At 44.6% G+C, this 230,686-nt stretch carries 239 protein-coding genes, 9 tRNA genes and 3 pseudogenes (2 of these 251 running past the window's edge); 150 read left to right on the plus strand and 101 right to left on the minus strand.

Annotation, left to right across the window (positions count from 1 at the left end):
- Positions 1–396, minus strand: partial view of an efflux RND transporter periplasmic adaptor subunit gene (locus EL341_RS05330; RefSeq protein WP_126467199.1) — the start only. Its footprint begins 792 nt before the window's first position; 396 of the gene's 1,188 nt are visible here — the first part of the coding sequence; its start codon is at positions 394–396; the stop codon falls past the left edge of the window.
- Positions 397–547: 151 nt separating this feature from the next.
- Here EL341_RS05330 and acrR point away from each other — a divergent pair, with 151 nt between their 5' ends.
- Genes acrR through EL341_RS05345 form a run of 3 tightly spaced genes read left to right on the plus strand, consistent with a single transcriptional unit; the run spans position 548 to position 2,162 of the window.
- Positions 548–1,225 (plus strand): multidrug efflux transporter transcriptional repressor AcrR, encoded by a 678-nt coding sequence (acrR, locus tag EL341_RS05335; RefSeq protein ID WP_074820769.1) that lies wholly within the window; start codon positions 548–550, stop codon positions 1,223–1,225.
- Between the two features lie 2 nt (positions 1,226–1,227).
- A complete protein-coding gene (locus EL341_RS05340) occupies positions 1,228–1,581 on the plus strand; it encodes a DsrE/DsrF/TusD sulfur relay family protein (protein ID WP_047780445.1) in 354 nt (117 codons plus the stop codon).
- A 35-nt stretch (positions 1,582–1,616) separates the two neighbouring features.
- The gene (locus EL341_RS05345; protein ID WP_126467201.1) at positions 1,617–2,162 is read left to right on the plus strand and encodes a hypothetical protein; all 546 of its coding nucleotides are present in this window, start codon (positions 1,617–1,619) and stop codon (positions 2,160–2,162) included.
- 1 nt (position 2,163) lies between these two features.
- Here EL341_RS05345 and EL341_RS05350 read toward each other — a convergent pair whose 3' ends face one another.
- From EL341_RS05350 to priC, 3 genes are all read right to left on the minus strand, one after another.
- A complete protein-coding gene (locus tag EL341_RS05350; RefSeq protein ID WP_047780447.1) occupies positions 2,164–2,325 on the minus strand; it encodes a DUF2496 domain-containing protein in 162 nt (53 codons plus the stop codon).
- Positions 2,326–2,428: 103 nt separating this feature from the next.
- Positions 2,429–2,674: a winged helix-turn-helix domain-containing protein gene (locus tag EL341_RS17780; RefSeq protein WP_367889027.1), complete on the minus strand. Its 246-nt coding sequence runs from the start codon at positions 2,672–2,674 to the stop codon at positions 2,429–2,431.
- Positions 2,664–3,200 carry a primosomal replication protein PriC gene (gene priC, locus EL341_RS05360; RefSeq protein ID WP_047780448.1) on the minus strand — a complete coding sequence of 179 codons (537 nt, stop codon included), beginning with the start codon at positions 3,198–3,200 and terminating at the stop codon, positions 2,664–2,666. Before priC ends, EL341_RS17780 begins: the two co-directional genes overlap by 11 nt.
- 200 nt (positions 3,201–3,400) lie before the next feature.
- On the opposite strand from priC, the gene EL341_RS05365 reads away from it, so the two are divergent.
- From EL341_RS05365 to hemH, 8 genes are all read left to right on the plus strand, one after another.
- A complete protein-coding gene (locus EL341_RS05365) occupies positions 3,401–3,781 on the plus strand; it encodes a DUF454 family protein (protein ID WP_074820776.1) in 381 nt (126 codons plus the stop codon).
- A 152-nt stretch (positions 3,782–3,933) separates the two neighbouring features.
- Positions 3,934–4,485 (plus strand): adenine phosphoribosyltransferase, encoded by a 552-nt coding sequence (gene apt / locus EL341_RS05370; RefSeq protein ID WP_047780450.1) that lies wholly within the window; start codon positions 3,934–3,936, stop codon positions 4,483–4,485.
- A 76-nt stretch (positions 4,486–4,561) separates the two neighbouring features.
- A complete protein-coding gene (gene dnaX, locus EL341_RS05375) occupies positions 4,562–6,550 on the plus strand; it encodes a DNA polymerase III subunit gamma/tau (RefSeq protein ID WP_126467203.1) in 1,989 nt (662 codons plus the stop codon).
- Positions 6,551–6,622: 72 nt separating this feature from the next.
- Positions 6,623–6,952 (plus strand): YbaB/EbfC family nucleoid-associated protein, encoded by a 330-nt coding sequence (locus tag EL341_RS05380; RefSeq protein WP_047780452.1) that lies wholly within the window; start codon positions 6,623–6,625, stop codon positions 6,950–6,952.
- Positions 6,952–7,557, plus strand: coding sequence for a recombination mediator RecR (gene recR, locus EL341_RS05385; RefSeq protein ID WP_047780453.1), 606 nt, complete (start codon positions 6,952–6,954; stop codon positions 7,555–7,557). The genes EL341_RS05380 and recR overlap by 1 nt, the downstream gene beginning before the upstream one ends.
- A gap of 423 nt (positions 7,558–7,980) precedes the next feature.
- Positions 7,981–9,858 (plus strand): molecular chaperone HtpG, encoded by a 1,878-nt coding sequence (gene htpG / locus EL341_RS05390; RefSeq protein WP_074821486.1) that lies wholly within the window; start codon positions 7,981–7,983, stop codon positions 9,856–9,858.
- Positions 9,859–10,116: 258 nt separating this feature from the next.
- Complete coding sequence (adk, locus tag EL341_RS05395) at positions 10,117–10,761, plus strand: adenylate kinase (protein WP_047780454.1); 645 nt, start codon at positions 10,117–10,119, stop codon at positions 10,759–10,761.
- 444 nt (positions 10,762–11,205) lie between these two features.
- The gene (gene hemH / locus EL341_RS05400) at positions 11,206–12,165 is read left to right on the plus strand and encodes a ferrochelatase (RefSeq protein WP_126467207.1); all 960 of its coding nucleotides are present in this window, start codon (positions 11,206–11,208) and stop codon (positions 12,163–12,165) included.
- Positions 12,166–12,243: 78 nt separating this feature from the next.
- On the opposite strand, the gene ybaL is transcribed toward hemH, so the two are convergent.
- The 5 genes from ybaL to copA all read right to left on the minus strand — a co-directional run bounded on the left by ybaL (position 12,244) and on the right by copA (position 20,185).
- Positions 12,244–13,938: a YbaL family putative K(+) efflux transporter gene (gene ybaL, locus EL341_RS05405; RefSeq protein WP_074820784.1), complete on the minus strand. Its 1,695-nt coding sequence runs from the start codon at positions 13,936–13,938 to the stop codon at positions 12,244–12,246.
- A gap of 221 nt (positions 13,939–14,159) precedes the next feature.
- On the minus strand, positions 14,160–15,380 hold the full coding sequence (locus tag EL341_RS05410; RefSeq protein WP_047780457.1) for an MFS transporter: 1,221 nt from the start codon (positions 15,378–15,380) through the stop codon (positions 14,160–14,162).
- A 287-nt stretch (positions 15,381–15,667) separates the two neighbouring features.
- Positions 15,668–16,153: a Cys-tRNA(Pro)/Cys-tRNA(Cys) deacylase YbaK gene (gene ybaK / locus EL341_RS05415; RefSeq protein ID WP_126467209.1), complete on the minus strand. Its 486-nt coding sequence runs from the start codon at positions 16,151–16,153 to the stop codon at positions 15,668–15,670.
- 26 nt (positions 16,154–16,179) lie between these two features.
- Positions 16,180–17,016 (minus strand): TraB/GumN family protein, encoded by an 837-nt coding sequence (locus EL341_RS05420; protein ID WP_126467211.1) that lies wholly within the window; start codon positions 17,014–17,016, stop codon positions 16,180–16,182.
- A gap of 232 nt (positions 17,017–17,248) precedes the next feature.
- Positions 17,249–20,185, minus strand: coding sequence for a copper-exporting P-type ATPase CopA (gene copA / locus EL341_RS05425; protein ID WP_126467213.1), 2,937 nt, complete (start codon positions 20,183–20,185; stop codon positions 17,249–17,251).
- A gap of 368 nt (positions 20,186–20,553) precedes the next feature.
- Between copA and cysJ the strand changes: the two genes are divergently transcribed.
- The 9 genes from cysJ to cysC all read left to right on the plus strand — a co-directional run bounded on the left by cysJ (position 20,554) and on the right by cysC (position 30,392).
- Positions 20,554–22,362 carry an NADPH-dependent assimilatory sulfite reductase flavoprotein subunit gene (gene cysJ / locus EL341_RS05430; protein ID WP_126467215.1) on the plus strand — a complete coding sequence of 603 codons (1,809 nt, stop codon included), beginning with the start codon at positions 20,554–20,556 and terminating at the stop codon, positions 22,360–22,362.
- Complete coding sequence (gene cysI / locus EL341_RS05435) at positions 22,362–24,071, plus strand: assimilatory sulfite reductase (NADPH) hemoprotein subunit (RefSeq protein WP_047780462.1); 1,710 nt, start codon at positions 22,362–22,364, stop codon at positions 24,069–24,071. Before cysJ ends, cysI begins: the two co-directional genes overlap by 1 nt.
- Before the next feature lie 9 nt (positions 24,072–24,080).
- Positions 24,081–24,815: a phosphoadenylyl-sulfate reductase gene (locus EL341_RS05440; RefSeq protein WP_047780463.1), complete on the plus strand. Its 735-nt coding sequence runs from the start codon at positions 24,081–24,083 to the stop codon at positions 24,813–24,815.
- Between the two features lie 119 nt (positions 24,816–24,934).
- Positions 24,935–25,252, plus strand: coding sequence for a type II toxin-antitoxin system CcdA family antitoxin (locus tag EL341_RS05445; RefSeq protein ID WP_373876060.1), 318 nt, complete (start codon positions 24,935–24,937; stop codon positions 25,250–25,252).
- 2 nt (positions 25,253–25,254) lie between these two features.
- The gene (locus EL341_RS05450; protein ID WP_074820802.1) at positions 25,255–25,563 is read left to right on the plus strand and encodes a CcdB family protein; all 309 of its coding nucleotides are present in this window, start codon (positions 25,255–25,257) and stop codon (positions 25,561–25,563) included.
- Between the two features lie 386 nt (positions 25,564–25,949).
- Positions 25,950–27,380: a siroheme synthase CysG gene (gene cysG, locus EL341_RS05455; protein WP_074820806.1), complete on the plus strand. Its 1,431-nt coding sequence runs from the start codon at positions 25,950–25,952 to the stop codon at positions 27,378–27,380.
- A gap of 32 nt (positions 27,381–27,412) precedes the next feature.
- Positions 27,413–28,321 carry a sulfate adenylyltransferase subunit CysD gene (gene cysD / locus EL341_RS05460; RefSeq protein WP_047782550.1) on the plus strand — a complete coding sequence of 303 codons (909 nt, stop codon included), beginning with the start codon at positions 27,413–27,415 and terminating at the stop codon, positions 28,319–28,321.
- A gap of 10 nt (positions 28,322–28,331) precedes the next feature.
- Complete coding sequence (gene cysN / locus EL341_RS05465; RefSeq protein ID WP_373994767.1) at positions 28,332–29,789, plus strand: sulfate adenylyltransferase subunit CysN; 1,458 nt, start codon at positions 28,332–28,334, stop codon at positions 29,787–29,789.
- 6 nt (positions 29,790–29,795) lie between these two features.
- Positions 29,796–30,392, plus strand: coding sequence for an adenylyl-sulfate kinase (gene cysC, locus EL341_RS05470; protein WP_074820808.1), 597 nt, complete (start codon positions 29,796–29,798; stop codon positions 30,390–30,392).
- A gap of 55 nt (positions 30,393–30,447) precedes the next feature.
- Here the strand turns inward: cysC and EL341_RS05475 are convergent, their stop codons facing one another.
- Positions 30,448–33,843, minus strand: coding sequence for an autotransporter outer membrane beta-barrel domain-containing protein (locus tag EL341_RS05475; protein ID WP_074820811.1), 3,396 nt, complete (start codon positions 33,841–33,843; stop codon positions 30,448–30,450).
- Between the two features lie 675 nt (positions 33,844–34,518).
- Complete coding sequence (locus EL341_RS05480) at positions 34,519–34,971, minus strand: SgcJ/EcaC family oxidoreductase (RefSeq protein ID WP_047780468.1); 453 nt, start codon at positions 34,969–34,971, stop codon at positions 34,519–34,521.
- 379 nt (positions 34,972–35,350) lie between these two features.
- Here EL341_RS05480 and tam point away from each other — a divergent pair, with 379 nt between their 5' ends.
- From tam to pcp, 7 genes are all read left to right on the plus strand, one after another.
- Positions 35,351–36,124 (plus strand): trans-aconitate 2-methyltransferase, encoded by a 774-nt coding sequence (tam, locus tag EL341_RS05485; protein WP_126468239.1) that lies wholly within the window; start codon positions 35,351–35,353, stop codon positions 36,122–36,124.
- 463 nt (positions 36,125–36,587) lie between these two features.
- The gene (pxpB, locus tag EL341_RS05490) at positions 36,588–37,244 is read left to right on the plus strand and encodes a 5-oxoprolinase subunit PxpB (protein WP_047782552.1); all 657 of its coding nucleotides are present in this window, start codon (positions 36,588–36,590) and stop codon (positions 37,242–37,244) included.
- The gene (gene pxpC / locus EL341_RS05495; protein ID WP_047780470.1) at positions 37,238–38,167 is read left to right on the plus strand and encodes a 5-oxoprolinase subunit PxpC; all 930 of its coding nucleotides are present in this window, start codon (positions 37,238–37,240) and stop codon (positions 38,165–38,167) included. Before pxpB ends, pxpC begins: the two co-directional genes overlap by 7 nt.
- Positions 38,157–38,894, plus strand: a complete 738-nt coding sequence (pxpA, locus tag EL341_RS05500) for a 5-oxoprolinase subunit PxpA (RefSeq protein ID WP_047780471.1) — start codon at positions 38,157–38,159, stop codon at positions 38,892–38,894. The genes pxpC and pxpA overlap by 11 nt, the downstream gene beginning before the upstream one ends.
- A 92-nt stretch (positions 38,895–38,986) precedes the next feature.
- Positions 38,987–39,715, plus strand: a complete 729-nt coding sequence (locus EL341_RS05505) for a DUF969 domain-containing protein (protein WP_047780472.1) — start codon at positions 38,987–38,989, stop codon at positions 39,713–39,715.
- Complete coding sequence (locus EL341_RS05510) at positions 39,715–40,725, plus strand: DUF979 domain-containing protein (RefSeq protein ID WP_126467217.1); 1,011 nt, start codon at positions 39,715–39,717, stop codon at positions 40,723–40,725. Before EL341_RS05505 ends, EL341_RS05510 begins: the two co-directional genes overlap by 1 nt.
- 16 nt (positions 40,726–40,741) lie before the next feature.
- Complete coding sequence (gene pcp / locus EL341_RS05515) at positions 40,742–41,389, plus strand: pyroglutamyl-peptidase I (RefSeq protein WP_074820818.1); 648 nt, start codon at positions 40,742–40,744, stop codon at positions 41,387–41,389.
- Positions 41,390–41,472: 83 nt separating this feature from the next.
- Here pcp and EL341_RS05520 read toward each other — a convergent pair whose 3' ends face one another.
- Positions 41,473–42,462 carry a sulfate ABC transporter substrate-binding protein gene (locus EL341_RS05520; RefSeq protein WP_126467219.1) on the minus strand — a complete coding sequence of 330 codons (990 nt, stop codon included), beginning with the start codon at positions 42,460–42,462 and terminating at the stop codon, positions 41,473–41,475.
- Positions 42,463–42,639: 177 nt separating this feature from the next.
- On the opposite strand from EL341_RS05520, the gene EL341_RS05525 reads away from it, so the two are divergent.
- The 3 genes from EL341_RS05525 to cueR all read left to right on the plus strand — a co-directional run bounded on the left by EL341_RS05525 (position 42,640) and on the right by cueR (position 43,975).
- A complete protein-coding gene (locus tag EL341_RS05525) occupies positions 42,640–43,023 on the plus strand; it encodes a hypothetical protein (RefSeq protein ID WP_126467221.1) in 384 nt (127 codons plus the stop codon).
- Between the two features lie 27 nt (positions 43,024–43,050).
- On the plus strand, positions 43,051–43,452 hold the full coding sequence (locus tag EL341_RS05530) for a lysozyme inhibitor LprI family protein (protein WP_047780477.1): 402 nt from the start codon (positions 43,051–43,053) through the stop codon (positions 43,450–43,452).
- Between the two features lie 106 nt (positions 43,453–43,558).
- Positions 43,559–43,975, plus strand: coding sequence for a Cu(I)-responsive transcriptional regulator (gene cueR / locus EL341_RS05535; RefSeq protein ID WP_047780478.1), 417 nt, complete (start codon positions 43,559–43,561; stop codon positions 43,973–43,975).
- Positions 43,976–44,025: 50 nt separating this feature from the next.
- Here cueR and EL341_RS05540 read toward each other — a convergent pair whose 3' ends face one another.
- The 3 genes from EL341_RS05540 to EL341_RS05550 form a co-directional block, all read right to left on the minus strand.
- On the minus strand, positions 44,026–44,493 hold the full coding sequence (locus EL341_RS05540) for an NfeD family protein (protein ID WP_047780479.1): 468 nt from the start codon (positions 44,491–44,493) through the stop codon (positions 44,026–44,028).
- The gene (locus EL341_RS05545) at positions 44,493–45,407 is read right to left on the minus strand and encodes an SPFH domain-containing protein (protein ID WP_047780480.1); all 915 of its coding nucleotides are present in this window, start codon (positions 45,405–45,407) and stop codon (positions 44,493–44,495) included. Before EL341_RS05545 ends, EL341_RS05540 begins: the two co-directional genes overlap by 1 nt.
- Positions 45,408–45,505: 98 nt before the next feature.
- Positions 45,506–46,108: a hypothetical protein gene (locus tag EL341_RS05550; RefSeq protein ID WP_126467223.1), complete on the minus strand. Its 603-nt coding sequence runs from the start codon at positions 46,106–46,108 to the stop codon at positions 45,506–45,508.
- Positions 46,109–46,626: 518 nt separating this feature from the next.
- On the opposite strand from EL341_RS05550, the gene EL341_RS05555 reads away from it, so the two are divergent.
- Positions 46,627–47,766: an MFS transporter gene (locus EL341_RS05555; RefSeq protein WP_047782553.1), complete on the plus strand. Its 1,140-nt coding sequence runs from the start codon at positions 46,627–46,629 to the stop codon at positions 47,764–47,766.
- A gap of 163 nt (positions 47,767–47,929) precedes the next feature.
- Here the strand turns inward: EL341_RS05555 and EL341_RS05560 are convergent, their stop codons facing one another.
- From EL341_RS05560 to tesA, 3 genes are all read right to left on the minus strand, one after another.
- Entirely contained in the window at positions 47,930–48,784 is an 855-nt protein-coding gene (locus tag EL341_RS05560; RefSeq protein ID WP_074820834.1) for a co-chaperone YbbN, read from the minus strand.
- A gap of 78 nt (positions 48,785–48,862) precedes the next feature.
- Positions 48,863–49,639, minus strand: a complete 777-nt coding sequence (locus EL341_RS05565) for an SDR family oxidoreductase (protein WP_074820837.1) — start codon at positions 49,637–49,639, stop codon at positions 48,863–48,865.
- Between the two features lie 26 nt (positions 49,640–49,665).
- Positions 49,666–50,316 (minus strand): multifunctional acyl-CoA thioesterase I/protease I/lysophospholipase L1, encoded by a 651-nt coding sequence (gene tesA, locus EL341_RS05570; RefSeq protein WP_074820840.1) that lies wholly within the window; start codon positions 50,314–50,316, stop codon positions 49,666–49,668.
- Here tesA and ybbA point away from each other — a divergent pair.
- Positions 50,287–50,973, plus strand: a complete 687-nt coding sequence (gene ybbA, locus EL341_RS05575; protein ID WP_047780485.1) for a putative ABC transporter ATP-binding protein YbbA — start codon at positions 50,287–50,289, stop codon at positions 50,971–50,973. The genes tesA and ybbA overlap by 30 nt on opposite strands.
- Complete coding sequence (ybbP, locus tag EL341_RS05580; RefSeq protein ID WP_074820843.1) at positions 50,970–53,405, plus strand: putative ABC transporter permease subunit YbbP; 2,436 nt, start codon at positions 50,970–50,972, stop codon at positions 53,403–53,405. Before ybbA ends, ybbP begins: the two co-directional genes overlap by 4 nt.
- 77 nt (positions 53,406–53,482) lie before the next feature.
- On the opposite strand, the gene purK is transcribed toward ybbP, so the two are convergent.
- The 4 genes from purK to ppiB all read right to left on the minus strand — a co-directional run bounded on the left by purK (position 53,483) and on the right by ppiB (position 56,531).
- Positions 53,483–54,550 (minus strand): 5-(carboxyamino)imidazole ribonucleotide synthase, encoded by a 1,068-nt coding sequence (gene purK / locus EL341_RS05585; protein ID WP_074820846.1) that lies wholly within the window; start codon positions 54,548–54,550, stop codon positions 53,483–53,485.
- The gene (gene purE / locus EL341_RS05590; RefSeq protein ID WP_074820852.1) at positions 54,547–55,056 is read right to left on the minus strand and encodes a 5-(carboxyamino)imidazole ribonucleotide mutase; all 510 of its coding nucleotides are present in this window, start codon (positions 55,054–55,056) and stop codon (positions 54,547–54,549) included. The genes purK and purE overlap by 4 nt, the downstream gene beginning before the upstream one ends.
- A gap of 229 nt (positions 55,057–55,285) precedes the next feature.
- Positions 55,286–56,020, minus strand: a complete 735-nt coding sequence (gene lpxH, locus EL341_RS05595; protein WP_047780489.1) for a UDP-2,3-diacylglucosamine diphosphatase — start codon at positions 56,018–56,020, stop codon at positions 55,286–55,288.
- 10 nt (positions 56,021–56,030) lie between these two features.
- The gene (gene ppiB, locus EL341_RS05600) at positions 56,031–56,531 is read right to left on the minus strand and encodes a peptidylprolyl isomerase B (RefSeq protein WP_047780490.1); all 501 of its coding nucleotides are present in this window, start codon (positions 56,529–56,531) and stop codon (positions 56,031–56,033) included.
- A 603-nt stretch (positions 56,532–57,134) separates the two neighbouring features.
- Between ppiB and EL341_RS05605 the strand changes: the two genes are divergently transcribed.
- Positions 57,135–57,578 (plus strand): RidA family protein, encoded by a 444-nt coding sequence (locus EL341_RS05605; RefSeq protein ID WP_197723516.1) that lies wholly within the window; start codon positions 57,135–57,137, stop codon positions 57,576–57,578.
- A 179-nt stretch (positions 57,579–57,757) separates the two neighbouring features.
- The gene (gene cysS, locus EL341_RS05610; RefSeq protein WP_074820858.1) at positions 57,758–59,149 is read left to right on the plus strand and encodes a cysteine--tRNA ligase; all 1,392 of its coding nucleotides are present in this window, start codon (positions 57,758–57,760) and stop codon (positions 59,147–59,149) included.
- A gap of 70 nt (positions 59,150–59,219) precedes the next feature.
- Here the strand turns inward: cysS and folD are convergent, their stop codons facing one another.
- Complete coding sequence (folD, locus tag EL341_RS05615) at positions 59,220–60,080, minus strand: bifunctional methylenetetrahydrofolate dehydrogenase/methenyltetrahydrofolate cyclohydrolase FolD (RefSeq protein WP_047780492.1); 861 nt, start codon at positions 60,078–60,080, stop codon at positions 59,220–59,222.
- Between the two features lie 355 nt (positions 60,081–60,435).
- Here folD and EL341_RS05620 point away from each other — a divergent pair.
- Positions 60,436–60,512 (plus strand) — tRNA-Arg (locus EL341_RS05620).
- Between the two features lie 19 nt (positions 60,513–60,531).
- On the opposite strand, the gene EL341_RS05625 is transcribed toward EL341_RS05620, so the two are convergent.
- The 15 genes from EL341_RS05625 to EL341_RS05695 form a co-directional block, all read right to left on the minus strand.
- The gene (locus EL341_RS05625) at positions 60,532–61,689 is read right to left on the minus strand and encodes a site-specific integrase (RefSeq protein WP_126467227.1); all 1,158 of its coding nucleotides are present in this window, start codon (positions 61,687–61,689) and stop codon (positions 60,532–60,534) included.
- Positions 61,690–62,074: 385 nt separating this feature from the next.
- Positions 62,075–62,284, minus strand: coding sequence for a hypothetical protein (locus EL341_RS05630; RefSeq protein ID WP_126467229.1), 210 nt, complete (start codon positions 62,282–62,284; stop codon positions 62,075–62,077).
- On the minus strand, positions 62,281–62,820 hold the full coding sequence (locus EL341_RS05635; protein ID WP_126467231.1) for a phage N-6-adenine-methyltransferase: 540 nt from the start codon (positions 62,818–62,820) through the stop codon (positions 62,281–62,283). The genes EL341_RS05630 and EL341_RS05635 overlap by 4 nt, the downstream gene beginning before the upstream one ends.
- Positions 62,817–63,056 carry a hypothetical protein gene (locus EL341_RS05640; RefSeq protein WP_126467233.1) on the minus strand — a complete coding sequence of 80 codons (240 nt, stop codon included), beginning with the start codon at positions 63,054–63,056 and terminating at the stop codon, positions 62,817–62,819. The genes EL341_RS05635 and EL341_RS05640 overlap by 4 nt, the downstream gene beginning before the upstream one ends.
- Before the next feature lie 14 nt (positions 63,057–63,070).
- Positions 63,071–63,367: a hypothetical protein gene (locus EL341_RS05645; RefSeq protein WP_164720440.1), complete on the minus strand. Its 297-nt coding sequence runs from the start codon at positions 63,365–63,367 to the stop codon at positions 63,071–63,073.
- 54 nt (positions 63,368–63,421) lie between these two features.
- Positions 63,422–63,703 carry a hypothetical protein gene (locus EL341_RS05650; RefSeq protein ID WP_126467235.1) on the minus strand — a complete coding sequence of 94 codons (282 nt, stop codon included), beginning with the start codon at positions 63,701–63,703 and terminating at the stop codon, positions 63,422–63,424.
- A gap of 54 nt (positions 63,704–63,757) precedes the next feature.
- Positions 63,758–63,985: a DNA polymerase III subunit theta gene (locus EL341_RS05655; RefSeq protein ID WP_126467237.1), complete on the minus strand. Its 228-nt coding sequence runs from the start codon at positions 63,983–63,985 to the stop codon at positions 63,758–63,760.
- A gap of 279 nt (positions 63,986–64,264) precedes the next feature.
- Positions 64,265–65,407, minus strand: a complete 1,143-nt coding sequence (locus EL341_RS05660) for a DUF4942 domain-containing protein (RefSeq protein WP_232036590.1) — start codon at positions 65,405–65,407, stop codon at positions 64,265–64,267.
- The gene (locus EL341_RS17745; protein WP_126467240.1) at positions 65,391–65,717 is read right to left on the minus strand and encodes a DUF1317 family protein; all 327 of its coding nucleotides are present in this window, start codon (positions 65,715–65,717) and stop codon (positions 65,391–65,393) included. The genes EL341_RS05660 and EL341_RS17745 overlap by 17 nt, the downstream gene beginning before the upstream one ends.
- A gap of 9 nt (positions 65,718–65,726) precedes the next feature.
- Positions 65,727–66,314: a hypothetical protein gene (locus tag EL341_RS05670; RefSeq protein WP_232036591.1), complete on the minus strand. Its 588-nt coding sequence runs from the start codon at positions 66,312–66,314 to the stop codon at positions 65,727–65,729.
- On the minus strand, positions 66,314–67,135 hold the full coding sequence (locus tag EL341_RS05675; protein WP_126467242.1) for a PD-(D/E)XK nuclease-like domain-containing protein: 822 nt from the start codon (positions 67,133–67,135) through the stop codon (positions 66,314–66,316). The genes EL341_RS05670 and EL341_RS05675 overlap by 1 nt, the downstream gene beginning before the upstream one ends.
- The gene (locus EL341_RS05680) at positions 67,135–67,431 is read right to left on the minus strand and encodes a hypothetical protein (RefSeq protein WP_126467244.1); all 297 of its coding nucleotides are present in this window, start codon (positions 67,429–67,431) and stop codon (positions 67,135–67,137) included. Before EL341_RS05680 ends, EL341_RS05675 begins: the two co-directional genes overlap by 1 nt.
- Before the next feature lie 250 nt (positions 67,432–67,681).
- Positions 67,682–67,954, minus strand: a complete 273-nt coding sequence (locus tag EL341_RS05685; protein ID WP_126467246.1) for a hypothetical protein — start codon at positions 67,952–67,954, stop codon at positions 67,682–67,684.
- Between the two features lie 191 nt (positions 67,955–68,145).
- Positions 68,146–68,358, minus strand: coding sequence for a hypothetical protein (locus tag EL341_RS05690; RefSeq protein ID WP_126467248.1), 213 nt, complete (start codon positions 68,356–68,358; stop codon positions 68,146–68,148).
- Between the two features lie 416 nt (positions 68,359–68,774).
- Positions 68,775–69,407, minus strand: coding sequence for a LexA family protein (locus EL341_RS05695; RefSeq protein WP_126467250.1), 633 nt, complete (start codon positions 69,405–69,407; stop codon positions 68,775–68,777).
- A 92-nt stretch (positions 69,408–69,499) separates the two neighbouring features.
- Between EL341_RS05695 and EL341_RS05700 the strand changes: the two genes are divergently transcribed.
- The 40 genes from EL341_RS05700 (at position 69,500) to EL341_RS05885 (ending at position 96,031) form a co-directional block, all read left to right on the plus strand.
- Positions 69,500–69,727, plus strand: a complete 228-nt coding sequence (locus EL341_RS05700) for a transcriptional regulator (protein WP_126467251.1) — start codon at positions 69,500–69,502, stop codon at positions 69,725–69,727.
- 59 nt (positions 69,728–69,786) lie between these two features.
- A complete protein-coding gene (locus EL341_RS05705; RefSeq protein ID WP_126467253.1) occupies positions 69,787–70,242 on the plus strand; it encodes a YmfL family putative regulatory protein in 456 nt (151 codons plus the stop codon).
- A 1-nt stretch (position 70,243) separates the two neighbouring features.
- Positions 70,244–70,510, plus strand: coding sequence for a hypothetical protein (locus EL341_RS05710; protein ID WP_126467255.1), 267 nt, complete (start codon positions 70,244–70,246; stop codon positions 70,508–70,510).
- Positions 70,511–70,530: 20 nt separating this feature from the next.
- The gene (locus EL341_RS17580; RefSeq protein WP_164720441.1) at positions 70,531–70,683 is read left to right on the plus strand and encodes a hypothetical protein; all 153 of its coding nucleotides are present in this window, start codon (positions 70,531–70,533) and stop codon (positions 70,681–70,683) included.
- Positions 70,676–71,533, plus strand: coding sequence for a replication protein (locus EL341_RS05715; protein WP_126467257.1), 858 nt, complete (start codon positions 70,676–70,678; stop codon positions 71,531–71,533). The genes EL341_RS17580 and EL341_RS05715 overlap by 8 nt, the downstream gene beginning before the upstream one ends.
- A 111-nt stretch (positions 71,534–71,644) precedes the next feature.
- Complete coding sequence (locus tag EL341_RS05720; RefSeq protein ID WP_126467259.1) at positions 71,645–73,531, plus strand: toprim domain-containing protein; 1,887 nt, start codon at positions 71,645–71,647, stop codon at positions 73,529–73,531.
- Entirely contained in the window at positions 73,531–73,974 is a 444-nt protein-coding gene (locus EL341_RS05725; protein WP_126467261.1) for a hypothetical protein, read from the plus strand. The genes EL341_RS05720 and EL341_RS05725 overlap by 1 nt, the downstream gene beginning before the upstream one ends.
- A complete protein-coding gene (locus EL341_RS05730; protein ID WP_126467263.1) occupies positions 73,975–74,229 on the plus strand; it encodes a hypothetical protein in 255 nt (84 codons plus the stop codon).
- Positions 74,222–74,515, plus strand: coding sequence for a DUF1364 domain-containing protein (locus tag EL341_RS05735; RefSeq protein ID WP_126467265.1), 294 nt, complete (start codon positions 74,222–74,224; stop codon positions 74,513–74,515). The genes EL341_RS05730 and EL341_RS05735 overlap by 8 nt, the downstream gene beginning before the upstream one ends.
- Positions 74,512–74,868 (plus strand): RusA family crossover junction endodeoxyribonuclease, encoded by a 357-nt coding sequence (locus tag EL341_RS05740; RefSeq protein ID WP_126467267.1) that lies wholly within the window; start codon positions 74,512–74,514, stop codon positions 74,866–74,868. The genes EL341_RS05735 and EL341_RS05740 overlap by 4 nt, the downstream gene beginning before the upstream one ends.
- Positions 74,868–75,071 (plus strand): protein ninH, encoded by a 204-nt coding sequence (locus EL341_RS05745; RefSeq protein ID WP_126467269.1) that lies wholly within the window; start codon positions 74,868–74,870, stop codon positions 75,069–75,071. The genes EL341_RS05740 and EL341_RS05745 overlap by 1 nt, the downstream gene beginning before the upstream one ends.
- A 2-nt stretch (positions 75,072–75,073) precedes the next feature.
- A complete protein-coding gene (locus EL341_RS05750) occupies positions 75,074–75,571 on the plus strand; it encodes an antiterminator Q family protein (protein ID WP_126468242.1) in 498 nt (165 codons plus the stop codon).
- Positions 75,572–75,852: 281 nt separating this feature from the next.
- Positions 75,853–76,170 carry a phage holin family protein gene (locus EL341_RS05755; protein WP_047780527.1) on the plus strand — a complete coding sequence of 106 codons (318 nt, stop codon included), beginning with the start codon at positions 75,853–75,855 and terminating at the stop codon, positions 76,168–76,170.
- Positions 76,163–76,555, plus strand: a complete 393-nt coding sequence (locus EL341_RS05760) for a M15 family metallopeptidase (protein ID WP_126467271.1) — start codon at positions 76,163–76,165, stop codon at positions 76,553–76,555. Before EL341_RS05755 ends, EL341_RS05760 begins: the two co-directional genes overlap by 8 nt.
- The gene (locus EL341_RS05765) at positions 76,552–76,953 is read left to right on the plus strand and encodes a hypothetical protein (RefSeq protein WP_126467273.1); all 402 of its coding nucleotides are present in this window, start codon (positions 76,552–76,554) and stop codon (positions 76,951–76,953) included. Before EL341_RS05760 ends, EL341_RS05765 begins: the two co-directional genes overlap by 4 nt.
- Entirely contained in the window at positions 76,859–77,068 is a 210-nt protein-coding gene (gene lysC / locus EL341_RS17830; RefSeq protein ID WP_456300125.1) for an Rz1-like lysis system protein LysC, read from the plus strand. Before EL341_RS05765 ends, lysC begins: the two co-directional genes overlap by 95 nt.
- Positions 77,069–77,181: 113 nt before the next feature.
- Positions 77,182–77,760, plus strand: a complete 579-nt coding sequence (locus EL341_RS05770) for a hypothetical protein (protein WP_126467275.1) — start codon at positions 77,182–77,184, stop codon at positions 77,758–77,760.
- A 174-nt stretch (positions 77,761–77,934) separates the two neighbouring features.
- Positions 77,935–78,129, plus strand: a complete 195-nt coding sequence (locus tag EL341_RS05775) for a hypothetical protein (protein WP_126467277.1) — start codon at positions 77,935–77,937, stop codon at positions 78,127–78,129.
- A 263-nt stretch (positions 78,130–78,392) separates the two neighbouring features.
- Positions 78,393–78,465: transfer RNA gene (locus EL341_RS05780), tRNA-Trp, on the plus strand.
- Positions 78,466–78,624: 159 nt separating this feature from the next.
- Complete coding sequence (locus EL341_RS05785) at positions 78,625–79,926, plus strand: S-type pyocin domain-containing protein (RefSeq protein ID WP_126467279.1); 1,302 nt, start codon at positions 78,625–78,627, stop codon at positions 79,924–79,926.
- Positions 79,916–80,218 (plus strand): hypothetical protein, encoded by a 303-nt coding sequence (locus EL341_RS05790; RefSeq protein WP_126467281.1) that lies wholly within the window; start codon positions 79,916–79,918, stop codon positions 80,216–80,218. The genes EL341_RS05785 and EL341_RS05790 overlap by 11 nt, the downstream gene beginning before the upstream one ends.
- A 58-nt stretch (positions 80,219–80,276) precedes the next feature.
- Positions 80,277–80,843 (plus strand): terminase small subunit, encoded by a 567-nt coding sequence (locus EL341_RS05795; RefSeq protein ID WP_126467283.1) that lies wholly within the window; start codon positions 80,277–80,279, stop codon positions 80,841–80,843.
- Positions 80,840–82,402: a terminase gene (locus EL341_RS05800; protein ID WP_126467285.1), complete on the plus strand. Its 1,563-nt coding sequence runs from the start codon at positions 80,840–80,842 to the stop codon at positions 82,400–82,402. Before EL341_RS05795 ends, EL341_RS05800 begins: the two co-directional genes overlap by 4 nt.
- Positions 82,402–83,790 (plus strand): DUF4055 domain-containing protein, encoded by a 1,389-nt coding sequence (locus EL341_RS17750; RefSeq protein ID WP_126467287.1) that lies wholly within the window; start codon positions 82,402–82,404, stop codon positions 83,788–83,790. Before EL341_RS05800 ends, EL341_RS17750 begins: the two co-directional genes overlap by 1 nt.
- 1 nt (position 83,791) lies before the next feature.
- A complete protein-coding gene (locus EL341_RS05810) occupies positions 83,792–84,904 on the plus strand; it encodes a hypothetical protein (RefSeq protein ID WP_126467289.1) in 1,113 nt (370 codons plus the stop codon).
- The gene (locus EL341_RS17785; protein ID WP_126467291.1) at positions 84,901–85,056 is read left to right on the plus strand and encodes a GnsA/GnsB family addiction module toxin; all 156 of its coding nucleotides are present in this window, start codon (positions 84,901–84,903) and stop codon (positions 85,054–85,056) included. Before EL341_RS05810 ends, EL341_RS17785 begins: the two co-directional genes overlap by 4 nt.
- A gap of 111 nt (positions 85,057–85,167) precedes the next feature.
- Positions 85,168–85,944 (plus strand): hypothetical protein, encoded by a 777-nt coding sequence (locus EL341_RS05820; protein ID WP_126467293.1) that lies wholly within the window; start codon positions 85,168–85,170, stop codon positions 85,942–85,944.
- Positions 85,945–85,957: 13 nt separating this feature from the next.
- Entirely contained in the window at positions 85,958–87,166 is a 1,209-nt protein-coding gene (locus tag EL341_RS05825; protein ID WP_126467296.1) for a major capsid protein, read from the plus strand.
- A gap of 45 nt (positions 87,167–87,211) precedes the next feature.
- On the plus strand, positions 87,212–87,694 hold the full coding sequence (locus EL341_RS05830) for a DnaT-like ssDNA-binding protein (RefSeq protein ID WP_126467298.1): 483 nt from the start codon (positions 87,212–87,214) through the stop codon (positions 87,692–87,694).
- Positions 87,694–88,044, plus strand: a complete 351-nt coding sequence (locus EL341_RS05835) for a hypothetical protein (RefSeq protein WP_126467300.1) — start codon at positions 87,694–87,696, stop codon at positions 88,042–88,044. Before EL341_RS05830 ends, EL341_RS05835 begins: the two co-directional genes overlap by 1 nt.
- 1 nt (position 88,045) lies before the next feature.
- The gene (locus EL341_RS05840) at positions 88,046–88,639 is read left to right on the plus strand and encodes a hypothetical protein (RefSeq protein ID WP_126467302.1); all 594 of its coding nucleotides are present in this window, start codon (positions 88,046–88,048) and stop codon (positions 88,637–88,639) included.
- On the plus strand, positions 88,636–89,043 hold the full coding sequence (locus tag EL341_RS05845; RefSeq protein WP_126467304.1) for a phage tail terminator-like protein: 408 nt from the start codon (positions 88,636–88,638) through the stop codon (positions 89,041–89,043). The genes EL341_RS05840 and EL341_RS05845 overlap by 4 nt, the downstream gene beginning before the upstream one ends.
- A 67-nt stretch (positions 89,044–89,110) precedes the next feature.
- On the plus strand, positions 89,111–89,770 hold the full coding sequence (locus tag EL341_RS05850; protein WP_126467306.1) for a phage tail protein: 660 nt from the start codon (positions 89,111–89,113) through the stop codon (positions 89,768–89,770).
- A gap of 83 nt (positions 89,771–89,853) precedes the next feature.
- Positions 89,854–90,165 carry a phage tail assembly chaperone gene (locus tag EL341_RS05855; RefSeq protein ID WP_126467308.1) on the plus strand — a complete coding sequence of 104 codons (312 nt, stop codon included), beginning with the start codon at positions 89,854–89,856 and terminating at the stop codon, positions 90,163–90,165.
- Between the two features lie 110 nt (positions 90,166–90,275).
- Positions 90,276–90,470, plus strand: a complete 195-nt coding sequence (locus EL341_RS17755) for a DUF1799 domain-containing protein (protein WP_331852640.1) — start codon at positions 90,276–90,278, stop codon at positions 90,468–90,470.
- 2 nt (positions 90,471–90,472) lie between these two features.
- Positions 90,473–93,439 (plus strand): phage tail tape measure protein, encoded by a 2,967-nt coding sequence (locus tag EL341_RS05865; RefSeq protein ID WP_126467310.1) that lies wholly within the window; start codon positions 90,473–90,475, stop codon positions 93,437–93,439.
- 68 nt (positions 93,440–93,507) lie between these two features.
- Complete coding sequence (locus EL341_RS05870; RefSeq protein ID WP_126468245.1) at positions 93,508–93,855, plus strand: phage tail protein; 348 nt, start codon at positions 93,508–93,510, stop codon at positions 93,853–93,855.
- Positions 93,852–94,610 (plus strand): phage minor tail protein L, encoded by a 759-nt coding sequence (locus tag EL341_RS05875; protein ID WP_126467312.1) that lies wholly within the window; start codon positions 93,852–93,854, stop codon positions 94,608–94,610. The genes EL341_RS05870 and EL341_RS05875 overlap by 4 nt, the downstream gene beginning before the upstream one ends.
- 2 nt (positions 94,611–94,612) lie before the next feature.
- A complete protein-coding gene (locus EL341_RS05880) occupies positions 94,613–95,320 on the plus strand; it encodes a C40 family peptidase (protein ID WP_126467314.1) in 708 nt (235 codons plus the stop codon).
- Positions 95,321–95,500: 180 nt separating this feature from the next.
- Complete coding sequence (locus EL341_RS05885; protein ID WP_126467316.1) at positions 95,501–96,031, plus strand: Rha family transcriptional regulator; 531 nt, start codon at positions 95,501–95,503, stop codon at positions 96,029–96,031.
- A gap of 278 nt (positions 96,032–96,309) precedes the next feature.
- Here the strand turns inward: EL341_RS05885 and EL341_RS17790 are convergent.
- Positions 96,310–96,433, minus strand: a pseudogene (locus EL341_RS17790) (Arc family DNA-binding protein); the annotation flags it as partial.
- 128 nt (positions 96,434–96,561) lie between these two features.
- On the opposite strand from EL341_RS17790, the gene EL341_RS05895 reads away from it, so the two are divergent.
- The 13 genes from EL341_RS05895 (at position 96,562) to EL341_RS17650 (ending at position 108,745) form a co-directional block, all read left to right on the plus strand.
- Positions 96,562–96,735: an Arc family DNA binding domain-containing protein gene (locus EL341_RS05895; RefSeq protein WP_071845446.1), complete on the plus strand. Its 174-nt coding sequence runs from the start codon at positions 96,562–96,564 to the stop codon at positions 96,733–96,735.
- Between the two features lie 67 nt (positions 96,736–96,802).
- Positions 96,803–97,588: a phage antirepressor N-terminal domain-containing protein gene (locus EL341_RS05900; protein ID WP_126468246.1), complete on the plus strand. Its 786-nt coding sequence runs from the start codon at positions 96,803–96,805 to the stop codon at positions 97,586–97,588.
- The gene (locus EL341_RS05905) at positions 97,585–97,767 is read left to right on the plus strand and encodes a hypothetical protein (protein ID WP_126467318.1); all 183 of its coding nucleotides are present in this window, start codon (positions 97,585–97,587) and stop codon (positions 97,765–97,767) included. Before EL341_RS05900 ends, EL341_RS05905 begins: the two co-directional genes overlap by 4 nt.
- A gap of 130 nt (positions 97,768–97,897) precedes the next feature.
- The gene (locus EL341_RS05910) at positions 97,898–98,176 is read left to right on the plus strand and encodes a hypothetical protein (RefSeq protein WP_126467320.1); all 279 of its coding nucleotides are present in this window, start codon (positions 97,898–97,900) and stop codon (positions 98,174–98,176) included.
- 121 nt (positions 98,177–98,297) lie between these two features.
- A complete protein-coding gene (locus tag EL341_RS05915; protein WP_126467322.1) occupies positions 98,298–98,867 on the plus strand; it encodes a hypothetical protein in 570 nt (189 codons plus the stop codon).
- Positions 98,868–98,896: 29 nt separating this feature from the next.
- Complete coding sequence (locus EL341_RS05920) at positions 98,897–99,307, plus strand: hypothetical protein (RefSeq protein WP_126467324.1); 411 nt, start codon at positions 98,897–98,899, stop codon at positions 99,305–99,307.
- Positions 99,308–99,351: 44 nt separating this feature from the next.
- Entirely contained in the window at positions 99,352–99,750 is a 399-nt protein-coding gene (locus EL341_RS05925; protein ID WP_126467326.1) for a hypothetical protein, read from the plus strand.
- A 59-nt stretch (positions 99,751–99,809) separates the two neighbouring features.
- Entirely contained in the window at positions 99,810–100,400 is a 591-nt protein-coding gene (locus EL341_RS05930; protein WP_126467328.1) for a tail assembly protein, read from the plus strand.
- Between the two features lie 179 nt (positions 100,401–100,579).
- Positions 100,580–101,704 carry a nucleoid-associated protein gene (locus tag EL341_RS05935; RefSeq protein ID WP_126467330.1) on the plus strand — a complete coding sequence of 375 codons (1,125 nt, stop codon included), beginning with the start codon at positions 100,580–100,582 and terminating at the stop codon, positions 101,702–101,704.
- Between the two features lie 10 nt (positions 101,705–101,714).
- Positions 101,715–102,977: a hypothetical protein gene (locus tag EL341_RS05940; RefSeq protein WP_126467332.1), complete on the plus strand. Its 1,263-nt coding sequence runs from the start codon at positions 101,715–101,717 to the stop codon at positions 102,975–102,977.
- A 156-nt stretch (positions 102,978–103,133) separates the two neighbouring features.
- Positions 103,134–106,343 carry a host specificity protein J gene (locus EL341_RS05945; RefSeq protein ID WP_126467334.1) on the plus strand — a complete coding sequence of 1,070 codons (3,210 nt, stop codon included), beginning with the start codon at positions 103,134–103,136 and terminating at the stop codon, positions 106,341–106,343.
- Positions 106,340–107,323 (plus strand): DUF6453 family protein, encoded by a 984-nt coding sequence (locus tag EL341_RS05950; RefSeq protein WP_126467336.1) that lies wholly within the window; start codon positions 106,340–106,342, stop codon positions 107,321–107,323. The genes EL341_RS05945 and EL341_RS05950 overlap by 4 nt, the downstream gene beginning before the upstream one ends.
- A gap of 63 nt (positions 107,324–107,386) precedes the next feature.
- Positions 107,387–108,745, plus strand: a complete 1,359-nt coding sequence (locus tag EL341_RS17650) for a phage tail fiber protein (protein WP_197723517.1) — start codon at positions 107,387–107,389, stop codon at positions 108,743–108,745.
- Positions 108,746–108,801: 56 nt separating this feature from the next.
- On the opposite strand, the gene EL341_RS05960 is transcribed toward EL341_RS17650, so the two are convergent.
- Positions 108,802–109,725 (minus strand): helix-turn-helix transcriptional regulator, encoded by a 924-nt coding sequence (locus EL341_RS05960; protein WP_164720442.1) that lies wholly within the window; start codon positions 109,723–109,725, stop codon positions 108,802–108,804.
- Between the two features lie 193 nt (positions 109,726–109,918).
- Here EL341_RS05960 and EL341_RS17585 point away from each other — a divergent pair, with 193 nt between their 5' ends.
- Positions 109,919–110,095 (plus strand): hypothetical protein, encoded by a 177-nt coding sequence (locus tag EL341_RS17585; RefSeq protein WP_164720443.1) that lies wholly within the window; start codon positions 109,919–109,921, stop codon positions 110,093–110,095.
- A gap of 106 nt (positions 110,096–110,201) precedes the next feature.
- On the opposite strand, the gene EL341_RS17590 is transcribed toward EL341_RS17585, so the two are convergent.
- Genes EL341_RS17590 through EL341_RS05970 form a run of 3 tightly spaced genes read right to left on the minus strand, consistent with a single transcriptional unit; the run spans position 110,202 to position 111,870 of the window.
- The gene (locus EL341_RS17590) at positions 110,202–110,363 is read right to left on the minus strand and encodes a hypothetical protein (protein WP_164720444.1); all 162 of its coding nucleotides are present in this window, start codon (positions 110,361–110,363) and stop codon (positions 110,202–110,204) included.
- 2 nt (positions 110,364–110,365) lie between these two features.
- Positions 110,366–111,415 carry a serine/threonine-protein kinase gene (locus tag EL341_RS05965; protein ID WP_126467340.1) on the minus strand — a complete coding sequence of 350 codons (1,050 nt, stop codon included), beginning with the start codon at positions 111,413–111,415 and terminating at the stop codon, positions 110,366–110,368.
- The gene (locus EL341_RS05970; protein ID WP_126467341.1) at positions 111,412–111,870 is read right to left on the minus strand and encodes a hypothetical protein; all 459 of its coding nucleotides are present in this window, start codon (positions 111,868–111,870) and stop codon (positions 111,412–111,414) included. Before EL341_RS05970 ends, EL341_RS05965 begins: the two co-directional genes overlap by 4 nt.
- Before the next feature lie 1,189 nt (positions 111,871–113,059).
- Here EL341_RS05970 and EL341_RS05975 point away from each other — a divergent pair.
- A pseudogene (locus tag EL341_RS05975) lies at positions 113,060–113,486 on the plus strand (tyrosine-type recombinase/integrase); the annotation flags it as partial.
- 348 nt (positions 113,487–113,834) lie between these two features.
- On the plus strand, positions 113,835–114,620 hold the full coding sequence (locus EL341_RS05980) for a hypothetical protein (protein ID WP_126467343.1): 786 nt from the start codon (positions 113,835–113,837) through the stop codon (positions 114,618–114,620).
- Between the two features lie 353 nt (positions 114,621–114,973).
- On the opposite strand, the pseudogene EL341_RS17595 reads toward EL341_RS05980, so the two are convergent.
- Positions 114,974–115,095 (minus strand): annotated as a pseudogene (locus EL341_RS17595) (integrase); the annotation flags it as partial.
- A gap of 795 nt (positions 115,096–115,890) precedes the next feature.
- Between EL341_RS17595 and EL341_RS05985 the strand changes: the two are divergent.
- On the plus strand, positions 115,891–116,748 hold the full coding sequence (locus tag EL341_RS05985; protein ID WP_114986436.1) for a hypothetical protein: 858 nt from the start codon (positions 115,891–115,893) through the stop codon (positions 116,746–116,748).
- A 94-nt stretch (positions 116,749–116,842) separates the two neighbouring features.
- On the opposite strand, the gene EL341_RS05990 is transcribed toward EL341_RS05985, so the two are convergent.
- Positions 116,843–117,238 (minus strand): hypothetical protein, encoded by a 396-nt coding sequence (locus EL341_RS05990; RefSeq protein WP_074820871.1) that lies wholly within the window; start codon positions 117,236–117,238, stop codon positions 116,843–116,845.
- 259 nt (positions 117,239–117,497) lie between these two features.
- Here EL341_RS05990 and EL341_RS05995 point away from each other — a divergent pair, with 259 nt between their 5' ends.
- Complete coding sequence (locus tag EL341_RS05995; RefSeq protein WP_126467345.1) at positions 117,498–118,208, plus strand: hypothetical protein; 711 nt, start codon at positions 117,498–117,500, stop codon at positions 118,206–118,208.
- A 203-nt stretch (positions 118,209–118,411) separates the two neighbouring features.
- Here the strand turns inward: EL341_RS05995 and EL341_RS06000 are convergent, their stop codons facing one another.
- Entirely contained in the window at positions 118,412–118,726 is a 315-nt protein-coding gene (locus tag EL341_RS06000) for a BON domain-containing protein (protein WP_047780568.1), read from the minus strand.
- Positions 118,727–118,989: 263 nt separating this feature from the next.
- Positions 118,990–119,223, minus strand: a complete 234-nt coding sequence (locus tag EL341_RS06005) for a hypothetical protein (protein ID WP_047780569.1) — start codon at positions 119,221–119,223, stop codon at positions 118,990–118,992.
- Between the two features lie 121 nt (positions 119,224–119,344).
- Between EL341_RS06005 and EL341_RS17795 the strand changes: the two genes are divergently transcribed.
- On the plus strand, positions 119,345–119,509 hold the full coding sequence (locus EL341_RS17795; protein WP_217639203.1) for a YnfU family zinc-binding protein: 165 nt from the start codon (positions 119,345–119,347) through the stop codon (positions 119,507–119,509).
- A gap of 138 nt (positions 119,510–119,647) precedes the next feature.
- Here EL341_RS17795 and uspF read toward each other — a convergent pair whose 3' ends face one another.
- Positions 119,648–120,085, minus strand: coding sequence for a universal stress protein UspF (gene uspF / locus EL341_RS06010; protein WP_047780570.1), 438 nt, complete (start codon positions 120,083–120,085; stop codon positions 119,648–119,650).
- 322 nt (positions 120,086–120,407) lie between these two features.
- Here uspF and EL341_RS06015 point away from each other — a divergent pair, with 322 nt between their 5' ends.
- Positions 120,408–120,824: a structural protein gene (locus EL341_RS06015; protein WP_047780571.1), complete on the plus strand. Its 417-nt coding sequence runs from the start codon at positions 120,408–120,410 to the stop codon at positions 120,822–120,824.
- Between the two features lie 618 nt (positions 120,825–121,442).
- Entirely contained in the window at positions 121,443–121,631 is a 189-nt protein-coding gene (locus EL341_RS06020; protein ID WP_047780572.1) for a hypothetical protein, read from the plus strand.
- A 266-nt stretch (positions 121,632–121,897) separates the two neighbouring features.
- Here EL341_RS06020 and EL341_RS06025 read toward each other — a convergent pair whose 3' ends face one another.
- On the minus strand, positions 121,898–122,116 hold the full coding sequence (locus EL341_RS06025) for a hypothetical protein (protein ID WP_047780573.1): 219 nt from the start codon (positions 122,114–122,116) through the stop codon (positions 121,898–121,900).
- Positions 122,117–123,089: 973 nt separating this feature from the next.
- Between EL341_RS06025 and cspE the strand changes: the two genes are divergently transcribed.
- The 4 genes from cspE to alkB all read left to right on the plus strand — a co-directional run bounded on the left by cspE (position 123,090) and on the right by alkB (position 125,010).
- On the plus strand, positions 123,090–123,302 hold the full coding sequence (cspE, locus tag EL341_RS06030; protein ID WP_047780574.1) for a transcription antiterminator/RNA stability regulator CspE: 213 nt from the start codon (positions 123,090–123,092) through the stop codon (positions 123,300–123,302).
- Between the two features lie 224 nt (positions 123,303–123,526).
- Complete coding sequence (locus EL341_RS06035) at positions 123,527–123,670, plus strand: YgdI/YgdR family lipoprotein (RefSeq protein WP_408634889.1); 144 nt, start codon at positions 123,527–123,529, stop codon at positions 123,668–123,670.
- Positions 123,671–124,057: 387 nt separating this feature from the next.
- Positions 124,058–124,318, plus strand: coding sequence for a putative hemolysin (locus tag EL341_RS06040; protein ID WP_047780576.1), 261 nt, complete (start codon positions 124,058–124,060; stop codon positions 124,316–124,318).
- A gap of 38 nt (positions 124,319–124,356) precedes the next feature.
- Positions 124,357–125,010: a DNA oxidative demethylase AlkB gene (alkB, locus tag EL341_RS06045; protein WP_047782566.1), complete on the plus strand. Its 654-nt coding sequence runs from the start codon at positions 124,357–124,359 to the stop codon at positions 125,008–125,010.
- A gap of 109 nt (positions 125,011–125,119) precedes the next feature.
- On the opposite strand, the gene EL341_RS06050 is transcribed toward alkB, so the two are convergent.
- From EL341_RS06050 to copC, 5 genes are all read right to left on the minus strand, one after another.
- Positions 125,120–126,367 (minus strand): c-type cytochrome, encoded by a 1,248-nt coding sequence (locus EL341_RS06050; RefSeq protein WP_074820877.1) that lies wholly within the window; start codon positions 126,365–126,367, stop codon positions 125,120–125,122.
- Positions 126,364–126,918 (minus strand): (2Fe-2S)-binding protein, encoded by a 555-nt coding sequence (locus tag EL341_RS06055; RefSeq protein ID WP_074820880.1) that lies wholly within the window; start codon positions 126,916–126,918, stop codon positions 126,364–126,366. The genes EL341_RS06050 and EL341_RS06055 overlap by 4 nt, the downstream gene beginning before the upstream one ends.
- Positions 126,915–129,704: a xanthine dehydrogenase family protein molybdopterin-binding subunit gene (locus tag EL341_RS06060; RefSeq protein ID WP_126467347.1), complete on the minus strand. Its 2,790-nt coding sequence runs from the start codon at positions 129,702–129,704 to the stop codon at positions 126,915–126,917. The genes EL341_RS06055 and EL341_RS06060 overlap by 4 nt, the downstream gene beginning before the upstream one ends.
- Positions 129,705–129,817: 113 nt before the next feature.
- Positions 129,818–130,639 (minus strand): copper homeostasis membrane protein CopD, encoded by an 822-nt coding sequence (gene copD, locus EL341_RS06065; RefSeq protein ID WP_232036592.1) that lies wholly within the window; start codon positions 130,637–130,639, stop codon positions 129,818–129,820.
- A 63-nt stretch (positions 130,640–130,702) separates the two neighbouring features.
- The gene (gene copC, locus EL341_RS06070) at positions 130,703–131,092 is read right to left on the minus strand and encodes a copper homeostasis periplasmic binding protein CopC (protein WP_074820888.1); all 390 of its coding nucleotides are present in this window, start codon (positions 131,090–131,092) and stop codon (positions 130,703–130,705) included.
- 394 nt (positions 131,093–131,486) lie between these two features.
- Here copC and leuE point away from each other — a divergent pair, with 394 nt between their 5' ends.
- From leuE to EL341_RS06090, 4 genes are all read left to right on the plus strand, one after another.
- The gene (gene leuE, locus EL341_RS06075; protein ID WP_074820890.1) at positions 131,487–132,131 is read left to right on the plus strand and encodes a leucine efflux protein LeuE; all 645 of its coding nucleotides are present in this window, start codon (positions 131,487–131,489) and stop codon (positions 132,129–132,131) included.
- Positions 132,132–132,257: 126 nt separating this feature from the next.
- Complete coding sequence (locus tag EL341_RS06080) at positions 132,258–132,569, plus strand: hypothetical protein (protein ID WP_126468247.1); 312 nt, start codon at positions 132,258–132,260, stop codon at positions 132,567–132,569.
- A gap of 168 nt (positions 132,570–132,737) precedes the next feature.
- Positions 132,738–133,121, plus strand: coding sequence for a hypothetical protein (locus EL341_RS06085; protein ID WP_047780583.1), 384 nt, complete (start codon positions 132,738–132,740; stop codon positions 133,119–133,121).
- Between the two features lie 233 nt (positions 133,122–133,354).
- On the plus strand, positions 133,355–133,588 hold the full coding sequence (locus EL341_RS06090; RefSeq protein WP_047780584.1) for a YceK/YidQ family lipoprotein: 234 nt from the start codon (positions 133,355–133,357) through the stop codon (positions 133,586–133,588).
- A gap of 164 nt (positions 133,589–133,752) precedes the next feature.
- Here EL341_RS06090 and EL341_RS17835 read toward each other — a convergent pair whose 3' ends face one another.
- Positions 133,753–133,965 (minus strand): ECs_2282 family putative zinc-binding protein, encoded by a 213-nt coding sequence (locus EL341_RS17835; RefSeq protein ID WP_412178050.1) that lies wholly within the window; start codon positions 133,963–133,965, stop codon positions 133,753–133,755.
- A gap of 376 nt (positions 133,966–134,341) precedes the next feature.
- Here EL341_RS17835 and endA point away from each other — a divergent pair, with 376 nt between their 5' ends.
- Positions 134,342–135,052, plus strand: coding sequence for a deoxyribonuclease I (gene endA, locus EL341_RS06095; RefSeq protein WP_126467349.1), 711 nt, complete (start codon positions 134,342–134,344; stop codon positions 135,050–135,052).
- Between the two features lie 240 nt (positions 135,053–135,292).
- Positions 135,293–135,607, plus strand: a complete 315-nt coding sequence (locus tag EL341_RS06100) for a hypothetical protein (RefSeq protein WP_074820899.1) — start codon at positions 135,293–135,295, stop codon at positions 135,605–135,607.
- Positions 135,608–135,753: 146 nt separating this feature from the next.
- On the opposite strand, the gene prfH is transcribed toward EL341_RS06100, so the two are convergent.
- From prfH to EL341_RS06115, 3 genes are all read right to left on the minus strand, one after another.
- Complete coding sequence (prfH, locus tag EL341_RS06105) at positions 135,754–136,368, minus strand: peptide chain release factor H (RefSeq protein WP_074820903.1); 615 nt, start codon at positions 136,366–136,368, stop codon at positions 135,754–135,756.
- Positions 136,365–137,504, minus strand: coding sequence for an RNA ligase RtcB family protein (locus EL341_RS06110; protein WP_074820905.1), 1,140 nt, complete (start codon positions 137,502–137,504; stop codon positions 136,365–136,367). The genes prfH and EL341_RS06110 overlap by 4 nt, the downstream gene beginning before the upstream one ends.
- Before the next feature lie 211 nt (positions 137,505–137,715).
- Entirely contained in the window at positions 137,716–138,306 is a 591-nt protein-coding gene (locus EL341_RS06115; protein WP_232036608.1) for a YiiX family permuted papain-like enzyme, read from the minus strand.
- 309 nt (positions 138,307–138,615) lie between these two features.
- On the opposite strand from EL341_RS06115, the gene EL341_RS06120 reads away from it, so the two are divergent.
- The 7 genes from EL341_RS06120 (at position 138,616) to tatA (ending at position 144,693) form a co-directional block, all read left to right on the plus strand.
- Positions 138,616–139,218, plus strand: coding sequence for a CDP-alcohol phosphatidyltransferase family protein (locus tag EL341_RS06120; RefSeq protein ID WP_114986449.1), 603 nt, complete (start codon positions 138,616–138,618; stop codon positions 139,216–139,218).
- A gap of 15 nt (positions 139,219–139,233) precedes the next feature.
- A complete protein-coding gene (locus EL341_RS06125; protein ID WP_047780589.1) occupies positions 139,234–140,154 on the plus strand; it encodes a phosphatidate cytidylyltransferase in 921 nt (306 codons plus the stop codon).
- A gap of 18 nt (positions 140,155–140,172) precedes the next feature.
- Positions 140,173–140,811: a lysophospholipid acyltransferase family protein gene (locus tag EL341_RS06130; RefSeq protein WP_047780590.1), complete on the plus strand. Its 639-nt coding sequence runs from the start codon at positions 140,173–140,175 to the stop codon at positions 140,809–140,811.
- Positions 140,808–142,568, plus strand: a complete 1,761-nt coding sequence (locus EL341_RS06135; RefSeq protein ID WP_126467353.1) for a bifunctional alpha/beta hydrolase/class I SAM-dependent methyltransferase — start codon at positions 140,808–140,810, stop codon at positions 142,566–142,568. Before EL341_RS06130 ends, EL341_RS06135 begins: the two co-directional genes overlap by 4 nt.
- Positions 142,569–142,629: 61 nt before the next feature.
- The gene (locus EL341_RS06140) at positions 142,630–143,955 is read left to right on the plus strand and encodes a phosphatase PAP2/dual specificity phosphatase family protein (protein WP_074820919.1); all 1,326 of its coding nucleotides are present in this window, start codon (positions 142,630–142,632) and stop codon (positions 143,953–143,955) included.
- Positions 143,909–144,373 carry a hypothetical protein gene (locus EL341_RS06145; protein ID WP_126467355.1) on the plus strand — a complete coding sequence of 155 codons (465 nt, stop codon included), beginning with the start codon at positions 143,909–143,911 and terminating at the stop codon, positions 144,371–144,373. The genes EL341_RS06140 and EL341_RS06145 overlap by 47 nt, the downstream gene beginning before the upstream one ends.
- Positions 144,374–144,495: 122 nt before the next feature.
- The gene (gene tatA / locus EL341_RS06150; RefSeq protein WP_047780593.1) at positions 144,496–144,693 is read left to right on the plus strand and encodes a Sec-independent protein translocase subunit TatA; all 198 of its coding nucleotides are present in this window, start codon (positions 144,496–144,498) and stop codon (positions 144,691–144,693) included.
- Positions 144,694–144,774: 81 nt separating this feature from the next.
- Here the strand turns inward: tatA and lipA are convergent, their stop codons facing one another.
- The 23 genes from lipA to EL341_RS06260 all read right to left on the minus strand — a co-directional run bounded on the left by lipA (position 144,775) and on the right by EL341_RS06260 (position 167,618).
- On the minus strand, positions 144,775–145,740 hold the full coding sequence (gene lipA, locus EL341_RS06155) for a lipoyl synthase (RefSeq protein ID WP_047780594.1): 966 nt from the start codon (positions 145,738–145,740) through the stop codon (positions 144,775–144,777).
- Positions 145,733–146,401, minus strand: a complete 669-nt coding sequence (gene lipB, locus EL341_RS06160; protein WP_175474932.1) for a lipoyl(octanoyl) transferase LipB — start codon at positions 146,399–146,401, stop codon at positions 145,733–145,735. Before lipB ends, lipA begins: the two co-directional genes overlap by 8 nt.
- A gap of 157 nt (positions 146,402–146,558) precedes the next feature.
- A complete protein-coding gene (locus tag EL341_RS06165; protein WP_047780596.1) occupies positions 146,559–146,978 on the minus strand; it encodes a VOC family protein in 420 nt (139 codons plus the stop codon).
- 274 nt (positions 146,979–147,252) lie between these two features.
- Positions 147,253–147,516 (minus strand): DUF493 family protein YbeD, encoded by a 264-nt coding sequence (ybeD, locus tag EL341_RS06170; protein ID WP_074820925.1) that lies wholly within the window; start codon positions 147,514–147,516, stop codon positions 147,253–147,255.
- 125 nt (positions 147,517–147,641) lie between these two features.
- Positions 147,642–148,868 carry a D-alanyl-D-alanine carboxypeptidase DacA gene (gene dacA / locus EL341_RS06175; protein ID WP_047780598.1) on the minus strand — a complete coding sequence of 409 codons (1,227 nt, stop codon included), beginning with the start codon at positions 148,866–148,868 and terminating at the stop codon, positions 147,642–147,644.
- A 130-nt stretch (positions 148,869–148,998) separates the two neighbouring features.
- Positions 148,999–150,168, minus strand: a complete 1,170-nt coding sequence (gene rlpA / locus EL341_RS06180; RefSeq protein WP_074820928.1) for an endolytic peptidoglycan transglycosylase RlpA — start codon at positions 150,166–150,168, stop codon at positions 148,999–149,001.
- 11 nt (positions 150,169–150,179) lie between these two features.
- The gene (gene mrdB, locus EL341_RS06185) at positions 150,180–151,289 is read right to left on the minus strand and encodes a peptidoglycan glycosyltransferase MrdB (RefSeq protein ID WP_047780600.1); all 1,110 of its coding nucleotides are present in this window, start codon (positions 151,287–151,289) and stop codon (positions 150,180–150,182) included.
- 20 nt (positions 151,290–151,309) lie between these two features.
- The gene (gene mrdA, locus EL341_RS06190) at positions 151,310–153,211 is read right to left on the minus strand and encodes a peptidoglycan DD-transpeptidase MrdA (protein WP_047780601.1); all 1,902 of its coding nucleotides are present in this window, start codon (positions 153,209–153,211) and stop codon (positions 151,310–151,312) included.
- 24 nt (positions 153,212–153,235) lie between these two features.
- A complete protein-coding gene (gene rlmH, locus EL341_RS06195; protein WP_047780602.1) occupies positions 153,236–153,706 on the minus strand; it encodes a 23S rRNA (pseudouridine(1915)-N(3))-methyltransferase RlmH in 471 nt (156 codons plus the stop codon).
- Between the two features lie 3 nt (positions 153,707–153,709).
- A complete protein-coding gene (gene rsfS / locus EL341_RS06200) occupies positions 153,710–154,027 on the minus strand; it encodes a ribosome silencing factor (RefSeq protein WP_047780603.1) in 318 nt (105 codons plus the stop codon).
- Between the two features lie 151 nt (positions 154,028–154,178).
- On the minus strand, positions 154,179–154,841 hold the full coding sequence (gene nadD, locus EL341_RS06205; protein ID WP_074820932.1) for a nicotinate-nucleotide adenylyltransferase: 663 nt from the start codon (positions 154,839–154,841) through the stop codon (positions 154,179–154,181).
- Between the two features lies 1 nt (position 154,842).
- Positions 154,843–155,865, minus strand: a complete 1,023-nt coding sequence (holA, locus tag EL341_RS06210) for a DNA polymerase III subunit delta (RefSeq protein WP_126467357.1) — start codon at positions 155,863–155,865, stop codon at positions 154,843–154,845.
- Positions 155,862–156,422 carry an LPS assembly lipoprotein LptE gene (lptE, locus tag EL341_RS06215; RefSeq protein WP_047780606.1) on the minus strand — a complete coding sequence of 187 codons (561 nt, stop codon included), beginning with the start codon at positions 156,420–156,422 and terminating at the stop codon, positions 155,862–155,864. The genes holA and lptE overlap by 4 nt, the downstream gene beginning before the upstream one ends.
- A gap of 14 nt (positions 156,423–156,436) precedes the next feature.
- A complete protein-coding gene (gene leuS / locus EL341_RS06220) occupies positions 156,437–159,019 on the minus strand; it encodes a leucine--tRNA ligase (protein ID WP_047780607.1) in 2,583 nt (860 codons plus the stop codon).
- 187 nt (positions 159,020–159,206) lie between these two features.
- Positions 159,207–159,854, minus strand: a complete 648-nt coding sequence (locus EL341_RS06225; RefSeq protein ID WP_074820934.1) for a hypothetical protein — start codon at positions 159,852–159,854, stop codon at positions 159,207–159,209.
- A 159-nt stretch (positions 159,855–160,013) separates the two neighbouring features.
- Positions 160,014–160,739, minus strand: a complete 726-nt coding sequence (locus EL341_RS06230; RefSeq protein ID WP_047780609.1) for an amino acid ABC transporter ATP-binding protein — start codon at positions 160,737–160,739, stop codon at positions 160,014–160,016.
- On the minus strand, positions 160,739–161,422 hold the full coding sequence (gltK, locus tag EL341_RS06235; protein ID WP_047780610.1) for a glutamate/aspartate ABC transporter permease GltK: 684 nt from the start codon (positions 161,420–161,422) through the stop codon (positions 160,739–160,741). Before gltK ends, EL341_RS06230 begins: the two co-directional genes overlap by 1 nt.
- Positions 161,422–162,162, minus strand: coding sequence for an amino acid ABC transporter permease (locus EL341_RS06240; protein WP_047780611.1), 741 nt, complete (start codon positions 162,160–162,162; stop codon positions 161,422–161,424). Before EL341_RS06240 ends, gltK begins: the two co-directional genes overlap by 1 nt.
- Before the next feature lie 98 nt (positions 162,163–162,260).
- Positions 162,261–163,157, minus strand: a complete 897-nt coding sequence (locus EL341_RS06245; protein ID WP_126467359.1) for a glutamate/aspartate ABC transporter substrate-binding protein — start codon at positions 163,155–163,157, stop codon at positions 162,261–162,263.
- Positions 163,158–163,636: 479 nt separating this feature from the next.
- Complete coding sequence (gene lnt, locus EL341_RS06250; RefSeq protein WP_126467362.1) at positions 163,637–165,172, minus strand: apolipoprotein N-acyltransferase; 1,536 nt, start codon at positions 165,170–165,172, stop codon at positions 163,637–163,639.
- Between the two features lie 7 nt (positions 165,173–165,179).
- A complete protein-coding gene (gene corC / locus EL341_RS17655) occupies positions 165,180–166,058 on the minus strand; it encodes a CNNM family magnesium/cobalt transport protein CorC (RefSeq protein WP_047780614.1) in 879 nt (292 codons plus the stop codon).
- A gap of 18 nt (positions 166,059–166,076) precedes the next feature.
- On the minus strand, positions 166,077–166,550 hold the full coding sequence (gene ybeY, locus EL341_RS17660) for an rRNA maturation RNase YbeY (RefSeq protein WP_047780615.1): 474 nt from the start codon (positions 166,548–166,550) through the stop codon (positions 166,077–166,079).
- Between the two features lie 12 nt (positions 166,551–166,562).
- The gene (locus tag EL341_RS06260; protein ID WP_126467364.1) at positions 166,563–167,618 is read right to left on the minus strand and encodes a PhoH family protein; all 1,056 of its coding nucleotides are present in this window, start codon (positions 167,616–167,618) and stop codon (positions 166,563–166,565) included.
- 330 nt (positions 167,619–167,948) lie between these two features.
- On the opposite strand from EL341_RS06260, the gene EL341_RS06265 reads away from it, so the two are divergent.
- Together EL341_RS06265 and EL341_RS06270 are read left to right on the plus strand one after the other, a co-directional pair.
- Entirely contained in the window at positions 167,949–168,206 is a 258-nt protein-coding gene (locus EL341_RS06265) for a type II toxin-antitoxin system ParD family antitoxin (protein WP_047780617.1), read from the plus strand.
- Positions 168,193–168,498 (plus strand): type II toxin-antitoxin system RelE/ParE family toxin, encoded by a 306-nt coding sequence (locus EL341_RS06270; RefSeq protein ID WP_126467366.1) that lies wholly within the window; start codon positions 168,193–168,195, stop codon positions 168,496–168,498. The genes EL341_RS06265 and EL341_RS06270 overlap by 14 nt, the downstream gene beginning before the upstream one ends.
- Before the next feature lie 93 nt (positions 168,499–168,591).
- Here the strand turns inward: EL341_RS06270 and miaB are convergent, their stop codons facing one another.
- A complete protein-coding gene (miaB, locus tag EL341_RS06275) occupies positions 168,592–170,016 on the minus strand; it encodes a tRNA (N6-isopentenyl adenosine(37)-C2)-methylthiotransferase MiaB (protein ID WP_126467368.1) in 1,425 nt (474 codons plus the stop codon).
- 158 nt (positions 170,017–170,174) lie between these two features.
- On the opposite strand from miaB, the gene ubiF reads away from it, so the two are divergent.
- Positions 170,175–171,365 (plus strand): 3-demethoxyubiquinol 3-hydroxylase, encoded by a 1,191-nt coding sequence (gene ubiF / locus EL341_RS06280; protein ID WP_126467370.1) that lies wholly within the window; start codon positions 170,175–170,177, stop codon positions 171,363–171,365.
- An 86-nt stretch (positions 171,366–171,451) separates the two neighbouring features.
- On the opposite strand, the gene EL341_RS06285 is transcribed toward ubiF, so the two are convergent.
- The 11 genes from EL341_RS06285 to nagB all read right to left on the minus strand — a co-directional run bounded on the left by EL341_RS06285 (position 171,452) and on the right by nagB (position 177,740).
- Positions 171,452–171,526: transfer RNA gene (locus EL341_RS06285), tRNA-Gln, on the minus strand.
- A 25-nt stretch (positions 171,527–171,551) separates the two neighbouring features.
- A tRNA-Leu gene (locus tag EL341_RS06290) sits at positions 171,552–171,636 on the minus strand.
- Between the two features lie 3 nt (positions 171,637–171,639).
- Positions 171,640–171,716: transfer RNA gene (locus EL341_RS06295), tRNA-Met, on the minus strand.
- 229 nt (positions 171,717–171,945) lie between these two features.
- Positions 171,946–172,020, minus strand: a tRNA-Gln gene (locus EL341_RS06300).
- A gap of 45 nt (positions 172,021–172,065) precedes the next feature.
- Positions 172,066–172,140, minus strand: a tRNA-Gln gene (locus EL341_RS06305).
- A 25-nt stretch (positions 172,141–172,165) separates the two neighbouring features.
- Positions 172,166–172,250 (minus strand) — tRNA-Leu (locus tag EL341_RS06310).
- 3 nt (positions 172,251–172,253) lie between these two features.
- Positions 172,254–172,330: transfer RNA gene (locus EL341_RS06315), tRNA-Met, on the minus strand.
- Between the two features lie 236 nt (positions 172,331–172,566).
- The gene (asnB, locus tag EL341_RS06320; protein WP_126467372.1) at positions 172,567–174,234 is read right to left on the minus strand and encodes an asparagine synthase B; all 1,668 of its coding nucleotides are present in this window, start codon (positions 174,232–174,234) and stop codon (positions 172,567–172,569) included.
- Between the two features lie 282 nt (positions 174,235–174,516).
- Positions 174,517–175,740, minus strand: coding sequence for a DNA-binding transcriptional regulator NagC (nagC, locus tag EL341_RS06325; RefSeq protein ID WP_074820956.1), 1,224 nt, complete (start codon positions 175,738–175,740; stop codon positions 174,517–174,519).
- Between the two features lie 38 nt (positions 175,741–175,778).
- A complete protein-coding gene (gene nagA, locus EL341_RS06330; RefSeq protein WP_074820957.1) occupies positions 175,779–176,918 on the minus strand; it encodes an N-acetylglucosamine-6-phosphate deacetylase in 1,140 nt (379 codons plus the stop codon).
- Between the two features lie 21 nt (positions 176,919–176,939).
- Positions 176,940–177,740: a glucosamine-6-phosphate deaminase gene (nagB, locus tag EL341_RS06335; RefSeq protein WP_047780624.1), complete on the minus strand. Its 801-nt coding sequence runs from the start codon at positions 177,738–177,740 to the stop codon at positions 176,940–176,942.
- Positions 177,741–178,120: 380 nt separating this feature from the next.
- Here nagB and nagE point away from each other — a divergent pair, with 380 nt between their 5' ends.
- The 3 genes from nagE (at position 178,121) to EL341_RS06350 (ending at position 182,483) form a co-directional block, all read left to right on the plus strand.
- Positions 178,121–180,064 (plus strand): PTS N-acetyl glucosamine transporter subunit IIABC, encoded by a 1,944-nt coding sequence (gene nagE / locus EL341_RS06340; RefSeq protein ID WP_074820960.1) that lies wholly within the window; start codon positions 178,121–178,123, stop codon positions 180,062–180,064.
- Positions 180,065–180,314: 250 nt separating this feature from the next.
- Positions 180,315–181,982, plus strand: coding sequence for a glutamine--tRNA ligase (gene glnS / locus EL341_RS06345; RefSeq protein ID WP_047780626.1), 1,668 nt, complete (start codon positions 180,315–180,317; stop codon positions 181,980–181,982).
- Positions 181,983–182,066: 84 nt separating this feature from the next.
- Complete coding sequence (locus EL341_RS06350; protein WP_197723518.1) at positions 182,067–182,483, plus strand: putative signal transducing protein; 417 nt, start codon at positions 182,067–182,069, stop codon at positions 182,481–182,483.
- A 60-nt stretch (positions 182,484–182,543) separates the two neighbouring features.
- On the opposite strand, the gene fur is transcribed toward EL341_RS06350, so the two are convergent.
- The 6 genes from fur to EL341_RS06380 all read right to left on the minus strand — a co-directional run bounded on the left by fur (position 182,544) and on the right by EL341_RS06380 (position 188,403).
- A complete protein-coding gene (gene fur, locus EL341_RS06355; protein WP_047780627.1) occupies positions 182,544–182,993 on the minus strand; it encodes a ferric iron uptake transcriptional regulator in 450 nt (149 codons plus the stop codon).
- 611 nt (positions 182,994–183,604) lie between these two features.
- Positions 183,605–183,799, minus strand: coding sequence for a YbdD/YjiX family protein (locus EL341_RS06360; RefSeq protein WP_074820964.1), 195 nt, complete (start codon positions 183,797–183,799; stop codon positions 183,605–183,607).
- Between the two features lie 98 nt (positions 183,800–183,897).
- Positions 183,898–185,958: a pyruvate/proton symporter CstA gene (gene cstA / locus EL341_RS06365; protein WP_074820967.1), complete on the minus strand. Its 2,061-nt coding sequence runs from the start codon at positions 185,956–185,958 to the stop codon at positions 183,898–183,900.
- 593 nt (positions 185,959–186,551) lie between these two features.
- Positions 186,552–187,067, minus strand: coding sequence for a flavodoxin FldA (fldA, locus tag EL341_RS06370; protein WP_047780629.1), 516 nt, complete (start codon positions 187,065–187,067; stop codon positions 186,552–186,554).
- Between the two features lie 123 nt (positions 187,068–187,190).
- Positions 187,191–187,478, minus strand: coding sequence for a LexA regulated protein (gene ybfE, locus EL341_RS06375; protein WP_047780630.1), 288 nt, complete (start codon positions 187,476–187,478; stop codon positions 187,191–187,193).
- 175 nt (positions 187,479–187,653) lie between these two features.
- Complete coding sequence (locus EL341_RS06380; RefSeq protein ID WP_047780631.1) at positions 187,654–188,403, minus strand: alpha/beta fold hydrolase; 750 nt, start codon at positions 188,401–188,403, stop codon at positions 187,654–187,656.
- Positions 188,404–188,499: 96 nt separating this feature from the next.
- On the opposite strand from EL341_RS06380, the gene seqA reads away from it, so the two are divergent.
- Both seqA and pgm read left to right on the plus strand, forming a co-directional pair.
- Complete coding sequence (gene seqA / locus EL341_RS06385; protein WP_074820970.1) at positions 188,500–189,018, plus strand: replication initiation negative regulator SeqA; 519 nt, start codon at positions 188,500–188,502, stop codon at positions 189,016–189,018.
- 43 nt (positions 189,019–189,061) lie between these two features.
- Positions 189,062–190,705, plus strand: coding sequence for a phosphoglucomutase (alpha-D-glucose-1,6-bisphosphate-dependent) (pgm, locus tag EL341_RS06390; RefSeq protein ID WP_074820973.1), 1,644 nt, complete (start codon positions 189,062–189,064; stop codon positions 190,703–190,705).
- 138 nt (positions 190,706–190,843) lie between these two features.
- Here pgm and EL341_RS06395 read toward each other — a convergent pair whose 3' ends face one another.
- Positions 190,844–191,272: an EamA family transporter gene (locus tag EL341_RS06395; RefSeq protein ID WP_047780634.1), complete on the minus strand. Its 429-nt coding sequence runs from the start codon at positions 191,270–191,272 to the stop codon at positions 190,844–190,846.
- A 222-nt stretch (positions 191,273–191,494) separates the two neighbouring features.
- On the opposite strand from EL341_RS06395, the gene EL341_RS06400 reads away from it, so the two are divergent.
- The 21 genes from EL341_RS06400 (at position 191,495) to phsC (ending at position 218,440) form a co-directional block, all read left to right on the plus strand.
- Positions 191,495–191,707 carry a hypothetical protein gene (locus tag EL341_RS06400; protein ID WP_047780635.1) on the plus strand — a complete coding sequence of 71 codons (213 nt, stop codon included), beginning with the start codon at positions 191,495–191,497 and terminating at the stop codon, positions 191,705–191,707.
- Positions 191,704–192,063, plus strand: coding sequence for a hypothetical protein (locus EL341_RS06405; protein ID WP_047780636.1), 360 nt, complete (start codon positions 191,704–191,706; stop codon positions 192,061–192,063). Before EL341_RS06400 ends, EL341_RS06405 begins: the two co-directional genes overlap by 4 nt.
- 131 nt (positions 192,064–192,194) lie before the next feature.
- The gene (locus tag EL341_RS06410) at positions 192,195–192,395 is read left to right on the plus strand and encodes a DUF2517 family protein (RefSeq protein WP_047780637.1); all 201 of its coding nucleotides are present in this window, start codon (positions 192,195–192,197) and stop codon (positions 192,393–192,395) included.
- A gap of 205 nt (positions 192,396–192,600) precedes the next feature.
- Positions 192,601–193,551 carry a YbgA family protein gene (locus EL341_RS06415; RefSeq protein WP_074820975.1) on the plus strand — a complete coding sequence of 317 codons (951 nt, stop codon included), beginning with the start codon at positions 192,601–192,603 and terminating at the stop codon, positions 193,549–193,551.
- A 24-nt stretch (positions 193,552–193,575) separates the two neighbouring features.
- Positions 193,576–195,009 carry a deoxyribodipyrimidine photo-lyase gene (gene phrB / locus EL341_RS06420; RefSeq protein ID WP_074820977.1) on the plus strand — a complete coding sequence of 478 codons (1,434 nt, stop codon included), beginning with the start codon at positions 193,576–193,578 and terminating at the stop codon, positions 195,007–195,009.
- A 110-nt stretch (positions 195,010–195,119) separates the two neighbouring features.
- Entirely contained in the window at positions 195,120–195,749 is a 630-nt protein-coding gene (locus tag EL341_RS06425; RefSeq protein ID WP_047780640.1) for a response regulator transcription factor, read from the plus strand.
- A 3-nt stretch (positions 195,750–195,752) separates the two neighbouring features.
- Positions 195,753–197,303: an MASE1 domain-containing sensor histidine kinase gene (locus EL341_RS06430; protein ID WP_074820980.1), complete on the plus strand. Its 1,551-nt coding sequence runs from the start codon at positions 195,753–195,755 to the stop codon at positions 197,301–197,303.
- Between the two features lie 96 nt (positions 197,304–197,399).
- Positions 197,400–198,722 carry an MFS transporter family glucose-6-phosphate receptor UhpC gene (gene uhpC, locus EL341_RS06435; protein ID WP_126467374.1) on the plus strand — a complete coding sequence of 441 codons (1,323 nt, stop codon included), beginning with the start codon at positions 197,400–197,402 and terminating at the stop codon, positions 198,720–198,722.
- Positions 198,723–198,783: 61 nt separating this feature from the next.
- Positions 198,784–199,815, plus strand: coding sequence for an ABC transporter substrate-binding protein (locus EL341_RS06440; protein ID WP_047780643.1), 1,032 nt, complete (start codon positions 198,784–198,786; stop codon positions 199,813–199,815).
- Between the two features lie 67 nt (positions 199,816–199,882).
- Positions 199,883–201,961, plus strand: a complete 2,079-nt coding sequence (locus tag EL341_RS06445) for an ABC transporter permease (RefSeq protein WP_074820987.1) — start codon at positions 199,883–199,885, stop codon at positions 201,959–201,961.
- Between the two features lie 16 nt (positions 201,962–201,977).
- A complete protein-coding gene (gene fbpC, locus EL341_RS06450) occupies positions 201,978–203,042 on the plus strand; it encodes a ferric ABC transporter ATP-binding protein (protein ID WP_047780645.1) in 1,065 nt (354 codons plus the stop codon).
- Between the two features lie 466 nt (positions 203,043–203,508).
- Positions 203,509–207,021: a DUF2345 domain-containing protein gene (locus tag EL341_RS06455; RefSeq protein WP_126467376.1), complete on the plus strand. Its 3,513-nt coding sequence runs from the start codon at positions 203,509–203,511 to the stop codon at positions 207,019–207,021.
- Positions 207,022–207,024: 3 nt separating this feature from the next.
- Positions 207,025–209,478, plus strand: a complete 2,454-nt coding sequence (locus EL341_RS06460) for a phospholipase D-like domain-containing protein (RefSeq protein WP_047780646.1) — start codon at positions 207,025–207,027, stop codon at positions 209,476–209,478.
- Positions 209,475–210,542 carry a T6SS immunity protein Tli4 family protein gene (locus EL341_RS06465; protein ID WP_047780647.1) on the plus strand — a complete coding sequence of 356 codons (1,068 nt, stop codon included), beginning with the start codon at positions 209,475–209,477 and terminating at the stop codon, positions 210,540–210,542. The genes EL341_RS06460 and EL341_RS06465 overlap by 4 nt, the downstream gene beginning before the upstream one ends.
- A gap of 39 nt (positions 210,543–210,581) precedes the next feature.
- Positions 210,582–211,637 (plus strand): T6SS immunity protein Tli4 family protein, encoded by a 1,056-nt coding sequence (locus EL341_RS06470; protein ID WP_047780648.1) that lies wholly within the window; start codon positions 210,582–210,584, stop codon positions 211,635–211,637.
- Between the two features lie 39 nt (positions 211,638–211,676).
- Positions 211,677–212,732: a T6SS immunity protein Tli4 family protein gene (locus tag EL341_RS06475; protein WP_126467378.1), complete on the plus strand. Its 1,056-nt coding sequence runs from the start codon at positions 211,677–211,679 to the stop codon at positions 212,730–212,732.
- A 242-nt stretch (positions 212,733–212,974) separates the two neighbouring features.
- Positions 212,975–213,733: a Nif3-like dinuclear metal center hexameric protein gene (locus tag EL341_RS06480; protein ID WP_074820993.1), complete on the plus strand. Its 759-nt coding sequence runs from the start codon at positions 212,975–212,977 to the stop codon at positions 213,731–213,733.
- Positions 213,734–213,791: 58 nt separating this feature from the next.
- Positions 213,792–214,583: an endonuclease VIII gene (gene nei, locus EL341_RS06485; protein ID WP_126467380.1), complete on the plus strand. Its 792-nt coding sequence runs from the start codon at positions 213,792–213,794 to the stop codon at positions 214,581–214,583.
- A gap of 237 nt (positions 214,584–214,820) precedes the next feature.
- Positions 214,821–217,100, plus strand: coding sequence for a thiosulfate reductase PhsA (gene phsA / locus EL341_RS06490; RefSeq protein WP_126467382.1), 2,280 nt, complete (start codon positions 214,821–214,823; stop codon positions 217,098–217,100).
- A 13-nt stretch (positions 217,101–217,113) separates the two neighbouring features.
- Complete coding sequence (locus EL341_RS06495) at positions 217,114–217,686, plus strand: 4Fe-4S dicluster domain-containing protein (RefSeq protein ID WP_074821001.1); 573 nt, start codon at positions 217,114–217,116, stop codon at positions 217,684–217,686.
- A complete protein-coding gene (gene phsC / locus EL341_RS06500; RefSeq protein ID WP_047780653.1) occupies positions 217,679–218,440 on the plus strand; it encodes a thiosulfate reductase cytochrome B subunit in 762 nt (253 codons plus the stop codon). The genes EL341_RS06495 and phsC overlap by 8 nt, the downstream gene beginning before the upstream one ends.
- A 78-nt stretch (positions 218,441–218,518) precedes the next feature.
- Here the strand turns inward: phsC and EL341_RS06505 are convergent, their stop codons facing one another.
- Positions 218,519–219,820, minus strand: coding sequence for a citrate synthase (locus EL341_RS06505; protein WP_074821004.1), 1,302 nt, complete (start codon positions 219,818–219,820; stop codon positions 218,519–218,521).
- A gap of 635 nt (positions 219,821–220,455) precedes the next feature.
- On the opposite strand from EL341_RS06505, the gene sucA reads away from it, so the two are divergent.
- From sucA to cydB, 7 genes are all read left to right on the plus strand, one after another.
- On the plus strand, positions 220,456–223,263 hold the full coding sequence (sucA, locus tag EL341_RS06510) for a 2-oxoglutarate dehydrogenase E1 component (RefSeq protein ID WP_047780655.1): 2,808 nt from the start codon (positions 220,456–220,458) through the stop codon (positions 223,261–223,263).
- A gap of 13 nt (positions 223,264–223,276) precedes the next feature.
- Positions 223,277–224,482: a 2-oxoglutarate dehydrogenase complex dihydrolipoyllysine-residue succinyltransferase gene (odhB, locus tag EL341_RS06515; RefSeq protein WP_074821007.1), complete on the plus strand. Its 1,206-nt coding sequence runs from the start codon at positions 223,277–223,279 to the stop codon at positions 224,480–224,482.
- 221 nt (positions 224,483–224,703) lie between these two features.
- Positions 224,704–225,876, plus strand: a complete 1,173-nt coding sequence (gene sucC / locus EL341_RS06520; RefSeq protein WP_074821009.1) for an ADP-forming succinate--CoA ligase subunit beta — start codon at positions 224,704–224,706, stop codon at positions 225,874–225,876.
- Complete coding sequence (gene sucD / locus EL341_RS06525) at positions 225,876–226,787, plus strand: succinate--CoA ligase subunit alpha (RefSeq protein ID WP_047780658.1); 912 nt, start codon at positions 225,876–225,878, stop codon at positions 226,785–226,787. The genes sucC and sucD overlap by 1 nt, the downstream gene beginning before the upstream one ends.
- A 220-nt stretch (positions 226,788–227,007) precedes the next feature.
- Positions 227,008–228,099, plus strand: coding sequence for a glycosyltransferase family 9 protein (locus EL341_RS06530; protein ID WP_074821012.1), 1,092 nt, complete (start codon positions 227,008–227,010; stop codon positions 228,097–228,099).
- Between the two features lie 707 nt (positions 228,100–228,806).
- Complete coding sequence (gene cydA, locus EL341_RS06535; protein WP_047780660.1) at positions 228,807–230,378, plus strand: cytochrome ubiquinol oxidase subunit I; 1,572 nt, start codon at positions 228,807–228,809, stop codon at positions 230,376–230,378.
- Positions 230,379–230,392: 14 nt separating this feature from the next.
- On the plus strand, positions 230,393–230,686 hold the beginning of the coding sequence (gene cydB, locus EL341_RS06540; RefSeq protein WP_126467384.1) for a cytochrome d ubiquinol oxidase subunit II. The gene runs 846 nt beyond the window's last position; only the first 294 of its 1,140 coding nucleotides appear in the window; it begins with the start codon at positions 230,393–230,395; its stop codon lies off the right edge, out of view.

Raw genomic sequence — 230,686 nt, forward strand, 5'->3', positions numbered from 1 at the left:
CAGTGGCTTATAACGTTTTACCGTCAGGTTCATGATATTGGCACTAGCCTGTGCTTTTGACAGCTCAGCTACTGCACTATCATAAGTTGCCTGATAGGTTGCCGGGTCGATCTGATACAGCGATTGATTGGCATCAATCATGCCGCCTTCAACAAACTGGCGTTTAAGTACAATCCCGCTTACCTGTGGACGAACTTCCGCAATGCGAAAAGCTGAGGTCCTTCCCGGGAGCTCTGTAGTGATATTGACTGGTTGTGTCTTAACTGTTACAACTTCAACTTCTGGAGCTGCTCGTTGGGCACCTTCATTGGATTTATTATCGCATCCTACGAGTACTAAACCGCTTGAAAGCATTAGCACCGCTGCCAGAGGCATAACCCCTCTGTTTCTACTCATAGATCAACCTCAAGTTTTCAATATCAGTTACCGTCATTGATAATACTTTGGTAACTACACAGTTTTTTCAAAATGTTAGCGTGCTATAATACAAACATTCATGTATGTATGTAAGCCATTACAAGACGCACCGCACATAAAGCATAAAATTATGGGTCGTAAAACTAAACAAGCATCCCTGGAAACTCGACAGCAAATTCTCGATGCTGCAATGCAAGAATTTGCCCGTAGGGGAGTATCCAGCACATCACTCAATGATATAGCCCTGGCAGCAGGTGTTACCCGGGGTGCTATATACTGGCACTTTAAAAATAAAGTCGATATTTTCAATGCAATGTGGACCCAAGTAGAGTCTAGCATTGATGACGTTGAGCTGCGATACAGAAATCAATTCCCGTCCGAGCCGCTGTCAGCCTTACGTCAGACGATGATCTATGTTCTCCAAACCACGGTTACCGACCCGCGTCGCAGAACTTTGCTAGGGATACTATTTCACAAATGTGAGTTTGTCGGAGATTTAGTCTCATTACAACAAATTCATCAATCTTTATACCTTGAGAATTATGAGCGAATCGAAAAGATATTGCGCTTATGCATCGAATATAAGCAATTGGATAAAGATTTAGATATCCGTCTTGCTGCGATTACGTTACGGGCATATATTTGTGGCTTGATAGAAAACTGGCTTTTTATGCCAGAGGCTTATCCGTTAGAGACAGATGCCACCCGTTTGGTTGACGCTTTTATTGAACTGCTAAAGTATGGTTTGATGATGCGTAAAACGTGTCAGGTTCAGTCAGTGGAAGTCAGTCAAACAATAGGAAATTAGAGATGCAAAAAGTATTGGTTATTGCAAATGGTGCTCCCTACGGCAGTGAATTACTGTTTAACGCCTTACGGTTATCGATTGCTATCAGAGAGCAATCTGCGGATTGCGAGCTGAAGGTTTTTTTGATGTCCGACGCGGTGAGCGCTGGAATTCGTGGGCATAAACCTCATGAAGGCTATAACCTACAGCAAATGTTGGAAATTCTGACGGCCCAGAACGTAGTGGTCAAACTTTGTAAGACCTGCACTGATGGCAGAGGAATCAGCACGCTTCCTTTAATTGACGGCGTTGAGATAGGAACGCTGGTTGAGTTGGCACAGTGGACTTTGGCGGCGGATAAAGTTCTGACTTTCTGATTAGTTAACCTACATCACAATCGCAGGGACTGCTGATGAAGAATGTATCAAGAGTTGGTAAATCGATAGTTAGCACCTTAATACATATGCTGATTGTGTTGTTAGTTGTGTTACCGCTGTGCAGTCAGATATTGGCGTTTTTTTGTCTGCTTCTTTTCGATTCCAGCAGCTGGTTTAGCCGTGATCTAACCTTTCACTCCAATCTTATGGTCAGCCGTGAAGGGTTATTAACTCTGACGCTGTGGTTTTGTTTAGCCGTTTTCTGTTTTGGCATGCTGATGATGGGAAATCTGTATGGTAAATATGCCGCATTACCCACCAACCAACGACTGCGCTATATCCCTTTCTTGATATTGATTGTTTACACTGTGGGTATTGGAGCCGTGATATTTTTTGCCTCGGGGGATAAGATTTTGGGGCATCAGCAGAGCGACTTTGTTTTTGTTGCGTTGATGCCTTTCTTTTGGATCGAAGCCTTTTTACGCCAACCTTATTGGCTACCGCTGATGGCTTTTCTAACCTACAGCCTGTTTACCGTTGGCGTATTTTCGGGGAGCCGACGGCAACAGGAGCCGAGATAGTTTATTGCTGGGGATTATCCAATGCATCGACTTTCTTAATAAAATCTCGTTCTACAATCTTCAACGCGGTTAATACTGTGCGTGGATCGATTTCGCTGGTCTCCAACAGGTAAATTAAATCAACCGCCAATGTGATTTCTACCGGTTCTTGTTCTTGTGCCATGATGAATACCTTAGTGGAATAATGTTGAATAGGGCATATTACCTGATTTATTGAATAACGGTCACTTCTTGATAGCGATAATTGGCACCATGTAGAGGACGAATCAATACGGTGTAGTCAGGTTGAGCTCAATCATTTTACGTAATTTGGAAATATACCGATCCAGCGTACGGCTATTGGCCAGATGATCGACGTCCGAAATGGAGGCAAACAGCGTATCTCGGTTGACGACCTGATTTTTAGGTGGTGTTCCGTCATGATTGATGAATGACTTTTTGAGTCGTTTGTTAAATGCATAAACATATAACTTATATAACTGAACGTTGTTTTTGCCTTGGTTACATGCCAGTTTCCCGACGTTCTATTTGTTTCTCTATTCTTTTTAGTGCCTGTCGACAGCGCATTAAACGGCCTTCCAGCGCTGCCAGCTCTTTCTGTATTTGTTGTTGAGCCGTGAGGGTGGTTTGTTGAATCAACTGATGTTCTTTGTCGCGTAGCATTTCTTGTAACCGACGCTCGTAGTCCTGATGCTGGGCTAACGTCTGGTAAATATCGCTGCTGGATTTCACCACCGTGGTATTTTGCTCACGGATTTTGAGCGTCGCTAATTCACGCTGTAGGGCGGTAATTTGCGCCACAATCCGTTCAGCTAAAAACGCCACCTGCTGCTGGCGTTGATTTTCTACTTCCTGTTTAAGTTGAATGAGATTTTTTTCTACTTCAGTCAGGTAATGACTCAGGCGAGAGTCACGCTGATTAAACAGCTGGCTGTCAAATCGCGGTTGCATAGCTGCGGTCGCAGGTGTGTTCGCTATGCTTTCCGCCAACTGTTGCACCTGCTGTTGTAAAACCTGTAATAAAGCGCCAGTGTTCATGGGCGTTCCTGATAAAGTAAAATTCTCAACGGAAAATCATTCCGGCGCTATTTGCCAGTGCATCTTATAACAGGCGGAGTTCGAATAGAAACGACAACGTCCGTTTTGCGGTGTGACTACCATTAAATGATTATCGTTATTAGCCACACAGGACTTTTTTTGATTACACTAACCAATAAGCTTTAACGGTGTGCGCTGCTATGTATAGATTATTACTTCTGGCTTTGGGATGGTTAGCGATGGCATTAGCCTGTCTGGGGGCGGTATTGCCCATTTTGCCGACGACGCCGTTTCTGCTGTTGGCTGCCTGGTGTTTTGCCCGTTCATCGCCGCGTTTTCATGATTGGCTGCTATATCGTTCATGGTTTGGTCCTTATTTGCGTCATTGGCAAACCTATCGTGGTTTACCACCAGGCGCGAAAAGCAAAGCCATTATTATGATTATTCTGACTTTTTCCCTATCGCTCTGGTTGGTGTCACTGCTGTGGGTGAGGGTTTTGTTGCTGGTCATTTTGTTGATTTTACTTATCTTTATGTTACGTTTGCCGGTTATTGATCCGCAGCAACAAAAGAAACAGTAATTCACTTATAGTGACAACTAGCGGTTGCATTTCTGGCGGGCTTTGCATAGATTTGAGCGTTTTTCGCTGGTGGCGTCGCGTTATTGCGTAAAGGAATAAACGTCAGGCATCTGCGTCTTGGAATAGACCCGTTGTTTAATCAGGTACACATTATGACTAATACAGAACAGCAGCTACAGTTAATTAAAGATAGTATCATTACTATCCCAGACTACCCGAAAGCGGGCATTCTTTTTCGTGATATCACGACATTACTGGAAAACCCGGCTGCTTTTTCTGCTTCTATCCAGTTGATGGTAGAGCGCTATAAGAATCAGGGTATAACCAAAGTTGTTGGTACCGAAGCGCGCGGTTTTCTGTTTGGCGCCCCGGTTGCGCTGGCTTTAGGGATTGGCTTTGTGCCAGTACGTAAGAAAGGTAAATTACCACGGGAAACCTTACAGGAAACCTACGATCTGGAATACGGTACTGACATATTAGAAATTCATACTGACAGTATTAACCAGAATGATAAGGTTTTGGTTATTGATGATCTATTGGCAACTGGCGGGACTATCGAAGCAACGGCAAAACTGATTCGCCGTCTAGGTGGAAATGTGGCTGATGCTGCTTTTGTCATTGAATTGCCAGAGCTTGGGGGGCGTGCACGTTTGGCTTCTCAGAATATTGAATGTTATAGCCTTGTCTCGTTTGACGGTCATTAATCCAGAACAAACATCGTCGCGAACCATTGGCTGTGATAAGATGCCTCCACTTTTTTAACCGACTTTTCTGGTACCAATGAGCTATCAAGTTCTGGCCCGTAAGTGGCGCCCACAAAGCTTTGCAGACGTTGTCGGTCAGGAACATGTTCTGACCGCCATCTCTAATGGTCTGTCTTTGGGACGGATCCATCACGCTTACCTGTTTTCCGGAACCCGAGGCGTCGGTAAAACCTCGATAGCCCGATTATTGGCTAAAGGTTTAAACTGCGAAACCGGCATTACGGCTACCCCCTGCGGTAAGTGCGGCAACTGTCTCGAAATCGAGGCCGGGCGCTTTGTCGATCTTTTAGAGATTGACGCCGCATCACGTACGAAAGTAGAAGATACCCGTGAACTGCTGGATAACGTGCAATATGCACCGGCTCGCGGTCGCTTTAAAGTTTATCTTATCGATGAAGTGCACATGCTCTCCCGCCACAGTTTTAATGCATTGCTTAAAACGTTGGAAGAGCCGCCGGAACATGTGAAGTTTTTGCTGGCGACCACCGATCCACAGAAGCTGCCGGTGACTATTCTGTCGCGCTGTTTGCAATTCCATCTGAAAGCGCTGGATGTCGATCAGATTAAAGGCCAGTTGGAAAAGATTCTGCTGGCTGAACAGATTCAGTCTGAACCTCGGGCTTTACAATTACTGGCTCGTGCCGCTGAAGGCAGCATGCGCGACGCCCTAAGCTTGACCGATCAGGCGATAGCAATGGGTGATGGGGTTGTTGCTACAGACTCCGTCAGTATGATGCTGGGAACTTTGGATGACGAACATGCGCTGGCCTTGGTTGAGGCATTAACCCACGCCAATGGTGAAGCGTTAATGTCGCTGGTGAGTCAGGTTGCCGCCAAGGGCGTTGACTGGGAAACCTTGCTGGTGGAAATGTTGGCGTTGTTGCATCAGGTGGCGATGGTTCAACTGTTACCGACGGCACTGGATCCATTACAGCATAATGAACAGCGTATGCGTGATTTGGCCAGACAGATGTCGCCGCAGGACTTACAGCTTTATTATCAAACGCTGTTAGTTGGTCGTAAAGAATTAACCTATGCGCCGGATCGGCGTATGGGCGTAGAAATGGCTTTGCTGCGGGCGCTGGCTTTTCATCCCAAAATGGTGGTGAATACGCCAGAGCCCACTCCGCAGCCAACCTGCACACAACCTGCCTTATCAGCACCTGCAGGGGTTAGACCTGCTGCACCGGTTCAACAACAGCAAGCAGTTTCTGAGCCTCAGCCAACGGTAGTGCCCCCGCTTAGTCAGCAAAGTGCTAAAGCTGCTGATGAAGATATGACTCAGGGTTTGTCACAATCTACGGCTCAGATGTTACAGGCGCGCAATCAGTTGCGGCGTCAACAGGGGACATCCGACGCAAAAAAGAGTGATCCGGCGACGCCATCAAAAGTGAAGCCGGTATCTTCGGTGTTGGAGCGTTTAGCTTCAGCAACCGAAAAGAGTGCGGGATCGCGGCCAGCGAAAGCGCCTCAAGCCCCGGCTAAGAAAGAGAGCTATCGTTGGAAAGCCCAGAACGATTTTGAAGCGGTGAGTGAACCCGTTGCTACGCCGAAGGCGCTACGTTCAGCGTTGGAGCATGAAAAAACGCCGGAGCTTTCAGCTAAGTTGGCGGAAGAGTCTTTAAGCCGAGACACCTGGGCGGCGGAGATTAGTCAACTGCCGTTGCCTAAGCTGGTTCAGCAGTTGGCATTGAACGCTTTTAAACAACAATTGTCAGATAATGAAGTTTGTTTACATTTGCGTCCGTCTCAGCGCCATTTAAACTCGGAATCAGCGCAGAAAGTGTTAACTGATGCCATGAGTGAACATGCCGGGCAGCCGATTACGCTTACCGTCGTTGAAGATGAAGATCTATCGGTGAAAACGCCGTTAGAGTGGCGTCAGGCTATTTACGAAGAGAAGCTGGCGCAGGCCAGAGAATCGATAACTTCGGACAACAATATTCAAACGCTTTGCCGTTACTTTGAGGCCGAGCTGGATGAAGATAGTATTAGACCCGTATAAGCGATTACCGTTATTCCTTGATGAATGACGGTAATGATAACATTTTATTCTATAGCAAAGAGAGAGATAACCATGTTTGGTAAAGGTGGAATTGGTAACCTAATGAAGCAAGCTCAGCAGATGCAGGAAAAAATGCAGCAGATGCAGGAAGAGATTGCAAAAATGGAAGTGACTGGTGAATCCGGTGCTGGAATGGTTAAAGTCACGGTTAACGGTGCACATAACTGCCGTCGAGTTGAAATCGATCCTAGCCTGATGGAAGACGATAAAGAGATGTTGGAAGACCTGATTGCTGCGGCCTTTAATGATGCAGCTCGCCGCGTTGAAGAAACTCAGAAAGAGAAAATGGCTCAGGTTTCTGGCGGTATGCAGTTACCTCCTGGCTTTAAGATGCCGTTCTAATGCAAACCAGTCCTCTGCTTGAATCTCTGATGGAAGCGCTGCGCTGTTTACCCGGTGTCGGGCCAAAGTCAGCACAGCGTATGGCATTTCAACTGCTACAGCGCGATCGCAGTGGTGGGATGCGTTTAGCGCAGTCGCTAACTCGGGCAATGTCTGAAATTGGTCATTGCCGAGACTGCCGAACGTTTACCGAAGAAGAAGTGTGCACTATCTGTAGTAACCAACGACGTCAGAGCAGCGGTCAGATTTGTGTGGTCGAAAGCCCGGCTGATATCCATGCGATTGAGCAAACCGGGCAATTTGCCGGTAGATATTTCGTTCTGATGGGGCATTTGTCTCCGTTGGATGGCATTGGCCCTAACGATATCGGTTTGGATCGTCTGGAAGAGCGCTTGGCATCAGAAAAGATGAATGAAGTGATTCTGGCTACCAACCCCACGGTAGAAGGGGATGCCACCGCCAACTTTATTGCTGAAATGTGCGCCATGTACGGCGTGATGGCCAGCCGTATCGCCCACGGTGTTCCCGTCGGTGGCGAACTGGAGATGGTGGATGGCACGACGTTGTCTCACTCTTTGGCTGGTCGCCATCAGATAAAGTTTTAAGTCAGTCAAGAAAACTCCATGAGTGAGTTTTCTTTTTTGCCCTTTTTATTAAGTGCTTGAATTCAGCCGACAACTGAGTGAGGGAACACGTCCAGCATTCATGCTGGACGTGGCGCTCGCCCTAGTGCCTCTGCTCGGCCATGTGCGTTAACGTTGATTTATTCTCTGCATTGATAGTGGACGAAACTTTCCCCGTCATTAAACTTAACTGACTAACATTACATTAATATTCTCGCCATTTTTCATCGCTAAAAATCAGGTTTTCGCCGATTTTCAATACTTATTAGGTTTTTTTCGCTCATCTGAATTTTTATAGACTTGAAAAGCTTCAGGTTAATCCCCATCTGTTAACCATTCAGTCTTTGTGCGCTGCACACCCTAAACTGCCTACATGAAATCAAGATATTGAGGTAAGCAATGAGTATGAAAGGTCAAGAAACCAGAGGATTCCAATCAGAAGTTAAACAGCTTTTGCATTTGATGATCCATTCTCTCTATTCCAACAAAGAAATCTTTTTGCGTGAGCTAATATCTAACGCCTCCGATGCGGCAGATAAGCTGCGTTTTCGCGCATTATCTAATTCTGATTTATATCAGGGTGACGGTGAACTCGGCGTTCGCGTGTCAATCGACAAAGAAAAACGTACTCTGACCCTGAGTGATAACGGCATTGGTATGACCCGTGATGAAGTGATTGATAATCTGGGGACCATTGCTAAATCAGGCACCAAAGCTTTCCTTGAGTCGATGGGTAGCGATCAGGCTAAAGATAGCCAGTTGATCGGCCAATTTGGCGTTGGTTTTTATTCAGCCTTCATTGTGGCGGATAAAGTCAGCGTACGCACCCGCGCAGCAGGTGCCGCAGAAGATGAAGCGGTATTCTGGGAATCAGCCGGTGAAGGTGAATACACCATTGCTGATATCAGCAAACCACAACGTGGTACTGAAATTACCCTGCATCTGCGTGAAGGTGAAGATGAATTTTTGGATGACTGGCGCGTTCGGTCGGTCATTGGTAAATACTCCGATCATATTGCTTTACCGGTAGAAATTCAGGTTAAAGAAGAGAAAGAGGGTGAAGAGCCGCAGCTGCGTTGGGAAAAAATCAACAAGGCTCAGGCGCTTTGGACGCGTAATAAGTCAGAAATTGCGGATGAAGAATATAACGAATTCTATAAGCACGTTTCTCATGACTTCAGCGATCCTTTGGCGTGGAGCCATAACCGAGTAGAAGGTAAGCAAGAATATACCAGCCTGCTATATATTCCTTCACAGGCGCCATGGGATCTGTGGAACCGTGACCATAAACACGGCCTGAAGCTGTATGTGCAGCGCGTATTTATTATGGATGATGCAGAACAGTTCATGCCAAACTATCTGCGTTTCGTACGTGGGTTGATTGATTCCAACGATCTGCCATTGAACGTATCTCGTGAAATCCTACAGGATAATCGTATTACCCAAAGTTTGCGTAATGCCTGTACTAAACGAGTATTACAGATGCTGGAAAAACTGGCTAAAAACGATGCTGATAAATACCAGCAGTTTTGGCAACAGTTCGGTCTGGTGTTAAAAGAAGGCCCGGCAGAAGATGGTGCTAACATTGAAACCATCGCTAGCTTGCTGCGTTTTGCATCAACCCATAACGAGAGTGATGCTCAGACGGTTTCTCTGGCGGACTATATCAGCCGCTTGCAGGAAGGACAGGACAAGATTTACTACATTACGGCTGATAGCTATGCTGCAGCGAAGAACAGTCCTCATCTGGAACTGTTCCGTAAGAAAGGTATTGAGGTTCTGCTGCTGTCCGATCGCATTGATGAGTGGATGATGAGTTATCTGACTGAGTTTGACGGTAAGTCATTCCAGTCGGTTAGCAAAGCTGATGAAGCGCTGGATAAGCTGGCTGATGCAGAAAGTGAAGAGCAAAAGCAGGCAGAGAAAGAGCTGGAGCCTTTTGTTGAGCGCACCAAGGCTTTCCTGGGCGAGCGCGTAAAAGAAGTACGTTTGACTCATCGTCTGACGGATACGCCTGCGGTAGTGACGACTGACACTGATGAAATGACTACGCAAATGGCGAAGTTGTTTGCCGCTGCTGGCCAGAAAGCGCCGGAAGTGAAGTATATTTTTGAGTTGAATCCTGATCACGCATTAGTGAAGCGTGCTGCCGATGTTAGCGATGATGCAACATTTGGTGAATGGATTGAACTGCTGCTGGATCAGGCTCTATTGGCGGAAAAAGGCAGTTTGGACGATCCAAACAGCTTTATTCGTCGGATGAACCAGCTACTGTTAAAATAACACCGATATACAGTCTGAATGAGCCGACTAGCCATGTCGGCTCATTTATTTCAGATTCCTTAATTGATTGAACCCGCGCTCAAACACCTTATTGATAGATGAATAGCAATTAATTTCAAACTGTTAGGTCGATTTTTTATGAGTGGTGTTACTGAGGCTATCGTTATCTACCCCTTGAGCATCATGGCGTAGGGTGATAAGGTTCGTTGGTTTTCCATCAATTTAATATAAAAGCTAAATTTCTAGGGGATTTACGCGATGCGTATCATTCTGCTTGGCGCTCCCGGCGCCGGTAAAGGCACTCAAGCTCAATTCATCATGGAGAAGTACGGTATACCGCAAATCTCTACCGGAGACATGCTGCGTGCAGCAGTAAAAGCGGGCTCTGAACTGGGTAAGCAAGCAAAGGAACTTATGGACGCCGGTAAATTGGTGACCGATGAATTGGTTATCGCTTTGGTGAAAGAACGTATCACTCAGCCGGATTGTGGTAACGGATTCTTACTCGATGGTTTCCCACGTACCATTCCACAGGCCGATGCAATGAAAGATGCCGGTATTCAGGTGGATTACGTGCTCGAGTTTGATGTTCCCGATGAGATTATTGTTGAACGTATCGTTGGTCGTCGAGTGCATGCTGCATCTGGCCGCGTGTATCACATTAAATTCAACCCACCAAAGGTTGAAGGTAAAGATGATGTGACCGGCGAAGAGTTAACTATTCGTAAAGACGATCAGGAAGACACGGTTCGTAAGCGTCTGGTTGAATACCATGCGTTAACCAAGCCTCTGGTTGATTATTACAGCGCAGAAGCGAAAAGCGGCAATACCAAGTACTTCAAACTGAACGGTACTCGTAAAGTATCTGAAGTCAGTGATGAATTAGCTAAAATTCTTGGCTAAACGAGCGGTACTATAATTTGCTAAACAAGGCGACCTTAGGGTCGCCTTGATTGTTTCTGGATAACCCTTTTTTATCAGCCGTATATAACTTGTTGATTGTTAATGCCATAAAAAATTGACTCAAAAAGGGTATATAAGCTACTGGGGTCAATAAAATGATTAACAACAGTAGCATAGTGGGTTATTGTTCTAGTTAACCGCCGTATAGGCGGCTTAGAAAGCTCATCATCAACCTTAGCCCTGCGCCCATCAGTTAACCGCCGCATAGGTGGCTTAGAAGCTATAGTTGCTGAATATCAAGAGTATGGCCTTTTGAACCGCTGTATAGGTGGCTTGAAAACAAGGTTAGACGCTGTCTGCAATAGGCCATGTAGGCAGCTTCCTCTTCTACTGATAAGATAGCGCCAATTGTTTTTAATACCCTGCACAGGCAGTTAGAAAACCATGTCTCAACTTAAAACCGGAATCCTGCTCGTTAACTTAGGTACTCCTGATGCGCCGACGGCGAAGGCGGTTAAGCGTTATCTTGCCCAGTTTTTACACGATCGCCGGGTGGTGGATACCAATCGATTTATTTGGTGTCCGTTGCTGCACTGGATTATCTTGCCGAGCCGCTCACCAAAAGTGGCTAAGCTGTATCAGGAAGTGTGGACTGACGAGGGGTCTCCTTTGTTGGTTTATAGCCGTAAGCAGCAACAGGCTTTGGCTGCGCGCTTACCGGATACACCGGTGGAATTGGCCATGACCTATGGTTCACCATCGGTTAATCAGGCGTTAGAACGTTTACAGCGCCAGAATGTGCAGCGTTTGGTGGTATTACCGATGTACCCCCAATACTCTTGTTCGACAACGGGGGCAGCCTGGGATGCGATTTCCGCCGAGTTTAAAAAACGCCGTGATTTACCAGAAGTGGTTTTTATCCGTGATTACGCGCAACATCCTCAATATATTGCTGCGCTAGCCCAGTCAATTAAGGATTCTTTCGTGCAGCATGGTCAGCCGGATCTGTTACTGTTTTCCTATCACGGTATTCCGCAGCGCTATGCGAATGAAGGGGATGATTACCCACTGCGCTGTGAGGCAACCACACAGGCGGTTGTGGCTGCGTTAGGATTAAGTGAATCTCAGTATAAAATGACTTACCAGTCGCGCTTTGGTCGTGAAGCGTGGCTACAGCCTTATACCGATGAAACGTTGAAGGCATTACCTGCTCAGGGCGTGAAGCGAGTACAGGTGATTTGTCCGGGATTTTCCGCTGATTGTCTGGAAACCATCGAAGAAATTGATAAGCAAAACCGTGAGTTCTTTATGGCGCAGGGCGGTGAATCTTATCGTTATATTCCGGCGTTAAATGATAGTCCGGCTCATATTGATTTACTGCAGGCGTTGGTCACGGGAAAATAAATAAACGTCAGGCCCGTTATTCAGCTTCCTGATGGAGTGAATAACGGGCCTGAAAATATACATCGTGAATATCGGTGATTAAATCGGGCAGCCTTCTGCTTTATTCGGATTTAACGACATATCCAGATGCAGCTCTTCCAGCATACTTTGGGCAATTTCTCTCTCGCCCATAATGACATGGTTTGCTCCGCGTTCAGAGATATACTCCACCTCATCATCGTAGTGAGCTCGGGCAATAATCATCAGGTCTGGTCTTTGTGCGCGGGCGTAGGCAACAATTTCACCGGCCTCATAGCCGTTTGGCGTGGTAACTAACAGGCAGCGAGCACAATCCAGCCGGGCTAACGACATCATTTCATGGTTACCGGCATTCCCCAACACGGTGCTGATATCCCGCTCACGTAGCATTTCGACTCGTGATAGTGAATTTTCTACTACCACTAAAGGAATATCCCGATCGTGAAGACGGCTGCCAAGGATGCTACCTACGCGGCCATAGCCAACCAGAATAACGTGATTACACATATCGACAGGTACCTGAGCCACTTCTTCTTCTACCACTTCTTCAATAATTTGATCTTCAATGGTTTCGGTTTTATTCAGGTATTTACCAATGAGGTTAAATACTAGTGGGTTCAGTAGAATAGACAGGATAGCACCAGCCAGAATCAGACTCTGACCTTCTTTATCCATTACCCCTAAGGCTATTCCCATGGTGGCCAAGATAAAGGCAAATTCACCGATTTGCGCCAAACTGGCAGAGATGGTTAAGGCCGTACGCTTGGAGTGGCCAAACAGGCGCACAATCAAGAATGCAGCAATGGATTTACCAAGAACGATAATCACCAGCGTCGCCATGACAGCCAGCGGTTGCTCCAGTAGCGTCATTGGCTCAAACAGCATTCCGACCGAGACAAAGAACAGAACGGCAAATGCATCTCGTAGCGGTAGGGTATTTTGCGCGGCGCGATGGCTGAGTTCAGATTCGTTTAGCACCATACCGGCGAAGAATGCGCCAAGGGCAAATGAGGCGCCAAATAGCTGTACAGAGCCGTAGGCGATACCCATAGCAATAGCCAGCACTGACAGGGTAAACAGTTCATTGGAGCCGGTACTGGCGCTTTTAGCCAGCAACCACGGCACGACCCGACGACCGACCACAATCATCAGGACGATAAAGGCAACTACTTTACCCAGCGTAATACCCAGTGAGATGGCCAGGCTAGCAAAATCGCTATGGCCCTGCTGTATAATTCCGGTAATGGCCGGTAATAAGACCAGCGCCAGCACCATCACTAAATCTTCAACAATCAGCCAGCCAATGGCAATTTTACCGCGTTGGCTTTCAATCAGTTGACGCTCTTCTAACGCACGCAGTAACACCACGGTACTTGCGGTAGAAAGACATAATCCAAAGACAATACCGTTAATCAGATCCCAACCCAGTCCATAGGCCAAACCCATACCGAGAAGGGTTGCGACGGCTATCTGGGTGATGGCGCCGGGAATGGCGATTTTTTTTACCGAGAGAAGATCTTTAAGGGAGAAATGAAGACCTACACCAAACATCAACAGAATAACGCCGACTTCAGCTAATTGGTTGGCCAGTACCTCATCAGCGACAAATCCTGGAGTGTGTTTACCTGCTACGATACCGGCAATCAGATATCCTACCAGTGGTGAAATACGTAGGCGATTGGCGATCAGGCCGAAAATAAAGGCCAGAACTAAGCCTCCGGCGATAGTGGTAATCAGTGGTGTAGAATGCTCCATCAACGTTCCTTCTTGTTGGGGGTGGACAGGGGACGTTTTAATTTTATGGTATTTACAACATTTTTGCTTGGAAAAATTTGCTATTTTTGAAAATAAGTGATGATTTCTTACTGAATCGATTTAAGAGCTGCATTTTTATAAGATTAGTTTCATATCATCACGCTCTGCAAGGCTTTTTCGACAGGGGAAATATCTTTTCCTCTGTCGGAAGCGTGAGTTATTTACCTTTTGTGTTCAATATTTGGCAATAGAGCGGTCAGAATGCCCAGCAGAGGAAGGAAAGCGCATATATGGTAAACCGTCTCGATGCTGGTATGGTCAGCAACATAGCCTAACGCCGCGGCACCTAGCCCACCCATGCCAAAGGAGAGTCCAAAGAATAATCCAGAAACCATACCGATTTTTCCCGGAATAAGCTCTTGGGCGTAGACTAAAATGGCCGAAAATGCCGAAGCCATGATAAGACCAATGATCACCGTCAAAATACCGGTCCAATAGAGCGATGCGTAGGGTAAAATAAGCGTGAAAGGAGCTGCGCCAAGTATAGAGGCCCAAATAACATATTTACGCCCAATTTTATCCCCCACTGGCCCGCCAATGATGGTTCCGGCTGCAACTGCAAATAGAAATACAAACAGGTGAACCTGAGCATTTTGCAGGGTAATACCAAACTTATGCATCAGATAAAAGGTGTAATAGCTACTAATGCTGGCCAGATAGAAGTATTTGGAAAAAATCAGCGTTAATAAAATAAATAGCGAGAAAGCCACTGTCTTGTTGGGTAAACGTTGAACGGTCGATGGCTTGAAAACCTTACCGCTATTACTGCGCTGTTGTGCTTGATACCAACGGCCAACCTGCAGTAATACCACAATAGCCAGTAACGGAGCGACAGCAAACCAGGTTAGGGTGCCTTTACCGTAAGGGGCAATAAAAGCCGCAGCGAGCAAGGGGCCCAGAGAGGAACCTAAGTTACCGCCAACCTGAAAGATAGACTGCGCCATACCGTGGCGACCACCGGATGCCATACGAGCAACCCGGGATGATTCAGGATGGAATACGGAAGAACCGGTGCCGACTAACGCCGCCGCCAGCAAGACCATATGAAAACTGGACGCATAAGCCAGCAATATCAAACCAACTAGGGTAAAGCCCATACCGATCGGCAATGAAAACGGTTTCGGATGCTTATCGGTATACAACCCAATAAGCGGCTGTAGCAGTGACGCGGTTAGCTGATAGGTCAGGGTAATCAAACCTATTTGACCAAAGCTGAGGGAAAATTCACCCTGCAACATCGGGTAAATGGCAATAATTAGCGACTGGGTCATATCATTGAGCATATGAGAGACGCTAATTGCACCTAAAATGCGAAATGAGGTTTTGCGCGAATTATTGGCAACGGATGGCAGAGCGCTGCTATTGCTGGTTTGATTAGTCATAATAATTGTTTTTATCAGTAAAGTTTTGGGTTTTGGCGCGTATACCTAATCAAACATGCAACGGACAACGGTAGAAAAGGCATTGGTCTGCTGTCTTAAATGTTAATCAGGTGTTAATTCAGTATAGCGTGGTGCTTGTTGATAATAAAAGCATTATTGTGTGTATTAAATCACCATTCGGGGGTTAATGAATTATATCTGATCGGGTCTTTTATCCAGGTCTCAGCTAGCTAATTAACCAAACGAAGACCTAGGCTCTGTTTTATTTCCGGCTGATGACAAGAGTTTTAATGGTTCTTTTCTGTCGCTATCGGGGCAAACGTTGCGGAGGTCAAACGGCACAGGTCGGCCGGATTCAGTTCGATATCCAGTCCGCGTTTACCACCGGAAACATACATGGTTGTAAAACCTTCTGCACCGGCATCAATCACCGTCGGCAACTTTTTTTTCTGTCCCAGTGGGCTAATACCGCCAACCAGATAACCGGTAACCCGTTGGGCCAGCATAGGATCGGCCATGTCTACTTTTTTGGCTGACAGGGCTTTAGCCATTTTCTTTAAGTCCAGCATACTGGCAACCGGTACGATCGCCACCGCTAAATGTTTACTGTCGCCGTTAATACTTACCAGCAAGGTTTTATAAACACGTTCGGCTTCAAACCCCAGTTTTTTAACGGCTTCATCACCAAAATTTGTCTCATGAGGATCATGAGCATAGGCGTGCAGAACATAGTCTACTTTTTGTTGTTTTAACAGTCTGACTGCCGGCGTCATAGCGAGTACCTTTGAATCGATAATTGTTATTGTGTTATTCCATTATCATAACGCGTTGTGGCTTGATTTTCTTTCAGTAATTCGGGGAGATTGCTTTCGCCAAACAGGTGAAGTGCCCCGACAACCACCACATAGTTACCTTTCGGTAAAGCCTGTAATTGGGTTGCCCAAAGGCGATTACGATTAGCGATCATCAACTGATAAAGGTCACCGCCCATGCCATAAGGAAGCGTCAGGTTTCTTTCTATAGGCCGCTGACTTAGCCACCATTTCACCATGATTTTTAATAACCGGTCGTTGTCTTGCCAGTGTTCCAGTGAATCTTTGAGCAGGGGAATGCCGTTATCGGGTATTTGTTGTAGCAAAGCGATTTGTTTATCGGCGCCTTCCAGTTCGATAATGGGAACAGCGGCTTTATTGGCTGCCTGTAATACTTGGTAATCAATGCCATATTCGCTTTTCAGGCCAGCTATATTGGCTTGCGTTGCCTGTAACACTAACGCAGCGTGCCAGCCGGGTTTCGTTGCGATGGTGTCAATATCTAATCCCAGTTCATCCAAACGTTGAATAAGCTGTTGGTATTCCTCTGTGGTGAGCCGCTGAGAAATATCGGGTAAGTTATCCGGGGTTTCAAAGGAAACAGGTTTGGAAATATCCACCTCTACAATCAGTGCATCGGCTTTTTTCAGGCGTTTAAGCAGATCGGCAGAGAAGGGCGCCATCTCTCGGGTACCCATATGAATACTGCCGACCAAATGCAACTGGCTACCGTTTTCGGTAACAAAATCATAGGCCGGATAGGCGCAGACTAAGGGAGGGGCGAATCCCAGAAAAATAGCGAGTTTTTTGAGTATATTGCTCATGAGACTCCGGTAAGTTAGGAGGATGTTGGAATAATCGCCGTTAAATTGAACAGAGTCAAATTGATGAGGTGAACTAAATAGCGATACTTTTTTATTGAGCGCTGGAATTTAGCCGACAGCTGAGAGAGGGAAACGTCCAGCTTAGAGGCTGGACGTTGGTGCTGTTTTGCTGTCCCGTTAGGGGGAGCTTTATGCAATAAGGCGAATAATCGAATCAACGATCGTTCATTTGCTACTGCTTGGGTTTAAATCGCAATAGCCGGTTAGCATTGCCCACAACGGTAATGGATGATAATGCCATGGCTGCACCAGCCACCACCGGGCTCAGCAACGTACCAGTCAGTGGATAAAGTATGCCAGCAGCAATAGGGATACCCAGCGAGTTATAAATAAAGGCACCCAGTAGGTTTTGTTTCATATTGCTTAGCGTGGCTTTAGACAGTTCCAAAGCATCCGCTACGCCGTTCAGACTGTGACGCATCAGCGTAATCGCTGCGGTTTCAATAGCAATATCGCTGCCGCCACCCATGGCTATGCCAACATCAGCGCAGGCCAGAGCAGGAGCATCGTTAATGCCGTCGCCCACCATCGCCACCTTATGACCGGCGTTTTGCAACTGTTTAATGGCATCGGCTTTACCATCCGGCAGTACACCAGCAATGACTTTATCGATACCCGCTTCTTTAGCGATTGCCTTGGCAGTGATTGGGTTATCGCCGGTTAACATCACTAATTGATAACCTTGGTTATGCAGCCGCTTCAGTGCTTGAACGCTATCGCTACGCAGAGGATCGCGAATAGCCAGTACGGCGATCAGTTGGCCATTAGCCGCCAGTAGAACAGGCGTCGCGCCTTGCTCAGCCTCTTCGCGAATCGTCGATATTGCCATCGAAGTGTCTACTCGTTGTTCGGCCATCAGCCGTTCGTTACCGAGTAATAAGGTGGTACCGTTCACGGTGCCGCTAACGCCTAAGCCGCGCAAGGTGCGAAACTCACTAACGTCCGGCAGATTTAAGCCTTCGGCTTTCGCCATGATAGCGTGAGCCAGAGGATGGCTAGCCCCTTGCTCCAATGCCGCGGCCCATTCTACGATCTGCGTTTCTGTTGCCTGATTAAAGGTGTGAATCGCAGTAACCTGTGGTTTACCTTCAGTCAGGGTGCCGGTTTTATCGAAGATGACCGTATCGATGCCATTGGCTTGCTGTAATGCATCCGCATCACGCACCAGAACCCCCAGTTCGGCCGCTCGACCAACGCCGGAGATAATCGACATCGGTGTTGCTAATCCAAGGGCGCAAGGACAGGCAATAATCAAGACGGTGGTGACAATAACCAGCGTATACACTAACTGAGGCTGAGGCCCGATTAGATACCAGATAAGCCCACTTATTAAGGCGATAGCCACCACCACTGGAACGAAGATAGCGGAAATGCGGTCGGCCATACGTCCGATCTCTGGTTTGCTGCTTTGTGCCTGACGTACCAGCTTGATAATCCGCGCTAGCGTGGTTTGATTACCAATGGCACCAGCACGGAACAGGGCACTACCATCCTGAACGACGGTACCAGCATGCAGCGGAGCTGCTACCGATTTTTGCTGAGGCATCGCCTCACCAGTAAGCATGGCTTCGTCCATCCAGACTTCACCTTGGGTGATTTCACCATCAACCGGCACGCGATCACCGGTAGTTAAGCGAACGATCATGCCGACCTGAACTTCCGATAGCGGAATGATTTGTTCGCCGTCTTCCGTTACCACTTTGGCCGTTGGTGGTGTTAAATCCAGTAAGCGCTCCAGCGCCTTAGATGAACGCTGGCGAGCCCGCTGCTCTAACGCATGGCCTAAGTTAATCAGACCGATAATCATGGCGCTGGCTTCAAAGTAGATATGGCGAGCCGCCATAGGGAAAATATCCGGCCAAATTGACACGCTCATTGAGTAGATCCACGCGGCACCGGTACCCAAGGCAATCAAGGTATCCATGGTGGCGCTGCGGTTCATCAGACTACGCCAGGCGTTGGTATAGAAATGTCCTCCGGCGGCTATCATTACCGCCAGCGTGACCAGACCCACAATAATCCAGTAAGGTTGGTTATCGGCGGTTACCATCATGGTGCCGCCAAACACTCCCCACAGCATTAACGGTACACCGAGTGCCAGCGCCAGAGCGGATTGCCAACGGAACTGTCGAATGCTCTGACGTGAGGTTTCATGTTGTCTGGCGCGGCGCTGTTCTTCATCCTGAATGATTTCAGCCCCGTATCCGGCTTTGGTCACTGCACCGATCAGATCCGCCTGCTGCGGGTGACCAAATACCATGGCGCTACGCTCGGCCAGATTAACGCGTGCCTGTTCAACCCCCGGCACGCTTTCCAGTGCTTTCTGCACTTTATTGACGCAACTGGCACAGCTCATACCGCTGAGCAGCAGTTGAACGCTGTCATCACTATCGTCTGGCTGAACCGTTGGCGCTTGCTCGACCGATTCGATAACTGGGGAGATATTTTCTGCCGCTGTCAGTGGCTCCGGTGTTTCTGATGGTGACAGCGGCTCAGTTTTTGGGTGAGGGAGACCATCGGCTAAAGTAGCTTCATAGCCTGCTTGAGTTACCGCATCGATCAGACTTTGAACTGATACGCTGCCTGTTACCGTGGCGCTATCAATAGTGACATCTACCTGTTCTACACCGGGAACGCTTTCCAACGCTTTTTTAGTGTTGCCCACGCAATGATTGCAGGTTAAACCTGAGAGGTGCAGTTTATATTCATTATTATTAGCCAGAGTAGCTTCATAACCCGCTTGTTGAACCGCATCAATGAGTGCCTGTGCGGATGCCGTACCGTAGACCCGTGCTTTATCCAATGAGACTTCGGCAGCAAACACCCCCTCGACGGCTTCCAGTGCTTTGGTGGTACTTCCGGTACAGTGACCGCAGGACAGGCCGGACAGATTCAAGGTTACGTCCGCCGTTGCCAGTTTGGCTTGATAACCCGCCTGTTCAACGGCAGCCATTAAATCAGCGTCGTTGACTTCGCTAACTACTTTGGCATGAGTCACATTAACGTTTGATGACTGAACGCCGGGTAGGGCATCCAGCGCTTTTTTAACTCGGCCAGCACAACCCATACAGGTCAGGCCGGTTAACTGTAGGATAGTGGTGTGTTGCATAATAGGCTCCTGAATATTGACTCAGATTTATGTTTAAATCGTTGGCTCTGATAGCTGTAATGGAGTTTAAACCTTCCAGCAACAGGAAGGTCAAGGCAAGATTGATATTTAGTTGGTGGCGTTAATCAATATACTGATTAATCAGCTGTTAATTGTTTTTGTGGCACTAAATTTATTATCAGATGTATTTTTAGTTTTAGGTTAATCATCAAATCGAAGCATTGATTGATCTTTTCCTTCTATCGCCTCTCTCATGCATCATCCATGCGCATATGCTTTTTTATTATTTGTTATGTCTATCGATTCTTTAATCTAAATAAACCAACGGGATACTCTTAGTCATAATAATTCTAAAGGATCTGCATATTATGTCTGAGAAGGTTATATCTATGCCCATTTTACCTTTGTCGCAGGAGCAATTGGCACATTTAAAGGCCGCGACCGCTGGTTTGGATTCGGTACAGATTGCCTGGGTGTCCGGCTATTTATGGGGGCTAACCAGCCAGAATACATCTGAAACATCCATTACGGCGGAGGGATCAGCATCAGCCTCTGCATCTGTTCGTCCAATAACGGTGCTATCCGCTTCTCAAACTGGTAACGCCCGTCGTCTGGCGGTTCAGCTACGTGATGATTTAGTACATGCCGGTTTATCAGCCACGCTGATAAACGCTGGTGACTATAAATTCAAACAGATCGATCAGGAAAGACAGTTGATTATTGTGGCATCAACCCAGGGGGAAGGGGATGCGCCAGAAGAAGCAATCGCCTTATATAAATATCTATTCTCGAAAAAAGCCCCGGCATTAAACCAGACTCAGTTCGCCATTTTTGGTCTGGGAGATACCTCCTATGAACATTTTTGCCAGACGGGTAAAGATTTTGATCATCGCTTGGCTGAGTTGGGGGCGATCCGCCTGTTAGACCGAGTCGATGCTGATGTGGATTACCAGCCGCTGGCTGAACAGTGGCGGCAAAAAGTTGTTGAGCGTCTGAAAGCTGAAGTTGCCGTTTCATTACCGTCATCCATTGCTCATGCGGCAATTACCGATGCAACCGAGACAAAATACAGTAAAGAGCAACCGTTGATTGCTTCTTTATCCGTGAACCAGAAAATTACCTCACGAAGTTCAGACCGAGACGTTCGCCATATCGAAATCGATTTGGGCAATTCAGGACTCAGCTATCAACCCGGAGATGCGCTTGGGGTGTGGTTTCAGAACGATGCTGAATTGATTGAACTGTTATTGACCGAACTAGGCTTGTCTGGCGATGAACAGGTTGAAGTGCACGGTAAAATAGAGCCTTTGCGGGATGCATTGAAATTCCATTATGAGCTGACGCAAAACACCGCGGCTATTGTCGAGTTTTATGCTAACCACACCGGCGATGCCCGCCTGACAGAACTATTAAGCGATAAAGCTGGCTTGCAGGCCTACGCTCACCACACGCCTATCGTGGATATGGTGCGGCGTAACCCCGCTAAGTTGGACGCTCAAACGCTATTAAGCATGCTGCGCCCAATAACACCGCGATTGTATTCCATTGCTTCATCTCAGGAAGAAGTGGGCAATGAAGCTCATCTTACCGTTGCTGTTGTGCGTTATGAGGTGGATGGTCAGGCGCGTACCGGTGGTGCTTCAGGTTATCTGGCCGACAGGCTAGAGGAAGAGGGGGATATTGCGGTGTTTGTTGAACGTAACCCGAATTTTCGCCTGCCGGATAATCCGCAAACGCCGGTAATTATGATCGGCCCCGGCACAGGTATCGCGCCGTTCCGTGGGTTTATGCAGCAGCGGGAAGCGATGGGCGCTACAGGTAAAAACTGGCTGGTGTTTGGTAATCCTCATTTTACCTCTGACTTTCTCTATCAGGTTGAGTGGCAGCGCTATGCCAAAAGTGGCTTGTTAGACCGTATCGATTTGGCTTGGTCGCGCGATTTAGAACATAAGGTCTATGTACAGGATAAGCTGCGGGAAAACGGCAGCGAACTATGGCAGTGGATTCAGAGTGGTGCGCATCTCTATGTATGCGGTGATGCAAACCGTATGGCGAAAGATGTTGAACGTGCATTACTGGATGTTGTGTCAACGCATGGGGCAATGACCCCAGAGCAGGCCGACGAGTATTTAAGTGAATTGCGCCTCGAGAAGCGCTATCAGCGGGATGTTTACTAATGAGCAATCAACCGACACAAGCAGCGGAAGTTAAACTTTCCGATAATGAAAGAATGAAGCGCGAGAGTGATTTTCTACGCGGGACGATTGCCGAAGATCTGAAAGACGGTCTGACCGGCGGGTTTCGCGGTGATAACTTTCAACTGATTCGTTTTCACGGTATGTATCAGCAAGATGACCGTGATTTACGCACTGAAAGAGCGGAGCAGAAGCTAGAGCCGCTGGTGAATGTGATGCTGCGCTGTCGTTTGCCAGGCGGCATTATTACCCCTCAACAGTGGCTGGGGATTGATAAGTTTGCCGAGGAAGATACCTTATACGGCAGCATTCGCCTGACCACTCGTCAAACCTTTCAGTTTCACGGTGTCTTAAAGAACGATATTAAACCGATGCACCAATTGCTGAATCGGCTGGGGCTGGACTCTATCGCCACCGCCGGTGACGTTAATCGTAATGTGCTATGTACCTCTAACCCGGTGGAGTCTGAACTGCATCAACAGGCGTACGAGTGGGCTAAAAAAATCTCTGAGCATCTGTTGCCGAAAACCCGTGCTTATGCGGAAATTTGGCTGGATGGGGAAAAGCTGGAGACCACCGATGTTGAGCCGATTTTAGGGGCGACTTACTTACCGCGTAAATTTAAAACCGCCGTGGTTATTCCGCCGGATAATGATGTTGATTTACACGCCAATGACCTCTGTTTTGTTGCCGTTGGAGAAAACGGACAATTAGTTGGTTTTAACGTATTGGTAGGCGGTGGGTTAGCGATGACCCACGGCGATAAGCTGACTTATCCTCGCAAAGCCTCTGAATTTGGCTATATTCCGCTGGAACATACTCTGGCCGTTGCCGAGGCGGTTGTGGCGACTCAGCGTGACTGGGGCAATCGCTCTGAACGTAAAAATGCTAAAACCAAATATACGCTGGAACGATTTGGGGTTGAGGCATTTAAACAGGAAGTGGAAAAACGTGCCGCGATTACTTTTTTACCCATTGTTCCTTATACCTTTACCCGCCGTGGTGACTATATTGGTTGGGTAAAAGGCATTGATAAACAATGGCACCTGACGTTGTTTATTGAGAACGGTCGTTTGTTGGATTATCCCGGTAGACCGCTAAAAACCGGCATGGCTGAGATTGCTAAAGTACATAAAGGGGATTTTCGTTTGACCGCCAATCAGAATCTGATTGTCGCCGGGGTTGCCGATGAAGATAAAGCACAGATAGAAGCTTTGGCACGCCAGTACGGTTTAATCAGCGATGGCGTCAGCGAACAGCGTAAAAACTCCATGGCCTGCGTCTCTTTTCCTACTTGTCCGTTGGCGATGGCGGAAGCTGAACGCTTTTTACCGGATTTTATTACCCAGATTGAGCAGGTGATGACTCGGCATCAGGTGGCAGAGGAACATATTATTCTGCGGGTTACCGGTTGCCCGAATGGTTGCGGCCGGGCGATGTTGGCGGAAGTCGGGTTAGTAGGTAAAGCGCCTGACCGTTATAACCTGCATCTGGGCGGTAACCGTGAGGGTACGCGTATTCCACGTATGTATCGGGAGAATATTACCTCAGCGGAAATTCTGTCTGAACTGGACAGTTTAATTGGCCGTTGGGCAATTGAGCGTCAGGAACAGGAAGGATTTGGTGACTATGTTATTCGCGCCGATATTATTAAACCGGTGATAGATTCCGCTCGGGACTTCTACGATTAAGGGGTAACCATGTCCAATTTTGACTTAACAAAATTGAATGCGCTGACGGCTGAAGAGCAAAAGGCTGAACTGGCATCAGTGAATCGGCATTTGGAATCGCTGTCTGCGAATCAGCGTGTGATATGGGGGCTGGAGAATTTACCGGAAAATCAGGTTCTGTCTTCCAGCTTTGGCATTCAGGCGGCGGTTTGTCTGCATTTAGTCAACCGCCAGCGACCCGGGATTCCGGTGATTTTAACCGACACGGGCTATCTGTTTCCGGAGACCTATCAGTTTATTGATAGCCTGACTGAACAACTTGGCTTAAATCTTAAGGTTTATCGTTCCCCTTATTCGCCAAACTGGCAGGAAGCGCGCTACGGCAAATTATGGGAACAGGGCGTTGACGGTATTGAACGTTATAATCAATTGAATAAAGTCGAGCCGATGAATCGGGCATTGGCCGAATTGGGGGCTCAAACCTGGTTTGCTGGTCTACGCCGTGAACAGTCCGGTAGCCGCGCGGCCTTGCCGGTGTTAGCGATTCAGCGAGGCGTTTTTAAGCTGTTGCCGATTATCGACTGGGACAATCGACAGGTTTACCAGTATCTGACGGAGAATGGTCTAAGCTACCATCCTTTGTGGGAACAGGGGTATTTGTCGGTAGGGGACACTCATACGACCCGCAAATGGCAGCCGGGCATGAGTGAAGAAGAGACGCGTTTTTTTGGATTGAAGCGGGAATGTGGGTTGCATGAGGGATAATGTTGCGGACTATTTCGCATATTTATTCAATGAGATAGATTGTTGGATAATTATCGGTTAGCGTCGTTTCATTATTTCAATTCGATCTAAAGGATATTCCAAACGCTATGGATAAAATAATGGCAGCTTTACATCTTCGTCTGAATCAACCATGCTATATGTCATTAGCACGTGTGATTCACAAGGGTGAGAATATGTCAGTAACCCATGCCAAAACAACTAAAAAGACAGTGAGTGTCACTTTAGATCCCGATTTATATCAACGGGCTCGCGATATGGGCATTAACCTCTCAGCATTATTAACTCAGGCCGTTGAGCAGCAATTGCAGGCGGCATCAAGGGCTCAGTGGCAACGAGATAATCAGCAGGCAATGGAAGAGCTCAATCGTATTACTGAACGGTGTGGGCTGCTCTCTGATGAATATCGAGCGTTTTAACGATGCAATATGCCGTTTATCGTCATGCTGGAAACAGTAAAGATTATCCCTATTTATTGAATATACAGAGCGACTTAATTGGTGCGCTTAATACTCGGTTAGTCATTCCACTTTTTCCACTAAATCGATTTACAGGAAACAGACCGCAACATCTGTGTCCTGTACTCCACATTGAAAATAGTGATTTTTTAGTGATGACCCATGAAATGGCCAGCGTAAGACAAACGATGCTTGGTGAAGTTGTTTGTCACGTTGATCATCACAGGGACGAGATTAAAGCGGCGATTGATTTTTTAATTGATGGCTTTTGATTGTTCAGGGTAAATTTTAAATTAATCTGTCTATCGTCCTAATGCTTGTCAGTTAAGCTTAATGACAGCGCTCAATATAAAGGTCAAAAGAAAGGTCAAAAGATAAAACTTACCGATCGCATTTTCTTAACTGACTGGCATTAGTCTATCGTCCGCCTTTTCGGCGTAAATATTCAATCATTTCGTTTAATAAATGGCTGAGCGTTTTGCCCGTTATCACCGTTTTTCGGCAAAATAAGCCATAAGAAGCGGTGACGTGCGCTAAATACAGGCTTTTCCTTCTTTCTATTCCATTCAGCTATATCAAATTCCTTTTCATCATTTCATTCGTTATCAGTGAGTCACTATAGTCAGGTTATTACTTTGTTAATTGCCTGAAGGTTAACGTGGACTATTTACCGATATTTGCTGATTTAAAACATCGCCCAGTGCTGGTTGTTGGCGGCGGAGAGATAGCCGCTCGTAAAATCGGGCTCTTACTCAGTGCTGGAGCAGAGGTATTTGTGGTAGCAAAATCTCTCGGCAATGAAGTGAGCCAATGGCACTTAACGCAGCGCATTCACTGGCTGGCTCAGTCGTTTGAGGTTAGCCAGCTTGATGACATTTTCCTGGTGGTTGCCGCGACCAATGATTCCACGCTAAATGCCAGAGTCTTTCAAGCAGCCAATCAGCGCCGTCGGTTAATCAATATTGTCGATGATCCGGCGCGTTGTTCATTTATTTTCCCTTCAATTATCGACCGTTCACCGTTGGTGGTAGCGGTGTCATCTGGTGGTAAAGCGCCGGTATTAGCCCGTTTACTGCGTGAGAAGTTGGAGGCGTTACTGCCCACCAGTTTAGGTAAAGTGGCACAGATTGCCGGTAACTGGCGCGGTCAGGTTAAGCAACATTTGAAAACGCTGGGTGAACGGCGTGGTTTCTGGGAGCGGGTTTTCACCGGACGTTTTGCGGCTTTAGTGGCGGCCAATCGCATTGATGATGCCGAGAAAGAATTAGAGCAGCAGCTTTATCACGCTGATGAACGTACCGGTGATGTCACGCTGGTCGGCGCGGGGCCGGGGGATGCTGGGCTATTAACATTGCGCGGTTTACAGGCTATTCAGCAGGCCGATGTGGTATTGCATGATGCGCTGGTAACTGAGGAGATTCTTGAACTGGTACGCCGCGATGCTCAGCTTATCAGCGTAGGTAAACGTGCAGGAGCGCATTCTGTTGCTCAAGAGGAAACCAATCGACTGTTGGTTGAATTAGCGCAGCAGGGTAAGAAAGTGGTGAGGCTAAAAGGCGGCGATCCGTTTATTTTCGGTCGGGGCGGTGAAGAACTGGAAGTTTTGGCTGACGCCGGTATTCCTTTTCAAGTCGTGCCGGGAATTACCGCCGCGGCAGGGGTGACGGCTTATGCAGGTATTCCACTCACTCATCGCGATCGGGCACAAAGTGTGACTTTTATCACTGGTCACTGTAAACCGGGAACGGATGGCCTTAACTGGTCACAGTTAGCGCAGGGTCATCAAACGCTGGCAATTTATATGGGCACGGTGAAAGCCAGTGAAATTCAACAGCAGTTAATACGCCATGGGCGAGCAGCATCAACGCCGATTGCGGTGATTGGTCGTGGGACTCGTGCCGATCAACAGGTGTTAAGTGGCACATTACAGCAATTAGATGAGTTGGCTAAACAGGCTCCGACACCAGCATTGCTGGTGATTGGCGAAGTGGCTGCATTACATCACAAGCTTAAGTGGTTTGGTGAATCGGTATCACAAACACCGCAGGATAACCTGACGCTATGGCCGTCAGTGGTCAATCTGGCCTGATGGCCCTTAGACAGAGAATCGAGGTATTGAACGTGGACGAGAAACGACTGACACATTTGCGTCAATTGGAAGCAGAAAGTATTCATATTATTCGCGAGGTTGCTGCTGAGTTTGCCAACCCGGTGATGCTTTATTCCATCGGTAAAGATTCATCGGTAATGCTGCATCTGGCGCGTAAAGCTTTTTACCCCGGTAACCTACCATTCCCGCTATTGCATGTGGATACCGGCTGGAAATTTCAGGAAATGTACCAGTTCCGCGATCGTACCGCAGAAGCATTTGGCTGCGAGCTGTTGGTACATCGAAATCCGGAAGGTATCGCGATGGGAATTAATCCGTTTGTCCACGGTAGCGCCAAACATACCGATATTATGAAAACCGAGGGCTTAAAACAGGCGCTGAATAAATATGGTTTTGATGCAGCCTTTGGCGGTGCGCGGCGTGATGAAGAGAAGTCGCGAGCTAAAGAGCGCATCTATTCCTTCCGCGATCGTGCCCATCGTTGGGACCCGAAAAATCAGCGTCCTGAGTTATGGCATAACTATAACGGTCAGGTGAATAAAGGCGAGAGCATCCGGGTATTTCCCCTTTCTAACTGGACTGAACTGGATATCTGGCAATATATTTTTCTGGAAAATATTGACATCGTACCGCTGTATCTGGCGAAAGAGCGGCCAATTTTGGAGCGTGACGGTATGTTAATGATGATTGATGACAATCGAATTGACCTGCAACCGGGGGAAGTGATTGTGAAGCGTAAAGTCCGTTTCAGAACGCTGGGCTGCTGGCCGCTAACCGGGGCGGTGGAGTCACAGGCAGAAACCCTGCCGGAAATTATCGAAGAAATGCTGGTTTCCACGACCAGTGAACGTCAGGGGCGGGTGATTGACCGCGATCAGTCAGGTTCGATGGAACTGAAGAAACGTCAGGGTTATTTCTGAGGAATATATTATGAATACCGTTATCGATCGTCCGTCCTCTATTAACGATGCAATGTCGCGACAAATTGCCGAGCAGGGCGGCGTTGAAGCCTATTTGTATGCCCAACAAAACAAAAGCCTGCTGCGTTTTCTGACCTGCGGTAGCGTGGATGATGGCAAAAGTACGCTTATTGGCAGATTGCTGCACGATACCCACCAAATTTATCAAGATCAGCTCACAACGCTGCATAGTGATAGCAAACGAATTGGTACCGCTGGCGAAAAATTGGATCTGGCACTGTTGGTGGATGGCTTACAGGCTGAGCGCGAACAAGGGATAACCATTGACGTTGCTTATCGCTATTTTTCGACGGAAAAGCGCAAGTTTATTATTGCTGACACCCCGGGGCATGAACAATACACCCGCAATATGGCCACTGGCGCATCAACCTGTGATTTGGCTATTTTGTTAATTGATGCGCGGAAAGGCGTATTGGATCAAACTCGCCGTCACAGTTTTATTTCCACGTTATTGGGGATTCGCCATCTGGTGGTGGCGATTAATAAAATGGATCTGGTGGATTATAGCCAGAAGGTGTTTGAGCAAATTCGTACTGATTATCTGGCATTTGCCCGTCAGCTTCCGGAAAACATTGATATTCAGTTTGTACCGCTTTCTGCATTGGATGGTGACAATGTGGCGATATCGACGGCCAATATGCCTTGGTATCGTGGAGCAACGCTGTTAGATATTTTGGAAACGGTGAATATTGTTAGCGATCGACAGCATCAACCGCTGCGTTTCCCGGTTCAATATGTTAATCGCCCTAATCTTGATTTTCGTGGTTATGCCGGAACTTTGTCATCAGGCGTTGTAGAAGTAGGTCAAGGGATCAAGGTCTTGCCTTCCGGAGTGACCAGTAAAGTTAAAGCCATTGTCACGTTTGATGGCGATCTGCAACGGGCTTATCCGGGGGAGGCTATTACGCTGGTGCTGGAGGATGAAATTGATATCAGCCGCGGCGACCTGTTGGTGGCTGATGATGATAACAGTTTACAGCCGACATATGGCGCAACGCTGGACGTGGTATGGATGGCGGAGCAGCCGCTTCAGGCCGGTCAACGCTATGACATAAAAGTCGCGGGTAAAAAGAGCCGACTCAGTATTAAAAAAGTATTGCATCAGCGCGACATCAATTCGCTGGAACAGCGTCAAAGCGATAGCTTACCCCTTAATGGAATTGGCGTGGTGGAGGTGGTATTTGATGAACCTCTGATTTTTGATCGATACCAAACCAATCAGGAGACCGGCAGCTTTATTTTTATTGACCGACTCAGCAATGTCACCGTTGGTGCCGGTCTGGTTAAGGCAACTGAAAGTGAACAACATCACTCACAGGTTTCTGGATTCAATAATGAGTTTGAACGTGAGCTGCATGCGTTAATTACTCGTCATTATCCGCACTGGGATATTACGGTAAAAGGCTGAGTCTTGATGGAAAATAATATTGTTTGGCATCAGCATCCGGTTACCCGCCACGAGCGAGAAAAGGTGAACGGGCACGGCTCAGCGGTACTGTGGTTAACTGGCCTTTCTGGCTCGGGGAAATCTTCGGTAGCCGGGGCACTGGAACAGGCATTGCATCAGCGAGGTATACATACCTATTTGTTGGATGGGGATAATGTTCGTCACGGTCTGTGTCAGGACTTAGGCTTTGCCGATCGCGACCGGCGCGAGAATATCAGGCGAGTGGGTGAAGTGGCCGGATTAATGATGGATGCCGGATTGTTGGTGATCACGGCGTTTATCTCTCCTTATCGGCAGGATCGAGAGGATGTGGCTTTGCGTTTGCCTGCCGGGCACTTTATTGAGGTGTTTGTTGATACGCCAATCGCCGTGTGTGAACAACGCGATCCAAAAGGTTTGTACAAGAAGGCCAGAGCAGGGGAGATTAAGCAGTTTACCGGTGTTGATTTACCCTATGAGGCACCGTTAAAGCCGGATGTGCATCTCAACGGTACGCTACCGATTGCTCAGTTGGTGGAACAGCTAATTTTAATGCTGCAAAGCCGGAAAATTATTGCGGCGTAGCGTTGATCGTTTCTATTTGGTAATGCCCCTAAAAATTTAGGGGCATTATCGTCAATTACCAGTGATATTTAAATCCGATATTTCCTCTTACGCCATTCTCTTTACCGCGATCGTTATTGAGAGAATGGGTATATCGGCTATCAATATACATATAAGCAGTTTTACCGATCGGTAGTTGTAATCCACCACCAATTTCACCGAATGAACGAGGGGCTTTGTCTTTGATTGAATCAGTACCGATTTTAGTGCTGTGATCGGTATTGACGAAATCATGTATCAAATTACCGACGAAGTAGACGGTGTTAGTTTTTAGTTCTGGCGTTCCTGCATTATAGGCTAAACGGAAACCAGCACGACCCCTTAAACCTTGTCGATCTTTTTGGTCAACGTTCACATCATGTTCAGTTTTGAAATCACTGAATGTTCTGTACTGATAAGTCAGTTGTGCTTGAGGTTCAATCAGCCACTGACTGGCAGCAATCGTATAAGGTTGTCCCACTTCTGCTGACAGAGCGACACCATAAGCGTCATTGGACGATTTGGAGTCTCGATTAGAGCGGTACTGATTATGGGAATAATCGAGGTTCCCCACTAAATCCAGATAACTACCAGATTGGCTGTAGTAGGTGGTATAGGCACCGAAGGCTATGGTGTCCGTTTGTCCCGTACCGGTACGCTGATTTTTTTCAGCATACTGGCCGCTGGTGGTATCAAAAAATACCGCACGACGGTCATTAAACTTCAGTTGGTCTTTGGCATAGGTCAGCATCACACCAGAATGCTGTCTTGAGCCATTCTCCGGGTTATCGTCGATGTCAAAGTCATAGCCAAATCGAACACCCCACATTTTAGAGCGATAGCCGTAACGATCTTGGCCGTCAACGCGTTCTAGATTACCCAGCATTTTGCCCCATACCTGACCATTGTTATGGCTGAGTTGACCTTGAGAACCATCATCCCAAGAGAAGGTTTGTTGTTCGCCGATGCGTTCATGCAGCGTACCGATCAGGCGATATCCCATCTCCATATTGGCGCGTGGCATCAGCGTAAATCCTGGAACCTCAGGTTTAGTCGGGCTAACGTCATTTGGCGTTACCGGTGGAGTTGGTTCTGGCTCAGGATCGGGTTTTGGGTCTGGATCCGGTTTTGGCTCTGGCTCAGGATCAGGCTCAGGTTCTGGATCCGGTGCGACTATTTTAGGGAGGTACCAGGCATAGCTATTGTCATCTTTTTGTACCAAGAGCGCCTGTCCGGCACCCAGCGTATCGGCAAAACCATAAAAGGCATTGGCACCCATTTGATGGTTACCAACGTTCACGACGGTAACGGAATATTTATCGTCATCATCATTGTCACGGGTGACGTTGCCGATAATACCGTTTTTAGTTTGTACCTGAGTGTATCCGCTGGCGGTACCGGCGATATCCAATAAGTCAGAAGAGGAATGATCGTTATCCCAAACGGTATTTACGATTAATCGTCCATTATTCGCGATATTCTTGACGCTATCGCCAGAATAGTTTCCGGTAACCGTCAACGTGTTGTACTGATTATTATCGCTGGTCAGATCAATAATTGAGTTAGCAAAGTTGGATAAATTCGAGACTTTGGATGATGACAGCATTTTCCAGTTGGCTGCGGTCAACTGCATATCAACAACGCTTTGTTTTGTAAAATCGACATTACCAACCAGATGTGTTCCACCGTCTGCGATTAGGCTGACATAGGTTGGTATGGTATTACCGGTAAAGTCATAGGCTTCAGCATAAATTAACCGCCCATTATCGGCGACTAATGATGAACCATTGGTTAAGTGAACATAAGCATCCACACCTTTTACATATAATCCATAACCATCATTGCTGGTGACCGCAGTATTACTCAGCGTAATATCGGAGCGATACTGATTGAGTGGCGTTGAATTATATTGGTTGATGGCCGCAATACCTGCGGCTCCCTTGCCTGATGCTGTAACAACGCTATCTGACAGAGAGATCCTGCTTTGCCGATCGTTATAAGCTGTTTTGGCAGATAATATGGCATGACTGTTGTCACCTGACGTGGTTGCGACAAGGTTATTGGCATCAATAGATGCCTCATTGGTTGCTTCTAAAGCGTAAGCGTTATTGCCGCGGGTACTAATCGTCGCATGGTTTATACCAACATGGCCTGTTTTACCGGAGAAAACAGCGGCAGCATTATTACCGATGGTGGCGATATTAACCTGTTCCGCAGCTATTTCTGCTTCTGAATACAGGGCATGAGCATCGTTACCGGCAGTGGAAATATCACTGTTTTTTACCGTAATGTTGCCATTACTTTTAATGGCAAAGGATTTGTCGGTATCAGTTTTGATGGAGGTCTTGAATAAAGAGATGGCAGAACTGTCATTCATGGCCGATACACCATGCTGTTCTATGCCTTTTGAGTAAAATGATCCCCCTTCAATAATGATGTTTGAAAATGCTTTACCATTAATCAGGGAAAAATTCTTTGTGGCTTCATAATCATTGCGAATAGCGCTAGATTCAGCGTGCACGTTATTAAGTTTAACCGTTGCAACTTCCTGCGCACCGGTTCCTTCAGCCAGTACAATAGCCCCTTCATCAAGAATGATCTTACCGCCATTGATGCTGGTATTGCCGCTTTGGTTTGCTCTCACAGCGACATTGACGTTGCCGGTGACCTCGAGGTCGGTCATATTGATCACGCCGCCACGATTGGCTTCAACCGCCGATTTTCCATGGGCGACGTAAATATGAGTATCGTCTAGCGTTAACGTTGAAGTGGTATTGGCTGAATTGCTGGCGGCATAAATCGCAGCCCATGATTGGACTGGGCCATCCATATTAATAATGTTATGGGCGCCGGATAAGTTTGAGTTGTTTTCCAGAATAATCCCATAATTCCCAATACTATCTATTTGGGTGCCATCGACGGTAATGGTGGCGCCTGCTGTTCCAGAGATAGCGTATGTGCCTACATTAAGCCGACTGTTAGTGATGGTGGTCACTGAATTGCTACCAATAGCTTTAATTCCTCCTGACCGATACGTCCCGGTGGTGAAATCAACGTTTGATAAGTTCAAACGACCATTGGTATTGGATATCAAGGTTGATGAACCATCGCCGAGCGCGGTAATCGACGATCCAGTTAGCGTTAAGCTACCGTTAGTGAGTGAAACGCCATTTCCTGGGCCACTTATCGCGATGGAGACATCATCACCACCGGTAACTGTGGTATTGGTGCCGGTAATTTTTACTGCAGACTGACTTTGTAACGTAGTGTCTAGCTCATACTGGCCGGTAAGCTGTGCCGTGCCATTAGATATCGTTGCTGTTTTGGCATTAACGATAAGAGGAAACGCGCTAATGTGAGATAAGAAGATAATACACAATGATTTTGAATACTTTTTAAAAGTCATTGGCTTAATACGTTGTTTGCGTTCCATGATTTAATACCATTCCATATCGGTTATAGATATTGGACGATGTGGGTAAAATAATGACACCACATAATATGAGTAACTATTAACCTGTGTTACGACGGCTAATCTTAGCTATTTGGTTACTCATTAAGATAACTGTCGTCCAATATTCTGGTTGGGGTAAAATACCCGTGAACACTGATATCCTTGTGTTATAGATTGCTATTCTACTAGAAAATTGAATGTAAAAAAACCTGCTTTTAATAGGTTTTGGCAATCGGTGATAAAATGATAATTATTGTTGTTGATAGGAATTCGAAAAAATATTATTAATCAATATAATAAATTAAAGCGGTGGAAATGATTAAATTTTTATTTTTTTGTAAATGTATTTTTTAATTATTTAATTTTTTATGATTTGTTCTTAATAAAAAACTGGAGGGGTTGGAATAATGTTATATGAAATGTTAAAGGTGTGTTACTTGAGGCGGTGTAGCATAGGTTAGTTGAGGGGGGCAGAATAAATTAATTTTAATCCTGTGGTTTTAATTGTGTCGTTGCCTATTTGGAATCTGTATCGTTTACTATTTCAATGATGACTTGAACCATTTCCTCGAAAAATACGCTGATGTGACAGCGTATCAAGTAGGCACTGGTAAAGCTGCCTACTTAATTACAGTGGGATATTTATTCCTGCCGTCAGCTCTCAGGCATGGCAGAAGAATGATGAGTGGATATTTTCCAGTGGCTACCGTCCCAGGCATAAGTGAAGGTATATCGCGCTGAAACCGAGGTCTTATCTGCAAAAGTGAAAGTGTATGTGCCAGTATCTATGGCTTTATTACAGCCAAGACGTATTGTTCGGCTATCGATTTTTCCGACCGGTCTTTTTTCCAGAAAATGCTCAAAATAATCAATACGTTCAGCTTCAGTCAGGCGCACTTTATTCGAGACGGTAGGGAGTAAGACGGCATCACTGAGATAATTATCAGTCACTTTCTTTGCATCCCCTGTTTGTAGAGCGCTGTTCCATTGTTCGAATAATTGTTCAATTTTAGTCTGATCGACTTTAACGCAGTCAGGAACCGTTGTGGCTAAAGCAGAACCAGAAATGAATACCAGTGAACCAACGACTCCAAGCAACTTTTTCATATCTATTCCTTTTCCTCTCATTAAGCGTGTTTTCTCTTATTAGGACTATCATTATTGATTGGTGTAAGCAATTGATTATTAATATAATTAACTTTTCTTATTATCTTATTAAATAACCTTATAAAATATATGGTTATTTAGTGTTTTATTTGAGTGAGGTGACACTTAAAAGAAAACGTTCAACGCTTATTCAGGTAGTGTTTTTTGTCGATTCTTTGTAGTGGGGCTTGTTATTTAATGGTCGAGCATGGCAAATGTTGTGTGAGGGAGACTTAATTATCGTCTCCATTGAGGGTATACTTTTTAGCCATTTTAATCCGTTTGTCGCGTGGTTTTTCCGCATCGGATTGTGAACATCAATTTGGCTAATAGGACAATGATGAAAGACTGGAATCCTGAACTCTATTTGCAATTTGAAGCGGAAAGAACGCGCCCGGCTCGTGAGTTGTTATCGCGTATTGTTCATCAGCAGGCCAATTATATTAGCGATCTGGGCTGTGGCCCGGGTAACAGTACTGAGCTGTTGCATAATGCTTACCCTGAGGCACGGGTTACTGGCGTAGACAGTTCACAGGCGATGCTTGAACAGGCAAAGCAGCGTTTGCCGGCTTGTCAGTTTCAACAGGCCGATATTGGTCACTGGAGACCGGAGAATCCGCAGGATATTATTTATGCGAATGCTTCCCTGCAATGGGTACCCAACCATAATCAACTGATGCTTCATCTGTTACGGCAACTGGTCCCCGGCGGTGTGCTGGCTTTTCAGGTACCGGATAACCTTGATCAGCCATCCCATGCGTTAATGCGTAAAGTGGCAAGTGAGGGAACGTGGTCCGCTAAATATAGCCAGCAGCGATATCACGATAAAGTGTTGCTGACGACGGAAGGCTACTATGATTTGTTGGCCGAGGCAGGTTGTCAGGTGGATATCTGGCGCACTACCTTTTATCACGTCATGCCGTCGGTGGCCGCTATTGTCGAGTGGGTGAAGTCAACGGGGTTGCGCCCATTTTTGGCTCCGCTGGATGAAACTGAACAGCAGGCATTTTTACAACATTATTTAGCAGAACTGGAGAAGGTTTATTTACTGCGATCTGATGGTCAGGTACTGCTGGCTTTTCCTCGTTTATTTGTGGTTGCGACTAAGCCATAGTTTTTGTTCTAGCCTAGCGATAACTTGTCATCTATCTCAGGCTAGAAGTTTTACTCCCCCGTTATTGAACATTTTCCTGCCTAATCGAAGCCTTAGTCTGAATAGTGCTGGTAATAAATCAGCATTCCATTATTGATTTATTATCTGTCATTAGTGATTTTAAATTCATTTTCATGATGATGTTGTAGCAAATGATAAATTAAGGTGAACAGAAAAGATTTTATTACCCAGTGTATTGGTCCATCTTTTTTCAAAAATAGATAGGTTATTTATTTTTAAGCGGATTGCATCAAGATGAATATGCTGCCTTTATCATGAAAACCAGTTTTTTTGTGAGCTTGTTAACGTTTTTATTTTGATGGCAAAGTGTTCTAAAGCGTTGCTAAACATTGACAGCGATGTATTTAATCCTGCATAACTATTGGCTTGATTGATTTAATGCGATGGGATGTCAGGGGGAAATTTGCCACAACCACGATGTTATTTACTGGGAGAAAGTGCGGTTGTTTTGGAATTTGAATCACCCATTTTATTAGCAACTCAGCAGCGTATTTGGCAGTTGAATGCCCGTTTACGTGATAATGCGGATATTTTAGAAACGATTCCGGGCATGAATAATCTGACCGTATTGTTACGCGATCCACGTCGCACCGCAGCAGGTGCGGTGACGTTTTTACTTAATCTTTGGCAGGAAAGCCAAATGCTGATTCCTGAATCGCGTAAAGTTGATATACCAGTGACCTACGGTGGCGATGAGGGACCGGATTTAGCGGTGATTGCACAACATACCGGAATGACACCTCGCCAAGTAGTGGAGTGTCATTCTTCTGCCAGCTATGTGGTGTACTTTCTCGGATTTCAGCCGGGTTTTCCCTATATGGCGGGGTTAGATAAAGCGCTGGAAACACCGCGTCGAGCAGAACCAAGAATTCGAGTACCGGCGGGGTCGGTTGGTATTGGTGGTGCACAAACAGGCATTTATCCGCTGGCAACGCCGGGTGGCTGGCAACTGCTGGGGCGGACTGCTTTGACGCTGTTTGATCCTCAAGCCAAGTCTCCCACCTTGCTGTTACCCGGTGATGAAGTGCGTTTTGTACCGCAACCGGAGGGCGTATGTTAAGAGTGATTCGAGCTGGTATGCATACATCCATTCAGGATGGTGGCCGAAATGGCTATCGTCAGTTAGGCATTAGCTTGGGTGGGGTATTGGATCAACCGGCCATGAAGATTGCGAATTTGCTGCTGGCCAACCCTCCAGAGGCGGCGGTGTTGGAAATCACGCTGGGGCAGTTTGTTGCCGAGTTTACCCGGGCAGGGTGGATTGCGCTGACCGGCGCTGACTGTCGTGCTGAATTGGATGGTCAACCGATATGGACCGGGTGGCGTTTTCCTGTACGGGCGGGGCAGCAATTGAAATTGAATGCGCCGCGTTACGGTATGCGCAGTTATTTGGCGGTAAGCGGCGGTTTTCAGGTAGCAGAGATTCTGCATTCATCGAGTACCGATTTAAAAGCCGGTTTCGGTGGGTTAGAGGGGCGACTATTGCGTGATGGCGATGTGCTGGAGGCCGGAACGCCTCAGCGTAAACTGACCCGATCCCGTGGCGTAAAACAACTGCTATTTGCCAATCGGTTACGGGCTTTGCCTGGGCCGGAATATGACCAGTTCGCGGTTGATTCTCAACAGGCATTTTGGCAGGTGTCCTGGACGTTAAGCCCACAAAGTAACCGGATGGGTTATCGGTTACAAGGCGGGGAGTTAAAACGCACGGTTTCTACTGAGATGCTGTCCCATGGTTTATTACCGGGGGTAGTGCAAGTTCCTCATAACGGTCAACCTATCGTCTTAATGGCTGATGCGCAAACGACCGGCGGTTATCCGCGTATGGCTTGCGTGATTGATGCCGATTTGTTTCATCTGGCACAAATCCGCTTGGGTGAACCATTACATTTTGTTCAGTGCTCGCTGGATGAAGCGTTAGAAGCTCGATATCACCAACAGCAGTATTTGCAACAGCTGGCATGGAGGTTAAATGAAGATTGATTTAAATGCCGATCTCGGCGAAGGGATGGATAACGATCGTGAACTGTTGCAGTTGGTGAGCTCAGCCAATATCGCCTGCGGTTTCCACGCCGGTGATGCGCAGACCATGCTGAGAACTGTTCGTTGGGCAATGGAGTTCAATGTGGCTATTGGGGCTCACCCCAGTTTTCCCGATAGAGAGAACTTTGGCCGTACCGCGATGCAGCTACCGGTAGAGACTGTCTATGCCCAAACGCTGTATCAAATAGGTGCACTGGCGGCAATAGTGACATCTCAAGGGGGACGATTAGCCCACGTAAAACCTCACGGTATGTTGTACAACCAGGCCGCTAAAGATCCGGCGCTGGCGGATGCGATCGCTCGGGCAGTGAAAGATAGCGACCCGACATTACGTTTGATGGGCTTGGCCAATAGTGAGCTGGTGCGTGCCGGTGAACGTTATGGCTTATCTATCCGGCAGGAAGTGTTTGCCGATCGAGCCTATCAGCGAGATGGTTCATTAGTACCACGCAGTCAACCCGGCGCGGTGATTGACAGTGATGAGGCAGCGTTGGCTCAAACGTTAACAATGGTACAACGTGGCGAAGTTTGCAGCCTTGATGGTTCTTGGATAAACGTTCAGGCTGATACGGTTTGCCTGCATGGTGATGGTGCGCATGCATTGACTTTTGCCCGACGTCTGCGCGAGAGCTTTCTACAACACAACATCGATATCACTGCCGCTTAAAGGCGATAGTGCATTCCCGATAGTTAAATCATAAAAACAATAACAGACCGCTAAAACGGCGGCGTTAGATCTATTTCAGACAGGAGACAGGTATGGAGCAAGTGGTGAATTTATGGCCGCTTATCGGCATTGTGGCTATCGTGATTGGGTTTCTATTGAGGTTTAACCCAGTATTGGTGGTGATTATTGCCGGTATCATTACTGGCGTTGCTGCTTTTATGTCAATTGGGGATATTCTGGAAAAACTGGGATCGGGTTTTCTGAGTACGCGTAATTTACCGCTGATTTTATTATTACCGCTGGCAGTTATCGGCCTGCTGGAGCGTCATGGCTTAAAAGAACGGGCACAGGAATGGATTGCTCATATTAAAACCGCGACGGCAGGGCGCTTATTGATTGTTTATCTGTTTGTGCGTGAAGCAGCCGCTGCATTGGGGCTAACCAGTTTGGGGGGGCATCCGCAAATGGTCAGGCCGCTTTTGGCACCGATGGCTGAAGGTGCAACTGAAAATCGCTATGGCGAATTGCCGGACGATGTTCGCTATCGTTTGCGAGCTATGTCAGCGGCAACGGATAACGTTGGGCTGTTTTTTGGTGAGGATATTTTTGTTGCTTTCGGTGCCATTATCTTTATGCATAACTTTATGCTGGAGTCCGGCGGTATTCAAACTGAACCATTGCATATTGCGCTCTGGGGAATTCCCACCGCAGTTTGTGCTTTCCTGATTCACTCTTTTCGCCTGATTCGTTTGGATAAACGTATTGCCAGAGAACTGTCCGGTTTAAATAAAAGTGCATTGCAGAATCGGGAGGGGGCGTAATGTTTCAGCAACAATATCTTTATTGGTTCGCCGGCGTCATTCTGCTGATAGTGGCTTTGATGTCCTTACGTGACAGAGCTAATCCGCGTCGTTTTGCTACCGCACTATTTTGGGGATTGTACGGACTGGTTTTTTTGGTTGGCGATTGGACCTACACTTTAATGAGTTCATTGACGGATAGCCAGAGTGGCACCCGGATATTAAATATTAGCGTGGGCGTCATTGTGGTTGTGATGGCGCTGATTGCTGGATTGGGTGGCGTTCGTTTGGGAAGTTACCATCAACGTGCGCCGGAGCAACGCAAACAGAGTGCGGCTCGCTTGGGGAATCGTTTGTTTCTGCCAGCGCTGGCTATTCCAGTCGTGACGGTGATTGGCGTGTTGCTGTTCAACAATATCCCCGGTTTACCGCAAATCATGTTTGGTGAGGGCAATCACTCAACGCTGGTCACGCTATTCTCCATGGCCGTTGGTTGTCTGGTTGGATGGCTGGTCGCACTGCGTTTGACCCATGAAAAACCGGCGCAGTCGGTTCAGGAGGCGCGTCGTCTGCTGGATGCTATTGGTTGGGCTTTCATTCTGCCGCAGATTCTTGCCACGTTAGGTTTACTGTTTACCACTGCGGGTGTTGGGGTGGCGATTTCTTATTTGACGGAACATTACTTAGCTGTTGATAATCGATTTATTGCGGTGCTGATTTATGCAGTAGGTATGGCGCTGTTAACTATGGTGATGGGTAACGCCTTCGCGGCATTTCCTATCGTGACCGCAGGTATCGGTATTCCGATTTTGGTATTGATGCACGGCGGAAATCCAGCAGTAATGGCGGCTATTGGTATGTTCTCCGGTTATTGTGGTACGTTAATGACACCCATGGCGGCCAACTATAATATTGTGCCGGCGGCGTTGTTGGAGCTTCCTGACCGAAATGCGGTGATTAAGGTACAGGTTCCAACAGGATTGGCACTATTAACGGTGAACGTTTTTCTGCTCTATTTCCTGATGTTTTAATAACTGAGGTGATTTTATGGCTAGCGTATTAATAACCGGAATTGAACCCTTTGATGGTGAACATATTAACCCTTCTTGGGAGGTTGTTCGCCAACTTAATGGCGTATATATCGCTAATACGCTGGTTGTTGCACGCCAGTTACCTTGTGAGTTTGGGCACGCATTGGATAAGCTGTATCAGGCAATCGATGAGTTGGAACCCACGCTGGTTATCTGCGTAGGTCAGGCTGGTGGGCGTGCAGAGGTTTCGATAGAACGGGTAGCGATTAATATTAATGATGCGCGCATTCCAGATAATCAGGGCTATCAACCGATTGATGTCCCGATTATTGAACAGGGGCCGGCTGCCTATTTTTCTACTTTGCCAATTAAAGCGCTGGTTCAGGGGCTACGGGATGAGGGTATTCCTGCCAGCGTCTCTCAAACGGCGGGAACCTATGTTTGTAACCATATAATGTATGGTTTATTGCATCACTTGAAAAAACAGGGTTCACCGGCGCGCGGTGGTTTTATTCATATTCCTTATTTACCTGAACAAGCGGTTAATCACTCAGGGGCACCCAGCATGTCAGCATCGACCTTAGTCAAGGCAATGGAGAAGATAATTGCTGTGTCGATCACAACACTGAAAGATTTGGTGGTCAGCGCGGGTGCAACCCATTAAATTCAGTTAGCGGAACAAGTGCCGATATCTACTATTGTTATCTGAATCAGGCCGGAGAAATTACCGGCCTGATTATCGATTGATTACCGCTTACTAATTTGGTCAAAGGTTCCGTCGGTTGAGAAGTGGGTTTGCTGTGCTTTTTGCCAACCGCCGAAAATGCGGTCAACGGTAAATAAGGTTAACGGCGGAAAGGTGGAGGCAAACGCTTTTTGTACTTCCGGATCCCGTGGTCGATAGTAGTTTTTAGCCGCGATGGTTTGCCCCTGTTTAGAGTAGAGATATTTCAGGTAAGCTTCTGATACTTCGCGAGTACCGTTTTTATCAACGACGCTATCCACCACAGCGACAGTAGGCTCAGCTAAAATGGAAATGCTTGGGGTGATAATTTCAAACTGATCTTTTCCCAGTTGGTCAATAGCCAGTAAGGCTTCATTTTCCCAAGCGATCAACACATCGCCAATGCCTCTTTCAACGAAGGTGGTGGTGGAACCTCGGGCGCCAGTATCCAGTACTTGGACGTTGTTATATAAGGCTTTAACAAATTCTTGTGCTTTAGCCTGATCGTTATTGTTATGCTGTAATGCATAACCCCAGGCAGCCAGATAGTTCCAGCGCGCACCGCCGGAGGTTTTAGGGTTTGGCGTGACGACGTTAAGACCCGGTTTGATTAAATCATTCCAGTCGTGAATTTGTTTTGGGTTACCTTTGCGTACCAGAAAAACGATGGTTGAGGTATAAGGGGCGGAGTTATCCGGTAGGCGGTTTATCCAGTTTTTATCCAGCTTGCCGCGCTCGGCAATGGCATCAATATCATAAGCTAAAGCTAACGTTACAATATCGGCAGAAATGCCATTAATCACTGATGAAGCCTGTTTTCCCGATCCGCCATGGGATTGTTTAATGATAATGTTGTCACCAGTTTTTTCATGCCAGTAGCTGGAAAATGCTTTATTGTACTGTTGGTACAATTCCCGTGTTGGGTCATAGGAAACGTTTAGCAGTTGAATATCTTTTGCTGCGGCGCTAGCCGTAGTTAGTAACAGTAGAACGCCGATTTTCCAATTACGCATATATACTCACCTTATTCTAATCTGATTAAAATAGTTAACGCAGTGAGATTGCCAGAAAAGCGTTCTAAGTAATAAAGAATAAAAAGATACTTTTTATGTTAATAAGTAATATATCATTTGTTTACTTTTAGCCTACGGGGTAACAAGGCCAAGTTTCAATTTTATAGGGATACAGTAATGAAAGGATGTCTAAAGTATTGGCGCTATCTGGTGCTGATTGTGGTTGTGGTGGCTGGCTTTTTTATCTGGCAATGGTATTCACTGAAAAAAGAGGCCGAAGTTGCCTTTAATCAAAATTCGGTGGTGGCCCAATATCTGGGTAAGGTTAGCGTTGAAACAATTGGTTTGAGCGCGTTTGCGGCACAGTGTCAGGTGGGATGTGAACACTATTTGGTTAAACTTCGGGGAGATAAAGCCAGTGCTATTGCGGTGGCTGATTTAACTAAAGGGAGCACCGAGCTTTCTTATGCCATTATGTGTTTGGATAATGGCGAAAATATTGCCCTTACCAGAGATGCTGAGCTGATTGTGGATAACAGTCGTGAAAGCTCTTGCCAATAATTTTATGTTTCAATCAGAGATTATTCGATGAAAAGATTAACTTTATTGTCCACTGCTTTTTTATTGGCGTTGAGTTTAAATGTTTCAGCAGAAGAACTGGACTGTAATAATGTAATCACAACTCCGGATATTAATGCTTGTGCTCAGATGGAATTAGATAAAGTTGAGAAACAGCTCAATCAGACTTATCAAAAAGTAATGGCATTAATTAATAAGCCGGATGAGGAAAGTATTCCTTATGCGGAAGTAAAAAGAAATTTGTTAGAAAGCCAAAGAGCCTGGGTAACCTTTAGAAAAAAGGATTGTGATGCGCTTTATGCGCTCTACTCAGGAGGAACGATACGTGGAGTGGTGTATTTAGGCTGTATGCGTGAACATGCGGTAAAGAGAACGGAAGACTTGAAAGGCTATATTGCCTATTTTGAGTGATAATGTTTTCTCTGTGGCTTGAGTCAGGACGTTTTGCCGCGCAGTTTCTATACCTTTGCGGCTGGTTTAATCCATTGTCGCCTAAGGACTAGGTAGAGGTAATATTATGAATATCAGTCAGGTCGCAGAAAAAACCGGTTTAACCAGCAAAGCGATTCGCTTTTATGAAGAGAAGGGGTTGATTACCCCGCCGAGTCGCTCACTCAACGGTTATCGTCAGTATAATCCAAAGAATGTGGAAGAGCTGACGCTGTTAAGGCAAGCGCGCTTGGTTGGCTTTACGTTGGAAGAGTGTAAAGAGCTGCTGGCGTTGTTTCATAATGCTGACCGTCGCAGTGCGGATGTTAAAGCCCGCACGCTGGAAAAAATTAGCGATATCGATCGTCATATTTCGGAACTGACGCAAATGCGTGGAAAGTTAGTTGAGCTGGTGGCGCTTTGTCCGGGAGATGATGGGGCAGAATGTCCGATCATGGATAGCTTTACCGGCTGCTGTCATCAGGTTGACGAGAGTCATCAATAAAATTGCCGGCTGTTGGTGCCGGCAATTCAATGTGATGTTTACGCTTTACCTTATTGGTGTTTGCTGGAATGTACCGGCTTCACAATCAGCGTAATACTTTCTACCGCAGTAATGCGAATTTCCGTTCCCGCCGGCAGATCTTCGGTACACTGAACCCGCCAACTACCATCGGCCAGATTGATTCGACCAATACCGTGAACAATGGGTTCAGTCAGTACCATTTTTTGGCCGATTAATAATTGATTTGGCTGGTTGAGATGGCTATGTTCGCTAACGGTGCGAGTTTTCAGCCAATACCACCAAATAACGGCGGTGATCAATGTGAGGATAGCAAAGTTCACCCATTGCCAGCTCCAGTCCATAGGAACCAACCAAGTAACTACCCCAATAATAATGGCCGATATACCACTCCAGAGCAGATAGCCATAAGTACCGAGCAGCTCGGCCGCCAGCAACAGGCCGCCGAATATTAGCCAGAAGCGGTACGGATAAGCGATCAGATCCTCAATGATATCCATTATTTCTTGTTCTCACCTTTAATCAGTTCAGTAATACCGGCAATGCTGCCCATCAGGTTGCTCGCTTCTAATGGCATCATAATGACTTTACTGTTTTCTGCTGAACCAATGGCTTGTAGCGCATCAGTATATTTCTGTGCCACAAAGTAGTTAATCGCTTGAATATTACCAACGGAGATGGCTTCAGATACCATTTGGGTGGCTTTAGCTTCGGCTTCTGCCGCACGTTCACGAGCTTCAGCCTGTAGGAACGCGGCCTGTCTTTCACCTTCAGCCTTTAGAATTTCAGATTGTTTCTGGCCTTCAGCGCGTAAAATAGCGGCCTGACGGATACCTTCGGCTTCCAGAATATCGGCACGCTTGGTACGCTCGGCTTTCATTTGCGCGTTCATTGAGGAGATCAGCTCTGCCGGTGGGCGAATATCACGAATCTCAATACGGGTAATTTTAATTCCCCATTGATTAGTCGCTTCATCAACCACTTGCAACAGACGAGTATTAATGTGGTCGCGCTGGGAGAGCATTTCATCCAGCTCCATAGAGCCCAGAACAGTACGGATATTGGTCATGGTGAGGTTCAGGATCGCCATTTCCAGATTACTGACCTGATAGGCGGCCAGCGCTGAATCTCTGACCTGAATAAAGCAAACGGCATCGATGGTAACGTTGGCGTTATCTTTGGAGATGATTTCTTGAGAAGGGATATCCAGAACCTGTTCCATCACGTTGATTTTACGACCCACGCGATCCATAAATGGAATAATCAGGTTAAGACCGGGCATCAGGGTTTTGGTGTAGCGACCAAAACGCTCAATCGTCCACTGAAATCCTTGGGGAACAACTTTGATTCCGGCAAACAGTACGAAAAGAACCAGAAGAACCAAAATTGCAATAGCAATAGCTGGCGTTGACATAGCATCATCCTTTAAAGGTATTTATATCCAGTTTACTTGAAACCTGACATTAAGACAGCTTAAAAGGCATGATAGCTGATGTTTCGCCAGCGTTTGGTTTATTCCGGGTTGAACAGAATACCGGTATTATCCGGGCTTAATGGCGCAGCACGGCCGTTCTTTAAGGTACAGTTGGTTTGCCATTTGCGTTCAAAGATGGCACTTTTGCTCTCTCTGGCGCTGATGTTCAGTGACGTACCTTTTTCCAGAATAAATGGAAAATACTTGCCATTGTCCATTCTTGAGTTTTCTGGGCGCAGATGACCGCAGAGAATACGCTGATCGTCTTTACCGAATACGGTAATGTCACTGTAACGCAAGACCACCTCATCCTCAGAATCCGGCTTGGTTAAAAACAGGCGCGCGGTTTTGGACTGGATAGTTTCCAGCGCTGTGATGGTCCATTGAGCATCGTCTTCAGTAAATAGCGCTGCGCTAGGTGTTGTGACTTCTTCAGCGGATTCATCAATATTTTCATCCACCTCTTGGTCGTCAACTGAGGCCGGCTCTTGATCCTGCGGCGGTTCTTTTTCCGCTGTAGATTGAGAGGTTTTAGTGGGAGCAGATTCCGTTTGCTTGTTGCTTTCTGTTTTGAATCCATGACAGCCGGTAATTATCAGGCTCAGTAGGGCAATAGTGAATAAGTTATGACGGATTTTCATTTCAATTCTTTTCTTGATTAAAATAGTTAACAACCGAAATAGTATAGCATTTTTATTGTTATTCTCCTCCTGCACAAACGCGATTTTATTGTGGTTGATTTGTAACCAGATGAAAATCAGCCAGTTAATAATCGAAAAAAGACTATTAATAATATTTTTTCCTGATATAGTTAAAAGGTTTGGCCGCACTCTAGATAAAAATCAACAAATATATTTTGTTTCCTACGCCTTTGGTTTTATGACCAATCAGGTGGGTGTATTGCTACGCCTAAAATACGGCGAACAATGCGTTGGAGAGAGATGGGTTTTATTTATTGATTATATAAATCAATATGTTGTCTTGAGTTGGTAGTAAGGTGATTTTGCCGATAATAATTAAAAGCTAAATTAAGGTGGGGATGGTTGTGACCAAAGAGACGATAAATCTAACCGAGAATCAAAAAGTTCTGGTAGTTGAAGAGGCAAAAAGAAGGAAGTATGCCTATAAAGCGGTGATTGCTTCAACCGTGGGTTATGCAATGGATGGTTTTGATTTACTGATTCTTGGTTTTATTTTAAATGCCGTTGCCCTTGGCTTAGGGTTGACCACCAGTGAAGCGGGCTCTTTAGTCACCTGGACGCTGGTGGGTGCCGTGGTTGGTGGTTTATTTTTTGGCGTACTGAGTGATTATTACGGGCGAGTCAAGGTACTAACCTGGTCAATCGTGCTATTTGCTGGCTTTACCGGCATGTGTGCACTGGCTCAGGGCTATTGGGATTTACTGGTCTACCGTACCATTGCGGGTATCGGTTTAGGTGGTGAGTTTGGTATCGGTATGGCGTTGGCCGCAGAAGCCTGTCGGCCTAATGAACGCGCGAGGATGTCCTCCTATGTTGGTCTGGGATGGCAAGCAGGGGTTTTAGCCGCCGCACTGTTAACGCCAGTGTTATTACCGGTTATCGGTTGGCGGGGAATGTTTGCCGTTGGTGTGATTCCTGCGTTGGCTTCATTTGTTATTCGCCACTATATCGGCGAACCCGAAATTTTCGTTAAGAAAAGCAAAGAAAAGCGCAAAGGAAATCCTTTTAAAGCCTTGGTGGCAGATACCGAAACCATCAAAGCCAGTATTGGCATATCCATCCTCACTTCAGTACAGAATTTCGGTTATTACGGCATTATGATTTGGATGCCGTCCTATTTGAGTCAACAATTCAATTATTCACTCACCAAGTCAGCCATGTGGACCGCAGTCACGGTGGTCGGTATGGGCTTTGGTATCTGGCTATTTGGCCAACTGGCGGATCGCTATGGCCGTCGCCCGATCTTTCTGGTGTATCAGGTGGGTGCCGCGTTAATGGTGTTGGGATATTCCCAACTGACCGATCAGTATAGTCTGCTGATTGGCGGAGCTGTTATGGGGATGTTCGTTAACGGTATGATGGGCGGTTATGGGGCGTTAATTTCTGAAGTCTACCCAACGGAAGCTCGTGCCACGGCGCAGAACGTTCTGTTTAATATCGGTCGGGGTATCGGCGGTTTAGGGCCTTTGGTCGTAGGTATGGTGGTATCGATGTATTCTTTCCAACTGGCTATTGCCATGCTGGCATCGTTATATGTGTTGGATATTCTGGCGACCTTATTCTTAATACCGGAAAAGGCAGGGAAACCCTTAGAGTAATCGGTAACCGAATAAAAAAGAGCGCCCATGCGCTCTTTTTTATTGGGGCAAGACGAGAATTAAAGGAAGAACGAGATCCCGGTGAAAACCGGGATCTCGTTCTTAGGCCAAATACCATCAGTTAGTTATAACCTGACGTCTGGCTCTTCCCGAGCAACACTCATTAATACAGCATTGAATATAGCTGGCGTCTGAACTTCGCCGCTAATGCATCACCGGTTCCCAGAGCGGCAAGAATATCCAACAGGGTTTTCTTCGCGTTACCGTCTGCGGCATCAAGGCTGCGTTTCAGATGTGTCATCAGCAGCGTTAATGCTTCTTCATTGCGTCCTACGGTATGTAGTTGTAGCGCTAGTTGGACGGCTAATTCGGCATTGTCTGGTTCAGCGTCAACCTGCTGCTGTAGCTGTTGAATCTCTGGGGTATCAGCCGCCTGTTTTAATAGTTCAATCTGCGCCACCAAACCTTGATAGCGAGTATCGCGGTCCTGTAGCGGGATTGTTGCCAGAACAGCTTCAGCATCTTCGCTACGGGTCAGGGCAATTTGGGTTTCGGCCAGTAATAAACCAATATCACTGCGCTGATTGCTTATCTGCCAGGCTTCTTTCAACAGAGGCAAGGCATCAATATATTTGCCTTCACGCATTAACTCTTCGGCCTGAGCCGCTTTCAATTCCTCTTCCTTAGGCAGGAAGCGGTTTAATAGTTCGCGGATAGCTTCTTCCGGCTGGGGGCCTTGAAAACCATCAGCGGGTTGGCCGTCTTTAAACAGGTAAACGGTAGGAATAGCGCGGATACCAAACTGAGAGGCGACCATTTGCTGCTCGTCACAGTCGATTTTAGCTAAGACAAATTTTCCGTTATATTCCGCGACCAGTTTAGCTAACAGTGGATCCAGTTCCTGGCAGTGTTGACTGCGGGCAGACCAAAAGTAGAATAGAACCGGAGCCTGGGACGACTGTTCCAGTACCTGTTGAAAGTTGGATTCGGTCACATCAACAATAAAATTAGCGTTCATCACAAGTTCTCTTTTATCAGCTTCTTATAGCATTATGTTAGGTATATGTGGGTTTATTTCACCGACTTCAACCTTACACTAACCTTTATTCCTTAAAATTTTATCCATTAAACGGTCTGGTAAGAAGCGTTTACAGATAGCCATAACTTTAGTGACCAGCGTGACCCGATAGCGAATTTTGGCTTGGCGGCTTTCCAAAGCATGTCGAACAATGGGGATTAATGCTTCGGGTGGCAGGGTAAAACGTTTGGCAATTGGCGGGTTTTTTACCAGATTATCACTTTGGGTTTGGTTAACGTTGTTGGTAAACGAGGTGCTGATAGGGCCTGGTTCAATCAAGCTAACCTGAACCCCGGTGCCATCAAGCTCAAGGCGTAAGGCATCGGACCAGGCTTCAAGGGCATATTTACTGGCGGCATACAAACCACGACCTGGCGTTGATATAATGCCCATAACCGAACTGGTTTGGATAATTCGGCCCGTTCCCTGTTTAATCATGGCGGGCAGCAGCAGCATGGTCAGCTCATGAGCACCAAACAGGTTAGTTGAGAATTGTCGTTCAAACTGCTGACGTGAAATCGTCTCTAATCGCCCATAAACACCAAACCCACCGTTGTTGAATAGGGCATAAAGTTGACCGTTAGTCATGGCTAAGACTTCAGCCGCAGCCTGTTGAATACTGTCGCTGTCATCCAAATCAAGGCGAACAACTTCAAAGCCTTTTTGTTGCAGTATGGCTACATCTTCTGGTTTGCGGCAGGTCGCAATAACCCGATAGCCTCGCTGTTGAAGATCGGTCGCGGTGACTAAGCCAATGCCGCTAGAACAGCCGGTGATTAAAATCGCCTTTTGCATAACTTTACATTCTCCCCGTTAAAGGCTTATTCGGCCGTTTTTTGTACATTAAGACCCACGTAAGGCGCCAGCGCTTGTTCCATAAGATCGGTGATAAATGGCTGAGCTTCAGCCGTCGGGTGCAGACCGTCAGACTGCATCCATTCTGGTTTTATGGCGACTTTTTCCATAAAAAAAGGCAGCAGGGGGAGCTGGTTTTCCTGAGCTAGCTTAGGGTAAATTGCTGTAAAGGCATCAGTATAGCGGCGGCCATAGTTTGGCGTAATACGTATTTGCATTAACAGTGGCTGTGCATTAGCTTGTTTAACTAATGTAATAATTTGTGTTAAATCCCTTTCTATATCCGCCGTTGGAAAACCACGTAACCCATCGTTGGCGCCCAGTTCAATCAGAACCCAGCGTGGTTGGTGCGTTTTTAGCAATTCAGGTAAGCGAGCAAGACCTTGCGCAGCGGTATCTCCACTGATGCTGGCGTTGATGACTTGTGGGGCGTTAGGGATATTTTTCCAGCGTTCAGATAACCGCGTTGCCCACGCCTGCTGAATAGGTAATTGATAACCGGCGCTTAAACTGTCGCCCAGAATAAGTAGCGTATCTGCAGCCGCAATGCGCATTGATGACAATCCCAGTAATAAAAGGATCGGGATATGCCTGAAAATAATGTTCTTGAAGTTCATCATTTAAATAAATTCGTTGGTGAAGGAGAGCATAGGCTCAACATCCTTACCGGAGTTGAGTTAGTTGTCAAATCTGCGGAAACAATAGCATTAATTGGTGAGTCAGGCTCGGGTAAATCGACTTTACTCGGGATACTTGCCGGTTTAGACGACGGTAGCGATGGGGATGTCAGGCTATTGGGGCAATCACTGCCCGGTATGGATGAAGAGGCCAGAGCGGCTCTGCGGGCCAGTAATGTTGGCTTTGTTTTTCAATCATTTATGCTGGTACCTACCTTGACTGCGTTAGAAAACGTTCAGCTCCCCGCATTGCTGCGTGGTGATAATGAACGGAGCAGTAAAGCGCAGGCGATGGAACTGCTTGAGCAGCTTGGTTTAGGGCAGCGTATTGATCATTTACCGGCACAACTTTCCGGAGGCGAACAGCAACGTGTGGCAATCGCTCGGGCTTTTATCGGTCGTCCGAAAATCCTGTTTGCTGACGAGCCAACCGGTAATCTCGATCGCCAGACCGGGGTGAAAATTGCTGATTTACTGTTCTCTCTGAATCGCGACTATGCCACAACGCTGGTATTAGTCACTCATGATGAAACGCTGGCCGCCCGCTGCCAGAGAAGGCTGCGCTTACGCGACGGTAAGCTGTGGGAGGAGTCATGATCTGGCGTTGGTTTTGGCGAGAGTGGCGTTCTCCTTCACTCTTGATCGTCTGGTTTTCTCTTACGTTGGCGGTGGCCTGTGTATTAGCGCTGGGTAACGTTAGCGATAGGATGGAGCAGGGGCTGAATCAGCAAAGCCGGGATTTTATTGCTGCGGATCGGGTTTTGACGGCCAGTCGTCCAGTACCGGTGGCGTGGTTACAGCAGGCAGAAAAAGAGCAGCTTTCCGTTAGCCGTCAGCTCTCTTTTATGACGATGGCTTATGCTAACGATATTCCGTTGCTGGCTTCAGTTAAAGCAGTGGATACTAATTATCCGCTGTATGGTGCACTGGAAACCTCACCTGAAAATATCAAACCGCAGTTAGGCACGGTGCTGGTTGCGCCGCGTTTGCTAGCGCTGTTGAATAGTAAAGTGGGGGATATGCTGGAAGTCGGTGATGCGACTTTACGCATTGCCGGGGAGATTATTCAGGAGCCTGATTCTGGTTTCAATCCATTCCAGACCGCGCCCAGAGTGCTGATCAATTATGCGGATATTGATAAAACCGGAGCGGTTCAACCGGGAAGCCGCTTAACCTATCGCTATTTGTTTGCCGGTGAGGAAGACAATCTTAACCAGTTTGGTGAGTTTATTACTCCACAGCTTCAAGCAGACCAGCGTTGGTTTGGCATGGAGCAGTCCGGTACCGCGGTGGGGAAATCTTTGCAAAGGGCGCAAAATTTCTTACTTTTATCGGCTATTTTAACGTTGTTACTGTCCGTCGCTGCGGTGGCTGTTTCTATGAGTCACTATTGTCGTAGCCGCCATAATCTGATTGCGGTGCTTAAAACGCTAGGAGCTGGTCGGCATTCCCTGCGTAAATTGATTATTGGTCAATGGTTATCGGTGCTAACGCTGGCCGCCGTTGTCGGCTGCACAATGGGGCTGTTATTTGAGAAAGGATTAATGGTTCTACTGGCGCCGATTCTCCCGAGAGCGTTACCACCGGCAGGAATATGGCCGTGGTTCTGGAGCCTGGGCGCATTACTGTTTATTTCACTGATTATTGGGTTACGGCCTTATAAACAGTTATTAGCGACCCGCCCATTGAAAGTGCTGCGTGAAGATACTGTATCCAATATCTGGCCGCTGAAGATTTACCTGCCAATAGTTCTCGGTATAGTGTTATTGCTGCTGGCGATATTAGTGGGCTTTAATCCTATGTGGTGGGGTGCGCTGCTAGGCATTCTCGTTCTCTCCCTGGCCTTAGGGGCGTTGGGCTGGTGTAGCCTACTGTTGCTACGCCGTATTACGCTAAAAAGTTTGGCATTAAGGCTGGCCGTTAATCGGCTGTTGCGTCAACCGTGGGTAACAACCAGTCAGCTATCGGCGTTTTCCTTCTCTTTTATGCTGTTAGCACTACTGTTTATGTTGCGAGGTGAATTGCTCGATCGCTGGCAGCAGCAACTGCCACCCGGTAGCCCAAATTATTTTGTGATGAATATGACGAAGGAGCAGCTACCGGAGCTTAAACAGTTTTTTGTTGAGCATGATATTAATCCCGGTGAGTTTTATCCGATTATTCGCGTGCGCTTAACTCAGATTAATCAGCAGGAAGCCACTAAACTGGTTAAAGAGGACGATCCCGGTAGTGAAGCGGTTAACCGTGAATTGAACTTAACCTGGCTGGCAGCAGATAAAGATTCACCTAATCTGGTCACCAAAGGAAATTGGCCACCGAAGGTAGGGGAAGTGTCCATCGATCAGGGATTGGCTGAACGGTTGGGAATAACTATTGGCGATAGGCTGACGTTTAGCGGTGATACACAGGTGTTTGACGCCACGATATCCAGTTTTCGACGGGTAGATTGGGAAAGTTTGAAGCCAAATTTCTATTTTATCTTCCCTGAAGGGGCATTGGATAACCTGCCGCAGACGTTTTTAACCAGCTTTCGTTATCAGCAGGAAGGACCCGCTTTAGTCCAGCTTAATCGTCAATTTCCAACCTTAAGTCTGTTGGATATTGGTAGTATCCTTAAGCAAATATCAACGGTGTTTCAACAGGTTGGACGGGCGTTGGAAACGATGGTGGCGTTGGTCATCGTTTGTGGTGTGCTGTTGTTGTTAGCACAGGTTCAGGTCGGGATGCGTCAGCGGCGGCAAGAGCTGGTGGTGTACCGCACTTTAGGGGCGGGAAAACGATTATTACGCAATACCTTATGGAGTGAGTTTGCTTTGTTGGGGCTGGCGGCGGGTATTACCGCGGCGATCGGTGCTGAGGTATCTCTGTGGTGGCTACAGTATAAGGTGTTTGATTTCCCATGGCAGCCGAATGTGCTGATGTGGGTGACGCTGCCTCTGATTTGTGCGGCTTTACTTTCGCTGTGTGGAGGATGGCTGGGTATTAGCTTGCTGAAAGGACAGGCTTTGTATCGGCGCTATCAGGAGTAATTGAATCAGAAGTTAGCAAGATTGTGGTGTCGGCTTATCCCTGTTTCTTGCGGGATAAGCCGGATAACTGCATCAGCCTAGCTTAGTTTATCGCTAGCCCAGTCAATGCCTGAGTAATAAACGTCTTCCATCATCGGTTTTAACTGGCTTAAGGTTTGTTTTAATACCTGCTTATCCGGATGATTTAAGTTCAGATGGCCGACCTTACGCCCCTCACGCACTTCTTTATCATACCAGTGCAGGTGAATCAGCGGCAGAGAGAGCCACTGTGGATTCAGCTCGGTACCAATAAGATTAATCATCACTGAAGGTGAAGAGACATCAGGTTGTGGCATTGGCAAGTCGAGAATGGCACGCAGGTGCAGCTCAAATTGACTGACAGAAGCCCCATTTTGTGTCCAATGTCCGCTGTTGTGCACACGTGGTGCCAGTTCATTAATCAACAGCTCGCCATCCACAATAAAGCATTCCATGGCCATCACCCCAATATATTTTAGCTTATTGAGTATGGCGCTCAGCATGGTTTCAGCTTGACGCTGTAAATGGGCATCCGTTGTTGGCAGAGCAACGCTGGTGCGCAGAATACCTTCTTCATGCAGATTATGGGTCAGAGGATAAAATACGCACCGTCCATCGTGGCTGCGAGCCCCAATTAATGAAACTTCCCCACTAAAGTTAATGCCCTGTTCAACGATACATTCACCATAGGCTTGGTTGGGTAAACTTTGTGTTTCATCAACACGGATGCGCCATTGGCCCCGACCGTCATAGCCACCCACACGTCGTTTTACAATCGCCAGTGCGCCTAAACGTTGAAAAATGGATGGCCATTCATCAGCGTGACTTAATGGCTGCCAAGGTGCTGTTGCCAGTTGCAATGAGTCGAGCAGCTGTTTTTGCGTCAGGCGATCGGCCAGAATTGGAAAAATATCCCGATTAATAAAGCTAGCGTGACGAGCGAGAGCCTGAGTTAGCGGGGTTTCCGGCCAACGTTCAATTTCAGCGGTGATAACCGCATGTTGATAGGGAACGGCTTCCGGTTCTGCATCCAGTCCGATGGGATAAACTGCAATGCCTAAGGGTTCACCGGCCTGACGTAACATACGGCCTAACTGTCCGTTACCAAGTACACAAACTGGTTTCATGCCTGTTCCCTCGGATCGGGATTATCCAGCACTTCGTCCGTTTGGTTTTGACGCCATGTCACTAAGCGGGCATAGACCTCTTTATCGTGCAGAGCCAGTATTTGAGCCGCCAGCAGGGCGGCATTTGCCGCGCCAGCTTTACCAATCGCTAACGTACCGACCGGAATGCCTCGTGGCATTTGAACAATCGAATAGAGGCTGTCTACGCCATTAAGGGCAGCACTTTGTACCGGTACGCCAAGAACGGGTACCAGCGTTTTCGCGGCCAGCATCCCAGGGAGATGAGCTGCACCACCGGCGCCAGCAATAATCACCTCGAAACCGTTATTGTGTGCCTGTTCAGCAAAACTGAACAGCTTATCCGGTGTTCTGTGAGCTGAGACAACTTCGGTATGGAATGGAATATTCAGGGCGGTCAGGATGTCTGCGGCGAATTGCATGGTTGCCCAGTCGCTTTTCGATCCCATAACAATAGCAATTTTGGCCTTGGCAGCATTGGCTGGCATAGGTGTGATGCTCCTGTGTTCGTGCAGGTTAGTTAAGATCTTAATACCAAACATGGCATTACGCTATAAAGCCATATTTTGTCAGATCATCACCATGTTGGTATTTATAAACAGAGGATGGAGAGAATACCATGGCTAAACGGTAAGGAAAACGTTTGCGTCACTATCAATGATGAAAAATGAGTGAAGAAACACCGAAAATAAACTCAACGCTGGCGGGAGAACGTGGTTAATCTTCCTGAAGGGGGAAGCTGATTAGCTCGATATTGTTATCAGCATCGATTTTAAACACGGAACCGGTATCATGCCAAGCGCCTAAAACAGCCCGTTTGGATACTTGGCCATCCATCGTTAGATCGTGGATAGCTGGGCGGTGTGTGTGTCCGTGCACCATGTAAATAACATTATGATCTTGTAGCTTTTTAATCACTGCTAGCTGGTTTACATCCATCATGACCGATGATTTGGTGCGATTGCTTAATTTACTTTGGCGACGCAGCTTATTAGCAATTTTTAGTCTTAGGAACAGCGGAAGTGAGAGAAATATTTTTTGAATCAGTGGATTACGGATATATTTACGAAAGCGCAGATAGCCAGGGTCATCAGTGCAGAGCGTATCACCGTGCAGAATCAATATCTTCTCACCATAAACATCAATAACCAATTCTTCTGGTAACAGCGTCATCTTGCTTTGTTTTGCAAAACGCTTACCGATAAGAAAATCACGATTACCATGGATAAAGTAGCAAGGAACGCCCTTGTCATGTAATTCGGACAAGGCCTGTGCAACTTGAGTATGTAGCGTATTCGGCTCGTCGTCACCTATCCAAAACTCAAACAGATCGCCTAAGATATAAAGAGCATCAGCATGAATGGCTTCACGCTGGAGAAAGGCGAGAAAACCGGCAGTAATTGCCGGCTCATTTTCGCTTAAGTGTAGATCGGCGATAAATAACGTAGTCATCTAATATCAATTATTCTTGATCGTTGATAGTAACGCTTTTTACGATAACATCTTCAACAGGAACATCCTGATGCATACCGCTTCGGCTGGTCTTAACGCTCTTGATCTTGTCAACAACATCCATGCCTTCTACTACTTCGGCAAACACGCAATAGCCCCAACCGTCAGCACTTTCAGAACGGAAGTTCAGGAAGTCATTATCAACGACGTTAATAAAGAATTGTGCAGTCGCGGAATGCGGAGCGGAAGTCCGCGCCATCGCTAATGTACCACGGGTATTTTTTAAACCATTATTGGCTTCGTTTTTGATGGTTGCATTAGTTTCTTTTTGATCCATACCTGGAACAAAGCCGCCACCTTGAATCATAAACCCATTGATAACACGGTGAAATATCGTGCCGTCATAGAAACCGCTGCGGCAATAGTCTAAAAAGTTTGCTGCTGTAACGGGAGCTTTATCGCTGAACAGTTTAATAACGATATCGCCATGGTTGGTATGAAAAGTGATCATTGAATATCCTGCAAGTAGTTATATAAAACAAAGCCTAATTGTATATGAAGGCGAGTGCGGCTGCACCTATTGCTTTATTATGTCTAAATCTAGTATATCAGAATTTTATCCTATTTTTATGGTAAAGAGTGAATTATTCATTCATTTATTGGTGATTAGTACGGACAGCTTCGGCTACAGGCTTATCAAGAAGTTAAAAATAATAGAATGGAGTCATCGGTTTTAATCGGTATTTGGTTATGTTTTATTCGATTGTTAATCGTATTGTTGTCTATTTTATGGTGTAGAGGAGTATCACAAGTTGTAATGGTTTTTCATTTTTCATCTTGTGCTGTGTGTTTGAATATTGAGTGTCGATTGAAAGGATAATAACCGACAGAACCTCGGCTTAATATAATTAAGCATTTTATTAACGGTAGTACTTATTTTAATCGTGATAATGTGGAATTGTCCGAGTGTTAATACTCAGGGCAGAATGCTGGCCAATGCTATTACGGCTTTGGGGCGGATAATCGGCAGGCTGATTATCGATACCGAGCTGGATTAGCATTTTCAATCAATGTCATTTGTTAGTGTGGCAAATAAATAGTGAGGATTTTATTTATGTTAGCTAAACCCTATGCGATCGTGATATTAAGTGCTGCATTGTTTTTTACTGGCCTGTCCCAGGCCGCGGAACGTAAAGTTATTATGCCAAAAGGTGATGAACCTTCTCGGTTATACTCTCCGGGTATTGAGGCTAATGGCTTTATTTTTACTTCTGGGCAACTGGCGATTGATCCGACTAGCGGTAAACTGGTTGAAGGGATTGAAGCCCAAACTCGATTGGCACTGGCTAATTTACGTCGCGTGCTGGAAGCCGGCGGTTCATCAATGGATAAGTTGGTGAAAGTGAATGTTTATCTTAGCAACATTGATGATTATGCTGCGATGAATAAGATCTATGCTGAATCTTTTAACGGTGCTCCTCCAGTGAGAACAGCCTTGCAGGTGGGTAAAATTCCTTTAGGCGCGCTGATTGAAATTGAAGGAATCGCGTTAAAATAAAGCTCGTTAAACCTTAGTTGTTTTTCATTATGAAACCAGTTTGCAGGGTTTCATAATGAAATATGTTATCTATCTATCAATATATACCTCATGAATCATGGGGTTCCTCTTGCAATGCCCTGATAATCAGGTTTCAATATATCCATCCATTTCATTTATCAAACGGTAACAGGCTTCCAATGCTAAAGATTTTTAATACCCTGAGCAGACAAAAAGAAGAATTTAAACCCATTCATGCTGATAAAGTAGGTATGTATGTGTGCGGGGTAACCATTTATGACCTGTGTCATATCGGGCATGGACGGACTTTTGTTGCTTTTGATGTTGTTGCCCGCTATCTGCGTTTTTTAGGTTATAACCTGACCTACGTGAGAAACGTGACCGATGTGGATGATAAGATTATCCGTAGAGCAGCAGAGAATAATGAAAGCTGTGAGCAACTGACCGAGCGTATGCTGGCTGAAATGCATGCGGATTTTGATTCACTGAATATTGCTCGTCCGGATATAGAGCCACGTGCTACCCACCATATTGCTGAAATTATTGAAATAGTCGAACTGTTGCTACAGCGTAACCATGCTTATATTGCAGATAATGGCGATGTCATGTTCTCGGTAGAAACTGATGCGGATTACGGTTTGTTATCTCGCCAAAATCTGGAGCAGTTACAGGCTGGGGCAAGGGTCGAGATTGCTGATGTGAAGCGCAATCCTATGGACTTTGTGCTATGGAAAATGTCTAAGCCAGGTGAACCAAGCTGGGAATCACCGTGGGGGGCAGGGCGCCCGGGCTGGCATATTGAATGCTCTGCGATGAACGGCAAGCAGTTGGGCGATCATTTTGATATCCACGGCGGTGGTTCTGACCTGATGTTCCCCCATCACGAAAATGAAATTGCACAGTCAACCTGCGCCCATGATGGCCCGTATGTGAACTACTGGATGCATTCCGGTATGGTGATGATTGACCGTGAGAAAATGTCGAAGTCATTAGGTAACTTTTTTACCATCCGTGATGTGCTACAGCATTATGATGCAGAAACGGTGCGCTACTTTTTGATGTCCGGTCATTACCGCAGTCAGTTGAACTACAGTGAAGAGAATTTAAAGCAGGCAAGAGCGGCGCTGGAACGTTTTTATACCGCGTTACGTGGTACTGATGAGTCGGTTAAGGCGCAAGGTAATACTGAGTTTGAAGCGCGTTTTCGTGAAGCGATGGACGATGATTTCAATACGCCAGAAGCTTACTCAATCCTGTTTGATATGGCGCGAGAAGTTAACCGCTTGAAGTCAGAAGATATGGTTGCTGCTAATCAATTGGCGGCAGAGTTACGTCGTCTGGCGGCAGTATTAGGGCTGCTTGAACAGTCGCCGGAAGCCTTTTTACAAGGGGCTGGGCAAAATGCTGCGGACGGTGACGAAGTCGCTGAAATTGAAGCACTGATTAAACAGCGTAATGATGCACGTCAGGCTAAAGATTGGGCACAGGCTGATGTTGCCCGTAATCGATTGACCGAGATGGGAATTATCCTGGAAGATAGTTCTGAGGGGACGACTTGGCGTCGTAAATAGTATTGAGTCAGAGATAAAAAAAGCGCCATTAGGCGCTTTTTTTATTTACGTTGACCCGTCCTGAATAGAGTTATAGCGGGTCGTGGTAATCCTGACAGGCTTGCAGAGTATTTTGCATTAAAGTTGCTACGGTCATCGGGCCGACACCACCGGGTACTGGCGTGATCCAACTTGCGCGTTGAGCAGCAACGTCATATTCCACATCACCTACAACTTTACCGTTTTCTAACCGGTTAATACCCACATCAATCACAATTGCGCCGGGTTTTATCCATTCCCCACGAACAAAACCAGGCCGACCTACGGCGGCAACAATTAAATCAGCAGCCCTGACTTTCTGTTCCATGTTTTGCGTAAAGCGGTGAGTGATGGTGGTTGTACAGCCTGCGAGCAGCAGTTCTAATCCCATTGGACGACCAACGATATTCGATGCACCAATGACTAATGCATCCAGACCATAGGTATTGATTTCACAGCGCTGTAGCATGGTGATAATACCACGCGGCGTACAAGGACGCAGTTTAGGCGTGCGCTGGCACAAACGGCCAATATTATAGGGATGGAAGCCATCGACGTCTTTCTCTGGCGAGATGCGCTCCAGAATTTTGATATTATCAAAGCCTTGAGGCAGCGGCAGCTGAACCAGAATGCCATCAATCAGCGGATCGTTATTCAGTGAATCGATCAGTTCGAGCAGTTCATTCTCAGTACAGGACATGTCCAGATTAAACGAACGTGATAGGAATCCGACTTCCTCACAAGCGCGGCGTTTACTACTGACATAAATTTGCGATGCTGGATTCTCGCCCACCAGAACAACGGCTAAGCCAGGGGCGCGTTTGCCCGCCTGAATACGTTGCTGAACACTTGCGGCAATTTCAGTTCTGAGTTGCTGAGCAATCGCCTTACCATCAATAATCTTTGCTGACATCTGAGAATAGATCCATTTTTTAACGACGGGGCTCATATTCTGTCAGAAGCAAAGCGTTCTGTCAGGGGTAAGTTATGATTAAATATCAATTAGGCAGCTTTTTGAGTAAAAAAACGAATGCAGGCTTAATAAGCGGTGGAAGCAGAGCTTAAATTGCGTTGTGAATAGGGCAACAAAAAGCGATATTCAATAATGAAAGTAATAACAAGTGCTTAAGTTATGTCCAGTGAAGCACTGAAATACATGTGTCAGCCTAATTAACACGTAAAAGCCATTGACTGAGGACAGAAGAGCCGTATAATTCGACCCCATCAAGAAATCCCGCGCTAAGCCGGTATCTTGGTATCACTTCAACGCTCCCATAGCTCAGCTGGATAGAGCAACGGCCTTCTAAGCCGTAGGTCGCAGGTTCGAATCCTGCTGGGGGCGCCATAAATATCAATCACTTGCATTATTTAACCCCCGATAATTTTCCAGCTTGGGACATATTTGGGACGGACTCGTCGAAAATGCTATCAATTTGCTTAGCGTGTTCAGTTAAATGATTGGGTGCTAAGTGAGCATAACGACGTACCATTTCTATACTTTCCCATCCGCCCATTTCTTGCAACACTGACAGTGGGACACCAGACTGAATCAGCCAACTTGCCCATGTGTGTCTTAAGTCATGGAACCTGAAGTTTTCTATGCCCGCACGTTTTAAAGCACTATTCCAAGCCGAGTTTGAATCAACCCTCATCTTTCTGACCGAGGGTGTTTTTGTGCCATCTGAACGATTCGCCGGTTCAGTATGAACAAAGACACATGTATCATGCTTGCCGAGTTGGTCGCGCAATACTTTGCAAGCAGTATCATTCAGAGCTACGCCAATAGCTTTGCCTGATTTGCTGTCCTCTGGGTTAATCCACGCAACCTTGCGAATCATATCGACTTGCTGCCATTCAAGATTAAGAATGTTTGATCTCCTTAATCCTGTTGCCAGAGCAAATTTAACAATGGATTTTAGGGGCTCAGGGCATTCGTCAATTAGTCGTTTTGCCTCATGAGCCTCAAGCCACCTGAACCGTTTATTTCTAACTTGGGGCACCTTAATTACAGGCGCCTTTTCTAGCCACTTCCAGTCTCTTTCAGCAGCTCTCAGTAACGACTTTATCAAAGCCAAATGTTTAGCTTTAGTTGATGTAGATACTGGCTTTTGTTGATACGTCGGTATTTCCTTTCCCTTTTTCGCTAATGATATTGCTCTAGATTTAAAGTTACCAGCAGCCTTTCGATTGACCATTTTGCTGATAGCTAGGTAGATTTTAGCTTCCGTAATTTCTCTAAGTTTTACCCCCTCAAAATGCAAAAGCCAGAATCCCATCCGGCTTTTATCATCATCAAGTGATTTCTTTTCAGCCTTCTCCTCCAACCAGCGCAAACAAGCTTCGTCAAAAGTAACATCAGGAAAGTCGCCTAATTTGTCGATCCTCCACAATTCGGATTTTCGTTTGTCGTGCAACTCCTGAGCTTCCCGCTTGTCCTCTGTGCCAAGAGATTCTTTAATTCTTTTTCCACCCGGTAACGAGTAGCTCGCGTAGTAGGTTTTACCTCTGCGGAAGATTGACATGGTTTATTCTCCATCCGTTCATCCGCGCTCACTTGCACAGCGTAAACTGGATTTTGTAGCGCGGCAATACATGCCTGTCTAGTTGTTTGATAAGGTGATTTAGGTTTGTTCGGATCTTTTCGTGATGCTTGGAGCCTTCCCGTTTTTACCCACTCATTAAATGTCGGGCCAGAGATACCGAGAAAACAACATGCCTCAGCTTTGCTTAAGCTGTATTTATCCATCATTCATCTCTCTTTAAATTGTCCGTTAATAACCCCGATCGCCCACGTAAGCTCAGTTAGCTTGATGCCTTTAATTTCCAATGGTGCGTAATGCTTTAAGATGATCGGGCGGGTTATTGTGTCTGGGGGGGTATTACGTGGTTTTTTTTGGATTGCTTCGGCTAGTTCTTTGGCGCATCGTCGTGCGACTGATTTAACAGAGTGTCTCGTATGCCATTGTTTACCTCTGTAAACACGATATTTGGAACAGCACCGGCTTGAATATCTCTAACCAAGTCATTAGCTAATTGATGCGCCAATGCTGGTGTAATGCCGCGATAGAGATTGTCATAAGCTAAGTATTCTTTGATGTATTCGATTGTTTCTTTCATGCTGCTTTATCCTTACTGATCAGTTCAGATCCGATACTCATTAATTTTTCACGCTCAATAAACGATATCCGGCACCGGCCTATTTCGCCGTAGCGCCAGATTACGAGCATTGAGCCTTTATTGTTTCCTGTCTGCCTACGCCCACTCTCTGCGTGAACAAATGCCAGGCGGCCGTCAGTGATGATTCGAACCTCTGAGCAAGTCTCTCGAATCCAACGAAACCAACCAACGCTAGTATCAGACGGGATTAGCATAACAACTGTGTGACCGCTGACCGCTGCTTCTAGTGACTTTCTAACCCACGGAAGAATTGAGCTGTATGGGGGATTTAGCCAGATTGATCCGGCTGTATTCCACGGTACTGTTAATGCATCTGTTTGCTCATCAATGAAGTCAGGGCAGAGGTGATTGTATTGGCTTGCTGCTGCGTCTAGTGTGAAGTTGAATTCTTGATTAAGTGCGGCGAATATTTCGGGTGGAGTTTGCCATAAGTCTCTAAATTCCGGCGCTGTATTACTGCCGGCAAAGTCAGTCATCGTGAGCTCTCCCATTCACTGCGATTAACTACCGATGTTTTGTAGTCACTAGCAGCCTGAAATACAAGGTTACTGATGTGAATATACTCGCAACCCGTTACCCATATATCAGCAACATCGGACCATCTAGGTAATTCAACTGATAAATAAACGGCGCCATCACTACCCTGAACGGCGTGAGGATATCGATCAGGCCAGCGCTCAAGTTTTGCTATCAAAATTTCTAACAGCGTCATAAATCCTCCGGGCATTAAATTTCAACTACACATTTTTCGCCGTTTGCCCAACCTTCCTCGTAATCCGTTTCCCCTTTAGAAATTAATGAGGCATGTTTCTGTACGCTACTCCAGTTCATGTTATTTGCTGCCCAATCCTTAATTTCGAATGGATCAGAGTTAAATAGAATCATAGTGTCCTCTGCAAGACTTCTACCAATATCACCGCTGAACTCATGAGCGTAGTATTCCGCACGATGTCTAGCAATAATGCTAACTGGCACTGCCCAAACACTATTATCAGGCATTGTAACTTCTAATTGTTTAGTCATATTCACTCCATTAAAAAACCCTCACTTGGAGGGCTCTTAAAGTTGACTTAATAATTAATCTTCAAATGGGCTGGGTTTGAACTTGAATATCGCCACCCCAACATCAGCTAAATTTGCCGGCTCATGAACTGCGAGCAAATAAGACTTTCCATCATCATGCGGGTGTTTGATGACTTTAAAGGTAACGTTTTTTACAGCTTGATACTTTAATTCTTTCCCATGCTTTAAATGTTGCTGATCATCTTTAGCAATGTATTCGATAGTCTCTGGGGAATATTCAAATTTTCTTAAATCCCCACTATATCCAGCGCCATATAACAAATAATCTACTATCATAAGAATCCCCCAAGTAAAGTTACTTAAATTAGTAACACTTAAAGTTTAGAATTACTATTCTTTTGGCTCATACGGCAGCTTACCGAGAGTTTTCGACCGCTCTCGATAAAATGCTACACGTTCTGTGAGATAATCACGTAGGTGAGTAGGGATTAAGTTCTCAATCTCACGCATACTAAACGGCATTCCATATCGCTCTTTATAAGCAACGCCGGACGCGTGTAAATCAACGTCGATTTTTTCGCGGTCTTCTTTCGGCAGGTCGGCTAAGTTGTGGCTCATGATAATGTCTCCTTTGTGTGGACATTATACAGAGCGAGGAGGGGGATGCTAATGTGTTAGGTCTTAGGGTTAGCAATACATGAATAAACTAACCACAAAAGCAAAGCAGGTATTGTAAGTGCAATAGATACTGGCCATACGCTCGACATGGTAAATGCGCCAGCGAAACCTATGGGGTCGCCTTTGCCAGCGCATCTATCAACGAAAGCGCACATTAAGAAGGTCACAGTAAACCCCGCCAAATAGATAAAGCACGCCCATTCTTTGATGTTTTCCATATCACTTCACCGTTAGCCCTTGGGCCTCGATAGTTTCACGGCATAATTCAATGCCAATATTGAACCCCATGCGCTGGTCATTCCATGCATCATCGTAGACGCTAGGCAACTCCTCATAGGCACCGCGGGTAAATCGAACAGCCCCGATCGCCTCAAGAATTCGCCCAACCTCTGCATTTACCTGTTTGTCGACACTATAGTGAAATTCAAAACTGTTAGAATTGGTTGTTTTCGGCTCGACTAACTCATTATGATAGCCTCGATACGTAGTTGTTCTAACTCGTTTCATTTCCCCCAAAGCCCGTAACGCGACAAAAGGCAGGGGTCGCTGCATCATCACAAAATCCTTTAACTTCTTTTTAGGTTTCTGCCTGAATTCAGCGGGAATAGCTGCGGGATACATGCTGGCCAGCACACCATTTAGACGCCATGCCATATCAGGATGAACTTCGAAATGCGCGGTACCTTTTTTATAAGTCCGAATCCTCATGGAACCGCCATCGATATTCATCCACTGCACCGACTGACGATCTGCCGCCTTTAATAATTGCTCGGTACTTTGCCAATTAGGCTCGTCTTCGCGTCCCATGAACTTGGCTACTACCTGCCGCAAATCAGTAATATGCTCCTTTCTGTATTCCACCCAAATGATCATTCTCTTACCGAAACCTTGCGGCTGGTTTGTAACATGCTCACCAGATAAGGCATGAAAAATACCATCGACACGTTCACCAAAGAATTGCTGTCGGCTATTCAGTAAATCAGTCAAAGTTGAGCGGACAGTATCCTCTTCAAAATCTGGGGTTTTCATTTCCTCAATTTGTTTATCCCACTCTGAACGACGACTAGCTGGCATATATTCATAAACATCTGTCAACCGCATAGCCATTTGCCAGTAATCGGCGTTAAGTCGCGCTATGGCTCCCTCTTGTTTAAATATGTCATTAACTTTACGGATATAACGCTCACTCTCACGGTTTCCGTGTAAGAAGTACGAAATAGCCTTGGCGTTACTACCGTTATTAATAAACTCGAACACGCTCTCAATATTGAGTTTCATTTGTCGATATCTACCAATTAAGTTATCAACAAGATCCGCTGACACTGGCGCGAAGAATTCCTCTGTTTCAATAAGATGATTCATGTTTTCTCCGGTATCGCTCTAAATCGAATCTCAAGCCTAATCCTCGACCCATTGCCCTAATATCATCAATGTCTCGTTCTAGCTTTTCAGCGATAACATTGATGTGCATTTCTCCGGCAACTTGCATGATGAAATCCTTTTCATATTGCTGCCATTGAGTGAGTAGCTTTGTGTTGAGTTGCTCGGCGAAGTATTGTGCTTTGATTGGGTTTTTAATGACTTGATGCTCTGGCGTTATCCAGCCTTTTGATATTTGGGAATAGGGCAGAGTTACCCGCCCTACGGTTATAGAATTGTGGGCGCTGTTCATAATCAGCCCCTAGCTTGTTGCGTTTTTGATTTTCTCTGAGCAGGCTTTGTAAACCTCACCGGCTGCTTTTCTATCTGCATCAGTAATAGTGATGGAATTAAGCTGCTCACCAACTTCTTTAAGCTCTTTGGCTGTCTGGCATAATCCCATCTGATTGATGATATCGTCGTAAGTTGCGCTATCCTCTGGAGTCATAGTGACAGCGGGTTCAATAACCAGCTTTCTAACTCTATGCTCTGCGCGGTTTCCGCGAGACACTGAAAGCATCATAGAAAAATCACAATCAACATGGCTCATTGCCTGAATCTTTATGCCACCCACAGCAACACCGCCGAACTTAACATTAGGGTCACCAACCAACGTTAGCGACTTGCCAGCCCACGAATGACCATCTGAACCCCAGCCGCCGATAAGAACGCGACGCATAGACTTAGATGGCTTGTACGGACGACCATCAAAGCCAATTAAATCAATCCATACCGGTTGCTCTTTATTGCCTGACCGTACTGATTTTATTTCAGCGGTAATACTGGATGATTGAACATCCTCAAAGTTAATTTGGTCTGATTTAGGGATAACAGTTCTTGATAAGTCCATTACAGGAATACCTCTTCATCTTCATCGTCATCAAATAGATAGTTAGGGACGTTTATTTCAGCCGATGCCAAAACAACCCCCTCGGTTTTTGGTATGTCGCCATCAACACAGGCTTTAAGCTTGTATAGTGCTGTCATCATTGTTTTTCGTCCCAGCTCTAGCGAATCTTCGCCGATGTAGTACATGCAGTTTCGATATGGCGGCTTGTTCTCTTGAGCGAAGAAGCAAAATTGATTTAAGTCTCTTCCGGTTACCAGCTTCAATACGTACAAGTAAAAAGCCGCTTGAACGTGATAGTGAAATTTGCCAAACGCAACGCTAAACCCGCGTTCAGAAGCATCATTACAGCTCTTTACATCTAAGGGATAAGATAGGTGATCAGATATCCGATCGAATCGGCATTTAAGCTTTAGTCCCGTTTCAGGGCAGGTGGTGAACATAGATACTTCTGACTTGCCGGGCGTGTTCATGTAGTCCATGAAGTCTTCATTCAGTTTTGACGCTTCGATCATCCGGTTGATTGTTTCCACTTCGTTACCGATGAATATAAATTCCTCATTAGCAACTTCGGCTAGCTCTTTGTATGCTTTCGATGCTCTGGAGTTTATTGTTTCATCAAGAATGAAATCACGCTCGAAAACGTTAGGTTCAAGCAGGGCGGCATGAATCGCTGTTCCTATCTTTGCCTGCTTACTGCCTTTGAATGGGTTGAAATAAAGGTTTGCAGGACTAACGCTGATAGCTTTTACACTCGTGGAGCCTATGGCTTCATCAGCGTGATAGCCCTCATTCGATATGTCGTAATATATGCCGGGTTCCATTAAGCAACCTCGTCAAATTCGTGGCTCTTATGTTCCGCTTCCTTTGCTAGTGCTAATTCACTGACGCGGTAGAGAAGGGCGTGAAGCGCATAATTTAAGCTCCCTTCATCTTTCATTGCGTCCTCTTCAATAGCTTGCTCGAACAGTTCAGCGTCGAAACCGGGTAAGTGTTTAAGCATCTTACGAATGTTTTCGTTAGTGATGTTTCCGTGCCAGCTTTCAGCTTGTGCGTTTACTTCGTCAATATCGCAGTCAGTGAATGCGGCGATTCGTTTATCTAATTTGTCGATATTCATACAGCCTCCGCCGCGCTGAGCGCGATAATTAAGAAGAAGGTGAAGAGTAGAGCGCCAGTAACATCAGCAGCCCATCTAAGCGCTATTGAGAAGCCTTTTTTCGTATTGCTGAACTCACGCGAACGTCCGCAGACGAACACGTTAATTCGTTTTCCCGTTGGAACGATTCGCATAAGAACCTCGAATTTAGGTAACAAAAAAGGCCGCGATTGCGACCTTATGGTGACTGGTTGGACTTATTAATCAGCTGTTAAAATATGTGGGTTAAATTTCCCGCTTTAGAGCGATACTCGACTTGTTCACCGCGGCAGATTTTCAATTCAGTATTAAATTTAAGCCCCTGACCTGTAATATCCTCGTGTTGCGATATGTTTGATTCGCCGTATTTTTCCAGCGATTCCATATGATGCTTTGCGATGTTATGAGAGTAGCGTTCGCCCCACTCCTTTCCGTTTCTATTCTCGAATCTTGATGGTTTGTAATGGGACTTAATGAATTCGTATAACTCTTGATATGTCGGCATCCTCTATCCCTCTAATGTGGTTAACAGGCCTCTAATCACCTTAATTGCTGACTTTATTCGCGCCCTGCAAACAGGGTGGTTTCGATACTTAAAATTCAGTCTTATTGATTTTTTCATTGCCGCTATCGCGTTTTCAGCAATTCCGTAATTAAATCGAAGCACGTCGATAGGGTCATACGATGTAAGTAATGTCATTTCTCACCCGTCAATTGGTTTTCAAGCTCTTCAACCCGCTTGCTTAGCGCTGCGTTTTGATTTTTTTCGCTGCCGAGCTCACTTAATAGTGCTGATACTTGAGCCTTTAGCTTTTCATTTTGCTCAGTTGCTATTTCATAACCGACCCTATAATTCATCGCCTCCCCTCCAATTAGGTTGTCATTATCAATGGCTCTCGTAAGAACCATTTGTAATAACTCTTTGCGCTTTAATCACCGTTCCAGCCTGCTTATCCTTTTCGCGCCTATTCTCACTCTCGTGTAGGGCTAATCTTCTCAGCGACCGGGTCGCGCTCGCTGATACGTCGTATGACTCGTCAGGGGCTAGGCTGTGCGGGTGATTAATTCCGACTTTCCATCAATGTTAAAGAGCGGTTCGAGGCGGTGGGTTGCTTTCGATGTAATGAGTTTATTAAACACTAAACTCATCGTCAAGTGAAAAATAAACAAATGGTTTAGTAATTAGTTAACTTTATGATTTTAAAATGACTTTAGTTTGAAAAATAATTTGATGAGTATGATTTGATAAGGGGGGAGATAGAGCTGTGATTTATGGGTATAAAAAAGCCCGCACTGTGGGCGGGCCATACTGTTTTAACTGACTCTTATGGGAGGTTAGCGAGCTTGGCATCTACAACAACGCCAATAATTTTACAATTTTCATTGATTTCTACCATCCTGTACTGAGGATTAAGCGGCTTAAGATAATGAACCCCTGATTCGACTATATACCGCCTGAATGTCGCCTTATTTTCATCTTGGAGTTTTGCCACCACAAGCTTTTCGCTTTTCGGTTCAACTGAAGGGTCTACTAAAATTATCATACCTTCAGGGATGCTCAGGCCGGATGGCGCTGTCATTGAGTCACCAGTCACAGTAAGCCAAAATGCATTATCCCCAACATTTTCTGTTGTAGCAGGCCATTCATCAATGTCATTTTCATTATATGGCTCTACAGCTTCCAGCCAGCTCCCCGCACTCACCCAGCTAACAAGAGGGTATGCTCGGCCATTGGTCGTTCGCTCGACGTACTTAACGTTCCCGGCATCATCATACAGATCCTGATCAAGATACTTATCTGGCATCCCGTAAGTATTCTCAAGCCTTCTTGCGGCTCTTTCTCCGAACGAAGCTTTCCCGTTTATCAACTGAGATAAATAACTTTTCTCTTTTTGCGGGATTGCTTTATCAGCAAACCAATGCTTAAGGCGTTTTTGCCTGATCTTTTTTATGTCCATATCTCTATTTTGATTAGCAATTAATAAACAAGCAAATACTTGACCTTCGGTTTAGCATTTAATAAACTCAACTAAACAATCAGGAGTAAATTATGGAACTAAAAATTTATATCGAAGGACTTGAGCGCGGCGGAGCCAAGCAGTTAGCCAGCCAACTAAGCGTTTCAAGTTCATTTTTATCTCAAATGGCCTCTGGCGCAGCAGCTATTTCACCGGAGCGTTGCGTTCTTATTGAATCGTTAACCGGTGGAGCTGTGACTAGAAAAGATTTAAAGCCGAGTGACTGGCAAAAAATCTGGCCTGAACTTCAAGCTACATAAGAGATAAGGCAACAGTACCGCATTGAAGTAATTAAGAAAACTACTAAGTGGAGGTGAGGATGTTAGATAAGAAAGAAATGGTTAAGCAAATGATAGCAGCGTTTCCCGGTGGAAAGTCTGCGCTGGCGGGAGCGATGGGAATCGATGTCGGATCGTTCAATAACTCTCTTTACGAGAAGAACGGAACTAAGTTTTTTGATTTCGATGAATTGGAAGCAATGCAGGACTTAACAAAGACAGCTTATGTCGCTGATTACTTTGCTCAGAGAGCGGGATTTGTAATTTCAAAAATACCCAAAACTGAGGTTTTAGATAATGTTGAATTGTACAACTTAAGTCTATCCGCTGATGTTAAACGAGGCGAAACAGACAGGTTGATGTACGAATCGATAGCTAATGACGGCGTTATTGATAAACGAGAGGCTAAAAGCATTAGAGATGGGCTGTATGTCGAGTTTGCGGCTCGCGACGCTGAAGTTAGAGCAACAATTCGCGTTAACTCAAGAGATGAGTGATATGAACCCTACAGAATTTATCCGAAAAAATATTGTAACGAAGCTATTAGCTGAAAACTTCACGTTATCAGTGGCACAGGGTGCGGCTCATAAAGGTGTTGAGTTTTATCTGAAAGCCTGCGGTGCAAGCCGTAGGGGGGGGCTGTTTGATGATTGCTACCAACACGCTAAAGCATGGGCGATTAAGAACACAACAACGCTTGATAAGCCAATCAAGCAAAAGAAAACCCGAACAGTTGCAGCTGGCCGGGCTATCAGTCTTTTCTAACTCTACTAGCGGATTTAATTATGACTAAAAAACCTAAAAAGTTCAACCAAAAAAACGTTACCCAGCGCTCTGATAAGCCTGACGAGTTGCTCATGATCTGCGTAGATAAACCGGTATTCGGTAAGCGTCTCGCGTCAGAGTTTCGCAAATTACAGGAGCAGCGTAATGGGTAACTTAGCTTATGACAACGTAACACCGATTAGACCTGATATTAAGGTCGTGGAGAGTCGCGTGGCAAATACCGATGATGGTTATACGCGATTAGCTAATGAGCTGTATGAAGAGCTAATAGGAGCAAATCTAACGCGTAATCAGGCAAAGGTTGCTCATGCCATTTGCCGCAAAACATATGGCTATAACAAAAAAATGGATCGCATTTCAGATAGCCAAATTTCAAAGCTAACAAAATTACCAAGACAGAAAGTCAATAAGGCGAAAAACCAACTAATTACCATGAACGTAATGATTAGTGATGGTCGCATGATTGGACCGAATAAAGACTTATCGAAATGGAATTTACCCGAGTGTAACCAATTCGGTGACAGTGACACCAAGACGGTGACAGAAAATGTCACCAAAGTAGTGACAGCGATGTCACCAAAGCAGGGACACACAAAAGACACTATTACAAAAGACAAGAAAGACAATAAAAACACTTTGCCCGAACAAGTTCAGGTCGAGGGTAAAACTCCTTCACACGAAAACCTAGTCGAGAAAGCATTCGAGGAAATCTTCTGGATTGCAGGAATGGTTAAGTCTGGCAAGACCAAGGCTAAATCAGCGTTCAAAACTCAGTTCAAAGAGTACCGGAAAGAAACCAGCGCTACGCCTGAGCAGTTCGCCTCTGTGCTGGCTCAAGATATTAAATCACGCCTAGGCAAACAATTCGGATTCGAGAAGCTTCACCCAACGACCTATCTGAACGGTAAGCGATGGGAGGACGAGAAGCCTCAACAGGGTTCAGAACCAACGACGAATAAATCCACGATCACCGTGAGCGGGTCTGGTTATGTTTTTTACTAAATCCGCTATGAAGTCACGCATTAAAGCGCTTCTAGTCGCTGGGTATAACCACGGACTAATTAGCGATCGCGTAGTGAGTTTCTGGTTTGAGTTTTTAAAGTTGAGGTCTGTATGAGCCCTAGTGAATTGTCTGAAATGTTATGGAATCAGGTCGATCGCGTGGCTAAGTTTTTACTGCCAAATGGCAAGAAAGACGGCCATGAGTGGGTAGCCGGTTCCGTTGGTGGTGAAGCTGGTAAAAGCTTGAAGGTTAATCTTGCGGGTAAGCGGGTATGGTCAGATTTTGCCGAAGGTTCTGCCGGTGACTTACTTGATTTATGGGTAGCCGTGAATGACTGCTCTCTACATCAGGCCATGAGTGAGGCTAAGGCGTTCTTAGGGATCAAGGATGATGATCACCACTTTCAAGCCAAACAAAAGAAATTCTCACGACCCAACAAACAAGAGATTAAGAAGCACGTAAGCAAGGCTAACTATTGTTACGAGTACCTTTCAAGCCGAGGTATCAGCAAAGAGACAGTAGATGTTTTCAAGGCGACAGACGCTACGGTGTGGAGCAATGACGAGAGACGTGAGCTCAAGGCTGTAGCATTCCCATACATCAGAGATGGCGAGCTGTTGCAAGTGAAGCGGATCAGCTCAGAACGCCCGAGCGGTAAGAAAGTCATCATGGCCGAAAAGGATTGTGAACCGAGCTTGTTTGGCTGGCAGGCCATGCCAAAGAATCTCCGTATCGTCGTTATCTGCGAAGGTGAGATCGACTGCATGAGTTACTACGAACTTGGCTTGCCAGCGCTATCAGTTCCATTTGGTGGCGGGAAAGGAGCTAAGCAGCAATGGATTGAATACGAATATCACAACCTAGACCGTTTTGATGAAATCTGGCTAAGTCTTGATAACGACGATGTAGGGCAGGAAGCCGCAAAAGAAATCGCCAGCAGATTAGGAGAGCATCGTTGTCGCCTAGTTAAGCTACCACAGAAAGACATCAACGAATGTCTTCAAGCAGGGATGACCAGCGATCAGCTTATCGATATTCTTGAAAGCTCTGAATACTTCGATCCTGAAGAGCTATACAGCGCAAGAGAGTACCAACAGCAAACTATTGACGCTTTCTACTCAAAAGAAAAAGGACTGTTCTATAGCCCGTGGGAGCCGTTAAATCATAACTTCGTTTTTCGTGATTCTGAACTGTCTTTAGTCAACGGCGTTAACGGGCATGGAAAAACAGAAGTCGTTGGACATATGGCACTTGAAGCCATGCGCCAAGGGGTTAGAACCTGCATTGCTTCACTGGAAATCAAGCCTCCGATCCTGCTCAAACGTTTAACTCGTCAAGCCTGCTGCGCCACTAAACCGCCGGTCATAGAAATCGAATCAGCCTTTAAATTTTATGATGATCGGTTGTGGTTATTTGGCCTCACGGGTACCGCCAAGGCCGATCGGTTGTTAGAGATATTCCAGTACGCTCGCCGCCGGTACGGAATAAAGCTTTTCATCATCGATAGCTTGATGAAGTGCGGCCTTGGTGAAGATGACTACAACGGCCAGAAGGCTTTCATCGACTCACTCTGTGACTTTAAGAACAAAACAAGCTCACACATCATCCTTGTTACCCATAGCCGCAAAGGTGACAGCGAAGATAAACCAACAGGAAAAATGGACGTTAAGGGTACCGGCGCTATAACCGACCTGACAGATAACCTATTCATTATTTGGCGCAATAAGGCCAGAGAAAAAGCCATTCAAAAGCAACAGGCTGGCGAGCAGCTAAACGATAAAGAACTATCTGCATTAAATGGCCCTGCATCGGTTTTAAGCCTAGAGAAACAGCGAAATGGTGAGGGGTGGGAGGGCGGCATTCCTCTTTATCTTGAGCCGGTATCGCATCAGTTTTTGCAGACCGAAACAGCATCATCATTTAGCTATATCGCAAACATGCCAATCGACGAATACAACGAAGAATTCCGCAATAAATACGTGACGGAGGGTTACTAATGGACGATTTCTGCTTACACAAAGACACCTTTCAACAGTTGGGCGTAACACTACAGACGCTTATCAGTACCGGTAAACGCTATCGAGTGAGAGTTTGTGAGTGGAAAGAGAAGCGTAGCTTAGGCCAGAACGATTTAAGCCACGTTTGGTATGACGTTCTGAGCAAATACCTAATCAGTAAAGGTCGCACAGAGTGTTCTCCAAAGTGGGTTAAACGAGCAATGAAACACACTTATTTGGGTTATGAAGATATTGAAATGGTGGACGTTGTAACCGGCGAGAGAACAACGCGACAGGAGCTACGGCACACAGCAGATTTAGATACTGGAGCAATGCATTTCTACCTGACTCAGGTCGAAGGTTGGGCGCTCAATGTCGGTTGCATGTTAGCTGTTCCGGCCGGGTGTGAATATCAGCAATTACAACAAAAGCAGGTGGCGTAAATGGAACTGACTCGTGACGACGAAGTAGTGATAACAGAGTACCTTCGCGGTCTCCATGAGCACTATGACGGACCAGTGTTAATCAACATGCAGCGTTTGATAGAGCTACATATGGTCATGAGTAAACTCATTGCCGCGTATCTGTTCTGCGCAAAGAAATTGAATGACGTCAGATCAGCGCGGGATATGGTTATTAAGTATCAAGCCATGAAACAGGAACTAGCAGAAATGAAAAAGGCGGTGCGTCATGACTAATTTACGTAAAGAGGCGAGAGGCCGAGAGTGCCAAGTCAGGATTCCTGGTATATGCAACGGCAACCCGGAGACCTCCGTTTTAGCTCATTTAAGATTGGCGGGGACATGCGGTACCGGAATCAAGCCAGTTGATACGCAGGCGGCAATTAGCTGTAACTGCTGTCATGACACTATCGATGGTCGTACTAAAACGGCATATACGCATGATGAACTCAGATTAATGCATGCAGAAGGTGTTTTTAGAACGCAGGCAATATGGATTCGGGAGGGTTTTATAAAGATATGAGTACTTACAATATAACCCTGCCATGGCCTCCAACGAATAACAATCTATTCACTGTAGCCCGTGGTCGCAAGATTAAAAGTCAGAAAGGGAGAAACTATCTGTCTGAAGTGGCGGCTTACGTTCTGATTAATCGCATGGCGCTAATGCTGTCATCAAGCTTATCCGTAAACATAACAGCATACCCACCAACGCGAGCTAAGCGCGATTTAGACAACTTATTCAAAGCTCCTCTGGATGCTTTGACGCAATGCGGCGTAATAGCCGATGACAGCCTGATTGACGACCTTCGTATCGTACGCGGTGAAGTAGTAAAGGGCGGGCGATTGGAGATAACAATTACGGAGATAGAGTGATGGATATTCAGATTTCAACAATTCCCGATCTGTTAGTTAAGACCAGAGGAAATCAATCGGCCGTTGCAAATATTTTAAGTGTTCAGCGGTATACCGTTAAAAAATACTCACGGGATTTTAAAGCGGAAGGTCACGCGGTAATTAACGGTCGATTAATGGTTAAAACATCAGGCAAACGACGTAAAGATAAGGCGGCAGCATGATTATTAACATAGCAACATTAAAGCTAAACAAAGAACAATTGGACTGGGTTGATAGCTGGTTGTCGCTATGGGGTGCATGGGTGTACAGCGGGAGACTGGATAAACGGCAGAGCAGTATAATTGCAGAATACATGGCGACAGTAGAACCACAAAAATATCCGGACCGGCCGACATGCAATGACGATGACGGAATGCTGATGAGTGCAGCTATAGACTCAGTAATGAAGATTGACAGGAAAGCGTTCGGAATGCTGCTTAGCTACTACGCTAACAACTCGTCACGACACGCTATAGCAACTTACATGCAGAAGGTTGCCCCGGCGCGGAGAATGGATACAAGAGGTGGTAATAGACTGAAGAAACCATCGCTATCAACTTGCCGTCGTGAAGTTGATGAAATACTCGATGCAAGTTTGCACATGGTATATAACCCGCTGGCATCTGCATTCAATAACCGCAAACGTGTCGGTAAAATTAAGAAAGTCGCAAATTTGGCTTGACAGCAATAAGCAAATGAGCAATGATTTACGTATAAGCTGCCGAAGTTATACGACATGGCACTACAGATTAAAAAGAACCCGCTCACAAGGCGGGTTTTTTGTTTCCCTAATTCAGCCACCGCACACGCTACCAGACAATATTTAGCATCTGGATAGTAGTTCGGTGGCTTTTTCACATCTAGCCCCAGCCAAACGTCAACACTCACTCAAACGCAGACAGTGACTACGGCTGCGGGCTATTTCTCTCAATCTAAAAATGGACATCTCCACGGGAGGTGCAAATGCGTATGCCAATCAAAGAGCCTCAAAACATCGGCCTGCTGAGCCACTTTCTAGCATTGTTTATGACACTGCTTGGGGCTCTGGCTAGCTATTCATACAAAGTATTAAACGGTGAGCAATTCCGGTGGAAAGTTTTCGTGCTGCAAGTGATTGTAGCTATTTTCGCTGGGTTCCTGATTATTTTGGCCGCCAATTACTACCACTGGGCCGCTGAGTTTGCTGGTGGTGCTGCTGGGTTGGCTGGATGGTCAGGGGCTGAGTTCATTAAAGCAATTGAAAAGCGCTTCCTGAGAAAAGCGGAGGGTGGGCATGAGTAACTTTAAATTTAGCCAGCGCAGCGAAACTAATCTTCGCGGAGTTAATCCTGATTTGGTAAGGGTGGTTCGTCGTGCGCTAGAGATTACTAAACGTGACTTTACTGTCATTGAGGGTAAGCGCACTGAAGCCCGCCAGAGGCAATTAGTGTTGAACGGCAAATCAAAGACAATGAACTCTCGTCACTTGAGCGGGAACGCTGTTGATTTGTTACCGGTAGGCGCTGACTGGAATAACTATAAAGGCTGGTTGCCGGTTCTTGATGCTGTATATAAAGCTGGTCGGGAACTGAATATCAAGCTGCGCTTTGGTATTACTTGGACTGATTGTCCGAACGATACGCCAGCTAAGTTTCTTGATGCCCCGCATGTTGAGATACCGGCATGATATTCACAAATAAGTGGATTACCGCTGCTCTAGCTGGACTATGCATTGTTTTGTTGCTGCTCTATGCCCGCTGGCTTGGTAATCAACTGAGTCAGTTAAGAAATGAGAAGCAGCAGGTAGTGGTGGCGTTAGCAGAGGAACGGGCTTATTCAGCCAAGATCAGGGCCCAGTATAGGCAAATCCAAGAGGTGATGGATAATGTTGCAGAGCAAAAACAAGAGAGCGAAAAGCGCACTGTGGCGTTGCAGCGAGCATTGGCGCAAAGCCAAGTGGCGAGTCCTTGCGTTGCTGAGCCCGTTCCTGATGCTGTCACTCAGCGGCTGCGCGAGCGAGTCGCCGAGGTCAACGCCGCCGCTGCCAGTGCCAAAGGTGCTATTTCGACCGTGCCCGGCACCTGATTATCAGGTTCGTTATTACGGCGATTATCCCGGATATGTCGCTGAGCTGCTGACGGTGATTGAGCAATGCAACAATCAGATATCAGCGATAGAGAAGGTGGAGAACTCTCGGTAGGGTTTTTGATACGATTATCTCATTGATATATTGGCTAAACTCTATGTCTGATGTGTGTCAAACACATATGTCTGTGATATTATTTCGGTCTTGGAGATTTGAGTGGGGATTTTATGGGTAAGGATGAACTAGATGCGTATTTGCAGATACAATCAATTGCTTTTGCGCACGCAGCTAAACAATTAAAAGGAAGATACCCACATCAAACTTTACAGCTTGTTGTCCCTAAAGCTTTTGATGATCCAATTATTATTGATGACCTGATGTTTTTAAAAAACAAAGGGGTGCTCAGGTATGATCCTGGATTAAAAGTCTTTCCCTTTGAATTGGATTACGATCATCCGGTTCGCTTGGTTATGTATTATCGAGGGTCTCCCATTGGTTTTGCTTTTGGCAATGTAAATTATGAGCTGAATTCTATAGAAATTCTCTGGATGGAAAAAAGGAATGATGCTCATGAGGATTTGGATTATCAATTTTTGAGTATAGTTATTGATGCCTACCTTGCTTATGCAAAAGTCATAGGGACGATGGGGATAGAAGTTGGTCAACTTGCTTTGGTTGGCCCTATAGATGGAGTTATAGGTTATTACCAACAAAGTGGTTTTACTTTCGTAAGTAACTACTACAAACAATGTTCCGCGATGGTTAAGCGTTTAGTAAGACCTCTAGAGCTGGATTTGGATAGTTAAGGTAACTAAACAAAGTAATGGACATTAGCAAGATAAACTTGTAGTTTAATAGGCAACCAAGATGGTTAGCGACACGGGAAATAATTCGTGTCTTTTTTTTAAACATTTTTATGAACCAACGGTTCAATAAATGGTCTATAGTTACATGGACGTCACATTCCCTAGAGGTGAATCATGAACAGCGTAAAAGTTGACAAAGCCGCGATTGAAGGCATTGTAGCTGGTCTTTTTGCGGATAACCGCTCACCAATGGAGCATTTTGGTATCGAATGGGCACAAATCGAGATGCTTGAGCGTCGTGAGCCTAGTGTGGTTATTAAGTTAGCCCCACAAGAAGAAAAGATTGCTGCATGTGGTGGAATACGGTAGCAATAGTACCTAAATGCTGACCCAGCCATCGTGCTGGGTTTTTTATTGCACAATTTTAGCCCTGACATCTGTCGGGGCTTTTTCATTTCTGGCTTTCATTACAAAGCTCATTTACTGAGTGGGCTTGATAATGATTAACCCCGGCGAACCGGGGCTATAGGCGGAATGTCACGAATAGAGAGTAAGTGACGAGTACATAGTACTGACTGAGTAATCATGTTCAACGCTGCTGTTTGGTAAATGCGGGGAGGTTCGCAATTATAGGGGATTCGTATAATGGCATTACGGCGGCTTCCAACCCCGTTCGCGAGTGTTCGACTCACTCAGTCCCTGCCAATTTAGATTATTATGCTGATTATTACTGTATTAATTTTATTTTATGCTTAAATTTAGTTTAATACGAGATCGCTTTTATTAGGTATTAACAACCAATAGTTGTACAGTAATATTACTGTATTTATATACAGTGCTATTGGTTCAAAAAGGAGTTAATACATGAGTAAAGAGAGCCGTACCCTCTCATCCCGTGATGAGGAACCTATTATTAATTATCTCGGAGAGGGAAAATTTAAATTTAAGTCACAGGACGCAGCCTGCTATATGCATCCATTAGGCTGGGTTGCCGATAACAATAGAGGGGGGATATCATTGTGTTTTACCACGGAGGAAGAGAATTGCCTGGCTTTATTTAAGCTTACCGGCGTTCAACCTGTGCCTGTTTATACCCCAGAAATGGCCACTGCGTCGAGCAATGCATTAAAGGCAGCGGGCATTATGGCGTTAAGTCGTGCACCGGGAGCGATACAGTTCTCAATCGCAGGGAGCGGGGTATTGACCCCCGTTACACAAGTTGCGAGCGCTGTGTCCGGAGCCATTGCACGCGCACTTGCGGCATTGGCCGCAACAGCGACGGCAAGTACAGCGGGTCCAATTGCAGCGGCAGTCGTCATGGGAATGTGGCCTTCAGAGGCTGGACAAGGCAGTGATAAATGGAACGGGCAAAATCTGGCGCTATTATCCTTACCATTGACAACCCTGTCAGGAAAACAGACCGTCTTGCCGGGCAGGCCAACCATCGACTTACCTGCCCGGGGTTCGTTGATGATGAATGGCAACCAGCTTGAGTTTAAACTGCTGAAAACAGGTGGGGCACTGTCAAAAGCGGTACCAGTGCTTAATGCGGTACGGGATGCAGTGACCGGACTGGACAGTATCATTATACCCGCTATGGGTGGGGTACCAGAACGAACTATCCTGATCAATCCAGCACCAACGGGGCCAATGTTTCCTCCTCATACCGGAAACAGTTCGCCGAAGCCGGTCACGCCGGTGCATACTGGTACGACAATCGAGACGATTGATAAGCCGCTGATCCTCACTACACCAGTACCAGATGAAACGTTTGACTTTATCTACTGGCAGTTAGATGCTAAGGGCTCTGGTGTTGAGCCGGTTTATGTGGTGGTTAGTAGTCCGCCAAAGTCTGTTGTTCATAAACATAAGCATTACCCACCTAAAGGTGTTCCTTGGCAGGATATCGTGAAATCTACAGCTAACGGCGGTGCGGCTAAATTTAAACCGGGAGTTAATATTCCGCAAACTGATATAGACGTCTGGTTGAATGGCGTGAAAACAATCAAGCATCCTACGTGGAAAGTTAAAGAATATGATTACATTATCGGTGCTTATGATGGTAAAGAAACTCAGTGGGTTGTCGTTAAAGAATCACAGGGAACCATCCATTCACACCCAACTTCACTAGATGAAGTTAAGAGGTATATGAAAAATGTTAATTGAGCGTAACGAAATCGATTTTAAAAATGGAAAAATGACAGATGATACTTTATTTATAACGGATTTTTCTGACCCTGAAAATACTTATATTGATGAAGATATATTATTAGTAGAGTACCCAAAGAATTTTGCAGTAGATGTGTCTTTTCATCGCAGCCTTAATAATTTAAGTGTTAGTGTTATATTTGAAAGTGATTGGGAGAATAGATTTTACAGAAAGTTTGTAGAGCTTAATGATAAAGCTGGATTATTAGCGTCAATTAAAGAAGCAATTGATATTGCTGTTAAAGGTTAATTCGTTATAGATAAAAGGTCACTTCGGTGGCCTTTTTTACGTCTGAAGGAAAGTGAAAGTGGCAAAGCTCAACGACAAACAAGAGCTGTTTTGCCGTGAGTATATTGTCGATTTAAACGCGACGCAGGCAGCTATACGAGCGGGATACAGCGAAAAGACCGCGCAGGAGCAATCTAGCCGTCTGTTATCAAATGTTATGATTCAGTCTCGGATTGCAGAACTTAATGCCGATAGGCTAGAGAGAGTCAGGATTGATGCTGACTACGTACTTAATCGCTTGGTTGAAATAGACCAAATGGATGTTTTGGACATCCTAACTGACTCTGGAGACCTAAAGCCGGTTGCTGATTGGCCTAAAGCATGGCGTACAACGCTATCAGGTTTAGAAGTAACGGCAATGATGGGGGATGGTGATTCAGCGGCGTTACTGAAGAAGATTAAGTGGCCTGACAAAGTTAAGAACCTTGAATTGCTAGGCAAGCACATTAGTGTGCAGGCATTCAAAGAACAGGTTGAACAGAAAGTCACAGCAACACATAACATCATGCCGGTTCCAACATGCAGCAGCGCTGACGAATGGGAGGCAGCCGCACAGCAACAACAGGGCGAGGTATTAGGTCAATGAACTACAACGTAGTTTGGAAGCCATTACCGGGCTCTCAGTCGCTTTCATTAAGCTGCCCCTGTGATGAGATATTATTCGAAGGTACGCGCGGACCCGGTAAGACAGCAGCGCAATTGGCAAGGTATAGAAGTCGAGTAGGTTTGGGGTACGGCACATTCTGGCGCGGTGTCATCTTCGATACTGAATATAAGAACCTTGCTGACATCATCACTCAATCAAAGCGTATGTATCGCCTGTTTAACGACGGAGCTAGATTCTTAGCGTCAGCATCGGAATTAAGGTGGATATGGCCTACCGGTGAAGAGCTGCTATTCAGATTTGGTAAAGAAGAGAGCGACTATTGGGACTATCACGGTCAAGAATTCCCTTTTATCGGCTTTAACGAACTAACAAAGCAACCTAGCGCCGACTTTTACGAATCAATGTTCTCATGTCGCCGGTCGTCATTCAGGCCACAAGATTACCCGCGTGAAGATGGCTCGTTATTACCGAATATCCCTCTGGAGACGTTCAACACCACTAACCCGTTTGGCATTGGTCATACATGGGTTAAGAAAAGATTCATCGACCCGGCTCCGCGTGGAACTATCATCCGAGATACTCAGATGGTTCCCAATCCACAAACGCAGCAGGAAGAAGAAATAACACTAACCCGTGTAGCTATTCACGGTTCATTCAAAGAGAACCCTTATTTAGACCCTGTATACATTGCTACGCTGATGAATATTAAAGACCCAAATAAGCGCAAGGCTTGGGTTGAGGGTTCATGGGATGTTACCAGTGGCGGGCGATTTGACCACCTTTGGAATGAATCATTGCATGTTATCAAACCATTCAATATTCCCGATAGCTGGACTGTTGACCGCTCCCATGACTGGGGAGAATCAAAGCCGTTTTCTAACTTGTGGTGGGCTCAAGCTGATGGAACCGAAGCAATGCTTCCTGATGGTTCTAAATTCTGCCCGCCATCCGGATCATTAATCCTGATCGGCGAGTGGTACGGCTGTCCGCCTGATGAGCTAAACAAAGGCTTAAATATGTCATCGACAAACGTGGCTAAAGGCGTTAAGTGGGTTGATAGGCGGCTTGCCGGTGAAGAGGTAGAAGAGCCAGAAGAAACTAAAGGGCAGGGCCAGATGCATATTATGCCGGGGATCTGTAAGAAGGTGATTCGCGGCCCTGCTGATGGTTCTATTTTCAACACGGCTGATAACGAATTATCGATAGCGCAAAAAATGGAAGCGCAGGGCGTTAAATGGCTGGAGGCAAACAAAAAGCCCGGCTCCCGCATTAATGGCGCGTCGCTATTTGCTGACATGCTTGAAGCTGTCGTGGAAGGTAAGAAAACAGAGTCAGGAATGCCAGAAAAACCGGCGTTCTATGTATTTGACTACTGCCGAGGCTGGATTAGTCGCATTCCTACATTAGTCAGAGACGAAAAGAACCCTGATGATGTAGACACAAAACAAGAAGACCACGACTGGGATGCTACACGATACCGTGTTTTACATTCTCCTTGTCGCGAGGCATTCAGCATAAACATGAGAACAACATACTAATGGCTAATAACGATATTACATTTATCCGGCCTGAGCACAAAGCCGCAAGCCTAATATGGGAAACGATTCGCGATGTTTGTCGCGGGCCATATGCAGTAAAGCAAAGGAAGCACAAGTATTTACCAAAGCTAGATCCAGCCAATACTAGTGAGGAGAATAATCGGCGTAATGATGATTATATTCGCCGTGCAGTTTTCTATGCTATTACAGGACATACAAAAAACGGGCTGATTGGTATGGCGTTTAGACGCGATCCTACTGTGACTATCATCGATAAGATTGAGTATCTAAAAACCAACGCTAATGGCGCAGGTATCAGCATCTATCAGCAGGCTCAGTCAGTGCTTGAATCTGTGTTAGAAGTCGGCAGGGATGGGCTGTACGTTGATTACAGTTCTGATATGAAAGGCGCAATTATCCTGAGCTATCGTGCCGAGGATATTATTAATTGGCGTACAGAGCGGATAAATGGGCGCGACAAGCTGGTTATGGTTGTCTTGCGTGAGTGTGTGGAAGAGCCAGATGGTTTTGGTTTCAAAGATCGCATTCAATACCGCGAATTAGCAATGGATGAGGGGCGGTTTGTTTGCCGCGTCTGGCGTAATACTGGACCTAAAAACACAGGAGTCTATGTTGTTGATAGCGAATATTACCCTGTAGTTCAGTTCGGCGGGGCATGGGATGAAATTCCGTTTACCTTTGTTGGAGCTCAAAATAATGATCCAACAATCGATGAATCACCACTGTTAGCACTGACTGAAATCAATCTAGGTCATTATAGAAACTCGGCAGATTATGAAGATAGCCTGTTTTTCTGTGGACAGGTTCAGCCTTGGATCAGTGGGTTATCGGAAGAATGGCGTGATTGGTTACAAAAGAATGGTGTCGTATTAGGTTCCCGCTCTCCAATATTACTGCCAAAAGAAGGCGCTGCGGGGTTTAACCAAGCGGAGCCGAATATGATTGCTAAAGAAGGTATGGACTCTAAGCGAGATTACATGGTTTCTCTTGGAGCTCAATTAGTTGAGCAAAATGGCGCTGTTAAGACAGCGACTCAGGCAAATGGTGATCAAGCTGCATCTACATCTGTTTTGGGTATTTGTTGCGCCAACGTTTCAGAGGCATATACCCAAGCCCTGAACTGGTGCGGCAAGTATCTTGGTGTAAACGATGCAAAAGCATCATATTCAATTAGTCAGGAGTTCATTCAGAAAGTAGCAGACTCGGGAATGCTGACGGCAATTGTTGCTGCATGGCAAAGTGGTGCAATTAGGGATGGTGACATGATCCGCGCAATGCAGAAGTTAGACATTATTGACCCTGAATCAAACCCCAATGAGATTTTGGACGAATTAAAGAATCAGGGGCCAAATCTGACCGGTGACTAAAATGGCAACGATTAACGAAGTGCTTAGTGATGAAATTATTGCTCATAGCCTGTTTCAGTCTCGATACGGCACTGGTGTAGCTCGTAAAATGGTTAAACTGCTCAATGAAAGCGATTCTGAGCTATCTGCGCGCTTAATTATGGCATTGAGTGAGGTTAATCCAAACACCATTACTGTGAAGCGCTTAGAGAGTCTTTTGTTTAGTGTTCGTGAAGTTAATAAGCGAGTGATTGATGCAATGTATATGTCACTGACTGATGAACTGATGGGATTTGCTAAGCATGAAGCCATTTATCAATTCAACTTGTTTGACTCTCTGTTGCCACACCCTGTATTGCAGCGTTTCCCGCTTGCTTCAATCACTCAAGAGCAGGTTTATGCCGCAGCTATAACCCAACCATTTCAGGGAAGATTGTTGCGTGATTGGGCTGAGAATATCGAAGTTGACCGGATGACGCGAATAACAAACACTGTGAAAAACGGTTATCTTGCCGGTGATACTGTGGAGCAGATGGCTAGAAAGGTTAGGGGGACTAAGGCTAGGAACTATCAGGACGGCATAATTGAAGCAAGTAGAAGAAATGTCACTTCCGTAGTAAAGACCGCTGTAACTCATTTTGCCGCAGTGGCCAGAAATAAGTTTGCTGACAACAATAGAGACATTATCAAAGCAAAGCAGTGGCTTAGTACGTTAGATAATCGCACATCCCACATTTGTATTATCCGGGATCGCTTAAAGTACACGTTAGACGGAAAACCAATAGGCCATAAAATTCCATACCTGCAAGGCCCCGGGCGAATTCATTTTTGCTGTCGTTCAATGGAAACCTTTATCACCAAATCATGGCGTGAAATGGGTATTGATATAGAGGATATAAGGGAAGGGACTCGGGCTAGCATGGATGGTCAGGTACCCGCTGAAACCACTTATAGCGAATGGCTACAGAGGCAATCGTACAGTCGTCAGGTTCAGGTACTGGGTGAAACACGGGCCAGACTAATGAAGGATGGAGGAATGAGAACCGATGAGTTTTTCAATGATAAAGGTGAATGGCTGACGTTACAGCAACTTCGGGATATTGATGAGCGATCTTTTAATGAGGCTGGACTATGAATGCTGGAGAAATAAAAGAACAGAAAGAGAGGGAACTCGCTGAGATAATTACACAAAAAGCTAAAGAGTTGACGAGTGAGACTGGATTAAAGGTATTCAATATAGAAGTTACGCAAATATATCCACTTAGAGTTCGATTTATTATCCAGTAATCACATCAATGAACTGTCGATTTTCCGGCATTTAAATATCAAAACTCAGCCTCGCCAATGTGCGGGGCTTTTTTATGGGCTAGGCCCGGCAACACATCCCAAGGGGACTATATGTTATTCCGAAATATCGAGCGTAAATATTACTCAGCAGCAGGTGAAGGCGGCGATGCTGGCGGCGGTTCTACTTTAGAGATTACCCCAGAAATCCAAGCTCTCATTGATGCGCGAGTCAACGAATCAGTAACAGGTCTGAAAACCAAAAATAGCGAACTGCTCGGTAAGCTCAAAGAGCAAGGCGACAACTTAAAGCGCTATGACGGTATTGACCCTGATGCGGTTAAAACCATTCTGCAACGATTCTCTGATGACGAAGAAGCAAAGCTGATCGCCGCCGGAAAAATTGACGAGGTACTCGATAAGCGCACTGAGCGTTTACGTGCTGACGTAGATAAGAAACTCAAAAGTGCAAATGACCGCGCAGAAAAGGCTGAGCTCTTTAGCAAGAAATTCAGCGACCGAGTACTTGGCGATGCCATCCGTTCTGCTGCATTGAAAACGGGCGCTTTACCCGGTGCAGCTGATGACATCATTCTGCGTGCTAAAGGTGTATTTACTCTCAGCGAGGAAGGCGAGGCCATAGCCGTTGATAAAGATGGAGCTGCGTTACTGGGGAAAGATGGCAGAACGCCACTTACACCGCAGGAATGGGCCGAATCACTTAAAGATATAGCCCCTCATCTTTGGCCTCAGGCTGAAGGTACTGGCGCTGGTGGTCATAAGCCATCCAGTGGTGGGGCTTTGAAACGATCTGAAATGTCTGCATCACAGAAAGCGGAGTACATACGCGCTAATGGGCAACAGGCATTCTTAAAACTTCCAAAAGAATAAGGATTTATAATTTATGAATACAACTGTTAACTCTGACCTGATCATCTATAACGATTTGGCACAGACATCATATCTTGAGCGCCGGCAGGATAATCTCGACGTGTTCAATGCTTCATCTAATGGCGCTATCGTTTTAGATAACGTTTTAATTGAAGGTGACTTCCGTAAGCGTGCCTTTTATCAACTGGGCGGCAGCATTGAGCATCGCGATGTTGATTCTACTAACAAAGTAACAGGCAAGAAGATTGGTGCCGGGGAGTCTGTAGGCGTGAAAGCGCCGTGGAAATATGGTCCTTATCAAACCACCGAAGAAGCATTTAAACGCCGCGGTCGTGACGTATCTGAATTCTCTGAAATTGTTGGCGTGGATGTTGCTGATGCTTCACTAGAAGGATTTATTAAGTATGGCATTCAAGCGTTAAGTGCATCCATTGGCGCGAACCCAGACATGGTAGTTACTGCCAACATCGAAACTGATGGTAAAAAGACACTGACCAAGGGGATGCGTAAATACGGTGATAAGTTTGGGCGAATCGCACTGTTCGTGATGCATTCTGCAACCTACTTCGACATTGTCGATCAAGCTATTGCTGAGAAGATTTATGAAGAAGCCGGTGTTGTGGTATACGGTGGTCAGCCGGGCACATTAGGTAAACCGGTTCTTGTAACTGATACAGCTCCGATTGATGCTATTTTTGGCTTGTTGCCAAATGCTGTGGTAATCACTGAATCGCAGGCTCCGGGATTTCGCTCATACCCAATCAATGACGAAGAGAACCTTGGTGTTGGTTATCGAGCCGAGGGAACGATTAACATCGATTTGCTGGGTTACAGTTGGGATGAAAGCAAAGGTGGCGCAAACCCGGATCTGACTAAAGTTGGTGCTGCTGATAGCTGGAAGAAACATGCAACGAGCAACAAGGTCACTGCTGGTGTGATGATTAAGCTGGAAGTCGAACCGGTTGCAGTAACTGGCGTAGCACTTGACCAGACCACTGCATCCGTTGTTGTTGGGGCAACTATGTCACTGGCGGCAATTGTTGCTCCGGCTGATGCGACGAACAAGAAGGTTACATTCTCATCATCTTCTGTCAGCAAGGCTACAGTTGACGCAGACACCGGTGTAGTCACTGGTGTTGCAGCAGGTACGGCGAAGATTACAGCTACTTCCGCTGATGGCGCTAAAACCGCTGTTTGTGATGTAACGGTAACAGCCGCTTAATGCCAAATAATAAGGGGCTTTGGCCCCTTTGTTAGCGGAGGTTGGATGATTATCACAAACCCTCAATCACCTGACTTTAATAGTTATGCATCGACAGTAGATTTAGCCAAGTTCGCCTCATCAAGAAACCTTGAGTTACCGGAAAATACAGAGTCACTGCTGATTAAGGCTATGGATTACCTAAATGGGCTTAATTGGTATGGTAACCGCACAGCAGTTACTCAACCATTGCCTTGGCCTCGCAAGGGTGTAGTCTTTGATGGCGTTAGGTTGCCTGCCAACACTATCCCGGCTCAGCTTGCTACAGCACAGTGCATGCTTGCAGTTGAAGCCATTGATGGTGAGTTGCTTGCATCCAGTCGTGAGGCATCGGTGAAATCAGAGCGTGTAGAGGGTGCGGTCACTGTTACATATGCAGTTACTGATGGTGAGTGCTTCACTGCTTCATATCCGTTGGTGATGGGCATTCTTAATGGCTTAGTTGCTGGGCGAGGATTCGCCATTAATGCAATAGTGAGGCGTGACTAATGGCTATCAACCATCAAAGAATGAGATCAACGGCCACTCGATTGATTACACAGAATGGAGCTACTTATACATTAACCCGTGGCGGTGGTGTTGAAGTCATTGGCGGCGTTGAGGTAGATATACAACCAGAGACACACATCATCACTGCCATTAAGTCTGATTATGCATCAGGTGAGATTGACGGAACGCTGGTATTGAATGGTGATGTGAAAATGTCGGCAACGGCTGAAGTAGAAATACGTATCGGTGACCTTATTCTGATTGATGGTAAGTCTCACCGCGTAATAAAGCCTAACCCAGTCAAGCCCGCATCATTGCTACTTTGCTATAAACCACAGTTGAGGGCTTGATATGTCTGACAACTCTCAATTCATGCAAAGCATTAACCTATTTATTGATAAAGCCAAGTCTAATCAGGAAGAGGTTGTACGTGCTACAGGGCTTCGTATTTTGGCGCAGCTAGTAAATATGTCCCCCGTTGGAAATCCCGAAATATGGGAAATAAACTCAACAGCAGGAGCATATAACCAAGCGGTTTTTGACCACAACGAAATGCAGAGACAGGATCCGGATAACTTAACCAAGGCCGGGCGGCTTAAAAAACGTGCCCGTGTTAACGACAGTATGGAGATAAAAGCCCCCGCAGGGTATACCGGTGGACGCTTTCGCGGTAACTGGCAAGTTTCTTTTAATCAGCCTGCTGACGGGGTTATTGACCGAGACAAGAAAAGTGATCCTGGTGGTAATGTCACATTAGGTGAAGGCAAGGCGGTCATAGAAATGTTTAAAGTCGGTATAAATGCAGTCTATTTCGCCAATAATGTACCTTATTCTTATCGGCTTGAAATGGGGCATTCAACTCAAGCCCCGGCAGGAATGATCCGGGTTACCGCAGCCGAGATACAGCAATATGTAGATCAGTCTGCTAGGGAAGTTAATAAGTGAATACGTTAACTATAACAGAACTGCTTGAATCGCGCCTTGCAACCGTAGCGACGGGGCTAGGGTTGAAAGTATCATATGAAAACGTTCAGTTCGAACCATTCGATGATATTTATCTCGAATCTCATGTTATTCCGGCTAAAACAAACAGTATCGATTTGGCGGGCGATAGTCGGGTTTATGTTGGTGTCTATCAGGTCAATGTCGTTGTTAAAGCAGGCTCAGGCAAGAGTAAAGCAGGAAAGATAGCTAACGATATCATTAACGCCTTTCCGCTTAACCTTGAGCTATCAAGAGGGGATTTTACTGTCTATATCAATTCGGTTCCTAGCGCCTTTCCAGCAGTTCAAGGTAATGCAACTTATAGCATCCCGGTGAGCATGAATTACCGGTCTGACAATAGTTAATAGTAGCAACAATCAAATATGACCACCTTAGGGTGGTTTTTTATTATCAAAAATCGGAGAGAACACAATGGGATTCGCTTTGCCAAATGGTGCACACGTCTATCTGGCGGCAACTTACGAAGCTGAGCAGGTTATTTCGGGGATTTCCAATGCAACAGAGGCAGTTGTGACGCTTAGCGCGGCTCATGACATCGCTGTTGGGGATATCGTTCAATTAAAATCAGGGTGGAGTGCGCTCGACAATCTGGTCGCTAAAGTGTCAAAAGTTGATTCAAGCACAATCACTTTAGGTAATGTAAATACGTCCAACGTAGGTAAGTTTGCGGCAGGAGGTGGCGTTGGTTCACTCAGAAAGGTCCTTACTTGGATTGAGTTACCGCAGATCACCGAAGTTTCTAATAGCGGTGGTGATCAGCAAAACGTACAGATTCAATTCCTGTCTGATGACAACCAGCGAAACTTAAATACTTTCAAGGCTGCAATGTCGCAGACCTACACCATTGCTCATGATTCTAGCCTGCCTGTATATGATTTGCTTCGTGATGCGGACGAGTCAGGAGACACTATTGCCGCATATATGTATGTGCCTAAAGCGAAGGAGAATCGCTATTGGTCATCTACTGTTTCATTTAATGGAATGCCAACAACAGCGGTAAACGCGGTTGAGACGGTGGCTGTTGTACTGAATCTTCAATCGGCTGGCATGACATTCTATAAAGCTGAATAAGCAATAACGACTTATTTTCTATGATATTTAATTTAATGGCTGGTTTTTTCCGGCCATTTTCATTTTTATAAAGGCGCTCACTTATGGTTACTAAATTTCAATTACAACCCAAACCCACGTTTAAAGCTGATGTGACGATACCACGGGCCGGGGAAGATGATGGGGTTCTGACGTTCACGTTTAAGCACCACCCGCTAAAGCAGTTATCAGAAATCGAAGCTATCGAAGGTACAACCGCTGTTGATTTTGTCATGCAAATTGCAGAGGGGTGGGCTCTTTCTGACGATTTTACGCATGGAAATGTAGTAACTCTGCTAGAGAACTACCCGCAAGCAGGAACTGCGATCGTGAAAAAATACTATGCAGAAATGGTGGGGAATCGCGAAAAAAACTAATTGCGGTTGCCTCATCTCTCTACACGCCTGAACCTACAGAGGAAGAGCTAGCCAGCTCTGGATTAACGCCTGATGATTTTGATGAGGTTGTAATTGAAATCCTACCTTGCATATGGAACTCGTTCCTAGTCTTTAAAGCTATGTCCACCCAGTGGCGAGTTGGGATGAGTGGTGCTACCGGGCTGGATTATGGCTGCTTACCTCAGGTTATGGACTTCATTGGGGTTAGTGAAGATAAGGCAACCGTTTTTGCAGACATTCAAGTAATGGAAAGTGTTGCTTTATCCATCATAAATAAGAGGTAAGCATGGCAGATGTTGCAACAATTACGCTGCAAGTAAATACCGCGCCGCTTGCTGAGGGGAATAAGGCGTTAGATCAGTTTGGCGCTAAAGCAGGTCACGCAGCGAAGTCCGCGGATTCATTTGGTGACTCAAATAAAAAAGCCGCAAAATCAACTGAGGAAATGGCAAAGTCAGTCGATGAATCTCATCGGCGGATTGCTGAGTTTGCTAAAAAACTGAGAGACTCAGGAAACTCTGCACATCAAGCAGCTGATAGGCAAGATAAATTGGCTGATTCATTTTTTAAGCAAATTGATGCTATAAAAGAAGTTGATGGAGCTAGTGCCAAGTTAAAGCGGATTCAAGATGAGTTAGGACGAGCCAACCGAGCAGGTGAATTAGGGCAAGGGAACTACGTCACACTTCTTGGCGAAACAACCGATAAGCTAAATCAGGTTGAAAAAGCAGAGAGCACACTCTCTAGAACTAAAGCTGAATTTCTAAGGAGACTGAAAGAGCAAGTCGCGACTCAGAAGATGAGTAGTGAGGAGCTTTTACGATACCGCGCCGCTCAGCTGGGCGTAGGTTCTTCGGCTGAGGTTTATATCAAAAGCCTGTCCGCATCAAATAAAGAGCTGACAAACTTAAGAACTAACTCCGTATCTGCTCGCCGTGAGTTTGGAATGATGGCCGCTCAATTGGCCAGAGGTGACATTAGCGGTTTAAGAGGGACGGCACTAACTACTGCTGGCCGCTCTGGATTAGTTGAGCAGCTAACGACTTTGAGAGGGTTGGCTGTTGGCGGGCTTTTAGCTGGTGTTGCTGTTGGTTTGGTTGCTGTTACAAAAGCGTACTTTCAGGGGGCTAAAGAGTCTCAGGAGTTCAATAAACAGCTAATTTTAACCGGTGGATATGCGGGACAAACCGCAGGCCAGCTTCAAGCATTAGCAGCGTCATTGTCTGGTAATGGTGTAACACAATCGAATATGGCCGAATCTCTGGCTAAAGTTGTTGGTACCGGTTCGTTTTCTGGTGGTGACATTTCCATGATCGCGGGTGTCGCTGCAAGAATGGAGGATGCGGTAGGTCAATCAATTGATGAGACAGTAAAGCATTTCCAAAAGCTGAAAGATGAACCCGCTAAAGCAGCTCAGGAATTGGATAAATCCCTTCATTTCCTGACAGCAACTCAGCTTGAAAATATTTTAGCTTTAGAAAATCAGGGGAGAGCCTCAGAAGCTGCAAAAGTAGCCATGGATGCCTACGCATCTGCAATGAATGATCGCGCAGTCCAAATTGTTGATAATTTGGGTTGGCTTGAAAGCGCATGGAAGTATGTAGGTGATGCGGCCTCTGGTGCATGGGATAAGATGCTAAATATTGGGCGAATGGAGAGTGCGACCGCTCAATTAGCAGATGTCCGCAGAAAGATTTTAGAGTTACAACTTGACCCTAAAAAACAGGCTATCGCAGCTTACAACGGCGACGCAGGGCTTGATGAACTGCGCCTGCAAGAATCTTTGCTTAGTGAACAGGCTTACCAAGAACAAATGTCAGCCGGGCAGGGTAAGGCTATTGCGGATGAGCAGGAGCGACAAAAACTACGGATTAGTCAAAACGATGCATTAAACCGTAAGTATGAAAATAGCCAAGAAAAACACCTTCGTACCATTAATGAGATTAATAACAAATACGCACATGCAGACCAATCTGTACGTGAAAAAGCTGTGCAAGCTGAAAATAAACGGTTCAAAGAAGAGCTGGATCGTGAGACTAAAAAGGGGCGAAGTAGCGGAGCCAAATCATATACTGATGATTCAGCGACCAAAATGCTATTGGATTCCAAGCAGCGTTTAGCTTCTTTGCAAGAGCAAATGGGGGCGACATCACAACTGACAGAGCAGGAAAAACGGCTTGCTGAGTTCACCCAACAGATTGCTGAGTTGAAGGAAAAACGAATACTAACGGCTGACCAGAAGAGTATTCTGACCCGAAGCGATGAGATTAAAGCGTCATTAGAACTTGAATCAAGCGAATCCCGGCGATTGAAGAACGCGCAGGAACTAGCAAAAGGCCACGAAACCGCGCTTAAGTTTATTCAGCAACAGGAGGCTGCAATCTCGGCAATGCAAAACAGTGCCGGGATGAGTAATCGGGAAGCGCAACGAAACCGAGAGCGTGAGCAAACAAGGATGATTAAAGCATCACCTGAAGATAGAGATTTGGCATTAGCTAAATTAGAGGAACGCTATCAAAGGGAAGATGAGCTGCGCGGTGACTGGCTGGCGGGTGCTAAGAAAGGATTCTCTGAGTATCTCGATAGTGCTACTGATACTTATTCAGCTATGAGCAGTGTTGCTCAATCTGCCCTCGGCGGTATGTCAAATATGCTGACTGACTTAGTGACCACCGGCACAACGAGTTTTAAGCAGTTCACTGTTTCTATTCTAAAAATGATAGTCGATATCATTAATCGCATGATGATTGCTTATGCTCTTCAGCAGGCGATGGGGTGGATAGCTGGAGGAGCTAGCGGCGGAGTAGCTAACGGACAAACGGTTCCTACAACACCCGGTAACAGCATTGTTGTTGGCTATGATTCTGGTGGCTATACCGGAGACGGTGGAAAGTATGAGCCAGCAGGAGTCGTACACCGCGGTGAGTTCGTCATGACCAAGGAAGCTACGGCGCGGATCGGCGTTAATAATCTGTACTCGATGATGCGTGGATATGCTGACGGTGGAGTGGTTGGCAAAGCACCAATGCATGGACTGCAATCATCTGGTAGTAGCTCTGGTGGTGTAACGGTCAATATGGGCGGCATCGTTATGAATACTGGCAGTGATGGAAATCAGCAATCCGGCAGCGGTAATACAAATACGGGGGCAGCTATCATGAAGCAGTTAAAACCAGTGATTATCGCTGCAATTACCGAACAGGCTCAAAGTCCGGGAACTCCGCTATGGAATGCTATCAGCGGGGGGCGATAATCCTCCTGATGAGTAAACTTGATTAGCCCTGCTTTTGCGGGGCTTTTTTTATGTCCCAAGGAAATCATATGGCGATAGATACTTTTTTTTGGCGAACTCAGATACAGAGTGGAATGGAAGGAAGTTTTTCATATAAAACCAGAACGGCGCAATTTGGTGATGGTTATAAGCAAATTGTTGGGGATGGACTTAATCCTGAATCGCAAAGCTGGCCTATCACATTAACCGGATTAAAAAGCGAGATGCTCCCGGCGTTAGATTTTATCCGCAGCCATGTAACTAAATCATTTATCTGGACTTCTCCACTTGATGAAGCTGGGCTATATCGTGTAGCTGCGGACTCTGTGAAGTATTACCCATTGTCGGCACAGGCAATAACTATTAATGCGACGTTTGAAAGGGCCTTTGCACCATGAGCTTAAACAGCGATTATCAAAAGCTTGAACCCGGCAATGCCGTAAGGCTAATTGATGTTGATGGCACTAAATTTGGGGTATCTGATGTCATGCGGTTTCATGCGCATAACATCCCTCATACACCTGAAGAGATTGAGGCGGCAGGCGGTGATGAGAGCAAGTTACCGGCTAAATCGATCTGGTGGCAAGGTAATGAATATAGTGCGTGGCCGTATGAGATTGAGGGGATTGAAACTTCCACCAATGGTGGCAGTGCATCACCAAAGCTGTCAGTGGCAAACATAGATAGTTCTATTACTGCACTGTGCTTGCATTATGACGACATGCTTAAAGCTAAAGTGACTATTCACGATACTTTGACGCAGTATTTGGATGCTAATAATTTTCCTGATGGTAATGCTTCTGCTGACCCAACACAGGAAAAGATGAAAGTCTTCTATATCGATGCCAAAAGTAGCGAAACTAATGAGGTTGTTGAGTTTACGCTAGCGTCACCGATGGATTTACAGGGGGTATTGATTCCTACGCGTCAGCTTCATTCTGTCTGCACGTGGTGTATTCGCGGAAAATATCGATCGGGGGATGGGTGTGATTACTCGGGAACAAAGTATTTCGATAAATACGGAAATCCTGTAGACGATCCATCACTTGATGAGTGCTCAGGAATGCTAGCAACCGGATGCAAGCCCCGCTTTGGCGAAAATAACGAATTGCCGTTCGGTGGGTTCCCCGGCACGTCTTTACTGAGGACATAGCGATGAGAAAGAAAACGCTTAGCGCGATGATGGCTCACGCTGAAGCTGAGCATCCGAGAGAGAGTTGTGGCTTGATAGCTCAGAAGGGGCGAGTAGAGCGTTATTTCCCTTGTCGTAATTTAGCCGCAGACCCGACAGAACAGTTTTATATGTCACCTGAGGATTATGCAGATGCGGAGGACTGGGGAACGATTACGGGCATTGTTCATAGTCATCCTGACGCAACAACACAGCCGAGTGAATTAGACAAGGCTCAGTGCGACGCTACAGGACTGATATGGCACATCATTAGTTGGCCTGAGGGGGATTTACGCACGATTAAACCCCGTGGTGAATTACCCCTGCTAGGTCGCCCGTTTGTCCTTGGTCATACGGATTGCGGCGGTTTGATCATTGACTACTACAAACAAGTCCATGGGATCGATATCCCTGACCATAGAACTGAGCGGGTATGGTGGGAATCCGGTGAAGAAAATATCTATATGGATAATTGGTATGCCGCTGGATTTCGAGAGTTCTCTGGTGATGCGAAGCCGGGTGATATGGTAATCATGCAGGTATCCGCCCCAGTAGCTAATCACGCCGGGATCCTTCTTGAAGATAATATGCTACTTCATCATTTATACGGGCAGTTAAGTCAGCGAGTGCCGTATGGCGGTTACTGGCGAGAACGAACAATAAAAGTACTACGGCACAAATCATTAAAGTAAAAAGTATATCAACCAAGCCCTGTCACTCGACGGGGCTTTTTTATATCTGAATTTCACCGCGCATCGCAGCGCATTTAAACACAGAACCTTGCAGAAAGTGAGCCTGAGAAAACCGTTATTGGTGCTTCTGTGGGCGGCTTTTCTGTGCGAGCAGGTTCACTTTCTAGAAGGTAAAACACCATGAGTAAAAACATTTCCGTAGTACCTGCGTTCGACTTTACTAATATGGTTTCAATTGCAGGCAGTCAGGTAGTTACAACCTCGGCAAAAATAGCTGAGTATTTCGGTAAAAAACATAAGACAGTATTAAGGTCTATTAGAAACCTGAAATGTTCGGAAGATTTTACCCGGCGCAATTTTGTGCCCACTGATTTCATTGATAAAAATGGCGATATTCAGCCAATGTACAATATGACAAAAGACGGATGTATGTTCCTGATTATGGGATTTACTGGCGAGGCCGCCGCAGCTATTAAAGAGTGCTATATCAATGCCTTCAACTGGATGGCTGAAACACTTAATCGCCGACAGATGATGGGAGAGCAAGCCCAGCATCAATACGTCATCAAGGATAAGGTATCAAAAGTCAAAGCATCTATGGGTAGCCGATTAATGAATCAACGTAAAAAGGAAATTCCATTGCTTAAGCAGGAGCTTGAAAGAGTGAAGGCATTAACAACGCCTGATCTGTTTGGTGGGTTGTTGTCATAACCATGCTGATATTTAAATAGAACAAAGGCGCATCCGTGCGCCTTGGTGGTTAATTATCTATTCGTCATTATCCTTTGGTGCTTGAGAAATATAATCTTTAACTGCTTTTTCTTTCAACTTCTCAAGATATTTATCAGTAATTTTACTTATTGATTTTTGCGCTATTTTTTCCATTTCTTCTCTTAGCATATCTAGCGCTACACCTTTTATATGGGTCACTGGGCTATTTTCTTCGGCATAGTTCATTAAATTACTTGGATCTTCAGCCATCTTCAAAGCAATATCTAGCCGCAAAACAATCTCTGCGTTCATTGAGCGTTTGTTTTTTTTAGCCAAAGATTCTATTTTATCTTTTATTTCAGCAGGTAAGCGAATCCTAAGCTGTGGGTCATCTCTGCTCATGCGATAGCCTTTATTAAATATCAATATTGATATTTAAATTATGCCCCACCGTGGGGTTGACTTCAATGACGCACCGTGTGACAATGAATTTATGCCTCAATGTGGGGCATTAAGAAAGGAGGGTAGAAGTGCAAAAAGCAAAAGATATGTATCAAAAGAAAATGAGGATTCCTGAGGATGTGCGGCTGGCGGTGATAAGCAACGGGGAAAAAGAGAGTCGTAAATTTAATACAGAAGTGATTCATCAACTAAGAAAGGCGTATGGGCTTATTGAGAGCAAACAAAATGCAGAAGTCCAATAAAGCGAAAACCCCAACTGCTGTAACAGTTGAGGCTTCTAAAAATTTGAGTCTTAGGGAAACAAATCTTATGAACAATATTACTAGTTCAAGTAACGCATGTCCAGCCGTAACGGTTCCATTTCATGGTGCATCATTATTTTTAACTAAATATAATGACGAGCCTTATGTGCCAATGAAGCCCGTTGTCGAAGGTATGGGTTTGGATTGGAAAAGTCAGCACGCAAAGATTTCTCAGCGTTTTTCTAAAGGTATGGTGGAAATCACCATACCTACAAAAGGTGGGGATCAATTAATGTCTTGCCTCCCACTTCGTAAACTTCCCGCTTGGTTGTACTCCATCCAACCAAATAAAGTTAAAGCAGAGATCCGCGATAAGGTACTCCAGTATCAAGAAGAGTGCGACGAGGTGCTTTGGCAGTACTGGACTAAAGGCGAAGCTAAGAAACCCGCTGTCCGCGCTGCTGTTAAATCCTATCTTCCAGAGTACAGAAAAGCTAGGGCGGCAAAGATGGCTGCTGAAACGATGGCTCTAGCCCTGTCATTCATGCCTAATCTGAGTGATATCTCCAAACAAACAGCAATGGCCAAAGCCGTCAATGACGCTGCTGGTGTTGAATTGTTACCTCTACCAGCCATTGAAGAGCATTATTATACCGCTGGTGAAATAGGGGAGCTGGCTGGTATTAGTGCTCAGAAAGTTGGTCGCCTCGCTAACGCTAACAACCTAAAAACGGAAGAGTTTGGCAAGTATTTCATGGATAAGTCCGCTTACTCATCAAAACAAGTCGAAGCGTTCCGCTATAACCAGAAAGGCGTCGAAGCTATCACTATGTTAGCTAGGGCGGCAGCATGAACCCAGCCCTTAAAGCCAAAGAGTATGAATCTAAGTTAGAGATGGCGGGTACCATAACCGCGCAGTTGCAATCCTATCTGTCTTTATTGCTAGAGATAGAGAGGGACGAAGATAATATCAACTTACTATCCGTGGCATTAACTGTAGTGAGTGAGTTAAAAAGTACACTTGAGCATTAATAATAAAGCCTCCCGAAGGAGGCTTTTTATATCTAAAGGAAAATGAAGAATAAATGTTTTTTAACAACTGGGTCTGCTTGTGATTTCGCTTTATAATTGACTGGTAATAATTACCTTAGGAGTATTTGGTATGTCATTAAATAGAAATGAACTAGCTGGTTATTATTCTAGTAAATTCAGTCAACTTGCCGTAAAAAAACATAACGGTACATATGATGAAGAGGCGCTTGAGGTTTTAATTAAAGAAGCAATGGATCACATGAAAGTTTGGGTGCAAATTCCTTATGAAGAGAATCTCACAAACTTTATTGCTCAGGTAAAATATTTTGGTGGTGCTAAGGATGTGGCTTACGAAAGTAGGCAGGAGTTACTAAAAGACGCACTCCCCCTAATAGAAAAGTATAAATAGCACAAACCCTCTCCGGAGGGTTTTTTATTTCCAGTAACAATGACAGGTGATTGATTGCTTTCAGGTAGGTATGATGAGCAGCATGGTGTTAAATCATTCGGATTTTTAGATGGGAGGGGGGATGAAAGGTTTCGGAATATTAATTTTAATTACTGGCCTTATTGCAGCGATTGCTTCATTGAGCATGGATGTAAGTGTGGTAACAGGATATGGCAATAGAGTAAACAATTTAGGATTAATGGCGCAGCGACAGAATTTCATTTTAATCAGTTGTTTTGCTGTTTTTTGTGGGTTGCTCATGGTTATATTTAGTAAGAAAAAAACATCAGATAATAACAATTATATTAAATGCTCATTTTGTGCGGAAGAAATCCTTCCAGAAGCGATAAAATGTAAGCACTGCGGTAGTGATGTAAAGAAGGAAAGTATAGAGTTAGACAATACGATGGATTCAAGTGAGATTATCGATTTTGATTGTAATAAGCTTGTTATAAAAAAGAAGGTTGGATTCATGATTGATGATGAGTCTGTTATGGAGTTAGCCGACCTACTAAAGTCAAAATCAAAACATGTCGATAAACACCATTTATACAATATGTTCGAAAAAAATATCTTAGAAATTAAATTACGTCTTCCAGATGAGATACATGAAACATTTATGAGAAGAATAAAGTACTGGATAGAAATGTGATAAAAAAGATATATCAACAGGGTAATTTAATGAAAAAACTATTTTTACTACTAGCCGCGGTGGTGTTGTCGGGGTGCTCTACAACTCCAATGCCTGCAAATTTAGCTAAAGAAGTTAAAGCATCTACCTCTTTTCAGGTTGAGCAAGGAAAAGTACCAGTAACCATAGTTCGTGATAAGGGGCATGTTGGAAGTTATTGTTTAATAACGGCATTCATCAACGGTGATCCTGTTGCAGAATTAGACGCAGGAGAGAAAGTTATTGCATATGTTAGCCCTGGTGAAGTAATCGTAGGCGCTGGTTTTATGGGGGCGGGGTTATGTAGCGGAGATCCTAAAAAAGAAAGAGAGTTCATAATTAAAGATAAGCAACCAAGGACGCTCCGCATATTTACGGATCAGAATGCAAATGTAGATATTTTGCCAACAACAGAAAATTAAAAAACACTTAGTCCTCTGCTCCTGTACTTATTAAGGAATGGCTAATGAAAAAGCTACTCTTATTATTGGCTGTTGTGATGGTAATGGCTTGTACCGCTAGACCATACATGTCCGCTCATGAAACTTATGATTCTAGATATCTTGTTCAGAACAAAAGCAAGACACACGTAAGGATACATCGAGTAAATCAAATATCAGGATCCGGTCTCCCTGATGATTGTCCTTTGGTCCTTAAAGTTGATGGTATTGATGTGGTTGGATTGCAGCAAAATCAGTTTGTAGATCTGTATTTACCAAACGGTGAGTATTCTTTATCTGTAAGATTTAAATGTGCGTTAACTGAATGGAAAAAGTCGGTCACACTTGTAGCTGATGGCGTTCCTCAGGTGTATGAAACTGAAACTGGAGCCTCAGGGCAATATCGCATGTGGCGAGCAAAGTAATTCAATTAATTAAAACAATTAAACCTCCTTTTTAGGAGGTTTTTTATTTGGAGTAAATCATGCAAGAAGTAATGACACAAATAGAGTTACACGGTTCACTAGGTAAAACCTTTGGTAAGATTCACCATCGGCTAATCAGCATAACTAAGGAATCCGTCAGAGCTTTAGCTAAGACCATCCCGGGCTTTGAAGCATATATGATTAGCAGCGAAGCTAGAGGGATAACTTATGCTGTATTCAAAGGCAAAAAGAATATCGGTGAAGATGACTTGGGTTACCCAGTGACAGGAGAGGTAATTAAAATTGTGCCTGTAATAATTGGGAGCAAAAGGGCTGGTATGTTTCAGACTATTTTAGGGGCGGTTCTTATTGCTGTCGGTGCTATTTTAAACTTTACACCCGCAGCAGCAGCCTCACCTTTTCTATACCAGATGGGAGGGGCAATGATGCTTGGCGGCGTAATCCAGATGCTATCCCCACAACCCGGAGGGTTAGCAATGAAGAACGATGCGGATAATAAGCCATCTTATGCGTTTGGTGGAGTAACTAATACGGCGTCACAAGGCTACCCTGTTCCGGTGTTATATGGTAAGCGTCGTATAGGCGGAGCTATTATTTCTGCTGGGATCTATGTCGAGGATCAGCAGTGATTTAGTTCTACAGCCTTAACTATATCGGAAATCGATATGGTTGAGTTGTTCAAAAGTGCATTTATGCACCTCATGATGCTAGTAGATCTATCAGGTATCTACAAAGCTTACTTGTTGGTAACCTTTACAAATAAATTTCCATCAACATTCATTGATGTGTTTGTATAGGGATGCAATAAATGAGCTTTAATTTACATAATGTAATTATTCATCAACTGGTTAAAGATCAACATAAAGACATAAAACCATACCATCTTCGTGATACTGTTCTAGATTCCAGCGAAAAGCTTGTTCTTGAATTAGTAAAGAAAATAGCATCTCTTTATGGAACTAAATATAACACCTCAACTCATGGTGTGTTTAATAACAAAGTCCACAATCAAGGTACATTCCCCTCATCATTTGATGCTTACTTTAAAAAAGGTAATAAAAATAGCAAAGACTTCGTTCAATTATCCGTGAAGGTAATGGATGAATTGCAAGAACGTGCCGGAGCTAAAGACAAGCAGTCATCATCCGGTGGGTATATCCTTTTTGCTGAATATACTGTTAAGTCTGAAAGATTCTTATTTGTAGCTATGATCAAGAATCAAAACTCATACACTTTAACAGATTTGCTAGACCCCGCGTTGTTTGAAACATTAGATCTCGGCAAGCTTAATCAAGCAATGAGAATTAATTATTCTAGGTACAATAAAGTTGACACTCCTGAACTTAATGGAAATGAAATTAATTACCTTAGCTTCATCAGTTCTAGATCAAGTGCAACTATATCAGGCTATTTTATAGAAGCTCTAGGTTGTAGTAAAAGTATTAGCACTGCAAAAATGACTAGCAATGTAATTAATTTATGCACTAACTTTTTTAAAGGTGATGATTTATTAAAGGAAGAATCTATAAATGTTAGAGTGGAAATCATAAATTACCTATCAAAGTGTGAAGAAAAGAGAAAGCCAGCAAACCTTTCTGATATTGGCAGTATTATGAAAGGTAAAATGGTTAACTTGGAATTAGAAAATGATGAAATAGATAAAAAAATAAGCCAATTTCTTTCTAAACTTAATAGTGATGAAGTGGGTGTGTCTAATGAGTTTAATGTTAATAAAACTTCATTAAATAAGTATAAAAAAGTTAATTATAAAGGTACTGAAATTTCCTTTAATTTTGACTGCGGTTTATTAGGCGATAATGATAGTGCTGATGTATACTATGACAAGAATAACAAGAAGCTTACATTCTCTAATCTAGATGTTAAGGCGAGAGAAATAATAGAGCAGGCTATAAGAGATGGTAAGGTTAATTAGGTACTAAAGAATGAGTATAAAAACTATAGTTGCATTATATAGAATCCTACCAACTCCAGAGTATAACTCTGAGAGAAGATTGTTTTCTTGTGAGTGCAAATATACTCAAGAGATTAGACAAGCCATCTTAGATGTTATTCAAACCAAAGCATCTATTAAGGAATTAAGTGTCAATGGTGACTGTATCGATTACGATACTGAACCTTTACCGGACCCAAAAAATGATGACGTGCTGAGGATTGAAGTTAAAGCGCCAAGTAATTCATCGACTTCATTCTTCTTAGATATTAATGATTTTTTAGGTAGGGTGTCTAATAGCGAATTTCTTAAAGGTGAACTTCCTGAGCAATTTTTTATCGTCAGCGATAATTATTTTTCACTAGATGAAAATACTAATTCTAAAATTGAATCTTTAAAGAACTTATTTAAATTTACTGACTGCTTATCAAAAATGGCGCATTATCAAGATAATAATGTTGATAAACTAAGTCGTAAATTAGTCTTTTTTAAAAGGACAGAGAAAAGTCTTCAGCCCTTAGCTATTGATATAGATTTTAATGACGCATCTTTGTTAAATACCACTCTTAACTTTAAAATACTTTTAGATCTTCATGGAAGCGCTAAAAATGATTTGCATATAAATGAAAAGAAAAATATTTTTATAAGTTCACTAATTGAGTTGTTGTTTGATATTGGTGAAGATAAGAGTTTTTCCTATTTAATAAAAAACTGGGATGAGTTATTAAAACTATTTAATAATAATCTAGATGTATATTTGAGTAACTTTTCATTTCATAAAGTAAGGCAAGAAATTGCGAGTACTGAAATAGAGTTGGCTGATAAATGTGCAAAAACCTTATCAGACATACAGGCTAAATTGTTAGGGATTCCGATATCATTCACAGTAGTAATTGGTATGTTAAAATCTGATTCTATGTTTGTGCTAGAGCAAATATTGTGTGTCGCAGGTCTTTTGTTAACATCATTAGTAATTAGCTCAATTGTTAAAACTCAGTTAGATAATTTTAATTCAATTAAACATGCTAGTGAGGTGTCTTTTGGTGGGTTTAATGAAAAAGCCGATTCACCTTCATTGGTTGATTTAATTGAGAAGGCAAAAGACAATCTAAGTAAGCAGCAAGTATCAACAAAGAGGTGGCTTACATTTTTCAGAGTCATATCATGGTCACCTTTCCTTCTAGGGCTATGCACCTTTGTTTATAAATATAATATTCCTCAAACGGCAATTGCTGTGGCTAAAAACATTTTATAAGTAAGGTCGGGTTGTAATATCAGAGTGGAGTGTTGCTCTTAATCTAAAGTTTCCTTCGTTCTCCATACGCTATTGCGCCAACGAAACCTCCGTTCCGGAGGTTTTTTCACATCTATAGGTCGCCAGCCTAGTGCGGCCTTTTTTATTGGGCAAAATATGTCACAGAAAATAATCACTGGTAACAAGGGCGGCAGTTCTTCAAGTCGCACGCCAACGGAACAGCCCGATGATCTGCAATCAGTGGCGAAAGCTAAAATTCTTCTAGCTTTAGGTGAAGGCGAGTTTGCCGGAGCACTGACAGCGAAAGACATTTATCTTGATGGAACTCCACTTGAAAATGCCGGAGGTTCACAGAGCTTTAGCGGTGTTGCGTGGGAGTTCCGGGCAGGCACTCAATATCAGCCATACATTCAGGGCATACCGAGTGCAGAAAATGAAATTAGTGTTGGTACTGAATTAAAACACGGTACCGTGTGGACTCATACGTTCACGAATCCCCAGCTGTCAGCAGTTCGATTGCGCTTGAAGTGGCCTCAGTCGTTTAAGCAAAAAGATAACGGTGATTTAGTCGGTTATTCAGTGAAGTATGCAATCGAGTTACAAACTGATGGCGGCACTTGGCAAACAGTGATTGATTCTGCGGCAACCGGTAAAACGATGTCGGGTTATGAACGTAGTCACAGGATAGATCTCCCTCAAAGCGGCAGTGTATGGACCGTTCGCGTTAGGAAAGTCTCTAATGACGCTAATAGTGCCAAAGTTGGGGATACGATGACTATTCAGTCCTATGCTGAAGTTATCGATGCTAAATTACGGTATCCAAATACCGCATTGCTTTACATTGAATTCGACTCTTCACAGTTTGGCGGCAGTATTCCTCAGATATCTTGTGAGCCTCGAGGGCGCGTTATTCGTGTACCGGATGTTTACGACCCTGAAACCAGAACGTATAGCGGTACGTGGCACGGCTCTTTTAAGTGGGCGTGGACTGATAATCCTGCGTGGGTGTTTTACGACATCGTTCTATCAGACCGCTTTGGTTTAGGCGAGCGCCTGACTGCTTCCAATATTGATAAGTGGACCCTTTACGAAGTGGCTCAATATTGTGACCAGTTGGTGCCGGATGGGCGCAACGGGAATGGCACTGAGCCACGTTACACCTGCAACGTGTATGTGCAGAACCGAAACGAAGCCTACACCGTGTTACGCGATTTTGCCGCCATATTTCGGGGGATGACATACTGGGGCGGTGATCAGATAGTTTGCCTTGCTGATATGCCGATGGATGTTAAGTACAACTATACTCGGGCTAACGTTATCGATGGCCGGTTTACGTATTCATCTAGTACGACGAAAAGCCGATATACGACGGCGCTAGTGTCCTATTCAGACCCATCCAACGGTTACGCTGATGCGATGGAACCGGTGTTTGAGAAAGATTTGGTTACCCGTTACGGGGTTAATCAGTTAGAAATTACGGCAATCGGGTGCGTTCGGCAATCAGAGGCGAACAGGAAAGGGCGCTGGGCGATTCTGACCAATAATAAAGACAGGGTTGTATCGTTTAATGTCGGGCTTGATGGAAATATCCCTCAACCAGGCTTCGTCATTGGGATTGCTGACGAGCTGTTATCGGGAAAGGTTACCGGCGGGCGCATTAGTTCAGTGAACGGAAGAGTCATTACGCTTGACCGAGCAGCTGATGCAACGGAAGGCGATAGATTAATATTGAATCTACCTTCGGGTATCTCACAAAGCCGCACAATTCAGTCTATTACTGATAAGTCGGTTACTGTTACGGTCGCTTACAGTGAAACGCCAGAGCCTGAGTCAGTGTGGGTTGTTGAGTCAGATGATTTATATGCTCAACAATATCGTGTTGTCAGCGTGTCAGATAATAGTGATGGTACGTTTACTATTTCTGCAGCAAACCACGACCCGGATAAGTACGCCCGTATTGATACCGGAGCAATTATTGATGAGCGTCCGGTCAGCGTGATTCCACCCGGCAATCAAGCGGCACCGTCCGATATCGTGATCGATTCTTATTCGATTATTAATCAGGGGATTAGTATTGAAACGATGCGTGTGCAGTGGGGCGCGGTTAATAATGCAATCTCGTACGAGGCTCAGTGGCGCCGTAACGACAGTAACTGGGTAAATGTTCAGAGAGGCTCTACAACGTCGTTTGAAGTCCCCAGCATTTATACTGGGCGTTATCTTGTCCGTGTCAGAGCTATTAACGCATCTGAGATATCATCTGGTTGGGGATATTCATCAGAAGTTACCCTAACAGGGAAGGTTGGAAACCCACCAAAGCCAGTTGGTTTTATGGCAACCGGTATTAACTGGGGTATTCGTCTTAATTGGGGTTTTCCTGCTAACACCGAAGATACGTTAAAAACCGAAATCCAGTACACGGCTAATTCTGATTTTTCAGATCCATTGTTACTGTCTGATGTTCCCTATCCCTCATCTGAATATATCCAGTTGGGATTACGTGCCGGTCAAGAATTTTGGTACCGCGCTCAGTTAGTGGATAAAACCGGAAATGAGTCAGGTTGGACGGATTGGGTGCGGGGGATGGTTAACGATAATGCCGATGATTACCTTGGCGATATAGCAAATGATTTCCTAACGTCTAAAGATGGCGAACAGTTAACAAGCCAGATTGATACTAACATTGAAGGTATTTTACAGAACGCCTTAGCGAACAACGCAACCGTTGATCATCAGTGGGCGCAATACGGCGAAGTGAGGGCCGATATTCTAATTGTTAAGACTACTGTTGCGGAAGTAGATCGGGGAATTGCTGAATTAAGCACTACTGTTCAGGCCGAGATTAAAGATGTTACAGCAACACTTGAGGACAAATTGACTGCGGTTGTTGATGCCAAAGGCGCAACAGCCATTCATACGCTTAAAGCCGGTGTTCGTATTAATGATGCATTTTATAGCGCGGGAATGTCTATTGCTGTAACCGCAGAAGCATCAAAACCCGTTGTGACACGTATTGGTTTTAATGCAAATCAATTTGTTTTAATGAGCGGTAGCAATGAAAACCAATATTCTCCATTCGCAGTTATAAATGGTCAGGTATTTATTAGCGATGCTTTTATTCAAGATGCTTCCATTACAAATGCCAAAATTAGAAACGCTTCAATAGATAGCGGAAAAATATCCAACTATCTTCAGTCTGATAACTATATCCCCGGCAAGGTTGGTATGCGCCTTGGTTTTAGAGATGGAACTGTAGAGATTAATGGCTCCACCCCTGGTCAGGGCCGGGTTGTTACCGACAGTACCGGGACAGCTTCTTATGATGCTAACGGAGTGCGCAGAGTAAAATTGGGGAAAATACGATGAGTGTGTATGGAATATCGATAACACCCGAAGTTACTGGAAAAGAAATTGAAATCACGTCCGGTTCTAGGGCTATGAGTTATTTAGGTTATTACAAAACTGAGGTAAGTAATAATAATTACATAACAGTGACAGTACCCAATAAAACGCCGGGTTCAACTTTATATATTGTTCCTGTCAACATGGGTACTCTGGTGCTGGGGGGGACAAGTAGTGTAACAAGCGCAATTATTGTTGATAACATTAATATAAATGGCAATGTTATCACTTTGCATATAAATGAATATTACCGATTTATTTACCCAAGATTTGCTGTATTTGAAGTGCTGGGAGCAGGAAATACGGCAGATAGTTACGGCATCGCATTAGCTGACTCTACTAATTACTTGGAAATAACCGACTCATCAAAAATGGGATGCTGTGTATGGGTTGGCAATGTCACTATCAATGGAACATGGAGCGTTCCCACTAGTATTCCGGCAAGACAAAACTCAGTAGTATTTGTTAACTGGAGTTCTGCTGATGCGGCTTTAATTTTTGATGATACGACTAAAACGATTAGCTGCTATCAAAACGACTCATTAACAACTGTTAACGCCAGCATCGCTGTATTTACGTCAGGCTTTAACCTTGAGCTACCCGATTATGGATTAGCTATTTGGAATGCAAATGGCCAATGTACATTCTCTTCTAAGTATGCACCGCTGATTGCTTCAGGGATAGTATCTCTCAATGCAACCCCGGGAACATGGGTAACTTGCCCTGTATCTAGACCTATGATTCCCGTGGGCGTCGTAGGTGCCACAAAAACATGGAGTGGCGGTGGGAGGGCGAAGTGGAGTGAGTGCGGTATCAAAATGTCGGGGAATAGAGTAACTGGTGGTGCTGCAAGGTATATGAATAACGTTGCAGACTCAAATATGAATCGCTCATTAGTATCCCCCGTCAGCTTTCCAGTTCTTGATTGCAATAACTATTTTTAAACAAAATCAACTTAAGTGAGCCCGCTATGTGCGGGTTTTTCTTTATCTGAATAAGGATAAATCATGTCATCAGGCACAATTAACTTAACCAATAATTCTGATATTGTTGTTGGCACCGGAACATCATTTTCAACGAATTTAAAAGCCGGGGATATGGTTGTAGCAGTTGTTGGCGGCGTTACTTATACGCTCCCCGTTAAAAGCATTGAAAGTGATACTGCTCTAACAATCATCAAAGCCTATGGTGGGCCAACGCTGGCCGGTAATGCGTGGGCTGCTATCCCGCGAGACACAATGAATGCCATCACTGCTCAGTTAGCGGCTGAAACGGCAAAAGCGTTGCGGGGACTTAACTATGATAAAGATAACTGGCAAAAAGTATTTAGTGACTCAGGTAATATTACAGTTCAGTTGCCAGATGGAACTGTGTTTACGGGACCGTCTTGGAATAACATTGCAGCGAGTGTTAACAATAAACAAGATAAGCTCAATATTAGTGATGTTGGTAAAAACTTAATAGCGGCTCAAAATGAAAGCAGCGCACGCACTGTAATCGGGTCCGCGTCTGATAGTGAGGTATTAAAGAAAGCCAATAACCTGTCTGAGATATCAACGACTGAAGCAAAAAAAGCTGCGAGGGAGAGCCTAGGTCTAGGTAGTGCCGCTGTTCTTGATGCCGGAACATCAAACGGCGAATTAATGAAAGTGGGTGATACTCAAAATGTTTATCATGCAGCATATTCCGGCGGTTCATCTGCTGTAATTCCGCAATCTGGTTTTTTGTCTGCTGCTGTCGTGGGCCCAAACTCAGTAGTTAAAAATCTTGCAATTAAAGCCAGCAACTCATCGGCGGGATGGACGTTACATTCTTCGTTTGGCTTTTATGTTGACGAAACAAATAACCCAAACTCGGCAGCGATAATATTAACGTGCACGGATGGCGGGGCATACACACGGAATTGGTTTCTATTTAATAATGGGAATTTATTAGGCCCCGGTGGAGCATTTTGGGGAGCAACGAATACAGCGGTAGACGCAAACGGTTTTATTAAACGGGCATCACCCGTAGTTAAGTTATTTAGTGATGGTTCCTGTGAATTAAATAACGAATCTAAAGGCGTAACGGCAGAGCGCTTATCTGAGGGCGTTTACCGTCTATCAGGCTCATTAATGGGATTTAATTCAGATGGTTTATGGGATATTGAAGTACCGAGCGACGACAACAAGCAACCCTTAATTTGGGTTAAGTCAACCGTTGAAGCTAGCGGCGACATTATCGTTAAGACATATCATCGCACTCATCCGAACGCACCTAAATTCGCTCAGAATACAATTGATGGCTATAACGACGGTGACCCAATAGATATTCCGGTCGGGCGTTGGTTAGATTTGCGCGTGCAAGTTTATTCTAACGACTTATAATTTGTTATGTATCAAAGCTTAAAATTAGCCCACTTTAATTAGTGGGCTATCTCACACTAGACAAACACAAACACTCGCTCTATTCCCTCTTGCTTAAATTCAAGGTCTAAATCAAGCAAAGTCAATTCAGATATTAAATCGATGTTATTGTGTGTAATAAGCTCAGTAACGTCGATTATTTCTAACATCTGTTCTTTATTTATTTCAAATGCTGAATACACATCTTCTGCATATACACATATTCTTTTACCGTAAACAACGTGTCGTAACTTTATTTTCATTTCCATTGTAGATGATAATAAATCAAATAATAATGCTTTTGATAATGCTTGCGCTTTATTGTTTACTGACAGTTTTTTAAAAATATTCTTGAAATAATAATTAACCCCATCTCTTGATATTCCAAGGGTTTTAGCTATTTCTTGCGATGTTCTTCCGGCCGCTGATAAATTTAAAATCTCTTTCTCTTGAGTTGATAATGTTATTTTTTTATTCCCAGCGGGAATAAGCTTGTTAGATAAATTTTCATGTGAAAGCTTCGCTATTAGCTTTAACTCCTCAGCTACATGATTAATATCTTTAATTTCTAAAGTCCCGCTTGATAGAGTTAGCAAACCCGCGTTGCCGTAAGGGTCACGAACAGGACATGAAAAGCCACGGACGATATTAAACTCTCTTGCTTCACCCCAAAATTTCTTGTTATCTTTGAATAAATAGCTATCCCACAGAAAGAATTTACTAGAAAACAAGGCATTATTGACAATTGGGTCGATATTTAAATAATTATTTTCAGAATAAATACTTTTCCACTCATCGCTATAATTATTTAATAACACTGGTTTAATGTTACTTTCCGAATTATTTGGTATGACGCCGTAAGCGCAATGATCAAATCCCATATAATTTGTTAATTCTTTCAATTTGTTGAAAAAATTATCGTCACTATTTTTTAAATGACTTTTTATTTTATAAATATCCATTTTAAGTTCCTTTACTCCACAGCATAACAATGCGGCACAAAATAAATGAAACTTAAATCTCATAATGTATATTTTTAAATCAAACAGTCAAAAACTACCAGTTTGTGTACTAACAATAACGCTTTTGATGCGCTATCGTGACTGTATCGGCGCGAGACTTAAAAGTAATTCATTAGCAATGGAGTGAATGGATATGAATGTAAACCAAGCGAACGTTGTCAATAAGTTGGAGATGGCAGGGATTATCACGGGGCAGTTACAGTCTTATTTGTCTTTACTACTGGAAGTAGAGAAAGATGAGGATCATATCAATTTGCTGTCCGTAGCGTTAACAGTGGTAGATGAGCTAAAAAGCACACTTAATAATTGATATTGAAGCCCCTACTCGGGGCTTTTCTATACGCATCCGTGCGCCTTGCCTGCCAGATTACAGGCGCAAAAAAGCCCGCGCGGGGCGGGCTAGATATGCCTATCGATTAAAGTTTGAAATATTTATCTTTTAAAGAAGAAGACCTGAATTTATCTATGCGTTCTTTTTTTTCAATTTCAGTCAAATCATCTTTTTTTGTGTAGGGTGATGCTATCGCAGCGTCCCTTCTGCGAGGTGGGTAGTCACTACCTAACTCTCGCTTTTTCATGGTTAGCATTCCTTAAGTATTGAATATAATTTATAAGTACTGCAGTTATCTAAAGATGCTTTGCCGTGTTTTCTTCTTGTTCCATCAGGATAAACTCTGTAGCAGAGTGCTTTTTTAATATTGCTATCATATGTTAGCTGTAGTATAGCACCTTCAATTTCTTTGTTCCATTCTAGCGTTCCACCATTTACATTCCGCTGTTCACGCCAATCTAATGCTCCATCACTTTCTTTTATGGCAGCCAAACCATTTAAAATATCAAGACATGACTGATATCTATTATTGGGATCAATTTCCAAGCATTTGTTTATCACAGCTATTAGCTTTTTAGGTATGTGGCTAGAATATTTTCTTGCAGGGAATAATCCAGAATTGAGTGAGTGGGCGAGCTCATCGACATTCTGAAACACAGATATTTCCTCTTTAAACCTTTGATTGCCAATACACATCCTATATAAGGTTACGCCGGTTTGGTATATATCAAAAGTATAATTGAAGTGTTCATCCTTTGCTTTAGTAAAGTATTCTGGCGGCGTATGAAAATAGTAGGCACATTGAGGTCTCGCCCTCAATGAATCGTTAACCAGCTCAGATAAACCAAAGTCAGACAGCATGGCTTCATCTCTATTGGAGAGCATTATATTGTTTGGCTTTATATCAAAGTGCATTAGTTTTTTTGTATGTATATGATGAAGCCCACCAATAAACTGAATTGCGTATCTAATTATCTCTCTGGGGGTTAGATTATCTATATTTAATCGCTGATTAATTGTTCCACTACGGTAGAACGGCATAGCTATATAAATATTATCAGTATCCTCTGCTGCATATTGAACCTGAACAATGTTTGGGTGAGCGTATTTATATAAAAGGCTAGCCTCAGAAAAGTATTGATCTCTGCTTTGTTCTGGCTTTTTTTCTATTTGTTTAATTACTATCTCATGAGATAAATTTTCATCATGCGCTAGATAAACCTTTGAGAATTGGCCTTGCTCATCAAGGTCTCTAATCCAAGTGAAGGTTACATCGGCTTTTCTATGTGGACTAATCATAGTTTAGCCTCCGCAGCAAGAGCCGCCAATAACGCCTCATTTGTCTCTGATGAGAATGATGAGTTATCTATGTTTTTAATAGTTTCTTTGGATGCGAGAATGGATTTGTATTGCGAATCATTAATTCCTAAGGCTGTTTTAATTCCATTTTTTCTAATTATAAAGTATTTTTTTATTTCACTGCTAGAGAAGGCTTCCTGTATGACTGCCTCTATATACAATCTATCTATACTCATATTTTGAGAGTTAGATTCTGTTACTCGTATTGACGCAATATCAACTTCATAGAAGTTCAATATATCAAGAATATTGTTACGCACATATTTCAATTTTTCAGGTGTGTCTAGGGTGGCGGGCATATTTATGACATCTGAACATACAAGCACTCCCCCTTCAGTGCAATAAACAATAAATGATGATACCGTTGGTGCGACTCTTACGCCCAAAACTCTCATTTAATACTCCAAGGTTGAGTGATATTTGTAGCCAGAAATTAGCCTCTAATGCTACTTGCTTGCAGTCATCATTACTACCTGACAGATCTACCAGTATCCACCCACCAGTCACCAACTCCCTTCACAGCCACCCCTCCCAATCTCAATCAACTTCTATCCTTTAGCCTCAAACTTTCAGCTTTGATCAGTTACAAGTCAGACCTTAGTCAAACGATTTAAATAGTGCTAATATGAAGGTGAAGGCAATTGTTAGAGGTTACTTTTTAAGCAAAAAAATAAGTTGTATACATGCGTGTACATGAAAGTAAGAAATATGCGCACATGATAATTTAATCATTTGATTTAAAACGTATATTTTTATAAATTATATTTAGAAATTTAATAACAACAAGCCTTGTTACTGATATTTCAATTCCATTATCTATGGCGTTTAAAACTGCATCAACATCTATTCCTGCTCAAATCAGGCAGAACTATAGTGGAGTAGCTTCAGGCTACGTTAATGCAACAACTCCGACCATAACTGGAATAAATTTTATCACGTTAATCCCAATCTCAAATACAACTGTTCGTGTTTTTATTAACACAGCATCTGGAATACCAGGAGATGGATTTGTTCTATCAATTGATTTATTTGGGGATTTCCGTTAATTTTTTCATAACTTCATCAGCTATCATGCGCATTCCTTTGTCCGAAGGGTGATGACCAACAGGGGTGTCACCATACAGATTTATTGCCATGGTATCCGATACGCGAGAAGAGTATGAGGACTTTATACAGAGGAAGGTGCTCGGGCAGCAAACGTTCGATTTTAAAAAACAGTCTTAACTGGTTAATCGCCGCATAGGCAGACCTAACCCTCTCCGGAGGGTTTTTTGTTATGTGGGACAGATATGGGACATGTATCGATTTTTAAGAGTTGTTATCTATTTCAATCTTTTTGCATCTTGTGACGTGTGAGCGCGGATTGATGCGGTAAGTTATTGGTTTTAAAGGTAGCTCTAGGAACTTCTAAGCCGTAGGTCGCAGGTTCGAATCCTGCTGGGGGCGCCATTTTAAAGTATCTAAAAGTCTTTTAACGTCTACAAACTCCTTATAAAAGCACTATCTCAGCGATATTTCATTATCTCAACGTCAACTCACGTCTATTGAAATCTACCTACAAACATGAAGCTAAATGCCCGCTAGATCAAGGTTAGTAAACCTAAAGAAAAAGCTTATAAATTATCTGATGGTGGCTTATATCTGCTCATTAATCCTAATGGTTCGAAATACTGGGGCCTGAAATATCGAATTGCCGGTAAAGAAAAGTTATTGGCGATGGGGGGATATCCTGCGGTTTTTTTAGCCAGTGCCAGGAAGAAAAGAGATGATGCACGTGAAATTATTGCTGCTGGTGGTGATCTTAATGAGACAAAAAAGACCGAACGGGCTGAACTAAAAGCGACTATAGAGAATACGTTTGAGTCCGTTGCTCGGGAGTGGCATGAGTACAAATGTCCTAACTGGACTAAAGGGTATGCTAGTGAATTACTAGAAGGCCTCCAGAAGGATATATTCCCTCACATTGGTAGAGCCCCGCCCAGTTGCAGAGATAAAACCTCTAGAAATGCTTAAGATTCGCGAGAGTGAATTTATTATCTTAAGAGAGCTAATCACACGCATCCGTTTACAGCAACCGCATGTTAGTGAGTCTCAAGTTGCCGATTTTTTATATTGAGAATGAAAATAGTGGGCTTCCTGAATGGGTTAAGCAAGGAATAGCTAAATCTATCGAAGTCATTGATGGTGGATATGGACTGACCCCATAAAGTTGGACTCCCAACTGAGTAAGGTGAAGTTCACACAAGGCGGTTTTTTCATTTGATATTATTGGTATTAATACTAGTTTTCATTTTAGGTTATTTATAACTATCTGTAATATAGTAGAATAATGTAACTAAAATTACAGATGGTGAGTGGTATGAAATGGAAATTATGTCCTCTAGAGCAAGGGGAAAACTACATTAGTCAGGTTTTGCATGTTACAGAATTACCTGAAATGGCAGTACAGCTTTCATCGGGGTTTAGTTGGGAGACAATTCTTGCATCATTAATTGCTGGGTGTATCCCCGCTTTTATCTCATATCAAGCGATTAAAAACACTTCTAAAAATATCAATATGACAATTGATAGTCAGAATAAAAATCTGGTGGAAACGATAAACTCACAAGAAAACATAGCTGCAAAAAGTATGAAGGTTGAGGTTTTATCTAAAAACCGGCAATCATGGATTAATGAATTAAGAGATAACAGCGCGAAATACCTATCGCTTGTCATAAAGGTTGCTCTTATAAGGTCAGGTATAAGTATTAATTCATATAAACATGATGAGTTACTAGAACAGTTTGAGTTGATAAAGAGCAATTCTGCACACCCAGAAAGTGAACAGTACATTTGTGCTGAGAAGGGTTTAGATGGATTTTTAAAAGCGATAGAGCGGGATCAGGCTCAAATAAGAATAAATCAGTCAGAGCTATCTTTAGTAGTATATAAAATAAGACTTTTGTTAAACCCATCGGAAGAAATATCTCAGAAAATTATATATAATATGATGTCGACAGTAAAAGAGTTAGGGGCTGTGACTTTGAAAAATGAGAAGGAGGGGGTGAATTATATCAGTAAAATCGAAATGGTTAGTGAGGATTTTACTGCATTAATTCAATTATGCCTGAAAGATGAGTGGGAAAGAGTAAAAAAGATAGCATAATCTGTACAGACCCGAGCTGATGCATAGTTATCAACTGGGGTTTTATTAAAAGACTAAATTCTATTTACAGATACGGAAACTTATACCCAAGAATGGGCGCGCCAGCTTACCAACGGAAGAGGCCTAGACCAAAAGGTAATTACTGGAGAATGAAAAACAACCAAAACACTGATTATCGTGGTTAAGGAAAATATGTATAGCTTCTGTTTTTGAACAATGACAAACTCAGTATTAAAGCAGTAATGACTGTTTATATTCACTCCTGCTGGGGCGCCATTAAACTCAATGAGTTATCCAAGATTTACCATCCTTTAATTTTCTCCTTGTGCCTTATTTGTGCCATTAACATAAATTTACGAGTCCAATTTCTTCGCATGTTCAGTTAAATGATTCGGGGATAATTGAGCATATCGACGTATCATCTCTATGCTTTCTACCTTCCCATTTCTTGAAGTGCTGATAATGGAACGCCAGCCAGGTTTCTTGATGTCCCGCACGTTGAGAGACCGGCATAATTAACATTAAATTAATTGTCCTATCCGTCGAGATCGCGGCTTTTTTGCGCTCTGTTTATTCCTGAGTAGTTCCATGAACGAGAATCATAGATTACCTACAAAATTACCTTACTAAGGTCTGTTTTTCAGAGTAGGAAAGATTGTCGATTTTTTTTATTGGTAGCGTCCTTGCAAAATTGAATAATCAGCTATTATGTATATATAAAGACTAAGAAAATACAAACAGAATCAACCCGACAAGGTGATAAGCAGCAGTGCGGTAAGAAGATTGTTCAACCCCAGAGGGAGGTGGTCCAATATCTTCGATGGCCATAACTGGCAAGTTAGCTAGCAACTCAGTAATGCGTGGCAAAGCTGGCGAATAGTACCAAAACGGGAATTCCAACTTCAACAACAGCTCAACTCCGGTTGGGCTTTTTTATTCCCGAAATCCAAGTTATTTCTGGCTTGTTCGTATAAATACTGGAAGCTTCTTTCACAATGGTTTTTATTACAAATTTCATTCAATGAGTGGGCTTGATAATGATAACTCCACACCGAAGAGGGGATAGGCGGAATGTTACAAAGTAGAGAGTGAGTGATGAGTATATTGTACTGACTGAGTAAGGATGGTGGTTCAATCTTGCTGGCAGGTAATCCGTCTTAGCAACTAGGTGTGAAGAAAGTATATTTTTGCCAATGCCCTTATTTACTATGATAAGGTGCTAAAACCGTTGTTAACTTTACAATAAATTAAAAATTAAAAGGGATATTTTATGTTGAAAGAAGCGCTAGTTTTTATCGCGTGCATTGGTTTAGCTGGTTGTTTTGGTGGAAGTAAGGAGTTTTCAATTGATAACCCTACCGATAAGCCGCTGTCTGTTTTCATTGATAATAAAGAAATCACCATTCCAGCAGGAGAAATGCAAAACATTACTCTGAACGCAGGTCCTCATCAGATGACCCTACCTAACGGTGAAAAAGTTAAGTTCAGCGTACTTGGTGCATATGGAGACTCCGAGCGTTCAGGGATAATTAATCCAACTCAAACTCGCTACATTTATGTTATACAAAAATATGTCGCTGATGGTGTAACTCCTTTTACTGAAAATGGCGATGTACATGTGTTAAAAATTAACGGGGAAGAATTTACTGGGCCATTTATCGATTTAGGTAGTGAACTCTTCATTGATAGTTTTAATAAAGACTGGAATTTTGGCCCTACAGAGTCCTTTCCTGAAACAACTTTTGCTAACAGCCATGACACCTACAAAACCAAACTATTCAGAGCTAACGATTTTATCCATTATTACAAGACTGACTTCTCACCTTCGGGAGATTATAGCACCCGCATTAGTATTCTTGAGTCGGTTTATAAAAAACCGGAGTTGTCCTATAATTTTTCCGAACCAGAACTTCAGCAAAATATCTCAGAAGCACTAAAAATCTATAATCAGTTCATCCATGCAGACTCAGCCAGCAAGCAAAAGGATCTAAAAAAGCAGTTTGAACAACAAAATCGTGCTAAATGGCGAAATCCTCAAACCAAATCCCTTGAAAATGCCCATTACTATGAGGTGATGAGCAATATCAACCATATATTTTGGAGTTCTGTTATTGAATTAAGCGACTAATATTATGCCACCTCCTGCTTTTCTTATCGCAGAGTAATCAACTTTATAGCGGCTTTCATTACAAAGCCTACTACTCAGTAGAGAGTAGGCTTTTTCACTTAGATATACACATTGATTGCCAACTTTGTTCGAAGCAACTTTTGCAAGAACGGGAATCTTTAGGCTCAAAATCAAGGCCAGAAGCTATGCTTCTTTCGCCGTTTTCATAGGTTGAAATCTCAATAAAAAATCGGGTGAAATCGGTATATGTTCCTGTTGGGTCATTAAACTTCACCTCTCCGCAAACATTACCTTTAAGAGAATCGGGATTTTTGTCGTCAGATGGTGTTTGTATAAAGATAACATTTCTAAACCGCGGTTTACTGCTTTCATGTACTGAAAGCCTTTTGGCTGCTGCAATGGCTTTTTCTTCACGACTATCTTCACAACTAATAAGGGTGAATGTTATGGGAATGATTAAAAGGCATTGCAATTTACTTTTAATTTTCATTGAGTATAAGCTTCAGCTATTAATCGGGTAACAATAACAACTTAATGATTATCTGTATATGGGCTACTTATTACCCCCACGAGCTTGATAATGACACTTCCGTTTATTTTATATGATAGTTTTTAATTGTAACTATTTGATTAGTATTAAATAAAGATAAAAATAAATCGCCTGAAAATTAGGTGTGCTATTCCTCTTTTAGTATACTGTGTATCCAGACAGTAGTTTGGATAAGCATAATAATAAAAATGAGGAAATAATGATGACAATAAAAAATCCAGTGGTTTCTTACGGTACGGCTCATGATGAGTTAAAGAATGGTGATTTGATCTCAGGTAAATCGGTTCAACTCTCTACAGATATTGATAATGCATTACATCTTGGGAGTGACAATGGATTATTTTCTAAGAAACCTACATCATCAATTGTTGGATTTGGTTTCCAATTGACAGAAAGAGAAGTTGAACACACTTATTTAGGTAACGATTTTTGCTCAATGAATTTTAAATTGTTTCCACACATTAAGTATACGCCTGAGGAGCTAAGGAATAAGCGATTTATTGTCGAGGGGACTGTTTATACGGGGTTTGAATACAATCAAAAACCATTTAATGTAAAAGGGAGTACATATGTGCAAGTTAGTAGAGGTAGCGGTGTTGAGACTAACTACCCTTTAATTACGGATGGAGATATTGATTACCCAGAGTTATTTTCTAATTATGAGTGTATTAATAATGAAGATAATAAACTAGAGAAATTACCTGAGTACATTAGAGTTAATAGTAAATATTATGCTATTGCGAATAAATATGATTTTTCTTGTTATCCATTGGTTTATCCACATGTGGCCGCTCTTCCTGGTAGACAGGATTATATAAGTGCAGACATTCGCTTTACATTATCAATTAGTCGAGTAGAACCTGTGAAAATAGCTCATGTAGTTAAATATACGCTATATGAGATTTTATAAATCCCAATTTGATTGGTATGAATAAAATTAATTAAAACAGTTGAATCATATAGCTCAACTTCGGTTGGGCTTTTTTATGTCCGAAGTTCTAACTTCGAAAATGCATAATATAATAATTCTTATTACAACACTGATTATCTGATTAGACTTGATAATATCATTTTCTCTGAAATAATAGAGGAGTGATCTCCTCTATAGATAATTTACTTAATTTGCATATCATCTCTAATCGCTTTAACGCCATTAATTTTAGAGGTAACATCGATCGCTTTGTAAATAGAATCTCTGGAACTGACAAACCCACTTAGCTGTACATTCCCTTTGAATGTTTCAACATTAATTTCAGACGATTTTAATGAAGGTTCATTGAAAATAGCCGCCTTTACTTTAGTGGTAATCAGTGTGTCATCAAAGTATTCACCAGTGCCTTCATGTTTTGGTGTTGGTGCACAGCCGAGCATTGCAACCAGTACAAGAGCCATTAAAGATGCACCAATGTATCTATTGAATGTTTTCATAATAATCTCCTGAGGTTTTTAAGTGGTTTGCTTTTATCAATGACTAGGGATTGTGAAAGGATAATTAAAAAAGCTCCCCCAATAATTTAACGGGGGAAAGCAATAAATGGTAGGTCATACATTAATACAAGAAATAGGATTGCATTAATATTAATATACTCTGCTCATTTGAGATTTATGCAACCTTTTTATTTTATTAATTTTATTTTATGAATAGTTAAAATAAAATTACTGCCTGAATTAAGTATCTATTCCCTTTTAGATCAAATATGTCCGTGTTTATTTTGATTGTCGGTTAGTACAGAAATAGCTGTTTGCAGAGCAATTCTGTCATCTAACTTCATTTTTTTAGCTTGAACGACATATAAATACTCAATTAAGGTTCTGGCATTGATCGGACGGCCTTGCTTTTCAACGGCAATAATTGCTGCACCGAGTATCCGTTTAACTGCTGGTAATTGAGAAGGGTACCAGTTTAAAGTATCAGAGGATTTCATTTGATGCTCCTGCATAGGGCATTAAATATAGCATAATAGGATTGTTTATTCATTGTATAAAAAATAATCGGCAGCGATATCGTGGTATAATAAGCCTCATTCACCAAATAGGTAGAATATCATGTCTTATCTTAATGAATTATTGAAGAAGGTAAGGGAACGAGTTTCTATAGTGGAATGTCCTGTCTGTAAAGAGACATCAAAACAATTGATGAGCAAAGTGTCTCAGGGGCTTGTTTTATGTTGTCCTCACTGTCGTGCTTTATTTGTTATAGAGCATAAGTAAAGCTTTTATCCCAATGACGGAAATCCGCTTCGGCTTTTTTATGTCTGAAGGAAAGTGGTTATATCGCCTGCTTTTATCTTACAGGACATGATATGTGGCATTTAAAAATAGCCCATATTAAATGGGCTATAGATATTATTAACGGATTACCAGGACTGAGCATTTTGCATAGCGAACTATTGCCGCAGCATTGGATCCTAAAAGATAAGTGGTTATGCTGGGGCGATGAGAAGCAACAATGATGATATCTGCCTGAATTGATTCTGCCAGTTTCAATATCCCATCTTTAGGCGCTCCGGTCGCCAGATGCTTTTCTATTCTGTCTTCTGGAATGTTAAAGTCTTTTATTGCTTCAGTCAGTTGCAATAATGCTTCGCTTTTTAATTTATCTTTATCAAACAGCTCTCCCGAGTAACCTAAACCCAGAGATGAATAATATGGAAAAATTGGGATAACCGTCAGGAAATGAACGCGAGCCGTACTATTAAGACTAACCTGAGCTTCAACATGTGAGATAACCAGTTGAGTTAGCTCTGGATTGGAAATGTCGATGGGTACCAGGATTGTATGATACATAGCGCCTCCGATTTGTTTGGCCCTCAATGTAAGTGTAGCTACTATTTCCGACGACAAGAGTGTAATTGTAGTGATAAAAATTAGTGTTAATGGATAAAGAGAAGGTGGGGGTTATTTGGGTATCGAAGAATTCATTATCTTATCCATATTCGTTCCTCTTAATGTTCGGTTAAGCTGGTTTTGGTCGTTTACTTAGATGACTGGCTCATTTTTTATTAGTCATTAAGCTCTTGTATGATATATGTTAGTTCAGAAGTCTGTGGTGTTATAAGGAACATTACATTGGCGTATTTCTGGAAATATTTAACAGGAGTTAATCATCATGGCTAGCCAACCACGTGGAATCAGAAACAATAATCCAGGCAATATTGACTATAATCCGAGGAATCAATGGAAAGGTCAGTTATCGTATGACCCGGTTCTTGAAAAACGGTTTTGTCGGTTTGAATCACCGGAATATGGTCTTCGTGCGCTCATGTCATTACTGGGGACTTATCAGCGCAAGTATCGACTAAAAACAGTAGCAGGGCTAATTAATCGTTGGGCACCGACTAAAGAAAACAATACTAGTGCCTATGTTAATGCGGTTGCTAAACAATTGGATGTTCAACCGACAGAGCCTATCGACGTCAGCGATAAGAAAACGGTTATTGGACTGGCAAAGGCAATTGTACGTCATGAGAATGGCACACTACCTTACTCTGATGAAACGTTTGAAAAGGCATTTAGCTTATTGTGAATGAGTGAATGTACTATCGAGAGCCGCAATAGCGGCTTTTTTTGTGTCAGGATTTTATCGCAATGTATTGAACTGGATTCAGGCATGTTACTTGCTATCTAATCGTTGCGGAATTAAATAAGAAGGGGAAGGTTAGGCAATCAATGACTAAAGGAGGTGTAATAGGTTATGTCATGTCTTTATAGCAGTAGTTTGTGGTATGAAAAAACTGATTATATATGTAAAGATAAACATTAATATAATATTGGTTTGATTTTTTCTTAATGTTGTTTATCTAAAATCAATGAGTGATTTCTATAGCTAAGAGAAATTTATTGGTCATGTTAATCATGATGGTATTCATCATCTAGATGAATAACTCAGGACATCTGGCAACTAAAGTTTTATTGAGAAGGCTTATTAAGTTTGCTTTTAATTAATTCATATCCGTGTAAATTGAATGGTTTAATTTTACCTTTACTTATTTAAAATTAATAATATGAATTTATATGTAAATAGGATTTTATTTTTCAAAGTTATTAGGGGTTATGTGTTGATTAAGATTTAATTATACGATTAAAATTATTGTGCCTTAAGGCATAGTAATTTAAAATTTAAACATTAAAAGGATGTATCGTTATGCGTAAATTAGAATCTCACGAAATTGAAGCTGTAAATGGTGGTTGCTCTTTTATTACGGATTTATTCAAGAAAGACAAAACCGAAGATGGTAAGAGTAGTGGTGGTATTTTAGATAAGTTATTTGGTGGCGATTTTCTAAAAAATATCGGTAACATATTTACTGGCTTATTTGGTAAAAATAAATAAGTTTTGCTTTGGAAAAGGAAAGGGATCAAATCCCTTTTCTTTTTACTCAACATCATCATGGTTCACTTTTTACAATTTAGTAAAAGTGTTGACGCCTTGCTAATCATCAAGGAATCGTTACTATCCGATGTCAGTCAATAGACATAATCCGCCAGGCTATCTTATACTCAATCAGACTAAAGCTATTCATCGAGTTGCATGACTAACATATCAAAAAACAGAAAACAGGCTATAAATATATAGCCTGTTTCATTATTCAATAACGGTTATTTTGCCGTATCTTTGAATGCGCCAAATGGGTCTTTCAGCAGGTTGATAAGGCTGCTACCCACTAGTGGTATTTTTCCCAGAGTGAATTCGATGATTTTATTTTCGAAATCATTAACTTTTTTGCCAACGGTTTTGAATCCAAAAGCACCTAGAGCTGAGCCAAACAGACCTGCGCCACTAACTTGTTGAATTTCTGTTTCTGATAATACTTTCATGTGAATTTTCCCTAATAATATTGAAATAGTTAAATATACGGGTAAGTTTAATTAAATTAACATTTACCTTTCGTAATATTTGATTATTGTCGCAGATTTAATTTCTGCTGGGCTATATTTGCATGGGTATTTATTCCTAGTCAATGGTGTATTTAGTTTAATTAGATCATTTATTTATTTATTTATCCACTTAATGGATCTTTACTTATTTGTTTATAAGTTAATATTTATTTTAATTAATGTTTTTGATTATTTTTAGGTAAGATTATATCGATTTGTGACTACTGTTATTATTGTTTTTCTCTATAGTTTCTTTGTTTCACTAAAAATATTCTTCAAATCGTGGGGGATAATTAAGTTATTCGTCATAAAACTTATCTTAATCTCTAGGTTATTTCCGATTTGCTAACGTAATGATTAACGCCGTAAGGCAGATAGTCATCATAATTTAACTTGGTGGTTGATATTTGTTAAAAAATGACATGTTGGATGACGCTTTAAATAGTCGACTCAGGGAGAATAGAGGCATCACCCATATTTTTTGCAACGTTAGCGATGTTTGACACATTTTCTTCATGTATAGGATGAGTACGATAGCATCGAGATGCTAATCATTTCTGGTGACTAAGAAGCAGAGGACGAAGGGAACGGATAGATGTTGGTGGCGGCCATGGACATTCGCATTAAAGTGTAGTCGTATCGAATACAGGTTATCCATTGAAAATCCATAAAATTAGGGCAGACAAAAATAAACATGAAATAATGTTTGCTTAATTTTTCTGGTTATGACTTAATGGCGTCCTGGTTTGTGGGTACAGACCTATTTATGTAAAGCAATTTAAAGCAGTTCGCCATTTAGCGTTATCTTCAGATATCACTTCTTCAAGAATTCCTTCTAATTAGTTCCCATAAGTAAAACTGCCAAACAGACCTCAAAACAATTTTTGGTATCTAATAATTAGAGGAATATTCAATGTCAGGTTCAATGACTGGTTTAGTAAAATGGTTTAACAGCGATAAAGGTTTTGGCTTTATCTCCCCTAAAGATGGCAGCAAAGATGTGTTCGTTCACTACTCTGCTATTCAGGGCACCAATTTCAAAACTTTAGAAGAAGGTCAAGAAGTTTCATTTTCAATCGAAAATGGCGCGAAAGGCCCAGCAGCAGTAAACGTTGTTGCTATCTAATTTTATTGAGTTAATTGTCTTCTGTTGATTAACTGTTTAGTTAGAACAGATGCATAATTAAGTTGATATAAAGAGCCTGAGTTTAAATACTCGGGCTTTTTTATATGCATTATTTGTACGGCAACAGCACAAAAAATTCAAAATCCCCCCTAAACTCCCTCGTTTAGCACCTGAATGGCTTTAGTTGGTTTGGTTATGGTCTCACCGCATGTGCCAGTGATTATGTGACGACAACAAGCGGCCAGATAATCGTTGCTAAAGGTAAGCTTGAACTTGATAAAGCAACAGGTATGACAAGGTATGTAGATCAGGATGGTAATGAGTATGAGATTCATCCCGAGCAAATTTCTGAAATGCTAGAGAAGTAAGCTTTAATATTATTAGCTAAATTTGTTTTTCAAGATTGCCTCAGTCAATACTGGGGCGTTTTTATGCCTGCTGATTCCTTAACTTATCTTTATTTATCTCAATAACGTTGCAGTGAGCTTACTTTTTTCCTGATTATTCTTCATGATGACTGCAATTATCCGTTGGTAATACCTATATTAGCCAAATATTTCGACTAACAGATTGCGACATTATATATAACTGTAATCGAATATTCAGTTAAAGTGTGGGATACACGAAATCGAGGTTCTCTATTTATACACGGGTAACTATGGGGTTTTCCATGTGAACTATGGTTATAGAAGCTCGGGAGAATCAAGCTGGTTGTTTGCCCATTTTTTCGATTCCGATAAATTAGGAGTATATTGATGAGTAATCAGTTAAAGGTGATATGTGTTTTTCTAGGGGCGCTGGGTCTTGGATTACTTCAAGGCTGCGCAGTAGAAAAAAATACCCGAGATGTCTCTACTATTGGTGGCAAAGGAAATCCGGCCGATGTCTATTGCTCTAGCGTTGGTGGCAAGGTGCAGGCCAAACAAAATGTTAAAGGCGCTTATTCAGTATGTTCATTTTCGGATGGCTTACAGGTTGATACTTGGGAGCTATATCGGGCTAATCACCAGAGTTAATCACGCAATCAGACACATTTAAAACAGTCCTATCTATGATGAACTTTGAGTTATTCGACGAATCAGAACCGCCAGATACTTTTTGTCAAATTCTCGCCTCAGGTGCGGTAATTCTGCGCCATTTTGCTTTACATCAGGCAGAACAGATTTTGTCTGAAGTTTCAACGGTCTCAGAACAGATGCCGTTTCGTCATATGATAACGCCGGGTGGTTATGAAATGTCAGTGGCAATGACTAACTGTGGGCGTTTCGGTTGGGTCACCGATCGCTCTGGTTATCGCTATAGTGAATTAGATCCCTTAAGTGGCAAAGCATGGATTTCCATGCCACCAATCTGCTATCAACTGGCGGTAGAGGCGGCATCTCAGGCTGGGTTTAATGATTTCCAACCGGATGCCTGTTTGATAAATCGTTATGATATTGGGGCAAAAATGTCATTACATCAGGATAAGGACGAGCCTGATTTAAACCATCCCATCGTTTCAATGTCATTTGGACTACCGGCAAAGTTTCAGTTTGGTGGGCTATCTCGCAGTGATAAGACTCAGAACGTAATGTTGACCCATGGCGATGTTGTGGTCTGGGGCGGGGAGTCACGTTTAGCCTATCATGGCATTTTACCAATACGGAAAGGCTATCATCCGGCAACGGGTGAGCATCGTATTAATTTAACTTTTCGTCAGATTAAATAAATATTGGTCTAGGATGAATGTCGATATTCCAACCGAAAACACCATGGATGAATTTCACCGGTGTTTTCGGTCGAAAGACTACGCGTTTCCGGTAATGAAGAACGCAGGATTATTTATTTTCTCCACTCTGGCGTAGCGCCTTAACCTGTGTCTCGGTTACGTTCTCCGGTTGTCCTCCCCATGTTACCCGAAGGTAATTAACCAACGCGGTAATGTCATTGTCGCTTAACCGTTCAGCGAATCCAGGCATCGCCTGCATACTTTCTCCATTTGGGAAATCCTGGGCTGGAAGACCATCAAGTATTGAAACGATAAGATTATTAGCATCGGTCAAACGCAGGGTGGAGTTATCTTTCATCGCTACGGCTACATGAGGCTTCCCTTCGCCATCACGGGAGTGGCATCCGGCACATTGATTCAAATAAATCAGTCGGCCATTTTCGTTTCCTTGCCCGGCCTGATATTGAGTCGCTGTTGGCGGGTGGTCTCCCATCAGATAGCTTGCCATAGCTTTTTTATCATCATTGTTTAAGTAGCGGGTGCTGAGATTAATTACGGTATGCATATCAGCAAATGCGCTGGTTTGTGGTGTGATGCCATAACCTATAAATTGGCTCAAACTTTCCGGCGTCCATCCTCGTTGAGATAGACCTTCCGGTGTAATATCCGGAGCGAGAATTCTACCTAAGGTTCCGCCTTGCATAGGTTTATCCTGATTAACCTGCCCCAGTATGCCTCTGGGGGAATGGCATTCACCACAATGACCAAGCGCGTTACTGAGGTATTGTCCACGCAGCCATTGTTCTGAAGCACCGATTGACGCTGGTTTGATTGGGGCGCTGTTTAAAAACAGCATATTCCAGCCAATTAATGCCATTCTCTGATTATAGGGGAAGGACAGTTGATTTTCTGGTGCTGGCTGTGTTACTGCGCTACGAGTCATAAGAAATGCGTAGATATCATCAGCATCTTTACGCGTTATTTCTTTGTACGAGGTGTAGGGCATGGCTGGATAAAGATGGCGTCCTGAAGGGGTGACCCCTTTAGTTATTGCCGAGTAAAAATCATCGCTAGTCCAGCGTCCGATACCAGCATCTGGATCCGGAGTAATATTGGTACCATAAATTGTACCGAAAGGCGTATCTAAAGCCACCCCCCCAGAGAACGGCGCTCTACCGGGACCAGTATGGCAGGCTTCGCAGTCGGCGGCTCTGACCAGATACTGACCTCGACTGATTTGCTCTTCGCTGGCTTTTACATGTTGAACCGGGCCATTGTAGGTTCGGTTTTCTCGCCACCATAACAGGGCAACAATCATCAGTAGTATGATGACGCCCCAGAGTAACAAACGTTTCATTTAGCTTCCTCCGTGAGCAATCCCGGCGTTTTTTCTATTACCTCTTTAACAGCTTGGTAATAACGGACATAGCCGGTACAGCGGCAAATATGATTCTCTAGCGCTTGGCTAATCGCTGTTTCCAGATCTTCAGCTTTGATGGGCTGCTTATGTAAGCGTTCGATAAGTAGCGTTGCTGCGGTGACGAATCCAGGTGTGCAATAGCTACACTGAAAGCTGTAGTGTTCAAGAAAGGCTTGCTGCACCGGGGTGAGTTCGGTGGCCTGACCAGCATCATCGACGGTAGCATATCCTTCAATGGTGCGAACTTTTTTACCATCAAAATAATGGGCTCCGGTGATACAGGTACGTACTTCCTCACTGACGCCGCTATCGTGATCGACAATAACTACGCAGGCATGGCAAATTCCCTGACCACAGCCTAGACGGGAACCCGTCAGGTCAAGGTATTCGTGCAGAAAATCAATCATCATCAACCCTTCTGGAACGTCTATTGGGCCATATAGCTGATTGTTGATAGTCAGGGTTAGAGGGCGGTTTTTCAGGCTCATGATAATACCTCACGAATATTTTCAGCGCGTACCGGCAGATCGCGGAAACGATGTCCGGTGGCATGGGCTATAGCGTTGACCAGTGCGGCGACTACTGGAATCATGACGACTTCAGCCATGCCTTTGGGAGGATCGGTTTCTGACAGAGCCGGAAGAATTTCTTCGCTCTGTTTCCAGACGGCAACGTCGCTGGCTCGAGGCAAATGGTAACGGTTAAAGTTCCAGGTGCCATTGCCCGGTCCATCTTCATATAGCGGTAAATATTCATGCAGAGCATGGCCAATACCCATAGCCAGACCACCCTGTAATTGACCAGAGACCAGTTCGGCAACAATCAGGTTTCCACACTCCATAATAGAGTGATGAGTGAGTAGTTCTACTTGCCCGGTGGCAATATCAACGGCCACTTCCGCCAATGTTCCAACGGCGCTGTAATAAGTGACCGCGGCATTGTTTCGCTGTACCGGAGGGTAATAAACCTGTTGACGTATTTGAGGTTCAAATTGGCCGTTAGCATGGCGAAGTGCCAGTCCATCGATGGGCAAGCGTAGTGTTTGATTACTGATGGTGAAATCGGCTTCTGCCCACTGCCAACGGTTAAATACGTGAACAATAGCACCGGTTATTGCTCCCATTTGATGTGCTTTCTGCGCCAAAATTTCCAGGCTCAGCACTTGCATACCGTTAGCGGTTAATCCTCCTTCAACCCAACGGGCATCTTCTTTACGAATAATATAGGGAGCCGCTTGGCCACCACCGATTCCCGTTTGCCAGATAGCCATAGCGGCAGGCCAGATCCCCTGATCAAAAATCAGACGGGCGGCTTCCCCAGTGCTATGGGAAAAATAATAGGCCGAGTTACTGGCGCTGGAAGGGGAACAGTAAGAGGGGGACCATTTGGGGTTCGTCTGTAACTTATCCTGTTCTTGCTGTGACATCTGGTAAGGATCACCGCTGGTTTCCACCGGTAATAGGGACCAGTCCGTCACGGAAAAATGGGCTTCATCGGCGGGTTTACCCAACCATTGGGCACAGATCACGGATTGAGAGGTTGACATGCCGGTGCCCATTTCTGCACCGCTATGATAGAGCGTTATTCGTCCATCTTCTGTCAGTTCAACCCGGGCGAACGAGGTTTCGGCCCCGGTACCGAAGTCTTTTTGTACGCAGCCAAAACCGACGCCGTAGCGTTTGCCGGGATGTTGGAACTCATAAGCTTGCTTATTCTGTTGACGCTGAAGCCAGAGTGGATGTTGTGCTGCTTTCTCTAACACTTCATCAGCTCGGATAGCACCTGCGGGAATGGCGCCTTGAGTGTTTTTCATGCCTGATTTCAGCACATTGCGTAAACGGAATTCAATGGGGTCGAGTTTGAGTTCTGCGGCAAGCTCATCCACCATCATTTCTGTTGCCGCCATGCTTTGCAGTGTGCCATATCCACGGGCTGAGCCGGCATCAAGCGCCCGTGAGGCAATACCAATGGAAGACAGATCGCTTTTTGGAAAATAGTAGATTGATTGCGCTGCGGTAGCGCCAACCATGACAACAGACGGCGTGAAATTGCTCCGCCCACCGCCGTTAGCCACCATTTCGGCTTTTATGGTTTGCATCATGCCGGACTGGCGGTTGACGGCGACAGTGTAATCTATGTCGAAAGCATGACGCTTTAACGACGATTGGAACTGTTCATAGCGATCGTTAGCCAGACGTATTGGATAGCCATCACCATAAAGTGAGGCCACAGTGCCATAATAGGGGAAATTATAGTGATCTTTAGAACCGTAGCCCACGGTATAGCAAGGGTGCAGAAAAACCTGCTTTATCGGTAGAAGGCTTTTGCTGGCCATTTGCGAAAGGCTTTCAACTACTTCTTGTGGTGACTGGGTCGGGATAACCAAATGTAGGCTCTGGCTTTCGGAATCGTACCAGCCGTTAGCATTATCGGGTTCTAATGCGGCGGTATCGATTGACTGAGTGGTGTAGCGCCGCGACATGACCAGCCAGTCCGTTGGTGGAGTTTGGAGTTCATCGGCAATATTTTGGGCGTAGAACATTCCTTGCTGATCTAATTTACCGCCTTGCTGCCCCTCAGGCCATACGGGTAGATGCTTTTTCATAGCGGAAGGAAATATCGGACTATCTTTCAGGCTGGAGAACAGATCATCATCGTTTGATGTTGTTCCACCCACGCGCACATAGCGAAATATTCCCCAAGGATCGCGTTCTAGTGGACCAGTTTTTTTACCGGAAAGAATCACTTCATTATGGAGTTTCAGTTTATCTTTAGCAAAACGGAAGCGGGCGAAATCGTGATATATCAAGATAGCGACCGCTTGCCCCAAATAAGCGGGTGTTTTGCCTATCGGTAGCAACATGTCTTCGCCATAGAATGCCGGGAAAGCCAGACCATCCCGCATCAGATCTTCGGCCGTAACCAGTCGATCGGGGTAGAGGTCTTCTCCTAATAAGGAGAGGTCGAGGCCCTGATACAAACTATCCGCTTGGGTGACGCGTAAGATAAAAGCATGACCTTGTTTTTGAGGCCAGTGGGGCATATCTCTGGCACGAATATCTCGGGCGAAGACCTTTTTGCCCATGACTTTGGATTGTCCATCGATGCGAAAACGAATGCGTTTATCTTTAGCGTCCCATATCGGGGATTGCAGGATCTTATTTTCGAACAGTGCGGCATAGGCCCGGCTATAGAGCGGAGCCAGATAGACCGTTACGCCAGCAATAACTGCCATTTTGATAAAACTTCGCCTTGATGTACTGAAATTGCTCATCAGAAGTCTTTCCTTTTTATTGTGATTTTAGGAATAAGTATGGGTCAGTAAAGACAAAATGGCCTGTTTTCAGTGTGAAAAATATTGAATGAATTGAAAGCGGAAGGTTTAAATCAGACGGGAGAAAGGGTCGCAAATAGACTCACTAATGACAGTACTACAAATCCAAGAGCTATCTCTATTGTGGTTAAGAGAGTAAACCAACTTAATATACGGGGAGTACTTGATTTCATTCGGGGGACTAGCTGATAGCGGTTAAACAGCGCGATGGCAATCATTATTGCGACAATGGCGATTTTAACGCAGAGCAATAACTGATAGTAAGAGGACCAATCTAGCGGCCAGCGTTGCAGAATTAAACCACTATTGATGATGCCGCTGACAACAACCAATAACACAGCCACATGACCCAGATGCGAAAATCGTACCATCGACTTTACGGCATCAGCATGTAGTTCGGTGCTTGCCAGATAACGCAGGCAGACTAAGAGCGGAATTAATGTTCCTAGCCAGTATCCACCGCTGAGGAGGTGAATGGCGTGATTAATACGGTGTAACCAACCCAATAGCCCACTATGTAACGTTACATGGCCGACAAAACCAAGATTAATCAGCAGTAAGGTAGAAAACAGCAGGCTCAGGTTAAATCGATATTGAGGTTTTAATCTTAGGCATAGTATCGCAGCTGCAGAAAATATAATTTGCCAACGCCAAGCCTGTCCAAACGCGGTATCCAGTACGGCACTCAAGATGGAGAGATTAAGCATATCTGACCAGCCATCCCCCATCAGTCCCGCCTGAACAGAGATCATGTCTACTGACGTCAGCATTAATGTCAGTATTGAGGCTATTAAAGTAGTGTTGAGTTGCGTGCTTAATACTGGTCTGAGTGTTTGTGTGCTGAGACACACTACGAAGATACTGATGCCAAACATCAGTATCACCATAGAAAAATGGAGTAACCTTAGCAGAATATAGAGGGTATCCAGGCTCATTTATCAGGGCTTAACAGAAAAGTGATAGCTACCCTTAGTTTTATGACCATCAACGGAAACGACTTGCCAATCCACGGTATATTGACCAGCACTCAGTGGCTGTTTTATTGTCGTCATAATACGTGTGTTGTCGTTAGTATCAAGGGCGAGAGTGCCTGTTTCTATTGCTTTTTTATCTGAACCTATTAGGGTGATTTTGCTGAATTTAAGCTCAACACCTTCAGAAAATGTGAGTGAAATATCGACAGGTGAAGAAGATACGGTGGTATCGGCTTCAGGTGATTGCAGTTTAAGGTGAGCGTGAGCCATTGCTTGCTGGCTGGTTAAACCAAATATAAATATTAAGGCAATGGAAAATAGGTGAAATACGTTACGTAATTGTGGCATAACCATAAAGCGATATCCTTGTGGCAATGATGTAAGAATTTACTGTTGGAACAAAATGTTAACATTCATTATTCATCTTGTATACAATTGATAACTGTTCTCATTGGTTGATAAATGAGTAAGACATAAAGCCCTTCACTATTCATCTATAAAAATTTAGTTATTCACTAAAATCTGACAATTACTCCTGTTTTATCTGATAATTTATTTTTATTGAAATTTAATTTCATTTAAATGGTATTTGCTTGGTGTTAAGTGTTGTGTTTTTGTTTTTGTGTAGTTTTATTAAGAGTTTTGTTGGTTTGATTTTAGTTTATTTATCTGTATATTTTCATGCATTATTAGAGATGAATAATTCTGATTGTTAAACTGGTTATGTAGGGGCGTAGGGTGGGCGAAAATGCTTGAAAGCTTTGGTGTGATTAATCTCTGGACTTATATTATTGGTGTCACTGTTCTTACCTTGATTCCGGGCCCAAATTCAATTTTTGTGCTGACCAGTAGCGTGAAACATGGAGTGAAAGAGGGATATAAAGCTTCTTTCGGCGTTTTTCTGGGGGATGCGGCTCTGATTTTTTTAGCATTTATCGGTGTGGCGTCATTAGTCCGTACTTCCCCGCTATTTTTTGACGTAGTGAAATATGCCGGGGCGGCATATTTATTGTATCTTGGTGGACGGATTCTCTATACCACTCTGATAAAGAAAGAACATCATCCTGTGGATGATATGCCAAAAGCGACCAAAGACCATATTTTTCGAAAAGCGCTACTGCTGAGTTTAACGAATCCTAAAACCATTATTTTTTACGTTTCTTTTTTCGTGCAGTTTGTTAATCCTGATTATCCAAATACGGCGGTGCCTTTCTTTATATTGGGAAGTATTCTGGAAACATTCAGTATGATCTATCTATCCGTGTTGATTTTCAGTGGTGCAACGCTGTCCTCAATGTTTAAACAACGCTATGGCTTGGCTAAATTATCGAATGGGTGTGTTGGTGCATTGTTTTTGGCTTTTGGTTTAAAGCTGGCTCTGGCAACCTCATAACTTTTTAGCACTGGAAAAAACCACCTTAATTTATAAAGGTGGTTTTTTTATAGCTGCATTATCAAAAAATTGTTATATACATGGAAAATAGTGCAACTCGATAAAGTTTATAGCGAGAGAAACATGATTATTGCTCGTACCTGGCATGGCTGTGTCCCTCTGAAGTACCGGGATGGATTTGCCGCTCATTTACAGTTGACGGGAGTTCAGCATTCGCAATCAGTTAATGGCAATTTAGGGGCTTTTGTGCGACAAGAAATACAGGAAGGATGGGCGCATTTTTTTCTGGTTACTTACTGGGATTCCTATGACAGCATAAAGGCCTTTGCCGGAGATAATTATTCTATTGCAGTGACTTACCAGGATGATGAAGTGTTTGAATTACTATCCGATCCTTTTGTATTTCATCATGAAGTTAGTCAAGTTAACCCCATCTAATCCTTTAAATGAATATTGTTTTGTTAACATAGTGAAAGCTTGCTTGAGATAGCTTGAATAACCTGATATTAAATAAAATATTATTGACGGTAGGCGTTGTTTAAACGACAGCCTGAATCATTTATTATCCGCTTGTAAGGGATTTGATATAAAAGGGAAGTATTGGTCATGGGAAAAAAATTGCTGGCGTTATTGATGGTCGGTGGATTAGCCAGTGCATTGGGTATATCCATTGTTCACGCTGAGAGCTATGAGGTCTGCTACCAAAAATATACCGACTCGTCTGGTCATCGCGCCGTTTCTCTTACTGACTGTCAAGGTAATGATTATGTCGTACGTCCGCAGTCAGCGCGTTCTAACTCGGTCGTTTCAGGTTCAGAACGACGGATGTATTCCCGTGGTCCAGAGCCATCGTCAAGAAGCCAAGTACAAACTGATGAGTCGACTTATGCCCGAGAGCGCTGGTGTGATGATACCGGCTGCTATCGTATTAGAAATAAACCTGACCTATGCATACTAGAAGTTACGGGTGAATTAGTTGACTGTAACTGAGGTTATTATCGCTCGACTATTAGATTAAAGCGTATTTTTTAGATTAAAAATACGCTTTAATGCGTGTTATTACTATTTTTTATCTTTTCTTTGGTTTGATATTGCACAGTTATTTCCATTATTTTTGCGCTCTTTCATTTTAAGTTAAAACTGCTGGATTGCTGAAATAAGTCATTTCATTATTTATCACGCTCGGATTAACAGAGTATGGCGAGTTTAGAGGTGGGTTGGTGATGTATAGTAAAATAGCTATTTTTGTTTTGTTCTGTTCATTGTTGTCTGGGTGCGGTAGCTTCGCCAGCCGCTTTGAAGGGGGATATCATGATGAATATTATTCAGGAATAAAGTACTCTTTAAGCCAAGCAGATAGTGGAGATGGTCTGTATTATATAGATGTGCCGTTTTCTTTTATTTTTGATACCGTTATGTTACCCGTTGATGCTATCCGTATCGAATCGAGTCGATAATTATCGTTTTTCATTTCTTGATATCGCGTTAATATTTTTATTAGCATAAGAATGAGTTGGTTACATTGTTAATAATATTTTAAAGATTAGCCCCTTATTAAATAGCCTCTATCGATGAGGCCAGGTAAGAGTGTGATAATATGTAGTTAGAAATATACGGACTATCAACTTACAGTCATGCTGCCAAGTATTTTTCTCTGTATAATCAGTTGGATACGCCTGATTTTATGTTCGGTGATATCACGTAGAGCTACGGGGTTATAGCACCGTGAACAGATGGCACCATGAATATCATTCAGGGCGTTAATCTGATGGCTTGAGCGGAAAGAATCATTGCCACACTTTGAGCATTGGAATGTAAAATCAGGATACATCATAACCTCTTTATGTGTGATTAAATATAAAACGTATGGGTAAGTTATACCATAGATAATATTTAAATATAGATGTTCTTTAGTACACTTAATTTGAGATTGTTGTTTCAGTTTTATTTTTTGTTATATTTTTATCGATAACTAGTGGGTTTTTCATATGTTAATTATCATTTTTAATGTGACATTTATTTAACATTTGAAATTATATTAAATGTAATTGACTGTTATTAGTATAATATATTTTCATTGTTTATAGTTGCGTTGTTTATTATATGTTGCCGGTATTATCTGGTGTTCCTTTGTTCTCAGTGTTGTCATGGTAGAAGGTATCCGTTAATCTTTAAGCTGTGGTATCAAAATTTTTTAGATTTTTGGTAATATGAATCGTAATATTTTTTTATTTTCTGTTTGTAGTTTATTTTTTTTTCCAGAGCATATATTGGGTGCTACATCCCCTAAACCGATTAGCTTTAGCAAGGCTAAACAGCTAGCTATTGAAATTCATCAAAATAAAGCTCGATCGTTTTATTGTGGCTGTAATATCCAATGGTTAGGTAAAAAGGGGATTCCAGATTTAAAAAGCTGTGGTTATCAAATAAGGAAGAATGAAGTAAGGGCTAAGCGCATCGAGTGGGAACATGTTGTTCCTGCCTGGCAATTTGGTCATCAGCGTTTATGTTGGCAGAAGGGTGGAAGAAAAAACTGCAGTAAAGATCCTATTTATAATGTGATGGAAACGGATTTACATAATTTGCAGCCCGCAATAGGTGAAGTTAATTACGATCGTTCGAATTTTCAGTTTGGGCAATGGAATGGGTCGGCAACACAATACGGGCAGTGCCAAATGAAAATTGATTTTAAAAATAAAAGCGTCGATCCTCCTGAAAGAGCGAGGGGAAGTATCGCCAGAACCTATTTCTATATGCGGGATCGCTACCGCTTACGCTTGTCAAAGCAGCAAACAGAGTTATTCAAAGTTTGGAACCTGTTTTATCCGGTGAACCATTGGGAGTGCGAAAGGAATAACAGAATTTTAAAAATACAGGGCAACGATAATCCGTATGTCACTACATTATGTAATAAAATTTAAAGATAATATTTAATGATAGTATTTGGTTTTTAAAACTATAGTTTTTTTCTTTATTAGTTTTTGTCTCTGAATTATAGAAAAATAACATAGTTTATAGATTTCTAACTTTATATGATTTAATTAAATCATATTGTTAAAACTACTCAATAAAAATATTTGATGTTATAATTTTTTCGAACAATCATAATATTGTTCTAAGTTGTTGTTTAATTTTAAATTATATTTCAAGGAAATGAATAAATGAAATCTTCCCGCGTTCTTCTTTCTACTGTTGTCGCTTTTTCTTTATTAGCTTTAAGTGGTTGTGGTGAAAAAGAGCCAGCTAAAGCGGCAGATAATGGTTTACCAGCAGAGTGTAATGAGTACGTAACTACAGTGACGACTTGTGTGAACAAACTGGGTAAAGACAATAAGGCTATGGCCGATCAGTTTAAAACTCAAATGGATGCTGCGACTGAGTCTTGGAAACAAATGAGTGATAAAGAAGCGCTGAAAAACAGCTGTAAAGCTGCAATGGACGCGTTTAAACCAGCGTTGTCCCAATTAGGTTGTTAATCTAATAATTACGCCGTAATGATATTTTATGGTTATTACGGCGTAGTATTTTCTAAGTTTTATTTAGATTTATTTTTGAAATATTTAGATTAACTTACTTTCATATCAATAACGGAATAACGTCTTATCCCGCTATTGTCCAAGCGTTATATCATTTTAAATCCAATATCTTTAAATATCAGTTGGGGATTTCCTCGCTCAATTTGGTGATGAAACATTCTTCGTTCTGATTTCAATTCGGCATCGGCTTGTTGCTTCAGCTGATCCAGCCGATGACTAATTAATAAAATTGCTAATCGCTTATTAGCATGCTGACTTCTCTCCGACTGCACTTTTACACTTATTCCTGTGGCAACATGTGTTGCTCGGATAGCTGAGTCGGTTTTATTAACGTGTTGTCCACCGGGGCCTGATGAACGCAAGGATTCAAAATGAATTTTGCTTTCCAGTTCCGGGTCTGGCTGTGAGAAGCGGGCAATACCAATAAACCAATTTTTTCGCTTATAGTTTGGACGATAAGGACTGCTACAGACCCAAAGTAGTGAGCCACACCAGCGTTCAGCCAGTGCTTCTGCTCCATGCCCATTAAGAGACACTAAAGCGGAACGTAGTCCATCAGGTAATCTGGCGGGTTCTGATTCCAGGCAATTAACTTCAATACCAAGAAGATTGGCTTCTTTTATCAATTGCTTTAATGCCTTACTAACGGCCAGACAGCATTCATCTGGCCCCTGAGCTGAGGAAAATTGCAAGAGTATCATTCGCTTTTTCCTCCGCTGGTTTTATAAGTTAAAACCGGTTTTAGACGGGCCAGCACCACAATGAGTTTGGCTCCGACCAGGCTGTCAATTACGCTACTAATAGATTTATAGGCTTCAGGCGCTTCTTCATAAATCAGTTGACGATCCTGACAGATAACCCGGCCACCCATTGTGGTTCGTTTAAGCTGCAATGGCGTAAAGCGCGACGATAAGCGACTTTTACATTCAGAACGCATCCATTTTCTACCTGCGCCATGTGCCAAAGAATACAGACTGTGCTCTGAGGCGATTGGCATAACCAGATAACTATAATCTCCACGAGAGCCAGGAATAATGACCGCGCCGCGGTTAGATGGCGTTGCACCTTTACGATGTAGCCAACCTTTCAATCCACTAATTTGGCAAGGTTCAACCAGATTATGATTAATATCTATCAGGCATTGACCATCGGTTTTTATTTGGTCAAGCAAGCGCTGTGCAATTAGCTGTCGATTCAGTTCGGCGAAGTGCAGGGCCTGATTGTGTTCGGTCATATAAACATCAGCATCTGCTGAGTTTTCCGTTAAGCCACCATGATTAAATTGATCGACGTGACGGCGCAAAATTGCCTGACCTAATCCCCGTGAGCCACTATGTACCAGCAGTAACAGGTTATGTTTATCCAAACCAAGTTGGTCGGTTATATCATGATGATAAATCTGATCTAATTGCTGTAATTCAGCAAAATGATTACCGCCGCCGATCGAGCCGAGGGAACCAGCAAACTCATGCTGTAACATATCAGGAGCAAGGCGCTCTGCCAGCCATTCTGGTTTGGCAAAATCTCCCATTCCCTGTACTTTTTTCTCTAATTTATCCAGCTGTAGCCGTTTGGCATCAATGCCGGTCTGCCAGAGGCTCATTCCGCAGCCTATATCATTGCCAACCAGAGCCGGATAAAAACGATTTACCGAGAAAAATGCCGCGCCAATGGGGTAACCTCGACCGGGGTGCAAATCAGGCATCCCGACAACATAGGTCATATCCGGCAGCGCTGCCGTTGTGTTTAATTGTTGGATCGCACTACCTTCGATCCAAGTGTCATCTGATGCGATATAGGAAACGCGATCAGATAAAGGACGAATAAAATTGCCCATATACCAATCCATATTGGAGAAAACATAAAAGTCGAATTGGCAGGCCGAAGCCGAGGGATAAAACGGGAAGGACTAACCCTGGATACGCCTGCAAAGGGTACTAATTTCAAGTTGTTGCATGATATACCTCCTTTGCCGCTGAAAAGTGAATTGAGTGAAAAACGGGCGCATCATAGGCTTGGATAAAATAAAATGCAATACGGCCAGTAAATTATTTTTGTCCGACAACGGTTAAGAACGGTGAGTCAAACATAGACTTAGGGGAAATAACCGTTTCATTATAAGGGATAGCCGTGCCGTAGCGTTCAGTCAGTTTGGCCTTTACTGCTGGTGACGTTAAATTAAATTCCCTGAGTTTTTGTTGTTGTCCAATCTTTAAACCCAATGCATTGAAATAGATTTTCCAGACCAGTTCTGAACAGTATTGTCGGTCATCAGACCAAGAAAAGGTAAGATCGTAGGGGCGATTAATGTAGTTTTGTGAAATTGACCATATTCGCTGCTTTTCCTTATTAGTTAGCATTTTTTTTAGTCTTTTGGCGACAAATTTCCCATCGACACCTCGCGTAATCCACGCCTCCAATGGCGTGAACTTCACACGATTTGACGCTTCAAAAACATAAGGTTGATTATTTTTAAACAGAATAATCCCCATATGGCTATAAATAGAATGAGTCGCTTGTTGTATAGCCAGACTCTGGGATGAGCGAGAGGTTTGAAAAATGATATCGCCCTGTTGAGGTTGATAGCCATAGCTTTTAGGAATAATAACTAACCATGAAGTGAGAAAAATAATGCTAATAAGGGCGATTTTTATTAGCTAACGAGATGAGGAGTTTGATGTAGTAGGCATAAGGGAAAGTGCTCTGATAAAGGAATTATGCGGTAACAATAATTTATTACGGTGAAGTTGCGGTGAAGTGTTAGGAATTGATCGTAATTAGCCATCATGTTGGCTAATATCAGCCGGTTAAGTAGGTAAACGTTATCATTAAAACCAAAGTGTTAAGTGAAGAAGGGGTGTTTTTAGTTGATTAGATAAATGGGGTGCTGTAGCGTGAAGCTATTATAGTGATAGGTATTTTTGATTATTGATGCTTCACAGGGAATTATGACTGTATACGATCTTAAACCTCGGTTTCAGGCTTTATTAAGACCTCTGTTAAAACGCTTATACCGTGCAGGTGTGACGGCAAATCAGGTCACATTAGCGGCGTTGGTGGCATCCATCTTGGTTGGTGGGCTGTTAACCGTTTTTCCTCTTGCTTCACTGTATCTTATTCTGCCCATTTTCCTGTTTATTCGTATGGCGCTTAATGCGATTGATGGCATGCTGGCGCGTGAGTTTAATCAACAATCTAAATTAGGCGCTCTGCTAAATGAAACCGGTGATGTTTTGTCGGATGTCGCGCTCTATTTGCCTTTTATGCTGTTACCAGGGGCCACGCCTTGGTTAGTGATATTAGCGGTCTTTTTATCCGCTTTTACCGAATTTTGTGGTGTTTTAGCACAAACGATCGGGGCTTCACGCCGCTATGATGGTCCAATGGGCAAAAGCGATCGCGCGTTTATTTTTGGCGCTTATGGACTGGCTATTTTTATCTGGCCGATATTACAGCAATGGAGCTGGCTGGTGTTTGGGCTGGTATCGGTTTTACTAATATGGACCTGTCTGAATCGCTGTCGTCGAGCGCTGGCAGAAGTTCGCTCATAGTCAGGGAGTCGTTATATGAGTCCGATATTAATTCGTGCACTAGTGATCATGTTTACTTTGCTGATAGTAGCCAGTATCACTATTCGGGTTTTATCTCTTAGATCGCCAGATAAAGACTGGACGGAATTACGCCAACGGATTACGACTTGGTGGTGGATTGTGATTGTGTTTGCGCTGGCGATTTCCACGCCAAGGGCTATTTCACTCACCATTTTTGCCATTATCAGTTTTCTGGCACTTAAAGAGTATCTCACGCTTATCCCAACCCGCCGTTCTGACCATATGCCTCTGTTATGGGCCTATATTGCTATTCCGATTCAGTATTATTTTATTGGTATTGAGTGGTATAGCATGTTTTTGGTGTTTATTCCGGTTTATGTCTTTCTGTTTCTCCCGATGCGAATGGTGCTGATTGGTGATAACAAATCGTTTTTGCATTCGGCCGCCATGTTGCATTGGGGGGTAATGACTACGGTGTTTGCCATTAGTCATGTGGCTTATTTAACTGTGCTGCCTGACTCCGCGCCGGAAACCGGTCCACTGCTGGTGATTTTTTTGGTTGTCCTGACGGAGTGTAACGATATTGCCCAATATCTTTGGGGTAAGTCGTTTGGCCGGATTAAAGTGATTCCGAAAGTGAGCCCCAACAAAACGTTAGAGGGATTACTTGGCGGCGTTGCTACCACCATGTTTTTAGCTTGGTTGTTAGGCGGTATTTTGACGCCGCTTAACGGTTGGGAGTCAATCTTGGTTGGTTTGCTGATTGGTGTCGCGGGCTTTATTGGTGATGTGGTGATGTCGGCAGTGAAACGCGATATCGGGGTCAAAGATTCCGGGAAGCTACTACCGGGTCACGGTGGTATTCTCGACCGATTGGATTCCCTCATCTATACCGCGCCGTTGTTTTTCCATGTGCTGTATTATCTGCATTACTAATCGATTGGAGAAGGCGGGATGAACCGACTGTTACGTTTGCTGTTTGTCATATTGGTGGCTTATCCGGTGGTTTTAGCGTGGTTAGGTGTTTCAGTGGTTAACCGCAAACGCCTGCCGCATAAAGGACCGGCAATTATTATTGCGAATCATAATAGCCATCTGGATTTACTCACCTTGTTAACGCTGTTTCCATTATCGATGGTACACAATGTGCAGCCAGCAGCGGCAGCCGACTACTTTTTGAAAAATCGTTTTTTAGCTTGGTTTGCTACCCGAGTGGTGGGCATTATTCCGGTGATCCGTGGCGGTAATGCCCAGCAGAATGATCCACTGGCTGGCTGTGCTCAGGCATTGCAGCAAGGAAAAATATTGATTCTGTTTCCAGAGGGAACGCGGGGTGAGCCTGAACGGCTATCTGAATTCAAATCCGGGCTATGGTTTTTGTGCCAAAAGTTTCCAGACGTGCCGGTCATGCCGGTGTTTATGCATGGATTAGGCCGGGCAATGGGAAAAGGGCAGTGGATTCCTGTTCCATTTTTTATCGATGTGCATGTTGATGAGCCGGTTTATTGCCGTTCAGACAAAACAGCATTTATATCGGATATACAGCAGCGGTTTGAGTCGCTGCAAAATAGTGCACTAGGGAGAGAGCAATGAGTTTAGCTGAACCACGTATCGCCACGGAGAATGGGTTTACAACGTCTGATGGAACGGAGCTGTTTTATCGCTGTTGGCCTCAGAGAGAGGGCGTAGCGGATAAAGTGATCGTACTTTTCCATCGCGGACATGAACATTCCGGACGATTGCAGCATATTGTCGATGAGCTCAATATGCCCGATGTGCCGATGTACGCTTGGGATGCTCGCGGGCATGGTAAAACATCGGGAGCAAGGGGATACAGCCCGAGTCTGGGGACTTCCGTTAGGGATGTCGATGAGTTTGTTCGCTATGTCTCAGAACAAAGCGGCGTACCCATGGAAAATGTCATTGTCATCGCCCAAAGTGTTGGCGCGGTATTGGCTGCAACCTGGGCGCATGATTATGCACCGAAAATTCGTGGTCTGATTCTGGCTTCACCGGCCTTTAAAGTGAAACTGTATGTGCCGTTTGCTCGTACAGGACTAGGATTAATGCAGAAGTTTCGCGGTCTGTTTTACGTTAATTCCTATGTGAAAGGTAAATATCTGACCCACGATCGGCAGAGAATAGAGTCTTTTAATCAAGATCCGCTGATTACGCGCGCTATTGCGGTCAATATTCTGCTGGAACTGTATAAAACCTCTGAACGTATTGTGGCGGATGCTTCGGCGATTACGATACCAACTCAACTGCTGATTTCGGGTGATGATTATGTTGTGCATCATCAGCCCCAGCATCAGTTTTACGCGGGTTTAAATACGCCGATTAAAGAAAAGCATGTATTGGGTGGTTTTTATCACGATACGTTAGGTGAAGAACATCGACATATCGCGTTTGAAAAAATACGTGCCTTTATTGATAAGCTGTTTGCTATACCCCCGGTACGCCATGATTATTCTGAGGAAGATCGCTGGAGTTTTACTGCGGATGAATTCCGGGAACTGCAAGCGCCATTACCTCATTATTCAATCAAACGTTATTACTATCAGGGGCTAACCCACGGCATGGCTACGCTGGGCAAAGCATCAAAAGGAGTCAGCGTTGGTTTTGAAACCGGCTTCGATTCAGGCAGTACGCTGGATTATGTTTATCGTAATCGTCCTGAAGGTAACAATGCTTTTGGCCGTTTTGTTGATAAACAGTATCTGAATAGCATTGGCTGGCGCGGTATTCGTCAGCGTAAGGTCAATATTGAAACGTTAATTCGTCAGGCTATTCAGGAACTGAAAGATCGTGATATGCCAGTGCGTATTGTTGATATTGCCGCAGGGCATGGTCGCTATGTATTAGACGCTATCGGGGATGCTCAGGATATTGAGTCAATTTTATTACGTGACTACAGTGAACTGAACGTTGAGCAGGGTAAGAAAATGATTGCTGAACGTCATCTATCCGATAAAGCGGATTTTGTGGTGGGTAATGCTTTCGATCGTCAAAGTCTGGCAGAGATTAATCCCAACCCGACGTTAGGTATTGTTTCTGGTCTGTATGAGCTATTTCCTGAAAATGAAGGCGTTCAGGCTTCGTTAATGGGGCTGGCGGATGCCATTCCGGTTGGCGGGATATTAGTGTATACCGGACAGCCATGGCATCCGCAGTTGGAAATGATAGCCCGTTCACTCACCAGTCATCAAAGTGGTAAGCCTTGGGTGATGCGCCGCCGTACGCAAGGAGAGATGGATAGCATGGTTGAACGCGCCGGCTTTGTGAAAAGGGTGCAGTTAATTGATGATTGGGGAATTTTCAGCGTATCCATTGCTGAAAGAGTAAAATAGGCTTATTAGAGTATTGGCGATAGGTGCTGAATAACGGCACCTTATGGATTGAGTACGTCGGATGAATAATCACTTACCACCAACGCCAGACTCCCGCCGCCAGATTTGGCTGCGGGGCTTTATCTGGTTACTTTTTTTGGCTCCCTATTTTTTTCTGACCTATGGGCAGGTCAACCAGTTTACCGCTACGCGTGATGATATCGGCATATTGGTTTTTAGCTGGGAGTCTTCTATTCCATTTTTACCGTGGACGATAGTGCCTTATTGGAGTATCGATTTACTGTATGGCATTTCGTTGTTTATATGTACGACTCGCCGTGAATTAACGATACACGGTTGCCGATTAGTATTCGCTTCCGCAGTGGCCTGTGTGGGTTTTTTACTGATTCCTTTACGCTTTAGTTTTGTTCGTCCGGTGAGTGATGGGGCTTTCGGCTGGCTGTTTCAGCAGTTAGAGATGTTTGATCTACCCTATAATCAGGCGCCGTCATTGCATATTATTTTGCTTTGGCTACTGTGGCTGCGTTTTTATCCTCACGTTGCGGCAAAATGGCGCTGGTTATTGCATAGCTGGTTTGCCTTAATTGGTCTTTCGGTGTTAACCACTTGGCAGCATCATTTTATTGATGTGGTCAGTGGATTATTTGTTGGTGTGGTAATTAGCTATGCTTTACCGATTGCGTCTCGCTGGCGTTGGCAGCCAAGTGAGGATCCGTTTTCCCGGCGTTTAGCTGTTTACTATGCGACGGCAACGCTGGTATTAGTCACGCTAGCCGTTGCTTTAGGCGGTGGCTCTTGGCTGCTGCTCTGGCCAGCTTTCGCTTTATTTATGGTGGCGTTAGGCTATTGTGGTTTAGGTGATTCGATTTTCCAGAAAACCCCTTCCGGTGAGATATCTCCCTCGGCACGCATCTTATTGGCACCTTATCAAATTGGGGCGTGGTGTTCATTCCGTCACTTCAGTGCTAAATACGATCCGTACAATGAAATTGTTCCCGGCATTGTGTTAGGCAGCTATCCACGTAAAAATTTGCAGGTGAAAGCGGTGCTGGATATGACTTCGGAGTGGCAGAAAAGTCGTTATACTGGCAGTTTGGCGTATGCCGCTTGCCCACAGCTAGATTTATTAGCGCCAAGCGTAGCTGAGTTACAGCGGGCGGTTCAGGAACTCAATCAATTACACACTCAGGGCGATGTGCTGGTGCATTGCGCTCTTGGGCTGTCACGCAGTGCCACGGTGGTTGCGGCATGGCTGCTTCAACAAAATAAAGTATCCAACATTTCTCAGGCTATTGAGGTGATTCGTCAGGCTAGACCCGGTGTAATATTAAGGGAATCTCATGGCGATGTGCTGGAACAATGGGCCAGACAATATTTATCGAGGTAGCGTTATGCCAGAGCATCCGGTAGCAGGCAAAGTATTAATAGCGACGTTGGGCAGTTGGCGTTACTTTTCAGCATTGTCTGGGATGGCAATGTTATTCGTTTTGGTGATGTTATTGAGCAATAGCTATTCATTAGTTGTACTGGCTGTTGCAGTGGTGCTTGGATTGGTTTGCCAATATTATTGCTGGCGGCTTTGGCTGGACTGCCGTCTGTTTCAGATTTTTTATCAATATCCAGAAAAAAGTGATGTTTTTGATACGGCGATCAATATGTGTTGGGGGCGAGAGGGGGAAAATATCCGTAGTTTGGCTTCTCGTTGGTCTGGCGCACGTCGGTTACTGTATTTGGCCGCTGGTTGGATGCTAGTTCAATGGGGAACGATCCTGTTGTCGCTGGTGGTGTATGGTCTTCAAGGCTGATTACAGCGGCTGTTTTAATCTGTTACATTTCAAAAATTGTGATTGCATAATATTTATCGTACAAAGATAGTAGGGTTAATTACGTCGAGTTAATCGACAGCGGATAAAGTAAGAAGGTTCACATGGCTGGTATAAGCATTACTAAATTGTTGATCATTGGTGCACTGATCGTGCTGTTATTCGGTACGAATAAGCTTCGTTCGTTAGGGAGTGATTTAGGTGCAGCTATTAAAGGATTTAAGAAGGCGATGGACAACGATACCCCGCCAGCAGAAGCGAATACTGAAGCTCATGCTCCTCAGGTAGAAGATAAGAAGTAATTGATAAATTAGATTGGCTCTGAGGGTTGGTCTGATTAATCACAAAGGCGTGTAAAAACACGCCTTTATTGTTTCTGGCGTTTATTTGACTTCTTCGCCTTTCGCCTGCATATCTGCATGGTAGGAGGAGCGAACAAACGGTCCACAGGCTGCATGGGTGAACCCCATTGCCATAGCTTCCGCTTTCATCTCATCAAATTCAGCTGGACTGACATAGCGCTGAACGGCAAGGTGATGACGACTTGGCTGTAAATATTGACCCAGTGTCAGCATGGTGACGCCGTGGGCGCGCAGATCGCGCATCACTTCAATAATTTCCTGATTGGTTTCACCTAACCCGACCATTAGACCCGATTTGGTTGGGATGTCAGGATGTGCTTGTTTAAAACGCTCAAGTAGTTTCAGTGACCAGTTATAGTCAGCACCGGGGCGAACCTGACGGTAAAGGCGAGGAATATTTTCCAGATTATGATTAAACACGTCCGGTGGGGTCGCGGTTAGAATATCAAGTGCACGATCCATCCGACCGCGGAAATCGGGAACCAGCGTTTCAATCTTAATGGTCGGATTCTTTTGTCGAATCGCGCTAATACAATCAGCAAAATGCTGAGCACCACCGTCGCGCAGGTCATCACGATCGACAGAAGTGATCACCACATAGCGTAGCCCCATATCTTTAATGGTTTGGGCCAGTTTTTCGGGCTCATTAACATCCGGCGCCGTTGGCCGACCGTGGGCGACGTCGCAAAATGGACAGCGTCGGGTACAAATAGCCCCGAGTATCATAAAGGTGGCGGTGCCGTGGTTAAAACACTCTGCCAGGTTAGGGCATGAGGCTTCCTCACAAACGGAATGGAGTCCATTCTTGCGCATGGCGGCTTTAATACCCTGAATTCGGCTGGAGTCGGCAGGTAACTTTATTTTCATCCATTCAGGCTTGCGAAGCATTTCCTGACGATCGGTTTCTACCGACTTCACTGGAATAAGGGCCATTTTGTCTGCATCGCGATACTTAATGCCGCGTTCCATTTGAATTGGTTTACTCATAATCGTTAAGATTCCAATAACCTGGCTCGGGTTGCTGATAACCGAGCAATTGAATGAATTCCTGTACCAGGACGGGGTGAACTTGGTCAAAATTAGTTGCTGTAGCCAGCTGTTTAACCTGTGTCATCGGCATTCCGGCGTAGCCACAAGGATTGATGCGGTTAAAAGGCTCAAGATCCATATCGATATTTAGTGCCAACCCGTGAAAGGAACAGCCTTTGCGAATTCGCAAACCTAATGAACAGATTTTACTGCCATCAACGTAGACACCAGGGGCATCAGGTCGAGCTATGGCATTGATATTAAAACGCGATAGGGTATTGATTACCGTTTGTTCTATCGCCGTGACCAATTCGCGAACGCCTAGTTTCTTCCGCTTAAGGTCGATCATAACATACATTACTTGCTGACCGGGTCCATGATAAGTGACCTGACCACCACGATCGCTCTGAATTACCGGTATATCGCCCGCCGCGAGAACGTGCTCGGCTTTTCCCGCCTGACCCTGAGTAAATACGCGAGGATGCTGAACCAACCACAGTTCATCAGCGGTGCTGCTATCACGGCGATCGGTAAAATTATGCATAGCATGGGATACAGGTAGATAGGGCTGTAACCCCAGTTGGCGTAATATAATGGTGTCTTGTTGCAAGTAGGTCATCATAACGTTACGGAAATGGTGTAAGCATTATACTCACCGTTTTACCAGACCACCAGATGAAATCGGCATATTCAATCTATTAAAGTCATCGCTATCACTGCCTCCAAAACTGAAGGCAGTGATAATGGATGAAAATAGTGTATCTGGAATAGGGTGATTAGGTATCAGTATCGCTCATTACCATCCAGCCGACGCCGAAACGGTCAGTCAACATACCGAACCCACTTGACCAGAAGGTGCGTTGAAAAGGCAAATTGATTTTGCCACCGGCTGACAGTGAGCGAAAGAGTCGTTCGGCTTCAACTTTACTTTCCGCATGTAAGGACAGACTAAATCCACTGAATGATGCATGATTTTTATCACACTGACCATCTGAGGCCATAAACTGAGATTGTCCGACAGTAATATTGGCATGCAAAATTTTATCCTGCCATTCGTCGGGTACAGGAATGGTTAAGGCATCAGGAGACTCGCAGTAGCGCATCAGTACCGTAACTTCTGCACCGATACTTCGTTGGTAAAATTCCAACGCTTCTTCACAGTTACCGTTGAAAAACAGATAGGGTTGAACTTCCATAGCAATATCCCCCTTTGATTTACCATCAACAGAACCAACATTTGCCGCTCTGATCTCAAGAATAGTTCTGAGGGGCTAAATCTGCCATTGTTGTTCATTGTGGAGTTTTTCAGGTAACTATTTGTTTAACATATAAATTAATCAGGTGGGTTGGATTTGGTTACAGGGTTTTACATATTTATCTGCGAGAGGGAAAGCGTTGACCTTAATATAAGAAAAAACCGGATAGGGAGACTATCCGGTTTTTCAGGGTATAACCTTTTGCTGGTGCTAATTACAGCACCATGCGTACGATTTCGATATTACCCAACTCTTCATATAAGGTCTCAACCTGATCGATATGCGTTGCATTAATCGTGATTGAAACGGAGTGGTAGTTACCTTTGCTGCTAGTCTTAACCTGTGGGTTATAGTCACCGGGCGCATGGCGTTGTACCACTTCCACTACTTGGTCAACTAACTCAGGTTTCGCCTGGCCCATCACTTTATAAGTAAAAGAGCATGGGAACTCGAGTAGTTCGTTCAGTTTAGTTTTCATGGTTACTCCAACAAAATTAAAAAATAATATTGCCTATAAAAAGTATAGCTCCCTGAGTAAAGGGAGCTATAGCAATTTTGGGCTTATTGACTATATGGGGCCAGAAAATTATTTTTCAAGGGTGATTAACCAAACCAGCGATGGAACATCAGTTTGATATGGTCAACCATACGGCTGAAGAAACCACCTTCTTTCACTTCATTTAACACCACTAATGGGCGTTGTTCGATAGTTTTACCATCCAGTTGGAAGTTAATTGTTCCAACGGCTTGCCCTTTCACCAATGGAGCATTAATTTCGCTATTGGTCAGGGTGTAGCTGGCTTTGAGATCGTTCAAACGACCGCGTGGAATGGTTAAAGAGGCATTTTGGTCAACGCCCAACTGTACACGATCGGTATCACCAAACCATACTGGCTCAGAGGCAAACTCTTTTCCTACCTGTAGTGGTGTCACTGTTTCAAAGAAGCGGAAGCCCCAGGTTAATAGCTTTTTACTTTCGGCTTCACGGCCTTTAAAAGTACGTCCGCCCATCACCACCGAGATCAGACGCATATTACCTTCGGTCGCCGAGGCAACCAGATTGTAACCTGCCGCAGAGGTGTGGCCAGTTTTAATACCGTCAACGTTCAGGCTGGTGTCCCACAGGAGACCGTTACGGTTAGGTTGTTTGATATTATTAAAATAGTACTCTTTTTCTTTATAGACCAAGTATTCTTCTGGAACGTCACGAATCAATGCTTGACCAATCAGCGCCATATCGCGAGCTGAACTATATTGACCCTCAGCATCTAAGCCATGAGCCGTTTGAAAATGGGTATTTTTCAGGCCTAGCGCGTTAACGTAGTTATTCATAATGTTAACGAAAGCATCCTGACTACCGGCAACGTGCTCAGCCATCGCAACACAGGCATCATTACCTGATTGAATGATGATGCCACGGTTCAGGTCAGAGACTTTAACTTGCATCCCAGGCTGTAAGAACATCAGTGATGAGCCTTTGAATACAGGGTTTCCAGTGGCCCATGCCTCTTTGCTGATATTCACGTTGTCATTTAGACTGATCTTTCCTGCCTTAATGCTTTGCCCGATGACATAGCTGGTCATCATTTTAGTTAGGCTGGCCGGATCCCGGCGCGCATCGGCATTCATTTCTGCCAAGACCTTACCTGAGTTGTAATCAATCAGGATGTAGGCTTCAGCGTCAATTTGAGGAACCGCAGGAATAATCGTGGTTAGATTTACATCATCAGCGCTAACGACCGATGTGCTTCCTAAAGCGATTAAAGCACCCAAAGTTAGGCTTTTAAGCAGGGTATGACTGAACGTTTTTGAGGAAAGAGTCTGTTTCATAAGCGGGACAACAATATCCGTAAAAAGTTAATAACAGCCACAGTATAGCAGGTGGCGAGCTTAGGGGTATCTGAGATGTATTGTAAAATATGTCAGATACCGTTGAAATTTATTCCTATCGTAACGACAGTTATAACGATGTCGTCATAATAAAGCTGTTTGGCTGTCCCTGGCCTGATAAACGCTGTTGTAACTCCTGTGCTTGCTGTCTGGTGCTAAATGGCCCAAGCTGGATACGATAAAGCGCGCCAGCGCTGGAGACTTTTCCCGGCACATTCAACTGACTGCTTAATTTCGTTTGTAAATCTACAGCTCGTTGACGATCGTTTACTGCGCTGACTTGAACCATATAGCTTGCACTTGCTGAGGATGCGGTTTGGGCATTATCGGCATTGAGCGGCGCAGGAACGGTTACCGTTGAGTTGGGTGCCGCAGGGATATTGACTTTATCACCTTGCTGCGGCGCATTTAGCGTCAACGATTGATTATCCGGCGATGGAGTCGGGATCGTGGTTGCGGTTTGCTGCGCGGCTGGCACATTTACTTTCTCTGATTGTGGTGCATTCAGAATGAGTGAATGGTCATTAGCCGTAGGAGACGACAGGGTTAAATTATTATCTGGTTGAGCCGGAATATTCACGGGTTCATCCTGCTGAGCACTAAGCTGAGATGCGTTGGCTGGAGCAGCATTCAACATCGTCGGTGAGCCGATGGTTGGTCTATCGGGCAAATTATAGCTTCGTTTAGCAACCGTAGAGCCGATAGTACCGGGGCCGGAGAGCGTACCGTTTGGCGCAACGACAATAACATCCAGACGAACTTTGGTTTGATTGGTGACATTCAGGCGTTCTGCTGCTGCTTTAGAAAGGTCAATGATACGCCCTTTAGTGAAAGGACCGCGGTCATTCACTCTGACGATTAACTGCCGCCCGTTACTCAGGTTTGTTACCCGCACATAGCTGGGAAGAGGTAAAGTCGGATGGGCTGCCGTCAGTTCGTTAGCATCAAAAATTTCACCGCTAGCGGTTCTATTGCCGTGTAACTCTTTGCCATACCAAGTCGCCAGACCAATTTCGCTGAAGTTCTCTGGTTGAGTAACGATACGGTAGTTTTTACCGTTAACTTTATAGTCTTTTAAGGTGCCAACATTGTAAGGTTCATAGCGCGGTTCCACACCACTGACTTCTGTTGCCGGCCCGGTTTGAGGGAGTGGCGGTAAGGTAGTCATTGGCGGCGGCGTTGATTCACAGGCTGTCAGCAATAGCCCCATAATACTTATCCATAGCCACTGTTTACGCATTCAAGCAATCCTCAGACGTTTTTCGAAAGTAATTTTCTGTGGGTATGTATTGACATGATAATACCCAATCCAGCCATTAGCACAATTAAGGCGGAACCGCCGTAGCTGATAAACGGTAACGGTACGCCAACTACCGGCAAAATTCCACTCACCATACCGATATTGACAAAAACATACACACAGAGAATCATCACAATACCGCCAATTAATACCCGGCCAAAACTGGTTTGGGCATGTGCTGCGAGTACAAAACCGCGGATGATGACGCACAGATAAAGCGCTAGCAATACCAGTACGCCTACCAGTCCAAGCTCTTCGGCGAGCACGGCAAAGATGAAATCGGTGTGGCGTTCAGGTAGAAACTCTAATTGTGACTGGGTGCCATGCAACCATCCTTTTCCCCACAGTCCACCTGAACCGATAGCAATTTTAGACTGAATAATATGGTAGCCAGCACCTAGCGGATCAGTCTCAGGATCCAACAGCATCATGACTCGGCCACGTTGATAGTCATGCATCAGAAAGAACCACAGTATAGGAATAAATGCGGCTAGTGCGAGTAGCGCCACCAGAATCAACCGCCAGCTCATACCCGCTAAAAACAGGATAAATAATCCTGAGGCAGCAACTAAAATCGAGGTACCAAGATCGGGCTGAGCAGCAACCAAGAAGGTCGGGAAGAAAATCAGCACCAGAGCAATACCGGTATTTTTCAGCGAAGGGGGACAGGAGTCACGGTTAATATAACGGGCAACCATCAGTGGAACTGCAATTTTTGCAATTTCAGACGGTTGAAAGCGAACAAAGCCTAAGTCCAGCCAACGCTGAGCCCCTTTACTTATCTGACCAAAAACATCGACTAAAATTAATAGGATAACGCAGAAAACATACAGATAAGGCGCCCAGTTTTCATAGACACGGGGCGGTATTTGCGCCATAACCAGCATGATAGTCAGGCCAATAACGGTTTGGCTGACCTTACGCTCCATCATATCAATATCCTGCCCGCTGGCGCTCCACAGTACAAAAAAGCTGTAGGCCAACAGCAGCAGTAAGAAGAATACCATGATGGGGTCAATATGGATTTTGGTCCAAATTGTGGGTTTTTTGTTATCGCTCATTCGCTATTTATCTGTCACTGTCAGTCACCCTGATTAGGTAACGCATTAAGTTCCGGCATTACAGTATTCTGATCGTCCAACAAAATATGGTCGAGAATTCGGCGTACAATTGGGCCGGCATTACCGCCACCTCCACCGCCGTTTTCCAGAATCATTGAAACTGCCACTTTAGGATTATCATACGGCGCGAAACCAACAAACAGGGCATGGTCCCGCAGGTGTTCAGATATCTTTTTAGCGTTATATACTTCATTTTTCTTCAAACCAAATACTTGTGCGGTACCTGATTTACCAGCGGCTTTATAAGGCGTGCCGGCAAATATGCGGCGAGCAGTACCGTTTGGTCTGGACACTACGCCATACATGCCATCTTTGGCGATCTCCCAATAGCCGGAGTGGATATCACCAATATGGATATTTTCTTCTTGCTGATAGGGAATCAGCTTACCGTTAATTTTAGTCGCATTAAGTAGATGAGGGGTTTTAACTAACCCATCATTAATTAACGTAACCAGCGATTTTGACATTTGAATCGGGGTCGCAGTCCAGTAGCCTTGTCCAATACCAACAGGGATAGTATCCCCTTGATACCATTGTTTTTTATGGCGCTTCATTTTCCATTCGCGCGTTGGCATTACGCCCGGATACTCTTCTGCAATATCAATACCGCTATATTCACCATAGCCAAATTTTCTCATCCAGCTGGATAAACGGTCGATACCCATATCGTAGGCAACCTGATAGAAGAAGGTATCCGCCGACTCTTCTAAAGAGCGAGTGATGTCTAACTGACCATGGCCGGAACGCTTCCAGTCACGATAACGTTTGTCGGTATTGGGTAATTGCCACCAGCCCGGATCGTAGAGGGTAGTTTTCTTGGAAATAACACCTTCAGTCAATGCCGCCACGGCAATATAAGGTTTTACCGTTGATGCCGGAGGATAGGTGCCTTGTGTCGCCCGGTTAATCAGTGGCCGATCGGGATCTTGTAATAATTTTTGGTAGTCAGTATAAGCAATGCCATCAACAAACATATTGGGGTCATAGCTTGGGCTGGAAACCATGGCCAGAATACCACCATCCCTTGGATCGCTAACGACCACCGCCGCCCGGCGGCTACCCAGTAGCTCTTCAATATACTGCTGTAATTTCAAATCAACCGTCAGATAGATATCTTTACCAGCCTGCGGCGGTTGCTCATTCAGTTGGCGAATGACCCGACCACGGCTGTTAACTTCGACTTCTTCGTACCCAGGCTTACCGTGTAGAACTTCTTCATAGTATTTTTCAATACCCTGTTTACCGATATCGTGGGTCGCTGAATAATTTTGTAGTTGATCGTTGGCCGATAAGCGTTCTAAATCTTGGGTGTTAATTTTAGAAACATAGCCGACAACATGAGTCAGGGCTGAACCGTAGGGATAATAACGGCGCTGATAGCCTTTGATTTCTATTCCCGGAAAACGGTATTGGTTAACGGCAAAATGAGCGATTTGCAGTTCGGTAAGCTTGGTTTTTAACGCTATCGGGGTGAAGCGGCGTGAATTTTTACGCTCTTTTTCAAAACTGGCAATATCATCGTCATTGAGGTCAACAATAGAACGCAATTGCTGAATAGCATCTTTTAGATTACTGATTTTTTCCGGCACCAATTCTAATTGATAAATGGTACGGTTTTCTGCCAGCACAATGCCGTTACGATCGTAAATCAGGCCGCGGCTTGGGGCGATAGGCACCAATTTGATGCGATTATCGTTGGAACGCGTCTGATAGTCTTCAAATCGTTTAATTTGCAGGTTATAAAGATTAGCAATAAGAATAGCAATAGCTATGACGACGACAATGGCGGCAACCAATGCACGGCGTAGAAACAGCGCTGATTCTGCCGTGTGGTCACGGAAGGCATTAGGTTCTTTTTTCATCCTAAGACTATTTCATTCAATTTGCTATTCACGGTGATAGGGATGATTTGTCGTGATGCTCCATGCTCGATACAGGCTTTCGGCTACCAGAACTCTTACCAACGGATGAGGTAAGGTCAATGGTGATAGCGACCAGCTTTGTTCTGCGGCATCTTTACAGGCTGGTGCTAATCCTTCCGGCCCGCCAATCAGCAAACTTACATCACGACCATCTTGTTTCCAGAACTCTAATTGTTGGGCTAACTGAGGCGTTTCCCAAGGTTTACCGGGAATATCCAGAGTGACAATTCGGTTGCCTTTGCCTACCGCAGCCAACATAAGTTCCCCTTCTTTTTCCAGAATACGCTTGATGTCTGCATTTTTACCGCGTTTACCCGCGGCGATTTCTGTCAGCTCAAAAGGCATATCTTTTGGGAAGCGACGGATATAGTCGTTAAATCCGCTTTGCACCCAGTCGGGCATTTTGGTGCCAACTGCGATTAGTTGCAGTTTCACCCATTAGCTCCAAAGCTTTTCAAGTTCATATAGCCGACGGCTGTCTTCCTGCAAAACATGAATCATGACATCATCTAAATCGACCACGACCCAGTCTCCAGCAACTTCGCCTTCAACGCCTAAGGGTAATATGCCAGCAAGGCGGGCTGATTGAGCAACATGGTTGGCGATAGACTGCACGTGTTTGCTGGATGTACCAGTGCAAATGATCATGCAATCTGTAATGCTTGAAGTGTTGCTAACGTCAATGCTGACGATGTCCTGACCTTTCAGGTCTTCAATTTTATCAATAACAAATGATTGGAGCTCACGGCCTTGCAAAGGTTCCCCTCCTGACAAAAATGTCTTCATACAAAAAATATCATATTGCATTCCAGCGTTGGTGAAATGAGAGCGTCACCGTCACTAAGTTATGCTGAAATATTGAATTTATGTTTTTAAATTAATGTTGAATGATAGCACGCTTCCGGCTTTAACGGTATAAACCCTGCTGCTTGATATAACGCTGTACCGTCGGTGGCAGAAGATCGTCAAGGCTCAGACCATCTCGCTTACGTTGGCGAATATCGGTGGCTGAAATGTCCAGTAATGGCGTATGGGCCAAATAGATTAAGCCGTTTGGTTGCTGTTTTAAAATATTGGCATCCGTAGTGCGATGGGCTGCCAGCCAGCTTTCCAGTTCCGGGGTGTCTAGCGTATCCGCATAACCCGGGCGGGCGCAGACCAGCAGATGGCAATAGTCAAGCAGGGACTGCCAACGATGCCAGTAGTGTAGCGTTAACAGGGAGTCTTGACCGATGATAAAAGCTAACGGGAGATTTTCCCCTTTTTCCCGACGAATTTCTTCCAGTGTATCGATAGTGTAGGAAGGTGCGGTGCGGTGTAATTCTCGTTCATCCACCGAGAACAGTGGATTTCCGGCAATGGCTAACTCAACCATTTGTAAGCGTTGTTGAACGTTAGCCTCAGGCTGAGGGCGGTGAGGGGGGACGTGATTAGGTAGCAGGGTAATATGCTGGAGACCGATTTCATGCGCGAGTGCTTCCACCGGCTTTAAGTGCCCATAGTGGATAGGATCAAACGTACCGCCAAACAAGGCATGAATGGTTTCACTGCTTTCTAACCGATCCAACATCTTAACGCGCCTCAGATAAAGGTTTGCCGCACAGCAGCATCATAAGACTTTCCAGACCATCCCAAATAGATTGTCCGAAATCTTGTTTAACCGTTAATTCAAGCTGGGTTAATAAGGCCACGGCCTGAGTTAATTGAGCAGCGGTTAAACGCTGTAAAGTTTGTGTTAACAGAGGGCGTCGATTTTGCCATATCTTTTGCTGATCGAATAGCGTTCTCAGCGGCGTATGCTGCATTTTTCGATGCAAATGCAGTAATTGCAGTAATTCCCGCTGTAGGGTACGGATGAGAATCAGCGATTCAGTATCTTCCAGACGCAGCTGGTGAAGAATATGGAAGGCTCGCTTGGTTTTTCCACTTAAAATAGCATCAATCCAGTGATAAGGAGTGAAGTGAGCGGCATCGCTTACCGCTTGCTCTACGCGGGGTAACGTGAGTTTACCATCGGGATAGAGCAGGGACAGACGTTCAAGGGCTTGGGCAAGGGCGAGCAGGTTGCCTTCATAGCAATAGCATAAAAGCTGTATGGCGGCGTCATCAATGCTGAGCTTAATTGATTTAGCACGCTGAGCGACCCAGCGAGGAAGATGAGCTTGTTCCGGCGTTAAACAGCTAACGTATACGCCATGCTCTCCCAATGCTTTAAACCAGCCGCTGTTTTCCTGACCTTTGGTGAGTTTTGGACCGCGCAGAATAAGTAGAATGTCGGGGTTAATCAGCGCACCGAGTTGAGTTAACTGCTCTCCGATGGCGGCATTAGCGCCATTTTCCGGAAAGTGGAGAATAAATATTTTGCGGCTTGAGAACAGACTAAGGGACTGGCACTCGGTAAAAATGTTTTCCCAGTCCGTCTGAGCGGTTAATTCATAACTAAAGCTTTCGCTAAATTGCTGGGCGGAAGCCGCCCGGCGAATAGCATCCTGACTTTCTTCCAGCAACAGTGGTTCATTGCCGAAGAGTAAATAACAACTGCGCAGACCTTCATGGAGCTGCGCAGTGAGTTGTTCAGGGTAGAGTCGAATCATCGAACCGGTGCATCAGCGTCAACGGGCTTTAGCTTCACGTCTGATTCTGATTGAGGTTGTTCGGTAGTTTGAACGGTTACCAGCTTACGCACCAACTGCTGAGCAAGCTGCTCTCTCATTTCCTGACGAATCATATCCTGCTCGGCATCTTTAGCCAGCGCTGTTAACGGGTTATCAAAGAATGAACGGAAGACTTTTGCTTGAATAGGGTAAATACCTTTGCCGGGAATCATCACTTGGGCATTGGCCTGCATCACCATTTGATATTCAGCAGTGGTACCGTTCTGGAAGATAGAAACCGTATCCTGACCGGCTGATTCTCCGGCCAGACGCAGGGAAGGGATATCCTGACGCGCCGCGTCGTCAGCAATAGTTACCCCATTCTGACGTAACTGGCTACGGACGGCCCGGGTTAAAGGGCCATAAGGGTCGGGACTGTCTAACATCAGCGTTTGCAGTTCGTACGGCACACTGGTGGTGCCGCGCAAGTTAAATCCGCATCCGGCAGTGATAAGAACTGCCATAGCTAGCATTGCTGTTACGATTGGATGTCGCACGTATACTCCTCGGCTTAACCAACAACCAGATTTAAAAGTTTGCCAGGTACATAAATCACTTTACGGATAGAGACACCTTCAAGGTACTTAGTGATTTGCGGTTCAACCGTTGCAATTGCTTTAACCTGCTCTTCGGTAATATTGGCAGGAACGGTAATCTTCGCTCTTACTTTACCGTTAATCTGAACGACAACCAGTTTGGCATCTTCTACCATCGCGGCTTCGTCAGCGACCGGCCAAGGAGAGGTATCGATATCCCCTTCACCTTTTAGCGATTGCCACAGGCTAAAACTAACGTGCGGTGTAAATGGATATAGCAAACGAACCACGGCCAACAGGGCTTCTTGCATTAGCGCACGATCCTGCTCTGTTTCCTGTGGAGCACGAGTCAGCTTGTTCATTAATTCCATAACGGCAGCAATAGCAGTGTTGAAGATTTGGCGACGGCCAATATCGTCAGTTACTTTTGCAATTGTTTTATGCAGTTCACGGCGTAATGTTTTTTGATCTTCATTCAGGCTGGCAACATCCATGGCAGAGGTTGGGCCTTTCGCGGTGTGCTCGTAAGCTAAACGCCATAAACGTTTCAGGAAGCGGTTAGCACCTTCAACTCCAGACTCTTGCCATTCCAGCGTCATTTCGGCCGGTGAAGCAAACATCATAAACAGGCGAACGGTATCTGCACCGTATTTTTCTACAATTTCCTGTGGGTCAATACCGTTATTCTTGGATTTCGACATTTTAGTCATACCGGTGTAAACCAGTTCACGACCTTCTTTATCGAACGCTTTTACGATGCGTTGCTTATCATCGCGCTCAACGATGGCATCATTTGGCGAAATCCAAATACGTTCACCGGTGCTGGAGGTATAGTAAAATGCATCGGCCAAAACCATGCCCTGACACAGCAGACGCTTAGCAGGTTCATCTGAGTTCACCAGACCCGCATCGCGCATCAGCTTATGGAAGAAGCGGAAATACATCAGGTGCATAATGGCGTGTTCAATGCCGCCTACGTATTGATCGACAGGTAACCAATAGTTCGCTGCGGCCGGATCTAGCATGCCTTGATCATATTGTGGGCAGGTATAACGCGCGTAATACCATGAAGATTCCATAAAGGTATCAAAGGTGTCAGTTTCACGCAGCGCTGGCTGACCATGATAAGTGGTTTTAGCCCACTCTGGGTCGGCTTTAATCGGACTGGTGATACCGTTCATGGTGACATCTTCCGGCAGAATCACCGGTAACATATCTTCCGGCGTCGGAACAACGGTACCATCTTCTAGGGTCATCATTGGGATTGGGGAACCCCAATAACGTTGGCGTGAGACACCCCAGTCGCGCAAACGATAGTTTACCTTACGTTCACCCACGTTCATCGCCACCAGCTTGTCAGCAATGGCGTTAAAGGCTGCGTCAAAATCAAGACCGTCGAATTCACCAGAATTAAACAGTGTGCCTTTTTCGGTGCTGGCCTGTTGGGATAAATCTGGTGGAGTTCCGTCGGCAGCCAGAATCACTGGCTTAATCGGCAGATTATATTTAGTGGCAAATTCCCAATCACGTTCATCGTGACCCGGTACCGCCATAACGGCACCAGTGCCGTAATCCATCAGAACAAAGTTAGCGATCCAAACGGCAACTTTTTCACCGGTTAATGGGTGAATTGCATAAAGGCCGGTTGCAATGCCTTTCTTCTCCATGGTGGCCATTTCGGCCTCGGCAACTTTGGTATTGCGGCATTCTTCGATAAACGGAACCAGCGCTGGGTTCTTTAAGGCAGCCTGAGCGGCCAGCGGGTGACCCGCGGCAATCGCCACATAGGTGACGCCCATAAAGGTGTCTGGGCGGGTAGTATAGATAGATAAGTTTTGATCTAAACCATCAACTGCGAATTTGATTTCCACTCCTTCAGAGCGGCCAATCCAGTTACGCTGCATGGTTTTGACCTGCTCAGGCCAGCTTTCCAGCGTGTCCAGATCGTTTAATAACTGATCGGCATAGGCGGTAATTTTAATAAACCATTGAGGAATTTCTTTACGCTCAATTGGCGTATCACAACGCCAGCAACAGCCTTCAATCACTTGTTCATTGGCCAGTACGGTTTGGTCGTTAGGGCACCAGTTAACCGCAGAGGTTTTCTTATAAACCAGACCTTTCTCATACAGCTTGGTGAAGAACCACTGTTCCCAACGGTAATAGTCAGGATCGCAGGTAGCCAGTTCACGACTCCAATCATAGCCAAAACCCAGCAGTTTTAGCTGGTTTTTCATATAGGCGATATTTTCGTAAGTCCATGGTGCTGGCGCAGTATTATTTTTAACCGCAGCCCCTTCAGCCGGAAGACCGAATGCGTCCCAGCCGATAGGTTGTAATACGTTTTTGCCCAACATACGCTGATAGCGGGAAATAACATCGCCAATCGTGTAGTTACGAACGTGGCCCATATGCAGTCGACCGGAAGGGTATGGCAACATGGAAAGGCAGTAATATTTTTCTTTGGTCGGATCTTCAGTGACCTGAAAAGTTTTGTTTTCTTGCCAGTGGCTTTGTACGTGAGATTCAATCTCTTCCGGGCGGTATTGCTCTTGCATGGCGACGCATCGTCCTTCTGTTTATCAATATTGCTAAGTCACTCTCAAGGATGACAGTTTCAGCAATTATCTGTAATTGGGAAATAGATCTCCATAGAATAGCCGATAAGCGCTAGCCGCAACAATACTCAAACGCAACGTAAATGGTTTTTGTGTTAAATATTCATCAGAAAAGGCTATGGACTTTTCAATTTTGGCTGTTTAGCGGGAGAATTTGACGATTATCTTTTATTTCACTGTAGTAACACAGGCTGGCGATAAAACAGAGTGAGTAACCGAATAACTCGGCACCTTCTTCAACAATGCTCTTGACGTTGTACATTAAATATTCGGACTGTTCTGGATGGAGGGTGAACCATAGATATTTCATACCAAACAGGCGTGAAAACACCAGAATACAAATTAATCCAGAAATCATGAATCCGTAGTTAGGTGAACGGGTAAAATTTGCCAGTTGAATCAGGGTATTCTTGATATTAAGAGCGGCATAAATCAGGCCTGTAACAGCGATAGCCATCGCTGGATAAATCCAGAAGCCATGGATAATCAGGTCAAAAATGCTGTCCAGTTCCCGGATAAACATACAGGCAAAAAAACCGGCGATGAGGACACTGGAATTTCTGATGTCTGGCTTTTGATATGCCAGCTTCAAAAATAGAATAACAATCAGTAATAACATTATTTCCTGAGTGATTTCTACAAAAGAGAACTCTTGCAGTTTACTACCCATAAAAATAGCGTCCATAAACAGCATGCCAATTGTCAGTGCAGCAGCCAGTGAATAGATCAGAAATTGTTGTATTGCTCGATAAAGGATTTGAAGCTCGGTGCGCATAGTCAATTATGGTTATAAATTAAGGAGTAGCCTTGGAATAGGGCGAGACCGCAGTCTACCAAAGGTTAGGATTTCTGAGAGGCGTTATGTGCTATTAATCCCACGATTGATTAGCAATGAAACCCCCGCTTTAACAGCGGGGGAGTAAACAAGGCTCTTTTAGTGCAGAATTTTAGCAAGGAAGTCCTTTGCCCGTTCGGATTGTGGGTTATTGAAGAAGTCATCCTTCTTGGTATCTTCCACAATTTTACCTTCATCCATAAATAAGATCCGGTGAGCCACTTTCTTGGCAAATCCCATTTCATGGGTTACCACCATCATGGTCATGCCTTCATAAGCCAACTCAACCATCACGTCCAGCACTTCATTAATCATTTCAGGATCGAGTGCTGAGGTAGGTTCATCAAACAGCATGGCGATTGGATCCATACATAAGGCTCGGGCGATGGCAACACGCTGTTGTTGACCGCCAGAAAGCTGACTAGGGAACTTATGGGCATGGCTCGACAAACCAACGCGATCCAGCAATGCCAGGCCTTTTTTCTCGGCTTCAGCTTTACTTCGGTTCAGTACCTTCACTTGCGCTAAGGTTAAGTTTTCAATAATTGACAGGTGAGGAAACAGTTCAAAGTGTTGGAATACCATGCCCACGCGAGCACGTAACTGAGCCAGATTGGTTTTCGGATCGTTAACCACGATACCGTCTACCATAATGGTTCCTTCCTGAATTGGCTCAAGGCCGTTAACGGTTTTAATCAGCGTTGATTTACCTGAGCCGGAAGGCCCACATACCACAACAACTTCGCCCTTTTTCACTTCGGTTGTGCAATCTGACAACACCTGAAAACGGTCATACCATTTAGAAACATGTTTTAAGGAAATCATCAAACTGTCGTCCTTTTTTTCATATAAGTTACAAGTAAGGAGGCGGATAAACAAATGATAAAGTAGACGAAACCGGCAAATAAAACCATCTCAATTTCGGTTCCTGAGGTTTTTCCTACGTTAGTTGCACTGCGGAAGAAGTCTGCCAGTCCGATAACGTAAACCAGTGCGGTATCCTGAAACAGAATAATGCCTTGGGTCAGCAATAGTGGCGTCATGGCTTTAAATGCTTGAGGTAAGATAACCAGTCGCATTGATTGCCACGGTGTCATACCTAATGCCAGTGCCGCAGAGTTCTGTCCTTTGGCGATGCTTTGCAGGCCGGCTCGAATAATCTCGGAATAGTAGGCTGCTTCGAACAGCGAGAAAGCAATGACCGCAGAAATAAAGCGAATATCCGTTTGTGGTGACAGCCCCAGAAATTTCTGTAAGAGCTGAGGCACAATCAGATAGAACCACATTAATACCATGACTAATGGAATTGAGCGGAAGGTATTAACATAGGCCGCAGCAAGCAGGCTAATCCAACGGAAGGGAGGCGGCGCCAGACGGAAAATTGCCAGTGCAGTTCCCCAGGCAATACCAAATACGATAGCGCTGATGGCAATTTTTAACGTTACCCACATGCCTTCCAGAAGGTAAGGCATGCTCGGAATAATTGTACTCCAGTCAAATTCAAGCATCATTCACCTCCAAAGGTTCCAGGCAGACGGGTCTTCTTCTCAACCAGTTTCATCAGACGCATAACCACAATGTTAATGATGATGTAAGCGATGGTAACGGCGAGGAATGACTCATAGGCATAGCCGGAGTATTCCAGCAGTTTGTTAGCCTGTGCAGAAAGTTCAATCAGACCAATGGTTGATGCAACGGCGGAGTTTTTCACCATGTTCAGCATTTCAGACGTCAATGGTGGAATAATGATGCGGTAAGCATTGGGCAACAAGACATAACGATAGGTTTGAGGTAACGTCAAGCCTAACGCAAGGCCTGCGCCTTTTTGTCCCCGAGGCAGAGATAGAATGGCGGTTCTAACCTGTTCACATACCCGAGCACCGGTAAAGAAGCCAAGGCAGCAAACCGAGACAATAAAGAACTGAATGTTTGGATCCAGCTCACCCTTAAACCAATCACCGATTGATGCGGGTAACAGTTCAGGTACCAATAGGTACCAGATAAAGAATTGCACAATCAGAGGAACGTTACGAAATAGGGCAACATATAGCGTGCCGATTGCCGAGAGGATGCGATTGGGAACAGTACGTAAAATACCAAACAGCGATCCCAGGATAAATGCCAGAATCCATGAACAGACCGACAACGCTACCGTAACCTGAAACCCGGCCCACAGCCAGTCCAGATAAGTCGTATTACCAAAAGGGGCCTGTTCAAAGAAGATTCCCCAATTCCAATTTCCAAACATAACTTAGCCCTTATTTTTTATTCTTATTAGCGGCTCTTTATCCCTAATAATGGGATAAAGAGCGCTAACACAGAGCCGATAACTGCGATGTAACTTGGTTAGTTCAGGGCTTTATCGTTTGGTGCTTTAAACAGCTTTTTCATGTCTTCAGACAGCGTAAAGTTCAGGTTCAGACCTTTTGGTGGAACCGGTTGTTTGAACCATTTGTCGTAAGATTTTTCAGCCGCACCGGAGGTTTGTGCGTGAGCAATGGTTTCATCCATCAACTTCTTAAACTGGCTATCGCCTTTACGCAACATACAGCCATAGGCTTCGAAAGATTGTGGTTTACCAGCGATTTCCCACTGATCGGGTTTTTTGGCTTTAGCGCGTTCACCGGCTAATAAGGCATCATCCATCATAAAGGCAACGGCGCGACCACTTTCTACGGTGCGGAAGGCATCACCGTGGTCTTTGGCGCTGATGATTTTCATATTCAGTTTATCGGAATCGTTGAGCTTATTCAGAATGGTTTCTGAGGTGGTGCCTGAAGTGACCGCAACGTTTTTATCTTTCAGGTCGGCAAAGTCTTTAATATCACCGCCTTTCTTAACCAGCAAACGCGTCCCCACAACAAACAGCGTATTGGAGAAATCAACCTGTTTTTGGCGTTCAAGGTTGTTAGTGGTCGAACCGCACTCAAAGTCAAAAGTCCCGTTCTGCAGTAAAGGAATTCGGTTTTGCGAGGTAATTGGAATCAGCTTAACTTGTAGATTTGGCATATCCAGTTTCTTCTTTACCGCATCAACAATCAGGTTGGAGTAATCCTGTGAATAACCTACAACATTCTGCTGATTATCGTAATAGGAGAAAGGAACGGAGGATTCACGGTGGCCAACGGTAATAACGCCGCTGTCTTTAATTTTTTTTAGCGTACCATCTAAATCTTCAGCATGGAGAGCAGTACTTGTCAGACCCATTAAAACTAGCGGTAGTGCCAACTTGCGTAATTGCATGACTTACTCCTTCATTGTTATCAGTATGATGATGTAACCGTCTTTATTGCTCATTAGTCGGCGCCCTGGCCGCCAATGCCGTAATTAAAATGTAGTTTAATGCTACGTATGTGTAAAATTATTAACTCTTTGTTTACTGGTAATTTGCACTATTAGTGAGCGATTTCACATGTCTGCTCTTTTTTGGTGCAGCTTCGCACTGGTAGCGTGCATATATCGCTTAACAACCGGAAATTTCAGGATTATTTCTGACCTTTTTGCGGTTTCAATAGAGATACTGCAAGGTGCATGCCAAGTCTAAAAGATGTTAATTTATTGTTTAATTAGCAATATTAAAGAGAGTTAGAGATAGGTCGGTGAGACAACACAAGGGGAGCGGCAGAATAGGGAGTATGTCTGGTTATTGGATGAGTGTTAATGGACAAAATAGCAAAAGCCGCTTTACCTATTCAATAAAGCGGCTTTTTAGAGTAGGGGCATTAACGTTTATTGGTGCGGTGGGCAAAGAAATAAGCGCTGGCTGCAAGCAATAGCGTAAGTAGCCATAATGGCATTGATCCCCAACGTGCATAAGGTGTGAGACCGGTAGAGGGGGCAACTTTGATTTCAAGCACTTGACGCGTAAATTGCGGAAGGCTGGCAATGATATCACCGTTGGCATCGATGGCGGCCGTTACGCCGGTATTGGTGCCTCGTAGCATGGGGCGTCCTAGCTCCAGCGCTCTCATTTGTGCCATTTGTAAATGCTGCCAAGGGCCAATGGAATCACCAAACCAGGCATCATTAGAGATTGTTAATAAGAAGTCGGTGTTTGGGGTAAAATTATCGCGTACTTGCTGACCAATAATCACTTCATAACAGATCACGCTGGTAATGTTGTACCCGGCAGCATCAACAGGTGGTTGCAGATAGCCGCCTTCACTAATTGATGACATGGGGAGGTCAAAAAGAGCCGCCAAAGGGCGAAGTATCGATTCAAAAGGCACATATTCACCGAAAATAACCAGATGGTGCTTATTATAACGATTGGTCCCGGTATATTGATAAGGCTGCTCATTACCCAAGACAATCAATGTATTGTAGTAATCCGCACGCTGTGGTGTAGCGCGATAATCGATAATGCCGGTAATCAGAGTTGAATTATTTTCGCGGAAATTGCGATCCAACATAGTCAGAAATGATGCCTGTCTGGTTTCAATGTCAGGAATAGCCGCCTCGGGCCAGATAATAATGCGAGCTTTACCCAAGTAAGGCTTAGATTCGTTGACATAGGCTTCAAGGGTTGGCAATAACTGGTTAGGATTCCATTTTAAAGACTGGGCAATGTTTCCCTGAACTAAAGCAATATCAACGGCACGATCGGGTTGATTGGTGAACCACTGTATTTGCTTTAACGGCCAAGCAAGCAGTACGCAGAGTACCGCAATAATAGCCGGGATGATTTTACGCTGACAGGCAGCTAAGACCAGTAACCCGCTAATGGCCATCATCAGCATGGTTATGGCATCGACACCCAGAATGGGAGCAATACCTTTTAGTGGGCCATCAATTTGGCTATAACCGAACTGTATCCATGGGAAACCGGTAAATACCCAACCGCGCAAAAACTCGGTAATCTGCCACAGCGCCGGCGCAGCCAAAGCCAAACGCCAAAATGTGGTTTCAGGCCAGAATTTGCTAAGTAACCAGCTAAATAACATGGGGTAAAGCGATAAATAGGCGGCAAGTAATACCACCAGTCCAATGCTGATCGGTAGGGGAAGTTCACCAAATTCAGCGATACTGACATAAACCCAGTGCACACCTGAACCAAATAAGCCTAACCCCCAGCAGAACCCTATTTTCATGGCTTGCTTAGGTAAGCGGTTTAACGTAAGAACCAGTAAACCGCACAACGAAACCAGTGCCAATGGCCATAAGTTAAATGGAGATAAAGAGAGCGTGCCGCAGGCACCTAAAATTAGCGCCAGCAGTAAACGGATCCACTGGCGATTAAATGTATGGGCTAGGGCCATGTTTTCTCTAGTCTTCTAATTGTGGTTGAGGCGATTCATTTGGAATCGTAACGTGAACCTGAATAATTCGCCGGCTATCCGCCATGGCAACCTTAAACTGGTAGCCTTCAATAGAAATAATCTCGCCTCTTGATGGTAAATGACCAAAGGCCTGCATAATCAAGCCACCAATGGTATCGACCTCTTCATCACTGAAGTTGGTTGAGAAAATTTCATTAAACTCTTCAATTGGCGTTAGCGCTCTGACGGTGAAAGTGTGGCGGCTGAGTTGGCGTACGTCACGGTCTTCCACGTCGTCATATTCATCCTCGATTTCACCCACGATTAATTCCAGAATATCTTCGATGGTCACTAAACCCGAGACCCCGCCAAATTCATCAATGACAATAGCCATATGATAACGCTGTGAGCGGAACTCTTTGAGCATGCGATCGACGCGTTTGCTTTCAGGTACCACCACGGCAGGACGCAGAACTTTATCAATACTGAATGGCTGAGAATCTTTACTCATAAATGGCAATAAATCTTTTGCCATCAAAATGCCTTCAATATGGTCTTTGTCTTCGCTGATAACCGGAAAACGGGAGTGGGCTGATTCAATAATCACGTCCAGGCACTCTTCCAGCGGTTGATTACGCTTTAAGGTAATCATCTGGGAACGTGGGATCATGATATCGCGTACGCGCTGCTCAGCGATATCCATGACGCCTTCCAGCATATCGCGGGTGTCTGGGTCGATCAGATCGTTTTGCTCTGAATCTCGGATAAGCTCAACTAGATCGCCGCGATTTTTAGGTTCGCCGTGAAAAAATTGGCCAAGAATAAGTGAAAAGAAGCCCTTTTTGGGTCCAGGGCTATCGTTGTTTTGTGAATGATCGTCGCTCATGCATACTTTATTAGTTAGTTAAATTGCGTCTTTTTCTGAGGCATAGGGGTCAGAATAACCTAACTCTTGCATAATCTCAGTTTCTAAAGACTCCATTTCTTCCGCATCATCATCGGTGATGTGGTCATACCCTAACAGATGGAGGCTACCATGAACAACCATATGCGCCCAATGAGCGAGTAAAATTTTATTTTGTTCTGTGGCTTCAGTTTCCACCACCTGACGGCAAATGACCAGATCGCCTAATAAAGGCATCTCCATTCCCGGCGGCGCTTCAAAAGGAAATGACAACACATTAGTTGGTTTATCCATGCTTCGATAAGTATGGTTAAGCTGGTGGCTTTCATCCACATCAACTAAACGTACCGTTACTTCGGCTTCCTGTTGAAAAGGAAGTACTGCCGCATCCAGCCAGCGTTGTACTTCTTCTTCACTCGGAAGTCCCTGCTGATTTTCGCAGGCTATTTGTAAATCTAAAATCACGTGGTTCATGACAACCTTAAATTATTGAGCATCAGACGCAGAGGTCTGTTGATATTCACGTTTGCGTTGTTCTGCCAGTGCATCTTTGCGCTTTTGTTCTTCCGCTTCCCAGGCTTCATAAGCCACGACAATGCGGGCCACAACCGGGTGGCGAACAACGTCTTCACTATGAAAGAAGTTAAAGCTAATTTCATCGACGTCGGATAATACCTCAATCGCATGACGCAAGCCTGACTTTTGATTACGCGGTAGGTCGATTTGTGTCACATCGCCGGTAATGACCGCTTTAGAGTTAAAGCCAATACGGGTTAAGAACATCTTCATCTGTTCGATAGAGGTGTTTTGGCTTTCATCCAGAATAATAAAGGCATCGTTTAGCGTACGTCCACGCATATAGGCTAAAGGCGCCACTTCAATCACATTGCGCTCCATTAGCTTTTCTACCCGTTCGAAGCCTAGCATTTCAAACAGGGCATCGTACAGTGGGCGTAAGTAAGGATCGACTTTCTGGCTTAAATCACCGGGTAAAAAGCCGAGTTTTTCTCCGGCCTCAACCGCTGGGCGGGTTAACAAAATCCGTCGAATTTCCTGACGCTCAAGGGCATCAACCGCTGCGGCAACGGCCAGATAGGTTTTACCGGTACCGGCTGGGCCAACCCCAAAAGTAATATCATGATCGAGAATATTGGCAATATATTGCGCCTGATTCGGCGTACGCGGTTTTATCATACCGCGTTTAGTTTTAATAATAACGGCCTTGCCATAATCGGGGACTGAGTCGGCAATTTGCTCTAACACGCCAGATTCTTTGATTGCCAAGTGAATCTGGTCAGGCTCAATATCTGCAATAATGCCGCGAATGGGGGCCGTATCAACGTATAAAGTAAGCAGGATATCTTTAGCAACGTTGACACAAGAGGATTTACCTACCAGCGTGAACTTGTTATCACGATGGTTAATTTCAATACCAAGACGCCTTTCCAGTTGCTTGATGTTGTCATCAAATGGGCCACATAAGCTGTTCAGACGTTCGTTGTCTGCGGGTTCAAGCAAAACTTCCAGGGAGTCAATCTTCAAGTCCAGACCTCTTATTTAGTGAAGTAAAGCGCGAAACAGGGTTTCACGGTAAACACTTTTATCTTGATTATAGATAACTTAGCGCATTATTCATGGCTGATTTCAAATTCGCAACCGTTGAAATAATTTTGCCTCAGCCACAGCGGCAATTTAAGCCAACAATCGCCAATATTTATTTAAATAATAGTATGAGCCCATAGAGAAAATCGCAATCATGTTCAGTATTTTGATGTTGTTACCTGTATGCGTATTGAAAAGTTTGCGTAGCTTATCTAAATTAACAAGTAAGATTATGTCTTACACTTTTAATTGAATAAAGAGGTCTCTAACATGGCACGCACAATGACCATCACCCCAGGAGAAGAATTGCGCCAATTCGTTGAAGGGCTCGTGGAAGCGGGCATTTATCAAACTAACAGTGAAGTAGTTCGTGAGGGACTTCGGATGTTACAGGAAAAATATGCGGCTTCGCAGCTGACGCTTCTGCGCCAATTAATTGATGAAGGTGAGCAAAGCGGTGAGGCTGTGACGTGGAATAGTCAGGACTTTATACGCAGGATGAATCAATTAAAGGATGCTGAAAAGTAAAGAGGTACGCTTAACGCCAAAAGCGATTAGCGATCTGGAAAATATTTATGAGTATAGCCATCGAGAATTTGGCCAGATTAAAGCAGAACGGTATATCAGACGTATTGATGCTGCTTTGAATAAATTGGCTGATTTTCCTCGGTCAGGCATTCACTATTTTCATTTGGCTGAAGATTTGATGGGTTATAAGGTTGAGTCTCATATCGTCTTTTATCGTGTACAGCATGATGTAATTTCGGTATTACGGGTGCTGCATAAATCGATGGATTATGCAGAACATATTCATCGTTGATTTCAGACACTATTTAGATCGTCAGGGTATCAAATGCAAAAATCCGCAGCTTTTAAACTGCGGATTTTTAGATACTCAATAGAGAAGGGGGGATTAAGGCTGATATTGCCCTACGCCTAACTCATCTTCTTTACGGGTTCTGGCAATAACGGCTTCAGGCGATTCTTGAATGCGTAAATTCATTTCCTGCTCTGTTCTTACCAACTTGCCACGTAATGAGTTTGGATAAACGTCAATAATTTCCACATCAACGAATTTACCGATCATATCCGGTGAGCCTTCGAAGTTGACCACGCGGTTATTTTCGGTACGTCCGGATAACTCCATAATACTTTTACGCGACGTTCCTTCCACCAGAATCCGTTGTACAGTGCCTTGCATACGACGGCTGTATTGCATGGCTTGCTGGTTGATGCGTTCCTGTAGAATATATAAACGCTGCTTTTTCTCTTCTTCCGTAACGTCATCCACCATATCCGCTGCCGGGGTTCCTGGGCGGGCAGAGAAAATAAAGCTGTAACTCATATCGAAATTGACATCGGCAATCAGCTTCATGGTTTGTTCGAAGTCTTGCTGGGTTTCGCCCGGGAAGCCAACGATAAAGTCTGAACTGATTTGAATATCTGGACGAGCGGCGCGTAATTTACGAATAATCGATTTATATTCTAACGCAGTATGAGTACGGCTCATCATATTTAGAATACGATCGGAACCGCTTTGTACCGGCAAGTGTAAGAAGCTCACCAGTTCAGGCGTATCTTTATACACTTCGATAATATCGTCGGTAAACTCTATCGGATGGCTGGTGGTAAAGCGGATACGGTCAATCCCATCGATGCTGGCGACCAAACGTAATAATTCGGCAAAAGTGCAAATGCCGCCGTCAAAAGAGGGGCCGCGGTAAGCATTAACGTTTTGACCCAGCAGGTTGACTTCCCGCACGCCTTGCGCCGCCAATTGGGCGATTTCAAACAGCACATCATCACATGGGCGGTTGACTTCCTCACCACGGGTATAAGGTACTACGCAGTAAGTACAATATTTATTACAGCCTTCCATAATGGAAACGAAGGCGGTTGGGCCTTCGGCTTTAGGCTCAGGCAAGCGATCGAATTTTTCAACTTCCGGGAAACTAATGTCAACCACCGGACTACGAGTCGCGCTGGATCTGTTAATCATTTCCGGCAGACGGTGCAGGGTTTGTGGTCCAAAAATAACGTCAACAAACGGTGCGCGTTGACGAATATGGTCGCCCTCTTGAGAGGCAACGCACCCACCCACACCGATAATTAAATCGGGTTTGGTATCCTTAAAGGTTTTCCAGCGGCCTAACTGATGGAACACCTTTTCCTGTGCTTTTTCACGAATAGAACAGGTATTCAGCAACAGAATATCCGCCTCTTCAGCAATTTCAGTCAACTGAAAGCCATGGGTGCTTTCGAGTAAATCGGCTATTTTAGATGAATCATATTCATTCATCTGACAGCCCCAGGTTTTTATATACAGTTTCTTAGTCATTGATTCGTTACTCAGTACAGGTTAAACCCTATGCAGGGCGCGTATTGTAATGGTTTGTTGGCTCCGTGACCAGTGATTGAATATCTTCAACGCTGAAGGAATTGTAAAAATCCGGTACACTCTGTTTCAGTAGGGTTTAATCGTTGCGTGGTAACGACATGAAAAGCACGATAAAAGATTATGACGCCATTATTATTGGCGGTGGAATGGTCGGCGCGGCAGCGGCATTAGGGCTGGCACAAGCCGGTTGGCATGTCGCGGTAATTGAACATGAACATCCTGAGCCGTTTGTACCAAACAGTGAACCGGATATACGAATTTCGGCAATTGGCTGTACCTCAGTTAATTTACTGCGTCGTTTAGGGGCATGGCAGGATACCGCTAAGATGCGTGTGACGCCTTACCGTAAATTGGAAACTTGGGAATGGAATGAGTCTAAGGTGGTTTTTGATGCCGAGTCTCTCTCATTACCCGAACTAGGATTTATGGTGGAGAATCGACTGTTGCAGTTGGGACTATGGCAACAGTTTCCACAATATACTTCTCTTCATTTGTATTGCCCATCTCAATTAGTATCAATGACGCGATCGACGCAACAGGCTCATCAGTGGGAATTGATACTGAATAGTGGGGAGCACCTGCGTTCTCCATTGGTGATTGGCGCCGATGGAGCCAATTCTATGGTACGCAAATTTGCCGGTATTGGTGTGACCGGATGGCAGTATCGCCAATCCTGTATGCTGATCACCGTTGAGACTGAACAGCCTCAACAAGATGCGACTTGGCAACAGTTTTATCCGTCCGGACCGCGCGCCTTTTTACCGCTATTCGACCAGTATGCTTCTTTGGTCTGGTATGATTCTCCCGCGCGTATTCGTCAGCTTCAAGCGATGACGCTAGCTGAACTGCAAAAAGAGATTCTCCAGGCGTTTCCGGAGCGATTAGGACAGGTGACCGTGAAGGCTGCGGCTTCTTTTCCTTTAGTCAGGCGTCATGCCCAGCAGTATTTCAAATCCGGGGTGGTATTAATTGGTGATGCGGCCCATACCATTAACCCGTTGGCCGGGCAGGGGGTTAATTTGGGATATCGAGATGTTGATACACTGCTAAATGTACTACTAGCGGCGCGTAAGAAAGGCGAAGACTATGCACAAGATGCCGTATTAGGTTGTTATCAATGTCGGCGTTATCCGGATAATCAGCTAATGCAGGCGGGGATGGATATTTTTTATTCGGCGTTCAGTAATCAGCTACCGCCGTTGCGCTTACTGCGTAATGTGGCGTTAATGGCGGCTCAGCGTTCAGGTAAGATAAAAGAATGGGCGTTAAAATATGCTCTGGGCTTGTAAGCGGTATTTACGTCACTGAAAAATAGATATAAAAAAACTCGCATTAGCGAGTTTTTTTATATCTGGAAGACCATAACATAAAGAAATGGCTGGGGTACCAGGATTCGAACCTGGGGATGACGGGATCAAAACCCGTTGCCTTACCGCTTGGCGATACCCCACCAGAATAATGTTATTGAAGGAGAATGGTGCGGGAGGCGAGACTTGAACTCGCACACCTTGCGGCGCCAGAACCTAAATCTGGTGCGTCTACCAATTTCGCCACTCCCGCGAATGGTGGCTACGACGGGATTTGAACCTGTGACCCCATCATTATGAGTGATGTGCTCTAACCAGCTGAGCTACGTAGCCAAACTTCTGCTTAACCTTCAACAACGTTAAGGTGCGCATTATGCGTATCTGTGCCGTTTTCGTCAAGGTTTTGATCCGCTTTATAGCGCAAAATAGAGAGATTTTCTTATTACGGCGTTTTTCTGGCGAAATTTTAGTCAGAGAGAAGAGGGGGAAACCTAAAAGGGATAAATGAGATCGGGAAAAATGATTGAAGTAAAATCAGAGAAAAATAAATCAGGAGAGGAAATGGCTGGGGTACCAGGATTCGAACCTGGGAATGACGGGATCAAAACCCGTTGCCTTACCGCTTGGCGATACCCCAATGGAGAATATTTCCGAGCTGCTTATACAAGCATAAAAAGAAAAATGGCTGGGGTACCAGGATTCGAACCTGGGGATGACGGGATCAAAACCCGTTGCCTTACCGCTTGGCGATACCCCACCCGAGCATTACTATTGAAGGAAAATGGTGCGGGAGGCGAGACTTGAACTCGCACACCTTGCGGCGCCAGAACCTAAATCTGGTGCGTCTACCAATTTCGCCACTCCCGCGAATGGTGGCTACGACGGGATTTGAACCTGTGACCCCATCATTATGAGTGATGTGCTCTAACCAGCTGAGCTACGTAGCCATACATTTGCTTAACCTTCAACGGCGTTGCGGGGCGCATTATGCGTATCTGAATACCGATCGTCAACAAGTTTTTGCTTATATCGGCCTTACTTTTGTCTGATTGTTTGGCTTATAACCGATATGTCGATAAAAGAGACAAAAAAAGGCCTATTTCTATTTTTTAACGACGGTTGGATGGTGGTCAAAATAATAACGAGCTATATCTAGCCCGTTATGATCTTTGTTTAATCTGCATTATTTTTTATAAGCAGATTGATGAACACCTACCGCGCGTCCTGATGGGTCATCCATTTTTTTGAATGATTCATCCCATTCAATGGCTTTAGCAGAAGAACAAGCGACGGATGGGCCACCGGGTACACATTCTGCGGCGCTCGGCAGCGGAAAGAGTTCTTCAAAGATTTCACGATACAGATAAGCCTCCTTAGAGGTGGGCGTATTGTAAGGAAAACGGAACTTGGCATTTTCCAACTGTTGAGTATTAATTTGGTTGTTTGCCACTTCTTTCAAACTATCAATCCAGCTGTATCCCACGCCGTCAGAAAATTGTTCTTTTTGACGCCATGCTACGCTGGCAGGGAGATAGGATTCAAAGCATTCACGAATGATGTGTTTCTCCATCTTGCCATTACCGCACATCTTGTCTTTAGGATTGATATGCATCGCAACATCAAGAAATTTTTTGTCCAGAAACGGTACTCGCGCTTCCACTCCCCAAGCCGCCATGGCTTTATTGGCTCGGGCACAGTCATACATATGTAGCGCCAGCAGCTTACGGACGGTTTCTTCATGGAACTCTTTGGCGTTTGGTGCCTTATGGAAGTAGAGGTAGCCACCAAAGACTTCGTCGGCACCTTCGCCGGACAGGACCATTTTGATGCCCATTGCTTTAATCTTACGTGCCATTAGGTACATTGGCGTTGAGGCGCGAATGGTGGTCACATCATAAGTTTCGATGTGGTAAATCACATCGCGAATGGCATCCATACCTTCCTGAACCGTAAAGTGAATCTCATGATGTACGGTTCCAAGGTGATGGGCGACTTCTTGCGCTGCCGCTAAGTCCGGCGATCCTTCAAGGCCAACCGCAAAGGAGTGAAGTTGTGGCCACCAGGCTTCGCTGCGTTCGCCGTCTTCAATACGACGAGCCGCATATTTTTTGGTGATGGCTGAAATTACCGATGAATCAAGACCGCCAGATAACAGCACGCCGTAGGGCACATCGGACATTAAATGGCTCTTTACCGACTCTTCCAAGGCATTGCGTAACTCATAAGCATCGGTGACATTATCTTTAACACTGTCATATTCCATCCAATCACGTTGATAGTAACGTTGGATTTTATGGTCATGACTGGACAAATAACTTCCGGCCGGAAATTCTTTGAGCGTTTTACAAACCGGAACCAGCGCTTTCATTTCTGAAGCAACATAAAAGTTACCGTGTTCATCATGACCGGTATACATAGGGATAATACCGACATGATCGCGGCCTAGCAGATAGCTGTTATTGGTGCTGTCATACAGAATAAAGGCAAACATACCCTGTAAATCATCGAGAAAATCGATGCCTTTTTCCTGATACAGCGCCAAGATCACTTCGCAGTCAGATTCAGTCTGGAATTCGTATTTATCTTGCAGCTGGCGACGTAATTCCTGGTGATTATAAATTTCACCATTGACGGCCAATACATGAGTATGAGCTGCATTATAAAGGGGCTGAGCGCCATGATTAACACCGACAATAGATAAACGTTCATGAGCCAGTATTGCTGTGTCAGAGGCAAATATGCCCGACCAGTCAGGACCACGGTGGCGCATCAGACGGGACATCTCTAAGGCCTTCTTACGTAGCTCAATGGGGTCAGATTTAATATCGAGTACACCAAATATTGAACACATCGTTATCTCTCTTGTGTTGTTGTCATTGAATTTATTAAAACTTGTTCAGATTAATTTAAGCAAGAATTAAGCCAGAATTTTTATCAGTGAGTTGGCTTACTTGCGCATTATTTATCGTAATACTTACGATCATAGTCGTGAATTTGCACTATGTTGGTGCGATAGGGAATTTATTTCTGTGCAATGCTCGGTCATAGGACTGAGCATTGCTTTTAATCGAGGAGAAGAGCAGGAGAGATACGTTTTAGGGCATAAAGAGCATAACGAGAGGCTACCCGGCCTTTAATCGTTATTTTCCCCTAATAGATGCTGTAATAAAATGCCGTTAAGCATCGAACGCTTAACCAGAGCAAAGGAACCGATGGCGGAACGGTGATCCAACTGAGATGTGACCAGCGGTAGACTTTGTCTGAAATTGATCAGAACCTGATTATCAATACAGCGTTGAATTGCGTTTAATAAAATTTTCTCTGCTTCAGTAAGATCACCAGAGATCACCACTTTCTGCGGGTTAAATAGGTTAATGGCTATGGAAATGGCTTTACCTAACTGATGGCCAACATATTCAATGACGTTAACTGCCAACTCATCCCCTTTATTGGCGGCTTTACAGATGGTGGAAATGCTACAGTCGTCCAGAGTGAGTTTACTGCTATATCCTTGGCTGAGCAGGTTACGTACCCGCTGTTCGATTGCCAGATTAGAGGCAACGGTTTCCAGACAGCCAAAATTACCGCAGTAACAGCGTTCCCCCAGCGGATCGATTTGGATATGACCAATTTCACCGACGTTACGATTTTTACCCAGAAAAATCTGTCCGTTAATAATAAAACCGGCACCGGTTCCGCGGTGTACTCTGACCAGCATCGAGTCTTCACAATCCTGAGTCGCGCCAAAATAGTGTTCAGCAAGCGCTAAGCTACGGATATCATGACCAATAAAGCTGTTAACGTTGAAACGTTCGCGAATCGTTTTGCCTAATTGCCAGTTATCTACCGAGATATGTGGCATATATTTTACTACGCCATCTTCTGGATCAACCAAACCGGGGAGGGATATGGCAATAGCGATTAATTCGCGGATTTTATTGCGGAAGGTTTCAATAAAGCTGGCAATAGCGTGAAGCAGACCTTTTTCCAGCGTTTCTTGAGTGCGTTCAGGTAGGGAATAGGCTTCTTCAGCGATGGATTTCCCAGACAGATTATAGAGCGTAACTGTTGCACCATTACGGCCTAAACGGATGGCGACGGTATGAAAGTGTTTGCTTTCAGTCACGATAGAGACCGCCCGACGGCCACCGGTTGAAGCCTGTTGTTCAACTTCTTTAATCAGACCACGATCTAATAGCTGTCGGGTTATTTTAGTAATGCTGGCAGGGGCCAGTTGGCTGAGTTCAGCGATTTGGATACGGGAGATAGGGCCTTGTTGATCGATTAAACGATAGACTACGGCCCCATTTAACTGCTTTACCAAATCGATGTTACCAATCTGACCACTTGTCGTCATCACTACCTCTGTTATTGCATCACAATGAGTGATGACTATTACTTGAGTGAACCATTAACCCAGGTATGGGTAATTTTGAAATCGTGGGTAAACGCAGTTAGGTTAGCCACTTTGCCTGTTTCAATACTGCCTAATTTTTTGGAAACACCCATTGCTCTGGCGGGGTAGAGCGTTGCCATCCGAATGGCTTCATCCAGAGGTATACCGATATATTGAACGCTGTTTGCTACGGCTTCAATCATGGTTAACGCAGAACCACTCAATGTGCCATTTTCATCAACACATATTCCGTTGCGGTAATATACGGGTTTGCCTGCAAAAATAAAATGGTCAATGTTGGCACCGGCAGGGGCTGTTGCATCAGTGACTAACAGCAGTTTATCGGCCTTCAACCGTTTAGCATTACGTATGCTGGACCAGGCAACATGATGACCATCGGCAATCACGCCGGTATAGATTTCTGGCGTATCAAAAATAGCTCCCATCAATCCCGGTGCACGACCGGTAATCGCTGGCATCGCATTATAAAGGTGGGTTGCGAAGCTGATGCCGGCAGCAAAACCGGTGCGGGCTTCTTCATAGGTGGCATTAGAGTGACCGGCAGAAACAATAATACCCGCTTCAGTGAGCTGACGAATATAGCGACTATCAACCTGCTCCGGTGCCAGCGTAATTTTGGTAATCACGTCGGCATTTTGGCAAAGATAGTCAATCATCGATTGATCGGGCTTACGGATAAAGTCCGGATTATGCGTCCCTTTTTTAGCGACACTAAGATAAGGACCTTCCAGATGAAGACCTAATGCCTGATTAGCGTGGCTGTTTAAATAATCACGCATCACATCAATAGCATATTTCATAAATTCATCACTGGATGTGATTAATGTCGGAAGGTAGCTGGTACAACCTGACTTTTCGTTGGCCTGTTGCATAATTTCAAGGGTTTTAATTGAAATTGCATCCAGTGAATCATTAAATTGAACACCACCGCAGCCATTTAGCTGAACGTCAATAAAACCGGGTGCCAAAATGGCACCTTGCAGGTCTTTAATCTCAATATCCGATGGTAATTCACTTTGCAGACAGACGCGTTGAATCATACCATTGGCAACGATAACCGCATGGTTATCAAGAATATCGTGGCCGGTATAGATCCGGCAGTGGGTTAAAGCATACATAATAAACCCCCGCAGTAGCGACTATAGGTTTTTGATATTTTCCGCTTCTAATTCACGGAAATATTTCACAGTTTTGATTTTTAATTCCATAGTAGATGGTTCATCGCAAACAATAATTGCTTTTGCGTGCAGTTGCAGTGCTGAAACCGTCCACAGGTGGTTAACGCAGCCTTCAACAGCGGCTTCTAATGCTTGAGCCTTATTGAGCCCGGTCACCAAAATCATGACTTCTGCTGCATCCATCAAGGTACCAACACCAATAGTCAGAGCATATTTAGGCACTTTATTGATGTCATTATCAAAGAAGCGCGAGTTGGCGATGCGAGTATCTTGAGTTAATGTTTTTATGCGAGTGCGGGAAGAAAGCGATGAGGCCGGCTCATTAAACGCAATATGTCCATCAATACCTACACCACCCATAAACAAATGGATTTGGCCATAGGATTTGATTTTATCTTCATAGCGTTGGCACTCGGCCTCAACGTCACTGGCGTTACCATCCAGTAAGTTGATATTTTGTGGCTGAATATCAATATGGCTAAAGAAATTGTTATGCATGAACGAATGATAACTTTGTGGATGAGATTGCTCTAACCCGATATATTCATCCATATTAAAGGTGACGACATGTTTAAAACTGACTTCACCCGCTTTATAAAGTTCAATTAAACGCAGGTATGTGGTTAGCGGAGTGCTTCCTGTCGGTAGACCTAACACGAAAGGGCGTTCAGCCGTTGGTTTAAATGCATTAATACGGTTCGCAATATGACGGGCGGACCATAAACCAACGTCTTTTGCACTTTCTAATGGAATAAGTCTCATGTAAATGCCTCTTGGTTACATAACACTGGCTATACTCATATGTGTGAAAATTAACGTGATAGCTTGAAATTAATGACTATAACTATAGTTCACGTTAACAAAACACGCCTTGGATACTGTGTCAAACTAATATTTCATATGATAAAATAAGTTCCGGTTCATAGCTAGTCTTGTGGTTGTTTTATTCATGTTTTTGGTGATGATAATCACAAATCCAGAGGTTTTAATTTGCGATGCGAAATATATTTTTTACACTATGAATTAGTACGATGTAAGTTGGTTGTGTCTTGTCTATCTGACGGTGGCAGAGTTATACGGTAGACGCCTTATTGTTGAGTATAAAAATAGGCCCTATTCAGGGCATTGCAGGGGGAAACAAGGTGAATATACTTGGATTTTTTCAACGACTAGGACGATCGCTACAGCTACCGATCGCCGTATTACCGGTCGCGGCATTATTACTGCGTTTCGGTCAACCAGACTTGTTGGCTCTGCCGTTCATGGCTCAGGCCGGCGCGGCAATATTTGATAACCTGGCACTGATTTTTGCGATTGGTGTGGCTGCAACTTGGTCTAAAGATAATGCAGGTTCAGCTGCGTTAGCCGGTGCGGTAGGTTTCTTTATTCTAACGAAAGCAACGGTAACCATCGAAGCCAGCATTAATATGGGCGTATTAGCCGGTATTATTTCAGGTTTGGTTGGTGGTGCAGTTTATAACCGTTGGTCTGATATTAAACTGCCTGACTTCTTATCATTCTTTGGTGGTAAGCGTTTTGTTCCTATCGCAACAGGGTTCTTTTGTTTAATCCTGGCGGCGATCTTTGGTTATGTCTGGCCTCCGGTTCAGGCAGCTATTGGTGCTGGCGGTGAGTGGATTGTTGCTCAGGGCGCATTAGGTTCTGGTATTTTTGGTTTTGTTAACCGTTTACTGATTCCTACTGGCTTACACCAGGTTCTGAATACCATTGCATGGTTCCAGATCGGTGACTTTACCGATGCTGCTGGCAAAGTATTCCACGGTGATATCAACCGTTTCTATAATGGTGATGCTACTGCCGGGATGTTTATGTCTGGCTTCTTCCCGATCATGATGTTTGGTTTACCGGGTGCAGCACTGGCAATGTACTTTGCCGCTAAACCGGGTCGTCGTGCAGCCGTGGGTGGTTTATTACTGTCCGTTGCGTTAACAGCATTCCTGACAGGCGTAACTGAACCGCTAGAGTTTATGTTTATGTTCTTGGCTCCGGTTCTGTACTTTGTTCACGCTATCCTGACCGGTATTAGCTTGTACGTAGCGACAGCGCTGGGTATTCACGCTGGCTTTACGTTCTCTGCGGGCGCCATTGACTATGCGTTAATGTTTAAACTACCAGCGGCCAGTAGCAACGTCTGGATGCTGTTGGTGATGGGCGTTGTGGCTTTCGTGGTTTACTTCCTGCTGTTCTCGGTCATTATTCGTGCTTTCAACCTGAAAACACCGGGTCGTGAAGATGAAGATGAATTGGAAGCGACACCGGATAACTCTAATACCAGCGAAGGCTTGGATGCATTGGCAACCAGCTACATTGGTATTATCGGTGGTAGTGATAACCTAACCGGTATTGATGCTTGTATTACTCGTTTACGCTTGACGGTAAAAGACTCTGGCATCGTTGATAGTACAGCGGCTAAGCGTTTAGGCGCTGCGGGTGTGGTTAAGTTAAATAAGCAAAGTATTCAGATTATTGTTGGGGCAAAAGCCGAATCCATTGCTGACAGCATGCGTAAAGTGATTGCTGCCGGTACTGCACCTAAAACTCAGGCTGCTGCAACTACAGTATCTGAGCCAGTCGTTAAGCCTCAGGCAGCAGTGAAAAAAGCTGAAGCTATTAGCACCTTAATTTCGCCAATTACCGGTGATATTGTGGCGCTGGAAGCGGTTCCTGATGAAGCATTTGCCAGTAAAGCCGTTGGTGAAGGTATCGCTATTCGCCCAACCGGTAAAATCGTGGTTGCTCCGGCTAACGGTACATTGGTGAAAATTTTCGGTACTAATCACGCATTCTGTCTGGAAACTGAAAACGGTGCAGAAGTGGTGGTTCATATTGGTATTGATACCGTTAAGTTGGATGGTAATGGCTTCAAGCGTTTAGCTGAAGAAGGCGCTACCGTGAAGGCTGGCGATCCGGTACTGGAGTTGGATTTAGATTACTTATCTGCCAATGCAGCTTCTATTATCAGCCCGGTTGTTGTCAGTAATATTGATGATTTTAGCGGTATCATTGATGTGGCTAGCGGTAGTGTAGTGGCCGGTCAGTCCAAACTGTTCGATATTAAAGGATAAGATTTAACGCTTATCTGGCCGATATATTGTGTGAAGCGGGAAGGGTAACCTTCCCGCTTTTTTTATTTATTGGCTTTTTAAGGTAAAATAACGGCAATAAATATAGCGATGACGAGGTTATAATCAGCGGCTTTCTACTTGACGGCTGACTTTGCTGTAACTAACGGTTGTGTCCTGAGGGCGGTTGTTAGATTATAAGAGGTTATAACGTTGTGATCGCTTTTGCATTTTGCATACGAGGAAAAAGTAAATGAGTGAGGCTGAAGTTCGCCCAACTAATTTTATTCGTCATATTATTGACGAAGATTTAGCATCAGGTAAACACACGACTATCGTGACCCGTTTTCCACCTGAGCCGAACGGATATCTGCATATTGGGCATGCGAAGTCCATTTGCCTGAACTTTGGCATTGCGCAGGACTATCAAGGTCTGTGTAATTTGCGTTTTGATGACACTAACCCGGTAAAAGAAGATATCGAGTATGTTGAGTCAATCAAGAATGATGTTCAGTGGTTAGGTTTTCATTGGGATGGCGCAGTGCGCTACTCTTCTGACTATTTTGATCAGTTACATCAGTATGCGGTTGAATTAATCAGCAAAGGCTTAGCCTATGTGGATGAGCTGAGTCCTGAAGAGATGCGTGAATACCGTGGAACGCTGACTCAGCCGGGGAAAAATAGCCCATATCGCGATCGCAGCATAGAAGAAAACCTTGCGCTGTTTGAGAAAATGAAAAACGGTGAATTTGCTGAGGGTAAAGCTTGTTTGCGTGCCAAGATCGATATGGCATCCTCTTTTATCGTTATGCGCGACCCTGTTCTGTATCGGATTAAATTTGCCGATCACCATCAGACCGGTAATAAGTGGTGCATCTACCCGATGTATGACTTTACCCACTGCATTTCAGATGCGCTGGAGGGAATAACTCACTCTCTGTGTACGTTGGAATTCCAAGATAACCGTCGTCTGTATGATTGGGTGTTGGACAATATCACCATTCCTTGTCATCCACATCAGTACGAGTTTTCTCGCCTGAATTTAGAATACGCCATTATGTCAAAGCGTAAGCTGAATTTGCTGGTGACTGAAAATAGGGTAGAAGGATGGGACGATCCGCGGATGCCGACCATTTCGGGTCTGCGTCGTCGTGGTTATACGGCCGCTTCAATCCGTGAATTCTGCCGTCGCATTGGCGTAACTAAACAAGATAACAACGTAGAAATGGTGGCGTTAGAAACCTGCATACGTGAAGATTTAAACGAGAATGCACCGCGGGCCATGGCCGTATTGAATCCGGTTAAAGTTATTATTGAGAACGTACCGGAAGGGCACGAAGAATGGTTAACCGTTGGGGCTCACCCGAATAAGCCTGAAATGGGAACCCGCAGTGTACCGTTTAGCCGTGAGATTTACATCGATCGCGCAGACTTCCGTGAAGAAGCCAATAAGCAATATAAGCGCTTGGTTTTAGGTAAAGAAGTCCGTCTGAGAAATGCTTATGTGATCAAAGCTGAGCGGGTTGAGAAAGATGCTCAGGGTGAAATTACCACCATTTACTGTAGTTATGATTCGGCAACCTTGGGTAAAGATCCGGCGGATGGCCGTAAGGTGAAAGGTGTTATTCATTGGGTTTCGGTTTCTCACGCACTACCTGCTGAATTCCGTTTGTATGAATGCTTATTTAATGTGGCGAACCCTGGGGCGGCAGATGACTTCTTGTCTACGATTAACCCAGAGTCCTTAACCATTGCCCATGGTTTTGTTGAGCCAAGCCTAAAAGAGGCTCAGCCTGAGTTTGCTTATCAGTTCGAACGTGAAGGATATTTCTGCGCTGATAATCGTCATTCATCAACGGATAATCTGGTATTTAACCGCACGGTGGGTCTGCGCGATACCTGGGCTTCTCAAGCCAGCTAGTATGCCAGATTGACAATATGCTTGAATAAAAAATGCCCGCCAGCATAAACTGACGGGCATTTTTTTAAGGCGAAGGAAGATATTATGGGGCCGTTGGTTGTAGTGGGGCGATACTCTTTTCCACTTGAGGCGCAAATTGCTAAAAGTAATCTTCAGGCCGCTGGCATCCGCGCGTATATTGCCGATGAGCATACCATTAATATGCAGTGGCTTTATTCTGATGCGTTAGGTGGCGTCAGGCTAATGGTGGCTGAGCAGGATGCGCAGGAAGCCGAAGAGATTTTGCAGCAGGATTTCTCACTATCGATAGCGGAGACGGAAATTCCCGACAGTGATGTTGAGAGTGATTGGATTTGTCCTGCTTGCGGGAGCCATAATGTTGCTCTCTTTACCAAGGGAAAGAAATCCGCTTTTGTGATTTTTATTCTGCTGGGTTTTCCACTTTTTTTCTATCAGCATGGAATTAAGTGTAACGATTGCGGTAAATTCAGCAAAAAATAATGCCAGCAATTATGCTGGCAATTGTCGCTGCTATGATAGCAGTCTGAAAGAATGAGCTAATTAACCACGGGAGTCGTGCAAATTCTCATCTTTACGGCAGTCACCGGATATACACTTACCATACAAATACAGGCTGTGGTTGGTTAGTTTAATATTATATCTTTCGGATATATCCCGTTGACGCTGTTCGATCAATTCATCGCTAAACTCAATAACTCGGCCGCAGTCCAGACAGATTAAATGGTCATGATGATGTTTTTGCGTTAGTTCAAAAACGGATTTACCACCTTCAAAGCTGTGGCGGGTGACAATGCCGGCATCATCAAACTGGTTTAAAACGCGATAGACGGTGGCAAGACCAATCTCTTCTCCCATATCGATCAGACGTTTATATAAATCTTCCGCGCTAACGTGATGATTCTCAGGCCCCTGAAGTATTTCCAGAATTTTAAGTCTAGGAAGGGTAACTTTCAGTCCAGCCTTCTTCAGTGCGATATTATTATCAGTCATGCAGATTTCTTCCTAAATTCGGGACGCCATGAGTCTTTAGCGAACGGTTAACAAAAATATAATATAGCATTATAGGGTCAGATACATGAAATAGGAACCACAAGGTATGTAGGGGAATCCGATTACACTGATAGCTATCATTATGGTTTTATGGAAATTTCATCTCCACTTTTTTACTTTGCTATTGATTTGCTGAGGCGTATTGAGCCGTAACCAGCCAATCCTTTCTTAGCCCATCAACAAGTCAATGAGGTTCGATAATTACTAAGAAGGCCAAATGAGGCAGGTTAATTGCCCATTGAGAACCATAGTCAAAGCTAACCATGCGATGTGCATTTTGTACAATGACTCATTCACCAGGTTCGCTAACAATAATCAAAATACTTATATAGCGTAGCATGTGATTAGCCTATTTTTCGATGGTTGTTGCTATAAATGGGCCAATAAGTTTGATATTAGCGCTATCTTGCTCAAAACATGAGAAATAATGTTATCACGCAATCTATGAATTATTGGGTTAATGGATTGTTTTAAGCGAAGGATTAATCAATTGGCTTTCTTTGAGGCTGAAAAGCCGGTTACGATGGTAACCGGCAAAGGACATAATCTATTTAACAACAGGGGCCATTGCCTCCGCCGTAGCGTGCTTTCTGACGTTCCCGGAAGAATTCCTCATAGGTCATCACTTCCCGATCCGGATGGGTCAGGTGCATATGCTGGACGTAATTATCGTAGTCAGGCATACCCACCATTAAACGAGCCGCCTGCCCAAGATAGCGACCTACTTTTGCTAAGTCTTCAAACATAAGTATTGGCCTCCTTTTTATGGTGGCAGTATTGCTAAAAACTTTTGCATACTGCCATTTTTATGCTTGGCGATTAATGGTTTTTAGCCATCAGTCAGTTATTGTATTGATGCTGGAAATGGTTGGTAAGGCACTTCATTCGCCGTTGGTTGAGGATTAGCCTTGGCTTTGAAGGCCGTACGCAAACCGAAAACCACCACGCTGAGCATGACCAACATAAAGAGGATGGTCAGTCCGGCATCTAATTGGTTGTTGAATATCAGCGCGCTCATTTGATCGAGTGATTTAGCCGGAGCCAGAATTTCACCCTTATCCAAGGATGCCTGATATTTATTCGCCAGAGCCAAGAAGCCAACGCGCGGGTTAGCATCGAATACTTTCTGCCATCCGGCGGTGAGCGTACAAACCAGCAGGAAAATAGTTGGGATCACGGCGACCCAGGCATATTTTTCTCGCTTCATTTTGAACAGCACTACTGCGCACAGCGTTAGGGCGATAGCCGCCAGCATCTGGTTAGCAATACCGAACAGCGGCCACAGGGTATTGATTCCACCTAATGGGTCCACAACGCCTTGATAGAGGAAATAACCCCATGCGGCAACACACAGCGCTGTTGCTGTAATGTTGGCAACAAAAGAGTCGGTACGTTTCATTGAAGGGACAAATGTTCCTAGCAGGTCTTGCAGCATAAAACGTCCTGCTCGGGTACCTGCATCCACCGCGGTCAGAATAAACAAGGCTTCAAACAGGATAGCGAAGTGATACCAGAATGCCATCATGGTTGGGCCAGTAATCTGACTCAGGATATGTGCCATACCCACAGCCAAAGTAGGAGCACCTCCGGCACGGGAAACAATGGTGGTTTCCCCAACGTCTTTGGCATATTGAACCAGTACGTCTGGCGTAATGGTAAAGCCCCATGAACTGACAACGGTAGCCGCAGATTCAACCGTTGGTCCTAATATTGCTAATGGGCTGTTCATCGCAAAATAAACGCCAGGGTCGATAACTGAAGCCGCTATCAATGCCATAATGGCGACAAATGACTCCATCAACATACCGCCATAGCCAATAAAGCGGGCGTGGCTTTCATTCTCTAACATTTTGGGCGTGGTACCTGAGGCGATCAGGGCATGGAAGCCGGAGATTGCACCGCAGGCAATAGTAATAAACAGGAAGGGGAATAGATTGCCTGCCCATACCGGACCAGTACCATCAATAAATTGGGTGGTGGCTGGCATCTCTAGTTTAGGGGCAATAATCACGATACCAATGGCCAAGCCAACGATGGTGCCAATTTTCAAGAACGTTGACAGGTAATCACGGGGTGCCAGCAGCAACCAGACGGGTAACACTGAAGCAATGCCACCATAGATAATCAGTGCCCAAGTGAGTTCTACCCCGGTGAGGGTAAAGAAGGGCGCTAGCGTTTCACTTTTAGCCACTTCTCCGCCATAGATAATGGCCAGCATCAGTAGCACAAATCCGATAACGGAAACCTCGCCGATTTTACCCGGACGAATATAGCGAGTATATACACCCATAAACAGAGCAATCGGAATTGTCACACCAACGGTAAATGCCCCCCATGGGCTGCTAATCAGAGCTTTAACCACGATTAACGCCAGCACCGCCAGTATGATAATCATAATCATAAAGGCGCCAAACAGGGCAATAACACCGGGCACTTGACCCAGCTCGGCTTTCACTAAATCACCCAATGAGCGACCGTCGCGACGAGTGGAGACAAACAACACCATAAAGTCTTGAACAGCACCCGCTAGCACCACACCGGCCAGAATCCAGATCATACCCGGTAAGTAACCCATTTGCGCTGCCAGAACCGGACCGACCAACGGCCCCGCGCCGGCAATGGCTGCAAAGTGGTGACCATAAAGAACATATTTATTGGTTGGGACGTAATCCAGACCATCATTGTGACGATAGGCTGGCGTCATACGAGTGGGATCAAGGCGTAATACTTTATTAGCAATGAATTTACTGTAATAGCGATAAGCAATTAAATAGACGGATACGGCAACAACAACAATCCAAAGTGCGTTGACCTTTTCACCATTGTTTAATGCAATTATAGCGAGCCCACAGGCGCCAAGAATAGCGATTGCAAACCAGATAATATAGGATGCTATGCTGCGCATAGACGCTCCTCCTCGTTATTTAAGAAGATAGATATAAAATTGAATTCACGTATTTAGCATGCCGAATGCATATTTATTATAAAGAAATCATAATAATAGAAAGTAAATCTATTCAGGCATGGCAATAAAACAATGTCAGCACTCCGTCAGATATTATATTATCTCTATGATGTTCCTCTTTATTTATGATCGCGAATGCCTGTCACCCGATGAGGGCTGCATGCAGTGTATTTGCCGTATGATGTATTTATATAGTTGAAATTCTTTTAATAAACCTATTGCCAATATTAACTGTTAATTTACTAATGGAATTTAACAATTAACAGAGTAAAAATGAGCTATAAGCTTTTATAGTGTATCAACAGATTTAGAATATGAGTTTGCACTTGCTCACAGGTTAGTAAAATTTTTGATTTAAATCGGCCAATGAAAACCTTATATATTCTGAGGTAATGGCAAATGCTAATAATTAGAAGGGGATACATTGGTTGGATATAATAACCACCAGATACTCTCTGGTGGTTATTATATATTTGATTAATTCTGAATATAGACTACGGGCTTAATATGTCGTACAAATAATAAAAAATAAATCAGGCAAGATTCATTTCATCAATAATTTGTTTAACCCATGCGGATACACGCTCAGAGGTCAATTCAGGTTGACGATCTTCGTCAATGGCTAAGCCGATAAAATGGTCGTCATCCGCTAAGCCTTTAGAGGCTTCAAAATGGTAGCTGGCGGTTGGCCAGTTGCCAACAATCGTTGCGCCATGTGGTTCAATAATATCGCGAATAGTGCCCATTGCATCACAGAAATATTCTGCGTAGTCTTCCTGATCGCCACAGCCAAAGATAGCAACCAGTTTACCTTCGAAATCGATCTCTTCCAGCGTTGGGAAAAAATCATCCCAGTCACATTGTGCTTCGCCGTAGTACCAAGTCGGAATACCCAGTAGCAGAGTATCAAAGCGTTCGATATCTTCTTTACTGCTTTTGGCGATATCGTGAATTTCTGCGACCTCTTTACCCAGTTGCTTTTGGATCATTTTGGCAATGTTTTCAGTATTGCCAGTGTCGCTACCAAAGAAAATACCTACGGTTGCCATTGTGTATTACACCTTTATAAATATTAATCAGTCGTATTCAATAATATAACATTGTTGACGTTGGTTGGCATCGTTAATCTGTGTCAACCAACATCAGTGATAGAGGGCATATGGTGATTTTTATCATCGCTTACTCGTCGTTTTTTTATACTCATTTAACAGCAGTAATTCGACCAGTTCGCTGCGGTTGATCCCTTGTTTAGCCGAAAGCTCATCAATGATATCAACGGCGTCTTGCGATAGTTTCAATTCAACGCGTTTTAAGCCGCGGACTCTATCACGGCGCAACTGATTACGTTTATTGATTCTCAGTTGTTGATCGCGGGATAACGGGCTGGTTTTAGGTCGCCCCGGTCGACGCTCGTCAGCGAAAAGATCCAGCGTGGTACGATCTAATTGTTCTTTTGCCATACACTCAAAACACATCATCAGATAAAGATAAGACTAACCGACCCGTTTAGTCGCCCCAGCAAAACTGAAATTTCACGCGTTAGCGTGGCAGCGGATAATAGCGCAGTAGAATCCGCCCGCCAATGGCTAAACTGGGTTATCCGCTAAATGTTGGTTGAATTTCAACCGAGTTAGCTCAATTTTGCAAAAATTTGCGAATAATCCGTATAACGTGTTGAGGTTTTTCGGCATGAACCCAATGCCCACAGCCGGCAACCACGTAGGCTCTGGCCTGTGGAAATTGATGGGCAATGGCAGTGCGATAGCTATCCTGAATATAGGGGGATAGCTCACCGCGAATAAAAATCACCGGCTTATTCCATTCTGGCACTGTCTGCCAGCCAATAATATCCCCATAACGCTGCTGCAATACCGGCAAGTTGAAGCGCCACTCTCCAGCATGAAAGGATTTGAGTAAGAATTGAATAACACCTTCATGTAAGTTTAATTGGCGCATAATTTCCGATGCTTCAGAACGTTGCTTCACTCCTGATTGGGTTACGGCATTTAATGCGGCAAAAACATCGTCATGGTGACTTTCCTGATAGGCAACGGGGGCAATGTCGATAACCACTAATTGCTTAATTAACGCAGGGGCTAATTCGGTCAGCTTCATCGCCACTTTACCGCCCATCGAGTGGCCTACCAGCGTGATATTCTCCAGTGCCAGCTCGTTCAACAGGGTAAGCAGGTCTTCTGCCATGACCTGATAATCCATCTCTGATGAATGGGGGGAAAGACCGTGATTACGCAAGTCAACTTGTAGGATTTGGTAATCTTGCTGTAGGTCTCTGGCCAGAACGCCCAGATTATCTAAACTGCCAAACAGGCCGTGAATAAGAACGATAATCTGACCATTCCCTTGAAGGCGATAGTTTAATTTCATAACAATGTCACATATTCAGTTGCTTTACGTTAGAGTATCACGATACGAACTTGTATAATTACCAAGAACACTCTGAAAAAGAATTATAGGACAAAGATGAAAACTATCGAAGTTGATGAAGAGCTTTATCGTTATATCGCCAGTCATACCTTACATATTGGCGAAAGCGCTTCTGAAATTTTACGTCGGATGCTCAAGCTGGCACCGGTAGTGGCCGAAAAAAATGAAGAGGCAGTTGTGGTGCCGGAAGTGGCAGCTGCGCCGGTCGATCGTGTTCATAAGGTTCAGAAGCTGCTGAGTTCCGCAGACTTCAAAGAACAGAAAAAAGCCGTGGATCGTTTTTTGCTGATACTGTCAACGTTATATCATGCTGATAAGCAAAGTTTTTCTGAAGCTACCGAATCACTGCACGGCCGTACTCGCATCTATTTCTCTCATTCGCAGGAAACGCTGCTAAAAAATGGTCGTCATACCAAGCCTAAAAGCATACCGGAAACCCCTTATTGGGTTATCACCAATACCAACACCGAACGTAAACGCAGCATGATTGTGCAGATTATGTCTGCGATGCAGTTTACTGCGGAACTGAGTGAAGAGATTTGTTTGACGATCTAGTTTTTAATATAAATTTATTTAATTAATTATCAGGGAGAGTCTAATGGCAAATGATCCACGAGCCGGGCAGTTAGCGCGGCAAAGTGATTTGATTAATATACCTCAGCTGATAGCTGAGTATTATGTTTTACAGCCTGACTGTGAGAATCCTGCGCATTCTGTCAAATTTGGCACCTCTGGTCATCGTGGTAGCGCCGGTAGACAAAGTTTTAATGAAATGCATATTTTGGCCATTGCTCAAGCTATCGCTGAGAATCGCGCGATCAATGGTATTACCGGTCCTTGTTTTGTGGGTAAAGATACCCATGGTTTATCTGAGCCAGCTTTTGTTTCCGTGTTGGAAGTGCTGACCGCAAACGGCATTGATGTGGTGATTCAGCAGAGTAATGGCTTCACGCCAACGCCGGTTATTTCCCATGCCATCCTCTGTTATAACCGTGAGGGGAAAGCGTCCGCTGACGGTATTGTGATTACGCCTTCCCATAATCCACCGGAAGACGGTGGGATTAAATATAATCCACCGAACGGTGGACCGGCAGATACCAATTTAACCCAATGGATTGAAAATCGAGCCAATGAGTTATTAGGTAATAAATTGCAGGGTGTTAAACGGCTGACGATGTCGGCAGCACAGCAAAGCGGACATATTCACGCTCAGGATCTCGTTCAACCTTACGTTGAGCAATTGGTTCACGTGGTTGATATGCCCGCCATTCAGCATGCTGGGCTATCGATTGGCGTCGATCCGCTGGGGGGAGCCGGTATTGAATATTGGCAGCGTATTGCTGACTTCTACCGCCTGAATCTAAAATTGGTGAATGACGCAGTTGATCCTTCTTTCCGTTTTATGCATTTGGACCATGATGGTGCTATTCGGATGGACTGTTCATCCGAATGGGCTATGGCGGGTTTATTAGCGCTTAAAGGTAAGTTCGATTTGGCCTTTGCCAATGACCCTGATTATGATCGCCACGGCATCGTGACGCCGAAAGGGTTAATGAATCCGAATCATTATCTTGCGGTATCCATTGATTATTTATTTCAGCATCGTCCTCAATGGGGCAAAGATATTGGTGTCGGTAAGACACTGGTATCCAGCGCAATGATCGATCGCGTGGTTGCCAGTCAGGGGCGTAAGCTGGTGGAAGTCCCGGTTGGGTTCAAGTGGTTTGTCGACGGATTATTTAATGGTTCTTTAGGATTTGGTGGTGAAGAGAGCGCCGGCGCTTCTTTTTTACGCTTTGATGGCACGCCATGGTCAACGGATAAAGATGGCATCATTATGTGTTTACTGGCAGCTGAAATTACAGCGGTGACGGGTAAGAATCCTCAGGAACACTATGAACAGCTCGCTCAGCGTTTTGGTGCGCCGAGTTATAACCGGATTCAGGCTCCGGCTACCCATGCACAAAAAGCCATTTTGTCTAAGCTATCCCCTGAAATGGTCACGGAAGATACATTAGCCGGGGATAAAATTACCGCGCGCCTGACTACTGCGCCAGGAAATGGTGCGGCGATTGGTGGTTTGAAAGTGATGACGGATAATGGTTGGTTTGCCGCCCGACCGTCAGGCACGGAAGAAGCCTATAAAATTTATTGCGAAAGTTTTTTAGGTAAACAACACCGTGAAAAAATTGAGCATGAAGCGGTAGAGATTGTTAACTCAGTATTAGCTAATGCCAAATAAGTTGGGTTAGTGTCTGAGAACAGGGTGCAGCATGAGTAACATCCTTTAACCATCAGCACGACCATGGTTGTTTAAATCCGGTGCGTTAGATTATAACGCGCCGGATTTTCATTTCAGCTTGGTGTAAATCGTTAACCGCTAGCCTAATGCCACCAGCAGCGCACCAACGGAAATTAAGCCGATGCCAATGCCGGTGAACAATGTCACTTTTTCACCAAACAAAATAACCGCGAAAATCACGGCAAAAACGACGCTGAGTTTATCTATTGGAGCTACCTGAGAGACGGTTCCATACTTGATAGCCATAAAATAGAATAACCATGACAGCGCGCCAGCGATGCCGCTAAAAATAATAAACATCAGCGCCTTGCGATCGGCGAGAATCTCGCTGACTAATTCTAGCTTCCCCTGAACCACAACCACACCAACCAGAAAAATCGCCATCACAATCGAGCGAATGGCTGTAGCGGTATTGGCATCCAGATGCTGCAAACCTATTTTGCCAAATATAGCGACGAATGCGGCGGTAATTGCCGATAACAGCGCATAGATAAGCCAGGTACTCATTTTTTGTCCTTTATTGTTTTCTTGCTGTGATTCATAGATGAATAACCTTAACGATAATAAGACTAATTCTCAATGCCGGGCAAGCTGTAACGAATAGAAAACGTTAATTAAGTATGCCCGTTGTTTATTTGAATTAATGCCGCAATTTTATTATCTGCAACTGGAGTAGGAGGCGTTAGCTGATTATGTTACGTGAATCATTAATCATACTAAGGATAAACCATGACAGGACGACCTAAGATCAATGACCAACAGGCGCTGTTTTTACAGCGTAATATTTATCAACATCTGCATAATACCGTATTGCAGGCGGCGCTAACGGGAATGGATGAGGTCACTACCAGTAGAACAGTGGTGCAAAAAATAGTACAGCAAATGGTCGATGATAAAGTTTCCGCCAGCATTCAGACAAACCCTGGTAGGTCGCCGCGATGACAACATGCGAATCTCAACTCTATTTTACTCATCAATTTATCAACATGTTGACGGATGGTGTTAATCGTTCAGTCATTAATCTTGACTGGATCCGACAAACGCTATTACCGAATATTCAGCGTTACCCTCATCAGGGGCGATTGTTTCTTAACCGAACTGCCACCAATAGTGATAACCAACGTCTGAGATGGCAGCTTGCTCAGCGATTTAACTGCTATGAGCTGAGAGAGATGAGTGAAAATGGTTGGCTGATACTCTACTTAAATGAGTTACCTCGCGTTTATTTATTGGCGTTAATCCCGTTATCTTTATCCGACAATCAGGATTTTGAGAGTGAATGGCGAGAGGCTGATTAATAATTTGATAATAACTGGTCGGATCAGTTGAGTGTATCTCTGCAATGCGTTAAGATAAAAAGTATATTGAGTCATCACATTAATCACATTGCGATTGATTTTGTCGATCTGTTTATAAAGGAGGGCATGCTATGTACCAGAGATATCCGCTCTACCGAATTGTGTTGCGCCGGATGGGCGTTATTTTACTGGCGTTTGTAACACTGCCATTTATGGTGTTTCGTCATGATAAAAGTCGCTATTACAGCTACTTGCACCGAGTGTGGAGTAAGACCAGTACTAAGCCTGTGTGGTTATCTCTGGCAGAAAAGGCCCCAAAAGATTTTTATTAATCGCCTGATAGATAGTCTGCTTTAAACGTGAGAGTTATTACTTTAATAAACCCCTGATAATGTCAGGGGTTTATTTTTGATAGCTGTTTTTTAATGTAAGGATGACGCCAGAGTTATTATTAGCTGAAGCTAATCAACATTTTTAATATCGTTCTATACTCTATTTCAATCGGTTAACCTATTATGACTCAGGATGATTACCGCGATGAACGGAAAGATTCCCATCGGTGTCAGCGCTTGCCTGCTGGGTGAGCAAGTTCGTTTTGATGGCGGACATAAACGTTTCGATTTTTTGTGTGACGATTTGGCTCCCTACGTCGATTTGCAACCAATTTGCCCAGAGATGGCGATAGGCTTGCCATCCCCACGACCGGCATTGCGCTTGATTCAACAGGGTAACGATATTTCGCTGGTAACCAGCCGAGATAACACTATTGATTATACCGATAAAATGCAGGCATTTTCTGTGGCAAAAGCTCCGCAGCTTAGCCAGCTAAGTGGATTTATCGTGTGTGCCAAATCTCCCAGCTGTGGTATGGAGCGCGTGTCGGTTTATTCGCCAAAGGGCGATTCGGCACAAAAGCTAGGGGTTGGCTTGTTTACCGCTCAACTGATGAAAACGCTACCTTGGCTTCCGGTGGAAGAAAACGGCCGATTGAACGATCCACTGCTGCGGGAAAACTTTATTATCCGTATTTTTGCCCTTAGGGAACTGAATCAGCTTTATGCATCTGGACTAAGTAAAGGGGCACTGATTGCTTACCATAGCCGCTATAAGCTATTACTCTTGGCGCATTCACAGCCGGAGTATCGCAAAATAGGGCCTTTTGTCGCGGCGATTGATCAGATGCCAATTGAGGCGTTTTTTTACGCCTATCGGCTGCAATTGATGCAGCTATTGGCCAAGCCAGCAACCCGACAGAATCACACGAATGTCTTGCAGCATATTCAAGGGTATTTCCGACGTTATTTAACGGCAACACAGCGACAGGCGTTGGCCGAATTAATCGATCGTTATCGGTTAGGAACCCAGCCGCTGTTAGCGCCGATTACGTTGTTGAAACATTATCTGGCGGAGTACCCGGATACCTATCTCAGCCAGCAACGCTATTTTGATCCTTATCCGGAAGCGCTAAGATTACGTTATGGTGTTTGAACACAATATTAAGGCAGGCCACTAATGGCAACCCATTTGGTATGGTTTAGAAATGATTTACGCATAACGGATAACACCGCATTAACCGCTGCCTGCCAGCATCCTTCCGATCGCGTTATTGCACTATATATCGCAACGCCTCAGCAGTGGCATCAGCATGATATGGCGCCGGTACAGGCCGGGTTTATTTACTCTAATCTGTGTACGTTGCAACAATCCCTTGCGGCGATTGGAATCCCTTTGTTAGTTCTTGAGGTGAATGATTTTGGTGGCATTGCAGCAGCGATAGCTCAGGTATGTCAGCAACATCAGGTCGATGCGCTTTTTTATAATCGTCAGTATCCGCTGAATGAGCGTCGGCGAGACCAGTCAGTGGAACTGGCATTATCTTCCTCGGTGGTTTGCCATAGTTTTGACGATGCCTTACTGTTTCCCCCAATGTCTATTCTGACCGGGAAGGGGGAGATGTATCAGATTTATACGCCATTTCGCCATGCCTTGATTCACCATTTACAAACCAAGCTGCAACCGGTGCTACCCGCGCCGAAACAGCGTGGGGGGGAAGTTAATACGACAGATATCCCCCCGTTTAATTATCCGCTTGATTCACACGATGCGTTTCCCGCCGGTGAACAGCCAGCCTTGCAACGTCTAAGACGATTTTGTCGTGAAAATGTCATGGATTATGAACGTTATCGGGATATTCCAGCACAGGATATGACCAGTCGATTATCGCCCTATTTGGCGATTGGCGTGTTATCGGTTCGCCAGTGTTATCACCGTTTACTCGCTGAATCTGCTGATTTCCTGCTGCAACCGCAGTCTGGTGCATTTGCCTGGTTTAACGAGTTGGCGTGGCGTGAGTTTTACCACCATCTGTTGGTGGCTTGGCCAAAATTATCGATGAATAAGCCTTTTATCGGCTGGACCGAGCGTATCCATTGGAACCCCAGTCACGATGATTTTCAACGCTGGTGTGACGGAGAAACCGGTTATCCCATCGTGGATGCGGCAATGCGTCAGATGAATCACACCGGCTGGATGCATAATCGGTTACGAATGATTGTTGCCAGTTTTTTAGTCAAGGATTTACTGATCGATTGGCGTCGTGGAGAACGCTATTTTATGTCTCGTCTGATTGACGGCGATCTGGCGGCGAATAACGGCGGCTGGCAGTGGGCGGCGTCCACTGGCACCGATGCTGCACCTTATTTCCGCATTTTTAACCCGACCACTCAGGGGAAAAGGTTTGACCCGCAGGGACACTTTATCCGTCAGTGGTTGCCCGAGTTAGGCGATGTGCCGGATAAATGGATACATACTCCTCATCAATGGTCGGAGAAACAGGGAAAGCCTATCGACTATCCAACACCGATAGTCGATCACGCCACAGCCAGAATAGCGACATTAGTGGCGTTTGAGCAGGCAAGAAAACCGCAGGCGATAGGGGAAGATTAAGGGTTATTGATGCTCAATTTATTTACCGCGTTAACAGTTTTATCGACATAATTTGCTATCCGCCAGAATAATGCACATTATGGCGTTTATTTGATTGTTATAACGCAGATATGATTAAGATTGCTCTGATTGATGACCATATTGTTGTGCGCTCCGGTTTTGCACAGCTACTCTCTCTGGAAGAGGATATCCAGATTGTTGGTGAGTTTAATTCTGCTGCTCAAGCATGGCCGTATTTACTGAAGGGAGGCTGTGATATTGCCATTCTCGATATCTCTATGCCTGATGAAAGTGGTCTGAGCCTACTGCGGCGTATTCGTCAGGTCAATGCTGATTTCAAAGCGATTTTTCTGAGTATCTATGACACTAACGCCTTTGTTAAGAATGCGGTTGATGCCGGAGCATCGGGCTATTTGACTAAGCGCTGTGGCCCAGAAGAGTTAGTTAGGGCTATACGCACGGTTTATGGCGGCGGTTTTTATCTGTGTGCCGATGCGTTAAAAGCGTTAAGGCAAACGGCGGTGGTGCCTAAAGAACTGCAAATGCTAACGCCGCGAGAAAAAGAGATCTTTGACCTGCTGATTAACGGATTAAGCGCCAGAGAAATTGCGGAAAAGCTTAATCTAAGCCATAAAACCATCCACGTACATCGGGCTAATATTCTGGCCAAGCTCCACTGTGACAGTATTGTCGAACTGGTGCACTTTGCGCTTGAACATCAGTTGCTTACCGAGAAATAACCCATGTCGCGGCTAAGTATTCTGCATTCAACCGGATTGAATCTGTTTGTGATGCTCAGCTTTTCTCTTGGTTGGATAGCGTTATGGGGCATCGGTTATTACCTGAATAATGATACGCAGTTAGCGGTGTTGATGTTACCCCAGGCCTGGGCATTAACGCTGTTGGTTCTGATCCCCAGACGTTTCTACCCGGTAGTGCTGTTATCCTGCTGTGCCATTATTCTCTGGCTATATTATGAGCGTCTGATCGACGCCGGTGTGGTGTTGCTGTCGCCTTGGTTAACGCTCTTGGCGGCGATGGTGACACGGCGTTTCTGGTACTATTTTACACTTTACTGGCAGCGTCTATTAATGCTGCTGGTGGCGGTAACGGGCAGTACCATTCTGCACGGACTATTGATTGCACCATGGCTGGCGGTGACTCCCGGTGAAACGCTACTGACGACCTTTACCGGTGGCGTATTGTTAACGCCATTTATTTATCTGCTGTATGAATACCTGAAGCAACAAAACCTGCAAACATTACTGCCGTTGGAGCATATTTCTCCGCCGTTAAAAACATCATTACTGATGTGGAGTTCACTGTTTTTTGCTATCGGTATTAGTATTCAATTGGTATTAACTCCTGAAATTGAACGCCTGCTGCTGATATTTATATTTTTACCGAATGTGTTTATGGCCTATCGATTTGGCTGGCAGGGAGGCGTACTCGCCACCATGCTGGGTAGCGTGTTATTGATTGCTACTCGCCATGCCAGCGGTGCTGACTATAATCCGATGGAGCTAAAACTGTTTTTGTCGATTCAGGCCTTGCTCAGTTTAGGATTAGGTATTGCCGTGAGCCGCCAGCAACAGTTGGTTGAGCGTCTGGAACGTTATCGCCACCAGTTGGAACGTGAGCTGGATACTCGTCGCCAGCTCACTGAACAATTGGTGCACACCGAAGAACAGGTTCGTAAGGACATCGCCCGCGAGTTACATGATGAGATTGGGCAGAATATTACCGCGATCCAAATTCAGGCGGCTATCGTTAATAAAACCACCACTTCAGCGACCTCCCTGCAATCAGCGCAGAAAATCACCGATCTTAGCCAGCGTATTCATCAGGCAACGCGCCAGTTACTGCATCAGCTCCGACCGCCGGTGCTGGATGAGATGTCGTTGCAGGATGCACTACGGCACTTGGCGCAGGAATTTTCGTTCGATGAACGCAACATTCATTTTGAGTTGGATTACCGCATTGAGGGTATTCAGCTTAATGATACGGTGATGTTTACCCTTTATCGTTTGGTACAGGAACTACTGAATAACATTAATAAGCATGCCCAAGCGAAAACTATCCGTATCGCGCTGTATCAGCAGGATCAACATACTACGGTATTGGAAGTCGAGGATGACGGTATCGGTATTCCTGAACAGGTAGATGGCGGATTTGGGCTGCTGGGTATTGAAGAACGAGTACGGGCGTTGGGCGGTCATTGGCTACTGTCTCGCCATCGTGGAACCCATATAACTGTTAACTTGCCCACAAATCCAACAAAAAATGACCTGTAACTAGGAATTTTTCCTAGTTGATTAAACGGTTGTCTCATTCATTTCAATAATGATTTACATAAACTGCCCAATATTCAGAGGGCACTGAGGCGCGATATGTCATTGAGTGATGCACAGATACAGCAACGATATCGTTACTGGCGTCCAAGATTGATGCTGTCAATGATTGTCGGTTATGCCGCTTTCTATATGACGCGCAAAAGTGCCAATTTCGCGATGCCGGTAATGCAGTTGGATCTTGGTCTGACCAAAGACGATATCGGCCTGATGGGAACGTTATTCTATCTGGCCTACGGTTTGTCAAAGTTTGCCTGTGGCATGTTAAATGATAGCCGCAATATGCGCTGGTTTATGGGCGTTGGGCTATTGATAACCGGGGTATTGAATATTCTGTTTGCCTTCAGTTATTCGTTGCCGGCGTTGTTATTAATTTGGACGCTAAATGGATTTTTTCAGGCATGGGGTTGGCCTCCCTGCGCTAAGGTGTTGACTCGCTGGTATTCGCGCCGAGAGAGGGGGTTTTGGTGGGGATGTTGGAATATGTCCATTAACCTTGGTGGTGCGGCTGTTCCTCTGTTATCGGGGTGGTTGGCGGTGAGCTATGGCTGGCAGGCTGCGATGTTTGTTCCCGGTGTTATCGGAATCATTTTAGGGTTATGGCTATGCTGGCAGCTACAGGATAGCCCGCAACAGCTGGGTCTACCTTCGGTGGGGCAATGGTTTAACGATCCGTTAGAACTACGGCAGGAACAAGCTAGTCCTCCCGCGCCGATTTTGCAGATTTTTCGTCAGGCCATATTGTTTAACCCCACTATCTGGCTGTTGGGCATTTCCTACGTTTTAGTTTATCTGGTGCGAATTGCATTGAATGATTGGGGCAATATTTGGCTAGCAGAAAGCCATGGTATCGGGTTGTTGAGTGCCAATATGACGTTGTCACTTTTTGAACTCGGCGGTCTTGCCGGTGCACTTTTTGCCGGTTGGGGCTCCGATCTTCTGTTTCGAGGCCAGCGGGCACCGATGATTTTGCTGTTTAGTATTGGCTTGTTTGCTTCGATGGCCTGTTTATGGCTCTCGCCAATCCATCATTATGGATTGTTGGCAGTGGGTTTCTTTAGCGTGGGTTTCTTTGTTTTTGGTCCGCAAATGCTGATTGGACTGGCGGCAACGGAATATACCCATAAAGATGCCGCGGGCACGGTAACCGGATTTCTTGGGTTATTTGCCTATTTAGGTGCTGCACTTGCCGGTTGGCCGCTGGCGCAGGTGTTACAACTGTATAGCTGGTCAGGATTTTTTACTTTATTAACCCTGGCTACCGCCATGATTGGTATGTTGTTAATGCCATTACTGATGGTTGGTGTAGCTAAACACGATTTTAATGCTTCGGTACAATACAGTTCCGGGGCATCTGAGTAAACCAAAAATAACAAGTTGTATCGCGATATCGCAACCTGAAAACAACACAAGGATATACATAATGAAAAAAAGTACCCTGTCTGTTCTGATCGCAACGGGTTTAGCCGTTGCTACGCTGGCCACTGGTGCGATGGCAAAAGGTCGTCTGGTGGTTTATTGCAGTGCGATGAACTCCATGTGTGAAGAGGAAGTGAAAGCCTTTGGCGAAAAGTATGATGTAAAAACCTCATTTATTCGTAATGGTTCCGGCAGCACGTTAGCCAAAATTGAAGCAGAAAAGAAAAACCCGCAGGCTGACGTTTGGTATGGCGGTACTTTGGACCCGCATTCACAGGCCGGAGAAATGGATTTATTACAGCCTTACAAATCGCCTAAGCTGGCCGAGTTACTGCCACAATTTCAAGATCCGGCAACCCGTAAAGGCCACTATTCTTCGGCCGTTTATATCGGTATTTTAGGCTATGGAGTCAATACCGACCGTTTGAAAGAGAAAAATTTACCAGAGCCTAAGTGCTGGGCCGATTTGACCAACCCGGCCTATAAAGGCGAAATTCAGATCGCCGATCCACAAAGTTCAGGCACCGCCTATACCGCTCTGGCTACCTTTGCGCAATTATGGGGTGACGACAAAGCGTTCGATTATCTTAAAGCGTTAAATAAGAATATTTCCCAGTACACCAAATCAGGTATTGCTCCAGCGCGTAATGCTGCGCGTGGTGAAGCGACGATTGGTATTGGCTTCCTGCATGACTATGCGCTGGAAATTGAAAAGGGTGCGCCGATTAAACTGGTCGCGCCTTGTGAAGGTACCGGCTATGAGATTGGCGGCGTTAGCATCCTGAAAAATGCGCGTAACCTTGATAATGCCAAGCTATTTGTTGACTGGTCACTGTCGAAAGAAGCTCAGGAACTTTCCTGGAAGAAAGGGCAGTCCTATCAAATTCTAACCAATACCACCGCAGAAGCGGCACCAAACTCAATGAAGCTCAATGAGCTGAATTTGATCAACTACGATATGGATAAATACGGTGCTTCAGATATGCGTAAGGCACTGATTTCGAAATGGCTTAACGAAGTAAAAATGAGCAAATAATTAGTAATCACTTGCTAAATGGCTGCGGCAGGGTGCCGCGGCCCGTTTATCGCCATCGAGGATCGTTATGTCACACTCAATTACCCTGCATGCTCAGCGTGCATGGGATCCTATATTTTATTGGCTACTGCTGGTTGTCGCATCATTGGCGATGTTGCCAGGTTACACGCTGGATTATGGCCTGTTTGAATCATCATCGGATGAACTACTAAGCAGCTATATTTGGCATAGCGGTGGCATTGGCTGGCTATGGTTTCTGCCGCCGCTGCTGTTGTTTATTCGCCCCATTACGCCTCTTTCGCAGGATCACCGCCGTCGTCACCTGTTTGATGCCGGGTATGCGTTATTCTGCGTTCTGCTGACCGTTGTTTCATCCTGGTGGACACAACAGGGATTAGGTTGGGCGACGGTTCCACTGTTTTTTGCGCTGGGAGCGATTATCACGCTGGCCTGCGTTCGTCTGGAATGGATGGGCGGCGACCGCTTTGTGATGGGCTCGCTGGTTGCGATTGTCGGTTTAATTACCGTCTTTATCCTTTATCCAAGTATCGCTATTTTCGTACCGATGTTTAAAGATGACAGCGGTGATTTTGCACCGTTGCATTTTATCCAGTTATTAAGCCAATCCCACACCATTGAAGTGATTGTTAACTCGATTGGTCTGGCGGCGGCGGTTGGTGCCGGCTGTACTTTCTTCGGCTTAGTTTGTGCGGTTTACACCACGCGTATTGCTAAACGCTCTGCGTTTGTTAGCCGTATTTTCTCTATTTTACCTATCGTTACGCCGCCATTTGTTGTTGGTTTGGGGGTAACGTTAATGATGGGGCGCTCCGGCTATGTCACCAATTGGATGGTGACCTATATGGGGCTGGAAAATACTAACTGGCTGTACGGTTTCACTGGGATCTGGATTGCTCAGGTGCTGGCCTTTACCCCAATGTCATTTATGATTTTGGACGGGGCAATTAAAACCATTCATCCATCGTTGGAAGAAGCGTCCTATACCTTACGGGCTAATCGTTATCAAACCTTCTGTCGCGTTTTCCTGCCGTTGCTGAAACCCGCGTTAGCCAACTCGTTTCTGATCGTTATCGTGCAGTCGCTGGCCGACTTCAGTAACCCGCTGGTGTTGGGCGGTAACTTTGACGTGCTGGCAACGCAAATCTATTTCTATATCACTGGAGCACAGTTGGATTATCCGGCAGCCAGTACCTTGGGTGCTATTTTGCTGCTGTTCTCTCTGTTTGTGTTCTGTATCCAATATTTATGGATTGGTAAGCGTTCCTACGTCACCATTTCTGGCAAGTTCTCTCGTGGTGATGTGCAGCCGTTACCGACCACGTTACAGTGGGGGATTTCTCTAACCCTGTATCTGTGGATCGCATTTAACGTACTGTTATACGGCAGCATTTTCTACGGTAGCTTCACGGTGAACTGGGGTGTTGACTATACCTTGACGTTGGATAACTTCACCAAGCTGTTTGGTCAAGGCTTTAGCGATGGTGCATGGCCGTCACTGATTGATACCCTGATATTTGCCGGTATTGCCGCACCGATTACCGCCTTCTTTGGTCTATTGATTGCCTATATTGTGGTGCGTCAGCAGTTCCACGGTAAGAAAACCATCGAGTTTATTACCATGCTGTGCTTTGCCGTACCGGGAACCGTGGCGGGCGTATCTTATATTCTGGCCTTTAACAGTGCGCCGGTTTATTTGACCGGTACTGCGGTGATTGTGGTGATCTCTATGGTGATGCGGAACGTGCCGGTGGGTATTCGGGCCGGGATTGCCGGACTGGGGCAGTTGGATAAGTCACTGGATGAGGCTTCTCTCAGTCTGCGTGCTGGTTCACTGCGTACCATTATCTATATTTTACTGCCGCTGCTGCGTCCGGCGATTTTGTCCGCGCTGATATACAGCTTTGTGCGGGCAATGACCACGGTCAGCGCGATTATCTTCCTGGTAACGCCGGATACCCGCGTCGCCACCTCTTACATCCTGAATAGGGTGGAAGATGGCGAATACGGCATTGCGATTGCATACGGTTCTATTTTGATTGTGGTGATGCTGGCTATCATCCTGATATTTGACTATCTGGTTGGCGAAGCGCGTGTTGCCCGCTCCAAAGCAAAAACTACTGATTAATCACGGAGTGAATATCTTGAATACGACAAATCAACAAGCGAATACAAATTTTGTAGAGCTGAAGAATATTAATAAGAGTTTTGGTAAAAATACCGTGATTGATCGGCTGGATCTGGCAATTCCTCAGGGGCATTTAGTCACTCTGTTAGGGCCATCTGGATGCGGTAAAACCACCATACTTCGTTTAGTTGCCGGATTAGAAAAGCCAACCTCCGGCCAGATTTTTATCGATGGCGAGGACGTGACCGAGCGTTCCATCCAGCAGCGTGATATCTGTATGGTGTTCCAGTCCTATGCGCTGTTTCCTCATTTATCGCTGGGGGACAATATTGGTTATGGTCTGAAAATGCTGCGTTTACCGAAAGATGAAATTAATCAGCGGGTGAAAGAAGCGTTAACACTGGTGGATTTGGACGGATTTGAAGACCGTTTTGTCGATCAAATTTCCGGCGGTCAACAGCAGCGAGTTGCTTTGGCACGCGCGCTGATACTGAAACCTAAGGTGCTGTTGTTTGATGAACCATTGAGTAACCTTGACGCCAACCTGCGTCGCAGTATGCGCGATAAGATTAGAGAGCTTCAGCAGCAGTTCAATATTACTTCACTGTATGTGACGCACGATCAGAGCGAGGCTTTTGCCGTTTCTGATACCGTGCTGGTGATGAATAAGGGCAAAATTATGCAGCTCGGCGAACCTAAGCAGCTTTATCGCCAACCGGCATCACGCTTTATGGCTAACTTTATGGGAGATGCCAATATTTTCCCCGCCGAGTTGTTAACCGACTGCGTGGATATTTTTGGCTATCGTATTGCACGTCCAAAAGAGTTTGGTCAGTTAACGGGGCATTACACCGTAGGGGTTCGGCCAGAGGCTATCGCGCTGGTTGAAAATGGCGAAGAGAGTCAGAAGTGCCAGGTGGTTAGCGTGGCTTATATGGGGCCTCAGTATGAGGTGACCGTAGACTGGCATGGGCAGACCTTACTGCTCCAGGTAAATGCCATACAGTTAGCGCCGGAAGCTGGCGATCATTACTACCTGCATATTCATCCTCACGGGATGTTTATATTGCCGGAAGAGTGAGGCTGTTTTGCCAGATCGATTTAATATGGTGATTGATTAATAACGGGCCCGAAAGGGCCCGTTAGATGATAGGCATAGCTTTTTAAATGGGATTTAGTGGATATCCGTTCATTATCAATGTTGAGGAAACATGATTATCGTATATGACCGGATATCATTTTTTAGCGTCAGAAGAGGTCGGGTCTGAGAATCCTTTCTTTTTTTAGTTTTTTAGATCAAACAATTCCATCTTTAAGGTTTACCAACAGCCTTAATAAATCAACAGATTTAATCTTTTAGTTTCCCATTATTTGAATAAAAACTCGTAATTCTGACAGGATGTATTGTCCTCTTTTCCCCAGTATTATGGGAAAATTAAGCTCATTTTTATAACAAATTATTTCATCAATAAATCTTCACGTTTTATCTTTCAGAAATTGCAGTTTCCTATTTTGCATTGATCGCAAATTATCTATAAGGACATAGGATGAAGGACCAATTGATTAAAAAAGGCAAAGATCTACTGGATGAGCAGCTTCAGGCTTTCGGCCTGAGTAGCCTATCAGGCGAGCAGGGTGCCGCCGGTAGTTTCTCTTCGCTGAATGATGGCTTAAACCGTTATCAGTTGGCTATTGATGGGTTGTCAACTTCACTGTCGGTATTAAGCGTTCAGGGGCGCGAGCACCTCAGCGAACCGTGGCAGTATGTGATCCAGTTTACCGCTCAGCATGGATTGTCCATGGAGCAGGTACTGAGTGAGAAAGCGGTATTTGCGCTGGCGCCGGGTGGTGTCAGTAGCCTCGGTGGTGCGGCCGGTCAGTTGAGCAATCAGCTGATGTCGGCCTTTAATGCCTTTGGTGGCATGTTCAGCGATAAAATTGGTAGCGCTTTTAATGCGCCAGCCGGTGGTTTTTCCATTAATCGCGTTAGTCAGATAGCCAATAAAGGGCTGGGAATTGCCAATCAGGTGAGTTCGGCGGCGGGTAAATTGGGCAGTATGGCCAATTCCGTTGGCGGTATGGCCAGTAAAGCCTCCGGTTTGCTGGGCGGAGTCGGGGGAGCGTTAGGTAAAGCGGGCTCAGGTTTATCATCCCTCTCTTCTTTAGACAATATGGCAGGTGGCATAGCCAGTTCGCTAACCGGTGGTGAAGGTGAATCCCGGGTATTGTATGGTGTAGTGACCGCTTTTAGCCAACTGTCCACTTCTGCTGATGAAGCCCGTTATGAAATCACCTTATCTCCACGATTGGCGCTGCTGGATAACACCCTGAACAGTGCCATCTACCAGAACCAAACCATCCCTCAGGTGGTAGAAGCGGTACTGCGCAATCATGAATTAACCGGCGTAGACTTTCGCTTTGAGCTCAATGAAAGTTATCCGACTAAAGAGTACATTACTCAGTGGCAGGAGAGCGATTTAGCCTTTATTCGCCGCCTGCTGGCGGACAGCGGTATCTGGTTTCGTTTTGAAAGCCATGCCAAACACAGTTGTGATGTGGTGGTGTTTGGCGATTCAGAACAGCAATATCAGGACGGCCCGACCGCCAGCTATCGTCAGCCATCGGGTAATAACGATAACGGTATCGAGTCGGTCTGGGAGATGTCGATTTCCCGCAAGACCGTGCCGCAAAGCGTATTAACTCAAGATTATAACTACCGTAATGCCCAGACCGGAATGAAGTCCGAGATTAACGGTGCTCAGAAAGATAACACCACCCGCGGTCGTCAGTATCTTTACGGCGAGCACTACCGGGATAAAGGCGAGGTTGTTGGCAGCGGTAATGCTCAGGATGATCTGTTAAGCCAGTTTAGCAATATGCTACCGGGCGGTCTGGGGGATATTCCCGGCGTCAGCCAGCTCAGTGGCGTTGCCGGTTCCGTGGGGGGCGCGGTCGGTGGGGTAACCGGTGATATTGGTTCAACGGTCAGTTCTGCTGCCAGTTCCGTGGGTTCAGCGGTTAGCGGCGCGGCACAGCATGTTGCGGGGCAGGCCAAAGGGGCGATAGATAGCGTCAGTGGTTCGCTGGGAGGATTAGCGGATAAAGGTGGCGAACTGCTTAATAGTTTAACCGGCGCGGGTGAAAACGGTAGCGGATCCGGTGCCGCAGAACCCGATGGGGTTGGTCAAGGGGCCTGGTATGCTCGCTTGCGTCATCAGCGTTTTATGACCGAGCAAATCACTATTCGCGGTAAAACCACTTTATCTCATCTGGCGCCAGGCCAGATATTAACCGTGACCGGCTCACCGATTAATGAAGCGGGCAGCGGTATTCTGATTGTTTCGGTGGAAAGTGCCGGTGACCGTCAGCAGGCCTATGTCATTAGCTTTACCGGTATTCCTTACGATGTATTACGTCCTTATCGCCCGGAACGTTTAGCCTGGCCAACCATTAGCGGTACTTTATCGGCTCGGGTGACCAGCCCGGATAATGACACCTACGGCTATCTGGATGTGCAAGGTCGCTATCGGGTGAAGATGGACTTTGACCTGAACGACTCATGGCGTAAAGGGGAAGAAAGCCTGTGGATGCGGCTGGCTAAGCCGTACGCCGGTGAAACCTACGGTATGCACTTTCCGTTAATCGACGGTACTGAAGTGGCCATCGCCTTTACTGAAGGGAATCCGGATCGGCCGTATATCGCCCATGGTATGCACGATTCACGTCACCCAGATTTAGTCACTGCTGCTAACCATAAGCGCAACGTTATCCGCACTCCGGCCAATAACAAGCTGCGGATGGATGACGAACGCGGCAAAGAACATATCAAAGTCGCCACCGAATACGGTAAAACCCAGCTTAATCTTGGTCATTTGGTGGACGGCGAGCGTAAGCAGCGTGGGGAAGGATTTGAGCTGCGCAGTGATGAATGGGGCGCAATTCGGGCGGATAAAGGGCTGTTTATCAGTGCTGACGGGCAACCTACGGCACAGGGTGAGGTGCGCGAGATGGCTGCGGCGATGCAGTTGTTGGCAGAGGCTCACGCCCAGATGCAGGGATTAAATCATGCAGCGGAGCAGGCACAAGCGCTGGTGGCCGAAATCGAGGGGCAGAAAGCCCTGATAGAGCAACAGCTAAAGGATTTAACCGCTAGCGCGATACTGGTTAGTGCGCCGGACGGCATCGGTATTGCCAGCGGTGAGGATATGCAGTTGGCGGCATCGCGTAATGTCTATCTTACCGCCGGCAGTAATGCCGATATCGGCGTGGGCAAAAAGCTGACGATAGCGGCGGAAGATGCCATTAGTCTGTTTGCCCACCAGTCAGGGATGAAGCTGTTTGCGAATCAGGGCAAGGTCGAAGTGCAGGCGCAGAATGATGCCATGCAGCTGGCGGCCAAGCAGGATCTGGAGATTACCAGCGTGGATGGTAAGGCGTCCATTGCAGCGAACCAAGAGCTAATATTGGCCTGTGGCGGTGCCAGCATTAAAATCTCGTCGGGCTCTATTGAATTCATCTGCCCTAAAAATGTGATGGTTAAGTCGGGAGCATTGCAAAAAATGGGACCCGCCAGTGAATATATACCAAGGCCCGAATGGAATGAGGTTGATATTCCGCGTATTGAGTTAAACCTAAGGTTAACGGATATCCCTGGAGAAAACGGCATTCCATTTGTCGATACTGACTGGAGTATTGTTATTGCAAAAAATGATGTTCAGGCGCTATTACAGCAAAACATTGTGTTGCAGGGCGTAACCGATGGCGATGGATATATTGTACTCAGCGAAAGTGACGATGAAGTTTTTAATCAGGCTTATCGGGATTCCCCTAATAATTTGTGGTTAGTTTCCAATAGCCATGCCAGTCAGATGTTATTCCGGCGCGAGTCTGAATATTGGTCGGAGGGGGAAAAACTGAGTCAGTCACTGCATTCTATGGGATATACCGATAAGTTAGATACTCGCCATGATAATGGAGATATGAATAGCATTATTGAATTGCTTGATACTGAGTCTGGAAAGGAAAGCGGTTCTCAGCGGTTTAACAAATTAAAGGGATAAGATATGGCGCAACCGGATGAGCAAAAATCACAACTTAAAATTATTGTTGATAATGCGGGTAAAGCGATGCGTTCTGATAAGACGCGGCTGCTCTGGGGTACGGCGGACAATCAATTTGCCCCGAAACGTAGCGGTAATCAAGCCACGCCTTTAATTTCCGGGCGAGAATATTTTAATGAACTGTGCCGTTGTATAGAAGCGGCCGAAAGTGAGATCGCCATTGTTGGATGGCAGGTAAATTGGGATGTGCAATTAAAACCCGAAGAGGCAGAAAAGAGCACGGTAAGGCTGTATGACATTATAAAAAAACAGCTTGAAGCCAAAGAAAACCTAAAAGTATGGATCATGATTTGGGCCGGAGATCCCAGAGCCTTATACACATATAGCGAAGATACCAAAAAGGTATTTGACAGTTTAAACGACCAGCTAAAGCGTAAAGATGCGGTAAGAGTACAGCTATCCGTTTCTATGCCGGATGATACGAAGTCTTTTTATAGCCATCACCAAAAGTATGTAGTGATTGATAGAAAAATCGCCCTGTTAGGCGGAATGGATTTAGCCTATGGGCGCTATGATGATGCCTGCTATAGCCTACACCCGGATATTCGACCAGACTTGAAGGAGCAAGCGGTAGGGCGTCAAATGTTAAATCGCTATAATCCCTGTATTAGTCAGGTTGGCGAATTTGATACAAAATTACTGGTTGATCCGGATCTTTTAACCGGGCCGCTGGATAGTCGCGGAAATGGCCAGCTGGATGTGCTGAAAAAGATCAATGAAACCGGTTGGCAGGGGGGGAAAGCGGAATCGGTCAATCCCTATCGCGGAATTAATAATGTGACCCTCGACGAACGTCGCCAGCCCAGAATGCCGTGGCAGGATGTGCATGTCAAACTGCAAGGTAATGTGGTGTTTGATTTATTGCGCAACTTTTCACTGCGCTGGAACTGTCAAGCCAGTGTTGCAGATTGCTATCCGCTGCCTACCCTGGAAGAGATAAAGCAGTCGCCGTTGTATGAAGGTAAATGTGATGTGCAGGTGTTGCGCAGCGCTCCCAAAAGTATGTGCGAATCTGAATATAAGGCCTTATCTAAAATCGATAGAGAGGAGGCGGTGAATTACGCGAAGACGAACAAGCATCAGGATGAAGTGTATCAGGCGATGCGTAAATTGATTGCCACTGCCAATGAGTTTATCTATATCGAAAATCAGTTTTTTACTTCATTTTATGGTCAAGAACAGGATATACCTCAAAATCAATCAATTCCGGCACAGGCAATAAAAAGCTGGCTTTCCAGCACGGTAACTCGGCGGGTGCAGGATAAATTGTTCTTTGGCAATAGTAATGTGCACGATGGGGGAACTATTCATAATACCCTCTGTGCCGATCTGGCTGCGCGTATTCATCAGCATATTATCAGCGGAACCCCCTTTCACGTATATATCGTTTTACCGGTGCACCCTGAAGGATCGCTGTATGCGGCAACGGTGATGAATCAGGTTTTCTGGACCATGCAATCATTGGTGTCGGGAGAACAAAGTCTGTTAAAGCGGGTTCGCCTATCACTGGAAATGAAGCGGATTATTGATGAGTTACGTGGTGATATTAAAAATGCCGAGATACAAAAACAGGCTCTGCAGCAGGCGGAAAGCAATCTTGATGGAGTGAAAATATCTGAGGCGGATTATCAGCGCTGCCAGCAATATATTACCCTGCTGAACTTAAGAAACTGGGCCAATATTGGTGATTATTACGTCACCGAGCAAATCTATGTACATAATAAAACCATGGTGGTAGATGATAAGTATGCCATTATCGGCAGCGTTAATATTAATGACCGTAGCCTGTTAGGTACCCGGGATTCTGAAATTTCGGTGATGCTAATTGATAATGAACATGATGGCCAGCAGCGGGCGTTTGCTAAAAATCTTCGGATATCATTATGGAAAAAGATATTGGGTATTGCCGATAATTCGGATAATAGCCGTCCTCAGGTCGATGCCTCGGCCTTTATCGATAGTCCCGGCAGCGAGGCGGCTCGTAAAACCATTCAGGATATTGCCCGACAAAACACTGAACTGTACGATCGGGTGTTTAGTTATATTCCTAAAAATTATAGTAAAGACAAATTTGATAATTTAGTGCCCTCATCCTATATACCCCTTTGGCCAAGGGATGGTGATAGCAGTCTATTTAAAAAGGTGGTGATGCCCAATCATAGTGAGTTTTGGAGCGCTGGGCATTTAAAGGGAACGTTCTCTACGCCGGAATTACTCTCTCAGATTAAGGGTTATATTACTTTGCTACCGATTTTTTGGGGATTTGATGAAAGGAATGATTTGGGTTTTCCAAAAGAGCTATTAACTCAAAGCACTCCCATCCTGGGGCATCAGGACGAAGATGACATTCAAATTGTTAACGTCACGGCGGATAAAACGCCGGAGGATATATCATGAAGCGGTTTATCAACCGTAGCTTACTATCTCTACTATTGTGCATATCAATTCCGGGCCTTGCTAGTCAACCGATGATTAAAGATTGTATTGGCCATTATGCTTACGATATCCCCCAGAGTGCGGATATCGCGATTGTGCGGGCTAGTGCACTTCGGGAAAGAGGGTTAATTGGGTTTCGGCCGAAGTTTAATAGTGGTGTAGAATCGTCCGATGCAAAATTAGATTATAACGGGCAAATTTTTATATTCGAGGCACTAAATGAGGAAGAAAGAACGTTTTATTTTGAATCAAGAGTAAAAAGTATTAATGATTTTAAGCTGAGGTTATATGAAAGTCGTCGTGCTGAAGATAAAGAGAAGGCTGATGCCTTAGAGATTAAGGCGATGAGTGACGGGTTTATATCTTATTTTTTAGGTGGTTTTGCGGTATTAAAATTTGATCCTCATTACTCAGTTTACTTTAATTACCGGGAATCAGTTGCTAAAGATCAGGTTGAGGCGGTGGCTAATAAAACCTATCGTTCATTTCGTTCTCGGTCAATCGGTGATATCCCCACTGAAAAGGGCATTTGTTTACCCCTGGCCTTTCTGCAGGATGAGGATGAGCGTACTTTAGAACTTAATGCGGTTTATCAGTTGGTAGACCATCCTGAGGTGACTATCCGGATTTCGGAGGAAACCCGAGAGGATTACTATGGCAAAAAGAGCAATAAGGAAGAGTTAGAAGAGCGCTGGTTTTATGCTTATAGGGGGATAACCAACCAGGTCAATTTACTGGGTAGTTCCAAATTCAGGCCGGTTCAGATTGGCGGGTTGCCGGGGCTGGAGACGTTAGGTGAGTTTGTTAGAATTGGGGATGATAAAAAAAAGGATTATGCTTATCTGGCCTTTGCCCGGGGGAAATCACTAAAAGACTCTTCCATTTACGTACATATTCATCGAAATAGTAAGCGCCTACGTGGACGAATAAATGATGAGGTGATGTCAAAAGCGGATTTTGAAGCCATGGCCAAACAGATAACTCGCTCCATATACCGCCGTGATAGACCCTCAGCGCAGGAATAATTCTCTTATGGCGATGGATAAAATACCAGAAGATATATTATGAAGCGGTTTATCAACCTTAGCCTGCTATTTCCACTATTGTGCATATCAATTCCGGGCTTTGCTAATCAGATGATGATTAAAGACTGCATTGGCCATTACGCTTACGATATCCCCCAGAGTGCGGATATCGCGATTGTGCGGGCTAGTGCACTTCGGGAAAGAGGGTTAATTGGGTTTCGGCCAAAATTTAAAAGTGGCAGAACATCGCTTGACGCAAAGCTAGATTATAACGGGCAAATTTTTATACTCGCTGCACTAAATGAGGAGGAAAGAACGTTTTATTTTGAATCAAGAGTGAAAAATATTAACGATTTTAAGCTGAGGCTATATGAAAGTCGTCGTGCTGAAGATAAAGAGAAGGCTGATGCCTTAGAGATTAAGGCGATGAGTGACGGACTTATCTCTTATTTTTTAGGTGGTTTTGCGGTAGTAAAATTTGATCCACATTACTCAGTTTACTTTAGCTATCGTGAATCGGTTGCTAAAGATCAGGTTGAGGCGGTAGCTAATAAAACCTATCGCTCATTTCGCTATCGGCCAACCGGTGATATCCCCACTGAAAAGGGCATTTGTTTACCCCTGGCCTTTCTGCAGGATGATGAAGAACGCACTTTAAAACTGAATGCGGTTTATCAACTGGTAGACCACCCTGAGGTAACTATCCGGATCTTGGAAGAAACCCGTGATGATTACTATGGCAAAAAGAGCAATAAGGAAGAGTTAGAAGAACGCTGGATTAATACCTATAAAGGAAGAACCAATAGAGTTAATTTACTTGGAACACCAAAATTCAGGCCGGTTAAGATTGCGGGGGTATCAGGTTTGGAAACCTTTGGTGAATTCATTCGTAGGAAAGAGGGGGAGCCAAAAGACTATGCTTATCTGGCTTTTTCTCGGGGGAAATCGCTAAAAGATTCATCCATTTATGTACATATTTCCCGGGATAGTGATTGGACAGAAGGTGAAGCCATGTCAAAAGAAGCCTTTGAAGCCATGGCGAAACAGATAACTCGCTCCATATACCGCCGTGATAGACCCTTAGCGCAGGAATAATCTTCTGATGCCGACGGATAAAATACCAGAGGATATATTATGAAGCGGTTTATCAACCTTAGCCTGCTATTTCCACTATTGTGCATATCAATTCCGAGTCTTGCTAATCAAACGACGATTAAGGACTGTCTTGGTCACTATGCTTACGATATTCCCCAGAGTGTAGATATCGCGATTATACGAGCCAGCGCGTTACAGGGGAGAGGTATAACAGAATATAGACCAAAGTTCACCAGTGGATTAAGAACGCTGGCTGCAAAGTTGGATTATAATGGACGAGTTTTTATACTTGAGGCGTTAAATAGTCAACAACGGCAGTTTTATCTTGAGTCGTCGATAAAAGCTATCAATGATTTTAAACGTGAGTTATATGAAAATCGCCGTGCTGAAGATAAAGAAAGAGCTGATGCATTGGAGATTAAGGCGATGAAAGAGGGATTTATTACTTATCGTTTAGGCGGCTTTAGTGTAGTGAAATTTGATCCACACTATTCAGTTGATTTTACCTATCGGGAACCGGTTGATAAAGATCGGGTTGAAGCAGTTGCCAATAAAACCTATCGTTCATTTCGTTCTCGGTCAATCGGGGAGATCCCCGCTGAAAAGGGCATTTGCTTACCCCTGGCCTTTCTGCAGGATGATGAAGAGCGCACTTTAGAGCTTAATGCGGTTTATCAACTGGTAGATCATCCCGAGGTGACGATTACTATCTCGGAGGAGACTCGCGAGGATTACTATGGCAAAAAGAGCAATAAGGAAGAGTTAGAAGAGCGCTGGTTTTATGCCTATAAGGGGATAACCAATCAGGTTAATTTACTGGGCATTCCTAAATTCAGGTCGGTAAAGATAGCTGGGGTATCAGGTTTGGAGACTTTTGGCGAGTTTATCGATGGGGGAGATAAGAAACAAAAGGACTATGCCTATCTAGCTTTTGCCCGGGGAAAATCGCTTAAGGACTCTTCTATCTATGTGAGAATAACCCGAGACAGTACGTGGACAGAAGGTGAAGCTATGTCAAAAGAAGCCTTTGAAGCCATGGCCAAACAGATAACTCGCTCCATATACCGCCGTGATAGACCCTCAGCGCAGGAATAATCCTCTGATGGCGACGGATAAAATACCAGAGGATATATCATGAAGCGGTTTATCAACCTTAGCCTGCTCTCTTCACTATTGTGCATATCAATTCCAAGCCTTGCTAATCAAACGACGATTAAAGACGTCTTGTTTTCAACCGATATTAATTGAGTTTGGCTGATTTAAAACCGATATAATAAGCTCATCTTGGCAGAGGACTGCGATTGTCCAATCAATGTAGGGTGTTGAAAGAGATAACGATGCTGAATAAAGAATTAGAAAACTTGCTGAATAACGAACTGAAGGTGCGGCGTTTTCGTGACTATGCCCCTAATGGCCTACAGGTACAGGGAAAGTCAGAGATTAAACGCATTGTGACCGGCGTAACGGCTTGTCAGGCACTGCTGGATGTGGCGGTAGAGCTGAAGGCCGATGCGGTGTTGGTGCATCATGGTTATTTCTGGAAAAATGATGAGCCGGTGATTACCGGAATGATGCATAAGCGGCTAAAAACCCTGTTAAGCCATGATATTAATTTGTATGGCTATCATTTGCCGCTGGATGCCCATCCCATCATGGGAAATAACGCATTGCTGGCTAGCGAACTGGGCATCAATAATCTCGGTCCAATTGACCCGGATAGCCTGGATTGTTTGATATGGCACGGTGAATTGACCGCGCCAGAAAGCGGTGCGGCACTGGCCCAGCGGATTACCCATCGTTTAGGGCGCGAACCGCTGCACTGTGGTGATAACGCACCGGCAGAAATTCGTCGTATCGCCTGGTGTACCGGCGGTGGGCAAGACTATATCAAAGAAGCGGCAGAGCGCGGTTTTGATGCTTTTATTACCGGTGAAGTTTCTGAGCGTACTATCCATATTGCGCGTGAAATGGGCATTCATTTCTATTCCGCCGGCCACCATGCAACGGAACGCTATGGTATTAAAGCGCTGGGAGAGTGGCTGGCTCAGGAACACCAGTTTGACGTTAGCTTTATTGATATTGATAATCCAGTTTGACCCTTGATTGAATAAACGCCTTGTCTGACCGACTGTACGCTGAACTTAAGGAGATAGTATGCCAGAAGGACCTGAAATTCGTCGGGCGGCAGATAAGCTGGTCGATGCGGTGGAAGGGAAAGTATTAACTCATGTGTGGTTTGCTTTCCCTGAACTAAAAAGCTATCAGCCAAAACTTGTTGGTCAAACGGTGACATCCATTGAGACCCGCGGGAAGGCGTTATTAACCCACTTTTCCGCAGGTTTGACGATGTACAGCCATAATCAGCTGTATGGATTATGGCAAGTGACCGGGGCAGGGGAACGACCAGAAACCAAGCGTGATTTACGCGTTGCGTTGGAGACGGCCGATAAAGCTATTCTGCTTTACAGCGCCTCAGATATTGAAGTCGGGGCAACAGAAGAGATTCTTCAACACCCATTTTTACAGCGTATCGGTCCTGCTGTGTTGGATGTGACCCTAACCGAGTCCGACATTAGCGCTCGTTTGTTGGATAAAAAATTCCGCCGTAAGCAGTTGGGGGGAATGCTACTCGATCAGGCGTTTTTGGCCGGTTTAGGTAACTATCTTCGGGCTGAAATTTTATGGGATGCCGGATTATTACCCCATCATAAACCGGAAGATTTAACCACACAGCAACTGGAATACTTGGCTCATGCTCTGCTGACTATTCCTCGTCTGTCTTACCAGACTCGTGGTGAAGCCGATCCTAATCATCATCATGGTGCGTTATTTGAGTTCCATGTTTTTAGCCGGGATGGATTAGCCTGCCATCGCTGCGGCAGCGAAATTCAAAAATCCTCACTCTCTTCCCGCCCCTTTTTCTATTGCCCCGGATGTCAGCACTAACCCTAAAGTTATCTTCGATAATTAAATACTGACTCTGCTAATAATCAGTGAATGGTTATCATTGGCAAGTATCTATTTCGGTTAACAAATCAATCACATACTTATCTAAAAAATTGACGATAATTTTTTACATGCTCGGTAAAAGCAACATTTTGGTGGTCAAAATGTCGAACCGATCACCTCATTGTTTCATGTACCTCTTTATGATTAATTCAATAATCTAAAGCAGGAGGTCATGTGAGCATTAATCGTCGTGATTTTATTAAAGGCGTGGGGATTAGCTGTGCAAGTTGTGCTGTAGGCAGCTTTTCTCCCGGCGCGTTAGCGCTGCAAAAGCCCGATAGATTGGATGGAAACAGTAAGTTAACCCCAAGCCTGTGCGAGATGTGTTCATTTCGCTGCCCAATACAGGCACAGGTCATTAATAATAAAACCGTTTTTATTCAGGGAAATACCCATGCGCAGCATCAGGGCTCGCGGATTTGTGCCAGAGGAGGCAGTGGCGTTAGCCTGATTAACGATCCCCACCGCATTGTGCAACCGATGAAGCGCAAAGGGCCGAGAGGAGGTGGGGAATGGGAGGTTATTAGTTGGCAACAGGCCTATCAGGAAATAGCCGAAAAGCTTAACCAGATTAAGCAAAATCACGCTGCGGAAAGTGTCGCATTCTCTTCCAAGTCCGGTTCTTTATCTTCCCATTTATTTCATCTTGCGGCGGCCTTCGGTTCGCCAAATACCTTCACCCACGCGACGACCTGTCCGGCCGGTAAAGCCATTGCGGCTCAGGTCATGATGGGGGGCGATCTGGCGATGGATCTGGCCGATACCCGTTATATGTTGGCGTTCGGTCATAATCTGTATGAAGGCATTGAAGTTGCAGATACTCATGAAATGATGACCGCTCAGGAGAGAGGTGCCAAAGTAGTGAGCTTTGATCCTCGACTCTCTGTTTTTTCCAGTAAAGCCGATGAATGGCACGCCATTCGACCCGGCGGTGATTTACCAGTATTGATGGCAATGTGTCAGGTATTGATCGCTGAAAACCTCTATGACCAAGCTTTTATTGCACGTTACACCACTGGCTTTGAGCAGTTGGCTGAGTCCCTGAAAGAGGTGACGCCAGAGTGGGCGCAGCAGCATTCGGACGTACCTGCGGAGGTGATTCGCCGTATTGCTCGGGAAATCGCCGCTCAGGCACCTCATGTGATTGTTAATCCCGGCCATCGCGCCACTTATAACAAAGAAGAACTGGACATGCGCCGGATGATCTTTGTGATGAATGCCTTGCTGGGCTCGATAGAGCGTAAGGGCGGGTTATATCAGAAAAAAAATGCGGAGAAATATAATAAGCTGGCGGGTGAGGCGGTTGCGCCTGTCTTGGCTAAGCCTGGCGTCAAAGGTATGCCGGAAATTACGACTAAGCGAATTGATGCGATAGCACCGGCGTTTAAATATATCAATAAAGGCGGCGGCATCGTTCAGAGCATTATCGATGCGGTGGAAACTGAGAAGCCTTATCCAGTTAAAGCTTGGATCATGTCACGCCATAATCCTCTACAAACCGTCTCTTGTCGTCCGGAACTGGTAAAAACCCTTGAGAAACTCGATCTGGTGGTGAGCTGTGATGTTTATCTCAGTGAAAGTGCCGCCTACGCAGATTACTTGCTGCCGGAATCAACTTATCTGGAGCGGGATGAGGAAATTTCAGATGTCTCTGGTTTAAATCCGGCTTATGCGGTACGTCAGCAGGTGGTGAAACCCATTGGTAACACCAAGCCCAGCTGGATGATTTGGCAGGAGTTAGGGGCTGAGCTTGGCTTAAGTCAATATTTCCCATGGAAAGATATGGCGACCCGCCAGTTGTTTCAGGCTAATGGCAATGAGGATTTTTATCGGCAAATTCATCAGAAGGGGTATCTGGAATATGGTATTCCGCTGTTGTTGCGCGAGCCTGATTCAGTCAGTGAATTTGTTCGCACTTATCCAGCCTCAGCATCACGCTTATCTGATGACGGTACTTTCGCGCAAGAACTGAAGTTTAAATCTCCAAGCGGTTTGATTGAGCTTTATTCCGAATCTCTGGAAGGCATGGCTTCAGGCTACGGCGTACCTCGCTATCGCAATTTCCCATTGAAAAAAGACAACCAACTCTATTTTATTCAGGGCAAAGTGGCGGTCCATACCAACGGTGCAACCCAATATGTTCCCCTGCTTTCTGAACTGATGTGGGATAACCCAGTCTGGATTCACCCACAAACCGCCAAAGATCGAGGCATTAAAACCGGCGATTTTGTCTGGTTGGAGAATGAGATCGGTAAGGAAAAAGGCCGGGCACTGGTAACGCCAGCGATCAGACCCGATACGTTGTTTGTCTATATGGGCTTTGGTGCTAAAGCCGGCGCTAAAACAGAAGCCACCACGCACGGTATTCACTGCGGCAATTTATTGCCCCATGAAATCAGCCCGGTTTGTGGTACAGACGTTCATACATCGGGTGTTCAGTTGAGTCGCGGTTAAGTGGGAGTAAGCAATGAATATGAATCATTATGTCATGCTACATGACGAAAAACGCTGCATAGGCTGCCAGGCTTGTACCGTGGCATGTAAAGTTATCAATGATATTCCCGAGGGCTACAGTCGTCTTCAGGTGCAGATACGGGGCCCTGAAGAGAGTAAACAGGGGATGCATTTCCAGTTTTTCCGCGTTTCCTGCCAACATTGTGAAGATGCTCCTTGCGTCTCCGCCTGTCCTACCGGTGCCTCTTATCGTGATGAAAATGGCATTGTTCAGGTGGATAACAAAAAGTGTATTGGCTGTGATTATTGCATCGCTGCCTGTCCTTACCAGGTGCGTTATCTGAATCCTCAAACGCTGGCAGCAGATAAATGTAATTTCTGTTCTGATAGTCGTTTATCTCAGGGGCTTGAACCGGCTTGTGTCAGTGTTTGTCCAACGGATGCATTGCATTTTGGTCGGGCAAATCAACCGGAGGTTCAGCGCTGGATTCAGCAGTATGACGCTTATCAATATCAATTGGACAAAGTCGGGAAGCCCAGCTTGTTCCGTCGCAGAGAAATTCATCAGGAGACCAAATATGAATAGCATATGGGGAGCTGAATTACGCTATACGCCGGACTACTGGCCGGTTTGGTTGATCGTTGCCGGAATGATGGTGGTCGGGTTATTGGCTGTGTTGATACTGCATGGTTTGCTGCGTTACTGGCTGACTCCACCCACACATCCAGCAGGTGAGGAGAGAGCTTATCTCTATTCCAAAGCAATTCGTTGTTGGCACTGGGGAAATGCTTTGCTGTTTATTTTACTGTTATTAAGCGGTCTGTTAGGGCATTTCGCTATTGGTAATATTGTTGCGATGGTGACCCTACACCAGATCTGTGGCTATATTTTATTGGTGTTTTGGTTAGGTTTTATCATCATCAATTTATTCAGTCGCAACGGTGTGCATTATCGTATTCAGTGGCGTGGACTGCTTGCGCGCAGCGTCCGGCAAACCCGATTTTATCTGTATGGCATTATGAAAGGTGAACCTCATCCTTTTGCCGCAGATGTAACCAGTAAGTTTAATCCACTACAACAATTGGCCTATATTGGTGTGATGTTCGGCTTGTTACCGCTATTGTTGATTAGCGGGTTTCTGTGCCTGTTCCCTGACGTTCTGGGTTATGGCTATTGGATGCTGAAAGCCCATTTTATTTTGGCGATAGCCGGGCTGCTGTTCATTTGCGGGCATATTTATTTGTGTACCACGGGTGATACGCCAACCCAAACCTTCAGAAGTATGGTGGATGGCTATCATCGACACTGGAAACATGGTGATAAGACGACGCTGAAATAATGGATATGCTGATATAAAAAATCCGGGATTATTCCCGGATTTTTTTGATGATGAATAACATCAAGTTTACTCAGGCGACTAAGCCTTATTTTGGTGCTTAGGGATCTGAGAGTGGAACTCTCGTTCAGTATAGCCATTGTAAAGCTGACGCGGACGGGCAATACGAATGCCGTCGGTGTACATTTCATTCCAGTGAGCAATCCAGCCGATAGTACGTGCAATGGCAAAGATCACGGTAAACATGGTGGTCGGAATGCCGATCGCTTTCAGGATAATACCAGAGTAGAAATCCACGTTTGGATACAGTTTTTTCTCGATAAAGTACGGGTCATTCAGGGCGATTTTTTCCAGCTCCATGGCGACATCCAGCAGTTCATCGCTCAGATTGAGTTCTTTTAACACTTCATGGCAGCTTTCACGCATCACGGTTGCACGTGGATCGTGGTTTTTATATACCCGATGTCCGAAGCCCATTAAGCGGAATGGGTCATCTTTATCTTTAGCTCTGGCGATAAATTCAGGAATGCGATCGACGGTACCAATCTCTTCCAGCATTTTCAGACAGGCTTCGTTGGCACCACCGTGGGCTGGTCCCCATAGAGAAGCGATACCGGCAGCAATACAGGCAAATGGGTTCGCACCGGAAGAGCCCGCGGTTCTGACGGTAGAGGTAGAAGCATTTTGTTCATGGTCGGCATGCAGAATCAGGATGCGATCCATGGCGCGCTCAACTACCGGGTTCACCACATAGTCTTCACACGGGGTGGCAAACATCATATATAGGAAGTTGGCTGCATAGGAGAGGTCATTGCGCGGATACATAAACGGCTGACCGACAGAATATTTGTAACACATGGCTGCCACCGTCGGCATTTTCGACAGCAAACGGTATGCCGTTATTTCACGGTGGCGCTCATTATGAACATCCAGCGAGTCGTGGTAGAACGCAGCTAATGCACCTGTTACACCACATAGCACCGCCATTGGGTGGGAGTCACGACGGAAACCCTGGAACAGACGGGTAATCTGTTCATGAATCATGGTATGGCGATTGACGATATTTTTAAAGTCATCAAACTCTTTCGGCGTTGGGGTTTCACCGTATAAGAGAATATAGCAAACTTCTAAATAAGTAGAATTTTTGGCTAACTGGGCGATTGGATAGCCGCGATGTAATAAAACCCCTTCATTACCGTCAATAAACGTAATTTTTGATTCACAGGATGCGGTAGAAAGGTAACCAGGGTCATAGGTAAAAAGCCCTTTGGAACCCAAGGTTCTGACATCTAAAACGTCTTCACCTAGCGAACCAGATAATATGGGTAGTTCAATACGCTTACCGTCATCAAAGACTAACGTCGCTTTTCTTTCTATAGCCATGATTGTCTCCAGTTATAATTCAGGTTATGGGAGTTTGGCAATGCTTTAGCAGTAACACCTCAATTGCCTTTCCTATGATTAACTATCTAATACAGTTGCATAAATTTAGACCATCGTGAAGAGCAATTTTACTTTTTTTTTACAATTTAATATTGGGTTAGCAATTAATTAACATATTAGCTGACGCGATTCACATAAACTTATTGTTTTTAATGGTTTTTTTGTGGTTGTGATCGCTGTCACTATTTGGGGAAATTGTTATCAATCTGTTTTTATTTGAATTGTATTTGTAAAATGAGGCTTCTATACTCATGGACACTTCGAATCGGGATGTTGCAACCCCGATGCAGAAAGAGCAGGTTATACCTCGTTGATTTAATATCATGGTTGGTTGCTTTTTAGTCATAACAATTTGATATCACAAAGGGTTATGCTCAGCAGGAATATCTGATATTAATAAAGGCGGACGTAGTAACTACAATAGTTTTACAAGTGCTGGATGAAAGTGAATCGAACAGCTCTCTTTTGACAGTCAATTATCGATAGGCTTGTAGGCTTTTAGTAACAACGTGTTAAAGAGAGTGGCGAGTTCATATCGCAAACACACACTGAAGCATGAAGCTTAAGAGGTCATAATGCAGAACGGCGTAAAGACTTGGTTAGACTCTTCCTACCTTGCTGGTGCAAACCAATCTTATATAGAGCAAATCTATGAAGATTACCTGATAGACCCAGATTCTATTGATGAGAGCTGGAGAAAAATTTTTGATAAATTGCCTACTGATGTACTTAGTCCAGAGCAATTTCATTCAACCACCCGTGACTATTTCCGTCGGTTAGCAAAAGATTCCAAACGTTATACTTCTAACGTTAGCGATCCTGAGAATGATGCTAAGCAGGTTAAAGTACTTCAGCTGATTAACGCATTCCGCTTTCGCGGCCACCAAAATGCCAACCTTGACCCCATTAAACTTCGCTATAAAGAGCCCGTCCTCGAGCTTGATCCTGCCTACCATAATTTAACTGAAGAAGATATGCAGGAAACCTTTAACGTTGGCTCTTTCGCCATCGGTAAAGAGACCATGAAGCTGGCGGATCTTTATCAGGCGCTGAAGCAAACCTACTGTGACTCCATCGGTGCAGAATATATGCACATTACCAATACGGAAGAGAAGCGTTGGATACAGCAACGTCTTGAGTCCGTGATGGGCGTTGGTCATTTCAGCAAAGAAGAGAAGAAAGAGTTTCTGAAAGAATTAACCGCGGCAGAAGGTCTGGAGCGCTATTTAGGTGCTAAGTTCCCTGGTGCTAAACGCTTCTCTCTGGAAGGGGGCGATGCGTTAATTCCAATGTTGAAAGAGATGGTTCGTCATGCTGCCCGTAGCGATGCCAAAGAAGTTGTTCTTGGTATGGCACACCGTGGTCGGTTGAACGTACTTATCAACTTGCTGGGTAAACGCCCGGGAGACTTATTTGATGAGTTTGCTGGTATCCATAAAGAGCATCTGGGTACTGGTGACGTTAAATACCATCAGGGTTTTTCATCTGAGTTTGAAACCGACGGTAAGATGGTTCACCTGACGCTGGCGTTTAACCCATCGCATCTGGAAATTGTGAGTCCGGTGGTCATTGGTTCCGTACGAGCACGCCGTGACAGATTGAATGCCAGCGGCAGTAGCAACCAAGTGCTACCTATCACCATTCACGGTGATGCGGCGGTTATCGGTCAGGGTATTGTGCAAGAAACGTTGAACATGTCTCAGGTTCGCGCCTATGAAGTGGGTGGAACCGTGCGGATTGTGATTAATAACCAGATTGGTTTTACCACCTCTTTCCCTCAGGACGTGCGTTCTACTGAATACTGTACCGACATTGCCAAAATGATTCAGGCACCTATCTTCCACGTTAATGCGGACGATCCTGAAGCCGTTGCTTTCGTTACCCGTTTAGCGCTGGATTACCGTAATACCTTTAAGCGTGATGTGATGATCGATTTGCTTTGCTATCGTCGTCATGGTCACAACGAGGCGGATGAGCCAAGTGCAACCCAGCCGATGATGTACACCAAGATCAAGAAACAGCCTACACCACGTAAAGTGTATGCCGATCGCTTGATTGAGAATAATGTTGTTACCGCAGAAGAAGTGACCGAAATGGTCAATCTCTATCGTGATGCGTTGGATCGCGGAGAGTGTGTGGTTGACGAGTGGCGTCCAATAAATACGCACTCAATGTCTTGGGCGCCTTATCTGAACCATGAATGGGATGAAGCGTATCCAAATACCGTTGAGGTGAAACGCCTACAGGATCTTGCCCGTCGTATTAGTCAGGTTCCGGAGAGTGTTGAGCTTCACCCGCGCGTCGCAAAAATTTATGAAGACCGTGCTTTGATGGCTGAAGGCGAAAAACCATTCGATTGGGGTTCCGCCGAGAATCTGGCCTATGCCACGCTGGTTGATGAAAATACGCCAGTACGTATTTCCGGTGAAGACTCCGGACGGGGAACCTTCTTCCATCGTCATGCGGTAGTTCATAACCAAAAAGATGGCTCATATTATGTTCCTCTGGCCAATATTCATAATGGTCAGAGTGAATTCCAGGTCTGGGACTCAGTATTGAGTGAAGCCGGTGTGTTGGCCTTTGAGTATGGTTATGCAACAGCAGAACCACGTACTTTAACGATTTGGGAAGCGCAGTTTGGTGACTTTGCCAACGGTGCTCAAGTGGTTATCGACCAGTTTATCAGTTCTGGTGAGCAGAAGTGGGGCCGCATGTGTGGCTTGGTTATGCTACTACCTCATGGGTATGAAGGCCAAGGGCCAGAGCACTCATCCGCACGCTTAGAACGCTATCTGCAACTGTGTGCAGAACAGAATATTCAGGTGTGCGTACCATCTACTCCTGCACAGGTTTACCATATGCTGCGTCGTCAGGCGTTACGCGGTATGCGTCGCCCACTGGTGGTGATGTCACCGAAGTCGCTGTTGCGTCATCCGCTGGCTATCTCTTCACTGGATGAACTGGCTAATGGGACATTCTTACCGGCTATCGGGGAAATTGATAATCTGAATCCGAAGCAGGTAAAACGCGTGGTAATGTGTTCAGGTAAGGTTTACTACGATCTGTTGGAACAACGTCGCGCTAATGGTCAGAGCGATGTGGCAATTATTCGTATTGAACAACTGTATCCGTTCCCACATCAGGCAATGCAAGCGGCACTAAGTGACTATGCTCACGTAAAAGATTTTATCTGGTGTCAGGAAGAACCGCTGAATCAGGGAGCCTGGTATTGCAGTCAACATAATATCCGCGAAGTGATTCCGGAAGGCGCTACCCTGAAGTATGCGGGTCGTCCGGCTTCTGCTTCACCTGCAGTGGGTTATATGTCCGTACACCAGGAACAGCAGAAGAAACTGGTTGAAGATGCGCTTAACGTAAAATGAATAAGGAAAAACAATGAGTAACATAGATATTCTCGTTCCAGACCTTCCTGAATCCGTTGCCGATGCCACTGTTGCAACATGGCATAAGAAACCCGGTGACAGCGTTGAGCGTGATGAAGTTTTGGTTGAGATAGAAACGGACAAAGTTGTGTTAGAAGTGCCTGCTCTGGAGTCCGGGGTACTGGACGACATTATGGAAGAAGAAGGTGCGACGGTTACGTCTCGCCAGCTATTAGGACGCTTACGTCCGGCAGATATTACCGGCCAGCAGATTACTGAGTCAGCGCAAGCTACCGCATCTACACCGGCCCAACGTCAGACCGCGAGTCTGGAAGAGGGCAGCAATGATGCCTTAAGTCCGGCAGTGCGTCGTTTGATCGCTGAACATAGTCTGGATGCGAATACCATTAAAGGTTCTGGTGTGGGTGGTCGTATTAGCCGTGAAGATGTCACTCAGCATTTGGCGCAGCAGCCCGCTAAAGCGGCAGCTAAAGCCGATAGTGCAGCTTCTTTAGCGCATCGTAGTGAGAAACGCGTACCGATGACGCGCCTGCGTAAGCGTATTGCCGAGCGTTTGCTGGAAGCGAAAAATAGTACCGCGATGCTGACCACGTTCAATGAAGTGAACATGAAACCTATCATGGATCTGCGTAAGCAATATGGTGATGAGTTTGAGAAGCGCCATGGTGTACGTTTAGGCTTCATGTCGTTCTATTTGAAAGCGGTGGTCGAAGCACTGAAACGCTTCCCGGAAGTGAACGCATCTATCGACGGCGAAGATGTGGTTTATCACAACTATTTTGATGTCAGTATTGCTGTATCTACACCGCGTGGTCTGGTAACGCCAGTATTACGTGATGTTGACTCACTCAGCATGTCTGAAATTGAAAAGAGTATTAAGGATCTCGCGGTCAAAGGCCGTGATGGTAAGTTGACCGTAGAAGATTTAACTGGCGGTAATTTCACGATTACTAACGGTGGTGTTTTCGGGTCATTAATGTCTACACCAATTATTAACCCACCGCAAAGTGCCATTTTGGGTATGCACGCGATTAAAGACCGTCCGATGGCGGTTAATGGTCAAGTTGTGATTTTACCAATGATGTATTTAGCACTATCTTATGACCATCGCTTGATTGATGGACGTGAGTCGGTAAGTTTCTTGGTGGCAATTAAAGATATGCTGGAAGATCCGACTCGTCTGCTACTGGACGTTTAGGATAAGACCGGTTAAGCATTAGTCACCACATGTTGTATAGCCGTGCGGTTGGCGGCTATACAACAAAACTAAGTAAAAATGATGGGTACCTTTTTTCATTGGTAAATAAGAGTACAGATCAGAATGAGTGTGTTTTCGAGCTTAGTATCGCCATAGCGCGACATCTGGAGTGTCGAGAGGCGCAGTTCTTTCATCCCTACAAAATTAATGGATAGAACATCATGAACCTACATGAGTATCAGGCAAAACAGCTTTTTGCTCGGTATCGCTTACCGGTACCAACAGGCTATGCCTGTAGCACGGCCCAGGAAACCGTCGATGCAGCAGATAAAATCGGTCAGGGTCCTTGGGTAGTAAAATGTCAGGTGCATACCGGCGGGCGTGGTAAGTCTGGTGGTGTTAAGCTGGCGAAAACCAAAGATGAAATTCGCGAGTTTGCTGACCATTGGTTAGGCAAGCGTTTAGCGACCTATCAAACGGATGCGGCTGGATTACCGGTTAATCAGATTTTGATTGAAAGCGCGACAGATATCGATCGTGAACTTTATTTGGGCGCGGTTATCGATCGCAGCTCACGCCGTGTTGTTTTTATGGCTTCTACTGAAGGCGGTGTAGAAATTGAGAAGGTGGCGCATGAAACGCCGCATTTGATTCATAAAACTACGCTGGATCCACTTACTGGCGCTATGCCTTATCAAGGCAGAGAGTTGGCGTTTAAGCTGGGCTTAACTGGCAAACAGGTTAATCAATTTACCAATATCTTTGTTGGTTTGGGCAATCTGTTCCTGCAATGTGATCTGTCATTAGTGGAAATTAACCCGCTGGTGGTGACCAAAGCCGGTGAGCTGATCTGTCTGGATGGCAAACTGGATATTGATAATAACGCCCTTTATCGTCAGCCAGAACTGCGTGAAATGCGTGATGCGACTCAGGAAGATGAGCGTGAGGCTCATGCGGCAGAGTGGGAACTAAACTATGTCGCATTGGACGGTAATATCGGTTGTATGGTAAACGGCGCTGGTTTAGCGATGGGTACCATGGATATCGTGAAACTTCACGGTGGTGAGCCGGCTAACTTCCTTGACGTTGGCGGTGGTGCAACCAAAGAACGCGTGAGTGAAGCATTCAAAATTATTTTGTCCGATGAGAAAGTGAAAGCGGTATTCGTTAACATTTTTGGCGGTATTGTCCGCTGTGACCTGATTGCTGATGGTATTATCAGTGCGGTTGAAGATGTTGGCGTAACGGTTCCAGTGGTGGTTCGTCTGGAAGGAAATAACGCTGAACTGGGTGTGAAGAAGTTGGGCGAAAGTGGCCTGAATATCATTGGCGCTGCCAGCCTGACTGATGCCGCGCAGCGTGTTGTTGCCGTTGCTGGTGGGGAGGTTCGATAATGTCCATTCTGATTGATAAAGATACTAAAGTGATTTGCCAGGGTTTTACCGGCAGTCAGGGGACTTTCCATTCTCAACAGGCGCTGGAATACGGCACTAAACTGGTTGGCGGTGTGACGCCGGGTAAAGGCGGTACTGAGCACTTAGGCTTACCGGTTTTCAATACCGTGCGTGAAGCGGTAGAGGCGACTGGCGCAACAGCTTCGGTGATCTATGTTCCTGCACAGTTTTGTAAAGACTCGATTCTGGAAGCGGCCGATGCGGGTATTAAACTGATTATCTGTATTACTGAAGGTATTCCGGTTCTGGATATGCTGACGGTGAAAGTGAAAGTTGATCAGTTAGGTGTGCGCATGATTGGGCCAAACTGTCCGGGTGTGATTACGCCGGGAGCCTGTAAAATTGGTATTATGCCAGGCCATATCCATAAGCCGGGTAATGTCGGTATTGTTTCACGCTCAGGTACTTTAACCTATGAAGCCGTCAAACAAACGACCGATGCCGGATTTGGTCAGTCAAGCTGTGTTGGTATCGGCGGTGACCCGATTCCGGGTTCTAACTTTATCGATATTCTGAAGTTGTTTGAGCAAGATCCGCAAACTGAAGCGATTGTGATGATCGGTGAAATCGGTGGTTCTGCGGAAGAAGAAGCGGCGCACTATATCAAGCATCATATTACCAAACCGGTTATCGGCTATATTGCTGGCGTAACGGCACCGAAAGGTAAACGGATGGGGCACGCGGGTGCGATTATTGCCGGTGGTAAAGGTACAGCAGATGAGAAATTTGCTGCGCTGGAAGCCGCAGGTGTCCGTACCGTACGTAGTTTAGCGGATATCGGTGATGCCGTTAAGGCTGCGTTGGCGGGAAAGCCGCACTCAGCAAAGAAAGCATCGGCTGAAATTAATTAATTTCAGCCTTTAGTTAAAAAGCCGCTTATGCGGCTTTTTTTATGGGTAAATTTGTTGTTCTGAACCACTATTATCGTTAATTTGCCAAAGCTGTAATGGCTTACCAAGATAAAACTTATCTTTCTTGCTGCACTTTTGTTTATAATTCCGTTAATTGGGGCGGTATAAGCGATATTTAACCGCAATCAGCCCGGTCAGGGATTTAATTGTATGGTGTGCTATGAGTAAGTTATTGAAACAGCGGTTAGCGGGACTTTTTATTAGCGCTTATCAGCTTACGGGCTTTAAAGTAAAAAGATTTATTCAACCTTCCGATTTACGCGATCTGAAAACTATTGCGATCTTTTCTACTACTGCGTTAGGGGATTTTTTGCTTAACACGCCAGCGATAGTGGCTATTAGAAATAAATATCCCGATGCTAAAATTATCATGGTGGTACATAAGCGCAATGCCTTGTTAGTGGAAGGCAGCAGTATGTTCAATGAAATTGTGTATTGGGATGGTAAAGCCAATGATGTACTGCGGTTAGGGAAAGCGCTAAGAAGTAAAAAACTTGATGCGACATTTATTCTACATTCTCGTTCACCTTACGATATTGTTTTGGCAACGCTGGCACACTCCAGAATTATTATCAAAGACGTTTATTACAATGATTATTTAGGCAGAAAAACCTTTGCCCTGAATCGTTTTCTTTCTGTCAATTACGATCATCGCGGCGTCAATATTCCTATTATTCATCAAAAATCAGGCTTGCTAGAGCATATCGGTATTGATATCCCCTCGCTGGATATGGTCATTCCGGTTCCCTTTACGCCGGAAAGAAAAGATCGCCGGACGTTGGGAATTCATTTAGGTGCCTCTTCGGAAGAACGTTGTTGGCCTATTGATAATTTTGCCGCGGTTATTGGTTGGCTGTTAGCAAAATATCCTGATATTGATGTGGAGTTGCTGGGCGGTCCGGGGGAAATTGAACGTAATAACCGGCTGATGTCTTTAGTCGCCGAGCGTGAGGGAAGGGTAACCAATTCAGCGGGTAAAACTAATCTGAAGCAATTGGTAGAAAAAGTCGCTGCTTTAGAATGTCTGTTAGTCGGGGATACCGGACCTTTACATATTGCTATTGCGGTTAAGACCCGAACGGTAGCGATGTTTCCTAGCATGTTGTATACCGACGGAACTCGTCCTTTACAAGATCAAGAACTACATCAAGTGTTAACCGCGCAAGAAGCGTTGGGGATGTCGTCAATTAGCGTTGATGATGTTGAAGCGGCGCTACGTATGCAGTTTGAGGTCGTTGATAAAGTGATTTAATGTGATCTCAGAGTGTCATAGCGATGAGATGTAAAAAAGCCGCTTTTGCGGCTTTTTTACATCTTAAATTTACCTAAAGTTTGTCCTGGGTAGGAAAGCATTATTTTTCACCTTGGATGATTAAATAATATTTTGATGGGTGCTTCATTTCTTTTATCGATATATCGCTATGCTTTTGGACCGTCTTTTTAACAAATAACATTTAATGTTAAATTGGTGTTATATTGAAGTTATTAGTGTTGATGAAAAAGGGGAAGTGGAGTCGATTATTTAGTATATATCGGCAAAATAGTAGATAAATGGAATTGAAAAATATCTAATCTATGGTGTAATTGGCTAAATTTGTTTTATATCAATTTTCCTTCTCGTACGTGACATGACGTTTTTGATTTGAGTTCACAATTCTTGTTTTATTATGAAATACCTATTTATTGTAAGGGATTAGAAGCGTAATATTCGAAAGTCTGTCATTAGGGTACTAAAGTAAAATGTGTTGATGCGGTTAACCATCGCGGAAGTGTTTGATATTTAGGCACGGCCAGCGACTAGAAGAGTTGATGCAGCAAACAAAATTTTCTTTCCGATTGATGTAAATTTAGTTTTTTAAAAGGCATTCACCACTGGTGAGTAATGGGTGTAAGGTTTCCAGATAACCAGAAGGTTTGGTTGTATAAATCTGGAGTCTTCCTGAGGAGCAAGGAGTCAAGATGTTTGATATCGTCGAACTATCACGATTACAATTTGCCCTGACGGCAATGTACCACTTCCTGTTTGTCCCACTAACGCTAGGTATGGCGTTTTTGTTGGCAGTCATGGAATCGGTATATGTCCTGACGGGTAAACAAATCTATAAAGATATGACCAGATTCTGGGGCAAGTTATTTGGTATTAACTTTGCCTTAGGTGTGGCCACGGGTCTAACGATGGAGTTCCAGTTTGGTACAAACTGGTCTTACTATTCTCACTATGTAGGGGATATCTTCGGTGCGCCGCTGGCAATCGAAGCTCTGATGGCGTTCTTCCTGGAATCAACGCTGGTTGGTTTGTTCTTCTTCGGTTGGGATCGCTTAAGTAAGGTTCAACATTTAGCCGTAACTTGGTTTGTGGCTTTAGGTTCTAACCTTTCTGCATTGTGGATTCTGGTGGCTAACGGCTGGATGCAAAATCCGGTTGCGTCAGAATTTAACTTTGAAACCATGCGTATGGAAATGCTCAGCTTCGCCGAATTGGTGTTAAACCCAGTTGCTCAGGTTAAGTTTGTGCATACCGTATCTGCTGGTTATGTTACCGGTTCGATGTTTGTATTGGGTATCAGTGCATTCTATCTGTTAAGAAAGCGTGATTTAGCGTTTGCCAAGCGTTCATTTGCTATCGCTGCCTGTTTTGGTCTGGCTTCAGTCCTATCAGTTATTCTGTTAGGTGATGAGTCTGGTCATGAATTAGGTGACGTGCAGCGCGTGAAGCTGGCTGCTATTGAAGCTGAATGGGAAACTCAACCTGCCCCTGCGGCCTTTAATATCATCAGTATTCCCGATCAAAAAGAGATGAAGAATAACTATGCAATAGAAATTCCATATGCTCTGGGTATTATTGCTACTCGTTCTTTAGATAAAGAAATTACTGGTCTTAAAGATCTGTTGACGGAGAATGAACTACGTATCCGTAACGGTATTACAGCCTATCAAATGCTGGAAAAACTGCGTGCAGGGGATACCGACCCAGCCGTACGTGCTAGCTTTGATCAGACTAAGAAAGACTTAGGATACGGCATTCTGTTACAGACTCAGGCGAAAGATATTAACAACGCCACTGAGGCAGAAATTAAAGCTGCTGCAGAAAGCACGATTCCGCAGGTTGCACCACTTTATTACTCATTCCGTATCATGGTTGCTTGTGGCTTCCTGATGCTGTTGATTATCGGTCTGGCTGTCTATCACGTTGCGCGTAACCGCATTGGTGAAAAACCATGGCTGCTTCGTTTAGCGCTGTATGGTATTCCACTACCGTGGATTGCTTGTGAAGCCGGTTGGTTTGTGGCTGAGTATGGTCGTCAACCATGGGCAATTGCTGATGTTCTGCCGATTGCAGCAGCAACATCGTCGCTGACTACTGGCGATCTGTGGTTCTCAATCATTCTGATTTGCGGACTGTATACGCTGTTCCTCGTTGCTGAAATGTACTTAATGTTTAAATACGCACGTTTAGGGCCGAGTAGCCTAAAAACAGGGCGTTATCATTTTGAACAAAGCAGCGCCGCATTAGCGCAAGAAACACGGTAAACAGGAGTCCAGAAATGTTAGATTACGATACATTACGATTTATCTGGTGGCTGTTGGTTGGCGTGTTACTGGTAGGTTTCGCCATTACCGATGGTTTTGATATGGGTGTAGGTATCCTTGTTCCTATCATCGGTAAAACCAATACTGAACGTCGTATTATGATTAACAGTATTGCGCCGCACTGGGATGGTAACCAGGTATGGTTAATTACCGCAGGTGGTGCACTGTTCGCTGCATGGCCAATGGTTTATGCCGCTGCCTTCTCCGGTTTTTACGTTGCTATGATCTTAGTTCTGTCGGCATTGTTC

Origin of the sequence: Pragia fontium (assembly GCF_900638655.1) — a bacterium.
GTDB classification, from domain to species: domain Bacteria; phylum Pseudomonadota; class Gammaproteobacteria; order Enterobacterales; family Enterobacteriaceae; genus Pragia; species Pragia fontium.

Excerpts from the sequence above, each read along its gene's own strand:
- acrR (WP_074820769.1), top strand. The coding sequence starts at position 548 with ATGGGTCGTAAAACTAAACAAGCATCCCTGGAAACTCGACAGCAAATT.
- EL341_RS05340 (WP_047780445.1), top strand. The coding sequence starts at position 1,228 with ATGCAAAAAGTATTGGTTATTGCAAATGGTGCTCCCTACGGCAGTGAA.
- EL341_RS05345 (WP_126467201.1), top strand. The coding sequence starts at position 1,617 with ATGAAGAATGTATCAAGAGTTGGTAAATCGATAGTTAGCACCTTAATA.
- EL341_RS05350 (WP_047780447.1), bottom strand. The coding sequence starts at position 2,325 with ATGGCACAAGAACAAGAACCGGTAGAAATCACATTGGCGGTTGATTTA.
- priC (WP_047780448.1), bottom strand. The coding sequence starts at position 3,200 with ATGAACACTGGCGCTTTATTACAGGTTTTACAACAGCAGGTGCAACAG.
- EL341_RS05365 (WP_074820776.1), top strand. The coding sequence starts at position 3,401 with ATGTATAGATTATTACTTCTGGCTTTGGGATGGTTAGCGATGGCATTA.
- apt (WP_047780450.1), top strand. The coding sequence starts at position 3,934 with ATGACTAATACAGAACAGCAGCTACAGTTAATTAAAGATAGTATCATT.
- dnaX (WP_126467203.1), top strand. The coding sequence starts at position 4,562 with ATGAGCTATCAAGTTCTGGCCCGTAAGTGGCGCCCACAAAGCTTTGCA.
- EL341_RS05380 (WP_047780452.1), top strand. The coding sequence starts at position 6,623 with ATGTTTGGTAAAGGTGGAATTGGTAACCTAATGAAGCAAGCTCAGCAG.
- recR (WP_047780453.1), top strand. The coding sequence starts at position 6,952 with ATGCAAACCAGTCCTCTGCTTGAATCTCTGATGGAAGCGCTGCGCTGT.
- htpG (WP_074821486.1), top strand. The coding sequence starts at position 7,981 with ATGAAAGGTCAAGAAACCAGAGGATTCCAATCAGAAGTTAAACAGCTT.
- adk (WP_047780454.1), top strand. The coding sequence starts at position 10,117 with ATGCGTATCATTCTGCTTGGCGCTCCCGGCGCCGGTAAAGGCACTCAA.
- hemH (WP_126467207.1), top strand. The coding sequence starts at position 11,206 with ATGTCTCAACTTAAAACCGGAATCCTGCTCGTTAACTTAGGTACTCCT.
- ybaL (WP_074820784.1), bottom strand. The coding sequence starts at position 13,938 with ATGGAGCATTCTACACCACTGATTACCACTATCGCCGGAGGCTTAGTT.
- EL341_RS05410 (WP_047780457.1), bottom strand. The coding sequence starts at position 15,380 with ATGACTAATCAAACCAGCAATAGCAGCGCTCTGCCATCCGTTGCCAAT.
- ybaK (WP_126467209.1), bottom strand. The coding sequence starts at position 16,153 with ATGACGCCGGCAGTCAGACTGTTAAAACAACAAAAAGTAGACTATGTT.
- EL341_RS05420 (WP_126467211.1), bottom strand. The coding sequence starts at position 17,016 with ATGAGCAATATACTCAAAAAACTCGCTATTTTTCTGGGATTCGCCCCT.
- copA (WP_126467213.1), bottom strand. The coding sequence starts at position 20,185 with ATGCAACACACCACTATCCTACAGTTAACCGGCCTGACCTGTATGGGT.
- cysJ (WP_126467215.1), top strand. The coding sequence starts at position 20,554 with ATGTCTGAGAAGGTTATATCTATGCCCATTTTACCTTTGTCGCAGGAG.
- cysI (WP_047780462.1), top strand. The coding sequence starts at position 22,362 with ATGAGCAATCAACCGACACAAGCAGCGGAAGTTAAACTTTCCGATAAT.
- EL341_RS05440 (WP_047780463.1), top strand. The coding sequence starts at position 24,081 with ATGTCCAATTTTGACTTAACAAAATTGAATGCGCTGACGGCTGAAGAG.
- EL341_RS05445 (WP_373876060.1), top strand. The coding sequence starts at position 24,935 with ATGGCAGCTTTACATCTTCGTCTGAATCAACCATGCTATATGTCATTA.
- EL341_RS05450 (WP_074820802.1), top strand. The coding sequence starts at position 25,255 with ATGCAATATGCCGTTTATCGTCATGCTGGAAACAGTAAAGATTATCCC.
- cysN (WP_373994767.1), top strand. The coding sequence starts at position 28,332 with ATGAATACCGTTATCGATCGTCCGTCCTCTATTAACGATGCAATGTCG.
- cysC (WP_074820808.1), top strand. The coding sequence starts at position 29,796 with ATGGAAAATAATATTGTTTGGCATCAGCATCCGGTTACCCGCCACGAG.
- EL341_RS05475 (WP_074820811.1), bottom strand. The coding sequence starts at position 33,843 with ATGGAACGCAAACAACGTATTAAGCCAATGACTTTTAAAAAGTATTCA.
- EL341_RS05480 (WP_047780468.1), bottom strand. The coding sequence starts at position 34,971 with ATGAAAAAGTTGCTTGGAGTCGTTGGTTCACTGGTATTCATTTCTGGT.
- tam (WP_126468239.1), top strand. The coding sequence starts at position 35,351 with ATGAAAGACTGGAATCCTGAACTCTATTTGCAATTTGAAGCGGAAAGA.
- pxpC (WP_047780470.1), top strand. The coding sequence starts at position 37,238 with ATGTTAAGAGTGATTCGAGCTGGTATGCATACATCCATTCAGGATGGT.
- pxpA (WP_047780471.1), top strand. The coding sequence starts at position 38,157 with ATGAAGATTGATTTAAATGCCGATCTCGGCGAAGGGATGGATAACGAT.
- EL341_RS05505 (WP_047780472.1), top strand. The coding sequence starts at position 38,987 with ATGGAGCAAGTGGTGAATTTATGGCCGCTTATCGGCATTGTGGCTATC.
- EL341_RS05510 (WP_126467217.1), top strand. The coding sequence starts at position 39,715 with ATGTTTCAGCAACAATATCTTTATTGGTTCGCCGGCGTCATTCTGCTG.
- pcp (WP_074820818.1), top strand. The coding sequence starts at position 40,742 with ATGGCTAGCGTATTAATAACCGGAATTGAACCCTTTGATGGTGAACAT.
- EL341_RS05520 (WP_126467219.1), bottom strand. The coding sequence starts at position 42,462 with ATGCGTAATTGGAAAATCGGCGTTCTACTGTTACTAACTACGGCTAGC.
- EL341_RS05525 (WP_126467221.1), top strand. The coding sequence starts at position 42,640 with ATGAAAGGATGTCTAAAGTATTGGCGCTATCTGGTGCTGATTGTGGTT.
- EL341_RS05530 (WP_047780477.1), top strand. The coding sequence starts at position 43,051 with ATGAAAAGATTAACTTTATTGTCCACTGCTTTTTTATTGGCGTTGAGT.
- cueR (WP_047780478.1), top strand. The coding sequence starts at position 43,559 with ATGAATATCAGTCAGGTCGCAGAAAAAACCGGTTTAACCAGCAAAGCG.
- EL341_RS05540 (WP_047780479.1), bottom strand. The coding sequence starts at position 44,493 with ATGGATATCATTGAGGATCTGATCGCTTATCCGTACCGCTTCTGGCTA.
- EL341_RS05545 (WP_047780480.1), bottom strand. The coding sequence starts at position 45,407 with ATGTCAACGCCAGCTATTGCTATTGCAATTTTGGTTCTTCTGGTTCTT.
- EL341_RS05550 (WP_126467223.1), bottom strand. The coding sequence starts at position 46,108 with ATGAAAATCCGTCATAACTTATTCACTATTGCCCTACTGAGCCTGATA.
- EL341_RS05555 (WP_047782553.1), top strand. The coding sequence starts at position 46,627 with ATGGATGGTTTTGATTTACTGATTCTTGGTTTTATTTTAAATGCCGTT.
- EL341_RS05560 (WP_074820834.1), bottom strand. The coding sequence starts at position 48,784 with ATGAACGCTAATTTTATTGTTGATGTGACCGAATCCAACTTTCAACAG.
- EL341_RS05565 (WP_074820837.1), bottom strand. The coding sequence starts at position 49,639 with ATGCAAAAGGCGATTTTAATCACCGGCTGTTCTAGCGGCATTGGCTTA.
- ybbA (WP_047780485.1), top strand. The coding sequence starts at position 50,287 with ATGCCTGAAAATAATGTTCTTGAAGTTCATCATTTAAATAAATTCGTT.
- tesA (WP_074820840.1), bottom strand. The coding sequence starts at position 50,316 with ATGAACTTCAAGAACATTATTTTCAGGCATATCCCGATCCTTTTATTA.
- ybbP (WP_074820843.1), top strand. The coding sequence starts at position 50,970 with ATGATCTGGCGTTGGTTTTGGCGAGAGTGGCGTTCTCCTTCACTCTTG.
- purK (WP_074820846.1), bottom strand. The coding sequence starts at position 54,550 with ATGAAACCAGTTTGTGTACTTGGTAACGGACAGTTAGGCCGTATGTTA.
- purE (WP_074820852.1), bottom strand. The coding sequence starts at position 55,056 with ATGCCAGCCAATGCTGCCAAGGCCAAAATTGCTATTGTTATGGGATCG.
- lpxH (WP_047780489.1), bottom strand. The coding sequence starts at position 56,020 with ATGACTACGTTATTTATCGCCGATCTACACTTAAGCGAAAATGAGCCG.
- ppiB (WP_047780490.1), bottom strand. The coding sequence starts at position 56,531 with ATGATCACTTTTCATACCAACCATGGCGATATCGTTATTAAACTGTTC.
- EL341_RS05605 (WP_197723516.1), top strand. The coding sequence starts at position 57,135 with ATGTTAGCTAAACCCTATGCGATCGTGATATTAAGTGCTGCATTGTTT.
- cysS (WP_074820858.1), top strand. The coding sequence starts at position 57,758 with ATGCTAAAGATTTTTAATACCCTGAGCAGACAAAAAGAAGAATTTAAA.
- folD (WP_047780492.1), bottom strand. The coding sequence starts at position 60,080 with ATGTCAGCAAAGATTATTGATGGTAAGGCGATTGCTCAGCAACTCAGA.
- EL341_RS05625 (WP_126467227.1), bottom strand. The coding sequence starts at position 61,689 with ATGTCAATCTTCCGCAGAGGTAAAACCTACTACGCGAGCTACTCGTTA.
- EL341_RS05630 (WP_126467229.1), bottom strand. The coding sequence starts at position 62,284 with ATGAAAGAAACAATCGAATACATCAAAGAATACTTAGCTTATGACAAT.
- EL341_RS05635 (WP_126467231.1), bottom strand. The coding sequence starts at position 62,820 with ATGACTGACTTTGCCGGCAGTAATACAGCGCCGGAATTTAGAGACTTA.
- EL341_RS05640 (WP_126467233.1), bottom strand. The coding sequence starts at position 63,056 with ATGACGCTGTTAGAAATTTTGATAGCAAAACTTGAGCGCTGGCCTGAT.
- EL341_RS05645 (WP_164720440.1), bottom strand. The coding sequence starts at position 63,367 with ATGACTAAACAATTAGAAGTTACAATGCCTGATAATAGTGTTTGGGCA.
- EL341_RS05650 (WP_126467235.1), bottom strand. The coding sequence starts at position 63,703 with ATGATAGTAGATTATTTGTTATATGGCGCTGGATATAGTGGGGATTTA.
- EL341_RS05655 (WP_126467237.1), bottom strand. The coding sequence starts at position 63,985 with ATGAGCCACAACTTAGCCGACCTGCCGAAAGAAGACCGCGAAAAAATC.
- EL341_RS05660 (WP_232036590.1), bottom strand. The coding sequence starts at position 65,407 with ATGAATCATCTTATTGAAACAGAGGAATTCTTCGCGCCAGTGTCAGCG.
- EL341_RS17745 (WP_126467240.1), bottom strand. The coding sequence starts at position 65,717 with ATGAACAGCGCCCACAATTCTATAACCGTAGGGCGGGTAACTCTGCCC.
- EL341_RS05670 (WP_232036591.1), bottom strand. The coding sequence starts at position 66,314 with ATGGACTTATCAAGAACTGTTATCCCTAAATCAGACCAAATTAACTTT.
- EL341_RS05675 (WP_126467242.1), bottom strand. The coding sequence starts at position 67,135 with ATGGAACCCGGCATATATTACGACATATCGAATGAGGGCTATCACGCT.
- EL341_RS05680 (WP_126467244.1), bottom strand. The coding sequence starts at position 67,431 with ATGAATATCGACAAATTAGATAAACGAATCGCCGCATTCACTGACTGC.
- EL341_RS05685 (WP_126467246.1), bottom strand. The coding sequence starts at position 67,954 with ATGCCGACATATCAAGAGTTATACGAATTCATTAAGTCCCATTACAAA.
- EL341_RS05690 (WP_126467248.1), bottom strand. The coding sequence starts at position 68,358 with ATGGTTCTTACGAGAGCCATTGATAATGACAACCTAATTGGAGGGGAG.
- EL341_RS05695 (WP_126467250.1), bottom strand. The coding sequence starts at position 69,407 with ATGGACATAAAAAAGATCAGGCAAAAACGCCTTAAGCATTGGTTTGCT.
- EL341_RS05700 (WP_126467251.1), top strand. The coding sequence starts at position 69,500 with ATGGAACTAAAAATTTATATCGAAGGACTTGAGCGCGGCGGAGCCAAG.
- EL341_RS05705 (WP_126467253.1), top strand. The coding sequence starts at position 69,787 with ATGTTAGATAAGAAAGAAATGGTTAAGCAAATGATAGCAGCGTTTCCC.
- EL341_RS05710 (WP_126467255.1), top strand. The coding sequence starts at position 70,244 with ATGAACCCTACAGAATTTATCCGAAAAAATATTGTAACGAAGCTATTA.
- EL341_RS17580 (WP_164720441.1), top strand. The coding sequence starts at position 70,531 with ATGACTAAAAAACCTAAAAAGTTCAACCAAAAAAACGTTACCCAGCGC.
- EL341_RS05715 (WP_126467257.1), top strand. The coding sequence starts at position 70,676 with ATGGGTAACTTAGCTTATGACAACGTAACACCGATTAGACCTGATATT.
- EL341_RS05720 (WP_126467259.1), top strand. The coding sequence starts at position 71,645 with ATGAGCCCTAGTGAATTGTCTGAAATGTTATGGAATCAGGTCGATCGC.
- EL341_RS05725 (WP_126467261.1), top strand. The coding sequence starts at position 73,531 with ATGGACGATTTCTGCTTACACAAAGACACCTTTCAACAGTTGGGCGTA.
- EL341_RS05730 (WP_126467263.1), top strand. The coding sequence starts at position 73,975 with ATGGAACTGACTCGTGACGACGAAGTAGTGATAACAGAGTACCTTCGC.
- EL341_RS05735 (WP_126467265.1), top strand. The coding sequence starts at position 74,222 with ATGACTAATTTACGTAAAGAGGCGAGAGGCCGAGAGTGCCAAGTCAGG.
- EL341_RS05740 (WP_126467267.1), top strand. The coding sequence starts at position 74,512 with ATGAGTACTTACAATATAACCCTGCCATGGCCTCCAACGAATAACAAT.
- EL341_RS05745 (WP_126467269.1), top strand. The coding sequence starts at position 74,868 with ATGGATATTCAGATTTCAACAATTCCCGATCTGTTAGTTAAGACCAGA.
- EL341_RS05755 (WP_047780527.1), top strand. The coding sequence starts at position 75,853 with ATGCGTATGCCAATCAAAGAGCCTCAAAACATCGGCCTGCTGAGCCAC.
- EL341_RS05760 (WP_126467271.1), top strand. The coding sequence starts at position 76,163 with ATGAGTAACTTTAAATTTAGCCAGCGCAGCGAAACTAATCTTCGCGGA.
- EL341_RS05765 (WP_126467273.1), top strand. The coding sequence starts at position 76,552 with ATGATATTCACAAATAAGTGGATTACCGCTGCTCTAGCTGGACTATGC.
- lysC (WP_456300125.1), top strand. The coding sequence starts at position 76,859 with ATGCTGTCACTCAGCGGCTGCGCGAGCGAGTCGCCGAGGTCAACGCCG.
- EL341_RS05770 (WP_126467275.1), top strand. The coding sequence starts at position 77,182 with ATGGGTAAGGATGAACTAGATGCGTATTTGCAGATACAATCAATTGCT.
- EL341_RS05775 (WP_126467277.1), top strand. The coding sequence starts at position 77,935 with ATGAACAGCGTAAAAGTTGACAAAGCCGCGATTGAAGGCATTGTAGCT.
- EL341_RS05785 (WP_126467279.1), top strand. The coding sequence starts at position 78,625 with ATGAGTAAAGAGAGCCGTACCCTCTCATCCCGTGATGAGGAACCTATT.
- EL341_RS05790 (WP_126467281.1), top strand. The coding sequence starts at position 79,916 with ATGTTAATTGAGCGTAACGAAATCGATTTTAAAAATGGAAAAATGACA.
- EL341_RS05800 (WP_126467285.1), top strand. The coding sequence starts at position 80,840 with ATGAACTACAACGTAGTTTGGAAGCCATTACCGGGCTCTCAGTCGCTT.
- EL341_RS17750 (WP_126467287.1), top strand. The coding sequence starts at position 82,402 with ATGGCTAATAACGATATTACATTTATCCGGCCTGAGCACAAAGCCGCA.
- EL341_RS05810 (WP_126467289.1), top strand. The coding sequence starts at position 83,792 with ATGGCAACGATTAACGAAGTGCTTAGTGATGAAATTATTGCTCATAGC.
- EL341_RS17785 (WP_126467291.1), top strand. The coding sequence starts at position 84,901 with ATGAATGCTGGAGAAATAAAAGAACAGAAAGAGAGGGAACTCGCTGAG.
- EL341_RS05820 (WP_126467293.1), top strand. The coding sequence starts at position 85,168 with ATGTTATTCCGAAATATCGAGCGTAAATATTACTCAGCAGCAGGTGAA.
- EL341_RS05825 (WP_126467296.1), top strand. The coding sequence starts at position 85,958 with ATGAATACAACTGTTAACTCTGACCTGATCATCTATAACGATTTGGCA.
- EL341_RS05830 (WP_126467298.1), top strand. The coding sequence starts at position 87,212 with ATGATTATCACAAACCCTCAATCACCTGACTTTAATAGTTATGCATCG.
- EL341_RS05835 (WP_126467300.1), top strand. The coding sequence starts at position 87,694 with ATGGCTATCAACCATCAAAGAATGAGATCAACGGCCACTCGATTGATT.
- EL341_RS05840 (WP_126467302.1), top strand. The coding sequence starts at position 88,046 with ATGTCTGACAACTCTCAATTCATGCAAAGCATTAACCTATTTATTGAT.
- EL341_RS05850 (WP_126467306.1), top strand. The coding sequence starts at position 89,111 with ATGGGATTCGCTTTGCCAAATGGTGCACACGTCTATCTGGCGGCAACT.
- EL341_RS05855 (WP_126467308.1), top strand. The coding sequence starts at position 89,854 with ATGGTTACTAAATTTCAATTACAACCCAAACCCACGTTTAAAGCTGAT.
- EL341_RS05865 (WP_126467310.1), top strand. The coding sequence starts at position 90,473 with ATGGCAGATGTTGCAACAATTACGCTGCAAGTAAATACCGCGCCGCTT.
- EL341_RS05870 (WP_126468245.1), top strand. The coding sequence starts at position 93,508 with ATGGCGATAGATACTTTTTTTTGGCGAACTCAGATACAGAGTGGAATG.
- EL341_RS05875 (WP_126467312.1), top strand. The coding sequence starts at position 93,852 with ATGAGCTTAAACAGCGATTATCAAAAGCTTGAACCCGGCAATGCCGTA.
- EL341_RS05880 (WP_126467314.1), top strand. The coding sequence starts at position 94,613 with ATGAGAAAGAAAACGCTTAGCGCGATGATGGCTCACGCTGAAGCTGAG.
- EL341_RS05885 (WP_126467316.1), top strand. The coding sequence starts at position 95,501 with ATGAGTAAAAACATTTCCGTAGTACCTGCGTTCGACTTTACTAATATG.
- EL341_RS05900 (WP_126468246.1), top strand. The coding sequence starts at position 96,803 with ATGAACAATATTACTAGTTCAAGTAACGCATGTCCAGCCGTAACGGTT.
- EL341_RS05905 (WP_126467318.1), top strand. The coding sequence starts at position 97,585 with ATGAACCCAGCCCTTAAAGCCAAAGAGTATGAATCTAAGTTAGAGATG.
- EL341_RS05910 (WP_126467320.1), top strand. The coding sequence starts at position 97,898 with ATGTCATTAAATAGAAATGAACTAGCTGGTTATTATTCTAGTAAATTC.
- EL341_RS05915 (WP_126467322.1), top strand. The coding sequence starts at position 98,298 with ATGAAAGGTTTCGGAATATTAATTTTAATTACTGGCCTTATTGCAGCG.
- EL341_RS05920 (WP_126467324.1), top strand. The coding sequence starts at position 98,897 with ATGAAAAAACTATTTTTACTACTAGCCGCGGTGGTGTTGTCGGGGTGC.
- EL341_RS05925 (WP_126467326.1), top strand. The coding sequence starts at position 99,352 with ATGAAAAAGCTACTCTTATTATTGGCTGTTGTGATGGTAATGGCTTGT.
- EL341_RS05930 (WP_126467328.1), top strand. The coding sequence starts at position 99,810 with ATGCAAGAAGTAATGACACAAATAGAGTTACACGGTTCACTAGGTAAA.
- EL341_RS05935 (WP_126467330.1), top strand. The coding sequence starts at position 100,580 with ATGAGCTTTAATTTACATAATGTAATTATTCATCAACTGGTTAAAGAT.
- EL341_RS05940 (WP_126467332.1), top strand. The coding sequence starts at position 101,715 with ATGAGTATAAAAACTATAGTTGCATTATATAGAATCCTACCAACTCCA.
- EL341_RS05945 (WP_126467334.1), top strand. The coding sequence starts at position 103,134 with ATGTCACAGAAAATAATCACTGGTAACAAGGGCGGCAGTTCTTCAAGT.
- EL341_RS05950 (WP_126467336.1), top strand. The coding sequence starts at position 106,340 with ATGAGTGTGTATGGAATATCGATAACACCCGAAGTTACTGGAAAAGAA.
- EL341_RS17650 (WP_197723517.1), top strand. The coding sequence starts at position 107,387 with ATGTCATCAGGCACAATTAACTTAACCAATAATTCTGATATTGTTGTT.
- EL341_RS05960 (WP_164720442.1), bottom strand. The coding sequence starts at position 109,725 with ATGGATATTTATAAAATAAAAAGTCATTTAAAAAATAGTGACGATAAT.
- EL341_RS17585 (WP_164720443.1), top strand. The coding sequence starts at position 109,919 with ATGAATGTAAACCAAGCGAACGTTGTCAATAAGTTGGAGATGGCAGGG.
- EL341_RS17590 (WP_164720444.1), bottom strand. The coding sequence starts at position 110,363 with ATGAAAAAGCGAGAGTTAGGTAGTGACTACCCACCTCGCAGAAGGGAC.
- EL341_RS05965 (WP_126467340.1), bottom strand. The coding sequence starts at position 111,415 with ATGATTAGTCCACATAGAAAAGCCGATGTAACCTTCACTTGGATTAGA.
- EL341_RS05970 (WP_126467341.1), bottom strand. The coding sequence starts at position 111,870 with ATGAGAGTTTTGGGCGTAAGAGTCGCACCAACGGTATCATCATTTATT.
- EL341_RS05980 (WP_126467343.1), top strand. The coding sequence starts at position 113,835 with ATGAAATGGAAATTATGTCCTCTAGAGCAAGGGGAAAACTACATTAGT.
- EL341_RS05985 (WP_114986436.1), top strand. The coding sequence starts at position 115,891 with ATGTTGAAAGAAGCGCTAGTTTTTATCGCGTGCATTGGTTTAGCTGGT.
- EL341_RS05990 (WP_074820871.1), bottom strand. The coding sequence starts at position 117,238 with ATGAAAATTAAAAGTAAATTGCAATGCCTTTTAATCATTCCCATAACA.
- EL341_RS05995 (WP_126467345.1), top strand. The coding sequence starts at position 117,498 with ATGATGACAATAAAAAATCCAGTGGTTTCTTACGGTACGGCTCATGAT.
- EL341_RS06000 (WP_047780568.1), bottom strand. The coding sequence starts at position 118,726 with ATGAAAACATTCAATAGATACATTGGTGCATCTTTAATGGCTCTTGTA.
- EL341_RS06005 (WP_047780569.1), bottom strand. The coding sequence starts at position 119,223 with ATGAAATCCTCTGATACTTTAAACTGGTACCCTTCTCAATTACCAGCA.
- EL341_RS17795 (WP_217639203.1), top strand. The coding sequence starts at position 119,345 with ATGTCTTATCTTAATGAATTATTGAAGAAGGTAAGGGAACGAGTTTCT.
- uspF (WP_047780570.1), bottom strand. The coding sequence starts at position 120,085 with ATGTATCATACAATCCTGGTACCCATCGACATTTCCAATCCAGAGCTA.
- EL341_RS06015 (WP_047780571.1), top strand. The coding sequence starts at position 120,408 with ATGGCTAGCCAACCACGTGGAATCAGAAACAATAATCCAGGCAATATT.
- EL341_RS06020 (WP_047780572.1), top strand. The coding sequence starts at position 121,443 with ATGCGTAAATTAGAATCTCACGAAATTGAAGCTGTAAATGGTGGTTGC.
- EL341_RS06025 (WP_047780573.1), bottom strand. The coding sequence starts at position 122,116 with ATGAAAGTATTATCAGAAACAGAAATTCAACAAGTTAGTGGCGCAGGT.
- cspE (WP_047780574.1), top strand. The coding sequence starts at position 123,090 with ATGTCAGGTTCAATGACTGGTTTAGTAAAATGGTTTAACAGCGATAAA.
- EL341_RS06040 (WP_047780576.1), top strand. The coding sequence starts at position 124,058 with ATGAGTAATCAGTTAAAGGTGATATGTGTTTTTCTAGGGGCGCTGGGT.
- alkB (WP_047782566.1), top strand. The coding sequence starts at position 124,357 with ATGAACTTTGAGTTATTCGACGAATCAGAACCGCCAGATACTTTTTGT.
- EL341_RS06050 (WP_074820877.1), bottom strand. The coding sequence starts at position 126,367 with ATGAAACGTTTGTTACTCTGGGGCGTCATCATACTACTGATGATTGTT.
- EL341_RS06055 (WP_074820880.1), bottom strand. The coding sequence starts at position 126,918 with ATGAGCCTGAAAAACCGCCCTCTAACCCTGACTATCAACAATCAGCTA.
- EL341_RS06060 (WP_126467347.1), bottom strand. The coding sequence starts at position 129,704 with ATGAGCAATTTCAGTACATCAAGGCGAAGTTTTATCAAAATGGCAGTT.
- copD (WP_232036592.1), bottom strand. The coding sequence starts at position 130,639 with ATGTTTGGCATCAGTATCTTCGTAGTGTGTCTCAGCACACAAACACTC.
- copC (WP_074820888.1), bottom strand. The coding sequence starts at position 131,092 with ATGGTTATGCCACAATTACGTAACGTATTTCACCTATTTTCCATTGCC.
- leuE (WP_074820890.1), top strand. The coding sequence starts at position 131,487 with ATGCTTGAAAGCTTTGGTGTGATTAATCTCTGGACTTATATTATTGGT.
- EL341_RS06085 (WP_047780583.1), top strand. The coding sequence starts at position 132,738 with ATGGGAAAAAAATTGCTGGCGTTATTGATGGTCGGTGGATTAGCCAGT.
- EL341_RS06090 (WP_047780584.1), top strand. The coding sequence starts at position 133,355 with ATGTATAGTAAAATAGCTATTTTTGTTTTGTTCTGTTCATTGTTGTCT.
- EL341_RS17835 (WP_412178050.1), bottom strand. The coding sequence starts at position 133,965 with ATGATGTATCCTGATTTTACATTCCAATGCTCAAAGTGTGGCAATGAT.
- endA (WP_126467349.1), top strand. The coding sequence starts at position 134,342 with ATGAATCGTAATATTTTTTTATTTTCTGTTTGTAGTTTATTTTTTTTT.
- EL341_RS06100 (WP_074820899.1), top strand. The coding sequence starts at position 135,293 with ATGAAATCTTCCCGCGTTCTTCTTTCTACTGTTGTCGCTTTTTCTTTA.
- prfH (WP_074820903.1), bottom strand. The coding sequence starts at position 136,368 with ATGATACTCTTGCAATTTTCCTCAGCTCAGGGGCCAGATGAATGCTGT.
- EL341_RS06110 (WP_074820905.1), bottom strand. The coding sequence starts at position 137,504 with ATGGGCAATTTTATTCGTCCTTTATCTGATCGCGTTTCCTATATCGCA.
- EL341_RS06120 (WP_114986449.1), top strand. The coding sequence starts at position 138,616 with ATGACTGTATACGATCTTAAACCTCGGTTTCAGGCTTTATTAAGACCT.
- EL341_RS06125 (WP_047780589.1), top strand. The coding sequence starts at position 139,234 with ATGAGTCCGATATTAATTCGTGCACTAGTGATCATGTTTACTTTGCTG.
- EL341_RS06130 (WP_047780590.1), top strand. The coding sequence starts at position 140,173 with ATGAACCGACTGTTACGTTTGCTGTTTGTCATATTGGTGGCTTATCCG.
- EL341_RS06135 (WP_126467353.1), top strand. The coding sequence starts at position 140,808 with ATGAGTTTAGCTGAACCACGTATCGCCACGGAGAATGGGTTTACAACG.
- EL341_RS06140 (WP_074820919.1), top strand. The coding sequence starts at position 142,630 with ATGAATAATCACTTACCACCAACGCCAGACTCCCGCCGCCAGATTTGG.
- EL341_RS06145 (WP_126467355.1), top strand. The coding sequence starts at position 143,909 with ATGGCGATGTGCTGGAACAATGGGCCAGACAATATTTATCGAGGTAGC.
- tatA (WP_047780593.1), top strand. The coding sequence starts at position 144,496 with ATGGCTGGTATAAGCATTACTAAATTGTTGATCATTGGTGCACTGATC.
- lipA (WP_047780594.1), bottom strand. The coding sequence starts at position 145,740 with ATGAGTAAACCAATTCAAATGGAACGCGGCATTAAGTATCGCGATGCA.
- lipB (WP_175474932.1), bottom strand. The coding sequence starts at position 146,401 with ATGACCTACTTGCAACAAGACACCATTATATTACGCCAACTGGGGTTA.
- EL341_RS06165 (WP_047780596.1), bottom strand. The coding sequence starts at position 146,978 with ATGGAAGTTCAACCCTATCTGTTTTTCAACGGTAACTGTGAAGAAGCG.
- ybeD (WP_074820925.1), bottom strand. The coding sequence starts at position 147,516 with ATGAAAACTAAACTGAACGAACTACTCGAGTTCCCATGCTCTTTTACT.
- dacA (WP_047780598.1), bottom strand. The coding sequence starts at position 148,868 with ATGAAACAGACTCTTTCCTCAAAAACGTTCAGTCATACCCTGCTTAAA.
- rlpA (WP_074820928.1), bottom strand. The coding sequence starts at position 150,168 with ATGCGTAAACAGTGGCTATGGATAAGTATTATGGGGCTATTGCTGACA.
- mrdB (WP_047780600.1), bottom strand. The coding sequence starts at position 151,289 with ATGAGCGATAACAAAAAACCCACAATTTGGACCAAAATCCATATTGAC.
- mrdA (WP_047780601.1), bottom strand. The coding sequence starts at position 153,211 with ATGAAAAAAGAACCTAATGCCTTCCGTGACCACACGGCAGAATCAGCG.
- nadD (WP_074820932.1), bottom strand. The coding sequence starts at position 154,841 with ATGTTGGATCGGTTAGAAAGCAGTGAAACCATTCATGCCTTGTTTGGC.
- holA (WP_126467357.1), bottom strand. The coding sequence starts at position 155,865 with ATGATTCGACTCTACCCTGAACAACTCACTGCGCAGCTCCATGAAGGT.
- leuS (WP_047780607.1), bottom strand. The coding sequence starts at position 159,019 with ATGCAAGAGCAATACCGCCCGGAAGAGATTGAATCTCACGTACAAAGC.
- EL341_RS06225 (WP_074820934.1), bottom strand. The coding sequence starts at position 159,854 with ATGCGCACCGAGCTTCAAATCCTTTATCGAGCAATACAACAATTTCTG.
- EL341_RS06230 (WP_047780609.1), bottom strand. The coding sequence starts at position 160,739 with ATGATTTCCTTAAAACATGTTTCTAAATGGTATGACCGTTTTCAGGTG.
- gltK (WP_047780610.1), bottom strand. The coding sequence starts at position 161,422 with ATGCTTGAATTTGACTGGAGTACAATTATTCCGAGCATGCCTTACCTT.
- EL341_RS06240 (WP_047780611.1), bottom strand. The coding sequence starts at position 162,162 with ATGTTTGGAAATTGGAATTGGGGAATCTTCTTTGAACAGGCCCCTTTT.
- EL341_RS06245 (WP_126467359.1), bottom strand. The coding sequence starts at position 163,157 with ATGCAATTACGCAAGTTGGCACTACCGCTAGTTTTAATGGGTCTGACA.
- lnt (WP_126467362.1), bottom strand. The coding sequence starts at position 165,172 with ATGGCCCTAGCCCATACATTTAATCGCCAGTGGATCCGTTTACTGCTG.
- corC (WP_047780614.1), bottom strand. The coding sequence starts at position 166,058 with ATGAGCGACGATCATTCACAAAACAACGATAGCCCTGGACCCAAAAAG.
- ybeY (WP_047780615.1), bottom strand. The coding sequence starts at position 166,550 with ATGAACCACGTGATTTTAGATTTACAAATAGCCTGCGAAAATCAGCAG.
- EL341_RS06265 (WP_047780617.1), top strand. The coding sequence starts at position 167,949 with ATGGCACGCACAATGACCATCACCCCAGGAGAAGAATTGCGCCAATTC.
- EL341_RS06270 (WP_126467366.1), top strand. The coding sequence starts at position 168,193 with ATGCTGAAAAGTAAAGAGGTACGCTTAACGCCAAAAGCGATTAGCGAT.
- miaB (WP_126467368.1), bottom strand. The coding sequence starts at position 170,016 with ATGACTAAGAAACTGTATATAAAAACCTGGGGCTGTCAGATGAATGAA.
- ubiF (WP_126467370.1), top strand. The coding sequence starts at position 170,175 with ATGAAAAGCACGATAAAAGATTATGACGCCATTATTATTGGCGGTGGA.
- asnB (WP_126467372.1), bottom strand. The coding sequence starts at position 174,234 with ATGTGTTCAATATTTGGTGTACTCGATATTAAATCTGACCCCATTGAG.
- nagC (WP_074820956.1), bottom strand. The coding sequence starts at position 175,740 with ATGACGACAAGTGGTCAGATTGGTAACATCGATTTGGTAAAGCAGTTA.
- nagA (WP_074820957.1), bottom strand. The coding sequence starts at position 176,918 with ATGTATGCTTTAACCCACTGCCGGATCTATACCGGCCACGATATTCTT.
- nagB (WP_047780624.1), bottom strand. The coding sequence starts at position 177,740 with ATGAGACTTATTCCATTAGAAAGTGCAAAAGACGTTGGTTTATGGTCC.
- glnS (WP_047780626.1), top strand. The coding sequence starts at position 180,315 with ATGAGTGAGGCTGAAGTTCGCCCAACTAATTTTATTCGTCATATTATT.
- EL341_RS06350 (WP_197723518.1), top strand. The coding sequence starts at position 182,067 with ATGGGGCCGTTGGTTGTAGTGGGGCGATACTCTTTTCCACTTGAGGCG.
- fur (WP_047780627.1), bottom strand. The coding sequence starts at position 182,993 with ATGACTGATAATAATATCGCACTGAAGAAGGCTGGACTGAAAGTTACC.
- EL341_RS06360 (WP_074820964.1), bottom strand. The coding sequence starts at position 183,799 with ATGTTTGAAGACTTAGCAAAAGTAGGTCGCTATCTTGGGCAGGCGGCT.
- cstA (WP_074820967.1), bottom strand. The coding sequence starts at position 185,958 with ATGCGCAGCATAGCATCCTATATTATCTGGTTTGCAATCGCTATTCTT.
- fldA (WP_047780629.1), bottom strand. The coding sequence starts at position 187,067 with ATGGCAACCGTAGGTATTTTCTTTGGTAGCGACACTGGCAATACTGAA.
- ybfE (WP_047780630.1), bottom strand. The coding sequence starts at position 187,478 with ATGGCAAAAGAACAATTAGATCGTACCACGCTGGATCTTTTCGCTGAC.
- EL341_RS06380 (WP_047780631.1), bottom strand. The coding sequence starts at position 188,403 with ATGAAATTAAACTATCGCCTTCAAGGGAATGGTCAGATTATCGTTCTT.
- seqA (WP_074820970.1), top strand. The coding sequence starts at position 188,500 with ATGAAAACTATCGAAGTTGATGAAGAGCTTTATCGTTATATCGCCAGT.
- pgm (WP_074820973.1), top strand. The coding sequence starts at position 189,062 with ATGGCAAATGATCCACGAGCCGGGCAGTTAGCGCGGCAAAGTGATTTG.
- EL341_RS06395 (WP_047780634.1), bottom strand. The coding sequence starts at position 191,272 with ATGAGTACCTGGCTTATCTATGCGCTGTTATCGGCAATTACCGCCGCA.
- EL341_RS06400 (WP_047780635.1), top strand. The coding sequence starts at position 191,495 with ATGACAGGACGACCTAAGATCAATGACCAACAGGCGCTGTTTTTACAG.
- EL341_RS06405 (WP_047780636.1), top strand. The coding sequence starts at position 191,704 with ATGACAACATGCGAATCTCAACTCTATTTTACTCATCAATTTATCAAC.
- EL341_RS06410 (WP_047780637.1), top strand. The coding sequence starts at position 192,195 with ATGTACCAGAGATATCCGCTCTACCGAATTGTGTTGCGCCGGATGGGC.
- EL341_RS06415 (WP_074820975.1), top strand. The coding sequence starts at position 192,601 with ATGAACGGAAAGATTCCCATCGGTGTCAGCGCTTGCCTGCTGGGTGAG.
- phrB (WP_074820977.1), top strand. The coding sequence starts at position 193,576 with ATGGCAACCCATTTGGTATGGTTTAGAAATGATTTACGCATAACGGAT.
- EL341_RS06425 (WP_047780640.1), top strand. The coding sequence starts at position 195,120 with ATGATTAAGATTGCTCTGATTGATGACCATATTGTTGTGCGCTCCGGT.
- EL341_RS06430 (WP_074820980.1), top strand. The coding sequence starts at position 195,753 with ATGTCGCGGCTAAGTATTCTGCATTCAACCGGATTGAATCTGTTTGTG.
- uhpC (WP_126467374.1), top strand. The coding sequence starts at position 197,400 with ATGTCATTGAGTGATGCACAGATACAGCAACGATATCGTTACTGGCGT.
- EL341_RS06440 (WP_047780643.1), top strand. The coding sequence starts at position 198,784 with ATGAAAAAAAGTACCCTGTCTGTTCTGATCGCAACGGGTTTAGCCGTT.
- EL341_RS06445 (WP_074820987.1), top strand. The coding sequence starts at position 199,883 with ATGTCACACTCAATTACCCTGCATGCTCAGCGTGCATGGGATCCTATA.
- EL341_RS06455 (WP_126467376.1), top strand. The coding sequence starts at position 203,509 with ATGAAGGACCAATTGATTAAAAAAGGCAAAGATCTACTGGATGAGCAG.
- EL341_RS06460 (WP_047780646.1), top strand. The coding sequence starts at position 207,025 with ATGGCGCAACCGGATGAGCAAAAATCACAACTTAAAATTATTGTTGAT.
- EL341_RS06465 (WP_047780647.1), top strand. The coding sequence starts at position 209,475 with ATGAAGCGGTTTATCAACCGTAGCTTACTATCTCTACTATTGTGCATA.
- EL341_RS06470 (WP_047780648.1), top strand. The coding sequence starts at position 210,582 with ATGAAGCGGTTTATCAACCTTAGCCTGCTATTTCCACTATTGTGCATA.
- EL341_RS06475 (WP_126467378.1), top strand. The coding sequence starts at position 211,677 with ATGAAGCGGTTTATCAACCTTAGCCTGCTATTTCCACTATTGTGCATA.
- EL341_RS06480 (WP_074820993.1), top strand. The coding sequence starts at position 212,975 with ATGCTGAATAAAGAATTAGAAAACTTGCTGAATAACGAACTGAAGGTG.
- nei (WP_126467380.1), top strand. The coding sequence starts at position 213,792 with ATGCCAGAAGGACCTGAAATTCGTCGGGCGGCAGATAAGCTGGTCGAT.
- EL341_RS06495 (WP_074821001.1), top strand. The coding sequence starts at position 217,114 with ATGAATATGAATCATTATGTCATGCTACATGACGAAAAACGCTGCATA.
- phsC (WP_047780653.1), top strand. The coding sequence starts at position 217,679 with ATGAATAGCATATGGGGAGCTGAATTACGCTATACGCCGGACTACTGG.
- EL341_RS06505 (WP_074821004.1), bottom strand. The coding sequence starts at position 219,820 with ATGGCTATAGAAAGAAAAGCGACGTTAGTCTTTGATGACGGTAAGCGT.
- sucA (WP_047780655.1), top strand. The coding sequence starts at position 220,456 with ATGCAGAACGGCGTAAAGACTTGGTTAGACTCTTCCTACCTTGCTGGT.
- odhB (WP_074821007.1), top strand. The coding sequence starts at position 223,277 with ATGAGTAACATAGATATTCTCGTTCCAGACCTTCCTGAATCCGTTGCC.
- sucC (WP_074821009.1), top strand. The coding sequence starts at position 224,704 with ATGAACCTACATGAGTATCAGGCAAAACAGCTTTTTGCTCGGTATCGC.
- sucD (WP_047780658.1), top strand. The coding sequence starts at position 225,876 with ATGTCCATTCTGATTGATAAAGATACTAAAGTGATTTGCCAGGGTTTT.
- EL341_RS06530 (WP_074821012.1), top strand. The coding sequence starts at position 227,008 with ATGAGTAAGTTATTGAAACAGCGGTTAGCGGGACTTTTTATTAGCGCT.
- cydA (WP_047780660.1), top strand. The coding sequence starts at position 228,807 with ATGTTTGATATCGTCGAACTATCACGATTACAATTTGCCCTGACGGCA.